The 226,821-nt window shown below is 66.5% G+C and carries 217 protein-coding genes and 2 pseudogenes (2 of these 219 running past the window's edge); 85 read left to right on the forward strand and 134 right to left on the reverse strand.

The genetic code is table 11. From position 1 onward, the window contains the following. From AC1DDO_RS03080 to AC1DDO_RS03095, 4 genes are all read left to right on the forward strand, one after another. A protein-coding gene (locus tag AC1DDO_RS03080; RefSeq protein WP_476971422.1) for a fumarylacetoacetate hydrolase family protein crosses the window boundary here: on the forward strand, positions 1-422 show its 3' portion. Its footprint begins 415 nt before the window's first position; 422 of the gene's 837 nt are visible here — the last part of the coding sequence; the start codon falls outside the window, past its left edge; its stop codon occupies positions 420-422. Continuing rightward, positions 422-1,171: a maleylpyruvate isomerase family mycothiol-dependent enzyme gene (locus tag AC1DDO_RS03085; protein ID WP_476868508.1), complete on the forward strand. Its 750-nt coding sequence runs from the start codon at positions 422-424 to the stop codon at positions 1,169-1,171. The genes AC1DDO_RS03080 and AC1DDO_RS03085 overlap by 1 nt, the downstream gene beginning before the upstream one ends. Then, positions 1,162-1,332, forward strand: a complete 171-nt coding sequence (locus AC1DDO_RS03090) for a hypothetical protein (protein WP_476868507.1) — start codon at positions 1,162-1,164, stop codon at positions 1,330-1,332. Before AC1DDO_RS03085 ends, AC1DDO_RS03090 begins: the two co-directional genes overlap by 10 nt. Positions 1,333-1,439: 107 nt before the next feature. Continuing rightward, positions 1,440-2,639, forward strand: coding sequence for a luciferase domain-containing protein (locus tag AC1DDO_RS03095; protein WP_476868506.1), 1,200 nt, complete (start codon positions 1,440-1,442; stop codon positions 2,637-2,639). A 42-nt stretch (positions 2,640-2,681) separates the two neighbouring features. Here AC1DDO_RS03095 and AC1DDO_RS03100 read toward each other — a convergent pair whose 3' ends face one another. Continuing rightward, the gene (locus AC1DDO_RS03100) at positions 2,682-3,023 is read right to left on the reverse strand and encodes a hypothetical protein (RefSeq protein ID WP_476868505.1); all 342 of its coding nucleotides are present in this window, start codon (positions 3,021-3,023) and stop codon (positions 2,682-2,684) included. An 85-nt stretch (positions 3,024-3,108) separates the two neighbouring features. On the opposite strand from AC1DDO_RS03100, the gene AC1DDO_RS03105 reads away from it, so the two are divergent. From AC1DDO_RS03105 to AC1DDO_RS03120, 4 genes are all read left to right on the forward strand, one after another. Further along, positions 3,109-3,687 carry a TetR/AcrR family transcriptional regulator gene (locus AC1DDO_RS03105; protein ID WP_476868504.1) on the forward strand — a complete coding sequence of 193 codons (579 nt, stop codon included), beginning with the start codon at positions 3,109-3,111 and terminating at the stop codon, positions 3,685-3,687. Positions 3,688-3,969: 282 nt separating this feature from the next. Then, positions 3,970-4,788, forward strand: coding sequence for a CPBP family intramembrane glutamic endopeptidase (locus AC1DDO_RS03110; protein WP_476868503.1), 819 nt, complete (start codon positions 3,970-3,972; stop codon positions 4,786-4,788). 182 nt (positions 4,789-4,970) lie between these two features. After that, a complete protein-coding gene (locus tag AC1DDO_RS03115; RefSeq protein ID WP_476868502.1) occupies positions 4,971-5,909 on the forward strand; it encodes a methyltransferase family protein in 939 nt (312 codons plus the stop codon). Between the two features lie 366 nt (positions 5,910-6,275). Continuing rightward, complete coding sequence (locus tag AC1DDO_RS03120; RefSeq protein WP_476868501.1) at positions 6,276-6,755, forward strand: hypothetical protein; 480 nt, start codon at positions 6,276-6,278, stop codon at positions 6,753-6,755. Between the two features lie 655 nt (positions 6,756-7,410). On the opposite strand, the gene AC1DDO_RS03125 is transcribed toward AC1DDO_RS03120, so the two are convergent. Beyond that, positions 7,411-7,800 carry a hypothetical protein gene (locus AC1DDO_RS03125; protein WP_476868500.1) on the reverse strand — a complete coding sequence of 130 codons (390 nt, stop codon included), beginning with the start codon at positions 7,798-7,800 and terminating at the stop codon, positions 7,411-7,413. Between the two features lie 202 nt (positions 7,801-8,002). On the opposite strand from AC1DDO_RS03125, the gene AC1DDO_RS03130 reads away from it, so the two are divergent. From AC1DDO_RS03130 to AC1DDO_RS03145, 4 genes are all read left to right on the forward strand, one after another. Next, positions 8,003-8,377: a hypothetical protein gene (locus tag AC1DDO_RS03130; RefSeq protein WP_476868499.1), complete on the forward strand. Its 375-nt coding sequence runs from the start codon at positions 8,003-8,005 to the stop codon at positions 8,375-8,377. After that, positions 8,374-9,450 carry a PEP/pyruvate-binding domain-containing protein gene (locus AC1DDO_RS03135; protein WP_476971423.1) on the forward strand — a complete coding sequence of 359 codons (1,077 nt, stop codon included), beginning with the start codon at positions 8,374-8,376 and terminating at the stop codon, positions 9,448-9,450. The genes AC1DDO_RS03130 and AC1DDO_RS03135 overlap by 4 nt, the downstream gene beginning before the upstream one ends. Further along, positions 9,447-10,046 (forward strand): hypothetical protein, encoded by a 600-nt coding sequence (locus AC1DDO_RS03140; protein ID WP_476868497.1) that lies wholly within the window; start codon positions 9,447-9,449, stop codon positions 10,044-10,046. The genes AC1DDO_RS03135 and AC1DDO_RS03140 overlap by 4 nt, the downstream gene beginning before the upstream one ends. A gap of 84 nt (positions 10,047-10,130) precedes the next feature. Beyond that, positions 10,131-10,478, forward strand: coding sequence for a hypothetical protein (locus AC1DDO_RS03145; RefSeq protein WP_476971424.1), 348 nt, complete (start codon positions 10,131-10,133; stop codon positions 10,476-10,478). A gap of 105 nt (positions 10,479-10,583) precedes the next feature. Here AC1DDO_RS03145 and AC1DDO_RS03150 read toward each other — a convergent pair whose 3' ends face one another. The 5 genes from AC1DDO_RS03150 to AC1DDO_RS03170 form a co-directional block, all read right to left on the reverse strand. After that, on the reverse strand, positions 10,584-11,171 hold the full coding sequence (locus AC1DDO_RS03150; RefSeq protein ID WP_476868495.1) for a TetR/AcrR family transcriptional regulator: 588 nt from the start codon (positions 11,169-11,171) through the stop codon (positions 10,584-10,586). A gap of 98 nt (positions 11,172-11,269) precedes the next feature. Then, positions 11,270-11,848: a histidine phosphatase family protein gene (locus AC1DDO_RS03155; RefSeq protein ID WP_476868494.1), complete on the reverse strand. Its 579-nt coding sequence runs from the start codon at positions 11,846-11,848 to the stop codon at positions 11,270-11,272. A 60-nt stretch (positions 11,849-11,908) separates the two neighbouring features. Next, the gene (locus AC1DDO_RS03160) at positions 11,909-12,661 is read right to left on the reverse strand and encodes a lytic transglycosylase domain-containing protein (protein ID WP_476868493.1); all 753 of its coding nucleotides are present in this window, start codon (positions 12,659-12,661) and stop codon (positions 11,909-11,911) included. A 94-nt stretch (positions 12,662-12,755) separates the two neighbouring features. Then, the gene (locus tag AC1DDO_RS03165) at positions 12,756-13,058 is read right to left on the reverse strand and encodes a DUF4193 domain-containing protein (protein ID WP_476868492.1); all 303 of its coding nucleotides are present in this window, start codon (positions 13,056-13,058) and stop codon (positions 12,756-12,758) included. Between the two features lie 125 nt (positions 13,059-13,183). After that, positions 13,184-14,092 (reverse strand): LysR family transcriptional regulator, encoded by a 909-nt coding sequence (locus AC1DDO_RS03170; RefSeq protein WP_476868491.1) that lies wholly within the window; start codon positions 14,090-14,092, stop codon positions 13,184-13,186. Between the two features lie 69 nt (positions 14,093-14,161). On the opposite strand from AC1DDO_RS03170, the gene AC1DDO_RS03175 reads away from it, so the two are divergent. Next, positions 14,162-15,073: an EamA family transporter gene (locus AC1DDO_RS03175; RefSeq protein WP_476868490.1), complete on the forward strand. Its 912-nt coding sequence runs from the start codon at positions 14,162-14,164 to the stop codon at positions 15,071-15,073. 67 nt (positions 15,074-15,140) lie between these two features. Here the strand turns inward: AC1DDO_RS03175 and AC1DDO_RS03180 are convergent, their stop codons facing one another. From AC1DDO_RS03180 to AC1DDO_RS03230, 11 genes are all read right to left on the reverse strand, one after another. Further along, positions 15,141-15,374: a hypothetical protein gene (locus AC1DDO_RS03180; RefSeq protein ID WP_476971425.1), complete on the reverse strand. Its 234-nt coding sequence runs from the start codon at positions 15,372-15,374 to the stop codon at positions 15,141-15,143. A gap of 157 nt (positions 15,375-15,531) precedes the next feature. Then, positions 15,532-16,074 (reverse strand): GNAT family N-acetyltransferase, encoded by a 543-nt coding sequence (locus AC1DDO_RS03185; protein WP_476868489.1) that lies wholly within the window; start codon positions 16,072-16,074, stop codon positions 15,532-15,534. Positions 16,075-16,460: 386 nt separating this feature from the next. Continuing rightward, positions 16,461-17,864 (reverse strand): LLM class flavin-dependent oxidoreductase, encoded by a 1,404-nt coding sequence (locus tag AC1DDO_RS03190; protein ID WP_476868488.1) that lies wholly within the window; start codon positions 17,862-17,864, stop codon positions 16,461-16,463. Continuing rightward, the gene (locus AC1DDO_RS03195) at positions 17,861-18,808 is read right to left on the reverse strand and encodes a TauD/TfdA dioxygenase family protein (protein WP_476868487.1); all 948 of its coding nucleotides are present in this window, start codon (positions 18,806-18,808) and stop codon (positions 17,861-17,863) included. The genes AC1DDO_RS03190 and AC1DDO_RS03195 overlap by 4 nt, the downstream gene beginning before the upstream one ends. A 58-nt stretch (positions 18,809-18,866) precedes the next feature. Continuing rightward, entirely contained in the window at positions 18,867-19,787 is a 921-nt protein-coding gene (locus tag AC1DDO_RS03200; RefSeq protein ID WP_476868486.1) for an ABC transporter permease, read from the reverse strand. Further along, on the reverse strand, positions 19,787-20,740 hold the full coding sequence (locus tag AC1DDO_RS03205; RefSeq protein ID WP_476868485.1) for an ABC transporter ATP-binding protein: 954 nt from the start codon (positions 20,738-20,740) through the stop codon (positions 19,787-19,789). The genes AC1DDO_RS03200 and AC1DDO_RS03205 overlap by 1 nt, the downstream gene beginning before the upstream one ends. Next, entirely contained in the window at positions 20,737-21,792 is a 1,056-nt protein-coding gene (locus AC1DDO_RS03210) for an ABC transporter substrate-binding protein (RefSeq protein ID WP_476868484.1), read from the reverse strand. The genes AC1DDO_RS03205 and AC1DDO_RS03210 overlap by 4 nt, the downstream gene beginning before the upstream one ends. A gap of 389 nt (positions 21,793-22,181) precedes the next feature. Further along, entirely contained in the window at positions 22,182-22,439 is a 258-nt protein-coding gene (locus AC1DDO_RS03215; RefSeq protein WP_476868483.1) for a hypothetical protein, read from the reverse strand. Beyond that, positions 22,436-23,125: a hypothetical protein gene (locus AC1DDO_RS03220; protein WP_476868482.1), complete on the reverse strand. Its 690-nt coding sequence runs from the start codon at positions 23,123-23,125 to the stop codon at positions 22,436-22,438. The genes AC1DDO_RS03215 and AC1DDO_RS03220 overlap by 4 nt, the downstream gene beginning before the upstream one ends. A gap of 140 nt (positions 23,126-23,265) precedes the next feature. Further along, on the reverse strand, positions 23,266-25,983 hold the full coding sequence (locus AC1DDO_RS03225; protein WP_476868481.1) for a winged helix-turn-helix domain-containing protein: 2,718 nt from the start codon (positions 25,981-25,983) through the stop codon (positions 23,266-23,268). 260 nt (positions 25,984-26,243) lie between these two features. Next, entirely contained in the window at positions 26,244-26,396 is a 153-nt protein-coding gene (locus tag AC1DDO_RS03230) for an LPXTG cell wall anchor domain-containing protein (protein WP_441408904.1), read from the reverse strand. A gap of 181 nt (positions 26,397-26,577) precedes the next feature. Between AC1DDO_RS03230 and AC1DDO_RS03235 the strand changes: the two genes are divergently transcribed. Genes AC1DDO_RS03235 through AC1DDO_RS03245 form a run of 3 tightly spaced genes read left to right on the forward strand, consistent with a single transcriptional unit; the run spans position 26,578 to position 29,641 of the window. Continuing rightward, positions 26,578-27,741, forward strand: coding sequence for an efflux RND transporter periplasmic adaptor subunit (locus AC1DDO_RS03235; protein WP_476868480.1), 1,164 nt, complete (start codon positions 26,578-26,580; stop codon positions 27,739-27,741). After that, complete coding sequence (locus AC1DDO_RS03240; RefSeq protein ID WP_476868479.1) at positions 27,738-28,451, forward strand: ABC transporter ATP-binding protein; 714 nt, start codon at positions 27,738-27,740, stop codon at positions 28,449-28,451. The genes AC1DDO_RS03235 and AC1DDO_RS03240 overlap by 4 nt, the downstream gene beginning before the upstream one ends. After that, positions 28,448-29,641, forward strand: coding sequence for an ABC transporter permease (locus tag AC1DDO_RS03245; protein ID WP_476868478.1), 1,194 nt, complete (start codon positions 28,448-28,450; stop codon positions 29,639-29,641). Before AC1DDO_RS03240 ends, AC1DDO_RS03245 begins: the two co-directional genes overlap by 4 nt. Before the next feature lie 134 nt (positions 29,642-29,775). On the opposite strand, the gene AC1DDO_RS03250 is transcribed toward AC1DDO_RS03245, so the two are convergent. From AC1DDO_RS03250 to AC1DDO_RS03260, 3 genes are all read right to left on the reverse strand, one after another. Continuing rightward, positions 29,776-30,345, reverse strand: coding sequence for a TetR/AcrR family transcriptional regulator (locus AC1DDO_RS03250; RefSeq protein ID WP_441409072.1), 570 nt, complete (start codon positions 30,343-30,345; stop codon positions 29,776-29,778). Positions 30,346-30,551: 206 nt separating this feature from the next. Continuing rightward, the gene (locus tag AC1DDO_RS03255) at positions 30,552-31,229 is read right to left on the reverse strand and encodes a PAS and ANTAR domain-containing protein (protein ID WP_476868477.1); all 678 of its coding nucleotides are present in this window, start codon (positions 31,227-31,229) and stop codon (positions 30,552-30,554) included. 45 nt (positions 31,230-31,274) lie between these two features. Next, positions 31,275-31,736 (reverse strand): YegP family protein, encoded by a 462-nt coding sequence (locus tag AC1DDO_RS03260; protein ID WP_476971426.1) that lies wholly within the window; start codon positions 31,734-31,736, stop codon positions 31,275-31,277. A 352-nt stretch (positions 31,737-32,088) separates the two neighbouring features. On the opposite strand from AC1DDO_RS03260, the gene AC1DDO_RS03265 reads away from it, so the two are divergent. After that, complete coding sequence (locus AC1DDO_RS03265; protein ID WP_441408910.1) at positions 32,089-32,475, forward strand: ArsR/SmtB family transcription factor; 387 nt, start codon at positions 32,089-32,091, stop codon at positions 32,473-32,475. Positions 32,476-32,775: 300 nt separating this feature from the next. Here AC1DDO_RS03265 and AC1DDO_RS03270 read toward each other — a convergent pair whose 3' ends face one another. Next, positions 32,776-33,513: a VOC family protein gene (locus tag AC1DDO_RS03270; RefSeq protein ID WP_476868476.1), complete on the reverse strand. Its 738-nt coding sequence runs from the start codon at positions 33,511-33,513 to the stop codon at positions 32,776-32,778. A gap of 219 nt (positions 33,514-33,732) precedes the next feature. On the opposite strand from AC1DDO_RS03270, the gene AC1DDO_RS03275 reads away from it, so the two are divergent. From AC1DDO_RS03275 to AC1DDO_RS03290, 4 genes are all read left to right on the forward strand, one after another. Next, entirely contained in the window at positions 33,733-34,320 is a 588-nt protein-coding gene (locus tag AC1DDO_RS03275) for a ferritin (protein ID WP_476868475.1), read from the forward strand. Positions 34,321-34,331: 11 nt separating this feature from the next. After that, positions 34,332-35,099 carry an SDR family NAD(P)-dependent oxidoreductase gene (locus tag AC1DDO_RS03280; RefSeq protein WP_476868474.1) on the forward strand — a complete coding sequence of 256 codons (768 nt, stop codon included), beginning with the start codon at positions 34,332-34,334 and terminating at the stop codon, positions 35,097-35,099. Positions 35,100-35,328: 229 nt separating this feature from the next. Further along, entirely contained in the window at positions 35,329-36,264 is a 936-nt protein-coding gene (ppk2, locus tag AC1DDO_RS03285) for a polyphosphate kinase 2 (RefSeq protein WP_441408914.1), read from the forward strand. 9 nt (positions 36,265-36,273) lie between these two features. Continuing rightward, positions 36,274-38,796: a PEP/pyruvate-binding domain-containing protein gene (locus AC1DDO_RS03290; RefSeq protein ID WP_476868473.1), complete on the forward strand. Its 2,523-nt coding sequence runs from the start codon at positions 36,274-36,276 to the stop codon at positions 38,794-38,796. Here AC1DDO_RS03290 and AC1DDO_RS03295 read toward each other — a convergent pair whose 3' ends face one another. Beyond that, positions 38,797-39,708, reverse strand: coding sequence for a helix-turn-helix transcriptional regulator (locus AC1DDO_RS03295; RefSeq protein WP_476868472.1), 912 nt, complete (start codon positions 39,706-39,708; stop codon positions 38,797-38,799). A gap of 145 nt (positions 39,709-39,853) precedes the next feature. On the opposite strand from AC1DDO_RS03295, the gene AC1DDO_RS03300 reads away from it, so the two are divergent. Beyond that, positions 39,854-40,492, forward strand: coding sequence for a LysE family translocator (locus AC1DDO_RS03300; protein WP_476868471.1), 639 nt, complete (start codon positions 39,854-39,856; stop codon positions 40,490-40,492). Positions 40,493-40,570: 78 nt separating this feature from the next. Here the strand turns inward: AC1DDO_RS03300 and AC1DDO_RS03305 are convergent, their stop codons facing one another. From AC1DDO_RS03305 to AC1DDO_RS03315, 3 genes are all read right to left on the reverse strand, one after another. Further along, entirely contained in the window at positions 40,571-41,944 is a 1,374-nt protein-coding gene (locus AC1DDO_RS03305; RefSeq protein WP_476868470.1) for an FAD-dependent oxidoreductase, read from the reverse strand. A gap of 82 nt (positions 41,945-42,026) precedes the next feature. Beyond that, a complete protein-coding gene (locus AC1DDO_RS03310; protein ID WP_390202580.1) occupies positions 42,027-42,449 on the reverse strand; it encodes an arsenate reductase ArsC in 423 nt (140 codons plus the stop codon). 149 nt (positions 42,450-42,598) lie between these two features. Further along, positions 42,599-43,273, reverse strand: a complete 675-nt coding sequence (locus AC1DDO_RS03315) for an arsenate reductase/protein-tyrosine-phosphatase family protein (protein ID WP_476971427.1) — start codon at positions 43,271-43,273, stop codon at positions 42,599-42,601. Positions 43,274-43,318: 45 nt separating this feature from the next. Between AC1DDO_RS03315 and AC1DDO_RS03320 the strand changes: the two genes are divergently transcribed. The 3 genes from AC1DDO_RS03320 to AC1DDO_RS03330 all read left to right on the forward strand — a co-directional run bounded on the left by AC1DDO_RS03320 (position 43,319) and on the right by AC1DDO_RS03330 (position 45,004). Next, the gene (locus tag AC1DDO_RS03320) at positions 43,319-44,059 is read left to right on the forward strand and encodes an aquaporin (protein WP_476868467.1); all 741 of its coding nucleotides are present in this window, start codon (positions 43,319-43,321) and stop codon (positions 44,057-44,059) included. A 73-nt stretch (positions 44,060-44,132) separates the two neighbouring features. Continuing rightward, positions 44,133-44,483, forward strand: a complete 351-nt coding sequence (locus AC1DDO_RS03325) for an ArsR/SmtB family transcription factor (RefSeq protein ID WP_476868466.1) — start codon at positions 44,133-44,135, stop codon at positions 44,481-44,483. A 35-nt stretch (positions 44,484-44,518) separates the two neighbouring features. Beyond that, complete coding sequence (locus tag AC1DDO_RS03330) at positions 44,519-45,004, forward strand: N-acetyltransferase family protein (protein WP_476868523.1); 486 nt, start codon at positions 44,519-44,521, stop codon at positions 45,002-45,004. Between the two features lie 24 nt (positions 45,005-45,028). Here the strand turns inward: AC1DDO_RS03330 and AC1DDO_RS03335 are convergent, their stop codons facing one another. Both AC1DDO_RS03335 and AC1DDO_RS03340 read right to left on the reverse strand, forming a co-directional pair. Continuing rightward, positions 45,029-45,799, reverse strand: a complete 771-nt coding sequence (locus AC1DDO_RS03335; protein WP_476971428.1) for a cation efflux transmembrane domain-containing protein — start codon at positions 45,797-45,799, stop codon at positions 45,029-45,031. Then, entirely contained in the window at positions 45,796-46,122 is a 327-nt protein-coding gene (locus tag AC1DDO_RS03340) for an ArsR/SmtB family transcription factor (protein ID WP_441408923.1), read from the reverse strand. Before AC1DDO_RS03340 ends, AC1DDO_RS03335 begins: the two co-directional genes overlap by 4 nt. A gap of 164 nt (positions 46,123-46,286) precedes the next feature. On the opposite strand from AC1DDO_RS03340, the gene AC1DDO_RS03345 reads away from it, so the two are divergent. Continuing rightward, entirely contained in the window at positions 46,287-47,153 is an 867-nt protein-coding gene (locus tag AC1DDO_RS03345) for a class II glutamine amidotransferase (protein WP_476971429.1), read from the forward strand. Positions 47,154-47,276: 123 nt separating this feature from the next. Here AC1DDO_RS03345 and AC1DDO_RS03350 read toward each other — a convergent pair whose 3' ends face one another. The 3 genes from AC1DDO_RS03350 to AC1DDO_RS03360 all read right to left on the reverse strand — a co-directional run bounded on the left by AC1DDO_RS03350 (position 47,277) and on the right by AC1DDO_RS03360 (position 50,533). Next, positions 47,277-48,299 (reverse strand): hypothetical protein, encoded by a 1,023-nt coding sequence (locus AC1DDO_RS03350; RefSeq protein ID WP_476868463.1) that lies wholly within the window; start codon positions 48,297-48,299, stop codon positions 47,277-47,279. A 273-nt stretch (positions 48,300-48,572) separates the two neighbouring features. Beyond that, complete coding sequence (locus AC1DDO_RS03355) at positions 48,573-48,986, reverse strand: MarR family transcriptional regulator (RefSeq protein ID WP_476868462.1); 414 nt, start codon at positions 48,984-48,986, stop codon at positions 48,573-48,575. 113 nt (positions 48,987-49,099) lie between these two features. Continuing rightward, positions 49,100-50,533 (reverse strand): MFS transporter, encoded by a 1,434-nt coding sequence (locus AC1DDO_RS03360; protein ID WP_476868461.1) that lies wholly within the window; start codon positions 50,531-50,533, stop codon positions 49,100-49,102. A gap of 179 nt (positions 50,534-50,712) precedes the next feature. Between AC1DDO_RS03360 and AC1DDO_RS03365 the strand changes: the two genes are divergently transcribed. Further along, the gene (locus AC1DDO_RS03365; protein ID WP_476868460.1) at positions 50,713-51,360 is read left to right on the forward strand and encodes a hypothetical protein; all 648 of its coding nucleotides are present in this window, start codon (positions 50,713-50,715) and stop codon (positions 51,358-51,360) included. 12 nt (positions 51,361-51,372) lie between these two features. Here AC1DDO_RS03365 and AC1DDO_RS03370 read toward each other — a convergent pair whose 3' ends face one another. Together AC1DDO_RS03370 and AC1DDO_RS03375 are read right to left on the reverse strand one after the other, a co-directional pair. Next, on the reverse strand, positions 51,373-51,720 hold the full coding sequence (locus tag AC1DDO_RS03370; protein ID WP_476868459.1) for a UBP-type zinc finger domain-containing protein: 348 nt from the start codon (positions 51,718-51,720) through the stop codon (positions 51,373-51,375). A gap of 124 nt (positions 51,721-51,844) precedes the next feature. Then, entirely contained in the window at positions 51,845-52,852 is a 1,008-nt protein-coding gene (locus AC1DDO_RS03375; RefSeq protein WP_476868458.1) for a DUF5996 family protein, read from the reverse strand. Between the two features lie 175 nt (positions 52,853-53,027). Here AC1DDO_RS03375 and AC1DDO_RS03380 point away from each other — a divergent pair, with 175 nt between their 5' ends. Next, the gene (locus AC1DDO_RS03380; RefSeq protein ID WP_476868457.1) at positions 53,028-53,777 is read left to right on the forward strand and encodes a GAF and ANTAR domain-containing protein; all 750 of its coding nucleotides are present in this window, start codon (positions 53,028-53,030) and stop codon (positions 53,775-53,777) included. Positions 53,778-53,793: 16 nt separating this feature from the next. Here the strand turns inward: AC1DDO_RS03380 and AC1DDO_RS03385 are convergent, their stop codons facing one another. After that, positions 53,794-54,126 carry a hypothetical protein gene (locus AC1DDO_RS03385; RefSeq protein ID WP_476868456.1) on the reverse strand — a complete coding sequence of 111 codons (333 nt, stop codon included), beginning with the start codon at positions 54,124-54,126 and terminating at the stop codon, positions 53,794-53,796. 286 nt (positions 54,127-54,412) lie between these two features. On the opposite strand from AC1DDO_RS03385, the gene AC1DDO_RS03390 reads away from it, so the two are divergent. From AC1DDO_RS03390 to AC1DDO_RS03400, 3 genes are read left to right on the forward strand one after another with little or no spacing between them, the layout of a single operon-like run. Beyond that, a complete protein-coding gene (locus AC1DDO_RS03390) occupies positions 54,413-54,916 on the forward strand; it encodes a molybdopterin-dependent oxidoreductase (RefSeq protein WP_476868455.1) in 504 nt (167 codons plus the stop codon). Between the two features lie 10 nt (positions 54,917-54,926). Continuing rightward, on the forward strand, positions 54,927-55,664 hold the full coding sequence (locus tag AC1DDO_RS03395) for a ferredoxin reductase (protein WP_476868454.1): 738 nt from the start codon (positions 54,927-54,929) through the stop codon (positions 55,662-55,664). Further along, positions 55,661-56,005: a DUF6510 family protein gene (locus tag AC1DDO_RS03400; protein ID WP_476868453.1), complete on the forward strand. Its 345-nt coding sequence runs from the start codon at positions 55,661-55,663 to the stop codon at positions 56,003-56,005. The genes AC1DDO_RS03395 and AC1DDO_RS03400 overlap by 4 nt, the downstream gene beginning before the upstream one ends. Here the strand turns inward: AC1DDO_RS03400 and AC1DDO_RS03405 are convergent. Beyond that, a complete protein-coding gene (locus AC1DDO_RS03405) occupies positions 56,002-56,136 on the reverse strand; it encodes a hypothetical protein (protein WP_476868452.1) in 135 nt (44 codons plus the stop codon). The two genes, AC1DDO_RS03400 and AC1DDO_RS03405, sit on opposite strands and share 4 nt — an antisense overlap. Before the next feature lie 172 nt (positions 56,137-56,308). On the opposite strand from AC1DDO_RS03405, the gene AC1DDO_RS03410 reads away from it, so the two are divergent. Together AC1DDO_RS03410 and AC1DDO_RS03415 are read left to right on the forward strand one after the other, a co-directional pair. Continuing rightward, positions 56,309-58,975 carry a PEP/pyruvate-binding domain-containing protein gene (locus AC1DDO_RS03410; protein WP_476868451.1) on the forward strand — a complete coding sequence of 889 codons (2,667 nt, stop codon included), beginning with the start codon at positions 56,309-56,311 and terminating at the stop codon, positions 58,973-58,975. A 133-nt stretch (positions 58,976-59,108) separates the two neighbouring features. Further along, entirely contained in the window at positions 59,109-59,615 is a 507-nt protein-coding gene (locus AC1DDO_RS03415; RefSeq protein ID WP_476868450.1) for a hypothetical protein, read from the forward strand. 19 nt (positions 59,616-59,634) lie between these two features. On the opposite strand, the gene AC1DDO_RS03420 is transcribed toward AC1DDO_RS03415, so the two are convergent. Next, a complete protein-coding gene (locus AC1DDO_RS03420) occupies positions 59,635-59,985 on the reverse strand; it encodes a DUF3846 domain-containing protein (RefSeq protein WP_476868449.1) in 351 nt (116 codons plus the stop codon). 376 nt (positions 59,986-60,361) lie between these two features. On the opposite strand from AC1DDO_RS03420, the gene AC1DDO_RS03425 reads away from it, so the two are divergent. Continuing rightward, positions 60,362-61,009, forward strand: a complete 648-nt coding sequence (locus AC1DDO_RS03425; protein WP_476868448.1) for a hypothetical protein — start codon at positions 60,362-60,364, stop codon at positions 61,007-61,009. 61 nt (positions 61,010-61,070) lie between these two features. Here the strand turns inward: AC1DDO_RS03425 and AC1DDO_RS03430 are convergent, their stop codons facing one another. From AC1DDO_RS03430 to AC1DDO_RS03460, 7 genes are all read right to left on the reverse strand, one after another. Then, positions 61,071-61,424 carry a hypothetical protein gene (locus AC1DDO_RS03430; protein WP_476971430.1) on the reverse strand — a complete coding sequence of 118 codons (354 nt, stop codon included), beginning with the start codon at positions 61,422-61,424 and terminating at the stop codon, positions 61,071-61,073. 65 nt (positions 61,425-61,489) lie between these two features. Then, on the reverse strand, positions 61,490-61,909 hold the full coding sequence (locus tag AC1DDO_RS03435) for a cupredoxin domain-containing protein (RefSeq protein ID WP_441408942.1): 420 nt from the start codon (positions 61,907-61,909) through the stop codon (positions 61,490-61,492). 112 nt (positions 61,910-62,021) lie between these two features. Further along, complete coding sequence (locus AC1DDO_RS03440; RefSeq protein WP_476971431.1) at positions 62,022-62,813, reverse strand: MerR family transcriptional regulator; 792 nt, start codon at positions 62,811-62,813, stop codon at positions 62,022-62,024. A gap of 153 nt (positions 62,814-62,966) precedes the next feature. After that, the gene (locus AC1DDO_RS03445) at positions 62,967-63,746 is read right to left on the reverse strand and encodes an SDR family oxidoreductase (protein WP_476971432.1); all 780 of its coding nucleotides are present in this window, start codon (positions 63,744-63,746) and stop codon (positions 62,967-62,969) included. After that, a complete protein-coding gene (locus tag AC1DDO_RS03450) occupies positions 63,743-64,498 on the reverse strand; it encodes a carboxymuconolactone decarboxylase family protein (RefSeq protein WP_476869778.1) in 756 nt (251 codons plus the stop codon). Before AC1DDO_RS03450 ends, AC1DDO_RS03445 begins: the two co-directional genes overlap by 4 nt. A 147-nt stretch (positions 64,499-64,645) precedes the next feature. Then, positions 64,646-65,272, reverse strand: a complete 627-nt coding sequence (locus tag AC1DDO_RS03455) for a DedA family protein (RefSeq protein ID WP_476971433.1) — start codon at positions 65,270-65,272, stop codon at positions 64,646-64,648. A gap of 71 nt (positions 65,273-65,343) precedes the next feature. After that, positions 65,344-65,736: a VOC family protein gene (locus AC1DDO_RS03460; RefSeq protein WP_476971434.1), complete on the reverse strand. Its 393-nt coding sequence runs from the start codon at positions 65,734-65,736 to the stop codon at positions 65,344-65,346. A gap of 184 nt (positions 65,737-65,920) precedes the next feature. On the opposite strand from AC1DDO_RS03460, the gene AC1DDO_RS03465 reads away from it, so the two are divergent. Both AC1DDO_RS03465 and AC1DDO_RS03470 read left to right on the forward strand, forming a co-directional pair. Further along, complete coding sequence (locus tag AC1DDO_RS03465; RefSeq protein ID WP_476971435.1) at positions 65,921-66,907, forward strand: aldo/keto reductase; 987 nt, start codon at positions 65,921-65,923, stop codon at positions 66,905-66,907. Positions 66,908-67,096: 189 nt separating this feature from the next. Then, positions 67,097-67,807, forward strand: coding sequence for a GAF domain-containing protein (locus tag AC1DDO_RS03470; RefSeq protein ID WP_476971436.1), 711 nt, complete (start codon positions 67,097-67,099; stop codon positions 67,805-67,807). Here AC1DDO_RS03470 and AC1DDO_RS03475 read toward each other — a convergent pair. From AC1DDO_RS03475 to AC1DDO_RS03485, 3 genes are all read right to left on the reverse strand, one after another. Further along, the gene (locus AC1DDO_RS03475; RefSeq protein ID WP_476971437.1) at positions 67,779-68,162 is read right to left on the reverse strand and encodes an SHOCT domain-containing protein; all 384 of its coding nucleotides are present in this window, start codon (positions 68,160-68,162) and stop codon (positions 67,779-67,781) included. The two genes, AC1DDO_RS03470 and AC1DDO_RS03475, sit on opposite strands and share 29 nt — an antisense overlap. 223 nt (positions 68,163-68,385) lie before the next feature. Further along, positions 68,386-68,541, reverse strand: coding sequence for a hypothetical protein (locus AC1DDO_RS03480; protein WP_476869773.1), 156 nt, complete (start codon positions 68,539-68,541; stop codon positions 68,386-68,388). 115 nt (positions 68,542-68,656) lie between these two features. Further along, positions 68,657-69,133, reverse strand: a complete 477-nt coding sequence (locus AC1DDO_RS03485) for a VOC family protein (RefSeq protein WP_476869772.1) — start codon at positions 69,131-69,133, stop codon at positions 68,657-68,659. Between the two features lie 189 nt (positions 69,134-69,322). Here AC1DDO_RS03485 and AC1DDO_RS03490 point away from each other — a divergent pair, with 189 nt between their 5' ends. Together AC1DDO_RS03490 and AC1DDO_RS03495 are read left to right on the forward strand one after the other, a co-directional pair. Continuing rightward, a complete protein-coding gene (locus tag AC1DDO_RS03490; protein ID WP_441408951.1) occupies positions 69,323-69,766 on the forward strand; it encodes a DUF3054 domain-containing protein in 444 nt (147 codons plus the stop codon). An 88-nt stretch (positions 69,767-69,854) separates the two neighbouring features. Beyond that, positions 69,855-70,136, forward strand: a complete 282-nt coding sequence (locus AC1DDO_RS03495; RefSeq protein WP_441408952.1) for an Lrp/AsnC family transcriptional regulator — start codon at positions 69,855-69,857, stop codon at positions 70,134-70,136. 101 nt (positions 70,137-70,237) lie between these two features. Here the strand turns inward: AC1DDO_RS03495 and trpD are convergent, their stop codons facing one another. Then, positions 70,238-71,299, reverse strand: a complete 1,062-nt coding sequence (gene trpD / locus AC1DDO_RS03500; RefSeq protein ID WP_476971438.1) for an anthranilate phosphoribosyltransferase — start codon at positions 71,297-71,299, stop codon at positions 70,238-70,240. Positions 71,300-71,447: 148 nt separating this feature from the next. On the opposite strand from trpD, the gene ctaE reads away from it, so the two are divergent. From ctaE to qcrB, 4 genes are all read left to right on the forward strand, one after another. Further along, positions 71,448-72,086: an aa3-type cytochrome oxidase subunit III gene (gene ctaE / locus AC1DDO_RS03505; protein WP_230009034.1), complete on the forward strand. Its 639-nt coding sequence runs from the start codon at positions 71,448-71,450 to the stop codon at positions 72,084-72,086. Positions 72,087-72,171: 85 nt separating this feature from the next. Continuing rightward, entirely contained in the window at positions 72,172-72,960 is a 789-nt protein-coding gene (qcrC, locus tag AC1DDO_RS03510; protein WP_441408954.1) for a cytochrome bc1 complex diheme cytochrome c subunit, read from the forward strand. A 100-nt stretch (positions 72,961-73,060) separates the two neighbouring features. Next, positions 73,061-74,134: a cytochrome bc1 complex Rieske iron-sulfur subunit gene (gene qcrA, locus AC1DDO_RS03515; protein WP_441408955.1), complete on the forward strand. Its 1,074-nt coding sequence runs from the start codon at positions 73,061-73,063 to the stop codon at positions 74,132-74,134. Next, on the forward strand, positions 74,112-75,788 hold the full coding sequence (gene qcrB / locus AC1DDO_RS03520; protein WP_476869769.1) for a cytochrome bc1 complex cytochrome b subunit: 1,677 nt from the start codon (positions 74,112-74,114) through the stop codon (positions 75,786-75,788). The genes qcrA and qcrB overlap by 23 nt, the downstream gene beginning before the upstream one ends. 157 nt (positions 75,789-75,945) lie before the next feature. On the opposite strand, the gene AC1DDO_RS03525 is transcribed toward qcrB, so the two are convergent. Continuing rightward, positions 75,946-76,737: a GntR family transcriptional regulator gene (locus AC1DDO_RS03525; RefSeq protein ID WP_441408957.1), complete on the reverse strand. Its 792-nt coding sequence runs from the start codon at positions 76,735-76,737 to the stop codon at positions 75,946-75,948. A 262-nt stretch (positions 76,738-76,999) separates the two neighbouring features. Here AC1DDO_RS03525 and AC1DDO_RS03530 point away from each other — a divergent pair, with 262 nt between their 5' ends. After that, positions 77,000-77,293: an HPr family phosphocarrier protein gene (locus tag AC1DDO_RS03530; protein WP_476869768.1), complete on the forward strand. Its 294-nt coding sequence runs from the start codon at positions 77,000-77,002 to the stop codon at positions 77,291-77,293. A 106-nt stretch (positions 77,294-77,399) separates the two neighbouring features. Here AC1DDO_RS03530 and AC1DDO_RS03535 read toward each other — a convergent pair whose 3' ends face one another. The 5 genes from AC1DDO_RS03535 to AC1DDO_RS03555 all read right to left on the reverse strand — a co-directional run bounded on the left by AC1DDO_RS03535 (position 77,400) and on the right by AC1DDO_RS03555 (position 82,604). After that, complete coding sequence (locus tag AC1DDO_RS03535; protein ID WP_441408959.1) at positions 77,400-77,801, reverse strand: cytochrome c oxidase subunit 4; 402 nt, start codon at positions 77,799-77,801, stop codon at positions 77,400-77,402. Next, entirely contained in the window at positions 77,798-79,519 is a 1,722-nt protein-coding gene (gene ctaD / locus AC1DDO_RS03540) for an aa3-type cytochrome oxidase subunit I (RefSeq protein WP_476867595.1), read from the reverse strand. The genes AC1DDO_RS03535 and ctaD overlap by 4 nt, the downstream gene beginning before the upstream one ends. A 10-nt stretch (positions 79,520-79,529) precedes the next feature. Next, complete coding sequence (gene ctaC / locus AC1DDO_RS03545) at positions 79,530-80,402, reverse strand: aa3-type cytochrome oxidase subunit II (protein ID WP_441408961.1); 873 nt, start codon at positions 80,400-80,402, stop codon at positions 79,530-79,532. A 208-nt stretch (positions 80,403-80,610) separates the two neighbouring features. Further along, positions 80,611-81,000 carry a HesB/IscA family protein gene (locus AC1DDO_RS03550; RefSeq protein ID WP_441408962.1) on the reverse strand — a complete coding sequence of 130 codons (390 nt, stop codon included), beginning with the start codon at positions 80,998-81,000 and terminating at the stop codon, positions 80,611-80,613. A gap of 173 nt (positions 81,001-81,173) precedes the next feature. Beyond that, a complete protein-coding gene (locus tag AC1DDO_RS03555; RefSeq protein WP_476971439.1) occupies positions 81,174-82,604 on the reverse strand; it encodes a M20/M25/M40 family metallo-hydrolase in 1,431 nt (476 codons plus the stop codon). 113 nt (positions 82,605-82,717) lie between these two features. Between AC1DDO_RS03555 and AC1DDO_RS03560 the strand changes: the two genes are divergently transcribed. Next, positions 82,718-83,317 carry a DUF3043 domain-containing protein gene (locus AC1DDO_RS03560; RefSeq protein WP_476867592.1) on the forward strand — a complete coding sequence of 200 codons (600 nt, stop codon included), beginning with the start codon at positions 82,718-82,720 and terminating at the stop codon, positions 83,315-83,317. Positions 83,318-83,440: 123 nt separating this feature from the next. On the opposite strand, the gene AC1DDO_RS03565 is transcribed toward AC1DDO_RS03560, so the two are convergent. Next, a complete protein-coding gene (locus tag AC1DDO_RS03565) occupies positions 83,441-84,514 on the reverse strand; it encodes a quinone-dependent dihydroorotate dehydrogenase (protein ID WP_476971440.1) in 1,074 nt (357 codons plus the stop codon). A gap of 151 nt (positions 84,515-84,665) precedes the next feature. Here AC1DDO_RS03565 and AC1DDO_RS03570 point away from each other — a divergent pair, with 151 nt between their 5' ends. Together AC1DDO_RS03570 and AC1DDO_RS03575 are read left to right on the forward strand one after the other, a co-directional pair. Next, entirely contained in the window at positions 84,666-86,357 is a 1,692-nt protein-coding gene (locus AC1DDO_RS03570; protein ID WP_476971441.1) for an FAD-binding dehydrogenase, read from the forward strand. A 50-nt stretch (positions 86,358-86,407) separates the two neighbouring features. Continuing rightward, positions 86,408-87,382, forward strand: a complete 975-nt coding sequence (locus AC1DDO_RS03575) for an alpha/beta hydrolase (RefSeq protein WP_441408967.1) — start codon at positions 86,408-86,410, stop codon at positions 87,380-87,382. A 36-nt stretch (positions 87,383-87,418) separates the two neighbouring features. Here the strand turns inward: AC1DDO_RS03575 and AC1DDO_RS03580 are convergent, their stop codons facing one another. From AC1DDO_RS03580 to leuA, 3 genes are all read right to left on the reverse strand, one after another. Further along, entirely contained in the window at positions 87,419-88,270 is an 852-nt protein-coding gene (locus tag AC1DDO_RS03580; RefSeq protein WP_476867597.1) for an isoprenyl transferase, read from the reverse strand. Between the two features lie 20 nt (positions 88,271-88,290). Next, on the reverse strand, positions 88,291-89,043 hold the full coding sequence (recO, locus tag AC1DDO_RS03585; protein WP_476971442.1) for a DNA repair protein RecO: 753 nt from the start codon (positions 89,041-89,043) through the stop codon (positions 88,291-88,293). Positions 89,044-89,193: 150 nt separating this feature from the next. Continuing rightward, positions 89,194-90,933 carry a 2-isopropylmalate synthase gene (leuA, locus tag AC1DDO_RS03590; RefSeq protein WP_476867588.1) on the reverse strand — a complete coding sequence of 580 codons (1,740 nt, stop codon included), beginning with the start codon at positions 90,931-90,933 and terminating at the stop codon, positions 89,194-89,196. 255 nt (positions 90,934-91,188) lie between these two features. Between leuA and AC1DDO_RS03595 the strand changes: the two genes are divergently transcribed. Then, on the forward strand, positions 91,189-93,141 hold the full coding sequence (locus AC1DDO_RS03595) for a M13 family metallopeptidase (protein ID WP_476971443.1): 1,953 nt from the start codon (positions 91,189-91,191) through the stop codon (positions 93,139-93,141). A gap of 74 nt (positions 93,142-93,215) precedes the next feature. On the opposite strand, the gene AC1DDO_RS03600 is transcribed toward AC1DDO_RS03595, so the two are convergent. The 7 genes from AC1DDO_RS03600 to AC1DDO_RS03630 form a co-directional block, all read right to left on the reverse strand. Further along, positions 93,216-94,778 carry an LCP family protein gene (locus AC1DDO_RS03600; RefSeq protein ID WP_476971444.1) on the reverse strand — a complete coding sequence of 521 codons (1,563 nt, stop codon included), beginning with the start codon at positions 94,776-94,778 and terminating at the stop codon, positions 93,216-93,218. Positions 94,779-94,898: 120 nt separating this feature from the next. Then, entirely contained in the window at positions 94,899-95,858 is a 960-nt protein-coding gene (gene era, locus AC1DDO_RS03605) for a GTPase Era (RefSeq protein ID WP_441408973.1), read from the reverse strand. Then, positions 95,842-97,173, reverse strand: coding sequence for a hemolysin family protein (locus AC1DDO_RS03610; protein WP_476867585.1), 1,332 nt, complete (start codon positions 97,171-97,173; stop codon positions 95,842-95,844). The genes era and AC1DDO_RS03610 overlap by 17 nt, the downstream gene beginning before the upstream one ends. Then, the gene (ybeY, locus tag AC1DDO_RS03615) at positions 97,170-97,643 is read right to left on the reverse strand and encodes an rRNA maturation RNase YbeY (RefSeq protein ID WP_476971445.1); all 474 of its coding nucleotides are present in this window, start codon (positions 97,641-97,643) and stop codon (positions 97,170-97,172) included. The genes AC1DDO_RS03610 and ybeY overlap by 4 nt, the downstream gene beginning before the upstream one ends. Continuing rightward, positions 97,640-98,728 carry a PhoH family protein gene (locus AC1DDO_RS03620; RefSeq protein WP_441408975.1) on the reverse strand — a complete coding sequence of 363 codons (1,089 nt, stop codon included), beginning with the start codon at positions 98,726-98,728 and terminating at the stop codon, positions 97,640-97,642. The genes ybeY and AC1DDO_RS03620 overlap by 4 nt, the downstream gene beginning before the upstream one ends. Before the next feature lie 272 nt (positions 98,729-99,000). Beyond that, on the reverse strand, positions 99,001-99,204 hold the full coding sequence (locus AC1DDO_RS03625; RefSeq protein ID WP_476971446.1) for a hypothetical protein: 204 nt from the start codon (positions 99,202-99,204) through the stop codon (positions 99,001-99,003). Further along, a complete protein-coding gene (locus AC1DDO_RS03630; RefSeq protein WP_476971447.1) occupies positions 99,201-99,716 on the reverse strand; it encodes a flavin reductase family protein in 516 nt (171 codons plus the stop codon). Before AC1DDO_RS03630 ends, AC1DDO_RS03625 begins: the two co-directional genes overlap by 4 nt. 231 nt (positions 99,717-99,947) lie before the next feature. Here AC1DDO_RS03630 and AC1DDO_RS03635 point away from each other — a divergent pair, with 231 nt between their 5' ends. Beyond that, entirely contained in the window at positions 99,948-100,604 is a 657-nt protein-coding gene (locus AC1DDO_RS03635; RefSeq protein ID WP_476971448.1) for a class I SAM-dependent methyltransferase, read from the forward strand. 104 nt (positions 100,605-100,708) lie between these two features. Here the strand turns inward: AC1DDO_RS03635 and AC1DDO_RS03640 are convergent. Then, positions 100,709-100,951, reverse strand: a pseudogene (locus tag AC1DDO_RS03640) (NAD-dependent epimerase/dehydratase family protein); the annotation flags it as partial. A gap of 323 nt (positions 100,952-101,274) precedes the next feature. On the opposite strand from AC1DDO_RS03640, the gene cls reads away from it, so the two are divergent. Next, complete coding sequence (gene cls / locus AC1DDO_RS03645; RefSeq protein ID WP_476867582.1) at positions 101,275-102,741, forward strand: cardiolipin synthase; 1,467 nt, start codon at positions 101,275-101,277, stop codon at positions 102,739-102,741. Positions 102,742-102,767: 26 nt separating this feature from the next. On the opposite strand, the gene AC1DDO_RS03650 is transcribed toward cls, so the two are convergent. Further along, entirely contained in the window at positions 102,768-103,679 is a 912-nt protein-coding gene (locus AC1DDO_RS03650; protein ID WP_476867581.1) for an aminoglycoside phosphotransferase family protein, read from the reverse strand. A 122-nt stretch (positions 103,680-103,801) separates the two neighbouring features. Here AC1DDO_RS03650 and AC1DDO_RS03655 point away from each other — a divergent pair, with 122 nt between their 5' ends. The 4 genes from AC1DDO_RS03655 to AC1DDO_RS03670 all read left to right on the forward strand — a co-directional run bounded on the left by AC1DDO_RS03655 (position 103,802) and on the right by AC1DDO_RS03670 (position 107,622). Beyond that, complete coding sequence (locus AC1DDO_RS03655; RefSeq protein WP_476867580.1) at positions 103,802-104,434, forward strand: CG0192-related protein; 633 nt, start codon at positions 103,802-103,804, stop codon at positions 104,432-104,434. Positions 104,435-104,627: 193 nt separating this feature from the next. Further along, positions 104,628-105,116: an META domain-containing protein gene (locus AC1DDO_RS03660; protein WP_476971449.1), complete on the forward strand. Its 489-nt coding sequence runs from the start codon at positions 104,628-104,630 to the stop codon at positions 105,114-105,116. Positions 105,117-105,308: 192 nt separating this feature from the next. After that, entirely contained in the window at positions 105,309-106,433 is a 1,125-nt protein-coding gene (gene srmL / locus AC1DDO_RS03665; protein WP_476867578.1) for a PheS-related mystery ligase SrmL, read from the forward strand. Between the two features lie 268 nt (positions 106,434-106,701). Beyond that, complete coding sequence (locus AC1DDO_RS03670) at positions 106,702-107,622, forward strand: GerMN domain-containing protein (RefSeq protein ID WP_476867577.1); 921 nt, start codon at positions 106,702-106,704, stop codon at positions 107,620-107,622. A 93-nt stretch (positions 107,623-107,715) separates the two neighbouring features. Here the strand turns inward: AC1DDO_RS03670 and AC1DDO_RS03675 are convergent, their stop codons facing one another. The 3 genes from AC1DDO_RS03675 to hrcA form a co-directional block, all read right to left on the reverse strand. Beyond that, entirely contained in the window at positions 107,716-108,489 is a 774-nt protein-coding gene (locus AC1DDO_RS03675) for a 16S rRNA (uracil(1498)-N(3))-methyltransferase (protein WP_476867576.1), read from the reverse strand. Positions 108,490-108,491: 2 nt separating this feature from the next. Beyond that, positions 108,492-109,622 carry a molecular chaperone DnaJ gene (gene dnaJ / locus AC1DDO_RS03680; RefSeq protein ID WP_441408986.1) on the reverse strand — a complete coding sequence of 377 codons (1,131 nt, stop codon included), beginning with the start codon at positions 109,620-109,622 and terminating at the stop codon, positions 108,492-108,494. A 63-nt stretch (positions 109,623-109,685) separates the two neighbouring features. Beyond that, positions 109,686-110,699: a heat-inducible transcriptional repressor HrcA gene (gene hrcA / locus AC1DDO_RS03685; RefSeq protein WP_476867575.1), complete on the reverse strand. Its 1,014-nt coding sequence runs from the start codon at positions 110,697-110,699 to the stop codon at positions 109,686-109,688. 316 nt (positions 110,700-111,015) lie between these two features. On the opposite strand from hrcA, the gene AC1DDO_RS03690 reads away from it, so the two are divergent. Then, positions 111,016-111,867 (forward strand): DUF3097 domain-containing protein, encoded by an 852-nt coding sequence (locus AC1DDO_RS03690; protein WP_441408988.1) that lies wholly within the window; start codon positions 111,016-111,018, stop codon positions 111,865-111,867. 146 nt (positions 111,868-112,013) lie between these two features. Then, entirely contained in the window at positions 112,014-112,433 is a 420-nt protein-coding gene (locus tag AC1DDO_RS03695; protein ID WP_018773108.1) for a DUF4870 domain-containing protein, read from the forward strand. 119 nt (positions 112,434-112,552) lie between these two features. Here AC1DDO_RS03695 and hemW read toward each other — a convergent pair whose 3' ends face one another. Next, entirely contained in the window at positions 112,553-113,791 is a 1,239-nt protein-coding gene (hemW, locus tag AC1DDO_RS03700) for a radical SAM family heme chaperone HemW (protein ID WP_476971450.1), read from the reverse strand. Positions 113,792-113,836: 45 nt separating this feature from the next. Next, positions 113,837-115,690, reverse strand: coding sequence for a translation elongation factor 4 (lepA, locus tag AC1DDO_RS03705; protein ID WP_476867573.1), 1,854 nt, complete (start codon positions 115,688-115,690; stop codon positions 113,837-113,839). A 198-nt stretch (positions 115,691-115,888) separates the two neighbouring features. Between lepA and AC1DDO_RS03710 the strand changes: the two genes are divergently transcribed. Together AC1DDO_RS03710 and rpsT are read left to right on the forward strand one after the other, a co-directional pair. Continuing rightward, positions 115,889-116,494: a type II toxin-antitoxin system PemK/MazF family toxin gene (locus tag AC1DDO_RS03710; protein ID WP_476867572.1), complete on the forward strand. Its 606-nt coding sequence runs from the start codon at positions 115,889-115,891 to the stop codon at positions 116,492-116,494. 194 nt (positions 116,495-116,688) lie between these two features. Next, positions 116,689-116,949 (forward strand): 30S ribosomal protein S20, encoded by a 261-nt coding sequence (gene rpsT, locus AC1DDO_RS03715; protein ID WP_090581023.1) that lies wholly within the window; start codon positions 116,689-116,691, stop codon positions 116,947-116,949. Positions 116,950-117,138: 189 nt separating this feature from the next. Here rpsT and holA read toward each other — a convergent pair whose 3' ends face one another. The 3 genes from holA to AC1DDO_RS03730 form a co-directional block, all read right to left on the reverse strand. Beyond that, positions 117,139-118,155, reverse strand: a complete 1,017-nt coding sequence (gene holA, locus AC1DDO_RS03720) for a DNA polymerase III subunit delta (RefSeq protein WP_441408992.1) — start codon at positions 118,153-118,155, stop codon at positions 117,139-117,141. Continuing rightward, positions 118,089-119,879 (reverse strand): ComEC/Rec2 family competence protein, encoded by a 1,791-nt coding sequence (locus tag AC1DDO_RS03725; protein ID WP_476971451.1) that lies wholly within the window; start codon positions 119,877-119,879, stop codon positions 118,089-118,091. The genes holA and AC1DDO_RS03725 overlap by 67 nt, the downstream gene beginning before the upstream one ends. A 415-nt stretch (positions 119,880-120,294) precedes the next feature. After that, positions 120,295-120,942 carry a ComEA family DNA-binding protein gene (locus AC1DDO_RS03730; protein WP_476971452.1) on the reverse strand — a complete coding sequence of 216 codons (648 nt, stop codon included), beginning with the start codon at positions 120,940-120,942 and terminating at the stop codon, positions 120,295-120,297. 905 nt (positions 120,943-121,847) lie between these two features. Between AC1DDO_RS03730 and AC1DDO_RS03735 the strand changes: the two genes are divergently transcribed. Beyond that, positions 121,848-122,417: a hypothetical protein gene (locus tag AC1DDO_RS03735; RefSeq protein ID WP_476867569.1), complete on the forward strand. Its 570-nt coding sequence runs from the start codon at positions 121,848-121,850 to the stop codon at positions 122,415-122,417. Here AC1DDO_RS03735 and AC1DDO_RS03740 read toward each other — a convergent pair. From AC1DDO_RS03740 to leuS, 3 genes are all read right to left on the reverse strand, one after another. Next, a complete protein-coding gene (locus AC1DDO_RS03740; RefSeq protein ID WP_441408996.1) occupies positions 122,401-122,586 on the reverse strand; it encodes a hypothetical protein in 186 nt (61 codons plus the stop codon). The two genes, AC1DDO_RS03735 and AC1DDO_RS03740, sit on opposite strands and share 17 nt — an antisense overlap. A 105-nt stretch (positions 122,587-122,691) precedes the next feature. Beyond that, entirely contained in the window at positions 122,692-123,729 is a 1,038-nt protein-coding gene (locus AC1DDO_RS03745) for a DegV family protein (RefSeq protein WP_476867568.1), read from the reverse strand. Positions 123,730-123,875: 146 nt separating this feature from the next. Beyond that, positions 123,876-126,407 (reverse strand): leucine--tRNA ligase, encoded by a 2,532-nt coding sequence (leuS, locus tag AC1DDO_RS03750; RefSeq protein WP_476867567.1) that lies wholly within the window; start codon positions 126,405-126,407, stop codon positions 123,876-123,878. A gap of 875 nt (positions 126,408-127,282) precedes the next feature. Here leuS and AC1DDO_RS03755 point away from each other — a divergent pair. The 4 genes from AC1DDO_RS03755 to AC1DDO_RS03770 are packed head-to-tail and all read left to right on the forward strand — an operon-like array spanning position 127,283 to position 134,996. Continuing rightward, positions 127,283-130,432 (forward strand): efflux RND transporter permease subunit, encoded by a 3,150-nt coding sequence (locus tag AC1DDO_RS03755; RefSeq protein WP_476971453.1) that lies wholly within the window; start codon positions 127,283-127,285, stop codon positions 130,430-130,432. Then, positions 130,429-130,887: a hypothetical protein gene (locus tag AC1DDO_RS03760; protein ID WP_476867565.1), complete on the forward strand. Its 459-nt coding sequence runs from the start codon at positions 130,429-130,431 to the stop codon at positions 130,885-130,887. Before AC1DDO_RS03755 ends, AC1DDO_RS03760 begins: the two co-directional genes overlap by 4 nt. A gap of 1 nt (position 130,888) precedes the next feature. Next, complete coding sequence (locus AC1DDO_RS03765) at positions 130,889-134,032, forward strand: efflux RND transporter permease subunit (RefSeq protein ID WP_441409001.1); 3,144 nt, start codon at positions 130,889-130,891, stop codon at positions 134,030-134,032. Positions 134,033-134,063: 31 nt separating this feature from the next. After that, positions 134,064-134,996 (forward strand): hypothetical protein, encoded by a 933-nt coding sequence (locus AC1DDO_RS03770; RefSeq protein WP_476867564.1) that lies wholly within the window; start codon positions 134,064-134,066, stop codon positions 134,994-134,996. A 132-nt stretch (positions 134,997-135,128) separates the two neighbouring features. Here the strand turns inward: AC1DDO_RS03770 and glpK are convergent, their stop codons facing one another. The 3 genes from glpK to AC1DDO_RS03785 all read right to left on the reverse strand — a co-directional run bounded on the left by glpK (position 135,129) and on the right by AC1DDO_RS03785 (position 139,439). Beyond that, positions 135,129-136,643, reverse strand: coding sequence for a glycerol kinase GlpK (gene glpK, locus AC1DDO_RS03775; RefSeq protein WP_441409003.1), 1,515 nt, complete (start codon positions 136,641-136,643; stop codon positions 135,129-135,131). A gap of 85 nt (positions 136,644-136,728) precedes the next feature. Then, positions 136,729-137,481, reverse strand: a complete 753-nt coding sequence (locus tag AC1DDO_RS03780) for an MIP/aquaporin family protein (protein WP_476867563.1) — start codon at positions 137,479-137,481, stop codon at positions 136,729-136,731. A 158-nt stretch (positions 137,482-137,639) separates the two neighbouring features. Continuing rightward, positions 137,640-139,439, reverse strand: coding sequence for a glycerol-3-phosphate dehydrogenase/oxidase (locus AC1DDO_RS03785; RefSeq protein ID WP_476867562.1), 1,800 nt, complete (start codon positions 139,437-139,439; stop codon positions 137,640-137,642). A gap of 123 nt (positions 139,440-139,562) precedes the next feature. On the opposite strand from AC1DDO_RS03785, the gene AC1DDO_RS03790 reads away from it, so the two are divergent. The 4 genes from AC1DDO_RS03790 to AC1DDO_RS03805 are packed head-to-tail and all read left to right on the forward strand — an operon-like array spanning position 139,563 to position 143,453. Further along, positions 139,563-140,525, forward strand: a complete 963-nt coding sequence (locus tag AC1DDO_RS03790) for a sugar-binding transcriptional regulator (RefSeq protein WP_441409006.1) — start codon at positions 139,563-139,565, stop codon at positions 140,523-140,525. Between the two features lie 37 nt (positions 140,526-140,562). Continuing rightward, positions 140,563-141,432 carry an aldo/keto reductase gene (locus AC1DDO_RS03795; protein ID WP_476867561.1) on the forward strand — a complete coding sequence of 290 codons (870 nt, stop codon included), beginning with the start codon at positions 140,563-140,565 and terminating at the stop codon, positions 141,430-141,432. A gap of 12 nt (positions 141,433-141,444) precedes the next feature. Then, positions 141,445-142,371 carry an alpha/beta fold hydrolase gene (locus AC1DDO_RS03800; RefSeq protein WP_476867560.1) on the forward strand — a complete coding sequence of 309 codons (927 nt, stop codon included), beginning with the start codon at positions 141,445-141,447 and terminating at the stop codon, positions 142,369-142,371. Next, positions 142,368-143,453: a glycosyltransferase family 4 protein gene (locus tag AC1DDO_RS03805; protein WP_476867559.1), complete on the forward strand. Its 1,086-nt coding sequence runs from the start codon at positions 142,368-142,370 to the stop codon at positions 143,451-143,453. Before AC1DDO_RS03800 ends, AC1DDO_RS03805 begins: the two co-directional genes overlap by 4 nt. A gap of 183 nt (positions 143,454-143,636) precedes the next feature. Here AC1DDO_RS03805 and AC1DDO_RS03810 read toward each other — a convergent pair whose 3' ends face one another. From AC1DDO_RS03810 to pyrR, 13 genes are all read right to left on the reverse strand, one after another. Next, positions 143,637-145,808 carry a primosomal protein N' gene (locus AC1DDO_RS03810; RefSeq protein ID WP_476971454.1) on the reverse strand — a complete coding sequence of 724 codons (2,172 nt, stop codon included), beginning with the start codon at positions 145,806-145,808 and terminating at the stop codon, positions 143,637-143,639. Between the two features lie 195 nt (positions 145,809-146,003). Further along, positions 146,004-147,239: a methionine adenosyltransferase gene (gene metK / locus AC1DDO_RS03815; RefSeq protein WP_441409011.1), complete on the reverse strand. Its 1,236-nt coding sequence runs from the start codon at positions 147,237-147,239 to the stop codon at positions 146,004-146,006. Between the two features lie 76 nt (positions 147,240-147,315). Continuing rightward, positions 147,316-148,635, reverse strand: coding sequence for a bifunctional phosphopantothenoylcysteine decarboxylase/phosphopantothenate synthase (locus AC1DDO_RS03820; protein ID WP_476867557.1), 1,320 nt, complete (start codon positions 148,633-148,635; stop codon positions 147,316-147,318). Between the two features lie 52 nt (positions 148,636-148,687). Continuing rightward, the gene (gene rpoZ, locus AC1DDO_RS03825; RefSeq protein WP_090581074.1) at positions 148,688-148,948 is read right to left on the reverse strand and encodes a DNA-directed RNA polymerase subunit omega; all 261 of its coding nucleotides are present in this window, start codon (positions 148,946-148,948) and stop codon (positions 148,688-148,690) included. A 39-nt stretch (positions 148,949-148,987) separates the two neighbouring features. Next, positions 148,988-149,560 (reverse strand): guanylate kinase, encoded by a 573-nt coding sequence (gmk, locus tag AC1DDO_RS03830; RefSeq protein ID WP_476867556.1) that lies wholly within the window; start codon positions 149,558-149,560, stop codon positions 148,988-148,990. 38 nt (positions 149,561-149,598) lie between these two features. Beyond that, positions 149,599-149,916 (reverse strand): integration host factor, actinobacterial type, encoded by a 318-nt coding sequence (mihF, locus tag AC1DDO_RS03835; protein ID WP_441409014.1) that lies wholly within the window; start codon positions 149,914-149,916, stop codon positions 149,599-149,601. A 181-nt stretch (positions 149,917-150,097) separates the two neighbouring features. Next, complete coding sequence (pyrF, locus tag AC1DDO_RS03840; protein ID WP_476867555.1) at positions 150,098-150,964, reverse strand: orotidine-5'-phosphate decarboxylase; 867 nt, start codon at positions 150,962-150,964, stop codon at positions 150,098-150,100. Further along, the gene (carB, locus tag AC1DDO_RS03845) at positions 150,957-154,256 is read right to left on the reverse strand and encodes a carbamoyl-phosphate synthase large subunit (RefSeq protein ID WP_476867554.1); all 3,300 of its coding nucleotides are present in this window, start codon (positions 154,254-154,256) and stop codon (positions 150,957-150,959) included. The genes pyrF and carB overlap by 8 nt, the downstream gene beginning before the upstream one ends. Beyond that, the gene (gene carA / locus AC1DDO_RS03850; RefSeq protein WP_476867553.1) at positions 154,256-155,500 is read right to left on the reverse strand and encodes a glutamine-hydrolyzing carbamoyl-phosphate synthase small subunit; all 1,245 of its coding nucleotides are present in this window, start codon (positions 155,498-155,500) and stop codon (positions 154,256-154,258) included. Before carA ends, carB begins: the two co-directional genes overlap by 1 nt. A gap of 52 nt (positions 155,501-155,552) precedes the next feature. Beyond that, positions 155,553-156,071, reverse strand: coding sequence for a PH-like domain-containing protein (locus AC1DDO_RS03855; RefSeq protein WP_476867552.1), 519 nt, complete (start codon positions 156,069-156,071; stop codon positions 155,553-155,555). After that, positions 156,071-157,441, reverse strand: coding sequence for a dihydroorotase (locus tag AC1DDO_RS03860; RefSeq protein ID WP_476867551.1), 1,371 nt, complete (start codon positions 157,439-157,441; stop codon positions 156,071-156,073). Before AC1DDO_RS03860 ends, AC1DDO_RS03855 begins: the two co-directional genes overlap by 1 nt. Further along, complete coding sequence (locus AC1DDO_RS03865) at positions 157,441-158,526, reverse strand: aspartate carbamoyltransferase catalytic subunit (RefSeq protein WP_476971455.1); 1,086 nt, start codon at positions 158,524-158,526, stop codon at positions 157,441-157,443. The genes AC1DDO_RS03860 and AC1DDO_RS03865 overlap by 1 nt, the downstream gene beginning before the upstream one ends. Further along, on the reverse strand, positions 158,523-159,122 hold the full coding sequence (gene pyrR, locus AC1DDO_RS03870; protein WP_441409020.1) for a bifunctional pyr operon transcriptional regulator/uracil phosphoribosyltransferase PyrR: 600 nt from the start codon (positions 159,120-159,122) through the stop codon (positions 158,523-158,525). Before pyrR ends, AC1DDO_RS03865 begins: the two co-directional genes overlap by 4 nt. 136 nt (positions 159,123-159,258) lie before the next feature. Here pyrR and AC1DDO_RS03875 point away from each other — a divergent pair, with 136 nt between their 5' ends. Then, positions 159,259-160,542, forward strand: coding sequence for a PrsW family intramembrane metalloprotease (locus AC1DDO_RS03875; RefSeq protein ID WP_476971456.1), 1,284 nt, complete (start codon positions 159,259-159,261; stop codon positions 160,540-160,542). Between the two features lie 67 nt (positions 160,543-160,609). On the opposite strand, the gene nusB is transcribed toward AC1DDO_RS03875, so the two are convergent. The 15 genes from nusB to AC1DDO_RS03950 form a co-directional block, all read right to left on the reverse strand. Beyond that, positions 160,610-161,020 (reverse strand): transcription antitermination factor NusB, encoded by a 411-nt coding sequence (gene nusB / locus AC1DDO_RS03880; protein ID WP_091251831.1) that lies wholly within the window; start codon positions 161,018-161,020, stop codon positions 160,610-160,612. Next, a complete protein-coding gene (gene efp / locus AC1DDO_RS03885; RefSeq protein ID WP_018773146.1) occupies positions 161,020-161,583 on the reverse strand; it encodes an elongation factor P in 564 nt (187 codons plus the stop codon). Before efp ends, nusB begins: the two co-directional genes overlap by 1 nt. A gap of 154 nt (positions 161,584-161,737) precedes the next feature. After that, complete coding sequence (locus tag AC1DDO_RS03890; protein ID WP_476867547.1) at positions 161,738-162,256, reverse strand: tetratricopeptide repeat protein; 519 nt, start codon at positions 162,254-162,256, stop codon at positions 161,738-161,740. Next, positions 162,256-163,347, reverse strand: a complete 1,092-nt coding sequence (gene aroB / locus AC1DDO_RS03895; protein WP_441409022.1) for a 3-dehydroquinate synthase — start codon at positions 163,345-163,347, stop codon at positions 162,256-162,258. Before aroB ends, AC1DDO_RS03890 begins: the two co-directional genes overlap by 1 nt. After that, positions 163,344-163,955 (reverse strand): shikimate kinase, encoded by a 612-nt coding sequence (locus AC1DDO_RS03900; RefSeq protein WP_476867546.1) that lies wholly within the window; start codon positions 163,953-163,955, stop codon positions 163,344-163,346. Before AC1DDO_RS03900 ends, aroB begins: the two co-directional genes overlap by 4 nt. Further along, positions 163,955-165,154, reverse strand: coding sequence for a chorismate synthase (gene aroC, locus AC1DDO_RS03905; RefSeq protein WP_441409024.1), 1,200 nt, complete (start codon positions 165,152-165,154; stop codon positions 163,955-163,957). Before aroC ends, AC1DDO_RS03900 begins: the two co-directional genes overlap by 1 nt. Before the next feature lie 26 nt (positions 165,155-165,180). Then, positions 165,181-166,062: a shikimate dehydrogenase gene (locus AC1DDO_RS03910; RefSeq protein WP_441409025.1), complete on the reverse strand. Its 882-nt coding sequence runs from the start codon at positions 166,060-166,062 to the stop codon at positions 165,181-165,183. Further along, positions 166,059-167,846, reverse strand: a complete 1,788-nt coding sequence (gene mltG, locus AC1DDO_RS03915) for an endolytic transglycosylase MltG (RefSeq protein ID WP_476971457.1) — start codon at positions 167,844-167,846, stop codon at positions 166,059-166,061. Before mltG ends, AC1DDO_RS03910 begins: the two co-directional genes overlap by 4 nt. Then, positions 167,843-168,427 (reverse strand): Holliday junction resolvase RuvX, encoded by a 585-nt coding sequence (gene ruvX, locus AC1DDO_RS03920; protein ID WP_476867544.1) that lies wholly within the window; start codon positions 168,425-168,427, stop codon positions 167,843-167,845. The genes mltG and ruvX overlap by 4 nt, the downstream gene beginning before the upstream one ends. Before the next feature lie 11 nt (positions 168,428-168,438). Then, positions 168,439-171,117, reverse strand: coding sequence for an alanine--tRNA ligase (alaS, locus tag AC1DDO_RS03925; RefSeq protein ID WP_476971458.1), 2,679 nt, complete (start codon positions 171,115-171,117; stop codon positions 168,439-168,441). 175 nt (positions 171,118-171,292) lie between these two features. Next, positions 171,293-171,559, reverse strand: coding sequence for a DUF6167 family protein (locus AC1DDO_RS03930; protein ID WP_441409029.1), 267 nt, complete (start codon positions 171,557-171,559; stop codon positions 171,293-171,295). Between the two features lie 20 nt (positions 171,560-171,579). After that, the gene (locus tag AC1DDO_RS03935; RefSeq protein WP_390202822.1) at positions 171,580-171,954 is read right to left on the reverse strand and encodes a DUF948 domain-containing protein; all 375 of its coding nucleotides are present in this window, start codon (positions 171,952-171,954) and stop codon (positions 171,580-171,582) included. 164 nt (positions 171,955-172,118) lie between these two features. Continuing rightward, positions 172,119-172,745 (reverse strand): 30S ribosomal protein S4, encoded by a 627-nt coding sequence (rpsD, locus tag AC1DDO_RS03940; protein WP_441409031.1) that lies wholly within the window; start codon positions 172,743-172,745, stop codon positions 172,119-172,121. 199 nt (positions 172,746-172,944) lie between these two features. Further along, positions 172,945-173,343: a cupin domain-containing protein gene (locus AC1DDO_RS03945; protein ID WP_441409032.1), complete on the reverse strand. Its 399-nt coding sequence runs from the start codon at positions 173,341-173,343 to the stop codon at positions 172,945-172,947. A gap of 288 nt (positions 173,344-173,631) precedes the next feature. Continuing rightward, positions 173,632-175,158 (reverse strand): replication-associated recombination protein A, encoded by a 1,527-nt coding sequence (locus AC1DDO_RS03950; RefSeq protein ID WP_476867542.1) that lies wholly within the window; start codon positions 175,156-175,158, stop codon positions 173,632-173,634. Positions 175,159-175,320: 162 nt separating this feature from the next. Between AC1DDO_RS03950 and AC1DDO_RS03955 the strand changes: the two genes are divergently transcribed. Beyond that, positions 175,321-175,965, forward strand: coding sequence for an acVLRF1 family peptidyl-tRNA hydrolase (locus AC1DDO_RS03955; protein WP_476867541.1), 645 nt, complete (start codon positions 175,321-175,323; stop codon positions 175,963-175,965). 88 nt (positions 175,966-176,053) lie between these two features. On the opposite strand, the gene AC1DDO_RS03960 is transcribed toward AC1DDO_RS03955, so the two are convergent. Then, complete coding sequence (locus AC1DDO_RS03960) at positions 176,054-177,754, reverse strand: HNH endonuclease signature motif containing protein (RefSeq protein WP_476867540.1); 1,701 nt, start codon at positions 177,752-177,754, stop codon at positions 176,054-176,056. Positions 177,755-178,569: 815 nt separating this feature from the next. On the opposite strand from AC1DDO_RS03960, the gene AC1DDO_RS03965 reads away from it, so the two are divergent. The 5 genes from AC1DDO_RS03965 to AC1DDO_RS03985 all read left to right on the forward strand — a co-directional run bounded on the left by AC1DDO_RS03965 (position 178,570) and on the right by AC1DDO_RS03985 (position 186,187). After that, a complete protein-coding gene (locus AC1DDO_RS03965; RefSeq protein ID WP_476867539.1) occupies positions 178,570-181,083 on the forward strand; it encodes a galactose oxidase-like domain-containing protein in 2,514 nt (837 codons plus the stop codon). Continuing rightward, a complete protein-coding gene (locus AC1DDO_RS03970; RefSeq protein ID WP_476867538.1) occupies positions 181,080-181,808 on the forward strand; it encodes a hypothetical protein in 729 nt (242 codons plus the stop codon). The genes AC1DDO_RS03965 and AC1DDO_RS03970 overlap by 4 nt, the downstream gene beginning before the upstream one ends. Positions 181,809-181,934: 126 nt before the next feature. Beyond that, positions 181,935-183,224, forward strand: a complete 1,290-nt coding sequence (locus tag AC1DDO_RS03975) for a glycosyltransferase (RefSeq protein WP_476867537.1) — start codon at positions 181,935-181,937, stop codon at positions 183,222-183,224. A 37-nt stretch (positions 183,225-183,261) separates the two neighbouring features. Then, positions 183,262-184,902: an ArnT family glycosyltransferase gene (locus AC1DDO_RS03980; RefSeq protein WP_476971459.1), complete on the forward strand. Its 1,641-nt coding sequence runs from the start codon at positions 183,262-183,264 to the stop codon at positions 184,900-184,902. A 25-nt stretch (positions 184,903-184,927) separates the two neighbouring features. Further along, positions 184,928-186,187, forward strand: a complete 1,260-nt coding sequence (locus AC1DDO_RS03985; RefSeq protein WP_476971460.1) for a glycosyltransferase — start codon at positions 184,928-184,930, stop codon at positions 186,185-186,187. Positions 186,188-186,206: 19 nt separating this feature from the next. Here AC1DDO_RS03985 and AC1DDO_RS03990 read toward each other — a convergent pair whose 3' ends face one another. Both AC1DDO_RS03990 and aspS read right to left on the reverse strand, forming a co-directional pair. Beyond that, complete coding sequence (locus tag AC1DDO_RS03990; protein ID WP_476867534.1) at positions 186,207-187,091, reverse strand: GNAT family N-acetyltransferase; 885 nt, start codon at positions 187,089-187,091, stop codon at positions 186,207-186,209. 92 nt (positions 187,092-187,183) lie between these two features. Next, positions 187,184-188,968 (reverse strand): aspartate--tRNA ligase, encoded by a 1,785-nt coding sequence (gene aspS / locus AC1DDO_RS03995; protein ID WP_476971461.1) that lies wholly within the window; start codon positions 188,966-188,968, stop codon positions 187,184-187,186. 143 nt (positions 188,969-189,111) lie between these two features. On the opposite strand from aspS, the gene AC1DDO_RS04000 reads away from it, so the two are divergent. Continuing rightward, positions 189,112-190,458: an APC family permease gene (locus AC1DDO_RS04000; protein WP_476971462.1), complete on the forward strand. Its 1,347-nt coding sequence runs from the start codon at positions 189,112-189,114 to the stop codon at positions 190,456-190,458. Here the strand turns inward: AC1DDO_RS04000 and hisS are convergent, their stop codons facing one another. Further along, on the reverse strand, positions 190,459-191,802 hold the full coding sequence (hisS, locus tag AC1DDO_RS04005) for a histidine--tRNA ligase (protein WP_476971463.1): 1,344 nt from the start codon (positions 191,800-191,802) through the stop codon (positions 190,459-190,461). It abuts the gene before it with no gap. Between the two features lie 275 nt (positions 191,803-192,077). Between hisS and AC1DDO_RS04010 the strand changes: the two genes are divergently transcribed. From AC1DDO_RS04010 to AC1DDO_RS04020, 3 genes are all read left to right on the forward strand, one after another. Then, positions 192,078-192,881, forward strand: coding sequence for a peptidylprolyl isomerase (locus AC1DDO_RS04010; protein ID WP_476971464.1), 804 nt, complete (start codon positions 192,078-192,080; stop codon positions 192,879-192,881). A gap of 61 nt (positions 192,882-192,942) precedes the next feature. Then, the gene (locus AC1DDO_RS04015; protein WP_476867529.1) at positions 192,943-194,727 is read left to right on the forward strand and encodes a DUF349 domain-containing protein; all 1,785 of its coding nucleotides are present in this window, start codon (positions 192,943-192,945) and stop codon (positions 194,725-194,727) included. Positions 194,728-194,987: 260 nt separating this feature from the next. Continuing rightward, positions 194,988-195,500 (forward strand): hypothetical protein, encoded by a 513-nt coding sequence (locus tag AC1DDO_RS04020; protein ID WP_476867528.1) that lies wholly within the window; start codon positions 194,988-194,990, stop codon positions 195,498-195,500. Here AC1DDO_RS04020 and AC1DDO_RS04025 read toward each other — a convergent pair. The 9 genes from AC1DDO_RS04025 to pdxT all read right to left on the reverse strand — a co-directional run bounded on the left by AC1DDO_RS04025 (position 195,497) and on the right by pdxT (position 205,645). Then, the gene (locus AC1DDO_RS04025; protein ID WP_441409077.1) at positions 195,497-197,815 is read right to left on the reverse strand and encodes a RelA/SpoT family protein; all 2,319 of its coding nucleotides are present in this window, start codon (positions 197,813-197,815) and stop codon (positions 195,497-195,499) included. The two genes, AC1DDO_RS04020 and AC1DDO_RS04025, sit on opposite strands and share 4 nt — an antisense overlap. Before the next feature lie 271 nt (positions 197,816-198,086). Further along, on the reverse strand, positions 198,087-199,106 hold the full coding sequence (gene secF, locus AC1DDO_RS04030) for a protein translocase subunit SecF (RefSeq protein ID WP_476867526.1): 1,020 nt from the start codon (positions 199,104-199,106) through the stop codon (positions 198,087-198,089). Continuing rightward, a complete protein-coding gene (secD, locus tag AC1DDO_RS04035; protein ID WP_476971465.1) occupies positions 199,107-200,882 on the reverse strand; it encodes a protein translocase subunit SecD in 1,776 nt (591 codons plus the stop codon). It abuts the gene before it with no gap. Positions 200,883-200,987: 105 nt separating this feature from the next. Beyond that, positions 200,988-201,410: a preprotein translocase subunit YajC gene (gene yajC / locus AC1DDO_RS04040; protein WP_476867596.1), complete on the reverse strand. Its 423-nt coding sequence runs from the start codon at positions 201,408-201,410 to the stop codon at positions 200,988-200,990. Between the two features lie 260 nt (positions 201,411-201,670). Then, positions 201,671-202,819 (reverse strand): Holliday junction branch migration DNA helicase RuvB, encoded by a 1,149-nt coding sequence (ruvB, locus tag AC1DDO_RS04045; RefSeq protein WP_476971466.1) that lies wholly within the window; start codon positions 202,817-202,819, stop codon positions 201,671-201,673. Next, a complete protein-coding gene (gene ruvA, locus AC1DDO_RS04050; protein ID WP_476867524.1) occupies positions 202,812-203,465 on the reverse strand; it encodes a Holliday junction branch migration protein RuvA in 654 nt (217 codons plus the stop codon). Before ruvA ends, ruvB begins: the two co-directional genes overlap by 8 nt. Before the next feature lie 106 nt (positions 203,466-203,571). Continuing rightward, positions 203,572-204,150 (reverse strand): crossover junction endodeoxyribonuclease RuvC, encoded by a 579-nt coding sequence (gene ruvC / locus AC1DDO_RS04055; RefSeq protein ID WP_441409052.1) that lies wholly within the window; start codon positions 204,148-204,150, stop codon positions 203,572-203,574. 34 nt (positions 204,151-204,184) lie between these two features. Next, the gene (locus AC1DDO_RS04060) at positions 204,185-204,940 is read right to left on the reverse strand and encodes a YebC/PmpR family DNA-binding transcriptional regulator (protein WP_390202728.1); all 756 of its coding nucleotides are present in this window, start codon (positions 204,938-204,940) and stop codon (positions 204,185-204,187) included. 3 nt (positions 204,941-204,943) lie between these two features. Then, positions 204,944-205,645 (reverse strand): pyridoxal 5'-phosphate synthase glutaminase subunit PdxT, encoded by a 702-nt coding sequence (gene pdxT, locus AC1DDO_RS04065; protein WP_476867523.1) that lies wholly within the window; start codon positions 205,643-205,645, stop codon positions 204,944-204,946. Positions 205,646-205,748: 103 nt separating this feature from the next. On the opposite strand from pdxT, the gene AC1DDO_RS04070 reads away from it, so the two are divergent. The 4 genes and pseudogenes from AC1DDO_RS04070 to AC1DDO_RS04085 all read left to right on the forward strand — a co-directional run. Next, positions 205,749-207,038, forward strand: coding sequence for a MurT ligase domain-containing protein (locus AC1DDO_RS04070; protein ID WP_476867522.1), 1,290 nt, complete (start codon positions 205,749-205,751; stop codon positions 207,036-207,038). Then, the gene (locus tag AC1DDO_RS04075) at positions 207,035-207,832 is read left to right on the forward strand and encodes a type 1 glutamine amidotransferase (RefSeq protein WP_476971467.1); all 798 of its coding nucleotides are present in this window, start codon (positions 207,035-207,037) and stop codon (positions 207,830-207,832) included. Before AC1DDO_RS04070 ends, AC1DDO_RS04075 begins: the two co-directional genes overlap by 4 nt. Before the next feature lie 5 nt (positions 207,833-207,837). Continuing rightward, entirely contained in the window at positions 207,838-208,326 is a 489-nt protein-coding gene (locus AC1DDO_RS04080) for a GNAT family N-acetyltransferase (protein ID WP_476867520.1), read from the forward strand. 120 nt (positions 208,327-208,446) lie between these two features. Beyond that, positions 208,447-208,752 (forward strand): annotated as a pseudogene (locus AC1DDO_RS04085) (methyltransferase family protein); the annotation flags it as partial. Between the two features lie 70 nt (positions 208,753-208,822). Here AC1DDO_RS04085 and AC1DDO_RS04090 read toward each other — a convergent pair. The 4 genes from AC1DDO_RS04090 to AC1DDO_RS04105 form a co-directional block, all read right to left on the reverse strand. Then, positions 208,823-209,251, reverse strand: coding sequence for a MarR family winged helix-turn-helix transcriptional regulator (locus AC1DDO_RS04090; protein ID WP_476867519.1), 429 nt, complete (start codon positions 209,249-209,251; stop codon positions 208,823-208,825). Then, positions 209,251-209,667: an SRPBCC family protein gene (locus AC1DDO_RS04095; RefSeq protein ID WP_476971468.1), complete on the reverse strand. Its 417-nt coding sequence runs from the start codon at positions 209,665-209,667 to the stop codon at positions 209,251-209,253. Before AC1DDO_RS04095 ends, AC1DDO_RS04090 begins: the two co-directional genes overlap by 1 nt. Positions 209,668-209,977: 310 nt before the next feature. Continuing rightward, entirely contained in the window at positions 209,978-210,817 is an 840-nt protein-coding gene (locus AC1DDO_RS04100) for an alpha/beta fold hydrolase (protein ID WP_476867517.1), read from the reverse strand. An 8-nt stretch (positions 210,818-210,825) separates the two neighbouring features. Then, positions 210,826-211,719: an alpha/beta fold hydrolase gene (locus AC1DDO_RS04105; RefSeq protein WP_476971469.1), complete on the reverse strand. Its 894-nt coding sequence runs from the start codon at positions 211,717-211,719 to the stop codon at positions 210,826-210,828. 128 nt (positions 211,720-211,847) lie between these two features. Between AC1DDO_RS04105 and AC1DDO_RS04110 the strand changes: the two genes are divergently transcribed. Then, on the forward strand, positions 211,848-213,860 hold the full coding sequence (locus AC1DDO_RS04110) for a M3 family metallopeptidase (protein ID WP_476971470.1): 2,013 nt from the start codon (positions 211,848-211,850) through the stop codon (positions 213,858-213,860). Between the two features lie 225 nt (positions 213,861-214,085). Here the strand turns inward: AC1DDO_RS04110 and pdxS are convergent, their stop codons facing one another. From pdxS to AC1DDO_RS04140, 6 genes are all read right to left on the reverse strand, one after another. Further along, positions 214,086-215,012: a pyridoxal 5'-phosphate synthase lyase subunit PdxS gene (pdxS, locus tag AC1DDO_RS04115; RefSeq protein WP_476971471.1), complete on the reverse strand. Its 927-nt coding sequence runs from the start codon at positions 215,010-215,012 to the stop codon at positions 214,086-214,088. A 208-nt stretch (positions 215,013-215,220) separates the two neighbouring features. Then, a complete protein-coding gene (pgsA, locus tag AC1DDO_RS04120; RefSeq protein WP_441409061.1) occupies positions 215,221-215,859 on the reverse strand; it encodes a phosphatidylinositol phosphate synthase in 639 nt (212 codons plus the stop codon). Further along, entirely contained in the window at positions 215,852-216,472 is a 621-nt protein-coding gene (locus AC1DDO_RS04125) for an HIT family protein (protein WP_441409062.1), read from the reverse strand. The genes pgsA and AC1DDO_RS04125 overlap by 8 nt, the downstream gene beginning before the upstream one ends. Before the next feature lie 19 nt (positions 216,473-216,491). Next, the gene (gene thrS, locus AC1DDO_RS04130; protein WP_476971472.1) at positions 216,492-218,501 is read right to left on the reverse strand and encodes a threonine--tRNA ligase; all 2,010 of its coding nucleotides are present in this window, start codon (positions 218,499-218,501) and stop codon (positions 216,492-216,494) included. A 106-nt stretch (positions 218,502-218,607) separates the two neighbouring features. Then, positions 218,608-222,108: a DNA polymerase III subunit alpha gene (locus tag AC1DDO_RS04135; RefSeq protein WP_476869548.1), complete on the reverse strand. Its 3,501-nt coding sequence runs from the start codon at positions 222,106-222,108 to the stop codon at positions 218,608-218,610. Beyond that, a complete protein-coding gene (locus AC1DDO_RS04140; protein ID WP_476869547.1) occupies positions 222,105-222,440 on the reverse strand; it encodes a DUF6504 family protein in 336 nt (111 codons plus the stop codon). Before AC1DDO_RS04140 ends, AC1DDO_RS04135 begins: the two co-directional genes overlap by 4 nt. Before the next feature lie 235 nt (positions 222,441-222,675). Here AC1DDO_RS04140 and AC1DDO_RS04145 point away from each other — a divergent pair, with 235 nt between their 5' ends. Then, a complete protein-coding gene (locus tag AC1DDO_RS04145; RefSeq protein WP_441409066.1) occupies positions 222,676-223,062 on the forward strand; it encodes a hypothetical protein in 387 nt (128 codons plus the stop codon). Between the two features lie 162 nt (positions 223,063-223,224). Here AC1DDO_RS04145 and AC1DDO_RS04150 read toward each other — a convergent pair whose 3' ends face one another. After that, the gene (locus tag AC1DDO_RS04150) at positions 223,225-224,736 is read right to left on the reverse strand and encodes a GMC family oxidoreductase (protein ID WP_476971473.1); all 1,512 of its coding nucleotides are present in this window, start codon (positions 224,734-224,736) and stop codon (positions 223,225-223,227) included. Positions 224,737-224,878: 142 nt separating this feature from the next. Beyond that, positions 224,879-225,205 carry a chorismate mutase gene (locus AC1DDO_RS04155; protein WP_441409079.1) on the reverse strand — a complete coding sequence of 109 codons (327 nt, stop codon included), beginning with the start codon at positions 225,203-225,205 and terminating at the stop codon, positions 224,879-224,881. A gap of 14 nt (positions 225,206-225,219) precedes the next feature. On the opposite strand from AC1DDO_RS04155, the gene AC1DDO_RS04160 reads away from it, so the two are divergent. Continuing rightward, positions 225,220-225,642: a VOC family protein gene (locus AC1DDO_RS04160; protein WP_476869544.1), complete on the forward strand. Its 423-nt coding sequence runs from the start codon at positions 225,220-225,222 to the stop codon at positions 225,640-225,642. Between the two features lie 42 nt (positions 225,643-225,684). Here AC1DDO_RS04160 and AC1DDO_RS04165 read toward each other — a convergent pair whose 3' ends face one another. Next, the gene (locus AC1DDO_RS04165) at positions 225,685-226,431 is read right to left on the reverse strand and encodes an SOS response-associated peptidase (protein ID WP_476869543.1); all 747 of its coding nucleotides are present in this window, start codon (positions 226,429-226,431) and stop codon (positions 225,685-225,687) included. A 266-nt stretch (positions 226,432-226,697) separates the two neighbouring features. Here AC1DDO_RS04165 and AC1DDO_RS04170 point away from each other — a divergent pair, with 266 nt between their 5' ends. Then, positions 226,698-226,821 carry the start of a mycoredoxin gene (locus AC1DDO_RS04170; protein ID WP_011692168.1) on the forward strand. 134 nt of this gene lie beyond the right edge of the window, so only the first 124 of its 258 coding nucleotides appear in the window; the start codon lies at positions 226,698-226,700; its stop codon lies beyond the right edge, outside the window.

The raw sequence follows: 226,821 nt of genomic DNA on the forward strand, positions 1-226,821 counted from the left end.
GCGAAGCCGACGCGTCTGACCACATCGCCGGGTATGCCGTGCTGAACGATGTGTCCATGCGTGACTACCAGTTCCGCACCATCCAGTGGCTGCAGGGCAAGACCTGGGAAAAGTCGACCCCGTTCGGCCCTGCCCTGGTCACCAAGGACGAATTCCGTGCCGGGCCGCTGATGACCTCCGAGGTCGACGGCGAAGTCCAGCAGCAGACCCCCACGGGCGACCTCGTCTTCACCCCCGAGTACCTGGTCTCCTACATTTCCACGATCATCACGCTGAATCCGGGCGACGTGATCGCCACCGGCACCCCCGGCGGCGTGGGCCACGCCCAGGACCCCAAGCGCTACCTGCAGGAGGGCCAGATCCTGGTCACCACCATCGAGGGACTGGGTCAGCTGAAGAACCGCGTGGTCAAGGAAGCCTGATGGTTGCCCGCCAGGACCTGACGACGGACCCGGAGCTGCTTGCGGCGCTGCTGCAGGCGCGCCGGGGCACGGCGTTCTTCGCCCGCAAGCTCAATGAGCTCTCCGACGCGGAGCTCGACGGCGACTCGCTGCTGCCGGGCTGGACCCGCCGCCACATCACGGCGCATATCGGCTACAACGCCCGGGCCATCGCACGGCTGGTCGAGTGGGCGGCCACCGGGGTGGAAACCCCCATGTATGCCTCGACCGGGGTCCGCAACCATGAGATCGATTTCGGCGCCACGCTGAGCCCGATCGCGCTGCGGAACCTCTTCGACCACTCCGCGGTGCATTTGAGCGTCGAGTGGCGGGACCTGCCCGGGGACGCCTGGCATAACAGGGTCCGCACCATCCAGGGCCGGGAAGTCCCTGCCACCGAAACGGTCTGGATGCGCAGCCGCGAAGTCTGGATGCACGCCATCGACCTCGACAATGGGGCCTCGTTCGCCGACATCCCTGCACCGGTGCTGGAGCGGCTCCTGGCGGACATCACGGGCGCCTGGAAAATCCGGGGCACCGACGCGGGCCTGGTGGTGAAGGTGGCAGGCTCAGGTTTGTCGTTCGGCGACACCACCGCCGCTGACCCGACGATCATCACCGGGGCCCTGCCCGGCGTCGTCGAATGGGCCGCCGGCCGCGGCACCAGCGGCGTGAGTGCGAGTGGCCCGGCCGCCAACGGCACGGTGCCGGCCGCGCCGAAGTGGATCTAGGCCCCATCTCCGTTGGGTTCGCGACGCTGGCGGACCTGGACGGGATCGAAGCCGGCGCATTCGATGCGTTCGACGTGAACCCTGCGAGCGTGGCGGTGTACCACCTCGGCAATAACGGGACGGCCCGCCAACTGCTCAAGGCATGGCCACTCAGCACCTAGGGCCTCAACGACACCCGAAATAGTTGACGGGGAATACCCGACGCTTCATGATAGTTGAAGCTTCAATAAACAGTCCTGTGCTCACTCCCCCTCACCCAGGAGCTTTCATGCGAATCCCCGAGACGCCCACGGTCGTGGGCGACCCCTCCCTCAGCGCTTCACCCGTGGTGGCGACCGCCGGATCAGCCGACCCGTTGGCGCCCCTGGTGGTGCTCCTGCATGGGCGCGGCTCAAGTGAGCGCGAAATCATTGCCCTGGCTGACCAGCTGCCGCCGGGTGCCGCCTATGCGGCAGTCCGGGCCCCTATTGCCGAAGGCGGCGGCTATGCATGGTTTGCCAACCGCGGCATCGGCCGCCCGGTTGCCGAGTCGCTGGCCGCCACCATGTCCTGGTTCCGAACCTGGCTCGATGCCGCTGCCCCGGACGGACGGCCCGTGGTGCTCGTCGGCTTCAGCGGGGGCGCGGCTTTCGCCGGCGGACTGCTGCTTGCAGATCCGGCACGTTTTGACGGAGCCGCCATCCTGTACGGGACTTTGCCGTTCGACGCCGGCGTCCCTGTCACGCCGGCCCGGTTGACCGGACTACCGGTGTTCGTCGCCCAGGGCGACCAGGACAGGATTATTCCGCCAGAGCTGCTGGAGCGCACGTGGCAGTACCTGCTCACGGATTCCGCAGCCGCCGCCTATGCGCGCCGCGATCCCGGCGGGCACCACATCAGCGCTCAGACGCTCGGTGAACTCGGCGGCTGGATCCACGAGCGCTTTTCGTTCCTTACGCGGCCCGGGGCGCGCGACCGCACCGCAAACAGCACCCACTGGTCGGCGCTGCCCGGGGGGCACCTGCCGGTGAGGGCCGGCCAGCGCCCGGCCGTGTCGTGGACCATCCCGCAGGAACAACTCAGTGACAACGCGCCACTTGAGCTTCAGGAAAGATTGTTCGACCGGATACGCTCGCTCGCCGGCGTCGCGACGTCGCAGTCAGCGATCTCCGTTCCGGGTGCGCGCGGCCTCAAGGTGAAGCCCGGGGCTGATGCCCCGGCCGATGCGTTCCTGGTTCCCTCGGTTGGGGAGTTTGCCCACCAGCACCCGCCCTACGACGGCTCGCTCCACCTGGCCCTTCCGCCCGAACTGGTGGCCGACGCCGTTGCCAAGGGCTGGGCGGCGGCCCATCCGTTGGCCGGCATCCGGCTGGCTCGAGGCATGGTCATGGTCTACGGGCCGCGGGACGACAGCGAGCTGGAGGTTGTCGCGGCGATGGTGGCCACCAGCCATGGCTACGCCACCGGGGCCGACGCCGAAGAGTTCTGACGGTTCACCGGGACGTGACGCCCAGTGCCTTCCCGAAGATGATCATGCGCCGCGGCGTTCCCCGCCAGCGGACCTGTTCCATTTCGTGGCGCGGCGCGCCCGGGCGCGTGCCGCGGCCCGGCTTAGCCGCGCCTGGATCCGGAGGAGCCGGGGCACCGCAAGGTAGACGGCAGTGGGAACCACCACGAGGGTGAGCGCAAACGCCCGAAGGACCGGAGGCCACTCCGGCACCAATGCAGCCAGCGCGCTCATCCCGATGGCGGCCAGCGGAAAAATCGCCAGCCACGTCACCGCGGCCCTGACATGGACGGATGCGATGCCGGCGGTCCGATGATGATCTACGCCCGTTTCGTCGGCGGCAAGCGCTTTGCCCTCGTGTTCCACTCAATCTCCAAACGTCTGGTTGGAAACGATGCTACGGAGCCGCGCCGCCCAAAAGCAAACGAACGGTTGGAGATAGGATGGGGCCATGGCCTGGGACACTGACGCGACGCGGGAGAAGATCCTCGCGGCCGCCATTGCCGAATTTTCAGAGCGTGGCTTCTCCGGCGCGCGGATCCACCAGATTTCGAAGAGTTCGGGGTGCAACCGCGAACGGATCTACTTCTACTTCGGCGACAAGGCCCAACTCTTCGAAGCGGCGCTCACCCGCCAACTCGCCACGGCCCTGGACGGCCTCCCGGTTATCGGCTCGGGACCTGCTGCGATCGCCGATTTCGCGGGACGGTACTTTGACTTTTCCAGGAGCCCCCCCGGTCTCGCGCGGCTCACGTTTTGGGAGGGGCTTGAGCTGGGCCATCCGGTCGGCGCAGAAGCTCGCGCCCTCCGCTCAGCAGACAAGGTGGCCGAGATCCGTCGCGCGCTGCCCACGGCGAGCGAGAGGGCAGCGGAAGACCTGCTGCTCACAATCGTGACACTCTGCCACGCATGGGCATCGAGCCCGAACGTCCACCTTGTGATCACCGGAGCGGCGGACGAGGAACGCAGGCGCGTGGCCATCATGCGAACCAGCGAACTGCTCGCCCATGACGCCGCGGACGCACAGTAGGCACAGATGCAGTAGGCACAGGCGGGCTCAGCCCAGGCGGACGACGGGGTGTCGCCTTCATCGCCGGTGAATGTCTTGCGGTCGACGGTGATCAGCAGCAGGGCAACCGGGGCGATCAGGACCGCCACACCGGCGGCCCAGAGTGAAGACCATCGAGTAGCCTCCAGAGAGCGCCGCCGGCAACATACCGCCGGCCGGAGCGGGCACCAGCCCCTCCCGAATCGCCCATGCTTTCGCCGTTTCGTGGTTTCGTGCCACGGACTGCCCTGACATGCTTGTGGGGTGTCCACTATCTCGACGGAAACACCCCGGACCGCGCTCAGCTGGAAACTGGTGCCGGCGGCGCTTGTTTCCACGTCCGGTGTGCTGCTGTTTGGCGTCCAAAATGACGCTCTTGGCTACGGTACTCTCGCGGCTGGCCTGGCGACGGCGGCCTTCATCGACCGCGGGTTGATGCGGCACCTCGTGCTCATTGCGGCGGGAATGGTCATCATCAGCGCGGTTCCTCTGAACGCCGATTTGAGCATCCGGCACATGGTCCTCATGGGTGGCGCCCTCGCCCTGGCCGTGCTGGTGCCGTGGCTGGTGTCGCGTTTCCTTTACGGCGAGGAGATCATCAGGTTTCCGGTGAACACCGGCCGGAAGTGGCCGCTCGCCGCGAAGCTGTACCTGGTTGGCGTGGCGGCGCTCGGATATTTCATTCTGCCCGTGTATCTGATCAGTACCGGGGTCTACCAAAACTGGCCGGACGCGTCCGATCCGGCAATCTTTTGGCGGCTTTTCCTGGGAGTGAACGCCGTTGGCATCTGGGACGAGTTGTTCTTCATCTGCACAACTTTCACGCTGCTGCGGCAACACTTTCCAGACTGGCTGGCCAACGTCCTGCAGGCCGTGGTTTTCTCCTCGTTCCTCTGGGAGATCGGCTATCAGGCCTGGGGACCGCTGTTGACGTTCCCCTTCGCGCTGCTGCAGGGCTATACCTTCAGGCTGACGAAGTCCTTCACCTACGTCGTGTCAGTACATCTGATCTTCGACTTTGTCCTGTTTCTCGCGCTGGTGCACGCACACAACCGGGACTGGCTGCCCATCTTCTTGTACTGACGTGGCGGCCCGCCGTGCAGCCAGGCTCCCCGGCCACTGCGGTCAGATTCGGTAGGCTGACGCCAGCCCGTCATCGAGCGGGAAGCGCCTGCTGGATTTCCATCGACAGGCCTGCGGGGACTATTGGTGGTGGGGTTGAGTCGGTGACAGGTTTTGCGCGGTGGGGGCGAACCTATTTCGCCATGCAGGCGATTGGCGGCATCTCCTGGTGGACCGCAGTGTTCCTCGTGCCCGGGGTGCGCGAGGCGACCCTAGGGAATCTGGACCCGGCCGCCGTCGCGGTCTTCGACATTCCGCTCTTCGTCGTGGCCTCGGCCGTGGCGGCATGTGGCGTCAGGGCTGCCGCGGTGGTGAGCGCCGGCTGGACAAGCGTCGTCGCCGTCGCACTGGCGGTGTACGCCACGTTCACAACCGAAGCGGGCTGGGGCGTACTGAGCATGGGTGCTGCTGCCGCATGTTCGGTGATCGCGCTCTGCGCCCACTTGCTGGGACGCGTACCGACCACGTGGATCATCCGCGGCCCCTTCGCATTCCGCCCCGCCGTCACCCGCTCAACCGCCGCAACCCACGTGGCGTCAACATTCGGGCAGATCGTCCTGTTCTGGGGGTTCTTCCTCGTGGTGGTTCCGTGGGCCATAACGGTTCTTGAGCAGCGCTGGGCGGTGTCGCTCCCGTTCCCTCCGGGTGCGGGGCCTGTCGGGGTCGCAGTTCTCCTACTCGCCAGCGGTCTTGGCATCTGGTCGGCCCTGGTGATGTCGACCCTGGGAGAGGGCACGCCGCTGCCGTCGGCGATGCCGAACCGTCTGGTCATCGCAGGTCCGTATCGCTGGATTCGGAATCCTATGGCGGTAGCGGGCATCGTCCAAGGCACCGCGGTCGGCCTGATCTTGCAGTCATGGCTTGTGATCGCCTACGCGGTCGTGGGCTCGCTGGTGTGGAACTACGTCATCAGGCCGCTTGAGGAATCTGACCTCAAAGAACGGTTTGGCGAAGAATTCCAGCACTACCGCGACACGGTGCGCTGCTGGATCCCGCGGGTGCCGACGTCTCAGCGTTCAAAGGGACTATGGAGACGTCTTTCCGAGACATACGAGAGGCCGGCTTTCTCACGCCGCCGCTAAACCTGCCTCGGCCAGTGTCTTGAAAAACCGTAGTATTCCAAGGCGTCCACGTGGCCAGACTTCGCAGGAATCTAGGTTGCAATTAGCGCCCCCTCACAGTGCATTTCACCGTACGGGTCATACGTACATTGCCCTCTTCGGCGCCGGACCAGGAGCCGTGGAAGTAGGGAGAGTGCTGTCAGGGACCGGCTAACGGGCGCCGGGCAAGTGCGGAGCGTTCGTTGCCGCGCGTGGTGGCCACCTGCCAAAGTGCTCGCATGGAATATCAACGCCGCCGCACGGTGGAGGCAATCGCCTGACATTGGAGTGCAGTGGTGGCCGTGGTCGAAACGATTGAGCTTCCCCGGGTGTGCACCGTGTGGAATAGTGCCATCCATAACCTTGGGGGTAGAAGTGATGAAGTGCAGACGTTTGCTGGACCTCGCAGTCGCGATTTCCCTTGTAGCGGTTCCGCTTACGGGATGCGCGGGGCAACAGCCAGAACGCGGGAACCCGCAATCTTTTGACTCCATTGATGAGGCCTATGCTGCCGTCGATAACGTCCTGGGCTGTGATACTAAACCCGATGGCGATCCGGTTGTTCCTATGGGCGATGGCATTCCTCTCACTTCGGCGCAGAGACTTTGTTCAGAAAAAATTCAGATAGATCTCTATCCGAATCAGGACGCCCTTGAGAAGAGCTATCAAATATGGTCTGACTCAAAACAGGGAAAGATCCCTCTCGTTCGGGGAAGTAATTGGATGGTTGTTGACCTCAGCCAAATCGCGAGTGGCCAGCCATCAAGCGTTAACATCGAACGTTTGGCCGAGAAACTGAATGGCCAGTACGCCATCGTCGGCACGTAACCGGTACACCCCGAGAACGTCCGTCCGCAAATTCCTTGACCAGATACTCTGCAGCCGCGCGCCCGGTGAAGGATCCACAACTGTGCCGCGTAATGCCTGCCCCTGCGATCAGGACTAGGTCTTGGGCAAGGCAGCAGAGTGGCTCGGTTTAGGACGATTAGTTCGTGCGAACTTGGGGTCTTGCGTGGCTGCCCATCGAGGTAACCACGGCGGCTACGGCGGCGGCCAGGGCTGGAATGTAGAACCATCCGATGCTTGCGGAGCCGATGACTACGAAGACAATAAGAACGACAGTAGTCGCGACCGACACTGGAGTCCGCGCGCGTCCTCGTGCGAGGAGAGGTAGCGCGGTCAGGGCCACGGGGATGAGCAACGGCACGAACATAGACGGCCCTCCTGTTTCCAACAGGGTCGGATGGCTAACCTGCTCTGGCCCACCGGACGTTAGTTTTACCTGGGTGTACATGGGAACCAGAAGAGAACCAAGGACGTGATTATCGCGAGTGAGACAGCAAGGACTTGGCGAACATTCCAAGTATCCGGATGACGTTTCATATGACTCCCCAGATGTAGCTGTGTAGGTCAACGAAAGCACCGTTGGTGTGTTTCCACTAGAGGCCAGTGGGATCGAACAGAACGTCCTGCTTGAGGTTCCTCAAATGGACGGGCTTGTAGGTCGCTTCCTCCTTATTGAGAAGAGAGCTAGGGCGATTCCTGCCGCCGCGATCGGCAGGGCCGTTCTGTACGCGCTGCCCAGATATGTAAGGACCCCACCTAGAGGGTAGGTCGCACCAAGCCACCCGACCGTCACCACCGTAGCCCTTCCGATGGTTGAAAGGGGGTGACCCAGCAGCGCAATAAGCCTCACCGTGAGGCACGAGGCTCCGGCTAGAAGGAATATGAACGCACCGACGAACGCAAGACGGTCGGCGGTAGATGCGCCAGCAAAATTTGCGAAGCCAGTTAGCGCCAGGACGAGTCCCAGAAGCAGCAGCCCGAGTTCCGACGCTAACAGGGCCGGGTGTTCGAAAAGCGGCTTGAGCATGGAACGACCCTAATTGGAGCGGCTACGACTTGCCATACCAACTCCGATTCGGTGAAAACGCTTAAGCTGTCCCGTTTACGGATCGGCCTACGGGCGCAGGTGTGACACCAAGGGATCACAGAACACCGTCACGAAGCGATCAAATCCACACTGACATCAACAGTGTGTTGACAACAAAGTGTTGATCGCGTGGGATTGATGCATGACTCCGGATGATCGCTCTCTCGCCGATGCTCTCGCTGCTCACCGTGCCGTCTTGGGTGCTGTCGGGGGCGACGGGCTGTCCGAGCGGCCGTGGCAGCATCTTGGGCAGCCGGCGAGCGACTGCGATCTCGTGCGTCTGGCGGCGTGGAAGGCTGCGGATGAGGACGTCGAAGCGGACGTTGTGACGGCTGGGTTGGGGCTGATTGGCGCTGCCCGGGCTGAGCTGGACCAAGTCGAGGCGGGGCTGTTGTTCGCCGCGAGGGCTGCGGGCGTCACGTTCCAGCAGCTCGCTGTAGCGCTGGGATTGGGGTCGGGGCAAGCCGCGCAGCAGCGGATGTCGCGCGTGCTCGCCCGCCTGGGTACCCAGTCGTGAACGCGTTCATCCCGCTTCGCGAGGCGAACGCGGCCTGCGGGTCGAAGGCTGGAGTGCTGGGTCAGCTGTTGCGGGCCGGGTTCGCGGTCCCGGATGGATTCGTCCTGCCAGTCGATCCGGACGCGGGCTGGGAGCAGGAACTACCCGGCGTCCTGGACGCGCTGGGCGGCTCCAGCTGCGCTGTGCGGTCTTCGGGGATGGTCGAGGACGGGCACGAGTGGTCGTTTGCGGGCCAGTTCCACACGAGTCTGAGGGTGCTGCCTACCGATGTCGAGACTGAGGTGCGCAGGACAGCTGCTGCTGTGGAGGAGGCGCGCGCATACGCGTCCGCCGTCGGCCAGCCCGCCCCTGACAAGGTGGCTGTCATAGTGCAGCGGATGTTGTCCCCCGCCGCGGCGGGCGTCGCTTTCACGCGCGATCCCGTCACCGGACAACGGATCAGCGTCATCGAGGCTGTCCATGACCTGGGTGACCGGCTCGTATCGGGACAGGGCCACGCGGAGCGGTGGCGAATCACGCCCGGCGACCGGCCTCGGCGCTTGACGGCGCGCATGGTCCTCAATGCCGAACAGGCAACCACGGTGAGCCAGGTCGCCGTATCGGCCGAGGAGCTCCTTGGCGGCCCACAGGACGTGGAGTGGGCGATCGCAGACGATCGGGTGTGGATTCTGCAGGCCCGGCCGATTACCGCAACCTGGACAACCGAACAGGTTCTCGCTGCCCCAAGCCGGGACGCGACGGCAACGGTGGGCCTGATGTTCGGCACGCCTTCGAGTCCGGGCACCGCACGCGGGCGCTTGCGCATCATCGAGGGCCTTGACGACTTCTCCCGGTTCGCCGCCGGTGAGGTGCTGGTATGTCGGGCGACGTCACCGGCTTGGACGCAGCTGCTTGCTCGAGCGGCGGCTGTCGTCACCACGCGCGGTGGGGTGCTGTCGCACGCCGCGATCGTCGCCCGCGAGTTGCGTATCCCTGCCATCACCGACGTCCCCTTCGCCATGGGCCTGCCCGATGGCGTGCTAGTCGACGTCGACGGCACCACCGGAACCATCACCGCAACGGAGACCCGATGACATCACCAGACGACGTCCGGCTCCAGGTCCTTCACACAGTGCGGATCCTCGGCTACGCCGGAACTTCCCCCGTGAGCGAGCGCGCGGGTCTTCCGGCCGCCCAGGTCGACGAAGCCCTGCTCGATGCTCAGGCAGCAGGGCAGGTGATCTGGACCCGGTTCGAGGCCGACGGCGGATGGTCGCTCACCGAAGCTGGCAAAGCAGAGGGCGAGAAACTCCTGGCCGAGGAGCTGGAGCGCGCCGGCGCCCGTGTCGTGGTGCAGTCCGTGATGACCGAGTTCGAATGGCTCAACCATCAGGTCACCGACGCCTGCACACGCTGGCAGTTGGCCGAGATGGGCATCGCCGAAACGGGCATGAGCCTCGCCGAGACCATCAAGGAACTCGCCCGGGTCGGGGAAGCATGGGCGATGCTCGAAGAGGCGTTGGTGCGCCGCTTGCCGCGGTTCGATGGCTACCACGAACGATTTAGCGTGGCTGTCGATCTCGCCTCGAGCGATCCCGCGTGGGTGACAGGGACCGGCCGCGAGTCCGCGCACCGAGTCTGGTTCGAACTTCACGAAGACCTCCTTGCCACACTCGGCCGCTCCCGCTGACGTGGGTGTTCCAAGCAGGCGCAAGAGCGAGCAACGACTGATGGCAGCGGGCAGCCGGGTTGAGCTCTTCGCGGCTATACGTCAATGTCGAATCGCGCCTTGCAGCGCAAGCACGGGGTCGGGTACCGCACGGTCGCTGCTGCGTTGGATCCGGCGTGGCCGAAGGCCAAGAAGCCGTCGCCCATGCGCGGGTCACGGCTCGATTCGTACCGAGACGTGATCGACGGCTGGTTGCGTGACGATCTCGATGCGCCGCGGAAGCAGCGGCATACGGCCAAGCGAATCTTCGACCGGCTGCTGGACGAGACCGCCCTGACCCCGCTGATCGCGTTGCCCGCCATGGGCTGGCTCTTCCTCCGGACCCTTCGCGAGCCGACGCCTCCACATCAAGTGACGACGGACGTAACTGCGGCAGCGAAGGCGTCCGCATAAGCAACCACAACTCCCGCCTCAGCATCAATTATCGAGGCTAGGAATGCCGCCATTTAGGGCTGCGATGCACGGACAGCGCCGGACTCAGAGCCTGGTGCTTCGTGCTCAATCAGTGAGCAGGAAGCACCAGTTTTCGACCATCAGATCCAGCGACATATCACGGTCCACGGTCCAGCCGAGCCGCATCCAGCGCCGTGAGAAGAATTCCAGTTCGCCGAAAGCCAGCGCGCACCGCACACGGCGGCTGGTTGGCTCAAACCGCCCGGCCCGGTCGAGGCCTGCCTGCATGTCATCGATCGCCGAGTCGAACCACTGGTCCAGGGCCGCCTGGATGTCCGGTTCGCTGGCCGCCGCCTGGTGGGCCGCCACTACGTAAGGGCGGATATCGGCCCACTGGTCGAACTTCCGGGCGAGCCAGGCCCTGATCAGTTCGCGGTCCCCGGATTCCACCACCGAATGCAGCGGCGGGACATCCGCCTCGGTCAGCATCTCGTTGGACCGCTCGACGAGCGACCGCATGAGCTGCGCCTTGGACGGAAAATGCGCGTAGAAAGTGGCCCGGGTGGTGCCGACGGCAACGGCGATGTCATCCACCGTGGTGGCGGCATACCCCTTCTCTTCGAAGAGCTCCAGCCCCTTCTCGCGCAACAGCCGGCGGGTCATCTGCTTCTGAGCTTCTCGAATGCTTGCCACTCCCCCAGATTAGTGCAGGACTCACAGCGGCCTTTCACTTGACGCGCTGTGTAGCTCCGGCCACGGCAGGCGGAGGGGAGATGGTCGCCCGGATCGCCCTAGACGGCGGCCATGACCCGCTCGCCGTTGAAGTATTCGAGCTCCCAGCCGTCAACGGCATGGTGGTGGGCCAGATTGAGCACTGCGTTGTCGATGCTTTCCAGGGTGCGGCCAATGGCCAGACTGAGGCTGACCCGCAGCAGCGTGCCGTGGGCGACGGCCAACACCCGCTGGCCGCTGAACTCCTCGGCCAGCGCGTCCAGCGCCGCCAACCCGCGGCTGGCCGCCTCGTCCTCTCCTTCCGCGCCGCGGAAGCCGCCGGGGATGCGCAGTGCCTCCAGTTCCGGTCCGGCCTGAAGCCCCTCAGCGGGTCCGAAGCTGCGCTCGGCAAGTTCCGGCACGCGCCGGGCCACACGGAGCCCCAGCCCGTCGGCAATCAGGTCGGCGGTTTCGGCGGCACGGCTCAGCGGCGAGGACACGACGGCATCCCAGCAGTAGCCCGACAGGACGGCGGCGGCGTCGCGCGCCTGGCCGCGGCCGACGTCGTTGAGCGGAATGTCGGTGGACCCCTGAAGGCGGCGCTGCGCATTCCAGTCGGTCTGGCCATGGCGAACAAGGGCAAAAGTCGTCAGGGTCATGCCGTCCATTCTGCCCTGACCTCGGGCGGTCTCCATCATCAGTGCGTCAGCGGCACGATATTATCCCGCGGTGCCGGCCTGAGCGGCGTAGCCGGTGGCCCGGTCGCGGACCTTGTTCACGTACGAATCCGACTGGTTGTAGGAGTAGATGGCGTCGGACCAGCCACTTGCGGTGGTGAGGTCACCGCCGTGGGCGCACAGGTACGAGGCGGCAGTCAGCGCGGCGTCGTCAATGTTGAACGGGTCGGCTTTTCCGTCTCCGTTGCCATCCCGTCCGGCGAGCTGCCACGTGGAGGGGATGAACTGCATGGGCCCGACGGCGTGATCCCAGCGGGCGTCACCGTCCAGGGCACCGCCGTCGGTATCAGGGATGGAGGCAAAGCCGTCGCCATTAAGGCTGGGCCCAACAATTGGCCCGCTCGCCTGCCCGGTGGCGGTCAGGCTTCCGCCGCCGTACGTGCCGTGGGCGGTCTCGACGAAGCCAACGGCCGCCACCGTATTCCAGCCGATCCCGCACGTCGGAGCGGTTTCATTGGCCGTACCGGCCGCAGCCACGTAGGCCTGGAGCGCGCGGGCAGGGATCCCGGTCCGCGCCGCGGCCTCGACGAGCCACTGGGCATCCGCGCTCCGGGTGACGTTCACCGCGGGGATGATGCCGCTGGACAACGTGGCCAGTTTTGCCTCCGCTCGCGGCGGTGCGGGCAACGCTCCCCGGGCTTCCGCGCCGGAGAACCGGAGCGCCCAAAACAAGAAGCCGGTGATGACGCAGAAAACGAACAGGCCCAGGACCACAAGGCGTTTCAGACGCAGCACGGACTAGCAGGACCTGCCGCGTACCTTGGCGACCTGCGGATCCATAGCCGGGAGGCAACTCGCCCCGGCGCCGGATACGTGCAAAGCCATCGCCCTAGCCTTCACATTCAACGCAGTAAGCGTGGCCGTTCTTTTCGCGCGCCACTTGGGACCGGTGCCGGACCAGGAAACAGGAGTAGCAGGTAAATTCGTCCTGCGCCTGCGGGATGACCTGGACAACAAGCTCCTCGGCGACGAACTCACCTCCCGGGGTGATCGCATCGTCAAAGGCATCGGCTTCATCCAGCTCACGGACAACGCTGCGGGCATCCGGGGCGTTGGCGGATTGGAGCGCCTGCAGGGAATTGTCCTGCGACTCCTTGACGTCGGATCGGACTTCGTCGTAATCGGTTGCCACGGGGGTGACTCTCATTCCTATGTTTAGTTCTGACGGGAAGCCAACGTACACCATTGCGCGCCTCGCCGCGGCATATGAACTGCGGCACCCCCGCTGCAGGCCTCAGGCCGAGCGGGAAATGGCCGCTAATGGCCCGGGTGCGACTTTCCTGGCCCGTTCCCGGGCGGCCGGGGGGCAGGGTGTTCGGCGAACGCTTCCCGGGCCAAGCGCGCAAACCCGGCTAGCAGGACTGATGGGTCGTCCTTCCAGGATGCAAGGAACACTGATATCGGTGCGGCGTCGCGGACTGGCTTGTAGACAACCCCGGCGCGTTGGTATTGCGCGGCGGTGGCCTCGGAGGACATGCCCATGGCCTTGCCTGTGGAGATCAGCGTCAGCCAGTCGTCCACGCTCTGGACGGGGCGCAGCGATGAAGGCTGGGAGTCCGGACCCCAAAGGTCCCCGGCAGTGGTTCCGGTCCGGCTGTCGATGGCGACGCTTCGCCCGGCAAAGTCCGCCATGCGCAGGAAGCGCCGGCGGGCCAGCGGATCCGTCGCGGCGACGGCCGCAACCCGGCGTTCCGTTCCGATCAGCGCCTCCGTGAAGCGGGGGTCGTGGAGCCGGCGTCGGACGACGGCGACGTCGACGGATCCGTCCGCAAGGCCGGCCGCTGCGGAGTTCGACTGCACCCAGATAAGCTGCGCTGCCGTGTTTTCTTCCTCCCAGCGGCGCTGCAGCGCTATGGTCCGGCTGCCCAGCGCGGACCAGGCGTAGCCGACCCTCAGCTCACCGGCATGATCCCTCGCGGCCACTTCGAGCAACCTGGCTTCATCAAGGACCCGCCGTGCATGTTCGATGATGCGTTTCCCTGCCGCCGTCGGGGTCACGCTGCGCGTGGTTCGCTGAAAGACGCGCACTCCCAGGGTGCGTTCCAGTGCCGCGACAGATCGGGAGATGCTTGCCTGGGACGTGCCCAAAGTGATCGCTGCGTCGGTGAATGTCCGGGCGTCGTCGACTGCTACGAGCGCCCGGAGATGGCGCAGCTCAAGATTCATACGGTCATCGTATAGAAACGTCACGGCAAGCATTTATAGGTTTGAAGATTTCGCCCCACACTTTGGGTTATGGAGGCATACACAGAGGACGGTTTGGGCCCGGACCGCGGCCGGTCGGCTCAATCCCAACCGCGGTTTTTCGGCGGCCTGTTGACCATGACGGGCAGCGGACTCAGCAATCAGATCGGGGCGGGAATCGGAGCGCACGCTTTCCCGGTCCTCGGACCCGCGGGGGTGGTCGCCGTGCGCCAGCTCGTGGCCGCGGCCGTGCTTTTGACTGCGGCCCGGCCGCCGCTCCATCGCTTTACGTGGAAACAGTGGTGGCCGGCACTCCTGCTGGGCGGAACGATCGCCCTGATGAACATTTGTCTCTACGTGGCCATCCAACGGATCGGGCTGGGGCTGGCTGTCACCCTGGAATTCCTGGGCCCGCTTGCAATCGCCCTCCTCCGGTCCGGGTCCAAACTCGACCTGGTGTGCGGGCTGTGCGCCGGCACCGGCGTCTACATCCTGGTGCTGCCCGGATCCTCGAGCGACTTCCTGGGCATTGGAATCGCCGTGGCCGGCGCAGCCTGCTGGGCGGCCTACATCCTGCTGAACGGGGTGGTAGGCCGGCGACTGCCCGGACTCCAAGGCCCGGCAGCTGCGACCTCGGTTTCCTTGCTGTTCTACTTGCCAGTGGTCGGCTATCTGGTCGCGGCGGGGTCCCTGACCGGCCCGGCCCTGTTGTTTTCGGTGATTGCCGGAGTGCTGTGCTCAGTCATCCCGTACGCCGCAGACGTGGTGGCGCTCCGTCACGTCAGGCCGGCATTCTTCGGCGTATACATGAGCATCAATCCGCTGCTTGCGGCTCTCTCGGGGATGATCGTGCTGCGGCAGATCCTCGCTGTTCACGAATGGCTGGGTATCGGCATCATTGTCGCCACCAACGCGGCTGCCATCCTGCTGGCCAGCACGAAGCGGAGCGCATCCAGGTCCTGAGGCTGGGGTGTGTCTCTCTCCAGAAACAGCGGTGCAAGAGCATTCAGTGGAATGATGGCGGCCGGGGTCAGCCCTGCGAAATCTCGCCGGGTGGACGATCACCCTTCCCCGCTGGCTTCTGCATCCCGAGGATCAGGAATGTGACGCCCATAGTGAGGAACGCAATCCAGGCCGTGGTTCCAAGGAAGATCATTGTGATCGCAACGGCGAGGAAAACGATTCCGATGGGCAGGAATGCCGTGCCCCGGCTTCTCTTCGCTCGGCCGTCGGACTCCGACCTGGGCTTTCTTTCATCGCTCATTTGGCCGACGCTACGTGGGTGGACGGGGAACCGCAAACGCTACGGCAAAAGCTCCGCGCCCGAACGGATGGCTGGGATGTCCGGAATCCGGCACACAAATCACCAATTGAGCGGGAGCCCGCCGGACCGCATTGCCCTCGGATATGAGTTAGACACTTTAGTCGTGGAGGACTACCTGGTAGAGGTAGTGGTCTTGCCATTTGCCCGCAATCTGAAGGTATCGCGGCGCCATACCAATCTGCTGGAACCCGGCCTTTAGGAGCACCCGCTGCGAACCAACATTGTGCAGCAGAGTGCTCGCCTCGATGCGGTGCAGTCCGAGTTCGTCACGTGCCATTTCGACTAGCATCTGGACCGCGGCGGACGCCAGGCCGCGGCCTGCATACGTGCTGTCCACCCAATAACCCAGCCCCGCACTCTGGAGCGGGCCGCGCACGATTCCAGCCACGTTAAATCGACCGACGAGTGTATTGCCAGCAAACAAGCCGAGCGGATACCCCTCCCCTGCTTCATGCGCAACCAGGCGGCTGGCAATGTCGGCAGCCTGCCAAGTCTCGGTGTAGTACTCCTCGGGTCGTACCGGCTCCCAGGGGGAAAGGTACGCGCGGTTGCGTACATATGCCGCGGCAAGGGCTGCCGCATCACTCTCGCGCAGTACGCGCATGTTGACGCTTTCACTAAGTTGGCGCGATTCAATCATCGCTCGACAAGGATCCTTTACGGTGAGGGAACTTCAAGGACACTGGGAGCGCCCGGACACTTCCAGTCGAAGAGGTCAGAGGTGGGATCAACTGCCAGATAGAACGAACCGGTAACAGTCCGCATCAGGGGATCGTCCCCGCCGATAGCTGGTTGGTCCCGTTGCGCCATAACAATCTCCCCATCCCAGTGACTGCACTCTGCAAGGAGCGGCCATCTTCCGCGTCCCATGACCGACTGATTATGGCAGTTTGTGCGGGGCCGGCGGCGACCACTGCGGCCATCGTCGCCCGTGGCGCGACGTGACGAAGCCCCGGACAGCTGTTGCCGCCCGGGGCTTCCAGTCACGCGCGTCGGGTCCTGAGCCGGACTCCGAACCCGCTCGAATCAGCGTTCCGAGACCAGCAGGCCGCCTCGCGGTGCACCGAGGTTTCCACCAGGACTGCCCTCAAGGCTGGACAGTCCGGCCGCAACGAAGGTGTTGGCCGGCCGCGGGAGCCCATAGTGTTCGCGGAGGGTCCGTCCGGTGTATTCGCGCCGGAAGAGTCCGCGGTCCCGCAGGATCGGGATGACGTGGTCCACGAACGCGTCCAGGCCGGACGGGAGCACGGGCGGCATGATGTTGAAGCCGTCCGCTGCCCCGGCCAGGAACCATTCCTGGATGGCGTCGGCCACCTGCTCGGGGGTCCCGGAGAAGGTGCGGTGTCCGCGGCCACCGCCGAGGCGGCCGATGAGCTGGCGCACGGTCAGGCGTTCCCGCCGGGCGAGGTCCACGATCAGGGTGTATCGGCTCTTGGCGCCCTCAATCTCGTCCTCGGACGGCAGGTCCTCCGGCAGTTCGGCGTCCAGGGCCAGCGACTCCGGCGAGACCTTCAGGACCCCGGCGAGTTGCCGTCTGGCGTGGTCGGGGTGGATGAGCTCGTCGAGTTGCTGTTCCAGGCGCCGGGCCTCGGCCTCGGTGGACCCGATGACCGGAACGATGCCCGGAAGCATCTTGATGGTTTCCGGGTCCCGGCCTGCCGCGGCGGTCCGTTGCTTCAGGTCGGCGTAGAAACGCTGCGCGTCGGGCAAGGTCTGCTGGGCGGTGAATACCGCTTCGGCGTAGCGGGCGGCGAAGTCCTTGCCGTCCTCCGAGGATCCGGCCTGCACAATGACCGGGTGCCCCTGGGCCGAGCGCGGCACATCCAGGGGTCCCTGGACACTGAAATACGTGCCAGAGTGGTTGACCTGGTGGACGCGGGTGCTGTCTCCCCAGATCCCGGCTTCCTTGTCCCCGACGGCTGCCCCGTCCTCCCAGCTGTCCCAGAGCTTGCGGGCGACGTCGAGGAATTCCGCGGCGCGCTCGTACCTCCGGGCGTGGGCAGGCTGGTCCTGCAGCGAGAAATTCCTCGCCGCAGCGTCGCCGGCGGTGGTGACGACGTTCCAGCCGGTACGGCCGCCGCTGATGTGATCCACGGAGGCAAACCGCCGGGCCAGGTTGTAGGGGTCGTTGTAGGTGGTGGAGGCCGTCGCGATGAGCCCGATGCGGTCAGTGACGGCGGCGATGGCTGCCAGCAGCACGGTCGGCTCGAGACTGCCGTAGGGGCGTTGGCCGACGTCGCCGTGCAGCACTGGTGAGTCCGCGAAGAAGATCGAGTCGAACGTGCCCCGTTCCGCCGTCCGTGCCAGCCGCTGGAAGTGCGCGACGTCGGTCCCGGCGAAGCTGTCGCTTTCCGGCAGCCGCCACGAGGCTTCGTGGTGGCCGGTGCTCATGAGGAAAGCGTTCAGGTGCAGCTGCCGTTCGCCGCTCACAGCGGGGCTCCGGAGACGTCTGCGGGAAGGACAACCGTTTCGGAATAGGTGGAGGAGTCGCCCTGGATGGAGCTGCTGCTGCGGCCATCGATCCCCACGGGAACGTCGCCGGCGACCGTGACCCGGTTCAGCTGGCGGGGTTGGCCGTCGTAGTTGTCGGGGGCGTAATGCTGGGTGATGCGGTTGTCGAAGAGCACCAGCTGGTTCGGTTCCCAGTTAACGCGAACCACGTTCTCCGGGCGCGTGACGTAGGCCTGGAGCAGCCGCAGGATGTCCTTGGATTCGGTGTTGGACAGTCCCACGATGCGCAGCCTTTGGGCAAAGCCGCCGATGAAGAGTCCCCGTTCCCCGGTGAGCGGATGGATCCTGACCACTGGGTGGGCGGTTTCGAAGTGGATCCGGGTGAATTCCTTCCGCCGCTCATCGGCGTTGGCGTGCTCAAGGTTCTTCGGCACGGAGTAGTCGTAGTCGTTGGTGTGGACGGCCCACAAGGTGTCGGCGAAGTTCCGCAGTTCCTCCGGCAGGTCCTGGTAGGCACCTGCCGAGGAGGCGATCAGGGTCTCCCCGCCGTAGGACGGCAGCGTGATGCTGCGCAGGGTGGAGGCCTGCGGCGGGTTGACCACAAACGTGACGTCGGTGTGCCAGTTGTTCGCGCTGCCGTTTTCGCTGTCCACCGGCAGGACCGACGGTTTGCCGTCGACGGACGCCACGGTTGGGTGCGCCTTCGTGAGCGGGCCGAAGCGGCTGGCGAAGCGCACCTGGTCTTCGTCGTCGTGGATGTTGGCGTCCCGGAAGACCAGGGCCTTGTGCGTGTTCAGGGCCGCGCGGATCTGGGCGATCGTGGCGTCGCTGAGGTCGCCGCTGAGGTCCAGGCCGCGGATCTCGGCGCCGATGCGCGCGCTGAGTTTCCGGAATTCGAGGCGGGTTTCGGTAGCTGTCGACATGGTGGTGGTCTCCTTGAAGTGTGGGGGTGGTGAGGTTGGCCGGGTTGGTTCGACTCGGCTAGTTCGCTTGGGATCCGACGGCGGTCCGCCACCGGGAGAAGTGCCGTTCGACGGCGACCAGCAGGTAGTTGACCAGCAGGCCGAGCACCGAGACGGTCAGGATCCCGGCGTACATGTCCGGGATCAGGAAGCTCATCTGGGAATTGACGATCAGGTACCCCAGGCCCGCCTTGGCCCCGACCATCTCCGCAGCGATGAGCACCAGGATCGAGGATGTTCCGGCCATCCGGATTCCCGTGAAAATGGTCGGTACCGCCGAGGGCAGGATGACCTTCTGGAACAGCCGGAAGTTCGAGAGCCCCAAGGAGCGTGCGGCACGGATCAGGAGCGGGTCAACCGTCCGGACACCGGCGATGGTGTTCAACAGCACGGGGAAAAACGCGGCATAGGCCACGATGCTGATCTTGGACGTCTCGCCGATCCCCAGCAGGAGCGTGAAGACCGGGAGCAGGGCCAGTGCTGCCGTGTTCCGGAAGACTTCCAGCAGCGGGTTCAGGAACCGGTCCAGTGCCCGGTACCAGGCGACCAGCAGGCCCAGGACGACGGCGGAGACGACGGCGATGCCGAACCCGCTGGCGGAGCGGGTGAGGCTTGCCGCCAGGTGGTCCTGCAGCTGGCCCTTGGCGATGAGGGAGCCCAGGGCGCGCAGGACCTCGTGCAGCGGCGGGAGGAACACCCTGGTGGAGGGCGAGGCAAGGTAGGTGGGCCCCAGTTCCCAGAGCAGGAGGAACAGCAAGATGGCGCCGGAAGCCCAAATCCCGCGTCCGGCCCTGCGGGCACCGGACCGAACCAGGGAGGGCAGTTGTCGGGTTGCCGCTCGCGCCGCGGTCCGCCCGGCATCGGCCGCGGGTGAAGATCCCGGTGCGGGTCCTGGTGCGGCCAGGGCGGCGACGTCTTTGGTCAGTGTAGGTGCGGTCATCAGGCTGCCCTTCCCTTGCTAAGTTGGCCTCCGCCGAGTTGGGGTGCCTCGTCGGGTGCCGAGCCGTCGGGGCGTATCTTGGCGTGTCCGGCTTCCTGGGCTTTGCGGACCTCGTCGTGCAGCAGGGACCAGACCTTGTGGCGGTGCTCGACGAAGACAGCGTCGGAGCGGACGTCCCCGCCGCCGGTCCGCTCCCCCAGGTCAATATCGACGATCTGTTTGAGCCGGCCGGGCCGGGAGCTGAGTACGGCCACCCGCTGGCCCAGGTACACGGCCTCGTCGATGCCGTGGGTGATGAAGATGATGGTCTTGCCCGTGGACCGCCAAATGCGCAGGAGTTCCTCCTGGAGCTGTTCCCGGGTCTGGGCGTCCAGCGCCGCGAACGGTTCGTCCATGAGCAGGATGTCCGGCTCGTAGGCCAGGCTCCGGGCGATGGCGACGCGCTGCTTCATGCCGCCCGAGAGCTCATGCGGATACCGGTCCTCGAAACCGGACAGGCCCACAAGTTCCAGGAAGTGGCGGGCCTTCTCGGTACGTTCCTTGCGGCCCAGGCGGCGCCCGTCGCTGCCGGGTCCTTCCAGGCCGAAGGCGACGTTGGCCGCCGCGGTGCGCCATGGGAACAGCGCGTACTGCTGGAAGACCACGGCGCGGTCGCGGCCGGGTCCACTCACCTCCTGGCCGTCCACGAGCACCTGGCCGGTGTCAGGCCGGGTGAGCCCGGCGAGGAGGTCCAGGAGGGTGGTCTTGCCGGAGCCGCTCGGACCCACCAGGGTGATGAACTCGCCCGCGGCGACGTCAAGTGTGATGCCCTCCAGCGCCGTCAGGGTGGAGCCTTCGGGGTTTTCTTTGCCGGGCCGGACGGTGAACTGTTTCCCGACGTTCCGGAGGCTGATCTTCGGCGTCGGAATGTACGGTACTGGTAGGTTCGGCGTCGTTTCCGTGCCGCGGGTCATGATGCCGCCCCCTTCAGCAGGCCGTTGAAGTCGTTCGTGTAGTACTTGGAGGGTGTGATGTCGCCGGTGACGATGCCGGTGTCATTCAGCCAGGCTGACCAGCGGGTGAAGTCCTCGTCGCTGATGACGCCCTTGGACGGGACACCGACGCTCTTCCAGTACTTCAGGGTTGCGGTGCTCTCGGAGCGCTGGCGCTTGTTGATGATGCTCGTAAACCGCGCGATCACCTCTTCGCGGGGAGTAGTGCGTTCCCATTCGATGGCCTTGGCAACGCCGGTGGTGAAGATTTTCGTAGTCTCCGGGTTCTTCTCGATGAAGTCCTTGCGGAGAACGAGCTGGCCGCCGGCGAAGGTGCCAAAGAGTTCGAAGTCGTTGAACAGGGACCGCAGGCCGCCCTTGGCGACAGCGTTATCCTGCAGCACTCCGCCGAGCGCCCCGACGTCGACCTGTCCGCGGCGGATGGCCTCCTCGGTGTCGTTCGGTGGTACGACGACGAGTTGTACCTGCTTGATCTCTTCCTGCGAGAGTCCGTTCTTCTTCAGGTAACTGTTGATCACGGCGTCCGAGTGGGCACCCAAGGTGTTGACGGCGATTTTTTTGCCGATCAGATCTCGCGGCGACCGGATCGGGCTGTCCTGGGTGACGTAGAAGCCGTTGAACGTTTTGTCGTCTTCGCCGTAGTAATTGATCACCGCGGTGACGGGGGCCCCGGCTTCGATGAGTTTCACCACGGCGCCCGAGAACGCGCCGCCGAAGTCGGTGGCCCCGGTCGCCGCTGACTGGATGCTCGCCGGACCACTGATGGTGTTGCCCACCCAGTTCAGCTTCACATCGCCCAGGTAGCCGAGGTCCTGGGCCAGTTCCGGCAACGTGACATTGTTGGCCGAACCCTCGTAGCGGAGTTCGGTCACTTCCGGCGTGCCGGGGGCACTTCCTGCCGCAGGCTGCGCGCTCGCAGGGCCGCCGCAACCGGAGACCACCAGCGAGACTGCCACGGTGGCAGCCACGGCCAGGGCGGAGGAAAGTCCTGCGGGTAAGAGTCGGTTTTTCATAGCGGATTCTTCCTGGATTCGATGATGCGGACCGGTCCAGCCGGCTTGTGCCCACCACTAGAGCAGAGATGAATCCAAGCCGGCAGTCCCCCCGAAACCCAACGAAACCGCGCGTAACCCGGCGACGAAAGTGGCCACGGACGCCCGCCGTCACCCACGCCGACGCATCAGGAAGCAGTCCGTAACGGGGTGGACTCACGCGGTCATCTGCGGCCGTCCCGGGCGACTTCTGCGGCCCGTCGGGTCGGCGGTGTGACGTGATGGTGACGCCCGACGACGGCGGGTGACGGCGCCGCTGCCGCGCCGCCGTCGTGCCCCTGAGCGAAAGAATTCCTCAGAAGTAGCCGAATGTTGCGTCCCTCAGCGCTGCAAAGAAGGCCGACGGCGGGTCACTGCCCCCGGGCTGAGGTCCCGGAGGGGTCCATTGCTTCGACGGAAATCAGGGTCAGGCCGAGGTCCCGGACTTTCCCCAGCAGCCCATGCAGCGCGGCCTGGTCAGGGACTAAGCCGCTGAGGCTTGTTGTGCCGTCCCTGTGCCGGGTCACCGCGAGGTCCCCGAACCAGGCGGACCAGTGGTCCTCGAGGTGCCCGTCGACCACGATCCGGTAGCCCGTGGTTCCCGTCCCGGATGCAGGGTGCGTACTCATTTGGCGTCGGCCGGGTCGAGCGGCGCGGGTGTGGCCTCCGGCTGGGGACGGCCGGCGGCAGCGCGCTGTTCGCGCCACAGCGAGTAGCCCAGGCCGATCAGCGCGACCCCTGTGGGCACGGCGAAGAACCGTTCGTTGATCTGCGGCAGCAGCGGGATCAGGATGGTGGCGAGGGTGCCGCCGGCAAGGACCGCGGCCGCCCAGCGGGCGAGGACGTTGGCGCGGAAGAGTGCGATGCCAAAGATCAGCCCACCGGCCAGGTAGGTGATCCCGCCGACCGCGCTCAGGGGCAGCATCAGGCCAATGTCGCCCGCAGCGTGCCCGCCGGTGGCGACGGCGAGGACGTCGCTGACGTAGCCCGGTGCACTGTGGACCAGGGCGGGGAGGACCACCGCGCCAACGACTTCGATGCTCATCATGATCAGGTAGCCGGCACCAAACACGAGGTACCCGAGGAGGCCCAGCACTCCGATCTGCTTCACCTGGCGCAGGTACATGCCGGTGATGCCGATCAGCGACAGGACCGCCATGAACACCTTCAGGGTTTGCCGGACTTCCCATTCGGTCGTGGTGACCAAGCCGGCGTCCACGTGGGGGTGGTTGATCTGGATGCCGATGAACAGCAGTCCCCCGGCCACGGCGCAGAGGCCGGCCGCTCGGGTGAGTTTGGTGGTGGTGATGGACATGTCCGGCTCCCTGGTTCTGAGTATCCGTGGCGGGCGCCGCGGGATAACTCAAATCTAGGAACGGACGGGGTGACCGGGCGTCACCCGATGATGTGACCGGCAGGGTGATTTCTGCGACCGCGCCGCCTGGATCAGGCCGGCTACATCAGGCCGCGCTCGCGGGCCCGCCGCACTGCCGCCTGGCGGTTGGTGACCTCCAGCTTGGTGAAGATGTGCTTGGTGTGGGTGCGCAGGGTGTTGTGCGAGATGAACAGTTCGTCGGCGATTTGCGGGCCGGTCAGGTCGCTGCCGAGGAGCCTGAGCACCTGCCGTTCCCGCCTGCTGAGAGCCTCAGGCGGGAACGGCGGCCGGTGTTCCGGTCCGTCGGCCGGCGGCGCGGCAGCAGCAGGGACGAGGCTGAGCAAGCGGCGGGCTTGGTCCCCTCCGGCGCCTGGGTGGGTCCCGTCATGGTCTGCGGCGTCGCGCAGCAGCTCAAGCATGGGCTCGCCTTCGTCCAGGAAGAGCCGCACGTACCCATCTGCCTCGGGCGCTTCGGCAAAGGCCCGGCCAAGCGCGGCACGGGCCTGCGGACGGCGTCCTTGGGCGTGCCGGGACAGTGCCTGCAGCATCCGGATTTCCACCAGACTTCCGTCGCGTCCGGAGGACCGTGCGGCGTCGCCCAGCCGATCCAGCAAGCGATCCACACCCTCAGCGGCGCCGGCGTCGGGGTGCAATCTGTGCTGCGCGATGAGCAGGCGCACCAGCGTGAGGTGGTCGAACTCGTGCAGATAGCTGGCGGCGTCCGTGACGGCAATGTCACGTTCCCGTGCCCATTCGGCGGCGTCGGCCAGCTTGCCCTGCGTGATCCAGACCCGGGCCTTCATCGCGGCGATGGGACGGACCTCGGGGAAGAATCCGCGCCGGTACAGCGGCTCCGCCTGATCGAGGAACCCGATGGCCTGCTCCGGGCTTCCCTCGGCGTGGGCAAGAAGTCCCCTGGCCACGAACCAGCGGTAGCGGCTCTCCGTCATCACGCCCCGGTCGAAGAACGCGTCCGCGGCGTCAAGGTGTTGCCTGGCGTGGCCGAGCTCGCCGCGTAGGCAATCGATCTCGCTCAGCCCCACATGCAGCTCAGCAGTGGCCCGGGCAACGGGCTCGCCATGGGATCCGGCCACCCGCAGGGCATCCCCGTAAAGCCGGCGCGCCGTGCCGGGTCGGCCCGCGGCCAGCCACATGTCGGCGAGCACCACCGTGCTGCTGAGTTCGTCCACCAGGTTGCCGGATGCCTGCAGGCTGGCCACAGCCTGCGTGAAGGTCTGCAGTGCTTCCGGGATGTCGCCTTTCGCCCAGGCGGCGAGGCCCAGAAACCCGGCTGCGGCGCCCCTCGCCAGGTGATCCCCGGGACGTGCCAGGGCAAGGGCGTGCCGGGCGTTTTCCTCCACGCCTGCCGCATCGCCCCGTGCCTGGGCCAGCGAGGCACGGTAGACGGCGATGGTCGCGGGCAGCGTCTGGAGCTCCTCGGTGTCTGCCCACGGCGGAACCGCCCCGTCCGGTACCTCTGCCAGTGCGCGCTCCGCGTCGTCGAGTCTTGGCTCCACGCCGTGGAGGTCGCCGGAGACCATGAGCATGAAACCGTAGAACACGCTCAGCACCGGGCTCCGCCGGACAGCGCCGTCGGGGAGCTCCTTCAGCCAGCCGACCAGCATGGCTTCCTGACGGTTCCTACGGATCACCGGTACGGCAAGCTCCATGAGGTGCGCCGCACGGTCGAAGTCCCGGCCCGCCAGGGCGTGCCGGACCGCATCCTCCGGCAGGTCGTGCTGCTCGAACCAGCGGCTGGCGCGCTGATGCAGCAGAGGCAGCTGTTCGGGCCGCTCGCCGAGCAGGTTGGCCCGCAGCACGTCGGCGAAGAGGTGGTGATAGCGGTACCACTCCCGCCGGTCATCGAGCGGGACAATGAAAAGGTTGGCGCGCTCCAGTGCCAGGAGCATGCTGCTCCCGTCGTCGCGGCCGGTGAGGGCGTCACACAGCGGCCCCGTGAACCGGTCGAGCACCGCCGATTGCAGCAGGAAATCGCGGACCTGCTCGGATTGATGCCGCAGCACCTCCTCGACAAGGTAGTCGACGATGTACCGGTCGTTCCCGGCGAACCGGGCAATGAAGCCGGCGGCGTCGTCGCGCCCTTGGATGGAGACCGCGGCGAGCTGAAGCGCGGCGATCCAGCCCTCCGTCCGCCGTCCCAAAACGGCCACCTCCTCCACACCCAGGTCCAGCGCCGCCACCCCGTTGAGGTACGCCGCCGCCTCCCCGGACGTAAAGCGCAGCTCCGCCTCTCGGATCTCGACCAGTTCGCCGCGGGCCCGCCAACGGGGCAGGGGCAGGCCGGGGTCGGCTCGGGTGCTGATGACCACGTGCACGCGGGGCGGAAGGTGATCCAGAAGGAAGGCCATCGCGTCGCCGACCTCGCGATTGTCGATGAAGTGATAGTCATCGAGCACCAGCCAGAGAACGCCCGGAACTGCCGCGAGCTCGTTCAGTACCGTGATGAGGACGAGATCGGTGGGCACCGGAGACGAAGAGCTGAGTTCCAGCGCAGCAGACCCGACGCCGGGTAGCGCTGATTGGAGGGCGGTCACGACGCCGGTCCAGAAGGACGCGGGGTCGTTGTCCGCCGGGTCGAGCGAAAGCCATGCGACACAACGGTCTTCGGCGGACGTCGCGGCCAGCCATTCGGCCAGGAGCGTGGTCTTGCCGAATCCGGCCGGCGCGGACAACAGCGTCAGCCTCGACTCGGCCCCGCGGCGAAGGAGTTCGCTGAGCCGCGGGCGTGCCACGAAAGGACGCCGCAGCTGCGGGACGTAGAGCTTTGTTGCAATCATCGGACGTGCCATGGGACCCCGTTCCAAAGTGCACAACCGTGCCCGAAGTGTGCAACAGCTAAGGCTAGCGCACGGAGACTCTGGTGGTCAGGCTGCCGGCCCGGGTTCTGCATGCCTGCGTTCTGCATGCCTGCCTTCTGCATGCCCGCGTGAGCCAGTAGACCGGGCACGGCCCTGGATGAGGACTCAAGGGCCCCGGGATGCGAAAACGGCGGCCGGCCCTGTGAAGGACCGGCCGCCGCCGAAGATCTAACTGGACGTCAGGCCCGGGCCTTCCGTTTCACCCAGCCCCAAACAGCCGTAGCCACCAGCAGCACAAGGCCGATGATTGCCAGCCAGAGCAGGCCCTTGACTGCGAAGCCGAGGATCGAAAGAACAAGCCAAATGATAAGCAATGTGATTATTAGTCCCATATCGACAGCTTAGGGCATGCCCGCACCCAACAATTGCATCGGCGCTCGCTGCCGGCGTCCGACAGCGAGCCCAGCGACGGGCCGAATGCGCGGCATCCCCAGCCGAAGAAGGCTCCCCTATAGGCTGTGAAATGCATCTCTCGCAGAGAGGTTCTGTGGGGAGTTACCGAATGGGGCAGAGATGAGAATTTTGAGGCGCGTCGTCATGCCCGTGGCATGGCTGGCCGTGTTCACCGTCATAGCAGTGGCACTGGTCAAGATCGCATTTATCGATGGCATGAAGCCGGGAGAGGTCCTTGCCGGCCCCTCCGCGGAGGTGGCCATCCCAGTGGTTCAGGCCACCCGGGCCACAGTGACAAATGCCGTGCAGGTCAAGGCAACCGTGCAAAGCGATGCTCCGGTGGGAATCCGCAACACAACCGCCGGAGTCGTGACGCACTTTTTTCTTGCGGAGGGCCAACCGGTCACATCCGGTGACCGTATTTACCAGGTCCGTACCGAAGTGGTCACCGAATCAACAACACAGGACACCGCCGGGCTTGCAACGGCGGCTGACCAGGCGCCGTCACAAGCCCGGCAGCCGGTGACGCGCACCGGTCCTGTCTATACATATGCCGATGTCCTCGCCCCGGCGACGGGTCGGTTGGAAAGCCTCACAGTTCTGCTCAACCAGCAGGTTGGAGTCGGCGAAGCTGCGGGGACCGTCAACCCGGGGACTTTTACGGTCAGCGGATCCATCGACGCGGCCCAGCAGTACCGTCTGCTGGCCAAGCCCGGCTCGGCGGAGATCGCCGTCGTCGGGGGCCCTGCCCCGTTCTCCTGCCCCGCGGTGGCGTTGAAGGAAGCTGCCAGCGGCGGCGTATCAGGGAACGTGGGCGGCGTGTCGGGCGGGGTCAGCCGCACGGTGCCGTACGCCGTCGCCGTCCCGGGCGGGGGCAGCGGCCCTGAACAGGGCGGCGCGCCGACCGGAACCGTCAGCTGTGCCGTTCCGTCCGGCGTGGAGGTATTCGCAGGCCTGGGCGCGGCAATGACAGTGACCGCAGGCCAGGCCGCCGACGTCGTCACGGTGCCGCTCACCTCCGTTCGCGGCAGCGTGAAGGAAGGATCCGTGTGGCTCGCTCCCGCGGGAGCTGCACCGGATTCCTCAACCGGAACCCCGGCCGGAGAGCCGGCCGGCGAGCCGCAGGAACGCAAGGTGCAACTGGGCCTCAACGACGGTTCCATGGTGGAGATAGTCTCCGGCCTGGCCGAAGGCGAAGCTGTGCTGGAGTTCATTCCGGGCGCCCCCGCACGACAGGCCGGCGAGCAGTACGCCGGACCCGGTTCCATCCCGGCGGGCGGATGACCATGGAAGAACTGGTGTCCCTAGAAGGCGTGACCCGGACTGTCCGGCTTCCCGACGATCAAGAACTGCACATCCTCCGGGGCGTGGACCTTGCCGTCCATGCCGGAGACCACACGGCGGTGATTGGGCGTTCCGGGTGTGGGAAATCCACACTGCTGAACCTACTCGGGCTGCTGGACCTGCCCACCAGCGGGGAACTCCGCTTCCAGGGAACCCCGGTGCGGCAGCTAAGCGGCAACGCGCGGGCTGCACTGCGCGGCTCCTCGGTGGGCTTCGTGTTCCAGCAGTTCAATCTCCTGCCTGGCCGGAGCGCGCTGGAGAATGTCATCACTCCCCTGTTGTACGCCAAGGGCGCACAGTTCTGGCGGCGGAGGGAATTGGCCATGGACATGCTGGATCGCGTGGGCCTGGCCCAGCGCGCGGATACACTGCCGAACATGCTCTCCGGCGGGGAACAGCAAAGAGTGGCGATCGCGCGTGCCCTGGTTCGCCGGCCCCGGCTCATCCTGGCGGACGAGCCCACCGGGGCGCTCGACGTCGACACCGGGCAGGCCGTCATGGCGCTGCTGGATACGGTGGCAACCGAATCGGGAGCCGCGCTGATCACCATCACGCACGACGTCAATGTCGCGGCCCTCGCCCGGGCGTGCTACCGGCTTGATGCGGGCGTCCTCGCCGCCGCGGAGATTCCGGCAGGGGTGCCTGCATGACCGGGGTGGTGTCGGCCCTCGTGGAGGCCTGGCAGGAATTACGGATCAATAAGACGCGCATTCTTCTGGCCCTGGTGGGCGTTGCACTTTCGGTCGCGGCCCTCACCTCGGTGGTCGGCGTCGGCGACCTGGCGCGGGAGGGTTTCAAGGCCAGTTCGGAACGAAACGGCGGCCGTTCGGCGACGCTCGGCGTCGGGGTCTACGGCCCGAACGAACCCGATCCCCAACAGCTGGAGGAGGCCTACCGCGGCATTCTGGAGCGGTACGGCATTACGTACTTCACGCATTTGACCCAGACGCAGCAGTCCTTTCAGTTCCCCCACGGCGTCCAGCCCGTGCAGCTGCAAGTGATCGATCCCGGCTACGGCGTCATTCACCGGGTTGACGTCAGCCAGGGAGGCTGGTTCGCTGCGAACGACGACGAGCGGTTGGCACCTGCGCTTGTGGTCTCCGAAGGTTTTTACAACGCCGCCGGACGGCCGAACCTGGTCACCAGCCCCAAGATCACGATGGCCGGAGCACAGAGGGCCTCGGCAGTGATCATTGGGGTGGTACCGGACCAATATCCGGAGTCACCGCCCTCGGCCTACATCCTCACGGGCGCTGCAGGACGGGCAGGGATCACCACCGACGGCCAGTCAGGACCCGGGCAGTTCAAGATTTGGGTCCAGGACGAGCAGGCCGATCAGCTCAAGGCAGCCATCACGGCGGACCTTCAGCAGCGATTCCCCGGCATGCAAGCCCAGGTGGACCGCATGGACTACGCCAGCTACGGAGATCCGTTTGCACCGGCCCAGCTTGCCGTAGGCGGGGTGGCCGGGCTCGTTCTGCTGCTTGGGGCGGTGGGAATGCTGAACATCTCGATGGTCACCGTGCGATATCGGGTGCGCGAAATCGGGATTCGGCGAAGCTTCGGAGCCACGTCCCGGCGCATCTTCCTGGGCGTCATGATGGAATCGGTCGTGGCAACGGCCGTGGCCGGGGTGGCCGGCGTAATGCTTGCCGTCGCGGTGGTGAAGAACCCCTGGCTCGAATCCAAGATCGCACCGGGCCTGACTGAGTATCCGCCGTTCCCGCTGGACGCGGCACTCCTCGGCCTGGCGTCGGCCGTTCTTGTCGGTGCGCTGGCCGGGGCGATTCCCGCCGTCGTGGCGGTCCGGGTGAAAGTCATCGATGCCATCCGGTTCTAGCCGCAATGGTTGAATCCAGTCCCCTGTGACTATGGCGTGTCCGCCGCTGCCCCGCGGCGGCGGCGGACACGCCCGTTAGCAGGGCTAGCGGGCGGAGTCAGTCACGGGTCAGTCGCCCGGTTCCGGGTTTGCGGTTAGAGGTTCCGGTGGTGTTCGATGAGCCAGCGCGCCATCTGCTGGGCCCGCTTGGAAGCCAACAGGTCCCCCTCGGTGGCCGAGATGATGGAACCTTTCATCAGAATGTGCCAGGAGCGCGAAAATTCCTCGGGACGGTCCAGTCCGGCCTCCTCGGCCAGGGCCTGGATGTGACCCCTGATGCGGCTGAGGTAGTCGATGCTCGCCTTCCCCAGGGGGTGGCCGGCGCCCATCTCAAGAAGGACGTTGATGAACGAGCAGGCCTCGAAGTCATCACGCTGGAACCAGTCGCCGAAAACGTCAAATACCGCGAGCAGCTGCTCCTCGGGGGTGGTGCCCCGCTTCCGGGCCTCCCCGACAATGAGGTCCACGGTCCACACCTGGTCGCGTAGCTCCAGGAAGGCCAGCACCAGGGCGTCCTTCGACGGAAAATGCCGGTAGAAGGTGGCCTTCGAGACCCCCGAGCTGTTGATCAGCTCGTTGACTCCGACTCCACGGATGCCCCGACTGGAAAATAGCTCGTAGGCAGTGGCAAGAATACGGTCCACCGGCTCATCGCGGCCGACCATGGCTGTAGCGGGCAATAACGTAGGACCCGCAGCATCGTTGACAGTCATGATAAAAGGATTTTACACCGCGGAGGGGCGGACAGACCGGTCTGCCTCAGTGCATTCCATTCCTATATGACTGTCTGCGGTCCCGGCGCCGTGCCGGCCGCGCGCATTGGCCAGTGCGCTGGCCGCCGCCTAGTCCTGCCCGGGGGCACCGGGTCCACCTACGGATGAAGGACGCGGTCCGCATCATGGCGTGCCGAGAAACGGCTGTCCAGTGCGTGGACCAGGCTGCGGAGCGTGGCACTTTCCTGCGTGTTGTTTGCCAGCCTGACTATTGCCGAGGCAGCATGGGCAAGCTTGATGTTGTGGTGCTGGCTGTAGGCGGAGAGCCGTTCGAAGGCGGCGTCGGAACCGATGTGCAGAATACCCATCAGGATGCCCTTGGCCTGTTCAATCAGGCCCCGAGTGCCAATGGCACCGGCAATGGCATCGCGGGCAGACCGGTCCGTTTCCAGCTGGATCGTCCTGGTGAGATCCAGCACGAAGCCCTCAACGTAAAGTATTTTCCCCTCGCGGTCGGCAACACCTTCCCCCGCGGCGAGGACGCGGCGCTCCCGCCGACGTGCGTCGAAGAGGCGATGGTAGTTGGCAAAGAATCCTCCCCGACGGCACACGTCCTCAAAGATCTCCCTGCACGGCTTGCGGTCGTCGGGATGCGTGTGGGACACCACCAGGCCCAAAGTCGGCACAACCTCACCGCGGCGGTAGCCGTGGATCTGGTAGATCTGTTCAGACCACTCGAGCTCCCCGGAATCCACTTCGTAGTGAAAGGTCCCAGCGGGGCAATCTTCGCCGACCAGTGCGCTGGAGTAGGCCTGCAGTGCCTTCAGTTCGGCCATGGACGCGCTACCTGCCCAGCCGGGTATCGCGGATCACGACGCCGGTCAGCACGAGCTCAGCCCGACCTCACCGGTCCGCGAGTCCAGAGCCTGCCGCCACCGCGCAATCAACTGCTGGTTCCGGACGACGGCCCTTCCGCCCAGGAATCGTGCGGCGGATGGGATTCGAATGCGTGGCGGCCGGCCAGGAGACCCGGGCGCGCCATCACGAACCGACCTCCCTGGCGCGTGCGCCTCAACGGCGCGTGCCTCATTGGTGCTGCGGTGCACAACGGCCGCCTGTGAAAGCTTGCCTTCCGCGGACCGGTCGACGTCGTCGCTCTGCGGTTTCGCAATTTCTGTCACGTGCCCCATGCCGGCGTACTCCCGCACGGCGGCGATCCCAGCCACAGCTGATCGCTTGTCTGGGAAGGACCTGGAGAGGGCCATGATGGTCCCGTCCGGGGCGGTCAGTCGGAATCGGTAGGAAGTGTCGGAATCGGTGAACAGTTCGAACATGCCGGTCATAGAACCCTCCAGAAAGCTGAGACCCGATTGTTCCCGGCGACGCCGTTGTCACCGGGAACAGCCTGCATCCACCCGTACGACACCAGCCACACAAAGGGGGCCGGATCTAATTGATGAATTCATGAAAGTCTGAACTATGGTCCTGACCTGCGCAAGAGGTAACACTTTGTCTACCGGAGGCGCGACACGGCGGCGACATGGCGGTGTCCGGGCGCTAGGATGTACGTGCGAGCGGGCCAATAGTGACCGTTGCGAGACAGACTTTTCTGTCTCGCAAATGCAAGATTTATTGCGACGGGTTCTGCGCAGACGCGCGGCTCAGAAAATGTGAATGTGAAGGAGGGAAGCCCCGATGCCGGATGATATTCCCGCAGGTATGGCCCTCACCGATGTGAAGGCCGAACTCTTCAAGTCCCTGGGCCACCCTGCTCGAATCCAACTGCTGGAAATGCTCGCTGACGGGCCGGTTGCCGTGAGCAGGCTGCGCGACGGCACGGGCCTGGAGCCCTCCAACCTCTCCCAGCATTTGAGCCTGCTCCGCCGCCAGCGACTGATTGTCCCCTCCCGGCGCGAAGGGCGGCTGTTCTACGAACTGGCCAGCCCTGAGGTGAATGTCCTGCTGGCGGCTGCCCGATCCCTGCTCGGCACTCTCCTCCACACCTCCGGTTTGACCCTGAGCCCCCTGGGCGGGGCCCAGGACGTAGCGCGGGAAGACGCGCGCGAAGAGGCAATCCGCTAGGTCCCGGCACACCCCCCGGAAGGCAGCTTGCCTTCCAGGTCGTCGCCGGCCCGGCCCGACCGGCCGGCGCCTACCATCTCGGTGAAGCGCGGGGGGGAACGAGCGTTCTGTTCACCCTGGATATGCAGCCCAAGGGGCTCATGAAGCTCGTGGGCCCGATGACCGTGGGCCCGATGATCGTCCGGACAGTGAACGCCGAGGTCGCCCAGCTGGTCAACCTCAAGAAGGTTCTCGAATCCGCCTAGCGACAGCGTACGGCGCGGGGCCGATGCCGCCCACGCAACGGGCCGGGGCCATACGTCAGCCCGGGGTCAGGACGCAGAACTCGTTTCCCTCCGAGTCAGCGAGGCACACCCACGGCACATCGCCCTGGCCGACGTCGGCGATAGTGGCGCCCAAAGCCCGCAGCCGGGCCACCTCTGCTGCTTGATCGTCCCCTGGGTACGGCCTCAGGTCGAGATGGACACGGCCCCACACCGACCGCACGGCGGGCGTGCGAAGAAACTCCAGATATGGCCCGACGCCGTTGGCCGAACGCAGCCTCGCATGATCGTCAGTCACCTCGTGCAGGGTCCAGTCCGTCGCCTCGCCCCAGAACCGGGCCATGGCCCGCGGATCCGCACAGCTGACTACCACCGCGGCGATCGGCCCGGTGTCCCGGTAGATCGCTCGAGGCTCCAGCACGCGGAACAGGTTGCCCTCCGGGTCGGCCAGGACCGTCCACGGCACGTCACCCTGGCCCACGTCGGCGGGCGTCGCACCAAGCTTCAACAGGTGCTCCACCAGCTCTTCCTGGTGGGCCGCAGAAGTTGTGTTGAGATCGAGGCGCGTGCGGTACTTCACCGTCTCGGGGTCCGGGACGGTGACGACATCGACGCAGAAGGCAGCGGGGTCCGGGTGGACGGAGCCCACGGGTTCGACATTGGTCACACCGGGTCCCTCGCTGGAAATACCCCAGCCGAGCGCCTCCGCCCAAAACCGGCCGAGCGCGGAGTCATCCCGAGCCTTGAAATTCACCTGAACAAGTCGCAGCGCCATACCGCCTGACCCTATACCCCGGCATTTCCCGGCATAGGCGGACACTCCCTAGCGAAGAGTGGGAAGCTGTCCGCCGAGAACCTGCAGCACCGCGCGGTCTGGAAGGTATTGACCGGCTCGCACGCATCAGGAAGTCTCGAAGGAGTCCAGTCCAAGGACATCGCGGCCGCCCCGGCCTGTCCGCAGATTTTGCACACCACCAACGCGAGGAGATCCCCGATGGGAACCGCCAGTTTCACCGAACTGCTGACCCGCCAAGTCGGCAACGAATTTGCCGCCTCCCACCAATATGTCGCCGTGGCCGCATGGTTTGACGGGCAGGACCTTCCGCAACTGGCCAAGCATTTCTACCGGCAATCGCTCGAAGAACGCAACCACGCCATGATGATGGTCCGCTACATCCTCGACCGCGGCCTGAAGATCGAGATCCCCGGCATCGATCAGGTCCGGAACGACTTCGCGAACGTCGAGGAATCGCTCGCCCTTGTCCTCGCGCAGGAACTTGAAGTCACCGAGAACATCAAGGCAATCTTTGCCGCCGCCAGGGCTGAAAACGACGCCCTGGGCGAACAATTCATGCTCTGGTTCCTCAAGGAGCAGGTCGAAGAAGTCGCCTCGATGACCACGCTGCTGAACATTGCCCGCCGCGCAGACAACCTCTTCGACGTCGAAAACTTCCTGGCCCGTGAACGCGTCGGCGACCAGGGCGGCATCGGCGGGCACCACGGATCCGGCGGCCATCACACCGGGCAAGCCGGAGGGAACCACGACTCCGGAACACCGGAGGCCGCCGGCGGAGCACTCTGACCGCCGGCGCCATGGCACGCATTTTCATTACCGGCTCAACCGACGGACTCGGCCTCGCCACCGCCCGGGCGCTCATCCACGACGGCCATGAAGTCCTGCTGCACGGACGCTCCAGGGAACGCGCGGCCGCCCTCGCTGGACTCGCCCCGCTAGCGGCCGGCGTTGTTATTGGTGACCTCAGCAGCGCCGCCGAAACCCGGGACCTCGCCGAACAGGTCAACGCGCACGGGCGGATGGACGCCGTCATCCATAACGCCGGTGTCTACCTTTCGGCCGGGCGGATGGCGACCCCGGAGGGACACTCCCGCACGCTGGCCGTCAACGTGCTCGCACCCTACCTGCTCACCGCGATGATGGCTCGTCCCGGCCGCCTGATCTACGTCAGCAGCGGCATGCACCACGGTGCCGGCAGCAGTCTCCAGGACATCGACTGGATCGAACGGCGCTGGAATGCCGGCGCCGCCTACTCAGAGAGCAAGCTCTACGTCTCGGCGCTCTCCGCCGCAGTGGCCCGCCGCTGGCCCTCCGTGCTCAGCAACTCCGTCGACCCCGGCTGGGTTCCCACCAAGATGGGTGGCCCCGGCGCGCCCGATGACCTTGCAATGGGCCACGACACCCAGAGCTGGCTGGCGGTCAGCGAGGACCCCGCCGCGCTGGTCTCCGGCGGCTACTGGCACCACCGCCGGCAGCGGAAGCCCGCCCCCGAGGTCACCGACTCGGGCTTCCAGGACAGGCTCACCGCCAAGCTTGCCGAGCTCACGGGCATCACGCTCGCCTGAGCCGAAGACCATGGAATTTCGGCCCCCTTCCCGCGTTGCCGCCCCAGCCGGTCCCGGCGGGTGTGGCGGTGCGGCGGCCAGTCCCCCGGCTGGTCTCTATCCTGAGTTCCACCCGGCGGCTTACGCTGGTCGCATTCGATGAACTCGGTTGTGTCTCAGCTGAGTATCGAACGCAGTCGGCACCATGTGTTTCAGGTGCCGGTTCAGCGAGGCGAGAGGGGGGCCTGGGATGTCGCAGGCGGATAGGACGTGGACACCCGAGGATCAGGGCTGGCTCCGGGAAAACCTGCGGGAGGCCATCGACCACCTGGTGGAGATGGGCTACACGGTGCGCGGCGGGCAAGGGGAGGATCCAGAACTGATCCACCCCGGCGGTTCGGCCGTGCAGACGTGGCGGGAGGACTACCCCTACGAGGAACGGATGTCCCGCGAGGAGTACGAGCTGGAGAAATACCGGCTCCAGGTAGAGCTGCTCAAGTTCCAGTACTGGGGCCAGGACCAGGAGTTGCGGCACGTGATCGTCTTTGAAGGCCGGGATGCGGCCGGCAAGGGCGGCACCATCAAACGCTTCACCGAGCACCTGAATCCCCGCTCGGCCCGGGCGGTGGCACTGAGTAAACCTTCCGACCGTGAACTTGGCCAGTGGTACTTCCAGCGCTACATCCAGCACCTGCCATCGGCCGGGGAGATCGTGATGTTCGACCGCTCCTGGTACAACCGGGCGAACGTGGAGCGGGTCATGGGCTTCTGCACGGAGCAGGAGTTCGACACTTTCATGGTTCAGGCGCCGCTCTTCGAGAGGATGCTGGTGGACTCCGGGATCCACCTGACCAAGTTTTGGTTCTCGGTGACCCGCCATGAGCAGCGCACCCGCTTTGCGATCCGGCAAATAGACCCGGTGCGGCGCTGGAAGCTCTCCCCCATAGACCTGGCCTCGTTGGACCGGTGGGAGGAGTACACGGCGGCCAAGGAAGAGACGTTCGTGCGAACCGACACGGACCACGCACCATGGATCACCATCAAGTTCAACGACAAGAAACGCGGACGGATCAATGCCATGCGCTACTTCCTGAACCAGTTCGACTACGAGGACAAGGACACATCAGTGGTCCACAGCCCTGACCGGCTCATAGTGCGTCGCGGCCGTGAAGCCGCGGGCGACTAGCGCGCCCCCATGATTGGCGAGCGCCCCGCAGCGGGCCGGGTGGCGACTCCGGACGGCACTGTGGCCGGCCTGGCCGACGTCGGCGACAGATCTGTCGCCGGCGGGAAAGGGGTGAACCTGGGCGACCTGATACGGGCCGGTTTTCCGGTGCCTCCCGGGTTCGTCATCACCACGGCGGCCTATGGATTGATGCTCGAAGAGACGGGCTTGGCCCAGACCCTCAGCGGCCTGTTGCGGGAAGGGGCGGAGGGAGAACGGATCAGGGCAGCTTTCGGCGGTGCGCTCATGCCGGCGGGCATACGCGGCGCGATCACTGCCGCCTACCGGCGCCTGGGATCCGGTAGGGTGGCCGTCCGTTCGAGCGCCACGGCCGAAGACCTCCCTGGAGCCGCCTTCGCCGGTCAGCAAGACACCTTCCTGAACGTCGTCGGAGAACAGGCGCTCCTCAGGGCGGTCGAAAGTTGCTGGGCGTCGCTGTGGACCGACCGGGCGATTTCCTACCGGGCCCGGCAGGGCGTAACCGCGGACGGCCTGGCGATCGCCGTCGTCGTCCAGAGGATGGTGGACGCAAACGTCGCCGGAGTGATGTTCAGCGCGGACCCGATCACGGGGCGACGGGACCGGATCCTCCTGGACGCCGGCCTGGGTGTGGGTGAGGCTGTCGTCTCGGGCACTGTGACCCCCGAACACTTCGTGATGGACCGACGCGGCAGGCTCTTGAGCTGGCAGCCCGGGGGCGCTGACGCACTCACCGGCGCCGGACCCGTTCCCGGCGCCAGTGCCAGTGCCGCCATGGACGGGACCAGCAAGCCTGCGCTGGCGAGGGACCAGCTCGCCCGGCTGGCAGAACTTTGTGGCCGCGCCGTGGACCTTTTCGGCGTCCCGCAGGACATCGAATGGGCGGTGTCCGGCGGCAGGGTGTTTGTGCTGCAGGCACGACCGATGACGGCGTTGCCGCCCGAGCCCGCGGACCTGAACTTCCTGCAGAAGAGAATCGGCCCCACGTATGTCGAGATGTTCAACGAGCGGCCCTATCCGCTGGATGTTTCCGGGTGGCTTCGACTCGGGCTGTTCGACATGCTCGGGCAGATGGCCGGCAGCATCGGCGTTGGCTTTCCCGCCGTCGCGCAGATCCTTCCCGAAGCGGACGGCGTGGTGGTCCGGCTGGTGCCGCCCGTACCCCGCCCCACGTTCAAGATCCTGGGCGCGCCGGTGCTGATCCTGGCCAGGAGTCGGCGCTTCAAACTGTCGCACTGGACCAGCGACGCCCGGCTCACGGCCTATCTGGCAGAGGTGGACAGGCTGAACACGCAGGACCCCGGTCAACTGGACTGGCCCCAGACCCTCCAGCACGTGCGCCGCATTTTCGCGGGGCTGTCACCGGTCACCGACCTGCGCGTCTCGTATTTTCCCGGCCTGCTGATCTCCCAGGCCAGGCTGAGATCGCTGCTGCTTCTGCTCGGCCAATCACGGCTGGCCCCCGCCCTGGACGCCGGCGCACCCACCCAAACCAGCGCCGCGAACCAGGAATTGGAAACCCTGGCCGGCCTGGTGCGCGACGACCCCGGCCTGCGGGCCTTGTTTGAAAAGCCCGGCGCCCCGGATCTGGCGGCCATCCTGGCCAACCCACGGTACACGGACTTCGCGGGCCGTTTCGACGACTTCCTACGCACGTATGGCCACCGGGAGACGGCCAGCGTGGTGCTGAGCAGTTCACCCACCTGGTCCGAGGTACCTGAGGTTGTCCTGGGACTGGTCAAAGTCCTGATTGATGCCCCGCCCGCGAAAACAGACCAGACCGGCAACGCACTCCGGATACTCCTGGCCCACCCGGCCATGAAGAACCCTCGGTTCCGGAGCCTGGTGCTGAACGCAGTCGAGCAGGCCAAGGCAGGAATGGCGTTCCGGGAGGACACGCACTTTTACGCCACGGCGCTCCTTCCCCCGCTGCGCAGGTCCCTCCTGAGCCTCGGCCAGCGGTTGCAAGCTGCGGGGATCATCGACCGGCCGGACGAGGTCTTCCACCTCCGGTTCGAAGAGCTCTGCGCCATGGCCGACCCTGCCCGCCTCACGGGAGCCGAACGGGCCCGGTGGCGCAGCCTCGTGATCGCGCGCACCGCCAAGCGCCGCGACCTCGCAGCGGTTCCGCTCCTGGAACTGAGCGATCTTTTCGGGGAGGCGGCGCAGGACACGGATGCGCTCGTGAAAGGATCGGGCGCCAGCAGGGGCACGGCCACCGGCGCGGTGCGCGTCATCTTGCAGCCGGCGGAATTCGGGAACCTTCGCAGCGGCGAAGTCCTCGTCTGCCCCTACACCAACCCGTCTTGGACACCCCTGTTCCAGCGGGCCGCCGCCGTCGTGGTGGACACCGGAGGGATAGGCTCGCACGCCGCCATCGTGGCCCGCGAATATGGCATTCCCGCCGTCATGGGCACCCGCAACGGCACCGGCATCCTCACAACAGGCCAGCGCGTCACCGTGGACGGCGGCACCGGGCTGGTCATCCCCGCCCTGCAGCCTCCCGCCGTGTAGCTAGGACGCGCTGCCCAGCGCGCTGCGGGTCGGGGCTTCGGGCGCGCTTTCCCGTTCCTGGGTTGCAGCCCAACTCGCCAGGAGACGTACCCGCTCCGCGGTGGGTGTGCCGGGTTCAGCCGTGTAAATCAGGAGGGTCCAGCCGGGGTCGGCCATCAGCTCGGTGCCTTCGAAGAGGAATTCGAGGTCACCGACAATCGGATGGTGGAACCGCTTAATTCCGGTGGCGTGGCGGCGGACATTGTGATCGCCCCACTTGGCCCGAAACTCCTCACTGCGGGTGGACAGTTCGCCGACGAGATCCTGGAGGTCCTTGTCGTAGGGGTCGCGGCCCGCCTCGGTTCGAAGGATCGCGACGATCGCATCGGCCGCGGCATCCCAGTCCAGATAGAACAGTTCGGCCTTCCCACGATCCAGGAAGGCGTGCCGGGCCAGGTTCACGGGCCGTTCTGCAGCGGAATAGGCGTCGACGTGGAGTGCCCGGCCGAGGATATTCGCGGCGATGATGTCCAGCCGGCCGTTGCGCACCAGGGCTGGGCCGCCCGTTATCGCGTCGAGAGCCAGCTGAAGGCCGGAACGGACCGTCGGGCTGCGAGGCGAACGGCGCTTTCGGTGCCCCGGCGACGTGTTCGCCGCGCGGGCGAGGTCGAAGAGGTGGTCGCGTTCGGCGTCGTCCAGCAAGAGAGCATCCGCGATGGCATGAAGAACCGCGTCCGAGGCGCCGGCGAGGTCCCCGCGCTCCAGCCGCGAATAGTACTCAACACTCACGCCGGCCAGAAGCGCGGCCTCGGTGCGTCGGAGCCCGGGGACCCTCCGGTTCGTGCCAGGGGCCAGTCCCACTTGCTGCGGCTGCACCTTCGCCCGCCGCGTCGTGAGGAACTCACGAACTTCTTCCCGGTTCTCTGCGGTCATAGGACAACACTAGGAGGTGTTCGGGGCGCATGGGGTTCCCTGGCAGGGCACCCATAGTTGTGAACTGGGTGTGAACGCGGCCGACGACGTCTTACAGTTCCGCGGTAATTGCAACCAGGCGGCCGGCACCCCGACAATGGTCCTCATGACCGCCGTAACCCTGCTGGCCTTTGCCGGGCTGTGCCTGCTGCTTTCCGTCACCCCGGGCCCGGACACCTTCCTGGTGCTCCGGATCTCGCTGCAGAGTGCCGGGGCTGGCCTGGCCGCGGCGTTCGGCTCGGCGCTGGCCTCCATGGTCTGGGCGGCGCTGGTGGGCGTGGGACTCGCCGCCGTGCTGGAGGACCCCGCGGAAGTGTTCCGGTGGCTGAAGATCGCAGGCGGGTTATACCTCCTGTACCTGGGTATCTCGTCGCTGATCCGTGCCCGCGGCAGGTCAGCCACCGCCACAACGGTCGGGCACCCTCCGCGCCGCAGCCACAGCCGAAGGGCAGGGTTTGGCGCCGGCGCACTCTCCACACTCCTGAACCCCAAAGTCGGCCTGTTCTACCTCGCCGTCGTGCCGCAGTTCATTCCGCACGGCGGCAACACGCTGGACACAGCCATGGTGCTCGGCGCCATCGAAAGCGCCATCGGCTTCCTCTATCTGGCGGCCGTCGCCATCGCGGCGGCGAAAGCAATGGCATGGCTGCAGCGCCCCCGCGTAAGCCGGTGGCTCGAACGCGGTAGCAGCGGCATCATCGCCGCACTCGGCCTGGGCGTGCTGGCGTCCAGCACCAGCTCGTAGGCCGCCGGAGGGCTCGTCCGTTTCCCAGACTTCAATGTCGGTGCCGGCGTGTGACAGATCATGGAACGTAGGCCCGCTTCAGCCGGTTTCGCCGGAGCGGCCGTGGGACAGTCCGGTGGGGAATCCGACGAGCACCGGTTCAGGAGCCGCGCAACACGAGGACTCTGATACCGCGGGGGCGGCCGGGACGTCGCAGCTGGTGCCGGCGTCGGAGGAGCACACGCCGGTTTCAGGGAGTTCGAGCTGGACGGTGTCGGCCGCTTCGCGGTCCCCGGCCAGGGCGGCGACGACGGAACGGACCTGTTCGTAGCCCGTGGCCAGCAGAAACGTTGGCGCGCGGCCGTAGGACTTCATGCCAACGATGTAGAAGTCCTTGTCCGGGTGGGCCAGCACCGCGGCGCCGTGCGGGGGGACGGTGCCGCAGGAATGGAACTCCGGGTCGATGAGCGGGCCGAGTTCTGTGGGTGCTTCGACGGCGGGGTCCAGGTTCAGGCGGAGTTCACGCAGAATGTCCAGGTCCGGGCGGAAACCGGTGCAGGGAACGACGACGTCGGCCTCAAGGATGCGGCCGTCCACGGACTCGACCGTGACGTGCGAGGCGAGAGATTTCAGCGAGCCGATGCCAAAGCCGGTGTGCAGTTCGATGCTTCCTGCCTCGACGAGGCGGCGCAGGCGGGCACCGAGCTGGCCGCGGGCGGGCAGCCCGTCGGCGTCGCCACCACCGTAGACCTTCCCGGCGGACCCGCCGCGGACCGCCCAGAGGATCCGGGTGTCCGGTTCATCCTTGGCCAGGTCCGCCAGGCTGATCAGGGTGTTGGCGGCGGAGTGACCGGCGCCGACTACCAGGACGCGGCGTCCGGCGAACGCGGCACGGCCGCGGCCGGTGACATCCGGGAGCGGGGCGGAGATCCGGTCCGCGGCGGAGTCTTCGCCGATGGCGGGGAGCCCGGAGGTCCCCAGCGGGTTGCGGGTGGACCAGGTGCCGGAGGCGTCGATGACCGCGGCCACGGTGTGGTCGCGGGTTTCTCCGTCCGTGTGCTGGACCCGGAGGACGAACGGCGTGCTGTCGCGGTTGCGGGTGTGGGTCTTGTCCATGCCGGCGCGGGTCACGGCGATGACCCTGGCGCCGGTCTGCAGCTTTGAACTGATGGCCGGGAGGGCGGCCAACGGGGCGAGGTAGTCATCGATGAGTTCTCCGCCGTAGGGCAGGGCCGTGGGGCGGGGCGATTTCCAGCCGGAGGCTTCGAGCAGGCGGGCGGCGGCGGCATCGACATTGAACCGCCACGGGGAGAACAGCCGGATGTGGCGCCACTGCTCAATGGCCGCGCCCGCGGACGGGCCGGCCTCGAAGATCAGCGGTTCCAGGCCGCGTTCGATCAGGTGGGCTGCGGCCGCCAGGCCCACGGGCCCGGCGCCGATCACTGCAACGGGAAGGTTCTTCGCAGAATCCATGGTTTCCTCTGTTTGATCCATAGGTGTGGTGGTTCAGTTGGGAGAAGCCTGCAGGTCCAAATCTCCCAATGCTCAGCGGGGGCTATTTGGCGACGGTCGTGAGCGACGCGATCAGGTCCTCGATGCGGGTCTTGATCTCGTCGCGGATCGGGCGGACGGAGTCCACGCCCTGCCCGGCGGGGTCTTCCAGGACCCAGTCCTCGTACCGCTTGCCGGGGAAATAGGGGCATTCGTCACCACAGCCCATGGTGATGACGACGTCGGATTCCTTCACAGCCTCGGTGGTGAGGATCTTCGGGATCTCGGCAGACATGTCGATCCCGAGTTCGGCCATGGCCTCCACGGCCGCCGGATTGACCTTGTCCGCGGGCTGGGAACCGGCGGACCGGACCTCGATCCGTCCCTCGCCCAGGGTAGTCAGGAAGGCGGCGGCCATCTGGGAGCGGCCGGCGTTGTGGACGCAGACGAACAGGACGGAGGGCTTCTTGGCGGTTTCGGTACTCACGGGTTTCTCCTGGAATCAGTTAGGTGTGGATCGGTCTTGATGAGGTCGTCGTCCCGCACCACTCTTGACTGCGTAGACATTGATGCTTGTCGATGCTTGAAGTATCGAACTATAAATCGATACTTGTCAATATTGGTGGATTTCGGGTTTTAGGCGGCGATCACGCGGGGTGCGAGGCCGTTGATGCGGTGGACGATATCCGTAAACGCTTGCTCGAAGGCTTCATCGGTACCCAGGCGCAACGGGTCCGACACGGACCAGTGCACACCGCCAAGGCTGGCCAGTTCCTCATGGGCGTTGTCGCACACGGTCACCACCAAGTCCCCCTCCCCCACCACGTGCTCCAGCTTGCGCGGTGGAACGTCTGCCAGATCGACGCCGTGGCGGCGGGCGACCTCGATGGCCCCCTGGGCGATGCTCTCCGCGGGATGCGTTCCCGCCGACGTCGAGGGGATTTCGCTGACACGCCGCCAGAGCGCGGCGGCCAGCTGGGACCTGGCACTGTTTCGAGTACAGACGAACAGCAGGCGGCGGGCCCCGTGCTCAGCCCCGGGCACCAGGCCTTCCAGGGCGCCGGCAACAAGCCGAACATAGCTGCGGCGCCGGTCGGCCTCGGAGCGGTGGCGGGTTGTCAGCCCGGCCTCTTCCAGGGCGCGCAGGTGATGGGAGAGCAGATTCGACGGCACCCCCAGCTCCGCCTGCAGTTCCGTCGGGGAGAAGTCACCCAGAGTCAGCAGATCAACGATGCGCAGGCGCGCAGGATCAGCGAGGGCCGCGTGCTTGGCGACCCTCGCCCGGAAAGCGCCTGCTGCCTCAATATTCATTGGTTCAATTTTGATTGAGGCAATTCTTTCAGTCAAGCTGTTGCCATGACTTCAAACCAGCCGCCGTTATGGCGCCGCGCCACCGCCGAACTGCTCGGCACCAGCCTGCTCGTGATGATCGTCGTCGGCTCCGGAATCGCCGCCCAGCAGCTCTCCCCCAATGACCCAGGCCTGCAGCTGCTCCAGAACAGCACCGCCACCGTGCTCGGCCTGACGGTGCTGATCCTTGTACTCGGGCCCATGAGCGGCGCGCACTTCAATCCGGCGGTCTCGGCCGCCGACTGGATCCTGGGCCGGCGTAATGGCACCGGATTGAGCCTGCCGGAGCTTGGCACCTATGTGGTTGCCCAGACTGTGGGTGCGGTCGGTGGCAGCGTGGTCGCGAACGCAATGTTTGAGGTAAGCACCTCCATCTCCACCAAGGAGCGTGCAACCACGGGACACCTATTGGGCGAGGTCGTCGGTACCGCCGGCCTCATCCTTCTCATTTTCGCCCTCGCTGCCACATCCCGTGGCGTTCTCGCGGCACCGGCGGTGGGCGCCTACATCGGGGCCGCCTACTGGTTCACCTCCTCGTCATCGTTCGCCAACCCGGCCGTCACGGTGGGCCGAATCTTCACTGACACCTTCGCCGGCATCGCACCCGCCTCCGTTCCCGGCTTCGTCGTGGCACAGATGGTCGGCGCGGCAGCGGGTCTCGGACTCCTCCTGATCCTGTTCCCCTCGGCGGCCCGCACCGCGGACGACGTCGTGCTGGCGCACAGTTCCGAGCCAGCCCGCACCTAGCCTCGCCGGCAGCCGGGTGACTCCTCACACTCGTATACATTGATGATTATCAATATCCGGGCATAATAGGTACATGAACTTGCTCCCTGTCCTCGAACCGGCCACCGGTGAAACCTGCTGCACCCCGGCAGGAGTGACTGCCCTCGGTGCTGAGGAGGCGAAGCAGAAGGCGCTGGTCTTCAAGGCGCTGGCCGACCCGAACCGGCTGCGGCTGCTCTCCATCGTCAAGGCCGATCCGTCCGGCGAATCCTGCGTGTGCGACCTGACCGAACCGCTGGACCTTGGCCAGCCCACCGTCTCCCACCACCTGAAGATCCTGGTCGACGCGGGGCTGCTGCACCGCGAAAAGCGCGGGACGTGGGCGTATTACTCCCTGGTTCCCGGCGCCCTGGAGCGGACAGCCGGACTCCTGGCGGCCCTGTGACCGCGCTCGAACTGTCCGCGGTCACGATCCGCGCCATGCACCACGGCGACTGGCCGGCCGTCCAGGGGATCTACCGTGAGGGAATCGCCACCGGCCACGCCACCTTCGAAGTAGAGGCGCCCGACTGGGACCGCTTCAACGCTTCGAGGCTGCCGCGCCACCGGTTCGTCGCAGAGGCCGCAGACAGCCGGATCCTTGGCTGGGCCGCCGTCGCCCCCGTCTCTGCCCGCCCTGCCTACGCTGGCGTGGTGGAGCACTCCGTCTACATCGCAGCCGATGCACGCGGTCGCGGCCTGGGCGCGGCGCTGCTGCAAGCCCTGGCAGACTCCACGGAGAGTGACGGGATCTGGACCATCCAGGCCAGCGTCTTCCCCGAAAACGAAGCCAGCCTCAAACTCCACTTGGCCAACGGCTACGTCGTCGTCGGGCGCAGGAGCCGCATCGCCAGGATGGCCCACGGCCCGCTTACCGGACAGTGGCGTGACACCGTCCTGATCGAGCGCCGCTCCTCCGCCATCTGAACGGTCCACTGGGACCCGGCAGGCCTACAACTCAGTGCTTCCGGGAGCCAACGTCGATGCCACATCCTGTGGTCCGGGCCCGGTTCCGCAACCCTCACAGCAGCCCGAACCGGCGCCGGGCGCAGGATCGGCCCCAGGTTGAGATGCCTCACCGGCATTCGCCCCGTGCGGAACGGCGCAGCAAACATCTCCGCGCCAGGCGTTGATGCCCTCGCGGACGGCGATCGCGGCAATGACCAGGGCTGCGCCGGCGTCTGCCCACCACCAGCCCAGGGTGCTGTTCAGCACCAGGCCGACGAGAAGGACCGCAGAAAGATAGGTACACAGAAGGGTCTGTTTGGAGTCGGCGACCGCCGTCCTGGAACCCAGCTCCCGGCCTGCCCGGCGCTGCAGCCAGGAAAGGACGGGCATGATGGCCAGGCTCAGGGCGGCGATGACGATGCCCGGGACGGAGTGCTGCGCCTCGCCCCCGCCGGTGAGGGACAGGACGGAATCTGCGGTGACGAAGGCCGCCAGGGCAAAGAACGAAATGGCGATGATCCGCAGCGTCAGGTGCTCACGCCGCTCCGGATCCTTGGCGGAGAACTGCCAGGACAGCGCCAGTGCCGACGCAACCTCGATCACGGAATCCAGTCCGAACCCGATCAGCGCCGAAGAGTCCGCTACGCCGCCCGCCCACAGGGCCACGACGGCCTCGATCAGGTTGTAGGTGATGGTTGCGGCGGCGAACAGCCGGATCCGCCTGGTCAGGACAGCCCGGCGCTCAGGCGCCGGCGCGTGCAGGAGGGCCGTCATGCCAGGCACGTCCCGTCCGGCGCGCAGCACGACGGGTCGACCGCGAGTACCACGCCGATCAGGTCCTTGATGGCATGGCCCAGCCGGGCATCAGCAAGTTCATACCGGGTCCGCCTGCCATCGGGAACCGCAACCACAAGCCCGCAGCCGCGAAGACAGGTCAGATGGTTGGACATGCTCTGCCGCGATACCCCGAGGGAGTCGGCAAGATCGGACGGATACGCCGGCGCGTCTGCCAGGGCCAGCAAAGTACGGGCCCGGGTAGGGTCCGAAACCGCGTAGCCGAACCGTGCCAGCACCGGGGCATGCGTGAGGGTCTCCATGAATCCAAAGTACAGCCGTGCATGTATTCACGCAATGATGTACATGACGAAGGCCAGGAAGCGTGCAGGGCAAATGGCTTGGGCGCAACGGCCGCCGCGGGTAGCGTGACCACCAGGCAGGTCCTGCCGCGGCTGCGGCCGACACACCACAAGGAGGAGGGCCCATGTGCCGACTGTTCGGCCTGCACGCCGGGCCTGGTCCGGTCCGGGCGACGTTCTGGCTCCTGGACGCCCCGGACAGCCTGTCGGCCCAAAGCCGTCGGGAGCCCGACGGCGCCGGGATAGGCACCTTTGACGCGAACGGCAGGGCCCACGTGGCAAAGCAACCGCTTGCGGCGTGGGAGGACCACGCCTTCGCGCGCGAGGCCCGGGTCCTCAAGAGCACCACGTTCCTTGCCCATGTGCGGTACGCCAGCACCGGCGCACACACCATGGTCAACACGCACCCGTTTGAACAAGACGGGCGGCTGTTCGCCCACAACGGCGCCTTCGGCGACCTGGGGCGGCTCAATCAGCGCCTGGCAGAACTCGGCGTCGCGGATCTGGTGCACGGCCAGACGGACAGCGAACGCCTCTTTGCGCTGATCACCGCCGAGTGCCGGCGCTCAGGCGGCGATGTCGGGGAAGGCATCACCCGGGCCATCCGGTGGGTTGCCGAGGAATTGCCCGTCTTCAGCCTGAACTTCATCGTGACGACGGCGACCGACCTTTGGGCGGTCAGGTACCCGGCCACCCATGAGCTGCACGTGCTGGAACGCAAGCCTGCCGCGGGCGCCGAGCCGGCACCCCTGGATGCACGGAGCGCCCGCATCCACGCACACAGCCGGGATCTGTCCCGTTCCGCGCACGTCCTTATCGCCACCGAGCCCATGGATCCCAACCCGGGGTGGCGTCCCATGGATCCCGGCGAAATGGTGCACGTTGGTCCGGATTTGGCCGTGACGGCCACGTTCCCCTTCCCGGAGGCGCCGGCGCATCCACTGACCCTCGCGGACCTTGACCCGTCCGCGGCGGCGTCCCAGAAGCCCTGACCGCGGCCTGTCCGGACTTCGGGGATCGCCATGCCCCTGCGTCGCTGGGCGAGCGAACGAGCGCCCCGTGATCTACGACATTCGTGCGGTGTGCAACGCCGTCCCCGGTCGAAGTGCGGCGGGCTACCGGGTCAGAGGAGCGGTCAAACCTGCTGTCGAGATTCGTGGGGTCAGTTTGCTCGCGGCAGGAACGGGAAATGGGAAACCGAGATTGGCAAGGCGGCCCCGGACCTGATTCTGGGCCTGGCAGTCCTGTACGCACTCCGTGGCCGGGTTGGCGACCTCGGTAGCGTCCTCACCAGTCACCATTCCCATCCGTCCGCCGCTGGCCACGTCCCAGATGGACATGCCGCCGCAATGGTCCCGGGTTTCAGCGAGGGCGAGGTTGTTGGTGAAGTCCGCGCCACAGTCCGGCTGCCGAACGCGGGTGGCAACCTGCGCGCTGTCGCGCACCACGAACTTGGCGGAGACCGCGTTGCCGATGTTGACCCGGGGCGCCACCCGGGCACAGAACTGGCTCGGCGGTCCGGCCTGAACGCTGGTGCACGCGGAGCCGAGGAATTGCCCGAGCCTGGTGCGGAAGTTGGAGTTGTCGAAATAGAAGGCACCGGCCGCCAGCCGGTGCACGATGAGCGTCCTGGTTCCGTCGCCGCGCTCGGGCTCCATCTGGAACAGTCCACCGGAGGCGCAGTCCTTAGCCTGGATCGTCATCGACAAGCCGCCAGTCCCGGTTCGGGACATCACCACGTCCGTGTCCTTAACCTTCAGCGCTACGGCACTGGTAAATTTCAGGCCGCGGTGGTCCGGGATCTTGCTCGCATAGACCGGCGTTGCCCGGCCGCCCGTGAGGTCCAATTCATTTGCCGCGCCGGTGAAGGCATAGTTGTAGATGGCAAAATTGGCGGGATCGACGTCGAACTGGACATACTTTCCTTGGACCCGGAACCGGTTTCCCGGAGCCGCCACGGCGCCGTCGAAGTCGCCGGCCTTACCGAGGACGCGGAACCCCCCGTCCGCACATCCCTTCGACGATGCGGCCTCCGCGGGGACGGTGGTAGCGACGAAGCCGACGCCAGAGGCCGCCAGGGCGACCGCCACAACCGCTGACCGGAATTTCCAATTTGGTCCGTACTTGCCAATGCCCATCAGATCCTCCTTGCCGGCCGGCATCGCAGAACCCAAGAGAGAGTTCCCGTCCCGTCAACCGGAGCCAGACTATGGCGTGCCGTTGTGCCGGAAGAAGCAACATGACCGCTACTGGACGCATCTTGTCCAGTTCTTGGATTTCCAGGCCGATCGCGGGATCTGCCTGGAACTCCACGGATTCGGCCGGCCACAGCAAGGCCCGCAGCAATCCGCTGTCGGGACCCCTCTACCGACGAGGAATCCCAGCAGGTGGATCAGGGAAGACGCACTCAGCTATCTCGCCGCGAGCCGGTCGGCGTTGTTGGTCATCCGTTCGAGGACGCTGACAGCCATGGCGTACTCATCGGCTCCGATGCCTGCCGTGAGCTCATGGCGGGTCGCTTCGACCAGCCTGGAGGCCTCCGAATGCAGGGCGTAGCCGGCCCCGGTCTGGGCGAGGCGGCCATCGAGGAGGAAAACGAGCTCCCTGCGAACGAGCGCGGCCAGGTCGCGTTCCTGTCCGCCGTCGCCAGTGTCGAAGGGGCGCAAGAAATCCCATATCTCCGCCGGAGTTGCGGGTGCCGAGCTCAACAAGTTGAGGACCTGCCACTGCCGTCTGGTCAGGTGGACGCGGGCCAGCGTGGAATCGAGTTGTGCCTCCAGCGCCGCGTCCAGGCGCTTGACCCAGTATCCGATAGGCCTGTTCACCTTGCCATCGTCGCAGGAGCGTCATACCCGGGCAAGGCGTTCCGGCGCGCCCCAGAGGAGAGCCACCTCAGCGCTCGGGACTGCCCTGGCGGCCATAGGCCCCCGCCCGGCCGTCAGCCCGGCCGTGTCTGCCGGTTGCCCCGGATGCTTTTCGATCCGGCTTTGTGTCGTAGCGGGCCAGCCTGCGGCAGGGGAGGGTTCCGGATACCGACGCCGGAAACTATGCCCCCGAGGATGAGCAGGACGGCGGTCACGCCCAGCATCCGGTGAAATCCGTCCAGTTCAAGTTTGCCGCCCACAACCAGGCCGACCACTGCGATGCCGACCAGACCCGCAACCCTGCTCACGGCATTATTTACTGCAGAGCCGATGCCGGCCTGCTGTTCTAGCACCGAGCCGAGAATGGCGGCGGTGAGCGGCGCGACTGTCGCAGAGAGCCCGACTGCGAACAGGAGGATCCCGGGCATCAGCTGGGTCCAATAGTTGACCGGGATTTCAGTTGCGAGCATCAGGAGGTATCCAACTCCGGCGAGAGCGGGTCCCAGGGCCATGAACCAGCGCGGCCCGAAGCGCCCGGCCAGTGAGCCAAACCATGATGCCAGGAGGATGTTGACGAGACTGACCGGAAGCAACGCCAGAGCAGCCAACGTCGCCGGAAACCCGGCCACCTGCTGCAGGAAGAGCACGATGATGAATCCCCCGATCGACAGCGCCGCGTAGACGAAGGCCGTCGCCACATTGCCGACGGCAAAGTTTCGGACGGAGAAGAGGCTGAGTGGCAGGAGAGGCTGCCGCGCGGTCCGTTCCCGCCAAATGAATCCGGCGAGGCACAGGATGCCCAGGACGAACGGCATCAGGATAAGCGGGCTCCGCCAGCCATAGTTGCCTTGTTCGATCAGCGCGTAGACCGGACCCGCCAACCCCAGAACACAAAGAACGGCGCCCGGGTAGTCGATGCGCACCCCAGCCACGCGAACATCCTTGGCCCGCAGCACGCCCAACATGTACAGCGTCAAAGCAATGGGCAGGACGTTGATTCCGAAAACCCAACGCCATCCCACCGAGTCCACCAGCACTCCCCCAAGCAGCGGGCCCGCGATGAACGCCACGGTTGTACCGGCGGTCCACTGCCCGATCGCCTTCGCCCGGGGAGCGTCGTCGAAGTTTGAGGTGATCAGGGCGAGGGAACTGGGCACCAGCAGGGCGCCCGCGACGCCCTGGAGCGCCCTCGCCAGGATCAGGAACTCCTCCGTGGGGGCCAGCGCACACATCACCGACGTTGCGCCGAATCCGATCAGGCCAGCGCGGAGGACCACAACGCGTCCGAGCAGATCAGAGAGCGAACCGGCCACCAGGATCAGTGAACCCAGGGTAATCAGGTAGGCGTCAACAACCCATTGCTGCGTCGTCAGACCGCCGCCCAGTTCACGGGAAATGGCCGGCAGCGCCACGTTGATGACGCTGCTGTCCAGAAACGACACAAAGGACGCGAGAATCGCGATCCACAGCACAAGCCTTTGGGTACGCGCCGACGGTAGGGAGCTCACCCTCCCAGTTAACACCCTCGCCTTCTGCTCGAGGCTTGCCCGCGGCCGGTGACCGGTCGATGAACATTGGATGTCTTTCGGCTTCCGGCCTCTACCAGCGCCCTAAAATGAAGCGCAAGCCTCCGCCGCGGCGATCAATCCAGACAACCCAAACAACCCAGACGGGATGGGCGGCCACCATGGAATCTACTGCGGCAAGAGCTGCCAATGAAGCCGTCCCCGGCGTCTACGAGTCCGCCCGCCGCGCCGCCGCGGACCGCATGGAACGCGCGCTGGGACACGCCAGCAAGCGACTCCTCAAGCGCTCCGCGCCGACGAGCCTCGCCGTCGTCACCACCGGAACCGATTGGACCGCCTGGCATTTCGTGGCCCAGTCCCTCGGCTGGCCCTTGGAAAGTGAACACCAAGGCACTGCATTCCTGACCGTCGACGGCCGCATCTGCTTCTACCGCCAGTCCACGAGCTTCGGCGGAGACGAGTTCCTGAGCATGGACACCATTCTGAGTACATTCGAAGGCGGTAGCGCCGTAAAGAAGCTGGTCAATCCCAAGGAGCTGGTCCCGGCGTCGGGCCGCGTGATCTCTCTGCCGTCCCGCAAACCAGGAAAGGAGCCTGCCTGGACGGCTGCACCGCAGCGCCTGGTCGAAATCACCGACAACGTGGCTATTGCCCGCTGGCCCCGGACCGCCCTGGACAACCTGGTAAACATCGATTTTGACTGCAAAGGCAAGGTTTGGGTCACCTACTCCGAACGGGACCACCACCAGAACATCCCACTGAAGGACTGGCTCGCAATCGCAGCAGCCAAGCTCCTCATCACCGGCTGACTCCGCCCGTCATCAGTGCAGGTGCTGCGTCCAATCACCGGGCACGCGCGAGGCTGGGCCCGGAACGCTCTGATCTTCTGGGTGGTGGGCCGGCGGCTCAAGGTCCGGCCCGTCAATAAATGAGGAGCTTGGATAGTGGTAGAACCAGCTTTCGCCAGGCTCAAAGCTGCGGATGACCGGGTGGCCAGTAGAGCGCGCATGTGCCGTGGCGTGTTGGGCCGGCGAGGTATCGCAGCAGCCGATGTGACCGCATTGGGCGCAACGGCGAAGGTGCAACCACCACCCTCCGCCGGCCAGGCACTCAACGCAACCGGTCCCGCTGGGTGGAACCGACACTTCGATTCCAGAGATGGCGTCCATGTGGCTTCCCCCTCGGATGCGCGCCCTCGACTCACGCTCCACCCTACTCTCGTAGCCAATCCCAACGCAGGAAAGGGGCCCGGTGCGGATCGCACCTCGCGTGTCCTGCTGCCTGGGGGTTACATCACCGCCGCCAACGGCGGGGATCCACTTCAAGTCCCGCGCGGTCCCAGTTTCCTGTCACCGCGGCCGCCTCGTACGTGGAGCGGAGGAACCGCAACAGCGTGCTGTCGGGGTCCGGCGCGGTCCGGACATTTTCGTAGGGCAGGAGGTAGAGCTTGTCCTCCCGGCGGTAGACAACCCCATCGGTTTCCCGGATGTACTCCGCGTACCCTGCTGGTTCGGGGTACGCGTAAGCGTAGAAGGCCCCTTCATCCCCCACCCCGGGCCAGAACCCGCAACTGCTCAGCTCGTGGGAATAGCCCTCCACCATGACCCAATCCGCGCAGTTTGGGACACCTCCGGGGTGGGTGGGGGCCTCGCGTCCGGAGAAGCGGGCATATGCCAGGTCCATGGACCCCCAGAAGAGGTGGACAGGGCTGGCTTTGCCTCTGAAGTGCGAACTGAAGTCAGTCAGGACCCGGTCCACCTGAACCAGTTGCTGCCAGAAGATTCGTACCGCATCTGGGTCGTAGGATGCGTGCCGGTGGTCATCGGCGAAGGGTATGGCCGGGTCCACCTCGTTCGGGACTGCACGGATGGATGACTGGATGCCGAGCCTGGCAAGGGTCGCGAACACCTCCGCATAAAACTCGGCCACCGACTTGGGCGCCAGGACGATGCTCCCGGCGGAGCCATCGCTGGAGCGGACGTTCAGCCGGTGGTCACAGAAATCGAATTCCATGTCGAAGGCCCCGCGCCCATAAGGGATTGTCGACGTCGTCAGTCCTCGCGGCGTGACGTACAGGGTCACGTGCCACCAGTGGTTCAGCATCGGAGAATGCGCCATGCGGATCTTGCCGACGATCTGCGTCCACATGTGCACGGTGTCGCGGGTCTGAATCCAATCATCGACCCGTAGCCGGGGCCACCCGTTGTGGGTGCCAGGATCGTCAATGGCGTCCATCGCAGGTCCTTCCGTGCCGGACTCGTCCCGGCGCTCCCAGTCGGGGCCGTGGCGGGCAGTGGGCACGGCCGCTTCTGCGGGCGAGCCTACGCCGGTGCCGGAGGACCAGCAATGGGGTCCTGAGTGAGTTCCTGCTCGGGATGCAAGGCGTTGGACCTCTTCGCGACCACGCGGCGGGCGCGGAAGTTGCCGGACGTATAGGATCAAGCAAAACACCGAGCAGCGGAGGCCAGTGATGGGCGTGGACCGACCAGATGCAGACACCACCCGGCAGGAAAACAGCCCCGTCAGCGCCGAACTGGCCACCCAACTCAGCGAACTCGCCCGGGAGCTGCAACAGGAAGATGACGTCCACGCCGTCCTCTCCGGCATTGTCTATGCCGCCCTGGACCTGATTCCTGGTACCGCGCATGCTTCCATCAGCCTCGCGACAGGGCGGAAGACAATTGACTCCAAAGCCGCCTCGGGCGAGCTTGCACGCCGGGTCGATGCCCTGCAGAGTTCCACCGGGCAGGGGCCGTGCATGGACGCGGCCCACGAGGATCGGGTGGTTCGTGTCCCGGACCTCAGTCTGGAGGACCGCTGGCCCGATTTCGCCAGGGCGGCCGTGGAACTCGGGGCGCGAAGCATGCTTTCGTTCCAGCTGTTCGTTGAAGATGATCGGCTCGGCGCCCTGAACCTCTATGGAGCGGGTCCCGACGCCTTCGACGACGAGTCCGAACAGATCGGGTTGCTGGTCGCCGCGCACGCCGCCGTAGCGTTCGCGGATTCCCAGAAAATCAGTCAGCTCGGCGAAGCCCTGGTGGCCCGGCAGCTGATCGGCCAGGCCGAAGGCATCCTGATGGAGCGGTACAAGATCACGGCCGAGCAGGCCTTTCTGCTCCTCAGCCGTGCCAGTTCCAGATCCAACCTCAAGCTCCGGGACGTTGCCGAACATCTCGCCCGCAGTGGCGAAATAGTTACCCAGGGTCTCCCAGCATCTGAGGCGTGACGTCCCTGACCGCGGCTCAACCCCGCGGCAGGCTGATATCGACCGGGAAGGTCATGAATGCCGGCGTCTCGTACGGATGCGCGGACAGCGCGGCGTCGACGACGGCGCTGCGCCGGGAGCGCGGGTAAATGGCCTCGATCCGGGTTTCCGGCACCTCCTCGGGGGAATCGACGACGCCGATTGTCGGGTTCGCGCCGGGCAGCGGCGTGAAGCGCCCGGCGCCTTCGAGGCTGAACGAGCAGTGCGAGTAGTTGCCCAGCCTCCCCGCTCCGGCGTCGCCTATGGCCTGCCGGACCGCCTCGGCAGCTGCGGTGGGGACGTAGATGACCAGACAGTCCATTGGCTCCATGGCAGAAAGTGTGCCACGAGAGCAGCGACGGAGCAGCGCCATGGAAGTCGGCCGGCGAGAGGAGGAAGCCGAGCCAGTCATCAGGGCCGTGGCACCGGGCCGGAATGTTTGCATGTCTGGACCCTGTCCTGCCGTTGCCCTATCGTTGGGGCACCGACTACATTCGACCTGCGGATCTCCGCATCGGAGGTACATGATGGGAATCATCTCGTCCGGTTTTCATGGAAAACGGCGCACCGGCAATCCAGCGTTACCGCCCGGCCAATACGAGACGGGGAGCTTTCCCGTGCTGACGGCGGGCCCGGCACCCTATATCGCCCCGACGGACTGGAAATTCTTCATCACAACCGAGACGGGGCAGCGCCGTGCCTGGTCGTGGGATGAGTTCATGGCGTTGCCGCAGGATGACATCCGGACCGACATTCACTGCGTGACCAGCTGGTCCAAGCTGGGCACCTCGTGGCGGGGCGTGTCCCTGGACACCCTGTTCGAGGACGTGGAAACGTCGTCGGAATTCACCACCGCCCACTCCTACGGCGGCTATACAACCAACGTTCCCCTGCAGGACCTGCTGGACGGCCAGGCATGGGTGGCCTGGGAATTCGACGGTGAGCCACTGGAACGGGCCCACGGCGGCCCTGCCCGCCTGTTGGTGCCCCACTTGTACTTTTGGAAGAGCGCGAAGTGGATCAACGGCATCGAACTGATGCCACACGATGCTCCCGGATTCTGGGAATCCAACGGGTATCACATCTACGGCGACCCGTGGCGCGAAGAGCGCTACTCATGAGGCAGGACATATGAGCACCCTGTGGCGCGTTGCCGAGGTGGTCAGTGGAGTTCCCGAAACGGAATCATCCAGAACCATCGGGCTGCGCGTGGACGGTCTGAACGGCAACCTTGCGGGCCAGCACATCGATGTCCGGCTCACGGCTGACGACGGTTACACAGCCGTGCGGTCCTACTCCGTGGCGACGGCCGGAATGGACGAAATCTTGGAGATCACGGTTGACGAATTGGCCAACGGAGAGGTCTCCCCCTACCTGGTCAGGGACCTCATGGTCGGAGACCAGCTGGAGATCCGGGGCCCCGTCGGCGGCTGGTTCGTCTGGCGGCCGACCGATTCGAACCCGGTACAGCTGATTGCCGGAGGATCCGGCGTCGTCCCGCTCATGGCCATGATCCGCGCCCACGAGGCATCGAAGAATCCTTCACAGTTCCGGCTGCTCTACTCACTCAAGTCGCCGGAGACCGGGTTCTATCGGGACGAGTTGCTTACGTTGAGCCGGGAATCCCAAAAGCTCACCGTCGACCATGTGTACACACGCGCAGTGCCGGACGGTTGGCCAAGCGCCCCGAAGAGACTCACCGCAGAAACACTGCTGGCGAACATCCTGCCGGCAGAAGATTCTCCCGATATCTTCATCTGTGGCCAGACGATGTTTGTCGAAACGGTCACAGACTGGCTCGTGAAGGCGGGCTATCCGGCCGCCTCAATCAAAACCGAACGCTTCGGCGGAACGGGAGGAATCCGGTGACTGGCAGCAACGGCTCTTCCCCTGGCGCCGAGGACCCGCGCCTCGAGGACCAGGACATCGCCGGAACAGCGGGCAATCCGATACCTCACCTCGATGGAAACGCGGCGGCAGGACAGCTGTGGGAACTGTTCCGCATTGACATCGTCGCCGCGATTGGTCGATGCAAGAACTGTGGCGCCGTCAGGGTCTTCGGGGAAGCCGCCGTCTACACCGACGCCCCGGGAATCGTCGTGCGCTGCAGTTCCTGCGGGGGCGTCCTCCTGCGTCTCGTTGAGACGCCCACCAAGTTCTGGCTCGACGTCAGCGGACTCAGCTACCTTCAGATCGACCGGGAGAGCTAGGTCAACGGCCTTGGTGTCCGCCCGGCAAAGCCGGCAGCCGCGGCGACAGTGTGGTTCGGGTCCGTTCCGAGCCTGGCAGCCAGATTTTCCGCCGCCTGGATTACTGATATCTCGGACTCGAATAGTTTCATGGGCCTATTCTGCCGGAACCCCATCTGCTGGCTCCGGAGACCCCCGGGTCGTGCGGACGTTCCTACCGGGACCTGCGGCGCAGCTATGGCCTCTTGCCTGCGGTGGTGTCAGTATGTTGGGAATCAGGCTCACTCAAGGCAGCCCCGTTCCGGGCAGAAAGGACGCGCAGTCATGACCTACATCATCAACTTCGGCGATGTGGGACAGGGCGACGCCGCCTTGGCCGGCGGTAAAGGCGTCGGACTGGGAGGCCTCGTACGGGCCGGACTCCCTGTCCCACCCGGGTTTGTGCTGAACACCGCAGCCTATGCGGATTTTGTGGCGGCCAACCACCTCGCCGCGGGCATCCGGGAGCTAGCCTCCCTGTCGCCGCAGTCGACGCCAAAGGACTACGAGGATGCCTCCAAAGGGATCCGCGCCCTGTTCGCCGGCGGAACCATGCCGGCCGTAATCGCAGCAGAACTCGGCACCGCCTACGGGCTCCTCGGCGACGGAGATACGGCCGTGGCGGTGCGCTCCTCCGCCACAGCCGAGGACCTCGCCTCGGCCAGCTTCGCCGGCCAACAGGAGACCTACCTCAACGTCCGCGGGGTGCAGGCCCTGGCCGCGGCTGTCACTGATTGCTGGGCATCCCTGTGGACTGCGCGCGCCATGGCCTACCGTGCACGTGAAGGCATCGAACCGGACGCGGTCCGCCTCGCGGTTGTGGTCCAGCGGATGGTGGAGGCCGAGGCGGCCGGGGTCATGTTCACCGCCAATCCGGCCAACGGACGCCGCGACCAGACTGTGATCAGTGCCGCGTGGGGCCTGGGCGAGTCCGTGGTCAGCGGAACTGTCACCACTGACGACGTCGTTGTCGAAGCAGCGGCGGGCAGTGTGCTGTCGCGCCGGACTGCTGACAAGGAGGTCATGACCGTCTACGCGGAGCACGGCACGAGGGAGCAGTCCGTGCCGGCGTCCCGCCGCCGTGAGCCAGTTCTGGATGACCGTGCCGCGGCCCTGCTGGCCGGCTACGGGGCACGGATTGCGGACCATTTCGGTACGCCGCAGGACATTGAGTGGGCACGGGCCGGTGACGAGTTCTTCATCCTGCAGTCCCGGCCGATCACGGCGCTGCCTGAACCGGCGGCCGACACCCCCGATGTCTGGACGGTGCCCTATCCGAAAGGAATGTACTTCCGGGCGAGCATCGTGGAGCAGTTGCCGGACCCGCTCTCGCCGCTGTTCGCCGACCTCATCGACGGCTCCGTTACCCGGTCGCTGAGAGCCTTGATGGCCGAGGCCGTCGGTCAGAACGTCATCCGGGAGGACGACGTCGGACTGCCTACCGTGAACGGCTACGCCTATTATTACTACCGCAACTCCGGTATGTGGCGGGTGATGGGCAAGTCGTTGACCGCGGTTCGCGCGCTGGCCCGCGGCAAGGCGCACATGGGGGTGGCCGGGTGGCGGAACTTTTCGCATCCGCGCTACGAGCGGGTGATCCAGGACTGGTCGTCGAAGCGGGTCCGGGAGCTTTCCGGTGGGGAACTGCTTGAGGGTGTGAAGACGTTGCTGGACGCCGGCACGGTGTACTACACGGCGGTGCAGTCGATCATTCCGATCGCCGCGACCAGCGAAGTCACCTTCCGGGCGTACTACGACAGGCTCGTCCGCCGCGATGGGGACCCCCCGGCGCAGACGTTCCTCCTCGGCTACGACAGCGAACCCATCCGGGCTGAGAAGTCACTGTACGACCTCGCGGTGTGGGCCCGGGGGGTTCCCGGGCTTGCACCGGCGATCCTCGATATGCCGACGGCGGCACTGGTTGAGTCGCAGCGCACCGGGTCCATCCCGGCCGGTTTCGACCAGACACTGTGGCAACAGTGGCAGGCGCGCTTCCAGGCTCACCTGGACCGTTTTGGCCATGCGGTCTTCAACCTAGATTTCCTCAGCCCGGTGCCGGCCGATGATCCGTCGTCGCTGCTGGAGACGGCGAAGTTCTACCTGCGCGGGCAGGGCAATGACCCGCACGAGCGCCAGCGGCTGTCGGCCGCACGGAGGGAGGACCAAACCAACCTGGCGGTCAGCCGGCTCGGGCCAAAGCGGCGGGCCGGCTTCCTCCGGTTGCTGCGGTGGGCGCAGAGCGCGGCCCCGATCCGCGAGGACGCCTTGGCCGACGTCGGTCTGGCCTGGCCGCTGCTGCGGCGCATGCTGCTGGAACTCGGGCAGCGTCTGGTTCACTCCGCGGTCATTGCCCAACCGGCCGAAGTGTTCTGGCTGCGCGAGCAGGAGCTGCGAAGCGCCGTCGAGTTCGGCCTTGCCGCGCCGGGCGAACCGGCCGCAGTGGCAATCACCGGGGCGGACCGGCCCGTCCGCGCAGACGCCGTCGAAGAGCGCAAGATGCTTTGGCGGGGCCAAGCCAAGGCCGCTGCCCCGCAGTTGCTCCCGGAGAGCCGGTGGATGCAGCGGGCCTTCGGGAGCATGATGCCCGCAGGCTCACAGGACCAGCCAGGCGACATTATCAAGGGCGTCGGCGCAAGCGCGGGCCGGGTCACCGCTCCGGCGCGCGTCCTGAGGGGGCCCCAGGATTTTGCCCTGATGGTCCCCGGGGACGTCCTGGTGGCCCGTATCACGACGCCGGCGTGGACCTCGCTGTTTGCGATGGCCTCCGCGGTGGTCACCGACGTCGGCGGCCCGTTGAGCCACAGTTCAATCGTGGCCCGTGAGTATGGCATTCCCGCCGTGCTCGGCACCGGGGTGGCCACCCAGCGGCTCACCAGCGGGCAGCGGATCCGCGTGGATGGCGACGCCGGTACCGTCACGATCGAGCAAACTGCCACTGGGCAGGAACCCTGAGCGGATACCCTCCGGTGAGCGGACAGTTGTGCAACACTGATCCGATGTCCATGGGCGTCTTCGCTCAATTCCGCTAGATGCACCTTCCGTGGACCAAATGGCCCGGCGTAGTGCCAGGGCGTAGATTGTGGGCATGGAACAGATTTCCTCCGGCCGCCGGGAAACGATCGCTGACCGCCTGCTGGGCATTGCGGAGTTCAGCCACGCCCACTGGTTCTTCGGCAACCTCTACGAGGCCCTCGTCAAGATCCCGCACCGCGTCGCCGCATCGGAAGCAAGCCCTGAACTCCCCCGGTCGCCCTTTGGAGCGGGAAGCCCGGGCCGCTACTACGCCCCGATCGCACCGCTCAATGCGCCCGTCGCCGTCGCTGCCCTCGTGGCCGGCTGGAAGCATTCCAACTCCAGAGGCTGGCTGATAGTCGCTGCCCTGGGCTCCGCGACTGGTGCGGCCGCCACCGCGTACTTGCTCCGGTCCATCAACCCACGCTTGTTCTTCAGCCCCCACCCGCTGAGCGAGATGCGCCGCAAACCCCTGCTGACGCGGTGGTACCGGATTCACGCCATCAGGCTCACGGCCAGCGCCATTGCGCTCGTAGCCATCCACCGCGCGCGGACAATCCGGCTGACCAGCCGCGGATGAGGTCCGGCGCGATCCCCCGTTAAGCAACCAGCCGGGTGTCGAACATTTCTTCTGCCCGCCGGATCAAAGGCTCGGGGACGTCTGCCTCCTCGCCGAGATCGCCGCGGCCCAGGAAGATAGCGGTGCCGCGTGCCACCCCTGCCAGGTCCAGGCCGCAGTCATCCATCAGCTGGGCGGCACGCAGGTTCGGTGGAAGGTTCACAATCACGCCTTCGGCGTTGAGGAAGACACGCCAGTCACCGCGTGTCACGTCCTCAATGTCTCCGCCAACCAGGCTTTGCAGGGGCTGAAGGCCGGGTTCAACAGATTCAATCCGGATGGGTTCGGCGAGTTGAGATGGAATTATCAGTGCTGTGTATGCGGTTCTCATTTTTGGTCTGTAGTAGTTAACAACGCTGGCCGAAGGTGTGTTCCCAGACGCCGGGCCAGGGGCCTTGCCTGATAGTCATTGTCCTCTTGACTTTGGCGCTATCGCCGGCGGCAGGAGCAGGGTCTAGAGGATCCGAAGCCTTTTGGGCAGCCCGACGCTCTCATCAAGGCACTTATGAACAAGGACCTCGTCGATGAATACTTTCTGCTGGTATCGCCGATCGTGCCCGGGAGTGGCATGAAGATGCCGCCGTCCCGACTGGCAACTCAGCGGAAAAGCCCGCAAGCTAGATAGGGGGTAACCAGGGAGAGCCGAACGCGCTCCCGCCGCACAGGAAGGCCCCGCAATTCCGAAACCAAAACGCCAACTCAATCCATTGATCCTCAAGTACCTCAAGGCCGGCGAGGCCGCCCGTGCTGCTGCCGGGGGCCTTGGCGAGCTCAAGCCGGTCGAGCCGGTCGCGCGGCGGGAAGGGCTGCCGCTTCTTGGCCATGACCAGGTCTACGTGATGAAGTACGGGACCGAATACCATACGGCGTGGTGTCCTGTTGTGGCCGACAAATGGAGCCACGCACCCCGGGGACTGCTCGTTACCCTGTTCGCGGACGCCGGGGCGCGTACCCCGTGCCAGGAATGCGACCGGCACCTGAAAGCAGCCAGGGTGATGCCCGAACCGGAATCCCCCATCCGCCCAGGAACCACGCCGGAGCCTGAGGCCGTGATTCCGCTGACGGTCGTAGGCGTCGCCCACGGAATCCTCTTCCTGGCCGCGGGGCCCGAACATCAGGAACGACTCAAGGAGACCGCGGTGGAGCCGGCGACCCCGCTGCTCGTGGGCGGGCGGCGGGACGGCATGGTGGTGCGGGTTGAGGCCGCCCGCGACGAACCCCTCCTGGTTGTCCAGTTGGACCCCCGCGCCACGTTCCTGAGCGGCCCCTACCAGGTGCGCCTGCGCCGTCCCCTTCAGCGCTCGGCCACCAAACCCTACGCCGTGGAGTGCGTCGAACCCGCGCCGCAGGGGTAGCTTGCAACAGGCAACCGGACGGCAGCAGGCCACACCGGGCGTGCCTGCGCGCCAGGCGACATCAGCGCTGATGGACTTCGCACCCAAGGCCGGAAACAACCCAGCCACCAGGAACGGTGCGGCTGACACCCACGATCCAGTCGCCACTGCGCACCGTCTGCTCATCAGCTTGTTTCCATTCATCGGTTGGGGCGCCGGCAGGCGCGACCACCGACTTGGCCCACGCCGCAGCGGCCGCCTCAGGCGTCGGGTCCCCCGGGACACTCGTGTCGATATCCGCGACATAGGCACCGTGACACGCCACGGTCGACGCCGCTTCCCTGGCCATGTCGGTCGACGCCGGTGACGTGGCACACGAGGACAAGGCGAACAGAAGAACGGCCGTCATTCCGCCCGCACGGACGGTTTTTCCCATGGGCGAAACCGTACTGCCGGGGCCGCACGACGCATATGCTCCCCGTGCTGAGCTCGAGTCCGCGGTCACTTAACGGTCAGTGAGCCGTGCATGTTGGAGTGATACCTGCAGTGGAAGGGGTAGGTGCCGGGCTGGGAAGGTGCTTTGAAGGTGGCCGTACCGCCGTTCTCCTTGACCTCGACATCAAAGAGTGTCGCATCCTGGTCAGCAGTCACCGTGTGCTCGGCCGTATCCAGGTTGACCACCTTCACCTCCGCACCGGGAGCCACCGAGCCGGGGATCTCGTAGGCGAAGCTTTTGATTGTGATGGCCGCCGCGGCGGCGGTTGCCGCCCCGCTCCCCGTTCCTGGTGCGGTCGACGCCGCCGGGGCAGAGGTTGCGGCCGTCGTGGCCGGCGCGGGTGTTCCGCCACCTCCGGCACACCCGCTCAGCCCTATCAAAACCGTTGCCAACACAAGTGCAGTCCGTGCCCTGTTGCTCGTCATGATGTGCCGTCCTCGATGCTGGAGGGGGCTGCGGAATCAGCCCGGCTTCCTTCCATTCTGCATCCGCCGCTTCCAAAAAGCACCGCGAAAAAACTCGGCCAAAAGGACGTTGTCAGGGTTGCGCCCTTACCTTTTCCAAGTAGGCCATCAGTCCGGTCAGTTGTTCCGCGGACCATGGCAGATCGGCGCTGAGGGCGGTGCTATTTTCCTGCCACATGGAGCGGGCGGCGGTTTTGGTCTGCTCGCCCGAGTGGAACAAGGATCCGACTTCCTCCCAGGCCCTGGCCCACTCCCGGGCCGACGGATCCGAGACCGGCGTCCCGTTCCCTGCGTGCCGGAGGCCTTCCTCGACCAACGCGGTCCATCGGGTTTTGGCCGCCTCGATGCGGCCGGCGCCGAGTTCTGTTCTGCGGTCGGCCAGTTCCTGGCGCTGTTCGGTTGTGAAGTGGTTTTCGAGCACGGCAATCATCTCCAATGTTGATAGGAACTGTTCCGGGTCCGGCATGGCTGGCCCGTCCTCGTATGAAGGGTCGTTGTGTGAGGGGTCGATGCGCGACAGCAGGTCCCGTAGCCGGTCCTGGACTGCCTGGATCTGCTCGGCCTGCCGGCGAGTGTGTTGCAATTGCCGCTCCAGGAGCGTGCGCAGCGAGGCCATATCATCGGCGGCGGTCCCCAGCGCGGGGCCGATATCGGCCAGCGGGAGTCCAAGCATCTGCAGTGCACGGATCCGGTACAGCCGCCGCACGTCTTCCTCGGTGTAGCGGCGGTGGCCGGCAGAGGTCCGCTTGCTTGCCGAGAGCAAACCAATGTCGTCGTAGTGATGGAGGGTCCGGACCGTGACGCCACACGCGCTGGCGAGTTCGCCGATGCTCCACTGACCTGCCGCACCGCTCGTCTCTTTCATGTGGACAACCGTAGATCCTCACGCAGCGTGAGGATCAAGACCCACCGTGTCGGCCGCTGCGGCGGCCCCCGACCGTAGTGGGGCCGTCCCGCCCGGTCAGCCAGCTGTCCCGACGTCGGCGACCGTTTTCCATGCTGCCAGTGTCCCGGGGAGCTAGTGTCCGGCGGCGCCGAGATCGTCCCGCACCCGTACGGGCTCGTCGGCGAGCGGCATGTTCGCCGCGTCCCGGACGCCGTCGAGTGCGCCGGCACCGTCCGCTTCAAGCCGGCCAAACAGCGCGTCAAAGTCCTCCGGTGCCGGGCCGGCGGTTGCCACCAGTTCGAAGGTCTTGCGCAGTGCGGAGCCCGAGCCCAGGCTCCGGACCAGGACCTCCGCAATCTGTCGGCGTGCGATGACCCCGTCGCTGGAATTTCCGGCCTGGCGGGTGTCGCCCTGCAGGAGGACGAGCCTGTGCTCGTTGGGCGCGTTGTAGTCGAACCATCCGGGCCGGACGATCGTATAGGGCAACCCGCTGGCCCGCACGAGACGCTCGGAGCGCCGCTTCCAGTCGTGCGCCTCGGTCGAAAGGTTGTAGGCGCCCGTGCGGTTGGTGACGCCGATCGCCGTCATCAGGGCGATGCGCGCCGTGCGGGAGCCCAGCGCGGTCAGCACGTTGCGCACCCCGCCGTAGTCGATGCTTTCCGCCCCGGCTTTGCCACCGTGGGAACCGTGGGTGAACACGACGGCGTCGATCCCGTCCACGGCAGCGGTCAGGGTTTCCGGCCGCGTGAGATCCCCGAAAACCACTTCGGCCCCGACAGGCAGTTGCCCGGCCTTGCCAGGATCGCGGACCAGGGCACGGGTGAGGTACCCGTGCCGGAGAGCCGCTTCGACCACCAGATGCCCAATGCTGCCGGTCGCACCAACAACAAGGACGGCGGTGGGGTTACTCATGCCGGGACGACTTCGTTGAGGACCCGCAGCGCGTTGAGCGTCCGGGGGTAGCCGATGTAGGGCAGCAGCGTGGTGATGACCTCCAGCAACCGGGCGCGGCCGTTGCCGACGTTGAGGTTGGCGGCGACGTGACCCCTGACCTGCGGCTCGCAGCCACCGAGCGAGACGAGCATCGCCAGGGTGAGGAGCTCGCGCGTGGGCACGTCGATGCCGGTGCGGGTCAGGTGGTCGCCAAAGCAATTGGCGGAGAGGTAGCGCTGGAAGTGGCTCTCGTCGTCGGCCGCCGAGGCGTGCATCGCATCGATGACGTCGGCACCGGCGATCACCTTCTGGACGGCGAGGCCCTTCTCCGCGCGGTCGGCGGGCGTCGTCGTGGACTGGCCCGGCAGGGGCAGTTCGATGCCGCGTTCGGTGAGGACCTCGTTCGTTGCCTGAATGAAGTCGAAGACCTTGGCCATTCCCACGTAGGGGACGGCCTGGTAGACGATCTCTTTGACTTCGACCGGGCTGACGCCGACGGTGAGCGCCGCGCCGAGCATCACCCGGTATTGCCCCAGCGCCTGCGAGGCGATCATCGACGCGAGCTGGACCATGAGCCGGGTCCTCGTGTCCAAGTCTCCGTGGCCGAGCACTTCGTCGAAGGCGAAGTTGCCGAAGGACTCGATGAGCTCCGGGTCGGTGACGGCCAGGGTTGAGACGTGCCCCGGGAAGAGCTCGTCGAGGTTCTTGCGGGCTGCTGCGCTGATGGCCATTGCTGTCCTGTCATTCAGAATCGGGGAAGAGACGCTTGTAACTCTCACCTGCCCAGCAAACTGCAATCAACGCGAATGAGGGAGTGCCCCCAGCTACGAGTACTGCCAGTACCCCCTTCGCGGGCGCCCGCGGGCATGGGGAGAAATTTAGCGGACGCCCGGAGCTCCCTCAGCTTTCCGCCGCCGCCTGCGAACCTGCCAGATAATCAGGCCAATCACCGCCAACACCCCGACGACGACGGCGATATCCCGCCCTACCGCTTTGGCCACGGCTTCATAGGAGTTACCGGCCACGAACCCCAACAGGACGAAGCCCACACCCCAGAGAATGCCGCCGGCGACGTTGAAGGCGAGAAAACGCGGATAGGGCATCCGGGCGGATCCGGCCAGGGCCGGCATCACGGCCCGAAAGAACGCCACAAAGCGTCCCAGGAAAACGGCAGCCCCTCCCTTGCGGCGGAGAAAATCCTGCGCCTCATCCAGTCTGGTTCGCTTCTTCCGAAAACCCCGCAACTCAAGGAATCTGGGGCCCAAGTGCTTGCCAACCTCGTATCCCACCGAATCCCCTACGACAGCGGCCATGACCACCAGGACCATCATCAGCCACAGCTCGGCGTTTCCGCGGCTGGCGACGACTCCGCCCAGAATCGCAGCAGTCTCCCCCGGGATCACAAAGCCCACAAACAGCGCGTCCTCGGCGAAGACGAGGCCGGCCACGATCACGTACGCCAGGAGGGGCGGGACGTTCAGGATATTTTCGACAAACTGCGTCATCGTGGCCCTGCTTTCAGACCGATCCTCGTGCTGCCGCGGCTGGCAGTTGACGCCTCGGCGGGCGGCGGTGCCTAAGGCTGAAGGACTTCCCTGGCGTCTGGCCGGGTGGCTTCCTGGAGGACCCAGCGGTTGCCGTCAGGGTCACCGAAATAGGCGAACAGGACCCCGCCCATGTCCTGGACCTCGCTGATCTCCGCCCCCCGCTCGAGAAGCTCAGACCGCGCCGAGGCCATGTCCGGGACCACCAGCTGCAGGCCTTCCAGGCTCCCAGGCTGCATGCTGGTCATCCCTGTGCCGATGACTATGGAAGTGGCGGAACCAGGCGGGGTGAGTTGGACCACCCTCATGCCCGGTATGTATTCCACGTCGTGGTCCAGGACGAAACCGAGCCGGTCGGTGTAGAACGATTTGGCTTTGTCCACATCGGCGACAGGTACTTGTACGACCTCAAGGCGCATCTCCATGCGCCTCACAGTACCTCGTCTTGCGCAGATGGCTCCTTCGATTCCCCTATGTGTCTCCGATCAGCACGCTTTGGGGGATGCCCTGCCAGTACACCTTTCATCAGGGACTCCCATACAGTCCCTGGGGCAGGTTGACTGGAGGCGCTAGGTCCACACCCCGCGCACAACAAACTGAGGAGACACGATGCACACGCGAACTCTCGGACAAGGCCTGCAGGTCTCGGCTGTCGGCCTTGGCTGCATGGGCATGTCACAGGGCTACGGCCCGAACCCCGGCGACCGCCAGGCGATGATCACGGTGCTCCGCGACGCCGTCGATCTCGGAATTAGCTTCTTCGACACCGCAGAGGTGTACGGCCCCTTCGTCAACGAGGAACTGGTCGGTGAGGCGCTGGCCCCGATGCGGGACGAGGTGGTGATCGCGACGAAATTTGGCTGGCGGATCGAAGACGGCAAATCGGTGGGACTCGACAGCTCCCCCGAACGGATCAAACGGGTCGCGGACGAGTCGCTGCGCCGGCTGCGCGTAGACAGCCTCGATCTCTTCTACCAGCACCGGGTCGACCCCAATGTTCCCATCGAGGAAGTGGCAGGCGCAGTGGGCGAACTCGTCCAGGCCGGCAAAGTCCGCCACTTCGGGCTATCGGAGGCCTCAGCCACAACCATCCGGGCCGCGCACGGAGTCTTCCCGGTGACAGCCGTCCAGAGCGAGTACTCCCTCTGGACACGCGACCCGGAATCGGCGGTGCTGCCAACGCTGGCCGAACTGGGTATCGGATTTGTACCCTTCAGCCCTCTCGGCAAAGGCTTCCTCACCGGCACCGTGAATCCGTCCACGCCATTTGCAGACGGCGACATCCGGGGCACCATCCCGCGTTTCACCGCCGAGAACCGGGCCGCCAACCAGGCACTCGTGGACCACGTCGCCGGGCTGGCCGCCGCCAAGGGCGCAACTCCCGGCCAGGTGGCGCTGGCGTGGCTCCTGGCCCAGCAGCCGTGGATCGTGCCGATCCCAGGCACCCGGCGCCGGGTGCGCCTCGAGGAAAACGCGGCCGCAACCGCCGTCGCGCTTTCCGCTGACGAGGTCGCAGATTTGGATGCCGTAGCTGGCCGGATTGGTGTGCAGGGAAACCGCTACAACGACTTGCACATGGGTCTCGTGGGGCGGTAGCAGGCAGTCTTCGCACTGATCGCGACCTGCAATGACCTGCAGGGTGGGCTTATTCTTAGCGATTAAGACCAGTTGTCCGGTTCAGTGTGCACCGGATTCTGCCGTACCGGGATGATGGGATCTGAGGCTCGAAAATGGACGTTGCACACGCCGCACGGATGCCAGCCCAGATTCGTCGCGGTGCTGCGCATGGCTGATTCCGGCGTCCAGACCGGGGCCGGCAAGGACGGCGGTGATCTGTGCTCTCCTTTCCTGGACGAGCTGCCTATTAGCGGTGCTGCGGTCTCCATGTTCGGCGGCGCCGCCTCGGAGACCCTGGTCTGTGCAACCGATGCACTGGCGGCCCGGCTTGATGAGCTGCAGTTTGATCTCGGCGAAGGGCCACGATGGGAGGCCCTTCGCAGGCGGCTCCCCGTGCTCGTCCCCGACGTCCGATACCCCCAGCCCTACTCGTGGCCCGTTTTTAGCAAAGCTCTCCTGGAAACAGAAGTCGCAGCGATTTTCGTCTTCCCACTGACGTTGGGAGCACTGGACCTGGGCGTCGTGGAACTTCACCACACAGCGCCGGGCAGCCTCAGTTACGCCGACTCTACGAGGGCGGGGGTGCTCGCCAACCAAACGGCATGGCATCTTCTCCGCAGGGTTCTCGCTGTGCACTCCCCCGACACCGATCCCTCGGTGGATGCTCCCCTGATGTCCAGACGGGAAATCCACCAGGCAACCGGCATGGTCCTCGCGCAGGCAGAAACCACCGCAGCCGAAGCCCTCCTGCTGCTGCGCGCGCACGCATTCGCGAATGCGCTGACACTTCGCCAGGCGGCCGATGAGGTCCTGCAGGGCCGACTGAGCTTCGTCCAGGGCAATGAAGAGCTCAGGCCTGGCTCAACGCCTTGGCCTTGACAGCATCGAACTCCGCCTGGGTCAGGGTGCCGGCGTCGAGGAGTTCCTTGGCCTTTGCGATTTCCTGGCTCGGGGACGCTGAGGCGACCGAGCGGATGTACTCGTTTGTGGCCGCTTGCGCCTCCTGCGCGCCCTTGGCCTGACGCTCGGCCATGCTGCGGCCCCGCGCGATCAGGTACACAAGCACGGTGAGGAACGGCACGAAGACGAGGAACAGTATCCACACGGCCTTGAGCCAGCCGTTCAGGTCACGGTCCCGGAAAATGTCGGTGATGACAGCAAACAGTGCGAAAAGGTAGGCGACGAACGCAAATCCCCAAAAGAACAGCCAAATGACGTTCCAGAATTGCTCCACGGGAGCCATCCTTTCGTTCTGAGGAAGCCCCACTGGCATCCCCCTTAGGCGCCAAAGTAGTCTTCCGGGCAACCGGCGGTTAGGACCATAAGGCCTGAATTTGCCGAGGTCAAGGCCCCATGGCGCCGCGGATGCGGTCTGGACCGGCCCCCGCCTAGCCGATCGCCTTGGCCTTGAGCAGGCGGTGGGGCCGCCGCGCGCGACGGATCCGGACGGGCTGGGACTAGAAGAAGTGCAGCTCGCTGGCCGCGTCAGGGGAAGGATGCACCACGGGGGCCTGGCCGAGTTCGAGCAGGATGTCGTTAATGCTCAACTGGCCGGCCAGCTGAGGATCCGGCTGTACCGGGACAACAGCCTCCGGAACGGCGTCGCTACTCATGCCACGATCATATGTGCCGGCCACTGCTGCACCCGGGGGCCACGCCGATCCGCGGCACTGACAGCTTGGCCAGGGCATTGACTTCAGGGCAGCCGACGCCGGGACCCCAGGCGCGTCAGGCGCCGTCGTAAGCTTCCTGAAGGGCTGCGATGTCCAGCTTGCCCATGGCGAGCATTGCCTGCACGGCGCGCTGGGCGCCATCGGCGTCGGGGCCTCCGATCAGTTCTCCCAGCACGGACGGCACCACCTGCCACGAGAGCCCATACCGGTCTTTGAGCCACCCGCACTGGCTTTCCTCGCCCCCATCGGTCAGGGCGGACCAGTAGTGGTCAACTTCTTCCTGCGACGCGCAGTCGATGACAAGGGACACTGCCTCGGTGAAAGTGAAGACTGGTCCACCATTCAGCGCCGTAAAGGTGCGCCCGTCGATCTGGAAGCGGACGGTCATTGCCTGGCCGGCGGGCCCGGGACCGGCGTCGCCGTACCGGGAAACATCGAGGATCTTGCCGCCGTCGAAGAGGGAAACGTAGTACTCCGCCGCCTCCTCGGCCTGGTTGTCGAACCACAGGCAGGTGGTGATCTTTTCACTCACAGCGGTCCCCTTGCGTTCGCCCGTGCCGCCGGGTGACTCCGGCGGCGATCAGTGGCTTGGGACCGAGCCTAGCCCCACGGTGATTTTGCGCACAACGGCTCCCGGCGCCCCGCGGACCACTGCCGGAGGAAGCTCACGGCCGCCGCCCCGCCCCGCGCAGCCCAGCCGGACGGGACTAGGCTTGGAGGTATGCCCTCTCCAACCCCGAGCCTCCCCCACCCCTCAGCCCCGGACGCGCAAAAAACCGGCCTCCGGCCGGCGCAGGCGGCCACCCTGGCCGCAAGCGCGGACGCCCTCCTGATTCTGCTCTTCGCGGCGATCGGTCGCGACGCGCACCAGCGCGGCGAGATCATCACCGGAGTCTTTGCGACGGCCTGGCCGTTCCTGGCGGGTGCGGCCGTGGCATGGCTTGCCCTGCGGCTGTGGCATGACCCGCTGCGGGTGTGGCCCGCCGGCGTCGCCGTCTGGCTCGGAACCGTCGGTGTCGGCATGATCCTGCGGGCCGTCACGGGCCAGACGGTGGTGCTGCCGTTCATCATCGTGGCCCTGCTCAGCCTCGCCGTATTCCTCCTGGGATACCGTCTTGTGGTCGCGGGCGTTCGGCGGTTGCGTTCCCGCCCCCGCAAGGGCTGATGCACTAGGCTTGCAGAAGATGGCAGCGCCCGGGCAAGGGCCGCCGACAGGCCCGCAAACGGCGCAACCGATCCGGAAAGGCTCACACGTGGTCACCGCATTCGTCCTGATCAAGACAGACGCTTCACGCATCCCGGAGACCGCCGAGGAAATCTCCGCGATCTCCGGCATCAGCGAGGTCTATTCCGTAACGGGCGAGTGGGACCTGATCGCCATCGCCCGGGTCGCCAAGCATGAAGACCTGGCTGAAGTCATCGCGGACAAGCTCTCGAAAGTTCGCGGCGTCGCCCACACCACCACGCAGATCGCCTTCCGCGCGTACTCCCAGCACGACCTCGACGCGGCCTTCGCCCTCGGTTTCGAGCAGTAGCCGGCCACTGGCAGCGCAAGCAACACAAACGACGGGCCCGGCAGAATCTGCCGGGCCCGTCGTCGTGGTGGGTGCCTGTGGTCAGGGCCGCCTGAGTTCGCTCAGGCGGACTGCGACAGAGCGACCCATCTGTCCAGCACGGCGGCCGCAGCACCGGATTCAACGGACTGCTCGGCCCGCTTGAACGCGGCTGCCATTCGATCCGTGAGTGGACCCACAGCGTCGAGGTCGAACGCCACCAGCCCGGCCGCGGCGTTGAGCAGCGCGGCATCGCGGGCCGGCCCCGGCGCGCCGCCCAGGACAGCGCGGACGACGGCGGCATTTGCCTCGGCGTCGCCGCCGCGCAGCTCCTCCAAGGTGGCCTGCCGGATGCCGAGATCGCGCGGGTCAAACATCTTGTCCGTGACCTCACCGTTGCGGATCTCCCACACCCGCGACGGGCCGGTGGTGGTGAGCTCATCCAGGCCATCGTTCCCCCGGAAGACGAGGCCGCGGCTGCCGCGCTTGGCCAGCACTCCGGCCACCAGGGGGGCCATCTGCTCATTGGCGACGCCCACGGCCGAAGCCTGGACGTGTGCGGGGTTGATCATGGGACCCAGGAAGTTGAACGCCGTCGGAACGCCGAGTTCGCGGCGGGCGACGGCGGCGTGGCGCATCGAGGGGTGGAAAACCTGGGCGAAACAAAAGGTGATTCCCGCCTCCTCGGCGTTGCGTGCCACCCGGGGAATGGGGAGGTCCAGCCGGACGCCGAGGGCCTCCAGGACATCGGCGGATCCTGAGGAGGACGACGCCGCGCGGTTGCCGTGCTTGACCACCTTGGCACCGGCGCCGGCCGCGATGAGGGCGGCCATCGTGGAGATGTTGACGGTGTTCTGCTGGTCGCCGCCAGTGCCGACGATGTCCAGCTTCTCACCGGCGATGTCTATGGGGTTGGCATTGGAGATCATCGCCTCCACCAGGCCAGCCAACTCATCCACAGTCTCGCCTTTGGACCGCAGCGCCACCAGGAACCCGGCCACCTGGGCCGGCGTGGCCTCGCCCGACATGATGGAGTTCATGGCCCATTCGGTGCTCCCGGCGGTGAGGTCCGCGCCGCCGATGAGTGCGTTGATGAGCCGCGGCCAGGTGTTGCCTGCCGCCGGTGCGGATGCCTGAGAAGTCACCTCCCGATGCTATCGAGGTCGGCCCCGCGATGACCAATGTGAACCCCTCCGGGAACTTTTCCGCGCGAATTCGCGTCTTTGTAGAAAAAGTCCTCCGAAAAGGCGGTTTGCGTTGGGCAGTACGGAGTTTTATAGACATAATGTCTATGTGACATCTGCGACCCATGCCCCCAGTACCCCGGCGCACCCGACGCTGAACCGCCCCAACATGGTTTCTGTAGGAACCGTTGTGTGGCTGTCCAGTGAGTTGATGTTCTTCGCCGGTCTCTTCGCCATGTACTTCACACTCCGTTCGACTTCCGGACTGATGTGGGCCGAAGAGACAGCCAAGCTCAACTTCCCGTTTGCGCTCGTAAACACGATCGTCCTCGTAGCAAGTTCCTTTACTTGCCAGATGGGCGTCTTCGCTGCCGAACGGCTCCAGCCGCGCCGGACCGGCGGACGCTTCAGCTTCACCCAGTGGGGAATGAACGGATGGTTCATCCTGACGTTCCTCATGGGTGCTTTCTTCGTCGCCGGCCAGGCGACCGAGTACGCCATGCTCGTTTCCGAGCATGTTTCGCTGTCCTCCAACGCCTACGGTTCAGCCTTCTACATCACCACCGGCTTCCACGGCCTGCACGTGATCGGCGGCCTGATTGCCTTCCTGCTCATCATGGGACGCTCCTTCGCGGCGAAGAAGTTCGGGCACTTTGAAGCGACTTCGGCGATTGTCACCTCGTACTACTGGCACTTCGTGGACGTCGTCTGGATTGGCCTCTTCCTGGTCATCTACGTCCTCAAGTAGCAGGTTTGACTCTTTTTCTACAAGAGGCAGAATTTATAGAAGCGGCTCCCGGAGCCACCGCAGGATCGAAAAAAGGAACCACCACGTGAAGGCACTCTCGCAGAAGCGACGTCACCCACTGGCAGCAATAGCGCTGCTGCTGATGGGCCTCTTGGTCACGGGTGGGCTGTACGCCGTTGCCACCACCGTCAACCAGGCCAAAGCCGACACCACCACTTACAGCGCAAGTGACGTAGAGGAAGGCGGCAAGCTCTTTGCCGCCAACTGCGCCACCTGCCACGGCATGGGTGCCAGTGGCTCGCAGGCCGGGCCTTCCCTTGTGGGCGTCGGTGCCGCTGCTGTTGACTTCCAGGTCGGCACCGGCCGTATGCCCATGCAGATGAACGGCCCCCAGGCCCAGCAGAAGCCCGCCCAGTTCAACGAGGAACAGACCAAGCAGCTCGCTGCTTACGTTGCCTCGCTCGGCCCCGGCCCGGCCATTCCCGAGGCGGGTGTGCTCGATGAGAAGGGCGACGCCGCTAAGGGTGGAGAGCTGTTCCGCACCAACTGCGCCATGTGCCACAACGCTGCAGCTGCCGGCGGTGCCCTCACCCGGGGCAAGTTTGCCCCGGCCCTCGCCGGAGTTTCCGGTCAGCACATCTACGAAGCCATGGTCACTGGTCCCCAGAACATGCCGGTCTTCAGTGACGCGAACATCTCCCCCGAGGGCAAGCGCGACATCATCACCTACCTGAAGCAGATTGAAGCCAACGGTTCACCCGGCGGCGCAGATCTTGGGGCCCTGGGACCGGTTTCCGAAGGTCTCTTTGTTTGGATTGCCGGCTTGGGCGTCATCATCGCGTTCACGATCTGGCTCACGTCCCGCACTTCGTAAGCGGGCCTTACACCTGTAAGAATTTTCTGCTGACACGTCAGCAGTTCGAATTGAAACCTAACTCGGCAGAAGCCGAGACGAGAGAAGGATGAGGCGAATTATGGGCAACCATAGTGACGGCAGTCCGAACCACTCGGGCACCGTAGCTACGGCTGGTCAGAATGGGGTGGAGAAGTTCCAGGATCCTGGACTTCCCCCGCACCGTTTGCGCCTGGCTGACACGGACCCGAGGGCCGCAAAGAAAGCAGAACGGCAGGTAGCCCTTCTGTTCGGGACCTCGGTCGTTGGCACCCTGATATTCCTGGTGTCGTACTTCGCGATCGATTTGGGGAATGATTCCTCGATCGCCACGATCCGCCTCCAGAATGCCTTGCTGGGCATCGGCACCGCGTTCGCGATGCTGGGCATCGGTACCGGCATCGTCCACTGGGCCAAGGCCCTGATGCCGGACCACGAGGTCTCGGAAGAGCGCCACGCGATCCGAACCGAGGAAGACCGCCAGGCTGCCGTCCGCATCGTTGACGACATTGTGGAAGAAACCGGCATCAAGCGCCGGCCGCTGATCCGCAACACCCTGCTCGGCGCGGTCGCACTGGCGCCCCTGCCGGCATTGGCTATCTTCGGTGACCTTGGCCCCCGGCCGGACTTCGCGCTGGCCCACACATTGTGGGCGCCGGCTCCGGACGGCAGGCTGAAGCGCCTTGCCCGCGACCCCGATGGCACTCCCATCAAGGCCGCGGACGTCACCATCGGCTCCGCTTTCCACGTCATCCCGGAAGGGCTGAACGAGCTGAGTGAAGGCAAGCTGAACGAGAAGGCCAAGTCAGTCGTCTTGCTCATGCGCCTGGACCCGAGCGAACTCCACCCTTCCCCGGAACGCGTCGATTGGGCCTACAACGGCATCGTCGCGTACTCCAAGATCTGTACCCACGTTGGTTGCCCTGTTGCCCTGTACGAGCAGCAGACCCACCACCTGCTGTGCCCGTGCCACCAGTCAACCTTCGACCTGACCCAACAGTGCAAGGTTATCTTCGGCCCCGCCAGCCGCCCTCTTCCCCAGCTGCCTATCGCAGTCGACGCCGAGGGCTACCTGGTCGCCACGAGCGACTTCCATGAACCCGTCGGACCGAGCTACTGGGAGCGTGAGCAGCATGTCCTCATCCCTAACGCCTGATGCCCCCGTCTTCGTCGCCAAGACGAAGGGCGGCCGCATCACTGACTTCGTCGACCAGCGTGTTGGCGGCTCCGGCATCCTTCGCGAGTTCGGCCGGAAGGTCTTCCCGGACCACTGGTCGTTCATGTTCGGCGAAGTGGCGCTGTATTCCTTCGTCATCCTGCTGCTCTCGGGGACGTTCCTAACGTTCTTCTTCGATCCGTCCATGGCGGAAACGCATTACGCGGGCTCCTACACGCCGCTGAAGAACGTTGAAATGTCTGTGGCGTACAGCTCATCCCTGAACATCTCCTTTGATGTCCGCGGCGGCCTGTTCATGCGCCAGGTGCACCACTGGTCGGCCCTGCTGTTCGTGGCCTCCGTGTCCGTGCACATGCTCCGCGTGTTCTTCACCGGCGCGTTCCGCAAGCCCCGCGAGCTGAACTGGGTGGTGGGCAGCGTCCTGCTCATCCTGTCCATGGCTGCAGGCTTCACCGGCTACTCGCTCCCCGATGACCTGCTCTCCGGCAACGGCCTGCGCATCATCGACGGCGTTATCAAGTCCATCCCGGTCATCGGCACCTACACGTCGTTCTTCCTCTTCGGCGGCGAGTTCCCGGGCACCATGATCATCAGCCGCCTGTACATGCTGCACATCCTCCTGGTACCCGCACTCATCCTGCTGATGATCGTGATGCACCTCTTCATGGTGGTTGTGCACAAGCACACGCAGTACCCCGGCCCCGGCCGCAACGACGGCAATGTCGTCGGCTACCCTTTGGGCCCGGTTTACGCGGCCAAGGCCGGCGGCTTCTTCTTCATCGTGTTCGGTGTGGTTGCCCTCATGGCGGCGTTCTTTACCATCAACCCGATCTGGAACTACGGTCCGTACGACCCCTCGCCGGTTTCGGCAGGCACTCAGCCTGACTGGTACATCGGGTTCGTTGACGGTGCTCTGCGCCTGATGCCGGGCACGATCGGGGACTGGAAAGTCGAACAGATCTGGTTCGGCCACATGTTCACGTTCAACGTCCTGCTTCCGGCACTCGTCCCGGCCGGCATCCTCTTCACGGTCATGTTCGCCTACCCGTGGATTGAGCGCTGGGTCACCAAGGACAACCGCGAGCACCACGTCCTGGACCGTCCCCGCAATGCTCCGACCCGTACGGCGATCGGCATGGCCGGTTTCGTCTGGTACTGCGTAATGTGGGCCGCCGCAGGCTCTGACCTCATCGCCACCCACTTCCACGTGGCCCTGAACGATGTCACCTACTGGCTGCGCGCACTGTTCTTCATCGGCCCGGTCATCGCCTTCATCGTGACCAAGCGCGTCGCCCTGGCGCTGCAGCGCAAGGACCGCGAGATTGCCCTGCACGGCCGCGAAACCGGCCGCATCGTGCGCCTGCCGCACGGTGAGTTCATCGAGGTTCACGCCCCGCTGGACGAGTACAAGCGCTACAAGCTCGTGGGCTTCGAGTCGCCGGCCCCGCTGCCCGCGGTGCCGAACGAACACGGCGTCGTGGACCGCAAGGAAAAGCGCCGCGCCGCGCTCTCCCGCTGGTTCTTCGAGGACCGGGTTGCCCCGGCCACGCCCGCCGAGCTGGAGGCCGCCCACGGTCACCACGGCGCGCACGAAGCGATCGAAGCAGCAGAGTCGAAGTCGCTCAGCCACTAAGACGCTGCAAGTAGATAATCGGAAGGCCCGGTCCCCTTGGGGACCGGGCCTTCCTGCATTCCGGAGTGCAACAGCAACGCGGAGATCCTTCTATGGTTGTCACTTGGCGCCCAACCCAGGGGTTTCATGGGCGCAAGGGACCCTGCGTTGGTCTGGGTTACGGGCGGTACCCCGAGGCGTAGTTGCGCGTGGGCCGGACGCCGGGGCGCTGCAGGGGCACCCAGAGCTTGTAGCGGTCGGCCCGGTAGTAGGACACGGAGTAGTCCACCATGGCGCGGGCCACGAACGCGTGGCGCTGGATCTTCAGCAGCGGGGTGCCGACCTCGACGTTCAGGAGCCTGGCCGTCGACGGCGATGCGGCCGTCGCCTCGATCATGTCCTCGCCCCATTCCATGACCAGCCCGAAGCGTTCGCTGAGCACGTTGTACAGGGAGGTGGGCGGTTCGCCGTCGAGCAGGCCGGGAACCCGGTGGGCGGGGATGAAGTTCTCGTCCACGCTCATGGGCTCGTTGTCGGCCAGCAGGAGCCGCCGGAACCGGACCAGCGGCGTCCCTTCCTCCAGCTGCAGCTCACGGGCCAGGAAGGCGCTGGCGGCGATCTGCTCGAAGCTCAGGACCTTAGCAGCCGGGACCATGCCGCGCCGCTGCATCTCCTCGCTGTAGGAGGTCAGCTTGACCTGGAGATCGAGTTTGGGTTTGCGCACAAACGTGCCCAGCCCCACGACGCGTTCAATCACTTCCTCGCCCACCAGGGCATCGATGGCCTGGCGGACGGTCATCCGGGCAAGGCCGAAGCGCTGGGCAAGGTCCCGCTCGGACGGCAGCGCCGATCCCGGCGGGCAGGCGGCCGCGATGTGCGCACGCAGGATTTCCCGCAGCTGGACGTAGATGGGCACGCCGCTCTCACGGTCGATCTCGCCAATCATCCTGGACGCGTTAGAGGACGCCATGGTTCAGCCTCCGGTTGGGCTCCGGCGCGGGTAAAACACTCATATCTCAAGGGTAAGCCCGTTGCCCGGCAGGTCTAGACCACCGAGCCGTCTCATGTCGTGCCAGCCCCTCCCCCGCGGCTACCCTTGAAGTTGCAGACTGCTGACGGGCAACGGAGCCCGCCCGGTCTGATGAATCCCCGCCGTCCCGACCAGTCCGTCGTCGATGGCACCCGTCCACTTGCAGCACCTGCAGAACCAACACCAGCATGAGGGAGTCCCGTTGCCAGTTCGCAAGGCAATCGTCACGGCCGCCATCGGCCTCCACGCCCGGCCGGCGGCCGTATTTGTCCGGGCCGTCACGGCCACCGGACTCCCGGTCACCATCAGCAAGGACGGCAGGCCCGGCGTCGACGCCCGTTCGCTGCTGGAAGTCATGACCGAGGACTTCGAGTGCGGCTGCGAAGTCGAGCTGGCCGTCGCTGCGGAGGCCCTCCCGGCCCTCTGCAGCCTCGCAGAGGCGCAGACCGCACTCGAGGGGCTGGGCGTCCTTTTGGAGTCGGCAGCAGCCGCCTGACACTCTCCCGCGCACAACCCGCGCGTCCCGGGCGCATACGACGGCGGGCCCCACCATTTGGTGGGGCCCGCCGTCGTGCAATATGAACTTTTAGTCCGGGTGGACGCTAGTGCGCGTGGTCACCGCGGCTGTATTCGTAGACCCAGCCGACCAGGGCGACTACTGCCATTCCGCCAGCGATGAAGACTATCCACCAGCCAACAGCCAGGCCGAGGAAGCCTGTTGCGCAGGACAGGCCCAGCATCAGCGGCCACCAGCTCCAGGGGCTGAAGTGTCCCTGTTCGCCGGCTCCCTCATGGATTTCGGCGTCGTTGCGGTCCTCGGGGCGCATGCCCACGCGCTTGCCCGTGAAGCCGAGGTACGCGCCGATCATGCCGGCGAGACCGCCCACGAGCAGGATTCCGAGGATGCCTACCCATTCGCTCCAGTGGGTCAGGTAACCGTAGATGAACGCCACCGGCACAAAGAAGAAGACGCCGAAGCCAAAAATTCTTGATTCGAGTTTCACTTGGCGGTGTCCTTCTGGTCGGCGTTACCGAGGGCTGCTGCTGCCGGAGCTGGCGAGTCGACGGTGTAGGACTGGGAGAGCTCCGGGTGGTGCAGGTCCAAGGCAGGACGTTCGGAGCGGATGCGGGGCAGGGAGGTGAAGTTGTGGCGCGGCGGCGGGCAGGACGTGGCCCACTCGAGCGAGGCACCGAAGCCCCACGGGTCATCAACTTCCACCCGCTCATTGCTGCGCCAGGTGATGTAGACGTTCCAGAAGAACGGGATCAGCGAGGCACCGAGAACGAACGAGGCGATGGTGGAGAACTGGTTCATCCACGTGAACCCATCCTGCGGCATGTAGTCCGCGTAGCGGCGGGGCATACCCTCGACACCCAGCCAGTGCTGGATCAGGAAGGTGCCGTGGAAGCCGAGGAACAGCATCCAGAAGTGGATCTTGCCGAGGCGCTCGTTGAGCATCTTGCCGGTCCACTTGGGCCACCAGAAGTAGAAGCCTGCGAACATGGCAAACACGACAGTGCCGAAGACCACGTAGTGGAAGTGGGCCACGACGAAGTAGGAGTCCGAGACGTGGAAGTCCAGCGGCGGCGAGGCCAGAATGATGCCGGTCAGGCCACCGAAGAGGAACGTTGCCAGGAAGCCGATGCTCCAGAGCATGGGGGTTTCAAAGGTGATGGAACCGCGCCACATGGTGCCGATCCAGTTGAAGAACTTCACACCGGTCGGAACAGCGATCAGCATCGTCATGAAGGAGAAGAACGGCAGCAGGACCGAGCCGGTGACGTACATGTGGTGGGCCCACACGGTTACGGACAGGGCGGCGATGGAGATGGTCGCGTACACCAGGCCCTTGTAGCCGAAGATCGGCTTGCGGCTGAAGACCGGGAAAATCTCCGAGACGATGCCGAAGAACGGCAGCGCGATGATGTACACCTCGGGGTGGCCGAAGAACCAGAACAGGTGCTGCCAGAGGACGGCACCGCCATTCTCCGGATCGAAGATATGGGCACCAAAGCGGCGGTCCGCGCCGAGCGCGAACAGGGCGGCGGCCAGCGGCGGGAAGGCCATCAGGACCAGGATGGACGTCACGAGGGCGTTCCAGGTGAAGATCGGCATGCGCCACATGGTCATGCCGGGGGCACGCATGCAGATGATCGTGGTGATGAAGTTGACCGCGCCAAGGATGGTGCCGAAGCCGGAAAGCGCCAGGCCGAAGACCCACAGGTCACCGCCCACGCCGGGGCTGAACGTCGTGTTGGACAGCGGCGCGTAGGCAAACCAGCCGAACGACGCGGCACCCTGCGGGGTGATGAAGCCGGACACGGCGATGGTTGAACCGAAGAGGAAGAACCAGAAGGCCAGCGCGTTCAGTCGCGGGAACGCGACGTCGGGGGCACCGATCTGCAGCGGCATGATGACGTTGGTGAACCCGGCAAACAGCGGCGTCGCGAACATCAGGAGCATCACGGTGCCGTGCATCGTGAAGAGCTGGTTGTACTGCTCTTTGGTCTGCAGGATCTGCATGCCGGGCTCGAAGAGTTCGGCACGGATCAGCAGCGCCATGATGCCGCCGAAGCAGAAGAAGACGAACGACGCGATCAGGTACATGTACCCGATCGTTTTGTGGTCGGTCGAGGTGATCCAGTTGACGACGATGCGCCCCTTGGACTTCGGTACTACGGGAGCCTCGAGGATCCCGGCGGATTGAGTGTAAGTTGCCACGTCGCTCGCCTTACTTGGTTTCGGTCGGGGCCGGGTTGCGGTCGTACTCTTCACCGAGCAGGCCGGTGTTCCCGTCCTGGCGCAGCTTGTTCATGTGCGCCTGGAACTCCGACTCGGAGACAACCTTCACGCGGAACAGCATTTCGGAGTGGTACTCGCCACAAAGTTCGGCACACTTGCCGTCGTAGGTTCCCTCCTTGGTGGGGGTGAACCGGATGTAGTTGGTCTTGCCGGGAATCATGTCCCGCTTCTGCAGGAACGCAGGTACCCAGAAGGAGTGGATGACGTCGCGGGAGTTGAGCTCGAGGTCAATCGACTTGTTGACCGGCAGGTACAGGGTGGGCAGCTTTTCCTTGTCCACGTCGTTGCCGGTCAGGTGGGCCTGGACGCCAGCTTCATGGACGTCCCCGGTGACGACTTCACCCTTTTTGTAGTTGAAGTCCCACGCCCACTGCTTGCCGCGGACGTCGACGACGACGTCGGCCGGCTTGGAGCGGTCATCGATCGACGCGGTGTCGCGGTCGGTGAAGTAGAAGAACACCAGGACCATGAACAGCGGGATCGTCAGGTAGAACACTTCAAGCGGAAGGTTGAAGCTGTTCTGGCGGGGGAAGCCCACGGTGCCCTTGCGGCGGCGGTAGGCGACGACGCACCAGATCATCAGGCCCCAGGTGATGATGCCGACGACCAGCGCCGCAATCCATGAGTTGACCCAGAGGTCCATGATGAGGCCAGTGTGATTTGTGGTGTCACGCTCGGTGGGCAACCAGCCCCTCTGTACCTCTGGTGAACATCCAGTCAAAGCCAACGCGCCGGCTAGTGCCAAGCCAGTGATCGTAGTGATCTGTTTGCGTCGGCTGCCGGTTCGGTTCTGCGAACTCACAGACGGCCCTTCCTACTTGTTGCTGTTGCCCCGCGAATTACGGGCAGGGCAAACGAAAAGTTTTACTACTCGGTGTAGAGCTTACCGCTCCCCGGGAGTTTTCGCCCACATGTCCGCACCGTGCGTCGGGAGCTTTTTATGGCCGCCGCTCGTTGAGGATCCTGCGCCACTAAGGCCGGGCAAAATGCCCGGCCTTAGTGGATAAGAATTAGTGGAACGAATCTCCGCAGGCGCAGGACCCGCCGGCATTGGGATTGTCGATCGTGAAGCCCTGCTTGGAGATGGTGTCCTCGAAATCGATGCTGGCACCGCTGAGGTAGGGAACGCTCATCTTGTCGACCACGACCTCCACGCCGTCGTAGTCGCGCACTGCGTCCCCGTCGAGCAAACGCTCATCGAAGTAGAGCTGGTAGATCAGGCCGGAGCAACCGCCGGGCTGCACGGCAACGCGGAGGCGCAGATCGGTGCGGCCTTCCTGCTCGAGCAGGCTGCGGACCTTGCCAGCTGCCACGTCGGTCAGCTTGACCTCATGCGTGGCCAGCTCGCCGGCCTCAGCGGCAGTGGCGTCGGCGCTGTTTTCATTGGTTGTAGTGCTCATGGCCTACCTTCTTGCAACGGTGGTGGCGGCCCCGTTCGCACGGTGCCCGCCCCTACTTAAACGGTATGGGCTATAGCTACATGCTACTTCGCGCAGCCCTGTAGCTCTAACTCCTGACGTAACTGTGGGAGACGGCTGGATGTTCCCCCGGACGGCCCGGGACGGGCTGGTGGCTAAAGCGCACCTTCCTCGTTGAGACGCGCCAGCAGCAGGGCCTCGGCGACGATGGCGTTCCGGAAGTCACCGAGGTGCAGCGATTCGTTGGCGCTGTGGGCGCGGGAATCGGGATCTTCGACCCCGGTCACGAGGATCTGCACGTCGGGGTAGAGCTCTGTCAGGTCCGCGATGAAGGGAATCGACCCGCCGATCCCCATTTCAACGGCGGGAACGCCCCAGGCCTCGCCGAGGGCCCACATAGCCACGGACGCGGCCTTCGAGCTGGTGTCGGTCAGGAAGGAGTTGCCGCTCTCCCCCGGGGTGAACACGACCTGCGCGCCGAAGGGGGCATTGGTTTCAACGTGCTTGCGCACCGCATCCATTGCCGCCGCCGGATCCTGTCCGGGGGCGAGGCGCAGGCTGAACTTGGCCCGCGCCCGCGGCAGGAGGGTATTGGAGGCCACGTCCACGGCCGGGGCGTCAAAGCCGATGATGGAAAGGGCGGGCTTGGTCCACATCCGTGACGCAATGCTCCCTGTTCCGGCCAGCTTCACGCCGTCGAGCACGGACGCGTCGGTTCGGTACTCCTCGTCGGTGAGGTCCACGAGCACGTCATCGCGGCTCACCAGGCCCTCGACCGCAACGCTGCCCTCGTCGTCGTGAAGGGTCGCGATCAGGCGTGCCAGCAGCGTGGGGGCGTCGAGTACCGGGCCGCCGAACATGCCCGAATGCACCGCGTGGTCCAGGACCTTGACCTCGATGGTGCCGTCCACCAGTCCGCGCAGGCTCGTGGTCAGCGCCGGAATGCCGACCTTCCAGTTGCTGGAGTCGGCCACGACGATCACGTCGGCGCGGAGCAGTTCGCGGTGGGTCTCGAGGAAGGACCGGAACGTCGGGGAACCGGCTTCCTCTTCGCCTTCGAAGAAGAACGTTACGCCCAGGCCAAGTTCCTCGCCAAGCACACGCGTAACCGCCGAGTAGGCAGCAATGTGGGCCAGGATGCCGGCCTTGTCATCCGCGGCACCGCGGCCGAAGAGCCGGCCGTCGCGTTCGACGGCGGTGAACGGGTCGGTGTCCCACAGCGCCAGGTCGCCGGTCGGCTGGACATCGTGGTGGGCGTAGAGCAGAACGGTCGGCTTGCCCTCGGCGGCCGGACGGCGTGCGACGACGGCGGGCCCGCCGGGCGTCCCGTCTTCCTTGTGGCAGCGGAGGATCCGGACGTCGTCGAATCCGCTGGCACGCACCAGGCCGGCGACGGCGTCCGCGCTGCGGTTCAGCGGGGCAGGATCAAAGCTGGGCCAGGCGATGCCCGGGATGGCAACAAGATCCGTCAACAGGCTGATCGTTTGATCGAACGATTCGGTAACGGCTTGACGGAGGGCTTCGGCATCGATGGTGCCGGCGTGGTCCAGTGCGGTCTGCGGGTTCCCCGCGGTAGAAGATGTCATGGCCAAAACACTACCCGTGCGCTGGATCACGCTAAACCTTGAACAAAGTCATCACTGGCCCAATGCCGTGTGGGCTGGGTCTCGCGCCTGTGTCTGCGGGGTATTCTTTAGGGGTGTTTGGACGTAAAAAGGAAGCGCCTACGGCGCAGGACGTAGTTGACCAGCAGGCGGCCGAGGCAGCAGCCCGGGGCGCCGTGACCGGCAAGGGCGCACCCACGCCCAAGCGGAGCGCCCAGGAGGCGGCCCGCAAGCGCCCGCTCGTGCCGGAGGACCGCAAGGCTTCCAAGGCCGCCGAGCGCGCCGCCGTCGCGGACCAACGGCTTAAGATGCGGCAGGCCATGGACAGCGGTGACGAGAAGTTCCTGCCCGTGCGCGATAAGGGTCCGCAGAAGCGCTTCGCCCGTGATTACGTCGATGCGCGCTTCAGCCTGGGCGAGTACCTCATGTTCGGCGCCCTGCTGTTCGTTGTCATCTCGCTGCTGGTGCCTGCTTCCAGCTCGCAGATGATCTACGTCCTGGGCGCCTTCTGGGTCATGTTCCTGGCGGTCTTCGTGGACGTCTTCATCCTCTCCCGCAAGCTCAAGAAGCGGCTCGGTGAAAAGTTCGGCGAGGTGGAGCGCGGCACCGTCTGGTACGGCTCCATGCGCTCCCTGCAGTTCCGCCGCCTGCGCCTGCCCAAGCCCCAGGTCAACCGCGGCCAGTTCCCCGCCTGATCATCCGCTCCTAGAATTCTTCAACCGGGAAGCCCACGGCAGTTCAGTGAACTGCCGGGGGCTTCCCTGTTAACCCGGGCTTCGGGTTGCGCCGCAGCGTCTGGGTCCGCCCGCCCTGAACGCCTAGCGGCGGCTCGGGTGGCTGGCCAGCAGCCGGTTGATGCGGGCGGCCCAGAACGGGCCCTCGTAGAGGAAAGCCGTGTAGCCCTGAACAAGGGTGGCGCCAGCGTCCAGCCGTTGCTGCACATCCTGGGCGGTTTCGACTCCGCCCACCGAGACCAGGGTCAGGGCTCCGCCCGTGACGGACTTGAGCCTTGCCAGCACCTCGTGGGACCGTGCTTTCAGCGGTGCCCCGGAAAGCCCGCCGGCGCCGCACGCTTCGACCTTGTCCTGGCTGGAGGAGAGTCCGCTGCGGGCGATGGTGGTGTTGGTGGCTATGATGCCGTCCAGCTTCAGGTCCAGCGCCAGGCGCGCGACGTCGTCGATGTCCTCATCGCTGAGGTCTGGCGCGATCTTGACCAGCAGCGGAACGTGGCGGCCGGCCGCCTTGTCCGCCTCCTCCCCCACTGCTGCCAGCAGTGGGCGAAGGGTCTCAACGTCCTGCAGCAGCCGCAGGCCCGGCGTGTTGGGCGAACTGACGTTGACCACGAGATAATCCGCTGCCGGGGCCAGGCTGCGCGCGCTGATCAGGTAATCCGACACCGCGTCCTCGAGCCCAACCACTTTGCTCTTGCCGATGTTCACCCCGATCACGGGCCGCACACCGGGGTGCTGCCGCTGCAAGGCCGCCCTGGCGGACTTCAGCCGCGGCGCGACCGCCGCGGCGCCGTCGTTGTTGAAGCCCATTCGGTTGATGACGGCCCGGTCTTTGACCAGGCGGAAAAGCCGCGGCGCCGGGTTTCCGGGCTGGGCCTGTCCGGTGATGGTGCCGACTTCGACGTGGCCGAAGCCCAGTTCGGTCAGAGCCTCGATGCCGTGGCCTTCCTTGTCGAAGCCGGCCGCGAGCCCGAACGGCGACGGGAAGGTCAGGCCAAAGGCCTGTGTCTGCAGGGACGCCGCCGGGGCCGTGAACTTGTGCAGCAGTCGCCCTGCACCGCAGCTGTGGGCGAGCCGGATGGCCTTGAACCCGATCTTATGGGCGCGTTCGGCGTCCATCCAGGAGAAGGCGAGCCGGAAGAATGTGGGATATACGCGCATGCCTCTAGTTTTCCGGTTCGGCCCGCGCAGACCAAACCAACGCACCGGCCGGCGGGAGTTGTGACTGACGGTGTGACTGCCCGTGTGAGTAAGGTGGGTCGCGCAGTGGGACGGGCCCCGGAAGGGCGCCGGCCCGAGTTAGCATGAAGCCATGACCAGCAATGAAGGTGTCGGAACGGGCGGCGGCGCGCCGGGCCGCTTGATCGAGGCCGATGTGGTGGTGGTCGGCGCGGGCCTGGCCGGACTCGTCGCCGCGGCCCAGGCCTACGCCGCCGGCAGGCGGGTGGCCGTGCTCGACCAGGAACCCGAAGCCTCCGTCGGCGGCCAGGCGCACTGGTCCTTCGGCGGCCTGTTCCTGGTCAACTCCCCCGAACAGCGGCGGCTCGGGGTCCGGGACAGCGAGGAGCTGGCCCTCGCAGACTGGCACGCGTCCGCCGGGTTCGACAGGCCGGAGGACGCGCTGGCAAAGAAGTGGGCGGCCGCGTACGTGAACTTCGCCGCCGGGGAGAAACGTGCCTGGCTCGCGGCCCTGGGCGTCAGGCTGTTTCCCTTGGTGCAGTGGGCCGAACGCGGCGGCTACGGCCCGGACGGCCACGGCAATACTGTCCCGCGCTTCCATGTCGCGTGGGGTACCGGCCCTGCCCTGGCGGCCCCGTTCCTGGCCAAATTGCGCGAAGGCGAAGCCGCCGGGCGGGTCTCCTTCCATTTCCGGCACCGTGCCACCGAGCTCGTGAAAACCGCGGGCCGGGTGAGCGGTGTTCGCGGCGAACTGCTCGAGGCCAGCAGCGCGGGGCGGGGCGAAGAGTCTTCGCGGCGCCCGGCCGGCGCCTTCGAGGCTGCGGCCGCGGCCGTGGTGGTGACCAGCGGCGGTATTGGCGGCAACCACGGCTCGGTCCGCAGGCAATGGCCCGGCGGCGTGGCGCCGGAGCGGATGTTGAGCGGCGTGCCCGCTTCCGTGGACGGGGATTTCCTCCCGGCCGTGGGCCGGGCCGGCGGCAGCCTCATCAATGGCGACCGGATGTGGCACTACCCGGAGGGCATCCACAACCATGCTCCCGTCTGGCCGCGGCACGGCATCAGGATCCTGCCCGGACCGTCCGCCATGTGGCTGGATGCCACGGGTCGGCCGCTCCCCGCTCCCCTGTTTCCGGGCTTCGATTCGCTCGGGGCGCTTCGCCACATCCTGGCCACGGGACATTCCCATTCATGGTTCGTCCTTAACAGGGCCATCGCCCTGAAGGAGTTCGCGCTCTCCGGATCGGAGCAGAACCCCGATCTCACCGGCAAGGATGTCCGGCTGCTGGCCGCCCGGCTGAAGCCCGGCAGCGACACCCCGCTGCAACGGTTCCTGGACCACGGTGTGGACTTCCTGCAGGCAGCGGATCCCGCCGGCCTAGCCGAACAAATGAACGGTTTGACCGGCGAAGGGCTCATTGACCCCGAGTCCCTCGAGAACCTGATCCGGGCCCGGGACCGGCAGTTTTCCAGCGGGCTGGGCAAGGACCCGCAGCTGGCGGCGATCCGGGCCGCACGCCGTTTCGCCACCGACAAGATCATGCGGGTGGCGCCGCCGCACCGGCTGCTGGATCCGCGCCACGGTCCCCTGCTTGCGGTCCGGCTCTCGGTCCTGACACGCAAGAGCCTCGGCGGCCTGCACACGGATCTGCAGTCCCGGGTCCTGGATGCCGCCGGGCAGACCGTACCCGGACTCTTCGCCGCCGGTGAGGCCGCCGGGTTCGGCGGCGGTGGAATCCACGGCTACCGGGCACTCGAGGGCACGTTCCTGGGCGGATGCCTCTTCTCCGGACGTTCGGCCGGCCGCGCCGCGGCTTCGGCGGCATAGGTCAGCGGCGCGGCCAGCAGCACAGGAAAGCAGCGCGGGAGGAAGAGTCGATGCAGTGGCGGACGGACATTCTGGGGGACGATTTCCAGGCGTGCGCCTTTGAGGCAGCCGGGCCCGACGGCGTGCTGCGCACCGCAACCCTGGTCCGCTACGTCCCGCTCGGGCCGGCGCAGCCCGCGGCGCTGCCTGCCCGGGCCGTGCTGTTCCTGCACGGTTGGAGTGACTATTTCTTCAACGAGGAACTCGCCGAATTCTGGGCCGGGCAGGGTTTTGAGTTCTTCGCCCTCGACATGCACAACCACGGCCGCAGCCTGCGGCCGGGCACGCACGGCGGGTACGTGGCCGACCTGGACAACTACGACGCCGAAATCACGGCGGCGATCGGCATCATCGGCTCGCTCCGACCGGCCGGAGCGGCGCCGCAGCTGACGCTGATGGGTCACTCCACCGGCGGCCTGATCGCGGCGTTGTGGGCCGACCGGCATCCCGGGGTGGCATCTCATCTGGTCCTGGACAGCCCGTGGCTGGAGGTCCACGGCAGCCCGGCCCTGCGCCGCGCCGCCCGGACCATGGTGGAGCCGTTCGCCAGGTTCTGGCCGGAGTCGGTGATCCGGCTGCCTGAGCGTGCCTTCTATTGGCGCAGCATCAGCAGCGCCGCGGAAGGCGAATGGGCCCTGGACGATGCCTACCGCCCGCCGCACGCCTTTCCGGTCCGCGCCGGCTGGCTCAGCGCCGTGCTAAGCGGACAGTCCAAGGTGGCCCGCGGCCTGAACATCGATGTGCCCATCCTCGTGCTGATTTCCGGTGCCAGCGCCAACGGGATGTTCTGGAAGGAGTCCATGCGCCGCACCGACGCGGTCCTGGACGTGAACACGATCGCCCTGCGCGCGCTCAGCCTGGGCCGCACCGTCACGCTGGAGCGGATTGACGGCGCCCTGCACGACGTCTTCCTGTCCGCACCCCGTGTCCGCGCGGACGCCTACTCCCGGCTGTCCCGGTGGCTCAGGGCGTACGTGTTCGATTGACGCGGACCACGACGCCGTCCAGTATCGGCAAGCCGGTCAGGTGACCTCGCCGCCCGCGGCGGAGGCGGCGTCGACCGCTCCGCCGTAGCGGCGGTCCCGCTGGGCATAGATCTCCACGGCGTCCCAGAGTGTCCGGCGGTCCACGTCCGGCCACAGCGTGTCCAGGAACACGAACTCGGCGTAGGCCGACTGCCACAGCATGAAGTTGGACAACCGCTGTTCCCCGGAGCTGCGCAGGAACAGGTCAACGTCCGGCAGGTCCGGCTCATCCAGGAACTTCTGGATGGTGCGCTCGGTGATGGCTCCCGGCTTGAGCCGGCCCTGCGCCACTTCCTCCGCGATCGCGGCGACGGCGTCGGCGATCTCGGCGCGTCCGCCGTAGTTGACGCACATGTTCAGGGTGCACGTACTGTTGCCCCGGGTATAGTCCTCGGCCTCTTCGAGTTCGCGGATCACCGAGCCCCACAATTTCGGACGCCGCCCGGACCAACGGATGCGCACGCCCCACTCGTCCAGCTGGTTCCGCTGCCGGCGCAGCACGTCCTTGTTGAAGCCCATGAGGAAGCGCACCTCCTCGGGGGACCGGCGCCAGTTCTCAGTGGAGAAGGCGTACACGCTGACGTGCTCGATCCCGAGTTCGATCGCGCCGGCCATGACGTCCAACAGGGCAGGCTCCCCCGCCCTGTGGCCTTCGATCCTCGGCAGGCCGCGCTGGTTGGCCCAGCGCCCGTTTCCGTCCATGACGATCGCCACGTGCCGCGGAATGAGCTCCGCGGGGATGGCCGGCGGCACCGCGCCGGACGGGTGCGGATAGGGAGCCACCACCGGCGTGGTCCGCTGCCGGACTTTGCCCTGCTTCGCCTGGCTCTTATCCAGGTTCCTTCCCAGACTTCTTCCCAATGCCACTTTTACGTTCGCTCCACATGTTTGAGGGATTTCAGGACTCGTTCCAGATGCCACTGGAGATAGCTCGCCACCAGGCCGGCCGCCTCCCGGCGGTGGACGGACTGCGAGGCATCCGCCGTCGTCCAGTTCCCCGTCAGCAGGGCACCGAGCAGGAGCACCGTCTCCGGTGCCGGCGCCGGGGATCCCGGCGGCCGGCACGCTGGGCAGACCATGCCGCCCAGCGGTGCGGAAAAAGCCGTGTGCGGGCCCGGCGCACCGCATCTGGCGCAGTCGGTAAAGCTGGGCGCCCAGCCGCCGGTCGAAAGGGCCCGGAGCAGGTAGGAATCCAGGATGAGCTCGGAGGCATGATCTCCACGGCTCAGCGACGCCAACGCGCCCACCAGCAGGTTGTACTGGGCAGTTCCGGCTTCGCCGTCGACGTCCGTAAGCTTCTCCGCCGTTTCCGTCATGGCGGCCGCCACGGTGTACCGGCCATAGTCGGCCGCGATGTTTGAGCCGTAGGCGCCCTTGGCCACGGCCTGCGTGACAACGTCCAGGGTCCGCCCGGAAACCAGTTGCAGATCGACCACCATGAACGGTTCCAGCCTCGCGCCGAATCGGCTGCTTGTGCGGCGGACGCCCTTCGCCACCGCACGCACCTGGCCGTGGTGCTTCGTCAGCAGGGTTATGATCCGGTCCGCCTCGCCCAACTTGTGGGTACGCAGTACGACGGCGTCATCACGGTAGGCGCGCGCTGCGAAGGATTGTTGGGCCACAGTTAATCTTCGCACTGTCTCTGTTGATTCACGGCATGGGCAACGCCCTGCTGCCGTGCTGAAAACGCTGCGACGGCAAAAAACTGCGCCGCCGGAATGATCCGGCGGCGCAGTTCGTCAGTGGGGGGGTTGCCGTGTCGGCGGACCAAATCAGGCGCGGGCGTCCCGGATGGCGCGGTTCACGGCCGAGATGACGGCCTTGAGGGCCGAGGTGCTGGTGTTGGCGTCGATCCCCACGCCCCAGAGCACGCGCTCGCCCACGGCGCATTCGACATATGCGGCGGCCAGGGCGCTGCCGCCCTCGGAGAGTGCGTGTTCGCTGTAGTCCAGGACCCGGACGTCCACGCCGTCCTCGCGCAGGATGCTCAGCAAGGCCGCGATGGGGCCGTTGCCGGTGCCGGTCCGGCGGACCTGGTTTCCGTCGATCTTCAACGCGGCGGTCAGGGTCATGTCGCCGTCCTCGTCAGTCTCGGTGCTGATCGAGCCGAGGGCGTAGCGTCCCCACTGCGCGTCGGCGGAACCCGAGGGCAGGTATTCATCCTGGAAGACCTGCCACAGCTGGGGTCCGCTGACTTCTCCGCCAACCGTGTCGGTCCGCTTCTGGATGACGCCGGAGAACTCGATCTGGGCGCGGCGCGGCAGGTCCAGGCTGTGTTCGTTCTTGAGCAGGTAGGCGACGCCGCCCTTGCCGGACTGCGAGTTGACCCGGATGACCGCCTCGTAGCTCCGGCCCAGGTCCTTCGGGTCCACCGGCAGGTACGGGACCTGCCAGGTGTAGTCGGCGACGTCCTTGCCGGCCGCGGCGGCATCCTTTTCGAGTGCCTCCAGGCCCTTCTTGATCGCGTCCTGGTGCGAGCCGGAGAACGCGGTGAAGACAAGGTCTCCGCCATAGGGGGCCCGCTCGGCCACGGGCAGCTGGTTGCAGTACTCCACCGTGCGGCGGATTTCGTCGATATCTGAGAAGTCGATCATGGGGTCGATGCCCTGGACGAACATGTTCAGTCCCAGGGTCACCAGGTCCACGTTGCCGGTCCGCTCGCCGTTGCCAAAGAGGCAGCCCTCGATCCGGTCTGCGCCCGCCATGTAACCCAGCTCGGCGGCGGCGACGCCGGTGCCGCGGTCGTTGTGCGGGTGCAGGGACAGGATGATGCCCTCCCGCGGGTGCAGGTTGCGGCTCATCCACTCGATGGAGTCGGCGTAGACGTTGGGGGTGGCCATCTCAACGGTGGCGGGCAGGTTGATGATGACCTGGCTGTCGGCGGATGCCTCGAAGACGTCGGCGATCGCGTTGCAGACCCGAACGGCGTAGGCCAGCTCGGTCCCGGTGAAGGACTCGGGCGAGTATTCGTACGTGATGTGCGTATCGACGAGGGTTTCCTCGTACTTCTTGCACAGCCGGGCACCCTGGAGGGCGATGTCCAGGATGCCGTCTTCATCCTGGTTGAACACCACGCGGCGCTGCAGGACGGACGTGGAGTTGTAGAGGTGGACGATCGCCTGTTTCGCGCCGACCAGGGACTCATAGGTCCGCTCGATCAGGTGTTCACGGGCCTGGGTCAGGACCTGGATCGTGACGTCGTCGGGGATGTGGTTGCCCTCGATCAGCTGCCGGACGAAGTCGAAGTCGGTCTGCGATGCGGAGGGGAAGCCGACCTCGATCTCCTTGTAGCCCATCTGGACCAGCAGCTGGAACATCTTCAGCTTGCGGGCCGGGCTCATGGGATCGATGAGGGCCTGGTTACCGTCCCGCAGGTCCACTGCGCACCAGCGCGGGGCCTTGGTGATGACTTTGTCCGGCCAGGTGCGGTCCGGCAGTTCAACGGTGATCTGGTCCTGGAACGGGATGTAGCGGTGGACCGGCATTCCTGAGGGCTTCTGTGCGTTTCGCATTACTTATCGGGGCCTTTTCTGTGATTCTTGGTGAAAGGGTGGCCGGGCAACACAAACTCCGCAGCGAGGGTGGGCCTTGCGCTAGATCGCGTCTGAGGCCTCGCCGCGGCAGCTAAGGAGAAGCAGTTCTGCGCGCACCATTTCACAGTAACACGGGTGCGTAAGATGAAGGAGCCAGACCACCGCAACGTCCACCATGCAGACCGTGCACCGATCACACGCTCCGGTGCCGGACTGCCTCTCAAAGGAGCATACGTGCCACTTTCGGGGATCGACCTGTCCACCATCGACGCCAGCGTCCGTCCGCAGGATGACCTGTACCAGCACGTGAACGGCGGCTGGCTCAAGAGCACTGTCATCCCGGACGACCGGCCGCTGGAGGGAACGTTCACTTCGCTGCGCGATGCTTCCGAGCTCGCCGTGAAAGAGATTATCGAGCGGGCCGCCGCGCGCGGCGCCGACGCCACCGGCATCGAGCGGAAGATCGGGGACCTCTACAACAGCTTCATGGACGAAGCCGCGGTGGAGGCCAAGGGCCTGGAGCCGCTCCGGGCCCGGCTCGCGGAGGTCTTTGCCACGGAGTCCGTGGCCGGACTGGTTGCGCTGGCCGGACGGCTCTTCCGGGCCGACGTCTCGGGGCTGTTCTACATCTACCCGGCTCCGGACGCCGGAAACCCGGACCGGATCCTGCTGTACACCGGCCAGGGTGGCCTCGGCCTGCCGGATGAGTCGTATTACCGGGAAGAGAAGTTCGCCCCGATGGTCCAGGCCTACCGTGAGTACGTCCAGGCTATGCTCGGCCTCGCGGACGTGGCCGACCCCGAGGGCGCGTCAGGCCGCGTAGTGGCGCTGGAAACCGCGCTGGCTTCACACCATTGGGACAACGTGACATTGCGGAATCCGCAGAAGACGTACAACTTGAAGTCCGCCGCCGAGGCGGCAGAGCTGTTCCCGCTGCTGGCCGATTGGTTCGACGCCGCCGGCATCGAGCCGGAGAAGCGAACCGAACTGGTGATGAGCACCCCCGATTTCTTCGCCGGCGCCGCGTCGCTGCTGGAGACAGAACCGCTGGCGGCCTGGCAGGAGTGGCTGGCCATGCGCGTCGTCAGCTCGGCCGCCCCGTACCTGTCCTCGGCGTTCGTGGACGCAAACTTCGCTTTTTATGGCACCAAGCTGAGCGGGACGCCGCGGATCAAGGACCGCTGGAAGCGCGGCGTCGCGGTGGTCGAGGCGGCACTGGGTGAGGCCGTCGGCCAGATCTACGTGGCCGAGCATTTCCCCGAGGGCCATAAGGCTCGCATGCAGACCCTCGTGGCCAACCTGATCGAGGCTTACCGGGAATCCATCACCGGGCTGGACTGGATGGGCGAGGCCACGAAGCTCGAGGCGCTCAAGAAGCTGGACTCCTTCCGAGCCAAGATCGGTTTCCCGGACAAGTGGATCGACTATTCGGCGGTGCGGGTAGATCCCGCAGATCTGCTGGGGAACGTGGAGCGCGCGCACAGCGCCGACGTCGACCGACACCTCGACGAGGTCGGCAAGCCCGTGGACCGCGAGAAGTGGCTCATGACCCCGCAGACGGTCAACGCCTATTACCATCCGCTGCTGAACGAGATCGTGTTCCCCGCCGCCATCCTGCAGCCTCCGTTCTTCACGGCCGACGCCGATGACGCGGTCAACTATGGCGGGATCGGTGCCGTCATCGGCCATGAAATCGGCCACGGCTTCGATGACCAGGGCTCGCAGTACGATGGCAGCGGCCTGCTGCGCAACTGGTGGACCGAGGACGACCGGACCGCCTTCGAGACACTGACCTCGAAGCTGGTGGCGCAGTTCGACGCGCTCTCCCCCAGCGCCGCCCCGGGCCACAACGTCAACGGCAAGCTGACTCTGGGCGAGAACATCGGCGACCTCGGCGGCCTCACCATTGCGTATAAGGCCTACCTGATCAGCCTCGACGGGCAGGAATCCCCTGTGCTCGACGGCATGACCGGGGTCCAGCGTTTCTTCGCGTCCTGGGCCGCAGGGTGGCGGCAGGTCATCCGGAATGAAGAGGCCATCCGCCGTCTGGCGACTGACCCGCACTCGCCCAACGAGTTCCGAACGAACGAAATCGCCAAGAACCTGGACGCCTTCCATGACGCATTTGGCGTCACGGATCGGGACGGCATGTGGATGGCGCCACAGGAGCGCGTCAGCATCTGGTGACCCCGGCGTTCATCCGGTAAGAACGCGAAAGGCCCCCGTTCAGAAATGAACGGGGGCCTTTCTGCGTGCGGGACCTAGCGGGTGATCAGCGCCGGGTTCGCCTGCTGACAGACCGTGTCGCCGGCCGTCTGGTTGACGATGTTGGCGGGAAGCTGCGGCGTGGCATCTGCCGTCGGCGTCCCGTTGGCAAAGTCGCCGCCCAGGTAGACCTGGACACCGACGACGCCGGCAGCCGGGAGCACCTGGCCCGGCGCCACGCCGAGCAGGGCAGCCACGTCCGCGGCGACATCGGCGTACTCCGCCCCGTAGTAGACCGCGGTTTTTGCGACGGGCTGAGCCGCCAGCTGGCCAACCTTGGAGAACCCGCCGGCTTTGACGGCCTGAACGATTTCCTGGGTCCGCGCCGGCGCACCGGAGCCGTTGGCCACGGTAATGGGCTGAAGGGTCTTGTCGTAGGCCGGTTCCGTGGCGGTTGGCGTCGGGGTGGCACTGGCGCTTGGTGAGGCGGCCGGCTTCGCCGTCGGATCGGTCAGGTCAACGTCCCTGCGCATGGCGTCGAAGAGCTGGGGCGCCGCGGGCTCGGCCAGCTGCAGCCGGTTGGGGTCGGATTCGGCCGGGACCGTCGGCGTGGCCACGAAGGCCACCTTGCCGACGTCGATGTTCTTCAGCCGGTTGCCGACTGTTAGCAGCGTCGGAACCGAGGCGAGGCCGTCGTCGATGGTCAGGTTCTTGGTGATCGCGTCCGCGATGCCGAGCATCCGGGCGGGGTTCGTGAGCGTGCCGTCATCCTTGATTTTCCGGGTCAGGGCGGACAGGAAGCCCTGCTGGGCCTTGATGCGGCCGAGGTCGCCGCCGTCGCCGAACGCGTGCCGCGTGCGCACGAAGGACAGTGCCTGTTCGCCCTGGACGGTGGAGTTGCCCTTGGGCAGCCTCAGCTTCGAATCGGGGTCATATACGGCGTCGCTGACGCACACCTCGACGCCACCGACGGCGTTGGAGAGTTCCTTGACGGCGTTGAAGTCGGCCATCATGAAGTGGTCGATCTGCAGGCCGGTGAGCTTGTTGACGGTGTCCACCGCGCAGCCGATGCCGGCCTCGGACATCGCCGAGTTGATCATGACGCCGCTCTGGGCCGGGTAGACCTTGTTCGTCTTCGGATCCGTGCACTGCGGGATGTCCACCAGCAGGTCGCGCGGGAAGCTGATGACGTTGACGCGTTTGTTGTCCGCGGAGATGTCCATGAGCATCATCACGTCAGAGTGGCCGTAACCGGTGGAGTCATCGCTGGTGCCGTACTGCGAGTTCTTGCCGTCTCGGGTGTCCGAGCCGAGGATCAGGATCTGCATCCGGTCCGTCGAGTCGTTTACGGCGCTCCCGGACTGGACATTGCCGGCGCTCAGCGGGGCCTTGGTGAGGTTGCCCTGGAGCCGGATGGTCCAGTAGGCGCCGAATGCGACCACGCCGACCAGGAGCACCGCGATGACTCCCGTGGTGACTTTCAGCCAGGTGGGGGTTCGCCGGACGGCACCGAGGTGGCGGGCAGGGCCAACGGAGGCGTCGGCCGTGTGCCGGGCAGCGGCAGCTGACCGGGCCGGCGGGGTGGAACCGGCGGCACGGTTGTCACGGGGTCGAACCACTTGTTGAGCCTTCCTTCACGAACGGGAGTCTGCCCATTTTAGTGTCCGAATCTGAGAAAACCCCGATGGTCCCGCTCTTGGGAGCGGCGGGGCGGGCAATTGGCCTGGTAAAGGCCCTGCTCAGAAGCCCAGTTTGACCAGCTGCTTCGGATCGCGCTGCCAGTCCTTGGCGACCTTCACGTGCAGGTCGAGGTAGATCCGGGCGCCCAGGAGCGCCTCAATCCCCTTGCGCGCGTTGGTTCCGACCTCGCGGAGCCGGGCGCCGCCCTTGCCGATGATGATGGCCTTCTGGGACGGACGCTCGACGAACAGATTGACGCGGACGTCCAGGAACGGCCGGTCCTCGGGCCGGCCTTCCCGCGGAACGATTTCATCGACGACGACGGCCAGGGAGTGCGGCAATTCGTCGCGGACGCCTTCGAGGGCTGCCTCCCGGATGAGTTCGGCGATCATCACCGCTTCCGGTTCGTCCGTCAGGTGCCCGTCCGGGTACAGCGGCGGCGACGCCGGCATGTGGCTGATCAGCACGTCGGCGACCGTATCGACCTGGAAGCCGTCGGTGGCGGAGACCGGAACGATGTCTTTCCAGCCCTCCTCGCCGAGGACCTCGCGGCCCAGGGCGGCGACGGCGAGCAGCTGCTCCGTGAGGGCCTGGCGGTCCACGGTGTCGGCCTTGGTCACGATCGCGATGATCGGTTTGTTGCCGACGGCGGCGAGCTGGGCGGCGATGAACTTGTCACCGGGGCCGATCTTCTCGTTGGCCGGCAGGCAGAAGCCGATCGCGTCGACCTCGGCGAGGGTGTCGGCGACGAGTTCGTTCAGCCGCTTCCCCAACAGGGTGCGCGGGCGGTGCAGGCCCGGGGTGTCGACGAGGATCAGCTGGGCGTCGTCCCGGTGCACGATCCCGCGGATGGTGTGGCGGGTGGTTTGCGGCTTGGCCGAGGTGATCGCGACTTTTTGGCCGACCAGGGCGTTGGTGAGGGTGGACTTGCCCGCGTTGGGCCGCCCCACCAGCACCGAGAAACCGGCGCGGTAGCCGCTCTGGGCTGCGCCGCCGTCGGACTTATTCTGCTTGCTCACGTGAGACTCCCTGTTGGATTGGTGCGGCCTCGTCGAGAAGGTCTTCAAGGTCAGTTTCTTCTTTTGCTACGGCGGCCGCAATGATGTGGCTGACGCGGTTCCGCCGGCCCTCGAGCCGGTCGGCGCGGAGGGACAGGCCGTGGACCTGGACGGCGCTGCCGACAATCGGCACCCGCCCGAGGGCCTTGGCGAGCAGGCCGCCGACGGTGTCCACTTCGTCGTCGTCGAGCTCCAGGTCAAAGAGTTCGCCGAGGTCTTCGATGCTCATGCGGGCACTGACCCGGTAGGTTCCGTCGCCGAGCGCCACGGCCTCGGCGCTTTCGGTGTCGTATTCGTCCACGATCTCGCCGACGATCTCCTCGATGAGGTCCTCGAGCGTGACCAGCCCCGCCGTTCCGCCGTATTCGTCGATGACGATCGCCACGTGAGTGGATTCCTTCTGGAGTTCGCGCAGCAGGTCGCTGACCAGCTTCGAGTCCGGCACGTAGCGGACGTCTCGGGCGAGGTCGTCCACCACCGGGGGCTGCTCGTCGGCGCCAAGGTTGTGCAGCGAGGCGGCGACGTCCTTGAGGTACACAATGCCCAGGATCTGGTCCGTGTTCTCGCCGATGACGGGGATCCGGGAGTACCCGGAGCGCAGGAACATTGACATCGCGCGCCGCAGGCTTGAACCGGAGTCGATCGTGAGGATGTCGGTCCGCGGGACCATGACGGAGCGGACCAGGGTGTCCCCGAAGTCGAAGACCGACTGGATCAGCTCGGCCTCGTTGTCCTCGATCACGTCGGACTCGGTGGCACGGTCCACGAGCTCGCGGAATTCCTCCTCGCTGAAGAACGCCTCGCTGTCGGCGGGCGCGCCGGGGGCCACGACGCTGCCGAGCCGCACCAGCCAGCCCGGGATCGGGCCCAGCACCGCGTAGAGCGAGCGGACCAGCGGGGCGCTGAACCGGACCAGCGCGGCGGAGTGAACCCGGCCTAGCTGGCGCGGGGACACGCCGACGATCACGAAACCGACCACCGCCATGATGCCGGTGGCCGCCAGGCCGGCAAGCCAGACGTTCTCCAGCATGCTGGAGAGCAGGACGGTTACGGCGACGGCGGCTGCCGTCTCGAACCAGACCCGCCAGAACCGGAGGGCGCGCATGTGCCCCACGGGCTGCGCCAGGATGCGTTTGAGCGACGTTCCCCTGCTGTGCAGGACCGCCTGCTCGGCGTCGTGCCGGGGCAGGAAGTTGAAGGCGGATTCGGCTGCGGTGAGCACCGCGGCAACGCCAAGGAACACCAGCGCCATGCCGGCGAGGATCAGTGGGGTCACTGAATCGTCTCGGACGGGGCCGCTTTGCCGGTGAAGGCGGTCAGCAGTTCGCGCTGCAGCCCGAACATCTCTTCCTTCTCTTCCGGCTCGGCGTGGTCATAGCCGAGCAGGTGCAGGATGCCGTGCGTAGTGAGCAGCAGCATCTCGTCCTGGGTGGAGTGGCCGGCGTTGCGGGCCTGGACCTTGGCCACCTGGGGGCAGATGGCAATGTCCCCGAGCATGCCCTGCGGCGTCGGCTTGTCCGGGGTGCCCGGGGTCAGCTCATCCATGGGCACGGAGAGGACGTCGGTGGAGCCGGGCTCGTCCATCAGTTCCAGGTGGAGCTTTTCCATGGCCGGTTCGTCCACCAGCAGGATGGACAGTTCCGCCTGCGGGTGGATGTAAAGGCGTTCGAAGATGAAACGCGACAGGGCCACGAGTCCGGCCTCGTCGACGACGACGCCGGACTCGTTGTTGACCTCAATGCTCATGCGCGTTCTCCCCGCGTTTCCCGGGCTACGGAGTGCTTGACCCGGTTCCTTTGGACTTCATCCCAGATGCTGTAGGCGTTAACGATGTCCCCGACCAGGCGGTGCCGGACGACGTCGGAGGCGTCCAGTACCGAGAAGTTGACGTCATCGATTCCCTGCAGGATCTCCTCGACGATCCTCAGCCCCGAGCGGGTGCCGAACGGCAGGTCCACCTGGGTGACGTCGCCGGTGACCACCATCTTGGAGCCGAAGCCCAGGCGGGTCAGGAACATCTTCATCTGTTCCGGAGTGGTGTTCTGTGCCTCGTCGAGGATGATGAAGGCATCGTTCAGCGTCCGGCCGCGCATGTAGGCCAGCGGCGCCACCTCGATGGTGCCGGCGGCCATGAGGCGCGGAATGGATTCCGGGTCCATCATGTCGTGCAGGGCGTCATACAGTGGCCGCAGGTAGGGGTCGATCTTGTCGCTCAGGGTACCCGGCAGGAAGCCGAGCCGCTCCCCCGCCTCGACGGCGGGACGGGTCAGGATGATGCGGCTGACCTCCTTCTGCTGCAGGGCCTGGACGGCCTTGGCCATCGCCAGGTAGGTCTTGCCGGTACCGGCCGGCCCGATCCCGAAGATCACCGTGTTGGCGTCGATCGCGTCCACGTAGTTCTTCTGGTTCAGCGTCTTGGGCCGGATGGTCTTGCCGCGGGTGGAGAGGATGTTGGTGGTCAGCACTTCCACCGGGTTCTGCAGCGACTGGCTGCGGAGCAGCGAGACGAGCTGCTGCAGGACGGCCGGGGTGATGACGGTGCCCCTGGCGACCAGCCCGCGTACCTCGTTGAGCAGCCGCATGATCCGCGGCACGTCGGCGGCCGGGCCGCTGATCGCGAGCTCGTTCCCCCGGACGTGGAAATCGACGGCAGGGAACTGGTTTTCGATGAACCGCAAGGCTTCGTCATGGCTGCCCAGCGACTGGACCATCTGTTCTGAGTCGTCGAACAAGACCACCTCCGTCCGCAACCCTGGTAGGGAGTGGGGGAATTCCCCTGCGGTGCGCTCTCCGGCGCTGAACCGGGCCTTGCCGTTCGCTGCTTCAGTCATGGTGTTGGCCCGCGGGCCTCTGGTCCCCTCCAGTATGAATATGGTCTGTCGCCGTGATCCGTACCGGGCCGGTTCGCACCGTCCGCGGCCGGGGTCAGCGGGTCCTTCCATCTTACGCCAGCGCGGCGCGCCCGACGCCGGTCCCATGCGGCCATGCTTCGGGCGCCGGGCCGGCGGGGAGCAGGCACCGGAATCGGGCGTACCCGGCATGAGCTGGGTTTACGTTTCCTGGCGAGGCAATGCGCGGGTCGCACGGGCCGCGGCCGGTGTTCCTAGAGGTAGGTGCTTCCGAAGATGACATACCCGTCAAGCCAATGGGCCCCGGTCCTCGGGAACGGCTGCTCCGCATCCTCCGGCGCGAGCCCTTGGGACGGAACGGTTGGCACCGCCGCCGTCCAGGGCCACGCCGCCCACAAGCCCGCGCCGGCCAGCAGCACGCCACATGCCATGACGATCCAGGCCGCGCTCATGGTCATGCCACGCTCTCCAGCGCGCCGGCCCGGGACCGGACACCCACGTAGTCGCCCTTGAAGAAGAGCAGGGGCTCCGCGTCGGGGCGGGCGCTCAGCGCGCGCACCGCGCCCACGACGATGGTGTGGTCGCCGCCGTCGTACTCCTGGTGCAGTTCGCAATCGACCCAGGCCAGCGCCTGGTCCAGGACGGGGTTGCCCAGCGGCGAGGGCGCGTGGTCGACGCCGGCGAACTTGTCCGCTCCCGAGCGGGCGAACTGCGCCGCCAGGTGCTGGTGTTCTGCGGGCAGGATATTGACGGTGAACCGGCCGGCCTCGCGCAGCAGCGGCCAGGTGCTGGAGGTCCGTGCCGGGCTGAAGGTGACCAGCGCCGGTTCCAGGGACAGGGACGCGAAGGACTGGCAGGTGAAGCCGGCCGGTCCGTGCTTTGTTGCTGCTGTGATCACCGTCAGTCCGGTGGCGAAGTGTCCGAGAATGTGGCGGAGTGTCTTCGGGCTGAGGTCAGATTGTTCCGTCATGGCGGGTCCTTTCGACGCTGGTAGCCCCAATCAACCACCACGGAACCCGGTTCCCAAGCCCGGTTGAAACGCACAGTCGCGCAGCGACACAGCACGTCACGGACCCGTTGCATGACGTAAGAATCCGGCCACAGCAGGGACCTGGATTACCTCCCCAGCTCCCTCACCGGCTCTCGTGGGCGGCTGCAGCGGCAAGAGGAATTCGCCAGCCTTGGCCGGTAGGCTCGATCAATGGCAAATCACGAGACCCTGCTAGACGTCAGATCCGCGTATGACACGGTTGCCGAGGCTTATTCGACGGCGCTGCCGGATACCAGCTTCGAGGCGCCCCTGGATCTGGCCATGGTGGACCACTTCGCAGCACACATGCGCGCCACGGCGGACCGGCTGGTGATCGACGTCGGATGCGGTGCCGGACGAATGAGCAGCTACCTGAGCCACTCCGGACTGAACGTCAGCGGCATCGACCTGTCGCCCGAAATGGTCAGGGTCTCACAACGGCTCCATCCCGAACTGCGCTTCGAAGTGGGAGAGCTGACCGCCCTGCCGGCAGCCGACACGTCAGCGGACGGCATCCTCGCCTGGTATTCGATCATCCACTCTCCCCCGGCAACCCTGTCGGCGATCGCGCGGGAGTTCTGGAGGGTGCTCCGCCCGGGCGGCTCGGCGCTCATCGCCTTCCACGCCGGCAGCGGCCACCGCATTATTGACCGCGCCTACGGCCACGCCATCCAACTGCGCGCGGAACTGCATGCCCCCGACGACGTGGCGCTCCGGTTCACGGAGCAAGGATTTGAGATGCGCGCACAGCTTGTGCGCACACCCCGAACGATAGAGAAGCACCCGCAGGCTGCCATCCTCGTCGACAAACCATGTTTGCCCTCGTAGTGCGCGTTATCGTGTCCGTAGGGGACGATTGGCGGTGAACTGCTCCTCCGGGGCGTAGTCGATGTAGTGCTCGAAGAACAGATCGTCGGTTCCCGGTGCCGCGCGTCGGCCTCCGTGTAGCACACGGCGTCCACGAGCAGATCCGCACCGCGGCCGACTACACGAGCCAGGGCTGCGTCGTCACGACGTTCGGCGACGATGAACCGTGCCCCGGCTTCCGTCAGTTCAACCGGCATTTTTCTGCGGTCCCGGCCTGTGATCTCCACGACCCAGCCGGCTCTGATCAGCCGCCACGCGATGGCGCGCCCGAGGACACCGGTACCTCCAAGGATCACAGCCCGTTTCATGGTCCGACTCTAGCGGAGGGCAACTCTGGGCTCCTTTGGCCCGCATGCCCAGATTTCCGGGATTTCACCCGCACCGGGTGAGGCCCACCCCGGACTTGACGCCAACAATAAGTCATACCCTCCACGGACAGGGCTGAGGGACAGAGCGTCCCGGAAACGAGAACGCATTTTTGAGAGCAGGAAAGACAAATGGGTTTCTGGGAAAACTTTTGGGACACTTTCTGCTGGTTCTGCACAGCATCCCTATTCTTACCTGAGGAAAGAACCAAGAGCCGGGTGCTGGTCTGATGGCGTTCGCAGCATTGAAGAACGGCTAGGAAGCAGTGCGCGGATTCTTTCAGGACCCGGAAACGTTGGCCTTACTCCTCCTGGCGATCCATATAGTCCTCGTGACCGTCGCAACTGTCCTCGTGTCGATGAATCGCCGTCCATCCTCCGCTATTGCCTGGGTGCTCGCCATAATTTTCATCCCAGTCCTTGGTGCCGTCGCTTTTTTCTTTGTCGGTTACTCGAAACTGCCCAAGGCCCGTCGCGACAAACAGCGCGAAATCAACAATCTTGTCCTGGCGCGGACTGAAGGCAGCCCGCTGGTCAGCCGCGGCCTTGACTGGCCGGATTGGCTGCATTCTGCGGTGGTGTTGAACAGCAACCTTGGTGCGCTCCCTATGGTCGCGGACAATAGTGCGACCCTATTGGGCGACTACAACGGCGCTTTCGATGCCATGATCGCTGAGATTGATTCGGCCACCCAGTACGTGCACGTGGAGTTTTACATCCTGGTGTTGGACGCAACCACAGCGCCGTTCTTTCAATCGTTGTCCCGGGCAAGACTACGCGGCATCGACGTCCGGGTTCTGTCAGATCATCTGGCTGGCCTGAAGTTCCCCGGCCGGAAAGAAACCCTGGACTTCCTCCAGGAGATAGGGGCGGAATATCGCCCCATGCTGCCGGTGCGGCCGTGGCGCGGCGAATGGCAGAGGCCGGACCTGCGCAATCACCGGAAGATCCTGGTCGTCGATGGCCGCGTGGGATTCACTGGATCCCAGAACGTCATCGACGCGAGCTACGACACGAAGGCCAACCTGAAGCGCGGGCTCCAGTGGCACGAGCTGATGATGCGCGTTGAGGGACCTGTGGTCCGGGAACTGGATGCGGTCTTCGCGACGGACTGGTACAGCGAAACGGATGTGATACTGCCACTGGATTCAAACCCCATAGGCGTCAGCCACAGTTCTGTGCTCATTGACGCGCAAGTCCTGCCCAGCGGTCCCAGCTTCGACAACGACAACAATTTGAAGCTCTACGCGACACTCATCCACAAAGCTGAGCGGCGTGTCAGCATCACGAGTCCATACTTTGTCCCGGACGAATCCATCCTGATGGCTATCGTCACGGCAGCGGCGCGGGGGCTAAGCGTCGAGCTCTTTGTTTCCGAGGTCGGAGACCAGAGCATGGTCTACCACGCGCAGCGTTCATACTACGAGGCACTGCTCCGCGCCGGCGTCAGGATCTACCTCTACCGGTCGCCCAAAGTGCTGCACTCGAAGCACTTCACCATCGATGAGGAAGTCGCGGTGATTGGCTCCAGCAACATGGATGTCCGTTCCTTCAGCCTCAACATGGAGGTATCCGTACTTGTGCACGGGCGCGGTTTTGTGGACGCAATTCGGGGGATCGAAGACGGGTACCGCATGGAAAGCCGTGAGCTGCAGCTCGAGGACTGGCTCCGTCGGCCCATAGCCCAAAAAGTATTCGACAACCTTTATCGCCTGACCGCCTCCCTCCAATAGGGAATTGGCGAACGGCAAGCCCAGCCTCACACCGTCCGCGAGATGTCGGCAACGACCTGCTCGATTTGATACCTGGAAACCCGTGCAAGGGCCGGGTTGGTGTGGACATAGTAGGGATAGGCGATGATTCCAATCGACAGGGCCCAGGCCCGGCCGCGTTCCCACGTTGCCTGGTCAACGCCTACTGCATCGCGAAACGCGGCGCGCCCCTTATCCTCCAGCAGGTTCCAGGCGACGATCAGGTCCACGGCCGGATCGCCAATGGCGATGCCACCCCAATCGATGACACCGGCGAGCCGTGCCTCGGCAATCAGAAGGTTGCCGGGCTGCAGGTCCGTGTGAATCCAGGTCTGCTCCCCGGCGCCCTCCACCACCTGCCGAGCCGCGTCCCATGCCGCTGAAAGGAGCGGGACGTCCAAGAGTCCCGCGCAGCTCGCGATCGCGGCGCGCGTCGCCGCGTCCCTGGCGGCCAGCCGGCCGCCGCGATAGGACCACAGCGCTTCCTTGGTCGCTTCAGTCCCGACGTCGGCGCCATGCAGTACGCGGATGAAGCGTGCGAGATCAAGCGCGAGGTCGGTTCCGTACGCGTGGCCCGGGGCAGGGTTTTCCCCTTCCAGCCAGCCGGACACCGTCCACGGCCACGGGTAGCCCCGGCCCGAGACGCCCTGTGCCAGCGGAATTGGTACCGGGACGGGCAACTGGGGACCGAGCATGCGCGGGTATTTCCACTCCTTGGACAGCGAGGACGCCGCGTCTGCCGTGCGGGGAAGCCGTACGACGAGCCTGTCACCGAGAGCGAGCATGACGTTGTCCGTCCCGGTGGAAGCCACCGGCTCCAGCGGCAGCCCGGCCCACTCGGGGAACTGATCCGCGACCAAAAGGCCCACCTGGCCCGTGTCAATGTCGGGCTCCGCGTCGTGCAGCTTTGCGATCATCATTGGTTCAACCTAGTCGACGCGCCGGACGGAGATCCGGGGCGTGGGAGAGAAGTTTGGATCTGGCAAGCCCGGATCCAGCGGCGCCGTATCCGGCTCGGGCGGCCGCAGCTAGGCTTGCAGTCATGGCAATCATCCACCAGGCAGAATTGCGGCCGACGAAACTCGAACTCCTCGAAGAGTGGCTGCCCAGTCAGCCGTGGTTCCCGGAGCCCGGCGCCGCGGGGCTGAGCAAAGTAGGCTCCTACCGGTTCGACGACCCTGCTGGCGAGGTCGGCATCGAGACGATTATCGTCTCTGCGGCGGGATCCATCTTTCAAGTGCCGCTCACGTACAGGGCCCAGCCATTGGCCGGCGCTGAATCATGGTTGGTCGGAACCATGCAGCACTCGGTTCTTGGCCAACGATGGGTTTATGATGCCTGCGCTGATCCCGTCTACGTGACGGCATTGGCAGCGAGCATCATGCTCGGCCACCCCCAGGCCAAGCAATACCTTGATGTGAAGGGAAAACTCGAAATCCTGGCCGAGTCTGTCTTCGTGCAAAGCACCGGGCCAACACTCAACGCAGTGCCCAACGTCTCCTCGGCTACCCCACGCGACACCGCCGACGGCACCGCAGTCGAGACCGCGGACCTGCAGCTAGTCGTCATCCGCCGGCTGGATCTTGAAGGGCAACCGGCCGGCCGACTCACATTGACCGGCATCTGGGAAGGACAACGGGACAACGTCAAACTCGCCGCCGTCACTAAGTCCTGACCACAGGAGAAAAATCCGTTCTGGCTGGGTGCGCCAGGCACGCATCGGGTGTCCCGGCATCAGCAAGAGCTTTTGTAGTGACATGGTCAGCACCCAAGGATAGGCTCCGATAAATGTTGGCCTTCAAGGGAGCGCAATGCGGCGGATTCGGTTCTGGAAATGCGCGTTCTCGGTCCTGTTGTCCGGCGTTCTGATGACGGCTTGCGCAGCCGGGACCACCCTGAGTCCCGGGACTGCTGGCCCTACCCGTCCGCCCGCTTCCGTTAATCCACCAATACCGTCTAATCCACCAATACCGTCCACGGCCCCCGTGGAAGTGTGCGCGAGGTTCCTGCCGTCGGCGTCGTGCTCCTCGTATGTCAGCATTTCCGGCACGTCCCATGGCAAGGATCTTCCATGGGTGGCCTCCGGCGCCGTAACCGTACGGCTTACGACTGTGGCCGGATCACTCCAACTGGCCGTCAAGACTCCGTGTAACCCGGTAAGTGGTCCCGCAACGATCAGGGAAAATACGCTCGTCGCGGGAAATATGGCCTCGGGCGCCATGGGCTGTCCCGCAGAAGCCGGAACCCAGGAAGCGTGGGTTTTGCATCTCCTGCGGGGCCCCATCGAGATGACATCGTCCGACGGAACACTCACCTGGAAAAGCGGACCGGACACGCTGACGCTCCGGGCCGACTAATACAGGCCATCCGGTCCGGAGGAGCCCGCCGTGGAGGCGCAGTGCGGTATAGTCGCCGCATGCTCTCAATGCGTCGATTTATTTGCCCCCGACCGGTCTCCGGTCGCGAGGGCTCTGAGGCGCGCGCCTAGGTCCTGGCGCCGGATTGAGTCGGGGGAACCCGCCACTCAACTCCGAATCTAAGGATCTTCAATGCCCACTTATCTCAGTCCGTCAGAGCTCCATGACGCTTTGACCATCCGCGACCTCTCAAATCCGGACCATCAGCCCCATGCGATGCAGGCGCTGCTGGATGCCATCGTCGAAGCGCTCCGCAGCTCGTGGGGCGTACCAGAACGAATCGTCCGCCACAGCCCCCTGGTCAGTGTGGCCGACAACTACGACCGTCTGGGGTTCACCGACTCGGACGTGACGCGGGACCAACGGTACTCCCGCTATGTCAGCCCCACGGTCATGCTCCGCAGCCACACGTCGGCTTCCATCCCGTCGCTGCTGCGGGCACTGGACAACGACGATTCCATGGACGAGTTGTGGGCGATCCCCGGCCTGGTCTATCGACGTGATTCCATCGACCGCACGCACGTGGGAACTCCGCACCAGGTCGACCTGTGGCGGATCAGTGCGCGGAACCGACTCGACGCGGACACCCTGCGTGACATGATCGGATCACTGGTGCAGGCGGTGCTGCCTGAGGCGCGATGGCGGGCTGTTCCGGCCGTTCACCCCTACACCAGGGAAGGTCTGCAGGTCGATGTCCTCATGGACGGGGAATGGCTCGAACTCGCCGAATGCGGGCTCATGGCGCCTCGCTTGTTCTCCGATGCCGGCCTGGATCCTGCGAAGTGGTCGGGACTGGCTTTGGGGATGGGACTGGACCGGGCCCTGATGCTCCGCAAAGGCATCCCCGACATCAGACTGCTGAGGTCTACGGACCAGAGAATCAAACAGCAGATGCTGGACCTGTCGCGGTGGAAACCAGTTTCCCAAATGCCCTCCATCCGCAGGGACATTTCAGTCGTCGTTCCCGCGGGAATGGATGCCGAAGTCCTCGGTGACCGGGTACGAACGGCACTGGGCAGGCAAGCCGAAGATCTGGAAAGCGTGGAACTGCTGGCCCTGACGCCGTATGGCGAGCTTCCCCCAGCGGCGCGGGAACGCCTGCGCATTGGCGCTGGACAGGCCAACGCGCTGATCCGGATGGTGCTCCGGCCTCTCGCCCGGACCATGACGGATCCCGAGGCGAATCAGATCCGGGACGCTGTCTACCTGGCTTTGCACGAGGGGCCCATCAAGGAGCTCATCGCAGGAAGGGGCTAGTGCCCGCCGCAGACCCGCCCGATGCCGACCGGCCACCCGCGGGCGCCGGGCGGGTCCGGAGCAATTAGGTATCAAGTTTGTATCGGCCTCATATCGTTCCCATTGCAGTTCCGGCGCCGTGGCCCAAACCCGGCAGACGGGCCGCGCCCGTGTGCCATGCTGGAACTCGGTTATCCCCAAGAGCGCCGTGCCGCTGACCGGCACGTCAAGCGGGGCGCTAGAGGAAAGGGACAGAAGCATCAGGAAGCGTGGAGTTCAGCAGCTATCGATGGGGCGCGCCCGCCGCGCCGCACTGGCGCTTGCGCTGCCCGCTGCCCTGCTCCTGTCCGGCTGCGTGGCCACACCGCAGAGCGGCATCACGAACTCCAGCAGCCCCTCGGAGCTCATTCCTGTTCCGGCCTCAGGCGTCCCCGCCACGAGCGCGCCGCTCGAAACGGCCCAGACGTCGAACAAGGCTCCGGTGTATTGGATCGGCCGCAGCAATGACAACGCATTCCTTTACCGTGAGTTCCGTGATGTCCCGGACCAGGACAACCCTGTCACCCGAGCCCTGCGCGTGATGATGTCCCAGAAGCCCCTGGACCCGGACTTCTTTACACCGTGGCAGAACCCGAAAAAGCTGGCGACGTCGATCTCCGGCAAGAACGTCATCACGGTGGATGTCTCCGCGGATGCCTTCAACAGCAACGTGGATGCCGCCATGGCCGAGCGCGCCATCCAGCAGCTCGTCTACACCGCGACGGCTGCCGCGGCCAGCGCGGGCCTGATCGATTCCGGCCAGCAGGTCCAGGTGGTTGTGCTGGTTGATGGTCATACGGACTACGTCGCCTTCAACCACGTCCGGCTGGGCGCGCCGACGTCCCGCAGCGCCGGGATGGTGGCTCCCGTGTGGATCATTGATCCGCAGGAAGGCACGTCCGTGGCCGACGGTTCTGTCAAGATCACCGGCCGGAGCACCGTGCAGGGCGGGAAACTCCGCTGGCAGATCCTCAAGGTCGACGGCGATAACGCCAAGACCGCCTACCTCAACGGCAGCGCGACGGCGTCAGCGGATTCCATCCAGTCCGGGTTGTTCACCCTGTCCGTGAACCTTGGCCCGGGCCGCTACGAGGTCCACGTGTCCCAGGTGGATTCGTCGGACAGCGCCAAGGAAGTATTCCAGGACACTCGCGGTTTCGAAGTCAAATAGGCTTCAAATAGGCTTCGCGGTCAACCAGCCACTCTCAACCAGCCACTGCGACACGGCCTGCGGCAGGTCAGCTGGGCTATCCAGGCAGGCCGATTACCAGCGGCCGAGGATGTCGTTGGCCAGCACGGTCGCGGCGGGCCCGGCGGTGGACGAGCGCAGCACGTGGTTCCCTAGGAGGGCCGTTACGGCCCCGGCGTCGCACAACCGGGTCACTTCCCGCGGACTGATGCCGCCTTCCGGGCCCACGATCAACAGCACTTCGCGGGATCCGGCGTCGCCGGCCGGCGCGGTTTCCAGCCAGGATTCGAGGACGTTCCGCAAGGGGCGGACGGCGTCTTCGTGCAGAATGACGGCCAGGTCCGCGGCCGCAACGGCAGTTTGCAGCCCGGTGCTGTCGACTGCCGCCCTGACCTCGGGAATCCAGGCCCGGCGCGCCTGCTTGGCCGCCGCCGTCACCACCGACTGCCACTTGGCGTGCGCCTTCGCGGCCCGTTCGGCCTTCCACCGCACAATGGACCGCTCAGCCTGCCAGGGAACGACGGCGTCGATGCCCAGCTCGGTGGCCGTTTCGGCTGCCAGCTCGTCGCGGTCGCCCTTGGCGAGGGCCTGGACCAGCACCAGTTGGATCCCGGGCCGCGGCTCGTCGGCGACATCCACGCACTCGACGGTCAGCTCGGCCGGCGCGACGGCGGTCACCGTGCCGGTCAGGCGCTTGCCGGCGCCGTCGGCGATGTCGACGGTCTCGCCGACGGCGATCCGCTTGACCGTGACAGCATGGCGGGCCTCAGGGCCGTCAAGGACGAAGGCGGAGCCGGGGACCTGCTGGTCCAGGGTGCCTGGGGCGGTGAAGAAGACCGGGTTACTCACCGCTACAGGTTACCGAGCCGGTCCCGGAGTTTGGCGAAGACGCCGCCGCTGGCCGCGAGCTTTCCCGCAGTGAAGTGTTCGCCGCGCAGCTTTGCCAGCTGGCGGAGCAGGTCCTCCTGGGCCGCGTCCAGCTTGCCCGGCGTTTCCACCTGCAGGTGGACTTTCAGGTCGCCGCGCCCATGGCCGCGCAGGTGGGTGACACCAAGGCCGCGCAGGGTGATGATCTCGCCCGACTGTGTACCGGCCTTGACGTCGATCTCCTGCTGCCCATCGAAGGTGTCGAGGGAAATTTCCGTGCCGAGGGCGGCGGCCGTCATGGGGATGTTGAGGCTCGCGTGCAGATCGTCGCCGTCGCGGACGTAGGTGGCGTCGTTGTTGACCCGGATCTCCACGTACAGGTCCCCGGACGGGCCGCCGGCCGGCCCGGCCTCACCCTGGCCGGAGAGCTGGATGCGCGTGCCGGTGCCGACGCCAGCCGGGACCTTCACGGTCAGCGAGCGGCGGCTGCGGATCCGGCCCTGGCCGCTGCATTCGTTGCAGGGGTCCTTGATGACGGTGCCGAAGCCCTCGCAGGACCCGCAGGGTGCCGACGTCATGACCTGGCCGAGGATGGAGCGCACGGCGCGCTGGACCTGGCCGCTGCCGCCACAGATGTCGCAGCGCACGGGGTGGGTACCCTCGCGGCAGCAGGATCCGTCGCAGGTGGGGCAGACCACGGCCGTGTCGACTTCGAGCTTCTTGTTGACGCCGAACACCGCGTCGCGGAGGTCGATCCGGACGCTGATCAGCGCGTCCTGGCCGCGGCGGACCCGGGATGCCGGGCCGCCCTGGCCGCCACCGGCGCCGAAGAAGGTCTCGAAGATGTCCTGGAAGGCGAAGCCCTGGCCCGAGTAGCTGCCGCCCCCGAAGCCGTTGTCGGTGCCGTTCTCATTGCCGGTGGTGTCATAGACCCGGCGCTTCTGCGGATCGGAGAGGACTTCATAGGCATGGGTGACGGCCTTGAACCGGTCTGAGGCGTCTTCTCCCGGGTTCACGTCGGGGTGCAGGGTCCGGGCCAGTTTCCGGTAGGCCTTCTTGATCTCCTCCCCCGTTGCGTCGCGGGAGACTCCAAGAACGTCATAGTGGCTGCTCAAAGTGTGTATCTCTTCCTTTTCGTACTGCCGGTGGGGCAAGAAGTCGTGCTGGGTCCGGGCCGGTCAGGGCCCCAGGATCCTCGAAAGGTAGCGGGCCACCGCGCGCACGGCGGCCATGGTGGTGGGATAGTCCATCCGGGTGGGTCCAAGGACACCGACCTTGGCCGTGGCGTCCGGGCCGTAGGCCGTGGCCACGACGGAGGCCTCGGCCAGACCGTCGTAGGGGTTTTCCCGGCCGATGCTGACGGTCACGCCGCGTGGGTCTTCGGCCATTTCGCTGAGCAGGCGGAGCATGACCACCTGCTCCTCGAGCGCCTCCAGGACCGGGCCGATGCTCAGCGGGAAGTCCACGTTGGAGCGTGCGAGGTTGGCCGTGCCGGCCATGACCATCCGCTCCTCGCGGCTGCTCGTGGCCAGCGCCTCGAGGCCGCGGGCAAGGGCCTGGGCTGCTCCCCGGCGCGCCGGCGGGCCGCTGGCAACCACTGTGGGCAGAAGCTGGGGCAGCAGGCTCAGCGGCGTTCCGGAGAGGCTCGTCAAGAAACTTGTACGCAGGTCGGCGAGGGCGTCGTCGGGAATGTCCTGCCCGACGTCGATGACGCGCTGCTCCACCTTGCCGGTGTCCGCGATGAGGACGATCAGCACCTTGCGGGGTGCCAGCAGCACGAACTCAATGTGCCGCACCCTGGCGCGGCTGAGCAGCGGATACTGCACGACGGCGACCTGGTTGGTCAGGTGGGACAGGAGCCGCACGGTCCGGTCAAGGATGTCGTCGAGGTCCTCGGATCCTTCCAGCAACGCCTGGATGGCCCGGCGCTCGGCCGGGGACAGCGGCTTCACCGCTGAGATCTGGTCGACGAAGAGCCGGTAGCCCTTGTCGGTGGGGATCCGGCCCGCGCTCGTGTGCGGTGCAGTGATCAGGCCTTCGTCTTCCAGCGCCGCCATGTCATTGCGGATCGTGGCGCTGGACACGCCGAGATGGTGGCGTTCAACGAGCGCTTTGGAACCAACGGGCTCACGCGAATGGACGTAGTCCTCCACGATGGCGCGCAGCACTTCGAGTTTGCGCGGTTCGCTCACGCTCCACCTCCAATCGACTGTCCCGCAGTCGGTGCCGCCCGCGTTGTACGGTCCGCGTCCAGAACTGGTGCGCGTGGTCCGCAACGGAACAAGTGTTAGCACTCGACATGCCTAAGTGCTAACCAGTCTAATATGACTCGCCGCGTTGTTAGCATTGGATTCGCTCCAGGCGTGGCCTGCGGGATCGCGTTTCCCGTCACATCGGGCGCCGGGACCGTAGCCGCTTCCGCCTGCGCCGCGCCCCTGTGGTCCGGTGCAGGCCACGGAGAGTTCCACTGACCGCCGTACATTCCGAGTGCAAAGTAAGCGTGTAGAGATGTCGTACCAGAACTGGGGACCCCAGGACCTGTCCGCCCCCGCCAAGACCGCGTTGCCGGAGGTCCCGGTGGAACGCGGGATGGTCCTCGAGGAGGTCCAGTCCGGCTGGGTGGGTGCCGTGACCCGGGTGGAGAAGTCCGGCGGCATGCACGTGGTGGCGCTGGAGGACCGTCGAGGCAAGTCCCGCTCCTTCCGTTTAGGCTTTGGCTTCCTGTTGGAGGGGCAGCCGATCCGGCTGATGCCTCCGGCTCCCAGGAAAGCGGCGCCGGCCGCCGGTGCCGGCCGCACGGCGTCGGGCTCGGTCCGGGTGGCCGGGCAACGCGCCCAGGTGGCCAAGGCCAGCCGCATCTGGGTGGAAGGCAAGCACGACGCCGAGCTGGTGGAGAAGGTCTGGGGTGATGACCTCCGGGTGGAGGGCATCGTGGTTGAACCCCTGCACGGCATTGATGATCTCGCGGCCGCCGTGGCGGACTTCGGTCCCGGCCCGGGGCGCCGCCTGGGCGTGCTCGTTGACCACCTGGTGGCCGACTCCAAGGAGTCGCGGATCGCCGACGCCGTCATGGCCTCACCGGGCGCCGCAGGCAACGTGCTGATCGTGGGCCACCCCTACGTCGATGTGTGGCAGGCCATCCGGCCGGCGGTGCTGGGGATTGAACAGTGGCCCGTGATCCCCCGCGGCGTCGACTGGAAGACAGGTATCCTGACGGCTTTCGGGTGGCCGCACTCGACGAAGGAGGACATCGGCCTCGGCTGGCAGAAACTCCTGGGGGCGGTCCGCAGCTACGCGGACCTGGAGCCGTCCCTGCTGGGCCGCGTCGAAGAGGTCATCGACTTCCTCACTGTGCCCTAGCCGGCGCAAGCTCTGACGCTCCCTGATCTCCATTTCCGCGCCAGAGCAAGTATTCTTGAATCGGCGGCCGCGCTCCCAGCGCGGCTCCGGCTATTCCAGGCACAACCCAGGCAGCAACGCATCACCGCAATCCGAAGGGCTTCACCGTGGCAGATAACGCACGCGAACACACGGGCAACCAGGCCGGCCATGGCCAGCCCCCGTACCATGGCGTTCCGGCAAATGCGCTGCCGTTGACGGCCAGCGAGGACCGCCAGTGGGCCACGCTCGCGCATTTCGGCGGCATCCTGGGCTGCGTGCCGTCGCTGCTGATCTACCTCATCTTCAAAGACCGCGGCCCGTTCACGGCGCAGGAATCCAAGGAAGCGCTGAACTTCACGCTGCCGCCGACGATCGCCGCGGTGCTCGCCAATCTGCTGGTCTTCATTCCCGTGGTGGGCAATCTCTTTGCCGTGCTCGCCACAGTGATCTGGATCGCCGTGACCTGCTTCTCGGTGGCCGCCGGCATCCACGTCAACCGCGGCCAGCCGCACCGCTACGAGTTCAACCTGCGCTGGATTAAGTAGCCCGGCCTTTCCGAACAAAAACCTCACACAAAAGAGCCGGCCGCTGCCCCTCAGGGCGTAGCGGCCGGCTCCTTTGTGTCCGGGCAATTCGGCCCGGCAGTTTCAGTTCAGCGGGCTATTCAGTCCGGCAGGATCCTGCGGACCACGGCGTCAGCCAGCAGGCGGCCCTTGAGGGTGAGAACGAGCCGGCCCTTGAAAGCGGCTGCGGGGTCCACGAGGCCGTCGGCGATCAGCCCCGCGACGGCGTGACGTCCGGTGTCCCCCAGGCCGCCGAGGCTGGGGATGTCGAGTCCGGAGTTCAGCCGGGCCTCCAGCATGACGCGTTCCACGTTGCGGGTTTCGGTGTCCAGCGTTTCGCGTCCGGCGGCGGGTGAGGCCCCTGTGCCGAGGCGGTTGGCGTAGGCGGTGGGGTGCTTGACGTTCCACCACCGCACTCCCCCGACGTGCGAGTGCGCCCCTGGTCCGATGCCCCACCAGTCGTCGCCGCGCCAGTAGGCCAGGTTGTGCCGGCAGGCCTGCTCGGGGGTGCGGGCCCAGTTGCTGACCTCGTACCAGGCGAGTCCGGCCGCGGAAATCAGTTCGTCGGCGAGTTCGTATTTCGCGGCGTGATCGTCGTCGTCGATTTGCGGCACTTCGCCGCGGCGGATCTGGGCCGCGAGCTTGGTACCGTCCTCAACGATCAGCGCGTAGGCGCTGATGTGGTCCGGCGCGTAAGAGAGGGCGGTCTCGAGCGAGTAGCGCCAGTCCTCCAGCGACTCCCCGGGAGTGCCGTAGATGAGGTCGAGGCTGACCGCGAGGCCCGCATCCCGTGCCCACTGCACCACCTCGGGCACGCGGCTGGGCGTGTGGGTGCGGTCCAGGACCTTCAGCACGTGCGGCACGGCCGACTGCATGCCGAAGGACACCCGGGTGAACCCGGCGTCGGCCAGCAGCTGCAGGGATTCGGGGGTGACGGAATCGGGATTCGCTTCGGTGGTCACTTCGGCGCCGGGCTGCAGGCCCCAGGCGTCGATGGCAGCGGAAAGGATGCGGGCCAGGTCCCCGGCCGGGAGCAGCGTGGGCGTGCCGCCGCCAAAGAACACCGTGCTGAGGGGGCGGTCCGGCAGTGCGGATTCCTTCAGGACGCGGGCAGCGAATTCCACCTCGGCGATCGCGGTGGCGGCGTAGGCGTCCTGGGACGCCCCGCCGCCCAGCTCGGTGGCGGTGTAGGTGTTGAAGTCGCAGTACCCGCAGCGGACCGCGCAGAAGGGGATGTGCACGTACAGCCCGAAGGCGCGCTGGTCGGCGCCCTGGCGCGCCTGGGCGGGCAGGAGCCCGTCCGGCGGCGCAGGGTCGCCGAGGGGAAGAACGCTAGGCATGGGCCCGGCCTGCCGGCACTGCAGCAACTGTCATGACGAGCACCGTTACTTCTTGGCCTTGTCCTTGGACTCGTCCGTGGTGAGGGCTGCGATGAAGGCTTCCTGCGGGACCTCGACCCGGCCCACCATCTTCATGCGCTTCTTGCCTTCCTTCTGCTTTTCCAGCAGCTTGCGCTTCCGGGTGATGTCACCGCCGTAGCACTTGGCGAGGACGTCCTTGCGGATGGCACGGATGCTTTCGCGGGCGATGATCCTGGAGCCGATGGCAGCCTGGATGGGCACCTCGAACTGCTGGCGCGGGATGAGTTCGCGCAGCTTGCCGGTCATCATCACACCGTAGGCGTAGGCCTTGTCACGGTGGGTGATGGCGGAGAAGGCATCGACCTGTTCGCCCTGGAGCATGATGTCGACCTTGACCAGGTCGGCCACCTGCTCGCCGTCGGCCTTCCAGTCCAGCGATCCGTAGCCGCGTGTCTTGGACTTGAGGATGTCGAAGAAATCGAAGACGATTTCGGCCAGCGGCAGGCGGTACCGGATTTCCACCCGGTCCTCGGAGAGGTAGTCCATGCCGCCCATGACGCCACGGCGGCTCTGGCACAGCTCCATAATGGCGCCGACAAACTCGTTCGGCGCAAGGATCGTGGCGGACACCATCGGCTCGCGGACCTCGGCGATCTTGCCGGTGGGGTATTCGCTGGGGTTCGTGACGTGAACGATCTTCTTGTCCTCCAGCGTCACTTCGTATTCGACGTTGGGGGCGGTGGAAATCAGGTCCAGGTTGTATTCGCGTTCAAGCCGCTCGCGGGTGATTTCCAGGTGCAGCAGGCCCAGGAATCCCACCCGGAAGCCGAAGCCCAGAGCCGCGGACGTTTCGGGCTCGTAGACCAGCGCGGCGTCGTTGAGCATCAGTTTCTCCAGCGCATCGCGGAGCACCGGGTAATCCGTGCCATCCAGCGGGTACAGGCCGGAGAAGACCATCGGCTTGGCATCCGCATAGCCCGGGAGCGATTCGGTGGCCGGCTTGGCAAGGTTGGTGACGGTGTCGCCCACCTTGGACAGGCGGACGTCCTTCACTCCGGTGATGAGGTAGCCGACCTCGCCGACGCCGAGGCCCTTGGAGGGCGTGGGCTCCGGGGAGCTCACGCCGATCTCGAGGAGTTCGTGGGTGGCGCGGGTGGACATCATCTGGATGCGTTCGCGCGGGTGCAACATGCCGTCCACTACGCGGACGTACGTGACCACACCGCGGTAGGTGTCGTAGACCGAGTCGAAGATCATGGCGCGGGCCGGGGCGTTGGGGTCTCCCACGGGGGCAGGCAGGTCGCGGACGATCTTGTCCAGCAGGACCTCGACGCCCATGCCGGTCTTGCCGGAGACGCGGAGGACGTCTTCGGGGTCGCCGCCGATCAGGCTGGCGAGTTCCGCCGCGTACTTTTCGGGCTGGGCTGCCGGGAGGTCGATCTTGTTCAGGACCGGGATGATCGTGAGGTTGTTTTCCATCGCCAGGTAGAGGTTGGCGAGGGTCTGGGCCTCGATGCCCTGGGCTGCGTCCACCAGCAGGATCGCACCTTCGCAAGCTGCGAGCGAGCGGGAGACCTCGTAGGTGAAGTCCACGTGGCCGGGGGTGTCGATCATGTTCAGCGCGTAGCTGGTGCCCTCGAGTTCCCAGGGCATGCGGACGGCCTGGGACTTGATGGTGATGCCGCGTTCGCGCTCAATGTCCATGCGGTCCAGGTACTGGGCCTTCATGTCACGGGACTGGACGACGCCGGTGAACTGAAGCATCCGGTCCGCCAGTGTGGATTTACCGTGGTCAATGTGCGCAATAATACAGAAGTTCCGGATGATGGCCGGATCTGTTGCGGCGGGCACCGGGGCGGTGCGGGCCATGGGAGACACGCAGGGTCCTTACTGTTGGCATTACTGTCGGCTGGTCCACGGATCGGCGCGAATGCTGGTGGTGCCATCCCGCGACGTGGGGCATTTCTCGTTCCTATAGTCTCCCACGTCCGGACCCGTGGCAGTGCATTCCTGCTTCCGGCCGCGGAGGCGCCCCTTCCCCGTTCTCCGCGCAGGCGTTGCCGGTATGGTTTTTCCATGGCTTGGAACTTGCGCTCGATCGGCAACGCGCTCCGCGACACTCTGCGCTTCCTGGACAAACTCGGCGGCTCCGCACCGGCGCGGACCCGCGGGCCGGCTGCAAAACCGGCCAGGAAACCAGCGGCGAAGCCACGCCCGGGCACGGCCCGGCCCGGCTCAGCGACGCACGCCACAGGCGGCGGCCCGGCAGCCGGACTGACCGGGACGTATCCCGGCGACTTCCAGGGCCGGGCGGCCGTCCGCTACGCTCCCGCGCCGAACGGCCTCCCCGAGCCCGGCGAAATCGTGTGGACCTGGGTGCCCTATGAAGAGGACTATTCCCGGGGCAAGGACCGTCCGGTTCTGCTCGTGGGCACCAGCGGCCGGTATCTGCTGGGCCTGATGCTGACCAGCAAGGACCACGACGGCGACTCCCGCCGGATGGATGACTACGTGGACATCGGTACCGGTACCTGGGACCGCCAGGGGCGCCCCAGCGAAGCGAAGCTGGACCGCGTGCTGCAGATCAATGCCAAGGACATCCGGCGTGAAGGGGCGATTTTGGACGCGCGGCGCTTCAAGGTTGTCGCGTCGGCCCTGCGGGAGCGCCACGGCTGGACCTGATCCGCTGGGCCGGCCGCGGGTCGCCCCCGTAATCGTCCCTGGAGCATCATCTCTGCTATTATTTACAGCTGTGTGTCCGTGCAGGTCGACGGCCACAGATGGTTGGTCGCCATAGGTATCCCCACGCCGCTCAGTCAATGGCCAATCTGAAAGCCCTCTAGACCATTTTCCGCATTGAAAAAGAGAGTTCACACGTGGCTAATATCAAGTCCCAGAAGAAGCGCATCCTGACCAACGAAAAGGCTCGCCTGCGCAACAACGCAGTCAAGTCCGAGCTGAAGACGGCCATCCGCGCCGTCAACACCGCCGTTGAGTCCACCGACAAGGATGCTGCCGCTGCCGCACTGGTTGCCGCCGGCCGCAAGCTGGACAAGGCTGTCAGCAAGGGTGTTCTGCACAAGAACAACGCTGCAAACCGCAAGTCCGCGATCTCCAAGAAGGTCAACGCACTCTAAGGTTTCCAGTTCACTTGAACTGATGATTGTGGCCGGCACCCCCTGGGTGCCGGCCACATCCAATTAAGCCGCAGGTCGCATCCTCATCCGAACACGCCGCAGCGGGCCACAGCCGTTCTCTAACCGCAGGCGCCGCATGGGCCCTCCCCGGTATGCCCGCAAGCACTGCCGGTGGTCGGCACCCGTGAGTCAGGAGCTCCGGACCGACGTGGCAATCACGGTCACGGCATGTTCCACGGCGTAGACAGGATCCCGGGACAGGCCCTTGACCTGGGCGTCCGCCTCGGCGGTGACCTGGATGGAGCGCACCAGCCCCTCGGGCGTCCAGCGCCGGACCTCCCGCTGGGCCTGTTCGACGAGCCAGGGCTGCATTCCCAGCTGCTTGGCTATCTGCGAGGACGAGCCCTGCGCGCCGGCCACCTTGGCCAGGGAACGCAGCTTGGACGCCAGGGCCGCCACGATCGGCACCGGGTCAGCCCCGGTGGCAAGGGCGTGGCGAAGTGTGGAGAGGGCCAGCGGGCCGTTGCCGGCCATCGCGGCGTCGGCGACCTTGAAGGCCGTTGCCTCGACCCGGCCGCCGTAGTACTTGTCCACCATTGCGACGTCCACGCCGGTWGTTGCGTCAGCGATCAACTGGCTGCAGGCGGCGGCGAGTTCCGCAAGCTGGGCGCCGACCGCGTTGACGAGGGCGTGCACGGCGTCGGGGTCGATACGCCGGGATGCCGCCTTGAACTCTGAAGTGACGAAAGCGATCTTCTCGGCGTCCTTTTTCAGCGGCTGGCAGTCGACGACGGGCCAGCCGGCGGCCTTGATGGCGTCCAGCAGCTTTTTACCGCGGACTCCCCCGCCATGGCGGAGCACCAGCACGGCGTCCGGTTCCGGTTCCGCCACATACTTCAGGGCGTCGGCGAGGAAGGCATCGTTCATCGCCTCGACGCCCTCGACCTCGATAAGTTTCCGTTCGCCGAACAGTGACGGGCTGACGTTCATGGCCAGCGACCCCGCCGCGTAGCTGCCGGCATTAAGCTGGGTCACTTCGACGTCGGGCGACACCGCGCGGACCTGCGCGCGGATACGGTCCATCGCACGGGCGCCCAGGTAGTCCTCCGGACCGCCCACCAGGACAACGGCTGCCGGCGTCACGTCCCGCCAGGTGGCGGTGTTTGACGCCGAGGTCCTGGGCCGTTGGGTCTGGGCAGCAGCCACTCGTGATTCCTCCCGGAAGTTGGTTTGCGGACTCTAAGCGTCCCACGCCCGGACCGGTGCTCCAAGCCGCGTCTTGAGGCGTGCCGGACGGCTGGCGGCCTGGCCGCATGCGACCGGCGTTCAAGGACGGCAACAACCCCTGTGTGTGCCGCCAGGACGGCCCGAACAGCCGCACCCGGGTGCAGGGCCAGCCACGTCGCTGCCAGCGCTGTCGCCGAAAGGATGCCCATGGTGGCGGCGCCGAAGGCCCCTTCGGGCCAGGGCAGCGCGGCGCCCGGGAGTGCGGCGAAGAAGCGGGCTATCCCCGCCACCGCGCCGGCGAAGAGGGCAGCTGGGGCCATCAACAGCCCCGCTGCGGCCGGGACTGCAGGCAGGAGCACCACCGCCGCCGTGCCAAGAAGCGTCACTGGCGGCACGAGGGCCGCAGCGGCCACGTTAGCCGGCAAGGAGTACGCGCCGAACTGCGGTTGCAACAAGACGATCGCCGGCCCGCAGAAGAGCTGGGCGGCCAGGGGTACGGCAACGCCTGCCGCCACCCAGCGCGGCACCCAGGGCGGCACCCAGTCCAGGACCTGGCGTCCCGTGACCACGATTCCCAGCGTGGCCAGGACCGAGAGCAGGAATCCGAAGCTTGTGGCGAGGACCGGCTGCGCCAACAGAAGCCCGATGACGGCAACGCACAGCAGGCTGAGTCCCCGTCCCGCCCGGCCAAGGGCCACAGAGACAAGGCCGATGATGCCCATGATCGAGGCCCGCAGAACGCTTGGATCCGGTCCCACCATGAGGACGAAAAGAGCAAGCCCCACGAGACTGGCCGCGGCGGCTGCCGGCCGAGAAAGACGCAGCGTGCGCGCAGTGAGCAGCAGGGCTCCAAGGATCAGGCTGCAGTTCGCGCCGCTGACGGCGGTCAGGTGCGTCATCCCGACCGTCTTCATTGCGGATTCCAGTTCCGCGTCCAGGGCGCTGGTATCGCCGGTGACCATCCCGGGCAGCAGCCCGCTGGCGTCGCCACCGAACCGTGTCGATGCGGCGGTGAAGGCATGGCGCAGTTCGCCGGGCCCCTGCTGCCACGGCGGGGGTTCCCGCAACACCGCCGGAGCGGACGAAGCTGAAAGGATCCCCGCATCCGGCTCGCCTGGCTCGGCCTCCCGCAGCTTGCCTGTGGCGCGTAGGCGCTGTCCCGGCGTGGCTTGCTCCCACGCCGTTCCACCCATGACGACGAGCCGGGCGTCGCCGGCGACCCTGTGGCCGCCGTAGGTCATCACCTTCAACGTTACGGGGACGGCCCAGCGGTCCGCCGCGCCGCCGGCGCCGGGAATCCTGAGCCGCCGCGGGGCCCCGGCAATCTCAAGCTCGGCGACCACGGCCGCGCGGGCGGCCACTGCCTCCGCAATTGCGCCGTCATGTCGCCGTGCCGCGTCTACCGCTGCGTGCGAACCCGCCGCGACGGAGAGCAGCAGCGCCACGGCCAGGGTGGCACGAAGGCTGCGTGGGGCAGCCGGTCGGGGACGGCGGCCCCGTCCGGCCCCGTCAGTCCCGAACCCAATCCAGCCGAACCTAATCCAGCCAAATCCGGCCCAGTCAAACCCACCGCCGGCCCGCCCGGGCCGGACCAGCAGGATCCCCGCGGCCGCCGCCAGGGTCGCGCAGAGAGTGACCAGCCCGGCCGAGGGCAGCCAGTTTCCGGCAACGGCGGTCCCCCAGACGAGCAGGGCCGGCAACACCAACCGAAGGTCCGTCCGCCGTCTGCGTTCCGCCCGGCGCCGACGCAGGGCCGTGCCGCGCGCCGGCCCGGACAGGAGGCGGGCGGTGCTGTGTCCCTCAATAAGCCCGCTGAGGCTCACAGAGAACGGTAGCCGCTGCGTACGGTGGCCCGGCGGCGAAGCACTTCCTCGTCGCGCCCCGCGGTTTTCCGGCGCAGGCTCGTCGGCTCCGCGACCCGGGCCGGCGTAATCCGTGCGTCCGGAATCCGGCGCCGGGGAAAGGACCGCTGCGTCGACATACCGCTGCCAGCGGCTCCTCCGGCCCGCTTCAGGACCGTCCGCTCGGGTTTGTCCCATGCCTCGCTGTGCCATGTCGGCGCCGCGCGGGGCCATGTCAGCGGCTTGCGGGTTCATCCCACTGGCTTGCGGGGCCATCTCAGATACCCACCAACGGAAGCAGGGCCGCCAGCAGCTTCGGACCGATCCCGTCAACAGCGTCGAGCTCCTGAACAGACGTGAACCGCCCGTGCTGCTGGCGCCAGTCCACGATGCGCTGCGCCAAAACCGGACCGACGCGCGGGAGTGTCCCTAGCTCCTCGACGCCGGCGGTGTTCAGGTTCACCTTTCCGCCGCCACCGCCGGACCTTGTGCCTCCCGTGGCGGAACCCGCCACAGGCCCGCGACCGCCTGTGGGCGCCTCGGCTTGGTCGGGTTCCCCGCGGACCGGCACCTGGACTTTCTGCCCGTCCTCCAGCACGGCTGCGAGGTTGAGCCGGTCCGGATCCCCGATCTCCGTGGCCCCGCCAGCCGCAGCAATCGCTTCGTGCAGCCGGCTGCCCGACGGCAACTGCACCACGCCCGGCCGGGCGACGGCGCCGGCGACATGCACCGTGATGCTTCCGGGTGCAGGGCTGGCCTCTTTTCCCGCCGCCGCGTCTCCCGGTGGCGCGAGGGTAGCCTCCGCCGTCGGGGCGGACGCCTTTTCTGCGGCAGGGGCGTCCTCGCTGAGCGCGACCACCTGGGCACCGCCAGTGCCGGCCTGCCACCAGAAGCAGGCGCCCAGCACCGCGGAAAGGATGCCCACCAGCGCCGCCGCACGCACTCCAGTCCGCGCCCGCAACCGTGCCGATACCGGCCGCCTTTCTGACAGCCGGTTCCCCGGCAGCGCCCCCGGATGGGTTCCGGCATCGCGCGCGCTGCCGCTGGCAGCACCGGCAGAAGGGGCGGACCGGACGGGCAGGCCGGACCCCGACACTTCCAACAGCCCAGAGGCGGGCCCCGCCGCCCCGGCGTCTTCACTATCCATTTTTCCATAATCTGCTGCACCCCCGAGCGTCACCGCCAGGCGTTCCCGGGCAACTCGAATTCCCGTGGCAGACTCAGCTTCGGGGCTCCGGCGTGACATGGAATCGACACTAGGCAACCCGCGGCCACACTGGCATCAGGGATCAGGCGTATGTGGAAACACCTGCGTAGTACCAGTATTCCGATGGCATCGGGCAAGTATTCCCTACGGTGGTGCCCACCCGGACCCGGTGGTAACGTCTGCATCCTCAATCGAGAAGACTTTTGCCGGCTGGGGGCAACCCTGATCGTCTGGATGTGTCAGCCAGGCGTCGAAAGCTGGTGTGCGATGGAAAGGTTGTTTTGGCCGGCAGCGGTCGTGGCCCTTAGCGGCGCCATGCTGCCAGCCCCGCCCGCAGTGGCAGACACAATTCAGGCCACCTCAACCCAGGTGGTCAACTTCTCACTCGACAGCAGTTTCTGTCCCCAGCACGGCCTCTACGGCATAGCGCATGTGACCGTTGACGGCACGGCAGGCATGAAGGCCGACCAGAACTTCATCTGGACCACCCAGACGGCCGCCACCTCTATTCACTCGGTTCCGCCGCAGGGCGCCGTCGCCAATGTCACCGTGGTCTACCACTGCAACGTCCAGGTGCTGTGGTGGGTGGAGCCAGGTGCAGCCCGGAAGGTGAGCGCCTCGCTGTGGGTCAACGGTTCGGGCCAGCAACCGAGCTACACCATCGGACCGAATCGGCCAGCCCCTACCCCGACGGCCGCGCCGGAACCAACGACCATTCCGGTTCCCTTGCCGGCCCCAGAACCAACGACCATTCCGGCTCCCGCACCAACAACCATCCGGGCCCCGGCGCCAACGACCATCCCGGCTCCGGCACCAACGGCTATTCAGGCTCCCGCCCCTGCGCCAACGACCATCCCGGCTCCCGCACCAACGACCATCCCGGCTCCCGCACCAACAACCGTCCAGACTCCGGCGCCAACGACCATTCCGGCTCCCGCGCCAACAACGGTCCCGGCGCCGGCACCAACGACCGTTCCGGCTCCCGCACCAACAACCGTCCCGGCGCCGGCACCAACGACCGTTCCGGCTCCCACGCCAACGACCGCTCCAGAGCCGGGACCGACGCCTGCACCAACGTCAGCACCGACGTCTGCATCGGCCTCAGCGCCAACGACCCCGCTGGTTCCAGGACTTACGATCGCACCTACGCCGTGAGGCGAAGCGCCCAGCCGCCGCTTACTTCTGGTAGGTAATGTAGGCCTCGTACTGCACCCGCCATTTGTCCGCAGCCTTTGGATCAGGCACGGTGGTGGTGAGGAACTGGACACTTGTCACCTGGCCCTTGAGGTATTTGAGCCACTTCGTCACCTCTTCGGAAACGTCGCGGTCGAACTGGACTACGTGGTGCACCTGCATCGCCATGGCGGCCTCCGGTACGTTGGGCTTGGTGCAGTGACTGTACCCCCAACGCCCCCTCGCGGCCAGAGCCCGGAAAACCCAGAACCCAGAGCCCAGAGTCCCCAACCCTCAGCCCGGACGGGTCTCATCCAGGCTCGAGCCGTCCAAACGTGAGCTTGCGGAAATGGCGCTGCCGGGCGTACTGCCCTCCCCCACAATCACCGCCAGCACACCCAGCCCGGCGTGGGCAGCCAGGACGGCCGGAAGGGCACTGATCTGGGCCGGAGGACAGGCGGGCAACGCTACCGCCAGGCGCCGGGCGAGCTCTTGGGCTTCGGACTCATTGCCGAAATGGTGCACTGCCAGCCTCGCCTGCCCGGCAGGACGCGTGGAGGCATCGGCGGCAACGATTTCCTCGAGCCGCGCGATCGCCTTCGCCGCGGACCGGACTTTTTCCAGCGGGATGATCCGGCCGTCGCCGACCGCCAGGATGGGCTTGATGGAGAACATCGTCCCCAAGAGCGAGGCCGCAGCCCCCACCCGGCCGCCCCGGCGCAACTGCTCCAGGCTCGGAACATAGAAGTAGACTTTGGTGCGATCCAGCCGGTCCTGTGCAAAGGCCAACACGTCGGCCGCGTTCCTGCCGTCGGCCGCCGCGACGACGGCGCCCTGCACGCCCATCCCCTGGGCCATGCCAACCGTCCGGGAGTCGAGGACCTCTACTGGAATGCCGACCCGTTGGGCTGCAAGGCGGGCGGCGTCGGCAGTCCCGGAAAGCTCGGCGGAAATATGGATCGAGACCACAGACTGGAAGCCACGTTCGCCGGCCTCCCGGTACGCGTGCTCAAACTGACCCGGTGAAGGGCGGGAGGTCTTGACGGGCTTGCCGCTGGCCAGGGCAACGGCAATCGTCTCCGTGATGTCGTCTTCGCCCTCGCCGTAGATTTCGGCGCCGACCATGACGGGCATCGGAACCACCGTGAGCCTGCCGTCAGCGGCGAAAGCACGGATCCAGTCGGCGGGCAGCGCGGCGGCAGAGTCAGTAACCACGGCGACCTGCACGACGGCGGCCGGAGCCGATTCGGGGACGGCGCCGCCCCGGCCCTGCCGAAGGCGTATCAGCCGCTCGCGCAGCCATGGCCAGCCTGACGGCTCGCGGTCTGGCACGAGGGACCTCCTGCTGCTCTGGGGACGCATGGACTTTCTCCGGCCAGGGCAATCCGTGCCAGCCACCTTAGTGACGCGGGCCGCCGGCTACAGCCGGCGGCCCCTGTCAGTGCAGTGTCAGGCCAGTGTCAGGCCATCCCTCCCGGCTAGGCCGGGACGATGTTGACCAGTTTAGGCGCCCGCACGATCACCGTGCGGAGGGCGCGGCCGTCGAGGGCCCGCTGAACGTTTTCCGAGGCCAGCGCCAGTTCGCGCAGGTCTGCCTCGGAGATGTCCGGGGAAACATCCAGGCGGTCCCGCACCTTGCCCTGGACCTGGACGACGGCGGTGACCGTGTCCTCCACGAGCAAAGCGTCGTCGTGCGTGGGCCAGCCGGCGTTTGCGACCGACGCCGGGTGTCCCAGGACATTCCACAGGTCCTCGGCGGTGTACGGCGCGAACAGGCTCAGGATGACCGCAACGGCTTCCACGGCTTCACGGACCGCAGGGTCCGCGCCGCCGGCCCCCGTGGCTGCGTCAATGGTTTTGCGGGTCGCGTTGACCAGTTCCATCAGCTTTGCCACCACCACGTTGAACTTGTTGTGGTCAAGCAGGGTCTGCGCGTCGGCGATCGTGCGGTGGGTGATGGTGCGCAGGGCACGGTCACCGGTGGAGAAGTCGACGCCGGGCGCGCTCGTTACGTCCTGGCCGAGCCGCCAGGCACGGGCCAGGAACTTCGCGGAGCCCGACGGCGATACGTCCGCCCAGTCGACGTCGTCCTCCGGCGGGGAGGCGAAGATCATGGTCAGGCGCACGGCGTCCACGCCGAACTTGTCCAGCTGCTCGCCAAGGTCGACGCCGTTGCCCAGGGACTTGCTCATAGCCTTGCCGCCGTTGAGCACTTGGCCCTGGTTCAGCAGCGCCCGGAACGGCTCGTCAGCATCGATCATGCCGAGGTCGTGGATGACCTTGGTGAAGAACCGCGCGTACAGCAGGTGCAGGATGGCGTGCTCGACGCCGCCGACGTACTGGCCCACCGGCATCCAGTCGTTGATCTTGGCCGGATCAAACGGGCCTTCGGTGTACTGCGGGGACACGAAGCGCAGGAAGTACCAGGACGAGTCAACGAAGGTGTCCATGGTGTCCGTGTCGCGCTTGGCCGGGCCGTGGCAGGAGGGGCACTCCACGTTGACCCACTCCTCGACGGCGGCCAGCGGGGACGTGCCCTTCGGGGACAGGTCTTCGCCGCGCAGGTCTGCCGGCAGGGTCACAGGCAGCTGATCGTCCGGGACCGGGACTTCGCCGCAGGCCGGGCAGTGGATGATGGGAATCGGGGTGCCCCAGAACCGCTGTCGGCTGAGCAGCCAGTCACGCAGGCGGAAGTTCACGAACTTCTCGCCTGTGCCCAGCTCGCGCAGGATCTCGATGGCGGCCGGGATGGCCTCGGCCTTGGGCAGCCCGTCGAGGCCGCCGGAGTTGATCAGCGTCCCCTCGCCGGAGGTCGCGATGCCTGTGGTTGCGGGATCTTCCTCGCCGGTGTCCAGCACAGCCCGGACGGGCAGGTCAAAGGTCCGGGCGAAGTCGAGGTCGCGCTGGTCATGGGCCGGCACAGCCATGATGGCGCCGGTGCCGTAGTCGGCCAGGACGTAGTCGGCGGCCCAGACGGGCAGCTTCTCGCCGTTGAGCGGGTTGGTCGCGTAGCGCCCGGTGAAGACGCCGGTCTTCTCGCGCTCGGTGGACTGGCGCTCGATCTCCGACAGTGCCTTGACCTGTTCGCGGTAGGCGTCCAGGGCGGCGGCGTGCTCGTCGGTGACCAGTTCGACGGCGAGAGGCGCGTCGGCGGCGACGACGAAGAACGTGGCGCCGTAGAGGGTGTCGGGGCGGGTCGTGAAGACGGTGACGTCCTTGGCGGCCTTGCCGCCGTCGGCCTCGATCACGAAGTTGACGTGGGCGCCCTCGGAGCGGCCGATCCAGTTCTTTTGCATGGCGAGGACGCGCTCGGGCCAGTGCCCGCGCAGTTCGTCCATGTCATCGAGCAGTCGGTCCGCGTAGTCGGTGATCTTGAAGTACCACTGGTTCAAGGACTTCTTGGTGACGGGGGTGCCACACCGCTCGCAGGCGCCATTGACTACCTGCTCGTTGGCCAGCACGGTCTGGTCCTTGGGGCACCAGTTGACCGGCGAATTCTTGCGGTAGGCCAGTCCGCGCTCGTAGAACCGCGTGAACAGCCACTGGGTCCAGCGGTAGTACTCCGGGTCGGAGGTGTGCAGCCGGCGGGACCAGTCCGCCGAGATGGCGTAGCGCTTGAACGACGCCGCCTGGGTGTCAATGTTGGCGTACGTCCACTCGCTGGGGTGCGCGTTGCGCTTGATCGCGGCGTTCTCCGCCGGGAGTCCGAAGGAGTCCCAGCCGATCGGGTGCAGCACGTCGTAGCCCTGCTGGCGCAGGTAGCGGGCCACGACGTCGCCCATCGCGAACGCCTCGGCGTGGCCCATGTGAAGGTCACCGGACGGATACGGGAACATGTCCAGCACGTAGCGGCGTTCCTTGGAACCGTCGTCGAGCGGCGTGAAGACCTTCAGGTCTTCCCAGACCTGCGGCCATTTGGCTTCCATCGCCGCGAAGCTGTAGGCACCTTCCTCGGGCCCCTCCGCCGCGGCTGCTGGCGATCCGGTCTGTGTTTCCGGCTGAACGCTCACTGCTGGCCTCTTCTGTTCTATGCGGCCTGTTATCCCAAGCCTGTCTACCTTCAGGCCTGCCTGCCGCCAGGCCTGTTCACCTTCAAGTCTGCACTGTCGCGGCCGGCTGCCCGGCCCTGACTCCATGCTGTCTGTACGTCGCACTCATGCTGTAACAACCTGCTTTGCGGTTCGGAATATACCCCGGACACACAAAAGCCCCTCGACATGGAGGGGCCGCCGCTCGGCAATCCGAGTCTCTTCGGGATCGAGGTCTCGTCGGGATGCCGGGCGGCTAGCTAAGAAGAAGCACTGCGCGCATAGGACCACTTTAGCCCCTTGGGCTGGCTCGTGCGGAACCGCGGGCCCGGCGCCGCCCGGGAGCCACCACGGAACCGGCCTCCCGGCACCCTTCTCAGACAACTGTGCCCAAAATTGTTACAAATGACATACCTATGGATTAGCAGTACTTACTGCCAGTCTCAGAATGTCGTGGGCGCGTAGTCAAAACGGAAATTCAAGTATCCATCCGCGGAAAAGCAAGTAATTAATTCACCGGCACTTGGGTGAATTAATGCAGGGCGGCGACCAGTTCCAAGAAGTTCTCTCCAGAAGCGCATTATGCGACCCAAAGCTGGGAGAAACCCGTGAAAACACGCGGCGGTGACCCATAATTTTCAACCTTGCCAAACGATTCCGATGGGGACACTATTCGATAAAGGTCAGCAATTGGGATCTCTTGGGGGGATTCGCAAATGGTCTCGGGTTGAGGAGCCTGTCATGTATCACTTGCGCAATTCTTCCGTGCAACCGCCGGACACCCCCGCTGGCCGCCGTCGTGCCGCCAGCGCCCGGAAACAGGTCTAGCCATGTTCGGATGGATTACCCGTTTCAGTATGCAGTTCCGCATCCTGGTTCTCGCCATGGCCGCCGGCCTCATTACCTTCGGGGTAGTGAACGTTCCAAACGTCGCCATCGACAGCATGCCGGAGTTTGCCCCCGCGCACGTCGAGATCCAGACCGAGGCCTTGGGCCTCTCCGCTGCCGAAGTCGAGCAGCTCATCACCGCACCGATGGAAGCCGACCTGTTAAATGGGGTGGCGTGGCTCGATGAAATCCGGTCAAAGTCCGTTCCGGGCCTGTCTTCAATCGAATTGGTATTCGAGCCCGGTACCGATCTTCTGCGCGCGCGCCAGCTCGTCGCAGAACGCATGACCCAGGCCCACGCACTGCCGAACGTCTCGGCACCGCCCTTGATCATGCAGCCGATGTCTTCGACCAGCCGTGTCCTCATGGTCCGGATGAACTCCCAGCAGCTTTCCGGGATCGAAATGTCGGTCCTGGCCCGGTGGAAGATCAAGCCGCGGCTGATCGGCATTCCGGGGGTCGCCAACGTTTCCATTTGGGGACAGCGCGAACAGCAGCTCCAGGTCGAGGTGACCCCGACGCAGCTCCGGGACAAGGGCATCACCCTCGAACAGGTCATCAAGACCACGGGCAACGCCGTCTGGGTGTCTCCGCTGAGCTTCCTTGAGGCGTCAACCCCCGGCACGGGCGGATTCGTCGAGTCGCCGAGCCAACGTCTGGGCATCCAGCACGTCTTGCCGATCCGAACGCCGGCGGACCTGTCCAAGGTCAGCGTCGAGGACGCCCCATCCCCCATGCTCCTCGGTGACATTGCCCAGGTGAAAGAGGATCACCAACCGCTGATCGGCGACGCCGTCGTCGGCCAGGACGCAGGCCTGCTGCTGGTCGTGGAGAAGTTCCCCGGAACCAGCACGATGCAGGTCACCAAGGACATCGAAGCCGCCCTGAACGACCTGCAGCCCGGGCTTTCCGGAATCCAGATGGACACGTCCGTTTTCCGGCCCGCCTCGTTCCTGCAAGATACGGTGGACGGACTGGGCGTGGCGCTGCTGGTCAGCCTCCTGATCGCCGTCCTGCTCTTCTGGCTCCTCTTCCGTTCCTGGCGCGTAGCCGTGATCGCCCTCGTGGCCATCACCACAACCGTCATGGCCGCGGGAGTGGTTCTCTATTTGTTTGACTCCACACTGAACATCTCGGTTCTCGCCGGCATCATTCTGGGCGTCTCCGTGATTGTGGGAGACATCGTGGAGGATGTCCAGGCCCAGCGGCGCCGTACACTGCGGACCACCGCAACCGAGACTGAAGCCACGATCAGGTTCCGGATGGTCCAACTGGTCCGCGGCGTCCGCACGCCGCTGTTCCACGGTTCCCTCGTCATGGTCCTTGCGCTGGTTCCGACGCTGTTCGTCACAGGGGTCGGCGGTGCGTTCTTCCAGCCCCTGTTCTGGTCGATGGCGCTGGCGCTGGCCGTGTCCATGGTGGTGGGTTTGTCCCTGACGCCGGTCCTTGCGTATCTCCTGCTTCCCGGCGAGAGCGCCCCGCGGGCCGAATCGTCCGCAGTTCTCCGGGCGCGGTCGTACTACGACCGGGCCCTCGAGGGCGCACGTTCCCGCACCGCGCTCGGCGTCGTCGCAGTCGCCGTCGTCGGCTTGCTGGGACTCGCAGCCGCATCACAACTGATCGGAAACCGGGCGGTCGTTCCGACGATCCCGGACCGAACGCTTCTGGTGCAGTGGGACTCGATGGCCGGCACGTCCAACGATGAGGTCCGACGCGTGGCGTCTAAGGCGTCCGACGAGCTGCGGACCCTGCCAGGAGTCTCGGGAGTCGGCGGGCACATCGGCCGCGCCATCTCCTCTGACCAGGTGGTCGGGAACAGCTCTGCCGAACTCTGGGTATCCATCACACCGGATGCCAACTTCAGCGAAACGGAGCAGGCAGTCCGTGACGTCGTCCAGGGCTACCCGGGCATCGCCCACAACGTGGTGAACTACTCCCAGCAAAAGATCGGCCAACAGCGCAGCACCATGGATCCGGGCTTCGCCGTCCGCGTCTTCGGGACCGATATGCCGGTCCTCCGCGAGAAGGCCGAAGAGGTCCGCAAGGCCATCGAAAAGGTCGACGGCGTGAAGAACCCGACGATCAACGCCAGCGCCATGACGCCAGTGGTCGAAGTGGAGGTCAACCTCGAGCTGGCGCAAAAGTTCGGCATCAAACCTGGCGACGCCCGCCGCGCCGCTGCGGCACTGATGCAAGGCATTGTCGTTGGCAACCTCTTCGAACAGCAGAAGGTCTTCGAAGTCGTGGTCCGCGGCGCGGTTGATGTCAGGGATGACCTGACCAGCATCCGTGAGCTCCTGCTCGACACTCCAAGCGGTGGCCAGGTCCAGCTGGGCCAGATCGCCGATGTCCGGCTCGTTCCCAATGAGGTGGTGATCATGCACGATGACACCTCGCGCCGGATCGATGTCGTGGCCGATGTCAGCGGACGGCCGCTGGCCGATATCCAGCGCGATATCACCGCGGCGATCGGGCAGATCCAGTTCCCGCTGGAATACCACGCCGAAATCCCCACGAAGTACAGTGAACAACTGGCCGGGGACGCCCTGGTTCTCTGGATCGGCGCGGCCGCCCTCGTAGCGATCCTGCTCCTTCTCCAGACAGCCGTGCGGAGCTGGCGGTTGGCGCTTGCCGTCTTCCTTTCCCTGCCGGCCGCGCTGGCCGGAGCTGCAATAGCGGCGTGGTTCGCAGGGGGCGCCGTCACCGTGCTGGCGCTCACGGCGTTTGCCGCTGTGCTGGCCGTCGCTGCCCGCAACGCGGCGCTGCTCTCGGCCCGGACGGATGACCTGTGGCGGGCAGCCCCGCACGAACCCCGCGACACTGTCCTCATGCAGGCAGCGCGGGACCGGGTGTCGCCCATCCTGAGGGCCGCCCTGACCACGGTGGCGATCCTGATCCCGCCGGGGCTCTTCGGCGGCGCCGTGGGGGCGGCTCTCCTGGGCCCGATGGCCCTGATCATCATCTGCGGACTCATCACAACAACTCTCATCGGGATCTTCGTGCTCCCCCTGCTCGCACTCTGGTTCGGGCCCCGGTCCGCCCCTGAAGAGTGGGCAGAAGTCTACGAGGCCGAGCATCCCGTCCAGCCCGTTACGCAGGAAAAGGTGGAAGCAAAATGACCAGCCAACAGCCCCTGCGGCGCCTGCCCCTGGCGGCCGCTGTATGCGCAGCAATTCTGTTCGCGGTGCCGGCGTGCGCCCAGACGACGGCGGCGCCCCCCGCCGCCGTCGCGGCCAACGAACCCGCCAAGGTGGAAAAGAACGCCGCGACGGGCATCGCAAAACTGACCCTGACCGAAAAGGGGATCGAGCGCCTCGACCTGCAAACCGAGACCGTCAAGGCCGGTACGGGGAAGGACGTCCTCGTGCCTTACGCAGCCCTGCTCTATGACGCCAGCGGAAAGACCTGGGTTTACACCAACCCGGCCCCGCGGGTCTACCAGCGGGAGCCTGTCACGGTGGCCAAGGTGGAGTCCGGGGTGGTTACCGCATCGACCGGCCCCGCGGTGGGCACCGTGATCGTGACTGTCGGCGCGGCGGAACTCTTCGGCGCTGAATTCGATACGGCACATTGACATGCGCCGGATTGTCGCTGCAAGTCTGAGGTTCCGGTCGATCATCATTGCGATGGCGGCCGCCCTCATGATCGTGGGCGGCGCGCAACTGAGCAGTGCTTCGGTGGATGTTTTCCCGGAGTTTGCACCGCCCCGTGTCGAGGTCCAGACGGCATGTCTGGGACTCACCGCCTCCGAAGTTGAGGAACTGGTGACGGTTCCGATGGAGGAGGCCTTCAACGGCATCGACGGGCTTGACCAGATGCGGTCGAAGTCGGTGTCGCAGTTGTCCGCCATCGTGATGGAATTCAAACCCGGAACCGATCTGCTCACCGCCAGGCAGCTGGTGTCGGAGCGGATGGCAACGGTCATTCCGACACTGCCTACCTGGGCTGCGCCTCCGCTGATGCTCCAGCCGTTGTCCTCCACCAGCCGTGTCATGAAGATCGGGCTGTCCTCCGACTCCCGTTCCCTGATCGAGATGTCCATGATTTCCTACTGGAATATCAGGGCGCATCTCTTGCGGGTGCCGGGCGTCGCCAATGTGGCCATCTGGGGTGAACGGCTCCAGATGCTGCAGGTCCAGGTTGATCCCGCCAAGCTGGCAGCAAACAAGGTGACGCTGGAGAACGTCATGAATTCCACGTCCGATGCCTTGGATGCCGGCCTGCTCAAGTACTCCCCCGGCGCCCTGATCGGCACCGGAGGGGCGCTGGAAACGCCCAGCCAGAGCCTGGGCATCAGGCACGTGCAACCCATCACTTCTCCGGCGGACCTTGCCCAGGTGCCACTGGAGGAGCGCGAGGGGCTGACTCCCCTGAAGCTCGCTGACGTGGCAACCGTCGTGGAAGACCACCAGCAGTTGATCGGTGACGCGGTCATCAACGGCGGCCCCGGCCTCATGCTGATTGTCGAGAAGCTGCCGTGGGGCAACACGCTCGAAGTCACGCGCGGGGTTGAGGAGGCGCTCAGGGAACTGCAGCCCGGCCTGACCGGGATCGAGGTCGACACAACGCTGTTCCGGCCTGCCTCATTCATCGAGGAGTCCCTCGGCAACCTGAGCCTGGCCCTCCTGCTGGGCTGTTTCCTGGTGGTCCTGGTGCTCAGCGTGTTCCTGTTCCAGTGGAGGACGGCGCTGGTCAGTGTCATGGCCATCCCGTTGTCCCTGGTTGCCGCGGCCCTGGTGCTGTACTGGACCGGGGGAACGATCAACACCATGGTGCTCGCCGGGCTGGTGATCGCCGTCGGGGTCGTTGTGGATGACGCCATCATCGACGTCGAGAACATCGTCCGGCGGCTGCGGCACCACCGGGCCAGCGGCGGGACTGAGAGCACCGCCCGGGTGGTGGTCAATGCCTCCCTGGAGGTCCGCGGCCCCATCGTCTACGCCACTTTGATCATCGTCGCCGCCACGGTGCCGATCTTCTTCCTGGACGGACTCACGGGCGCGTTCTTCCGGCCCCTGGCGATCTCCTACACCCTCGCCGTGATGGCGTCCATGCTGGTGGCCCTCACCGTCACACCCGCCATGGCGTACATCTTCCTGCGCAACGCCAAACTGGAGGACCGGGATCCGCCGGTGGTCCGGGTTCTCAAACGCTGGTACGGCAAGGCCCTGCGGCCCATCGTGAGGAGGCCGCTCCCCGGCTACCTCGCCGTTGCGGCGCTCGGCGTCGCCGGAATCGTGGCGGCCCCGCTCCTGGGCCAGTCGCTGCTGCCCTCATTCAAGGAACGCGACTTCCTCATGCACTGGGTCACCCAACCCGGCACCTCGAATGCCGAGGAAGTGCGCGTCAGCCAGCTGGCCTGCAAGGAGCTGATGACCATCCCGGGCGTCAACAACTGCGGGTCCCATATCGGCCAGGCGTTTGCCGCCGATGAGGTGGTGGGCGTGAACTTCGGTGAGAACTGGATCAGCGTCGACCCCTCGGTCGACTACGACAAGACCCTGGCATCCATCCAGCAGGTCGTGGACGGCTACCCCGGCATCCACCGGGACGTCCAGACCTACCTCAAGGAACGGGTCCGTGAAGTGCTCACCGGCACCGGCTACTCGATTGTCGTGCGTGTGTACGGCGATGACCTGAACACGCTGAAGAAACAGGCGGACCAGGTCAAGACCGTCCTTGCCGGGATCGAGGGGGCAATCGGGGCCAAAGTTGCCCTGCAGGTCAACGTCCCCCAGGTGGACGTCGAGGTGGACCTGGACGCCGCCAACAGGTACGGGCTCAAGCCCGGTGACGTCCGCCGGGCCGCCGCCACCCTGGTTTCCGGCGAAGAGGTCGGCGACGTGTACCGCGACGGCAAGGCCTACGACGTCCAGGTCTGGAGTCCTCCCGAGATCCGGACCAGCGTCACGAGCATCCAGAACCTTCCCCTGGACACCCCCAGCGGACAGACGATCCGGGTGGCCGATGTCGCCAAGATCTCGGTCAAGCCCACTCCCAACGTCATTGAGCGTTCGGAAGGCTCCCGCCGTCTGGATGTCAGCGCCAACGTCAAGGAAGGCGATCTCGCAAAAGTCGTCGAGAAACTCGAGTCCGAGCTCAAATCCGTGGAGTTCCCCACGGGCTACAGCGCGGACATCCTGGGCGAGTACGCAGAGCGGCAGGCCGCCTCACAACGGCTTCTGCTCTTCGCGATCGGCGCCGTGATCGTGGTGTATCTCCTGCTCCAGGCGGCCTTCCGCAGCTGGCGGCTGGCCACCCTTGCCATACTGACGTTGCCGGTTGCCCTGGTGGGCGGGGTGATCGCCGCTCACATGAGCGGCGGAATCCTGTCCCTCGGCTCGCTAGTGGGGTTCCTGACCGTGATGGGGATCGCCGCCCGCAACGGCATCCTGCTCATCAACCACTGCCAGCATCTGGAGCAGTTCGAGGGCGTGCCGTTTGGCCGGGGCCTGGTGCTGCGCGGCGCGGCCGAACGCCTGTCACCAATCCTGATGACCACCCTCGCCACCGCACTCGCGCTGGTACCGCTGGTGGTCCTGGGCACCCGGCCCGGCCATGAGATCGAGCATCCCATGGCCGTGGTGATCCTCGGTGGGCTGGTGACCTCGACACTGGTCAACCTGTTCATCGTTCCATCCCTCTACCTCCGGTTCGCCAAGAAGGGTCCGGCGCGTGAACGCGGGCCCCGAGAGCCGGAAGCCGTACCAGCCGCCTAGAAACCACAACAACAATTGAGAGGCCAGTCAGATGACTCCACGAACTAAGAGATTAACCGCCTACGGCTCCGCGCTCTTGTTGGTGGCGGCATCGCTAACGTCGGCGACGGCGGCAGCGGCCGCCGTGCCGGCAGCCGTCAGTTCCCAGGAACTGTGCGGCCCCGGCTCGGCGATCCACTTCAACCGGTCGGACTTCCCGGCGAACCCAGTGATCGACAACAAATGGAACCCGCTCAAACCCGGCATGCAGTTCACCACTACAGGCGAGGTGAAGTCCGCGGACGGCAGCGTGAGCGCCCACTCGGTGGTTCACACCGTGACCGGGCTGACCAAGGTGATCAACGGCGTCAAGACCCTCGTCCTGTGGGACCGGGACTATTCAGACGGCGTCCTGGCCGAGTCAGAACTCGCCTTCTTCGCCCAGTCGAAAAGGACGGGCAGCGTCTGGCTCTTCGGCGAATACCCGGAAGAGTACGACAACGGAAAGTTGAGCGGCGCACCGAGCACCTTTATCAGCGGAATCGATAAGGCGCAGGCCGGGACCGCCATACAGGGAACCCCCCACCGCAACACCCCGGCCTATGTACAGGCCTACGCACCCAGCGTGGACTTCCTTGACTGCGGCCGGGTGTTGTACAAGAACCAGCGGGTCTGCGTTAAGACCGGTTGCTACAACGATGTGCTGGTGATCGATGAGTTCAACCCACTGGACCCGCCTAGCGCCGGCCACCAGCGGAAGTTCTACTCGGCCGGGACCGGGCTCGTCAAAGTAACCGCCGTCAGCGGAGCGGACCAGGAGTTCATGGACCTCGTGAAGATCAAGAAGCTCAGCAATGCGGAGCTCCAAAGCGTCAATGCGCAGGCACTGAAGCAGGACAAGCGCGGCTACACGGTCAGCAAGGACGTCTACGCCAAGACGCCCCGCGCTGTCGTGACAACCACGACTACCGGGCCCGTGTCCTGAGCGGCTCCGGGCGGCTGACGCGGACACACAGCTGACGCGGAAACAAAGAAGAGCTCCGGCCAGGGATCCTGGCCGGAGCTCTTCTTTTGCTGCCTGCCGGAGCCGTGGCTACCGGCTGGTCAGGGTGATCGGCTACTTGACGTCGTCGTCCACCCAGTCCATGGACTTGGTGACGGCTTTCTTCCAGAGACGCATCTGGCGTTCCCGTTCGGCCTGGTCCATTTGCGGCTCCCACCGCTTGTCTTCGGCCCAGTTGGCCGAGCATTCGCCCAGATCCTTCCAGAATCCGACTGCCAGGCCGGCCGCGTAGGCTGCGCCCAGGGCGGTGGTCTCGACCACCTTCGGCCGGATCACCGGCACGCCGAGGATGTCCGCCTGGAACTGCATGAGGGCGTCGTTGGCGACCATGCCGCCGTCGACCTTCAGTTCCGTCAGCGGCACGCCGGAATCGGCGTTGACGGCGTCCAGCACCTCACGGGTCTGGAAGGCCGTGGCCTCCAGGGCTGCGCGGGCGATGTGGTTCTTGTTCACATAGCGGGTCAGGCCCACAATTGCGCCGCGGGCATCGGAACGCCAGTACGGCGCGAAGAGGCCGGAGAACGCCGGCACAATGTACACGCCGCCGTTGTCCTCCACCGAGGCCGCGAGGGTCTCGACCTCCGGGGCGCTGCTGATCAGGCCGAGGTTGTCACGCAGCCACTGGATCAACGAACCCGTGACGGCGATGGAGCCCTCCAGCGCGTAATGCGGCGCCGCGTCGCCGAGCTTGTAACCCACGGTGGTCAGCAGCCCGTTCTTGGAATGGATGATCTCCTCGGCCGTGTTGAAGATCAGGAAGCAGCCCGTGCCGTACGTGTTCTTGGCTTCACCGGCTTCGAATGCCGCCTGGCCGAACGTGGCCGCCTGCTGGTCGCCCAGGATGCCGGCCACAGGAACCTCGCGCAGCAGCTGGGAGGTGTGCACCGTGCCGTAAACCTCGGAGGAGGACTTGATGGTCGGCATCATGGAGGCCGGGACGCCGAACGCGTCCAGGATCTCCTGGTCCCAGGACAACGTCTCGAGGTCCATGAACATGGTCCGCGAGGCGTTGGTGACGTCGGTGACGTGCACTCCGCCGTCGGTCCCGCCGGTCAGGTTCCAGAGCACCCAGCAGTCGGTGTTGCCGAAGACCAGGTCACCGGCCTCCGCCTTGGCCCGGGCGCCCTCGACGTTGTCCAGGATCCACTTGATCTTGGTGCCCGAGAAGTAGGTCGCCAGCGGCAGGCCCACCTTCTGCTTGAACCGCTCCGGGCCCCCCTCCTTCGCCAGCTCGTCCACGATCGACTGTGTGCGGGTGTCCTGCCAGACGATGGCGTTGTAGATCGCCTCGCCGGTGGTCTTGTCCCACACGACCGCGGTTTCGCGCTGGTTGGTGATGCCGACGGCGGCGATGTCGTGCCGGGTCAGGTTCGCCTTGGACAGGGCCGAGCCGATCACTTCGCGGGTGTTGTTCCAGATTTCAGCGGGGTTGTGCTCTACCCAGCCAGCCTGGGGGAAGATCTGCTCGTGCTCCATCTGGCCGGAGGAGACGATGCTGCCGCTGTGGTCGAAGACGATGGCGCGGGTGCTCGTGGTGCCCTGATCGATAGCGACTACGTACTGGTTCATAGTGAGACGTCCTTGTCTGTTTGGCGTGTCTGTTTAGCGTGTCTGTTTTGCATGGCAGTTGGTCTGGCAATTAATGAACTGGCAACTAAAGGGGCAGCACCGGGGGGATGATCGGCACGACTGCGGCCACGATGCCGGCAAGGCCGCCACCGATCAGCGGTCCGACCACCGGGATCCAGGAGTAGCTCCAGTCCGAGGACCCCTTGCCCTTGATCGGGAGCAGGGCGTGCGCGATGCGGGGGCCAAGGTCACGGGCCGGGTTGATGGCGTAGCCGGTGGGACCGCCGAGGGATACACCGATGCCCACAACGAGCAGGGCGACCGCGAGCGGGCCGAGTCCGGAAGGTGTCCCACCGAAGGTCAGGATGACGAACACGAGGACAAAGGTGCCGATGATCTCGGTGGCCAGGTTCCAGGGGTTGGAGCGGATCGCGGGTCCGGTGGAGAAGACGGCCAGCTGGCTGGCGGGCTCGGTTTCGACGTCAAAGTGCTGCCGGTAGGCCACCCACATGATGACGGCACCCAGGAAGGCGCCGACCAGTTCCCCGCCGAAGTAGGTCAGAGTTGAGCCGAAGTCGACCGGAACGCCGGGAGCGTACAACTTCTTGCCGTTGAGCAGCAGACCCAAGGTGACCGCGGGGTTCAGGTGCGACCCGGACTGGACGGCAACATAGACACCGGAGAAGACGGCAATGCCCCACCCCCAGGTGACCATGAGGAACCCGCCGTTGTTGCCCTTGGTGCCTTTGAGCGCAACGTTGGCCACAACGCCGCAACCCAGCAGGGTCAGCATTGCGGTTCCGAATACTTCGGACAGGAAAACTATTCCAAGAGACATCTTTGACTCCTCTATTTTCTGTTGTCGGCCCTTCGCGAGTTTGAAGGGCCGTGGGGCCGGCAGCATGTTAGTGCTGCCGGCCAGCCACTGCGCCGGCCGCCAGGGCGGACCGCGCAGTGCTTGCACCCGGGCTTCCCTGCCAGGGCACGCAAGTCGAATCAGGCGACCAGGCTGTGTACCTGGACGCCGTGGAACCGCAGAAGCACCTCCTGTGCGTGGCTGATCTCCATGGCCCGGCGAGCCGCGTCCCAGCCGAGCGGGCCCGAAAGGATGTCGGCAACTTCGTTCAGGAGTTCCCCGGTCACGAGCCCCCGGAAGGCCAAGGAGGTCCGGCGGATCAGGACATCCACGAGGTGCCCGACCTGCTCGTTCGCCGCCATGAACTCCAGTTCGCGGGTGCTGAGCTCACGGGTGGAATGCAGCAGCCTGTCCGGTTGACCGGCCGGGGCCCCGTCCAGGAAGCGGATGACCTCCTCGGCACGAGTACCGTAGCGGGTCAACAGCCCGGTGACGCGGGCGGCGTCTCGGCCGGCGGACATGTGGGCCTTGATCCAGCGCTGGACGCCGTCCTCGCTGTCCGGGAACCCTGCGCCGCCGCCGATGGCGAGCTTCGCCGTCGAGACCTTCCGTTCCATGCCGAGCTCGGCCAGGACATCGTTGCTCAGGTGCTCGGCGAGGGCCCGGAACGTGGTCCACTTGCCGCCCACGAGGCTGAGGACCGCCCCGCCCGGCGCCGCACGGCGTTCGATCCGGTAGTCCCGGCTGACGAACCCGGGCTGGGTGGCGTCGTGCTTCGGCAGCGGGCGCACGCCGGAGAACGTATAGACGATCTGGCCCCGGTCCACCTGGATGTCGGGGAAGACGTGGCCGATCAGGTCAAAGAAGTAGTCGATTTCCGCCTCGGTGCAGACGGCGTCCTCGGCCATGTCGGCGTCGACGTCGGTGGTGCCGACCAGGACGCGGTCCCCCATCGGATAGATCAGCACAATCCGGCCGTCCGTGTGTTCGAAGAAGATTTCGCGGCCGTTGCACGCCGCGAGCAGCTCCGGGTGGTCCAGCACGATGTGCGAGCCTTTGGTTCCGCCCATGAAGGACGACGCCGCGCCCATGGCCTCGTTGGTCAGGTCCACCCAGGCGCCGGTGGTGTTCACGATGACGTCGGCGGTGAAGTCGAAGACTTCGCCGGTCAGCTCGTCGCGGAGCTGGACGGTGGTGCCGGTTCCGTCCGCTGCTCCCTGAGCGGCAGCCCTGGCGTCCTTCGATGAGGTGCCCTGCGAAACGAAAGAAACGTAGTTGCTGGCCCGGGCCAGGTGGCTGTCCACGCCGCCGGCCTTCTCGCCGTCCTGGAGCACATCGAGGGTGAGGCGCTCGGGATTGTGGACGGACGCGTCAAAGTAGGTGGCCGCGTATTTGATCCCGGGGTGCAGGCGGGGCAGCTCGGCCAGGGCGCGCTTGCGTCCGCGGAACTGGTGGCGCGGAACCGTGCCGCCGTCGCGGGAGAAGAAGTCGTACATGCTGAGGCCGAGCTTGATCAGGAACGCTCCGCGCTCGGTGTGCTTGCCCTGCTTGTGGGTCAGGAAGCGCATCGGGGCGGCCAGGACCCCGGAGAACGTGCTGAAGATCGGGATCGTGGTCTGCAGCGGCTTGACGTAGTGCGGTGCGATCCGCAGGAGCCGGTTGCGTTCAACCACGGATTCCTGGACCAGGCGGAACTCGCCGTTCTCGAGGTACCGGATGCCGCCATGGATCATGTGGGACGATGCGCCACTGGCGCCCTGGCAGTAGTCGCCGCGCTCGACGAGCGCCACGTCGACGCCCTGGAGGGCCAGGTCGCGGAACGTGCCCACGCCGTTGATGCCGCCTCCGATGATCAGCACCTGCGCGTGCCGCCGCGTCCGCAGCTTCTGCACCGAGGCGCGGTGGTTCGCCGGTGTGCCGACTGAGTCCTTCTGTCCCAAAACTGCTCCCTTGGGTTTGGTTCTGTGCGGCACGCCCGGGGCGCGGCGCCGTTCAACACTATTCTTTGGAGTAATGGAAAATGGAGTCAAGCACTATGCACAAACGTGCAGATGGGAAATTTCATGACCCTTTCACGCCAGTCCGACGCCCTACGCGCGGCGCAGCTGTATTACCTCCAGGACCTGACAATGGACGCCATTGCACGGGAGCTGCGGACGTCACGGTCCACGGTTTCGCGGCTGCTGTCGGCGGCGCGCGATTCGGGTCTGGTGCAGATCCAGATCCGCAGCCCGTTGGATACCGGGCCCGAACTGGAAAGCATGATCCGGGCCGAATACAAGGTGGACGTGCATGTCGTTCCGGTGGTGGACACCCTCAATGAGGCGGAAACACTGGACCGCGTGGCCATGCAGGCCGCCCGGACGATCGGTCCGCTGGTGGATTCCAACGCCATCATCGGCGTCGCCTGGGGCTCCACCTTGAGCGCCGTGAGCCGGCACCTGACCCGCAAGATCACCCACGACAGCGTGATCGTGCAGCTCAACGGCGCCGGGAACATGCAGACCACCGGCATCACCTACGCCTCGGACATCATGCGGCGGTTCGGCAGCGCCTACGGTGCACGGGTGGAGCAGTTTCCCGTGCCGGCCTTCTTCGACCACGCCACGACCAAAACGGCCATGTGGAATGAGCGCAGTGTTCAACGCATCCTTGAGCTGCAGGCCCGGATGAGCATCGCGATCTTCGGCGTCGGATCGGTCGACGCCGACTACCCCAGCCACGTCTACGCCGGCGGTTACCTCGATGAAGACGACCTGATCGTCCTCGCCAACTCCGATGTCGTCGGTGACGTCGCCACCGTGTTCTTCCGCGCTGACGGGTCCTCGGACGGCATCACCCTCAATGAGCGGTCCACCGGCCCGGACCTGGCCCAGCTCCGCCAGGTGCGGCGCCGCATCTGCGTCGTGTCCGGTGCGTCCAAGATCAACGGGCTCCGGGGGGCGCTGGCGGCGGGCCTGGCCACAGACCTGATCCTGGACGAGGCCAGCGCCCGCAGGCTGGTTCGCTTCGACGGCCTGGGCTGAGCGGCGTGCGGGAGCGCCAGTGGGTAGAGTCGTTGTCATGAAACTTTCCCCCGGGCTGGCCCTGAACAACGGCGTATTGATCGACCGGCTGGGATTCGGGCTGTACAAGGTCCCCCCGGCCGACGCCGCCAACCTGGTGACCATGGCCATCGAGGCCGGTTACCGGCACTTCGACACCGCCGCCATGTATGGCAACGAGACCGGCGTCGGCAAGGGAATCGGCGCCCTGTCCGGATTTGAGGGCACCGGCGGCGGCCCCGGCGAAACCGCACCGTATGTATCCCGCCAGGACCTCTTCGTCACCACTAAGGTCTGGAATGACGACCACGGCTACGACGCGACCATGCGGGCCTTCGACACGTCGATCTCCAACCTCGGCCTGGAGTACGTCGACCTGTACCTGATCCATTGGCCGTGCGCGCGGCGTGGGTTGTTCCCGGAAACGTACCGGGCGCTTGAGACGCTGTACCGCGAGGGCAAGGTCCGGGCGATCGGCGTCTCCAACTTCCAGCCGCAGCACCTGGACCGGCTCCTGGACACCGCGGAGGTTGTCCCCGCCGTGAACCAGATCGAGCTTCATCCCTGGCTGCAGCAGGACGAACTGCGGGCAAAGCACGAGCCCCTGGGCATCCGCACGGAGGCGTGGAGTCCCCTGGGACGCGGCCAGGTGCTGAAAGACCCGGTCATTCTGGCCCTCGCCGCCGAACACGACCGCACTCCGGCGCAAATTATTCTCCGCTGGCACCTGCAGCTGGGCAACATCGCGATCCCCAAGGCCAGCTCGTCCGGGCGGATCCGGGAAAACTTTGAGGTTTTCGACTTTGAGCTCTCCCCGCTGGACATGTCGGAGATGGCGGGCCTCGAACGCGGCTTCCGGACCGGCTCCCACCCCGACAACGTCGCATAGGAATCAATCCAAATGGAACAAGTGGACACCGGGTCCTCACGCACGCCGCTGATCAGCACCGGACTCGAAGCCCGCACCCGGGCCGAGTCCGTTGACGTTGACGGCGCCCGTACCGCCTATTGGGTCTACGAACCCGTCCGGGTCACGGCGGAGACCCGGACCATTCTGGTGGTGCACGGTTTCCGCGGCGACCACCACGGCCTGCTCCGGGTAGCAGACCGGTTGACGGAGATGCGCCTGATCATGCCGGACCTGCCCGGCTTCGGCAGCTCGGCCGCCTTCGAGGGGACCGAGCACAGTGTCCGCGCGTACGGTGGTTTCCTCGGCAGTTTCATGGCTGCACTGGGCCTGGGTGCGGACACGGTCCTGCTGGGGCATTCGTTCGGTTCAATCATCGCCAGCCACTTCGTGGCGGCGAACCCCGGCGCCGTGGCCGAACTGATCCTGGTTAATCCCATCGCGGCGCCGGCCCTCGAGGGCCCCAAGGGCCTCATGACAAAGCTCGCGGTGCTCTACTACGAGGCCGCAGCGCGGCTCCCCCGGCGGTTCGGGCTCGCCCTGCTGCGCAGCCAGGCGATCGTCCGGGTGATGAGTGTGGCCATGGCCAAGACCGGGGATAAGGATATTCGCAGGTTCGTGCACGCCCAGCACAGCGCCTATTTCTCCTCTTTCGCGGACCGGGACAGCCTGCTGCAGGCCTTCAAGGCCTCTGTTGGGAGCAATGTCTCCGAGGTGGCGGCTGAACTTTCTCTGCCCGTGCTGCTGATCGCGGGCGAGAAGGATGAGATCGCCATGCTGGCGGACCAGCACAAACTCGTGGCGCTGCTGCCGGACGGGAGGCTGGAAGTCATTCCCGGCGTCGGGCATTTGATCCACTACGAAACCCCCGAACCCGCCGCCCGCTATATCCGACGCTTCCTAAAGGACCACGCCGCGTGAAGATTCTCATTGATGCCCGCTTCACCCGGCTGGACCACCACGACGGCATCAGCCGCTACGGCGCCAGCCTGATCGCAGCAACCGCCAAGATCGCGGACGTCTCGATGCTGATCAGCGACCCCCGCCAGCTCGCGCTCCTGCCGGACGTTCCGTACACCGTGATCAACAGCCCCCTGTCACCGGCGGAACTCTTCGTGGCAGCGAGAGTCAACAAGCTGGGCGCGGACGTGGTGGTGTGCCCCATGCAGACCATGGGCAGCTGGGGACGCAAATACGCCCTGGTGCTGACCCTGCACGACCTCATCTACTACGAGCACCCCGCCCCGCCCGGGTTCCTGCCGGCCCCGGTCCGGGTCCTGTGGCGCCTGTACCACAAGGCCTTCTGGCCCCAGCGGCTCCTGCTGAACAGGGCCGACATCGTGGCGACCATCAGTTCCACCACGGCGGCCCTGATGGCCAAGTACCGGCTCACCCGCCGCCCGGTCCGGATCGTGGGCAACGCCCCCCAGCACGGCCACACACCGCGCGACCCCGGGGCGGGGGCCGACAAGACGCTGCTCTACATGGGGTCCTTCATGCCCTACAAGAACGTGGAGACGATGATCCTGGGCATGGCGGAACTGCCGGACATGACCCTCCACCTGCTGAGCCGGATCGCCCCGGAGCGGCGGGCGGAACTGGAGGCACTGGCTCCGGAGGGGGCCAACATCATCTTCCACAACGGCGTCAGTGACGCCGAGTACGAGGCCCTCCTGGCGCGCACCACCGCGCTGATCAGCCTGTCCCGGGCCGAGGGCTACGGACTGCCGCTGGTCGAGGCGATGTCGCACGGTACGCCGGTGATCGCCAGCGACATCCCGATCTTCCGGGAGGTCGGCGATGACGCCGTCAGCTACGTGCACCCGGACTCGCCCGCGGAGTTTGCCGAGGCCGTGCGCAGGCTCGAGGACCCTGCGCTGTGGAAGGCGCGGTCCCTCCGCGCGGTGGAGCGGGCGGCCGACTTCAGCTGGGATGAGTCCGCCCGGCGGCTCGTGGCGGTCGCCGAAGAGGCCGTCGCGCTCCGGGGCCGGACCAAGAACTAGCCCACCCGGGCGGCATAACTGCGCTGGCCACCGGGCTCTGGGAACCGCGCCGAAATTCCCCACCTCTGACACCGCAACCCCGCGACACGCCGCTGTAACTGGCCAGCACGCCGCCGGAGGCTGCCAAAGGTGGGGAATCTGGGCGGCGCGGCAGCTCTCCTGGCGAGCTCGCCCGATGGCCTGTTAGAGGACGTCCACACCGTCCAGGCGCAGCTGCACGGGGTCGTCGCTGCGCTTGGCCGCGGCTGCCGCTTTGACAGCACGCAGGACGGCCGTGGCCTCGGCGGCCTGGGCGTAGGGGATGAACAGCAGGGTCCGGACCTCCTCGCCGGAATCCCGCGGTCCTGGTTCCCCCTGCGCTGAGCGCCCTCCCGCGGCGGCCGGCAGTATCAGGGGCGCCGGTCCGGCCGTCCGAAGGACGGTTCCGTGCACCGCCAGCCGGTGCTCTACGGCGTCGGTGAAGTGCCCGACGGCGGTCCTGCCCCCGGTGACGGAGGCGACCCGCACGGCGGGGGGCAGCTGCAGCTCCTGCCGCAGCGCCAATTCCCGGCTCGCGTACCCGGCAGGATCCCAGCGCAGCAGGGCGCCAACCCCGGCGGCGTCGTCGGCGGTGATGACCACCAGGCCGCCCTCGGGTGCCGGCCGCACCAGGGCTGCGGCGTTGAACCAGCGACGCACTGCGTCCTCCCCCGCCCTCAGGTTTTCCCGGCGCAGCAACGAGTCGCCGTCGAGCAGCAGGGCCGCGGCGTACCCGCCGGTGGCCACCGGCTCGGCACCGACGGTGGCCACCACGAGGGCCTTCGTCGCCGGGACGGTGGCCTTGACGTGATCCCCCGAGGAGGTGATGACCGGTGTTCCCGGAAACGCCCGGCCCAGCTCCTCCGCCGTGCGGAGGGCCCCCGTGGCGCCACGCCGCAGCCGGACACCGTTGCAGGTACCACAGCGCCATGACGGGGCCGGCGATGAGCACCAGCGGCATTGCGGCACGGCGCTGCTCCCGCCCGGCCCGGCGATCGCCAGGGGCCCGCTGCAGGCGGTGCAGCGGGCCGGCTCCCGGCAGGTTTCGCACACCAGCGAGGGGGCGTAGCCGGCCCGGGCCACCTGGACCAGGACCGGGCCGCGTTCCAGGCCATCCTTGGCCGTCCGCCAGGCCGCGCCCGGGAGGCGGGCGATGCGGGCCAGCGGGTCACGTTCCTGTTCAAAGCTGTCCGCCGTGTTCAGTACGCGCGGGACCGTCCGGCGGAGGACGGTTCGCTCCGCTTCCACGGCCTGCGCCCAGCCGGAGGCGACCAGCCGCTCCGTTTCGGTGCTGCGGGAGTGGGCCGCGAGCAGGCAAGCGGCTCCCTCCTGGCCTGCGCGGAGCAGGAGGACTTCGCGGGAGTGCGCGTACGGGGACCGTTGTTCGATGTGGAGGTCGTCGCCGTCGTCCCAGCAGACCACGAGCCCGAGGTTCGGCACCGGTGCGTAGGCCGCGGAACGCGTGCCCACGGCGACCCCGGCCGCGCCGCTGAGGACGCGCAGGAAGCTGCGGTAGCGCGGGGTCTGGCCATCGTCCGCGGTGAGCCGGGCGACGTCGCCGGCGGGAAGGAGTTCCAGCAGGGCGGACTCCACCCGGTCCAGGTCCCGGTAGTCGGGCACCACCACGACGGCGCCGCGGCCGGAGATCCGCACGGCGGCCACGGCCTCGGCGACCATCCGCGGCCAGCCGCCGGGCCCGTAGCCCTGGAGGGCGGTCAGCACGGCCCTGGGCGACTCTCCCGCGGCCAGGTGGGCCAGGAACGCCTGACCGTTGCGGTACGGGGCCCAGACGCTGCCTGCGGCCCGTGAGGGCAGCGACGCGGAGGTCGCAAGACCAGCCATCTCAGTACCGAACAGCTCGGGGTCGAGCCGGCCGTCCGGGGCGAATTCCTTTTCGAGCCTGGCCATGCGCGGCGGCACGGCAACGCGCAGGACATCGCTGACCGTTCCGGCGTACCGGGAGGCGATCCGGCCGGCGAGTTCGGCTATGGCGGGGGTCAGCACCGGCACGGACGAGAGTACTTTGTGCAGTGGCACGAGCGGGTGGCCGGCGTCGGACGCGGCGGTGCGCTCCAGGAGGTATCCGGGCAGTTCCTGGCCGTTGAACTTGACCTTGACCCGCACCCCGGGCAGGGCCTGGGTGTCGAGGGTGGCAGGCACGCTGTAGTCGAAGGGCCGGTCCAGGTGTGGCAGCGAGGATTCGATCAGCACCCGCGCCACCGGCAGCTGGGCGGCGAGGGCTGGCCCGGGCGCTTCCGCGGCGGATACGGGGAAGCCCTGGAGCAGGGACAGCTGCTGGGGTTCGCCGGGCGCGCCCCCGCTGGGATTGGGACTCACGCGCACCTCCCTTGGGCTAAATGGCGGTTTCTTAAATGCACTGTAGCCAGGCCACCGGAAGGCGGCCTGGCTACAGCACATCACACAGCACTGACAAAAAACTCAACGGCAAACGCACACCGTGAAAACGCACGCCGTGAAAACGGACCGTCCGGCCGGCTTCCTGGCTGGATTCACGCAGCGTATCCGGCGGACTTAGGCGTTGAAGAAAGCTTTCAGTTCGTCCACCCGGTCCAGGCGTTCCCAGGTGAAGTCCGGATCTTCGCGGCCGAAGTGCCCGTGGGCTGCGGTCTTGGCGTAGATCGGGCGCTTGAGGTCGAGGGCGTCGATGATGGCCCGTGGGCGCAGGTCGAAGATCTCGGCGATCGCGGCGCTGATCCGCGCCGGGTCCACGGTTTCGGTTCCGAACGTCTCCACGTAGGTACCCACCGGGCGGGCCTGTCCGATCGCGTACGCGATCTGGATTTCGGCGCGCTTGGCCAGGCCTGCGGCCACCACGTTCTTGGCGACCCAGCGCATGGCGTAGGCGGCCGAGCGGTCCACCTTCGACGGGTCCTTGCCGGAGAACGCGCCGCCGCCGTGGCGGGCCATGCCGCCGTAGGTGTCGACGATGATCTTGCGGCCGGTGAGGCCGGCGTCGCCCACGGGACCGCCAATGACGAAGGCGCCCGCGGGGTTGAGGATATTGCGGGTCCGGGAGATGTCCAGGTTGGACAGCGCCATGACCGGCTCCACCACGTGCTTGGCGAGGTCGGCGCGGAGCTGGTCGAGGCTGGTGCCTTCGGCGTGCTGGCTGGAGATGACCACGGTCTCCACGGAAACCGGCCGGTCGCCGTCGTAGCCCACCGTGACCTGGGTCTTGCCGTCCGGGCGCAGGTAGCCGAGTTCGCCGTTCTTGCGGACCTCGGTGAGGCGCTCGGAGAGCCGGTGCGCGAGCCAGATCGGCACGGGCATGTAGGAGGGGGTCTCGTCGCTGGCGTAGCCGAACATGAGACCCTGGTCGCCGGCGCCCTGGAGGTCGTAGTCGTCTTCCTGGCGTCCCTCGCGGGCTTCGAGCGAGTTGAACACGCCGCCGGCGATGTCGTTGGACTGCTGGCCGATCGATACCGAGACGCCGCAGCGGGCGCCGTCGAAGCCGTTGGCCGAGGAGTCGTAGCCGATGCCCAGGATGGTCTCGCGGACAATCTGGGGGATCTCGACGTAGGCGTCCGTGGTGACCTCGCCGGCCACGTGGACCAGCCCTGTGGTGGCCAGCGTTTCGACGGCTACGCGGGATTCGGGGTCCTTGTCCAGCAGGGCGTCCAGGATCGCATCGCTGATCTGGTCACAGATCTTGTCGGGGTGGCCCTCCGTCACCGACTCGGACGTAAAGAGCCGGAGCGCGGCGGGCGTGGACCCGTGGAAGTCGGGGATGTGCAGCGGTAAAGTCACTCAACTACCTTACTGGTTGGAAAACGGGCGTCCGGCGGCGTGTGTCCCCATGCTAAGGAGATGTTGGTTACGCCGGCTAGGCCGGCGGTACTGCCCGGCTCAGCTCGGCGCTGATCCGGTCGATCACGGCAGCCGCGACGTCGGATTTGGAACCCGACGCCTCTTGGGGTTCGGAGCCGGCGCGGGAAAGGATGACCACGGAGTTCGTGTCTTCGCCAAAGACCTTGTCCCGGCCCACCTGGTTGACCACCAGCAGGTCGCAGGCCTTCCGGTGCAGCTTGGCCAGGGCGTACTCGAGGACATCTCCCCCGGCATCGCCTGTTTCGGCGGCGAAGCCGACAATCAGCTGATGCCGGGACGCGGCGTCGCGGACCTCGACGAGTTCCCGCAGGATGTCCGGGTTGCGCACCAGGTTGATGACGGGATCGGCGACGTCGTCGCGCTTCTTGATCTTGGTGCCGGAGACGTCCGCCGGGCGGAAGTCCGCGACGGCGGCGGCCATGATGACGACGTCGGAGTCGGCGGCCGCGTGCAGGGCTGCCTTGCGCAGCTCCAGGGCCGTCTCGACCTGGACGAGTTCGGCGCCGGCGGGCGCCGGAACCTCCATGTGGGCGGCCAGCAGGCGGACGCGGGCGCCGGCCTCGAGGGCGGCCGCGGCCAGGGCTACGCCCTGCTTGCCCGAGGAGCGGTTGCCGAGGAAACGCACGGGGTCCAGCGGTTCGCGGGTGCCGCCGGCGCTGATGGTGACCGTCAGCCCGGCCAGCGGGCGGCCGGCGGGAGGCCCGGCAACCAGGGCCGGATCCGCGGCGGCGGCCGACGCCGGCACGGTGTCTTCCGGCGTCAGGGAGGACGCGCCGGGCACGGCGGATGCCCCGGCGAGGGCCAGGGCGGCGGCGAAGATCGCCTCGGGTTCGGGCAGCCTGCCGGGGCCGGAGTCGGCTCCGGTCAGCCGGCCGCTCGCGGGTTCCAGGACAGTGATGCCGCGGCTGCGCAGGGTTTCGACGTTTGCCTGGGTGGCCTGGTGCTGCCACATTTCGGTGTGCATGGCCGGGGCCATGAGGACGGGGCAGTCGCCGGCCATCAGCAGCGTGTTGGTGAGGAGGTCATCGGCCTGGCCGGTGGCCGCGCGGGCCAGGAGATCGGCGGTGGCCGGTGCCACGACGATCAGGTCGGCCTCGTGGCCGAGCCGGACATGGTTGACCGTGTGGACGGCGTCGAAAACGCTGTTCCTCACCGGGTGCCCGGACAGGGCCTCCCACGTGGCAACGCCGACGAAGCGGGTTGCCGACTCGGTGGGGATGACCGTGACGTCATGCCCGGCTTCAGTAAAAAGCCGGAGGAGCGATGCCACCTTGTAGGCGGCAATCCCTCCCCCGACTCCGAGGACTATGCGCACGTGATCTCCGTCAACAGGCAGTCTGTTTACTTTGCTATTCCCGCGAAGGGAATTACTCCGCGGCTTCGATCGGCGTGGAAACGAGCTTGCCTTCGTTGATCTCGCGCAGCGCGATCGACAGGGACTTCTCGTTCAGCTTGGTGTCGACCAGCGGACCAACGTACTCAAACAGGCCCTCGTGCAGCTGGGCGTAGTACGCGTTGATCTGGCGTGCGCGCTTGGCACCGAAAATCACCAGTCCGTACTTCGAGTCGGCGGCCTTCAGCAGCTCGTCGATCGGCGGGTTGATGATGCCTTCAAGGTTCGTGGACACGAATTCTCCAAATTCTAACGGGCTGATGGCTTCCCGCGGCTAGCGCGGGTGGGGGGTCAGCCCCATGAGTGAAACAAGCTCGTCCGCTGCCCGGCGAACGTCGTCATTAATAACGGTGTGGTCGAACTCCGGTTCAGCAGCAAGCTCTACTTTACCGGTTTCCAGCCGTCGATGCTGTTCTTCGGCGCTTTCCGTGCCGCGGCCCACAAGCCGGCGGACTAATTCATCCCAGCTGGGCGGCGCAAGGAACACGAACTGCGCATCCGGAACGGCTTGCCGGACTTGGCGTGCTCCCTGCAGATCAATTTCCAGCAGTACCGGGCGGCCCTCGGCGATGGCCTGGTTGACCGTGCTCTTCAGGGTGCCATAGGTGTTCTGTCCGTGCACAACTGCCCATTCAAGCAGTTCGCCGGCAGCCACCAGGGACTCGAACTCCTCCTTGGACTTGAAGAAGTAGTGCACCCCGTCGATTTCCCCGGGCCGCGGAGCCCGGGTGGTAGCGGACACGGACAGCCACACCTCGGGGTAGTTGTCGCGGATATAGGTGGACACGGTGCCTTTGCCAACAGCCGTCGGGCCGGCGAGGACTGTCAGTCCCGGTTTCTTGCTCACATATTCCTTTGGGCGTTGGGGCAGCTCAGCGAACCAAGCTATTTGTCGTCAATAAAATCTACCAGCGCCCGGCGCTGGTGGATTCCCAGGCCGCGGACGCGCCGGGATTGCGCGATGCCGAGCTGGTCCATGATGGCCGCGGCACGGACCCGGCCGATCCCGGGCAGCGCCTCCAGCAGCTCCACGATCCGCATCCGGGCAATGGCGTCGTCGGTTTCCGCGGCATCGATGACGTTGGCGATGGTCAGAGCTCCCGTCTTCAGGCGCTCCTTGGCCTCGGCCCTGGTGGCCCTTGCGGCAGCGGCCTTGCGAAGGGCATCGGAACGCTCCTGCGGAGTGAGGGGTTTCAAGCTCACTGAGGTCCTCCCTGCATGGCGGGACGGGGCACCCGTGCCCTTGCCCTGAACCTACCCGCTGGCGGAGGCAGAAATCAATGGAAATCTGCAGCCGTCCCGGCAGGTCAAAAGCCCGGTCCCCTAACGGGACAGCACGCGGCCCGGGTCCGGTATCTCCGGTCCCGGGCCGGCCCGGCGGCGGCTAGGCTGCGAGGAGTTCGTCGAGGGTGCGCCGTGCGGCATCCCGGAGCGGCTGCAGCTGCGGTCCGGCGCCGAGGATGTCCCGGCTCGAGGTGCCCAGGACCTGCGGATAGGCCGCACCGAAAGTGCGGCGCAGATCCGCGGCGGTTGCGCCCTGCGCCCCCAGCCCGGGGGCCAGGATGGGCCCGCGGACCGCCGCCAGGTCAAGATTCAGTGCGGTCAGGGCGGAGCCCACCGTGGCGCCGACCACAAGGCCCACGGAACCGAGGGAACCGTCGTAGCGCCGGTTCTCCGCCGCGGCCGCCTCCGTGATCCGCCGCGCGACGGAATCCGCCCCGCCGACGTGCTGTACCGAGGCGCCTTCCGGGTTGGAGGTCAGCGCGAGGACGAACACGCCGCGCCCGGTCTCGGCGGCCAGGTCCAGGGCGGGCCGCAGGGACTCAAAGCCCAGGTACGGGCTCAAGGTAACCGAATCCGCGGCGAGGGCCGAGCCGTCCCGCAGCCAGGCGTCGGCGTAGGCGGCCATGGTGGAACCGATGTCGCCGCGCTTGGCGTCCGCGATGGTCAGCACGGAGGCCTCCGCGGCCGCGGCCAGGGTGCGTTCAAGCACGGCCATGCCGGCGGAGCCGTGCCGCTCGTACAGTGCCACTTGCGGCTTCACCGCGGCAGCGAGGGAGGCCACCGCCTCCAGGACGGTCAGCGAGAAGCGTTCCAGCCCTGCGGCGTCGTCGGTCAGACCCCATTGCTGCAGCAGCGCCGGATGCGGGTCGATGCCGACGCACAGCGGTCCGCGGGCCGCCATGGCCCGGCCCAGCCGGGAGCCGAAGGACTCCCGGCCGGGCGTTACTGCGGGGGCTGCCTCAGGCATCCTGGAGGGCCTTGAGGTTCGCGGCGTGCTCCTGCAGGCTCGTGACGGACCATTCGTAGGTGCGCAGCGCCTCGATGGCCTGGACGGCGGCGTTGAACTCGGCCACGGTGGTGATGCACGGGATGCCGATCGACGTCGCGGCGGCGCGCAGTTCGTAGCCGTCGCTGCGGGCCTCGCCACCGGAAGGGGTGTTGAAGACCATGTCGATTTCGCCTGCGATGATGAGGTCCGCGATGGTGCCTTCGCCTTCGGCGCTGGAGCCCTCGGCGACCTTCCGGACCGGGGTGGCCTGGATGCCGTTGCGGCGCAGCACGTCGGCGGTGCCGCCGGTGGAGACGATCTCAAAGCCGAGGTCCGAGAGCCGTTTGACGCCCATGATGACCGAGCGCTTGTCCCGGTTGGCCACGGAGACGAAGATCTTGCCCTCGGTGGGCAGCGCGTTGTTGGCGGCCGCCTGGCTCTTGGCGAAGGCCGTGTCGAAGTGCTTGTCGATGCCCATGACCTCGCCCGTGGAGCGCATTTCCGGTCCAAGCAGGGAGTCGACCACCTTGCCCTCGGGGGTGCGGAAACGGCTGAACGGCAGAACAGCTTCCTTGACCGAGACCGGTGCATCCAGCGGCAGCGTGGAGCCGTCGCCGGATTCGGGCAGCATCTTGTAGGCGCTGCGGAGCTGGTTAATGGTGACGCCGGTGCCGATCAGGGCCGCGGCCTTGGCCATCTGGACACCGGTGGCCTTGGAGACGAACGGCACGGTGCGGGAGGCCCGCGGGTTGGCTTCCAGGACGTAGAGCACGTCGGAGGCCAGGGCGAACTGGATGTTGATCAGGCCGCGGACGCCCACGCCCTCGGCGATGGCCAGGGTGGCGGTCCGGACCCGTTCCAGCACGTTGTTGCCCAGGGTGATCGGAGGCAGGACGCAGGCCGAGTCGCCGGAGTGGATGCCGGCCTCCTCGATGTGTTCCATGATGCCGCCGAGGTACATCTCCGTGCCGTCGTAGAGGGCGTCGACGTCGATCTCGACGGCGTCCTCCAGGAACCTGTCGATCAGGACCGGGTGGTCCGGGGTGATTTCGGTGGCGTTGGCGATGTAGCGGGAGAGGTTGGGCTCGTCGTAGACGATCTCCATGCCGCGCCCGCCGAGCACGTAGGACGGGCGGACCAGGACCGGGTAGCCGATCTCGTCGGCGATCTTCTTGGCGTCCTCGAAGGACACGGCGGTGCCGTTCTTCGGTGAGACGAGCCCGGCCTTGTCGAGCACGCGGGAGAACGCGCCACGGTGTTCGGCGAGGTCGATCGCTTCCGGCGAGGTGCCCAGGATCGGCACGCCGGCGTCGGCCAGCTGCTGGGCGAGCTTGAGCGGGGTCTGGCCGCCGAGCTGGACGAAGACGCCCATGACGCCGCCGGTGCGCTCCTCGGCCGCGATGACCTCGAGGACGTCCTCGAGCGTGAGCGGTTCGAAGTACAGGCGGGTGGAGACGTCGTAATCGGTGGAGACGGTCTCGGGGTTGCAGTTGACCATGACCGTCTCGTAGCCGGCCTTGCGCAGCGCCATGGAGGCGTGGACGCAGGAGTAGTCGAACTCGATCCCCTGGCCGATCCGGTTGGGGCCGGAGCCGAGGATGATGATGGACGGCTTGGCGTGCAGCGCGACCTCGTCCTCCTCGTCGTAGGAGGAGTAGTGGTAGGGCGTGTAGGCGGCGAACTCGGCGGCGCACGTGTCCACGGTCTTGTAGACCGGGCGGATGCCGAGGGCCTGCCGGACGCCGCGGACCACGTCCTCGGAGTTGTGGGTCAGGGCGCCGATCTGCTCGTCGGAGAAGCCGTGGCGCTTGGCGCGCGTCAGCATTTCCGGGGTCAGGGCCGCGGCCTGCCGGATTTCGAGGGAGATCTCGTTGAGGAGCTGGAGCTGGTCCAGGTACCAGGGGTCGATCTTGGTGGCCTCGAAGAGCTGCTCCACGGTGGCGCCGCCGAGCAGGGCCCGCTGGACCTGGTGCAGGCGCTCGGTGGTGGGCCGCTTGGCCTTCTCGATCAGCTCCGCGACTTCCCATTCCGGGACGTGGCTGAAGTCCAGCTGCGAGCCCTTCTGTTCGAGGGAGCGCAGGGCCTTCTGCAGCGCCTCGGTGAAGTTCCGGCCCATGGCCATAGCCTCGCCCACCGATTTCATGGTGGTGGTCAGGGTCGGATCCGCCGCCGGGAACTTCTCGAAGGCGAAGCGCGGGACCTTGACGACGACGTAGTCCAGGGTCGGCTCGAAGGACGCCGGGGTCTTCTGGGTGATGTCGTTCGGGATCTCGTCCAGGGTGTAGCCGAGGGAGAGCTTGGTGGCGATCTTGGCGATCGCGAAGCCGGTGGCCTTGGAGGCGAGGGCGGAGGAGCGGGAGACGCGCGGGTTCATCTCGATCACGACGACGCGGCCGGTGTCCGGCTCGACGGCGAACTGGATGTTGCAGCCGCCGGTGTCGACGCCGACTTCGCGGATGACGGCGATGGAGATGTCGCGCAGCCGCTGGTATTCGCGGTCCGTCAGGGTCAGTGCCGGCGCGACGGTGATCGAGTCGCCGGTGTGCACGCCGACCGGGTCGAAGTTCTCGATGGAGCAGACCACCACGACGTTGTCGTTCTTGTCCCGCATCATCTCGAGCTCGTATTCCTTCCAGCCGAGGATGCTCTCTTCGAGCAGCACCTCGCTGGTGGGGCTGTACTGCAGGCCCTGACCGACGATCCGGCGGAGGTCAGCCTCGTCGTAGGCCAGGCCGGAGCCGAGGCCGCCCATGGTGAAGGAGGGCCGGACGACCATGGGGTAGCCGAGGTCCTCGGCCGCGGCGAGGGCCTCGTCGATGGTGTGGATGATGTGGCTGCGGGCCGATTCGGCGCCGCAGCGTTCCACGACGCCCTTGAACTTCTCGCGGTCCTCGCCGAGTTCGATCGCGGCGATGTTGGCGCCGATCAGCTCGACGTTGTACTTCTCCAGGACGCCGTTCTTGTCCAGTGCGATGGCCGTGTTGAGCGCGGTCTGCCCGCCCAGGGTGGGCAGGACCGCGTCCGGGCGCTCCTTGGCGATGATCTTCTCGACCACCTCGGGGGTGATCGGCTCGATGTAGGTGGCGTCGGCGAACTCGGGGTCCGTCATGATGGTGGCCGGGTTGGAGTTCACGAGGATGACCCGCAGGCCCTCCTCCTTGAGGACGCGCAGTGCCTGGGTGCCGGAGTAGTCGAATTCGGCGGCCTGGCCGATCACGATCGGACCGGACCCGATGACCAGGACGCTCTTAAGGTCAGTTCTCTTGGGCATTACTTCTTGTCCTCAGTCTTGGATTCGGTGGCAGTCGTTGTGCCGGTCTCTGTCTTTGAAGGAGCGTCCGCCGTCTTTGAAGAAGCGTCCGCCATCAGCTCGATGAAGCGGTCGAAGAGGTAGGCGGCGTCGTGCGGGCCGGCCGCCGCTTCGGGGTGGTACTGCACGGAGAAGGCCGGGATGTCGAGGCAGTTGAGGCCCTCGACGACGTCGTCGTTGAGGCTCACGTGGCTGACCTCCACACGGCCGAAGCGCTCCTCGGGCGCCTGCGTGGCGCCGTTGAGCGGGGCGTCGACGGCGAAGCCGTGGTTCTGCGAGGTGATTTCGACCTTGCCGGTGCGGCGGTCCATGACCGGCTGGTTGAGGCCGCGGTGGCCGTAGCGCAGCTTGTAGGTGCCGAATCCAAGGGCGCGGCCCAGGATCTGGTTGCCGAAGCAGATGCCGAAGTACGGGATCTTCTCGTCGAGGACCGAACGGAGCAGTTTGACCTGGTTGTCCGCGGTGGCGGGATCGCCGGGGCCGTTGGACATGAAGAAGCCGTCGGGGTTGACGGCCTGGACGTCGGCGAGGGTTGCGGTGGCGGGCAGCACGTGCACCAGGACGCCGCGCTCGGCGAAACGGATGGGGGTCATGCGCTTGATGCCGAGGTCGATCGCGGCGATGCTGAACCGCGGCTCGCCGTCCCAGCCGAAGTCCTTGGGCTCCACTGTGTACGCGGCGTCCACGCTGACTTCCTCGGCGAGCCGGGAGCCTTCCATGGGCGCGCTGGCCAGGACGGCGTCGAGCAGTTCCTTGTCCGTGGCGCGGGCGGCGTCGCCGGAGAAGATGCCGGCGCGCATGGTCTTGTGTTCGCGCAGGTGGCGGGTGATGGCCCGGGTGTCCACGCCCTGGATGCCGACGATCCCCTGTTCGACGAGCTCGTCATCGAGGGACCGTTCGGACCGCCAGTTGGAGGGCCGGCGGGCGGCGTCGCGGACGATGTAGCCGGCCACCCAGATGCGGCGGGACTCGGCGTCGTCGGTGTTGACGCCGGTGTTGCCAATGTGCGGCGCGGTCTGCACCACGAGCTGGCGCGCGTACGAGGGGTCCGTGATGGTCTCCTGGTAGCCGGTCATGCCGGTGGCGAAGACCGCCTCGCCGAGGGCGGTTCCCGTGGCGCCGTAGCTGGTGCCGCGGAAAATCCGGCCGTCTTCGAGTACGAGGACTGCTGGGGTGGATGCTGCTGCAGCGTCGTTTGCTGTCACTGTTTTTTCTGTCTCTGTCTTTTCTGAAACTGCGTTGGATTCCGTCACGTCGTTACTTTCCACTATCGGCTTCCGCCTGAGGGGCTGCGGAGATCAAATCTTTGAGGGTGGCCAGGAGCAGGTCCTTCTCATCCGCCCGGCGGGTCCGGAAGCCGGTGTCCAGCTCGTGGGAGCCGAGCATCCAGCTGACCACCAGGAGGCCGTCCTTTTCCACGAACTTTCCGGCCATGCCGCTTTCCTGGCGCACGCCCGTGAGGCGGGCAGCCGGGATGAACACCGGCCCGGCGCCTGCACGGTCGAAGAGCACACCGTCGGTGTGCACGCTGAGCGTGGCGTTGGTGCGGATGCCCAGGTGATGCACGGCAATGCGGTCAAGCCAGTCGCCGGCAGTGGTGGACGCGACGTACTGCCCGTCGGCCGTGGCCAGCGGAGCGCCAAGTTCGTCGGGGACCTCGGGCAGGGGCTCGACGTCGGACTGGCGGCGCAGGCGGTTGCGCCAGCCGACCGCGATGAGGATCAGCGCCACGGCCGTCAGGACCACCGTGAAGAGCAGGGAAAGGTCCTTGACCATCACGGGCGGCCCGCCGGTCCGGCGTCGAGGGCCTCGGCCGGCCACCGGTACGGGGTGTTTAGTTTGCCGTCGAGCACGGTCGGGTGGCCCTTGAAGAACGTCGCCACCACCTTGCCGGGGAGTTCCCGGCCGGCAAACGGAGAGTTACGGCCCATGGTTGCCATCTTAGAAGGGTCCACGGTCCAGCGCGCAGCCGGGTCCACGAGTGTGACGTTGGCGGGTTCGCCGGGCTCGAGCGGGCGGCCCTGGTCCTCCAGCCGGCCGATCGCGGCAGGGGCGGTCGAGGTGACGCGGGCGAAGTCTTCCCAGCCCATCAGCCCGGTTTCGATCATGGTGTGCTGCACTACGGACAGCGCGGTTTCCAGTCCGGTCATGCCCATGGCCGCCTGCGCCCATTCGCATTCCTTGTGTTCGCTCGGGTGCGGGGCGTGGTCGGTGCCGACGACGTCGATCGTGCCGTCGGCCAGGGCAGCGCGGAGGGCCTGGACATCGGCGTCGGTGCGCAGCGGCGGGTTGACCTTGTAGACGGGGTCGTAGCTGCGGGCGAGCTCGTCGGTGAGCCAGAGGTGGTGCGGGGTGACCTCGGCCGTGACGTTGACACCTCGGGACTTGGCCCAGCGGATGATTTCCACGGACCCGGCGGTGGAGACGTGGCAGACGTGCAGGCGGGAGCCGACGTGCTGGGCCAGGAGCACGTCGCGGGCGATGATGCTCTCTTCGGCGACGGCCGGCCAACCGGCCAGGCCCAGGACCGCGGAGACCTCGCCCTCATTCATCTGGGCGCCGGCGGTGAGGCGGGGTTCCTGTGCGTGCTGGGCCACGACGCCGTCGAACGCCTTGACGTACTCGAGCGCGCGCCGCATCAGCACGGGATCGTGGACGCAGATGCCGTCGTCCGAGAACACCCGCACGTGGGCGCGGGAGTCGGCCATGGCACCCAGTTCGGCGAGCTGCTCCCCCGCCAGGCCGACGGTGACGGCGCCCACGGGGCGGACGTCCACCCAGCCGGCGGTGCGGCCCAGGGTGAGCACCTGTTCGACGACGCCGGCGGTGTCGGCCACCGGGGTGCTGTTGGCCATCGCGTGGACGGCCGTGTAGCCGCCGAGGGCGGCGGCGCGGGTGCCGGTTTCCACGGTTTCGGCGTCTTCGCGGCCGGGTTCGCGCAGGTGGGTGTGGATGTCCACCATGCCGGGCAGGGCGACGAGGCCGGTGGCGTCGATGATGGTTGCGTCCCCGGCGTCCAATTCCCGGCCGCGCGCGGCGATGACGCCGTCACGGATCAGGAGGTCCTCGGCTGCTCCGCCCAGGATCGCGGCGCCGCGGATCAGGTAGGCGCCGCTGTTGTCTGCGTTCTGCTGCTGTTGGGCCATCAGTGGCTCTCCTGGGGGGAATAAGTGGCGTTCGGATGGGCGGGGGACGCGGCCGCGGAGGCAGATACAGCCACCCCGGCAAGGGAGGCCGCGGCGGGTGCGACTGGTGCGGCGGCCGGTTCGCGGTTCTCGCCGGAGAGCAGCAGGTACAGTGCCGCCATTCGGATGGAGACGCCGTTGCGGACCTGCGCCAGCACCGTGGAGCGGGGCGAGTCGGCGGCGGCAGCGGAGATTTCCAGGCCTCGGTTCATGGGACCGGGGTGCATGATGATGGTGTCCTTGAGCCCCAGGCTGTCGAGGGCCCGGAGCCGGTTGTCGTCGAAGCCCCACCGGCGTGAGTACTCGCGGGTGGTCGGGAAGAAGGACGCGTTCATCCGTTCGCCCTGGACGCGGAGCATCATCATGGCGTCCACGCCCTGGGCGAGGGTCTCGTCGAGGTCGAAGCTGACGGCGCAAGGCCATTTTTCGACGCCGATGGGCAGCAGCGTGGGCGGCGCGACGAGTGTGACCTCGGCGCCGAGGGTGCGCAGCAGCCAGACGTTGGAGCGGGCCACGCGGGAGTGCAGGACGTCGCCCGCGATGGCGACGCGCATGCCCTGCAGGTCCGCCCCGGCCGACGGCGTGCCGGCCAGCTTGGCCCAGTGCCGGCGCATGGTGAACGCGTCCAGCAGTGCCTGGGTGGGGTGTTCGTGGGTGCCGTCGCCGGCGTTGATGACGGCGGCGTCGATCCAGTCGGTGGCGGCGAGCCGGTGCGGGGCGCCGGAGGCCCAGTGCCGGATGACGACGGCGTCGGCGCCCATCGCGGCGAGTGTCTGGGCGGTGTCCTTGAGGGACTCGCCCTTGGAGACGGAGGAGCCCTTCGCGGCGAAGTTGATGACGTCCGCGGAGAGCCGCTTGGCCGCGGCCTCGAAGGAGATCCGGGTGCGGGTGGAGTCCTCGAAGAAGAGGTTGACCACGGTACGGCCGCGCAGGGCGGGGAGCTTCTTGACCTCACGCTCCCCGACGGCTGCCATTTCCTCGGCGGTGTCGAGGATGCGGATGGCGTTGTGCAGGCTCAGGTCTTCGGTGGAGAGCAGGTGCCTCATGCGGTGGCCTCGATAACCACTTCATTGACCGGGGCGCCGTCGACGCTGTCGGTTTCCTCGAGCCGGACACGGACCTTCTCGGAGGAGGACGTGGGCAGGTTCTTGCCGACGTGGTCCGCGCGGATGGGCAGTTCGCGGTGGCCACGGTCGATCAGCACCGCCAGGCGGACAATCCGCGGGCGGCCGAGGTCGATGATGGCATCCAGGGCTGCGCGGATGGTGCGTCCGGAGTAGAGGACGTCGTCGATGAGCACGACAACCTTGTTGTCGATCCCTGTGCGCGGCAGCTGGGTGGGGTACGGCGGCCGGGTGGGCTGGTGGGAGAGGTCATCGCGGAACATGGTGACGTCGAGCTGGCCGACGATCGCGGCGGCGTCCACGGTGGGGTCGGCGGCGGCGATTTTGGCGGCGAGGCGGACGGCGAGGGGGTAGCCCCGGCGCGGGATGCCCAGCAGGACGAGGTCCTGGGAGCCCTTGTTGGCCTCGAGAATTTCATGGGCGATACGAGTGAGGGCGCGGTCGATGTCAGCCTGGTTGAGGACAACCCTGGTGAGCACAACCTTCGCCGGACCCGGTGCTGAAGGCACAGAAGTCAAAGCTCGTCTCCCCTTTCCCCGCCTCACGGGACGGAATTAAAAAAGGATTATTTGCTCTTTCAAATTACCACAGCGGGGCTGGCGGCCCGTCGCCGCCCGAATGCGTTTAACCTCACACGGACATAGGCTCGAGTCCATGACGACGAACGAGCCGCGGCCGGGGCATGACCGGCCCGGCTACCCCGCTTCCGGCCGGCCGCCGCTGCCCCAGCAGGCCAACCCGACGTGGCTGGGGCATGTCCGGCCGCAGCACTACCAGCAGGCGCCGGCCAACAGCCGCGGCCACTTCCCGCCGGCGCTGCCACCCGCCGTTCCCGAGGGAGGCAGTTCCGGCTGGAAGGCCGGCAACAGCTCCGCCGGCGTTTTTGGACTTGTGCTCGCCGGCGGACTCCTGGCGTTCATCAGCCTCTTCCTGGTCCTGCCCTTCCTCCTGGACCGCACGGGAATCTCCGGCTTCGTGGTGGGCTTCATCGCCTCCCTGGTTCCCTTGACGACCGTGCTGTTGACGGTGCGCTTCATCGACCGCTGGGAACCCGAGCCCAGGGCGCTGCTGCTCTTCGCCTTTGCCTGGGGAGCCGTCGTCTCGATAGCGGTGACCATGCTTATCCAGCCCTATTTTTCGCTGCTGGCCGGGCCGGCCTCGGGACTGGACCATACGACGTTCGCAGTAACGGTCCAGGCGCCGGTGGTGGAGGAATTCGCCAAGTCCCTGGGGCTGCTGATGATCCTGCTCTTCGCCCCGAAACATTTCAACGGACCGGTGGACGGTGTGGTGTTCGCCTTCACGATCGCGGCCGGCTTCGCGTTCACCGAGAACATCCTCTACTTCGGCCGCGCCATTGCCGAATCCAGCGACCCGGGCACGGACCTCGCGGTCGTGTTCTTCCTGCGCGGGGTCATGTCACCGTTCGCCCACGCCATTTTCACGGGTACCACGGGGCTGATCATGGGCTTCGCCGCGAGCCGCGGGAGCACCGGGCTGTCCGTGCTGGCGTTCCTGGTCGGCCTCGTCCCGGCGATGCTTCTGCACAGCGGCTGGAACAGCATGGGCCAGGACTTCCTGACCCAGTACGTGCTGGTGCAGGTGCCGATCTTCCTGCTGGCGGTCCTGGTCATTGCCCTGCTGCGGGTGGCGGAGCGCAGGCTCACGCGCCAGCGGCTCAGTGAGTACGCTGCCGCGGGCTGGTTCACCGCGGCCGAGGTGGACATGATGGCCACCCCCGGCGGACGGCGCTCCGCACTGCGCTGGGCCAGGTCCGTGGGGCGGGACGCCCAGATGAAGGCCCTGCTCCATGCGGCCACCGAGCTTGCCTTTACCCGGCAGCGGATCCTCGGCGGCCGGGACGTGGCCGCGCATCAACGCGATGAGCAGCGCCAACTTGCCGAGATCGCCGCCCTCCGCGCCGCCGTCGTCGGCTAACGAAAGAACCCCGCCCGGAGTCCCGGGCGGGGTTCTTTGTGGTGCTGGGTTGTTGTTCCCGAACGACCTAGGCCAGCAGCGAAGGCTTCAGCTGCTGCAGGCGGCCCAGCAGGCCGTTGATGAACGACGGCGACTCGTCAGTGGAGAGCGTCTTGGCCAGGGCCACAGCCTCGCTGACAGCCACGCCGTCGGGCACGTCGTCGTTGTAGAGCAGTTCCCACGTGCCGATCCGCAGGATGATGCGGTCCACGGAGGGCATGCGCTCCAGGGTCCAGCCCTGCGAATAGGTCTCCAGGAATTCGTCGATGGCGGCCTGGTGGGACACCACGCCTTCGACAATTTCCAGGGTGTACGGGTTGACGATCTGGTCTGTCTGCTCGCGGCGGGACTTCAGTACGTCGAAGGCCGAGGCGGAGCGCTGCTCGGCCTCAAAGAGGACATCGAGGGCCCGGTTCCGGGCCTTACCGCGTGCACTCACTAGTCGTTGACCCGGCCGAGGTAGGAGCCGTCGCGGGTGTCGACCTTGACCTTGGTGTTGTTCTCGACGAACAGCGGAACCTGGATCTCGTACCCGGTTTCGAGGGTGGCGGGCTTGGTGCCGGCCGAGGAGCGGTCGCCCTGCAGGCCCGGCTCCGTGTAGGTGATCTCGAGGACGACGCTCGGGGGCAGTTCGATGTAGAGCGGGTTGCCCTCGTGGATGGCGATGTTGACCATCTGGTTTTCGAGCATGAAGTTGGTGGCGTCGCCGACGGTGGCAGCCGAAACGGTGAGCTGGTCGAAGTCCGAGGTGTCCATGAAGACGAAGTCGGCGCCGTCTTGGTACAGGTACTGGTAGTCGCGGCGGTCCACCGTGGCGGTCTCGATCTTCAGTCCAGCGTTGAAGGTCTTGTCGACGACCTTGCCGGACATCACGTTGCGCATCTTGGTGCGCACGAACGCGCCACCCTTGCCGGGCTTGACGTGCTGGAACTCGATGATGTTCCAAAGCTGGCCCTCAAGCTTAAGGACGGTTCCGTTCTTGATGTCGTTAGTGGTTGCCACAGTATCCTCTTAGTTTCTCGATGGTTCCATCAGGCCGGTGCTAGCGGCCAGACGCTTATGCCGGGCCGGCATGCCAAGCGGCCCGCCAGCGCGTATTTGTCAAAAATCCAAGATCTATTCTACCGGTTCCGGCCGACCACTGGCTGACGGGGCCTCAGGACTGCTGTTCCAGCACGTCCCGGGCGCGTTGCAGCGCCACCGCGGAGGCGTAGACCAGGGCCGCGTCGGCGGAGCCGGCCACGCGCAAATCCAGGGCCTTGGCGAAGGACTCGACGGCGGCGCCGACGTTGCCGCCGGCGAAGTAGGACCGGCCCAGGTGCTGCCGCACGGCCGCCTCTTCCAGGGTGCCCTGGGTCTCGGCGAGGAGCTGGCGGAACACCTCGACGGCGCGGTCGAACCGGTTGGAAACCCGGAGCACGTCCGCCTCGAAGATCCGCAGCCGGAGCGAGCCGGGGTCCTTGTACCGGGCGTCGGCAAGGAGTTCGGCGGCTTCGGCCGCGTGCCCTTCGACGAGCCTGAGGAGGATCAGGTCGCCCGGGTCGGTGGAGGCCGCCAACGCCTCGGCCAGGACCTCGTCGTTGACGATCTGGGGCATGAGGCTTTGCGGGTTGATCCGGATTCCGGGAACTCCCGCGTCGGGCCACTCGGTGGTGCCGCCCTTCACCGTCATCATCAGGAGGCAATCTCCTGGTAGGCGGCAAAGAGCAGTGACGTGTCCGGGACGTCAAGGATGCCGGGCCGCCCGACGCCGTCGAGCACCACGAATCGCAGCAGGTCACCACGGGATTTCTTGTCCCGGCGCATGCCGTCGAGGAGGGCCTGCCAGCGGTCGCGGCGGTAGGTGATGGGAAGCCCCAGGCTTTCGAGGATGCTCCGGTGCCTGTCGGCGTCGGCGTCGCTGAGCCGGCCGACGCTGCGGGCGAGCTCGGCGGCGAACATCATGCCGACGGAGACGGCGGCACCGTGACGCCAGGAATAGCGTTCCGCGAGTTCGATCGCGTGGCCCAGGGTGTGGCCGTAGTTCAGGATCTCGCGCTGGCCGGTTTCCTTCAGGTCCTCGGAGACCACCTTGGCCTTGACGCTGATGGCTCGTTCGATCAGTTCGCGCAGGACCTCCGAGCGCGGATCGGAGACGGCGGTGGGGTCCTTTTCGATCAGGTCCAGGATGGCCGGGTCGGCGATGAAACCGCATTTGATGACCTCGGCCATGCCGGAGATGATCTCGTTCTTCGGCAGCGTCTCCAGGGTGTCCAGATCCGCGAGGACGCCGGCGGGCGGGTGGAATGCGCCGACGAGGTTCTTGCCCTCGGCGGTGTTGATCCCGGTCTTCCCGCCGACGGAGGCGTCCACCATGCCCAGCAGGCTCGTGGGCATGTGGATGACCTTTACGCCGCGCAGCCAGGTCGCGGCGACAAAGCCGGCTAGGTCCGTCACGGCGCCGCCGCCGACGGCGACGATGGCGTCGGAGCGGGTGAAGTCGTTCTGCCCCAGCACCTGCCAGCAGAAGGAGGCCACCTCAATGTGCTTGCCCTCTTCGGCGTCCGGGATTTCTGCGGTCAGCGCGGTGAAACCGGCGGCGGCCAGCTCTTCGCGGACAGTGTCGCCGGTGAGCCGGAGCGCGCGGGGGTGGATGACCAGGACACGCTTGACGCGTTCGCCCAGCAGGCCCGGCAGGCTCGCCAGCAGGCCGCGGCCCACTACGACGTCGTAGTTCTCAGCGGGCGTTTGTCCGGTGACTTTGATGACGGTTGATTCGGTACTCACTTTTCAACTTCCTTTGTTGACGCCCGAGTGGGCACTGCCGCGGACTTGGCCACGGCGCGCTCCCCCAGCGCTTCTTCCAGACGGTGAGCCAGCTCCGCAACGTTGCCGCTCCGGACATCGAGGACGAGGTCGGCGAGGCGTTCGTAGACCGGCTGCCGGGTGGCGAACAGGGCCCGCCACCTGCCCATGGCGTCGCCGGCCAGGAGTGGCCGGCCGGAATTCTTGGCAATGCGTTCCGCCACGGTCTCGGCGTCGCATTCGAGGTACACCACGGTACAGCGGGCCAGCAGCTGCTGCGTCCCGGAGTCCAGGACGGCCCCGCCGCCAAGGGAAATGACACTGGTGCCGCCCCGCGCCTCGTCGATGGCCTGCGCTACGGCCCTGGCCTCCAGCTCGCGGAAGGCGTGCTCGCCGCGGCTGGCGAAGATCTCGGCGATGGTCCCGTGCTGGGCCACCACGAGGGCGTCGGTGTCGGCGAAGGCGCACCCGAGGTGCTGAGCGAGCTGCTGCCCGATCGCCGATTTACCCACGGCCATCGGTCCGATCAGGACCACCGGGCCAATGTGGCGTGCCGCGGCGGAGAGCGCTTCGGTATTCCCCACCGGCACTAGTGGCCGATCGAGTCCAGGGACGCCGGAATGCTGTCCAGGTAACCCTTGATGTTGCGGGCGGTCTCCTGCACGGAGTCACCGCCGAATTTTTCCGCGACCGCTTCGGCGATCACGAGGGCCACCATGGCCTCGGCCACCACGCCGGCGGCCGGGACGGCACAGACGTCGGAGCGCTGGTGGTGGGCCTTGGCGGCCTCGCCGGTGCTGACGTCGACCGTCTTGAGCGCGCGCGGCACGGTGGCGATCGGCTTCATGGCGGCACGGACACGCAGGACATCGCCAATGCTCATGCCGCCCTCGATCCCGCCTGCGCGGTTGGAGGTGCGGATGATCTTGCCGTCCGCGTCCTTGACGATCTCGTCGTGGGCAGCCGAGCCGCGGCGCGCGGCCGTGCGGAAGCCGTCGCCGACCTCGACGCCCTTGATGGCCTGGATGCCCATCAGGGCCGCCGCCAGGCGCGAGTCAAGGCGCCGGTCCCAGTGGACGTAACTGCCGAGTCCCGGCGGGAGGCCGTAGGCCAGCACTTCAACGACGCCGCCGAGGGTTTCGCCTTCCTTGTGTGCGACGTCGACCTCGGCCACCATGGCGTCCGAGGTTTCGCGGTCGAAGCAGCGCAGCGGGTCGGCGTCAAGGGCGATCACATTGCCGGGGCGGGGCAGCGGCCGGCCTTCCGGCACGGCAACGCTGGCGATGGACACGGTGTGGGAGACGAGTTCGATCCCGACCTGCTTGAGGAACGCTGCGGCGACCGTGCCGAGCGCCACCCGGGTGGCCGTCTCGCGGGCGCTGGCACGTTCCAGCACCGGACGGGCCTCGTCAAAGCCGTATTTCTGCATGCCGGTGAAGTCGGCGTGGCCGGGCCGCGGCCGTGTCAGCGGGGCGTTCCGGGCCTGGTCGGCCAGGATTTCCGGCTCCACGGGATCGGAGGACATGATCTGTTCCCACTTGGGCCACTCGGTGTTGCCGACCTGGATGGCGACGGGGCCGCCCTGGGTCAGGCCGTGGCGGACGCCGCCGAGGATCGTGACCACGTCCTGCTCGAATTTCATCCGGGCACCGCGGCCATAACCTAGCCGCCGGCGGGCCAGCGCCTCGCTGATGTGGGCGCTGGTGAGTTCAACACCGGCGGGCACGCCTTCAATAATTCCGACCAGTGCCGGGCCATGGGATTCACCGGCAGTCAACCAACGCAACATACAATCCATCCTGCCATGTCGGGCACTTAGAACACCCGTCGGGGTGCCCCGACTGCGTCACACATCACATCTATGACTCCGGCCGGCAGGGCCTCTCCCAGTCCGGTGAAATGCCGCACCTGCTCCACTGCCTGGTAGATGAGCATTTCAAGACCAGGGACCACTGTGCCGCCGGCTTCCTGCCAGGCCGCGGCAATCCGGCTGGGCCACGGATCGTAGGCGACGTCCAGGAGGACGCCCGGGTGGCCCGAGGCTGCTGCCAGCCCGGCAGCGATTTCGGCGGCAAGCCCATCTGCCGCGCGGGGCGGGAAGGTGGAGATGACGACGTCGGCCGTGGCGACGGCGGCGGCCGCACCGTCGAGGGGAAGCACCTGGACGGGGAGCCCCACGGCGGCGGAGGCGGCGCGGGCCTCGCTGGCCCGGCTGACGTCGCGCACGAACACTTCGGCGGACGCCGCACCGAGTTCCTTGAGGGCTGCGATGGCTGCCGCAGCGGTCCCGCCCCCGCCGAGGACCACGGCGGTGGGTGCCGCGGCCGCCCCGGCGTGCCGGAGCGCGTTGACGATCCCGGCGACGTCGGTGTTGTAGGCAACCAGCCGGGTTGAGCCGCCGTCGGATTCGAAGGCAACAGTGTTAACGACGCCAAGCGCACCGGCCACGCCCCGGACCTCGTCCACTTCCGCCACCATGGCGGATTTGAGCGGCATGGTGACCGAAAGCCCGCGCCAGGACCCCTCAGCGCGGACCTCGCCCCGGACCTGCCGCATGAAGTCCGGCAGGTCGGCCTCTGTCACATCAATGGCGGAGTAGGCGATGTCCACGCCCAAGAGCGCGTAGGCGGCCCTATGCAGCGCCGGAGACTTCGAATGGCTGATGGGATGCCCGAGGACGGCCGCCCGCAGCGTCATACGCAACGTCCCGGGTTCGCCTCGCACCAGGAGTTGTACTGCTCCACGTAACCGAGGTGTTCGGCCAGGGTCTTGGAGAACTTGGTCTCCTTGGTGTCCAGGTTGATGGTGACCCAGTACAGGTAGTTGTTGGTCTTGGGCTTGGCGGCGGCGTCAATGGCCGTCTTGCCCGGCGAGCCGATGGGTCCGGCCGGCAGCCCCTGGTTGGCGTAGGTGTTGTACGGGTTCGACTTGTCGGCCTTCTGGCCCTCGTCGATGTGGAAGCTGCGGATGCCCAGGCCATAGGTGACGGTCGCATCGGACTGGATGAGCCCGTTGGTCTCGGTGTTGTTGGGCTTGAGGCGGTTGTAGATAGCGCCGGCAACGTCCCCGTATTCGGCCTGGCCGCCTTCTGCCTGGACGATGCTCGCTACGGTGAGGACGTCGTATTGTTTGGCGGGATCGGTGACGCCCTGGGCCTTGAGCTCATCCTGGGTACTGCCGACCAGCTGCTGCAGGATGTCCTTGGCGGAGGAGCCCAGCGGGAAGCGGTACTCTCCCGGAGCCAGGTAGCCCTCCAGGTTCTTGGCCTTGGCCGGGACGCCGAACTGCGCGGGCGCATCGCTGAGCGCCTTCAGGTCCGGAACCGGGATCCCGGTTCCCTCGGAAATCGCCTGCAGGGATTCGCTGATCCGCAACCCGGCGCTGAGCGCAAAGTACATGACCTTGCCCTTGTCCTTGTTGAGCAGGATGTCCACGGCATCCGAATTCTTCATTTCCTGGCGCATCGAGAACGTGCCCGGGTTCAGGGCACCGCCGGACGCGGTGAACGCCTTGAGGAACGTGTCCGCGTTCGCCACAACCTTCTTCGACTCCAGCTCGGTGGCCACGGACCTCGGTCCGTCGCCGGGCTGGACTACGATGCTGACCTCGCCGGTCCCGGGGCCGGGGTAGTCCGCCTTGGTGTCCCCGCCCAGGAGGGGCTTGAGGAACTGTGCGCCCACCGCGATGGCGACAACGAAGACCGTCAGGGTCAGCACCAGGGCCAGGACGCGGCGCCGGCGGCGGACCTTCTTGGTCGGGACCTTGTCGTAGCGGACGGCTCCGGCCATCAGATCGTGAGCTGGTTCGGCGTGGTACTCGGCCTCAGGGTGCACCTGGGGGTCGACGGAGTCGTCGTAAGCATGGTGAGCCTCGTCGTGGGGGTGCAGGGCATAGCCATCATGGGCGGTTGCATCCTGGCCAGCGGCATCGTGGTGGGTCTGGTGGCCGTACTGCCCGGCCGCGGCATAAACGGCGTGGTGATCTACCGCGTCGTGGGCTGCGGCCTCATGATCTGCGGCATGGCGGGCGGGCTCATCGTCGGCGGGGTCGTGGGAAGGGACGCCGGGGACCGGCATCATCCGGGTGAAGTCATCGCGGACGGGCTCTGCCTCAGCGGGGACTTCGTCCAGAGGTTCGTCATGCACACGTTCTTCATGCACAGCGTCGTGCACGGGTTCGACGGGAAGAGCGTCGTGCACGGGTTCTTCAAACAGAGGCTCTTCGTGCAGCGGTTCTTCGTGCACGGTGGGTGCCGCTTCGGGGATCTCCGGAGCTGCCTGCGGCGGCTCGTTGGCCGGCCGGGCTTCCGAAGGCGCCGCCGCCGGGACATCCTGTCCCGTCTCGAATGCCTGCGGCGGGATCACGTTGTGCCCCTGGGTCGCCAGGAGCTTCTCCCGGGCCCTGATCTCCTTGCGCGTCAGCGGTCGGCTGGCACCACCGAGGTCGTCACCGGAGGAGTCATCACTGTTGACCGGGCTCACTGTAGCCTTCCATGTTCTGAAGAGTGCGTCTGTACTGCCGGGCCGGTCTGTGCGCCGTCTCCGGTCGGCCCCGGCGCAGACTCCGCGTAGACGCGGTTTCCGACCTCCGTTCCCCTGGCCTTTTGCATATCAATCGCATGCTGCAGAATACCTGCCGCCGCAACCTGATCAACAACTGTACGGTGATTCCGGCTGCTCATGCCAGCTTCGTGCAGGTTGCGGTGGGCCGTCACGGTGCTCAGCCGCTCGTCAACCAGCCGCACGGGCATGTCCGATCCGGCGGCCTGCAGGGCCCGGGCCAGCAAGTGTGCGTACTCCGTCGCCATCCTGGCCGAGGCGTGCTCTTCGCCCTTCATGGTGCGCGGCAGGCCCACGAAAATCTCCACGGCGTCCAGCTCCACGGCCAGAGCGGCCAGGATACGCACGTCAGTGTTCTTTTTCACGTTCCGCTGCAGCGTGCGCAGCGGGGTCGCCAGGATTCCGTCGCGGTCGCAGACGGCCACACCCACACGGACGGTGCCGACGTCCACCCCGAGCTTCACACCCCGGGGATAGACGCCGGCCACAGCAGCTTCAGACACGTATGGTTCCGCTATCGCCGGGTAATCGCGTCCACGACGGCGCTGAGGGCAGCTCCGACCTGGGCGGCGTCCGTGCCGCCGCCCTGCGCGACGTCGTCCTTGCCGCCACCGCCGCCGCCGAGGACACCGGCGGCGAGGCGCACCAGGGCACCTGCCTTGACGCCGGCTGCCCGGGCGGCCTCGTTGGTGGCGATCAGGATCACAGGACGGTCGTTGCTGACACCGGCCACCGCGACGGCGGCGGGCTCGGACCCCAGACGCGTCCGCAGGTCCAGGGCCAGCCCGCGCAGGTCATCGGCGCCGCTGACCTGCCCGGCGTCGTGGGCAATGACCTTGACGCCGGCGGCGTCCTTGGCGGTGCCGACCAGCTGGGCGGCGGCAGCGGTGAGCTGTTCCTTGCGCAGGCGCTCAAGTTCCTTTTCGGCGGTCTTGAGCTTGGTCAGCGTGCTGGCGATCCGGTCCGCGAGGAGTCCCGAGGGTACCTTCAGCATTTCGGTGAGCTCGGTGACGAGGGCGCGTTCGGCGGCGAGGTGCCGGAAGGCGTCCATGCCCACGAAGGCCTCGACACGGCGGTTTCCCGAGCCAACGGACTGCTCTCCGAGAAGGGACAGGCTGCCGATCCGCGACGTGTTTTCGACGTGGGTGCCGCCGCAGAGTTCGCGGGACCACGCGCCGTCGATCTCCACGACCCGGACTTCGTTGCCGTAGTTCTCGCCGAACAGCGCCATGGCGCCGAGTGCCTTGGCCTCAGCCAGTCCCATGATCTTGGTCTCCACCCGGAAGTTGTTGCGGATGGCGATGTTGGAAACTTCCTCGATCTCGGACCTGGTGGCGGCGCTCAGGCCCTCGCCCCAGGCGAAGTCGAAGCGCAGGTAGCCGGCCTTGTTGAAGGAGCCGCGCTGCAGGGCTTCCGGGCCGAGGATCTGGTGCAGGGCCGCGTGCACAATGTGCGTGCCGGTGTGGGCCTGTTCCGCGGCGTGGCGGCGTTCCCGGTCGACGGCGGCCTGGACCAGGACATCCGTGCCGATTTCGCCTTCGCGGACAATCGCCTTGTGCACGCTCAGGCCCTTGAGCGGGCGCTGGACGTCCAGGACTTCGACGACGAAGCCGTCGCCGGTGATGAGTCCGGTGTCGGCGGCCTGGCCGCCGGCCTCGGCGTAGAAGGGCGTCTCGGCCAGGACCAACTCGATTTCATCGCCGGTGGAGGCCTGGGAGACCTTGCGGCCGCCGGCCAGGATGCCGCGGACCTTGGATTCGCCCTGCAGGTCGGTGTAGCCGGTGAAGACGGTCTCGCCCTCGGCCAGGAGCTCCTGGAACGCACTGAGGTCGGCGTGGGCACCCTTCTTGCCCTTGGCATCGGCCTGGGCGCGCTGGCGCTGTTCGAGCATGAGCTTGCGGAACTCGGGCTCGTCGACCTTGAGTCCGGCCTCCTCTGCCATCTCCAGGGTGAGGTCGATCGGGAACCCGTAGGTGTCGTGCAGGGCGAAGGCATCGGCGCCGGAGAGCGGCCGGCCGGCGGACTTGGACTCCTTGACGGCGTCCTCGAGCCGTGCGGTGCCGGAGGCGATGGTGCGCAGGAATGCCTTTTCTTCGGCGTAGGCGATCCGGCTGATCCGCTCGAAGTCGGTCTCCACGATCGGGTAGACGCCCTTCATGGCGTCCCGCGAGGCCGGCAGCAGCTCCGGCAGGCAGGCCTTTTCGACGCCGAGCAGGCGCATGGAGCGCACGGCGCGGCGGATCAGGCGGCGCAGGACGTAGCCGCGGCCTTCGTTGGAGGGCGTGACGCCGTCGGCAATCAGCATGAGGGCCGAGCGGATGTGGTCGGCAACGACCCGCATGCGGACGTCGTCGGTGTGGTGCGGGTCTTCAGCGGACTCCGCGGACGTGTATTCCCGGCCGGAGAGTGCCGCGGCGCGGTCGATCACCGGACGGACCTGGTCCGTCTCGTACATGTTTTCGACGTCCTGCAGGATCATCGCGAGGCGTTCCATGCCGAGGCCCGTGTCGATGTTCTTCTTGGGCAGTTCACCGGTGATGTCGAAGTCCACCTTGGAGCGGACGTTGTCGATCTGGTACTGCATGAACACGAGGTTCCAGATCTCGACATAGCGGTTTTCGTCGGCGATGGGGCCGCCCTCAACGCCGTAGGACGGGCCACGGTCGTAGTAGATCTCCGAGCAGGGACCGGCCGGGCCGGGCTGGCCGGTGGACCAGTAGTTGTCCGCCTTGCCCATGCGCTGGATGCGCTCGGCGGGCATGCCCGTGTTCTTCAGCCACAGCTGCTCGGCCTCGTCGTCCTCTTCATAGACGGTGACCCAGAGCCGCTCCGGCGGCAGTCCGTACCCGCCGTCGTCCACGCTGGTGGTGAGCAGTTCCCACGCGAACTTGATGGCGTCTTCCTTGAAGTAGTCGCCAAAGGAGAAGTTGCCGCACATCTGGAAGAAGGTGCCGTGGCGGGCGGTCTTGCCGACTTCCTCGATGTCACCGGTCCGGATGCACTTCTGCACGCTGGTGGCCCGCTGGTAGGGGGCTTCCTCACGGGCAGTCAGGTACGGGATGAACGGCACCATGCCGGCCACGGTGAACAGCAAGGAGGGGTCGCTGGAGACCAGGGAGGCGGAGGGCACGGCGGTGTGTCCCTTGCTGACAAAAAAGTCGATCCAGCGCTTGGTGATCTCCTGCGACTTCATGAGCTGATTTCTTACCCTTCAATATTCACTGCGTTATGTGGCCCGCGTCTGTGCTGCGCGGGACAAGCTGAGGACCGGCACTGATCCGGGCCCCGTCGAACGGGGTCTCTTTTTAGGAGGTTCGGACATGCCGGCACGCCCTTAACGGGCACCGTACTTACTAATTCTCTCCCGGCTAGCGCCGGACCGCATCCCGGCGGGCAACGGCGCCGCCGGCAGCGATATCTGCTGCCGTGTCGATGCCAAGGGCAGTGCGGAGTTCGGCTTCCCGCTCCCCCATGCCTTCGCGGACGGCGTCGGCGAAGTCGAACAGTCCGTCCGCCAGCCGTCCCACGGCCCGGTTGAGCCCCTCGGGGCCGAGCGCGGACTGGGCTTCGGTGACCTTGCGGAAGGCGATGACGCCGATCGCGACGCCGATTCCCATCCAGATAATTCTGTTCATTTCAGGTTCTCCTGGCGGGCTTAGCGGCTGCGCCGGCCGGTGGCGGGCTTTTTGCGGGCGGAGAAGGCGGAGCGTACGCCGTAGCTGAAGGCAGCGACTTTGATCAGCGGCGATCCCACGGTGGCGGCCACCAGCGAGGACAGCGCCGAAATGTTGGCGGACGCGTCCGAGACGTTGGAGGAAATGCCGTCGACCTTCTTCAACTGCTCGTTGGTGGTGGTCACCGTGGCGGTGACCTCGTCCATGAGCGGGGTGGCGCCGTCGCTGATTGACCGGATGGAGGTCCGTACTTCGTCGAACACTCCCCCGAGCTTCAGGATCGGCACGGCGAGCAGCAGGACCAGGAGTGCAAACACCCCTGCCGCGATCAGGCCGGCAATATCGCCACCAGACATAGACACTCATCTCCTTGAACTGCAGTGGATAGCTGCTCGTTGTGTGCCCGGACGGATTCAACCGACGGACAGAATCAGCTCCCGGGGAACTCCCCCCAGTACCTTACATACAAAGAAGCCCGCGGCGCTTGCCACGGGCTTCTTTGTAGGTGTTGCCTTTTGAACTAGCGTGCGTAGAATTCCACGACGAGCTGCTCTTCGCAGGTCACGGGGATCTCGGAACGCTTGGGGCGGCGCACCAGGCGGGCCTGCAGGGCGTCAAGCTTGACGTCCAGGTAGGCCGGAACGATCGGCAGGACGTCGCGGTGGGCGCCGGCTGCTGCAACCTGGAACGGAGGCATGGTCTCGCTGCGGCTGTGAACGTGGACCAGCTGGCCCTCGGCGACGCGGAAAGACGGGCGGTCAACGCGGATGCCGTCAACGAGGATGTGGCGGTGCACAACCAGCTGGCGGGCCTGGGCGATGGTGCGGGCGAAGCCGGCACGCAGCACGAGGGCGTCGAGACGCATTTCGAGCAGTTCGATCAGGTTTTCACCGGTCAGGCCCTTGGTGCGGCGTGCTTCTTCGAATGCACGGGTCATCTGGGCTTCGCGGATGCCGTACTGGGCGCGCAGACGCTGCTTTTCGCGCAGACGTACGGCGTAGTCGGAGTCCTGCTTCTTGCGGGCACGGCCATGCTCACCGGGGCCGTACGGGCGGCGCTCCATGTACTTGGCGGCCTTGGGGGTCAGAGCGATGCCGAGTGCGCGCGAAAGGCGTGCGGTACGGCGAGCACGAGTGTTGTTAGCCACTTGTGTCCTTCCAATATCTGCGGTGTGTCAGTGTTACTGGCCTCCACGATGGAGAGCATCGGCCAACCGCTGCCTTTTGCTACTGGGCACAGGGCAACCCTCATCAAATGCGGGATTCAATGGATTGTGCGTCCGTGCCTTGCCAGACAACGAACTAGCCTACCATGAGCGGGCCCATGGCCCGAAGCCAGTACCGAATTCAGACTCTGGCGTGCACTCCCCTGGCGCCGCTGCGCCCGAAGGACGCCGCACCCAGGAATTCCACGGCCACGAACGGCTTCGGGCCCACCACCCATTCGTCATGGCCCGGCGGAATCGCGTAGGTGTCGTTGGCGTGGATCGTGGAGTGCAGCCCTTCGGCCGATTCGACTTCCATTTCACCGGAGATGCAGACGCCCAGATGGTGGTGCTGGCACACGTCCGTCTGTTCGTAGGGTCTGGTGTTCTCCGACCACCGCCAGCCCGGGCCCAGGATCAGCCGTGCCACCGAGTAGTCGTTCACAGTGCAGAGATCGAATTCGGCCTTATCCGGGCACCGCTTCTTGTCGGGCACATCGAAGGACTTCACTGCCATGGCGGTAACGAAATTAATACTCATGGGACACTACCTGGGGACGGGGCGGGGACGTTCGCGCTGGATGAGCTGGAAGGGGGTGAGGCCGGCTGCGTTTGGGGGTCCGCGTATCAAGCCGGCGACGATAGCCGCGCTGTCCCCTGCGCCGCACAGGTAGTCAGCAGATCAATGCTGACGTAATTCCACGTTAGACCTCTTGGCCCCTATGTCAACGGCGGTTTCCGGCGCCGCATGGGCGCGGCGGAACAACCGCAGGCCAGCGGGGGGCCAGCCGCGAACCAGCCACAAACCAGCCGAGAACCGTGGTGCCGTTCACGTGCCGCGAATGATCTTCCGGAGCCGCTCGAGCCGCGTGGCGATGTCCCGTTCGGCTCCGTTGGCGGTGGGGACGTAGTAGTTACGTCCGACAAGGTCATCCGGCGGATACTGCTGCGTGGCCACGGCATGCGGTGCGTCGTGGGCGTACTTGTAGCCCTTGCCGTGACCGAGCTGTTTTGAGCCAGGATAGTGGGCGTCGCGCAGGTGGGCCGGTATGCCGTTGCCGAGGCCGGCGCGGACGTCGGCGATCGCCTGGTTGAGGCCCATGTACGCGGCATTGGACTTCGGCGCGGTGGCCAGGTGCACCACTGCCTCGGCCAGGACGATGCGGCCTTCCGGCATTCCGATCAGCTGGACGGCCTGGGCCGCCGCGACGGCGGTCTGCAGCGCCGTCGGGTCCGCCATGCCGACGTCCTCGGCCGCCGAGATCACGATCCGGCGGGCCACGAACCGCGGGTCCTCCCCCGCTTCCAGCATCCGGGCGAGATAGTGCAGCGAGGCGTCGACGTCGGAGCCCCGGATCGACTTGATGAACGCGCTGGCGACGTCGTAGTGCTGGTCCCCGGCCCGGTCGTAGCGAACGGACGCGACGTCCAGGGCCCGCTCCGTGTGCCGCAGCTGGATCGTGACGGGCTCCGCCGCTCCCGCGCCGGCTGTGTCACTGTCGGCTGCGTCGGTACTCCCTGTGTCCTTATCCGCAGTGTCATTGACGACCGCGTCGGCGTCGTCAGCGTCACCAAAGGCGACGCCGGCGGCCGCCTCGAGTGCGGTCAGGGCCCGCCGGGCGTCGCCGCCGGAGAGCCGGACCAGGTGGGCCAGTGCCTCGGCGCTGAGGACGGCTTTGCCGTTCAGTCCGCGGACATCAGCAACGGCGCGCTGCAGCAGGCCCTCGACGTCGGCGTCGGTGAGCGGTTTGAGGGTCAGCAGCAGCGAGCGGGACAGCAGCGGGGACACGACCGAGAACGAAGGGTTTTCGGTGGTGGCAGCCACCAGCACCACCCAGCGGTTCTCGACGCCGGGAAGCAGCGCGTCCTGCTGTGCCTTGTTGAAGCGGTGGATCTCATCGAGGAAGAGCACGGTGGTGGTCTTGTAGAGGTCGCGCGCAGTCAGGGCCTCATCCATCACGCGGCGGACATCCTTGACGCCGGCGGTGATTGCGGAGAGTTCGACGAATTTCCGGCCGGGTCCCTTGGCAATCACGTGGGCAAGGGTGGTCTTGCCGGTGCCCGGCGGACCCCAGAGGATAACCGAACTCGGTCCGGCGGGGCCGGTCGCGTTGGAGCCGGCGGCCAGTTGGCGCAACGGTGAGCCCTGGCCGAGCAGGTGCTGCTGGCCCACTACGTCATCCAGGGTGCGCGGCCGCATCCGGACGGCGAGCGGGCTGCGCGGCGAGGCCACCCCGGCGCCGGATCGCGGTGCCGACCCGGCTCGCCCGGATTCCTCCGCGTCGCCGTTGTCGTCCCCGCCGGCGTCGTCGCTTCCGTCGGCGTTGTCCCGCCCTGCGCCAAAGAGATCATCCACATAGATAGGCTACTTCTAGTTCCTGCCCGTCCTGTCACTCCTCCATCACGCACGTGGCACCCCTCGCCCCGCGCCGACCCCCTCATCTCGCCGCTCATCTGAACCGGCACCTGACCCCGCAAACTAAACCCGCACCTGACCCTGCAACGAAAGAGCCCTGCCATGCCCAGCCCCGAGACCCGTGTGGCCTTTGTCTCCGGAGCCCGGCTGCCGGGCTGGGTGGACCGCTTCACCGCGAGCCACGGCGCACTCAGCGAGGAGGAGACCGACGCCGGACTGGAGCTGCGCGCCGCGGACGGCGCTGTGGCCGTGCTGCGGGCGCCCTGGCCCGTGGACGGCCGGCCCGGGAGCGGCCGCGACGCCGTATCCCGGCTGGCCTCCCTGGCCGGCCAGCCGCGGAGCCTCGGTGCCGTACTGGTCCGCCGCGGCGGATATTCGGTGGCTGTGGTCAGTGGCGGCACTGTACTGGCGTCCAAGACCGGCACGCGCCACGTTCAGTCCCGGACGGCGGCCGGCGGCTGGTCCCAACAGCGCTTTGCCCGACGGCGCGCCAACCAGGCCGATGCCCTCGTCGAAGCGGTCGCCGAGCACGCCGCAAGGATCTTCGCCGAGCACCGGGTCGAATACCTGGCACCGGGCGGCGACCGGACACTGGCCGAGCAAGTGCTCGCCGAGCCCGTGCTGAAACGCTACGCCGGACTAACACGGCTGGCGTTCCTGGACGTCCCGGACCCGCGTGCCACCATCTTGAAGAAGGCCGCCACGGACCTGTGTTCGGTGCGGATCCTCGTGACCGACCCGGAGTAGCTGTCCCCGCTGCGTGGTTCCCGCCCTGCCGTCACCCGTTACGTTCGGGGCCGGCCGCCACTGGAATGGTGGGCACGCAACGGGTCGATCAGGCGCATTGGAGCAGGAAACTCTCCGGGAACGGGTCATCGGGTGGCACTGGCCGCCACGGATCGGTCGTATCTGCCACTGGCGTTGAACACGCGGCGGTAATTTCATGCCAGTCCGGGAACGGATCCGGGGGCAGTTCCAGGCTTAAATCGTCGCCGGGGTCAGGGCAGGAGTCCGGGCCCGGGTCCGGGCCGGGGTCCCCGGTGAGCGCCGGATCCGGCTGGTGTCCTGGATCGGTGGGCAGGTGGTGGTCGGCGATTGCGTCCGCGGTCAGGACGTGTTCGGGCCAGGACTCAGGCCACAGGGGTGGTTCCCAATCCTGGTGCTCGCTGGGGTAATGCCGGCCGGACGGTGATGTCCACCCTGGAGGGTTGTCCTTGCCGGCTCCGGTTGGTGTCCAGGCGGAGCCGTGTTTAAGGCGGTGGTGTTTCGGGCAGGGCTGGCCCAGGTTGGAGATGCCGGTGGTGCCGCCCTCGGCCCAGGCCAAGAGGTGGTCTGCCTCGTTGTCCAGGGACTGGTTGCTGCAGCCGGGGAAGGGGCACTTGCCGTCACGGAGGCGCAGCCAGCGGCGCTGGGCCTTGGTCAGACGGTAGCTCGTCCGTCCGATTTCCAGCGGGGCGCCGTCACGGGGGTCGGTCAGGACCCGGTAGAACGATCCGGCGCTTTCGCCGGCCAGTCGGCGGGCCATGGACGGCGGGATCGGCCCGTAGCCGTCCAGGACGGCGGGTTCCTCGGTGGCCCCCAGCAGCGCCAGGACGGGGACTGTGATCAGGACCTGCGCCCGCGGGGACGGAACGCCCCCGCACGCGCCGGGACCGCCGGCGGCCGTTCCACCCTGGGTGCCGGTGCGGGTGCGGGTGCCGGTGAGGAGCCAGGTGGCGGCAACGTCGGCGCGGAGCTGGCCGAGGTCCCGGGTCTCGGCCGGGCCCTGGAGGGCGCGGGCCGCGGCAGTGGTCCGTTCCCAGATTCCTGCGGCGGTATCGGCCGGGAGGTAGGCGGAGAGCCACGCCATGCCGTCCCGGTCCGGGAGGAAATCGATCCGTCGGTCCGCGGCGCACCTGGCGTGGCGTTTCTCGATGCTGACCGGGTGGTGGCGTTCGCGCCAGGCGCGGGCCTTGGCCCGGAACCTTGACGCCACGAGGTCCCCGGCCCGGCACCCGCGGGCGGGGTTCGGCGCGGCGGGATCCAGGAAATGCGCCTCCAGCCCGGCCGCCCCGGCCCCCTCCAGGCCGGCGGTTTCCTCGACGATGATCCGGGCGTGTTGCCATGAGATCGTCCCGGCCTGCAGGGCGGCCAGGGTCAGCGGCAGCGCCGTAGTCAACGCCACGGCATCCGAGAGCAGTGCGCCGGCGGTTCGTTCGCTGACTGTCAGGACACAGCCGACCTCGGCGACCAGCGCCATGGCCTGCGCGGCACGGTCCTGCGGGGATGCCTCCGGCGAGACCAGTGCCCCGGCGGCCCGGGCATAGCCGGCGGCCAGCTTCGCCTTCAGCGCGGCCGTCCGGGCCTCCAGCCGGGCTACCTCGGCCAGCCCGTTCAGGCAAGCATCCGCCATACAACGCAACGGATCCGCGCTGCGCAACTCGTCCGCGCCGGACTGAACTGTGCGGGCCGAAACCGTGCGGGCATGAACAGTGCGGTCAGCCTCGTCGCCCGCGAGGGCAATACACGCCGCGGCAGATGCGGCGACGGCCTCCACGGCCTCCCGAAGTTCCCCGCTCCAGCTTTCCGCGCTGCAGGTTTCCGCACTGCAGGTTTCCGCACTGCAGGTTTCCGCACTGCACGTTGCCGAACTGCAGGTTTCTGCGCTCCTGCTTCCTGCACTCTGCGCTGTTGCGCTTTCCATACCCAAAGCATCGCAGGAGGCTATGACACTTTTGAGTTGGTCAGGATGCGGGGCAACTCCGCGACTGGCTGTTTGTCCGTCCGACGGCGGCGGGCTCACCGCCGTCGTCCCCCAACACCGCTTACACAGACACACAGACGATCATGTCTCGAGAACGCCGCTGGCCACATCGAGACAGACCGCCCCCACCGCCAATGGAGGGCCTCCGGCCCCGAGATCCGCGTCGCCTCCCGGTTCCCGCGCTGACGGAAACCGACACTTTGCCGCAGTTTCTGCCATTTTCGCTGCGTTCCCGCCGTTTTGCTGCGCCCCGGCCGTTCCCCGCCGTTGCGCTGCCCGCCAACGCCTTCCGGACGCCGGCCAGCCGGACCGGCCGCTGACCTTGGCCTCCACAAAATATCCAAGTAGTTCAGCAGCTTCGGCCGCCACCACCTGAGTACCCGCCGCTGTCCGGCGCCTCGGGAATTCGAGTAATTCCTACTCGTTTCCCCTGCTTTTTGCCGCCCATAGACTCGGGCACATCCCTTGCCACTGACATCAATCGCTATTGGGGAATTCAATGTGCAACATTGACCAACCGGTTCCCAGAATGACAAATACGGAATCACCACCCGCCGCAACCCGCATCGGCAACAGAAGAATATGCAACGCACAGAATGCGACCGACGGTGGATAACCAAAAAAGCCCCCGGCGATTCATTGCACTCATCCTGGCGCTCCTTATTCCCCTGAACTTCTTAGTGGGCGCCGTTGCCGTGGCGGCAGACGCCGTCAACCTCGTGAAGAACCCGTCTCTGGAGGAGGGTACCGTGGACGCGACTTGCTTCAAGCGGGCCGGCTGGGGAACTGAAGGGAACTGGAATTTCGTCGCCGGGCGGCTCGGCGGCCGGGCGGCCTCTGTCACGCTCCAGGGCCACACTGCAGGCGACCGGAAGCTGCTCCAGGAGGAAAGTGCCCAGTGCGCTCCCTCCGTGGTCGCGGGCCACGGCTACACCATTCAGCTCTGGTACAAGTCCACGGCACCCGCGTCACTCACGCTGTTCCGTCATTCCGCCCAGGGATGGAGCTACTGGGGCGACATCGCGCAACAGGCACCGGCAACGGACTGGACGCTGGCCGCTGCCCCAACACCCGCAATCCCGGACGGAACGGACTACATAAGTTTCGGGCTTTCACTTGGAACCGACGGAACCCTGGCCACGGACGACTATTCCCTGACTGAAATTCCTGCACCGACACAAAACACCAGCGAATTGATAATAAATGGAAATCTCGCCGACGGCACCCCAACACCGGATTGTTTTATGCTCGCCGGCTGGGGAAACCGACAAATAGCGACCTCACTCTCAAATGATGTTCCGCCAAATTCATCCGCCGGAACCAGGTCCTTCGCCATTAATGTCACGAATTATCAGTCCGGGGACGCAAAACTAATCCAGTCGGACGCGCCGGGTTGCGCACCCGCCGTCACGCCAGGGGAACAATACGACCTAAAAGTCGACTACAAGTCCACCGCGGCGGGCCCCTCCGGCCTGACTGTCTTCAGCCACACCGCCGCCGGCTGGCAGTACTGGACCGACCTCAAGGAACTGCCGCCCGCCTCCGGCTGGACCACGGGACAGGCGCGAACGCCTGCGATCCCCAGCGGCGTCGACCGGATTTCCTTCGGGGTATCCATCGCAGGCAACGGCACGGTCTCGACCGCTCACTACTCGCTGGTCAAATACGACGCAGCAGGACCGCCCCCTACCGGCGGCCCGGACGCCGTCGGATCCTGGGAGACCCTTTCCTCGCAGCTGCCCATCCGGGCGCTTCACTCGACCCTGCTCCACGACGGACGCGTGCTGCTGATCGCCGGTTCGGGCAACAACGAGCCGAACTTTAACGCGGGCACCTTCCGGGCCGTGGTCTGGTCGCCCACCACCAACGTTTTCAAAGACATCCCCGTGCCCTACGACATGTTTTGTGCCGGACACGTGACCCTGCCGGACGGGAAAGTCCTCCTGGCCGGCGGTACCCAGGCGTACCCCACCTCCAACGCGGGGCCCACGACCTTCCAGGGATCCAAGAAGAGCTACTACTTCGACCCCGCTGACGACACCTTCCATCCGCTCTCCGACATGGCCGGCGCGCACTGGTATCCGTCGCTGACGAAGCTGGGCAATGGCGATATCTGGTCCGCCGGCGGGCTCGATGAAAAGGCCCAGGGCACCGTGTTGACCGAGATGTTCGACACCTCGGCCATGAGGTGGCTGCCGCAGAACCAGGTGCCGCAGACGTGGAGCTTCTGGGGCACCTACCCGCACATGTTCCTGCTCGAAAACGGCAGGATGTTCTACTCCGGTGCCCACACTTTCGGCAACGGACTGCCGGGGACGGGATCGTCGATCTACGACTGGACCACCGCGCAGATCTGGGACGTTCCCGGGCTGCGGCAAAAGGATCTCAGGGACCAGGCCGGCTCCGTGTTCATTGGTCCGGTCCAGGACCAGAAACTCATGATCGTGGGCGGCGGCAACGCCGACGGCAACACGCCCGGCATCAACCTCGTGGACCTCATTGACCTCAAGCAGCCCAGTCCGCACTACGTGCCCGGACCGGACCTCCCCGGACCCGGCAAGATGTACGTCAACGTCCTCAACCTTCCCGACCGTACCGTGCTGGCCGCCAACGGCGCACAGCTGAACCGTTCGGGGAACATTCAGACCGCGGCCATCTACACGCCGTCGACGAACTCCTGGAAGACTGTGGCGGCGGATCCTGTTGGCCGGAACTACCACTCGACATCCATCCTTCTGCCGGACGGCCGTGTGGCGGTCCTGGGCTCCAATCCGCTGGATAATTCCTTCGAGGCCAGGATCTCGGTCTACAGTCCCCCCTACCTGTTCAAGGGTGCCCGTCCCACCATCACCGCGGCCCCCAGCCAGATTGGCTACGGCCAGAATGTGCAGATCGGTGTCACGGGCAATGTCACGGCCGCCTCCCTCATACCGCCAATGTCCCAGACGCATCAGACAGACACCAACGCGCGCGTCGTGGATCTGCCCCTGGCGGGCACAGGTGCGAACCGCACCGCCCAAATTCCCAGCAATCACAATCTCGTGCCGCCAGGGCCGTACATGCTCACTGTCTTGTCCGCCGACGGAATCCCGAGCGTCGCCCGTTGGGTGTGGGTTTCATGAAACGCGTCACCGAGGCCACGGCAGGCTCAGCACGGGGAGGACGCGGGGCACGCCTCGTCGTCGCCCTCACAGCGGCGGGCCTGGCAGCGACGGCGGCCATGGTGTGGGGCGGGATGTCCGCGATCGCCACTGTCAGCGCCGTCAACGCCGGTCCGCGCGTGAGCCAAGGGCCATCGGCCGCCGAACAGGCCGCCGGGTACGCAAGCGCCCGGCCGGGGCAATCCGCTACAAAGGACGCCACAAAGGACTCCCCCAAAGACGCCGCCGGCTCAAGCAAAGCGCCGCAGCTTGGGCCCATGCCGGCTCCTGCGAACCAGGCGTCCGCGGCAGCGGGCGACACACCGGAAGTCTCCCTGGCGGAGGCGGCGCGGACACAAACCGGTTCGGCCGCCACGTCGCCGGAGGGCGGCAATTCCACGGGCCTCAAGCAGCGGGGCCCCGTTGACCCGGCGGCGGTGCTGTCCGGCGCGAGCGTATCCCTGGGCGGCTGTCTCCCCCAGTACGGCGCCGACGGACAGTGCCTTCCCGCCATTCCGCCGAGCATGAGCCGGCATCTGAAGGAGATGAAAGACGCGGGCCTCGATCCCGGGTCCATGCCACATTCCTGGACCTGCACCGAGGTCCGTACTTACTTCAAGGGCGGACTGCCAGTGCGCAAAGCGCATGTAGATCCGCAAAGGCTCGACGCCAACCATGACGGCGTCGCCTGTGGCGCGGCCGACTAACCGCCCGCCAGATCCCGGACGCTCCCACGGTCCGGCTGACTATCTACCCGGCTGACTATCCACCCGACTGGGGATCCCGCCCGCTTAGGCGATCCCCTGCGTCCGCCCACCCATTGGAGCTCCGACATGTCCGCTACGTTGCTGGCCAGCGCCCTGGTCCTCATCATCGCCATGGCGCTCTTTGCCATCGCTGTGTCCACCCTCTACCTGAACACCTACGCGTGGTGGGACCCCCAGACGCAGGTCAGGACCTCCTACTCCGGCCTTCAGTCGACAGAGGGGTATTCGTTTTCCCTGATCATGCCGTGCCGCAACGAACGCGAAGACGTCATGCGTGCCACGCTGGCAGCGCTCCTGGCACAGACGCATTCCAGCAAGGAGATCATCATCTCGGTCGGACATGACGACACCGAGACGGTGGGGATCGCGCACAAGCTTGCGCGGGAGTTTCCGGAGTTCGTGCGGATCAGCGTCGACGTCAGCGAGAAGAAGAACAAGCCGCGGCAGTTGAACAAGGCGCTGTCGATGTGCCGCAACAGCGTGGTTGGAGTCTTCGATGCCGAGTCGATCGCCGCCGAGGAGTTGCTGGCCCATATCGACAGTGTCTTCACCACCAAGAACGCCGACGTCGTCCAGGGCGCCGTGCAGCTGATCAACTACAAGGACACGTGGTACTCACTGCGGAACTGCCTGGAGTACTTCACCTGGTTCCGGTCCAGGCTGCACGCCCATTCCCGGCAGGGATTCATTCCCCTCGGCGGGAACACCGTGTTCATCAAGCGTGAACTGCTCACGGCCGTGGGCGGCTGGGACGGCTCCTGCCTCGCCGAGGACTGCGATCTCGGGGTGCGCCTGTCCACACTTCGCAGGAAGATCGTCGTCGCTTACTCGCCCCAGCTGGTCACGCGTGAGGAAACGCCGGACAGCCTTTCCGGGCTGATCCGGCAGCGCACCCGCTGGTCCCTCGGCTTCATGCAGGTCTTCGCCAAGGGCGACTGGAAGGCCCTGCCGTCCCGGCGGATGCGGACCATCGCCTGGTGGACACTGATGCAGCAGCATTTCATGGCGCTGGCCGGGGTCTGCATCCCCCTCGCAATCGCCGCCGCGATCTGGGGCAAGTTCCCCCTGGTGGTCACGCTGGTCACATTCCTTCCGCTGATTCCCACGCTCGTGACGGTCGCGTTCGACGTCTGCATGCTCCACGAATTCGGCCGCGACCATAAGTTCGCCATCAGCTGGTACGACTACTTCCGGCTGATTGCCGGCACTCCCCTGTACCAGATGGTCCTGGCCTTCGCCGCCCTGCGGGCCCTGTTCAAGTTCGTGCGGCGCGACTTTGCCTGGGAAAAGACCGATCATTCCGGATCCCACTTGGCCTACCTCCTCCCCGGTGCCGCCGAGCCGGCCCGGCAGTAGCAAACACTTTCGTTTCAACAGCCCCTAGGAGGCAGTCATGGCAGCCACGGAACTGAAACCTGGTCCACGCACAGCACCCACAGCGCCACCGGCATCGGCCGGCCAGTCGGATACTTCGGCCGTACGGACCCCCAAACACCGCGGCACGGCGCATGGCGCTCCGTTCAACGTGAGGTACCTCCCGCTGTGGGACCGGATTGCCCTGGCTGCGCTCACCGTCACCGCGGCCGTACTCAGCCTGTGGAATCTCGATGGGGCGCCAAGCTACCAGGACGACGAGGGCACCTACACCTCCCAGGCCTTCGCCGTGCACTCCGGCTCCCTTGCCCCGTACACGTACTGGTACGACCACCCGCCGCTGGGCTGGATCCAGATCGCGGCGCTGAACTGGCTTCCAGGTCTCCTCAGGCTCGGCGACGGCACCACCATCGGCGCCACCAGGTACGTCATTTCGGTGTACTTCGTGGCCAGCGCAGTGCTGCTCTACATGGTGTCCCGCCGCATGAACCTGAGGATTCCATTCGCCGCACTGACCACAGTGCTCTTTATCCTGTCACCACTCTCGCTCGTGCTCGGGCGGCAGATCTACCTCGACAACATCGGCGTGCCCTGGCTCCTGCTGGCCTTCTACCTTGCACTGTCATCGCGGGACGCGCTGTGGCACCACGTGGGCGCCGGGCTCTGCTTCGCGATCGCGGTCCTCTCCAAGGAGACCCTGTCCATCTTTGGCCCCGCCCTGCTGCTCGCCCTGATCTACCGGCCCAAATGGAGCAACAGGTCATTTTCGGTGGTTGGCTTCCTCACCGCCGGCGGACTGCTGCTGGCCTTCTACCCGCTGTCGGCGCTGCTTCGCAATGAGCTGCTCTCGGGACCCGATCACGTCTCGCTCCAGGACGCCCTCGCCTACCAGCTCCTGAACCGGTCCGGCTCCGGCACCATCTTCCAGGCCGGTTCCAGCCGCGCGGAGCTGCTCTCAGGCTGGCTCTACTTTGATAAGTACCTCATCGCCGCCGGGCTGGCCGCCGCTGTCGTCTGCCTGCTGCGCAAGCGGTCCCGGATCCTGTTTATCGCCATTGCCTCCTTCGCCACCCCGATCGTGCTGGGCCAGGGCTATCTCCCCGCGATGTACATCATCGGCGTGATCCCGTTCCTGGCGCTGGCATGCGGGTCGGCCGTGGACATCGCCTGGAGCGGCGTGGAAAGACTCGTGCACCGCGCGCAGCGCCTGGCCCGGCCCCTGCGGGCGGGGTTCGTCGCCGTCCTCTCGGCATCACTGCTCCTGATGTCCCTGCCGCAGTGGTTTGAGCAGGACAGAACGCTCCTCACCGCCGAGACCAACTCCAACTGGCGCAGCACCATGACCTGGGTCCAGCAGAACGTCTCACGCAGCGACGTCGTCCTCGCCCCCTATTCCATGTGGCACGACCTGAATTCCAGCGGCTGGAACAACGCATGGACCATGATCGCCACGGAGAAACCCGACCTCGACAAGCAGTTCGAGATCGAACGGCCAGGCGGGTGGAAGGAAATCCGCTGGATCATCGTGGGCCCGTCCGTCACCGCCAACATCGATTCCCTGGGGCTGACCCGGGTGAAGATGGCCCTGCAGAACTCCGAGCAGGTCCAGACCTTCGGCGAATGGAGCGTACACCGCGTCATCAGTCCCCCGTCCACCTAGGACGCAGACCAACAGGACGGCAGCCATGAAGCTTTCAGTCATCGTCCCCACCCGCAATGAGGCCCCGAACGTCCAGCAATTAATCGGCCGGGCCGCCGAGGCCTGCCGCGACATCGACGCAGAGCTCGTGTTCGTTGACGACTCAACGGACAACACCCCGGAAGTCATTGCGGCCGCCGCGGCATCGCAGCCCATGCGCATCCGGGTGATTCACCGCGAGGCCCCCACCGGTGGCCTGAGCGGCGCCGTCGTGGACGGCGTGCGTTCCAGTGCCGCCGAGTTCTGCATGGTGATGAGCGGCGATCTCCAACATCCACCCGAGCTCATCCCCGTCCTGCTTGCGAAGCTTGAAGGCAACGACGCCGACGTCGTTGTCGCCTCGCGCTACGGCGCCCGCGGCACATACGACGACGGCGGTAACGACGGCGCTAGACCCGCCGACGGCGGTAAGGACGACGGCGGTAACGACGGCGGCGGCGGCGCGGCCACCTGGTCCCGCCGGGTTGTCTCCGTCGGGGCCACGCGCATCACGCTGGCTCTGTTTCCGCTGCGCCTGCGGGGCTGTTCGGACCCCATGACGGGGTACTTTGGCCTGCGGCGCTCCGCCATCGAGTGCAGCGCGCTGCGTCCCAGCGGGTTCAAGATCCTGCTGGAAATCCTCGCCCGGCACCACCTCACGGTGTCCGAGGTTCCGTTTACGCCCGGGCCGAGGACCGCGGGCAGGTCCAAGGCGGGCGTAGGCCAGGGACTGCGTTTCCTCCGGCAGCTCGGCGAGCTGCGCGCGGGAACGGCCATGCTGTTCGCCGGGGTGGGGGCTGTGGGCGCCGTGCTGAATCTTTTGATCATGGCGTTCCTGCTCTCCACCGGCACCAACTTCGTCGCGGCGGCCATCGTTGCCGCGGAGCTGACGATTGTCTCGAACTTCCTGATGCAGGAAAACATTGTCTTCGGCACCCTGCCGCAGAAGGCCAACGGGTTTCGGACCCGGTTTGCCCAGTCGTTCTGGTTTAACAACCTGGAGGCCCTGGCCCGGCTTCCCGTACTGATGCTTGCCGTCAACGTCCTGGTCATCGACGCCGTCCTGGCGCAGGCTGCGACGCTCGTGGCGGCGTTTGTGGTGCGGTATTTGTACCACTCGAGGATCGTCTACTCGGCCAGGCCGGCGCCTGCACCCGGTGCAGCACCGGCCGCGAACGGCGGCTTGGGGTTCGGCCGCGGCCGCATGCGCCTCCTCCGGCAGCTCGCGCGCAGCCTCGGGACAGGCCGGCCCGGAACGGGAACCTGACGGCTGCCGGCCGGCCCGGTTAGCAGCCGGTCAGGTGCCGCTTCGGCTTTTCCTGCCGGTAGAGGTACCGGCCGGCCTCGCGGAAGCCGGTGTGGGCGTACAGTTCCCGGGCTCCGTCGTTCGACGCCATCACCAACAGCCAGTACACCGTAACGCCGCGGGCGCCGCCCTCGCGCAGCAGGGCCCGGACTATCCGGCCACCGTAGCCCCGGCGCCGGGCATCCGGACGGGTCGCCATGCAGTACAGGCCACCCCAGCGCGGACCCGTGGGGCCCGTGTCCGGCAATGCCAGCCGGGCGACGGCGGCGGGCGCACCGCCGTCGTCGCGCACCAGGGCGTACAGGGCCGGGCAGCCCTCGAGGATGCGGCGGGCCACGGCGAGCTCGGCCGCTCCGCCACGGCCGTCGACGCTCCACCACAGCTCCAGCCATTCAGCCGACGGAGTGGCCGAGACTTCCACGGCAGGATCGGCTGGTCCGGGTTCTGAGGCGGGTGCTGCTCCGGGTTCGTCCCCGTCCCGACGGACCAGGACCAGGGTTTCGGACTGCCGGGTGAATCCTTCTTCGTCGAGCACAGCATGCAGTGGTGCATGGCCCGGGCCGTCGAAGATCTGGAAGATCAGCGGCAGCCGGCGGTTCCGGTACCAGAGCCGCGCTTCCCGGAGCGCCGCCAGCTGCCGGTGCGGGTCAACTTCAACGCCGGGGTCCCGCACCCAGACCGAGTTCGCCCGCTGCGTCACGCCGGAGGCGGCCCGCAGCACCCAGCCGCCGGACTCTTCCCGGTCGGCGGCGGGCCACGCGGCATCCATCAGGGCCTCCAGCCCGGGGATGGCTTCGAAGTTGGCGTCGGGATTAACTGCAGGGCTCGATTTGGGGTTCGCTGCGTGGCCCGGATTCAGGTCCATCAAAGTCTCTCCGTCCCGAACATGATGCGGCCGATTATGACAGCAGGGGCTCTCCGGTTGCCCGGGGAGCCCCTGCTGCTGATGCTGTCAGGCTAGTTTTTGCCGTCCGAGGCCTTCTTGGCCTCGGGCTTGAAGTCGACGCCGGCTTCCTTGCGCTGGTGCGCCGTGATGGGAGCGGGAGCCTGGGTCAGGGGGTCGTAGCCGCCGCCGGACTTCGGGAAGGCGATGACGTCGCGGATGGACTCCACGCCGGCCAGCAGGGCAACCACGCGGTCCCAGCCGAAGGCGATGCCACCGTGCGGCGGGGCGCCGAACTTGAAGCCCTCCAGCAGGAAGCCGAACTTGGTCTGGGCGTCCGCCTTGTCCAGGCCCATGAGCTCGAACACCCGCTCCTGGACGTCGCGCTCGTGGATACGGATCGAGCCGCCACCGATTTCGTTGCCGTTGCAGACGATGTCGTAGGCGTAGGACAGTGCCGACTCCGGATCCTTGTCGAAGGAGTCCATGAACTCGGGCTTGGGCGAGGTGAACGCGTGGTGCACGGCGGTCCACTGGCCCGCACCGACGGCGACGTCACCGGAGGCGACTGCGGCGGCGGCCGGTTCGAACATCGGCGCGTCAACGACCCAGCAGAAGGCCCAGTCGGCGGGGTTGATGAGGCCGGTACGGTGGCCGATCTCCACGCGGGCGGCGCCGAGGAGCGCGCGGGACGGGGTCTTCTCGCCGGCTGCGAAGAAGATGCAGTCACCGGGCTTGGCTCCGACGGCGTCGGCCAGGCCCGCACGCTCGGTGTCGGTCAGGTTCTTGGCCACAGGACCGGCGAGCTCGCCGTCTTCCTTGTACAGGACGTACGCCAGGCCCTTGGCGCCGCGCTGCTTGGCCCATTCCTGCCACGCGTCCAGGGCGCGGCGGGCCTGGGAGGCGCCGCCGGGCATGACGACGGCACCGACGTAGGGTGCCTTGAAGACGCCGAAGTTGGTGTCCTTGAAGAATTCGGTCAGCTCAGTCAGTTCCTGGCCGAAGCGCAGGTCCGGCTTGTCCGAGCCGTAGCGGGCCATGGCGTCGTGGTAGGTGATGCGCTGGATCGGCGTCGGGATCTCGACGTCGATCAGCTTCCACAGGGCCTTGACGATGTTTTCGCCCAAACTGATGATGTCGTCCTGGTCCACGAAGCTGGCTTCGATGTCCAGCTGGGTGAATTCCGGCTGGCGGTCCGCGCGGAAGTCTTCATCGCGGTAGCAGCGGGCGATCTGGTAGTACTTTTCGAAGCCGCCCACCTGCAGGAGCTGCTTGAACAGCTGCGGGGACTGCGGCAGCGCGTACCAGGAACCCGGCGCGAGGCGGGCCGGGACCACGAAGTCGCGGGCGCCTTCCGGCGTCGAACGGGTCAGCGTGGGGGTTTCGATCTCCACGTAGCCGTCCTGGTGTAGCAGCTCGCGGGCCACGCGGTTGGCTTCCGAACGCAGGCGCAGGTTGCGGGCGGGGCCGGGGCGGCGCAGGTCCAGGTAGCGGTGCTTCAGGCGCGCTTCTTCGCCCACCTCAACGTGCTCGTCGATCTGGAACGGCAGCGGATCCGAAGTGTTCAGGATGGTGACCATTTCGGCCATGACCTCGATCTCGCCGGTGGGCAGCGCCGGGTTCTCGTTGCCCGCGGGGCGCTGGGATACGGTGCCGACGATCTGCAGCACGTACTCATTGCGCAGCCCGTGGAAGACCTCTTCTTCGCGGACCACAACCTGGGCGACGCCGGACGCGTCGCGCAGGTCAACGAATGCGACACCACCGTGGTCACGACGCCGGCCGACCCAGCCGGCGAGGGTTACGGTTTGTCCAATGTGCTCGGAGCGAAGAGACCCGAGGTCATGTGTGCGCAGCACAGCATTCCTTTCAGCGGAAAATCAAAAATGACGTTCAAATAATCGATCTTCAAAATATTTCGAAGTTCAAGCATTTAGGTTCAATAGGATCGCTACAGGAACGATCCCGTTCGAGTTTACCCGGTGGAAAGGCCCCTCCTGCCATGGCAACCCGGCACAACGGAACCCGGCCCGGTGACCGCCGCGGCCGGGCGCCCGGTCACAGGCGCGGTCACCGGCCCGTCCCACAGCGGCCGCACGAGCGCCTGCAGCGCCGGCTCGGCGTGTTTGATTCCACGGCCATCGGCCTGGGTTCCATGCTCGGCGCCGGCGTGTTCGTCGTGTTCTCCCCCGCAGCGGCCTTGGCCGGGCCGCTGCTGACACTGGCGGTCGCCGTGGCCGGCGCCATCGCGTACTGCAACGCCGTCGCGTCGGCGCAGCTGGCGGCGAAATACCCCGACAGCGGCGGCACCTATGTGTACGGGCGCCGGCAACTCGGCGAGTGGCCCGGCTTCATTGCGGGCTGGGGCTTCGTGACGGGCAAGACGGCGTCCTGCGCGGCGATGGCCTTGACGTTCGGGCACTACGTTGCACCCGCGTACGCGACGCCGCTGGCGGTCGCCGCCGTCGTGGTCCTCACCGGGGTCAACCTCCTCGGGATTTCCCGGACCGCGCTGCTGACCAGGGTCTTGCTGGCAGTGGTGCTGGCCACGCTCGTGTTCGTCGCCGCGGCGTCGCTGCTGGGCCCGCACCCGGCCGGCGCCCCCGCCGCCCACGGGGCAACAACGGCCCTCACGGCGCCGGCCGGCGGCTGGGGCGTCCTGCCGGCGGCGGGGCTGATGTTCTTTGCCTTCGCCGGCTATGCGCGGATCGCAACCCTGGGCGAGGAGGTCAAGGACCCCGCGCGCACCATCCCGCGGGCCATCCTGGCCGCACTGGCCGGCGCCTTCGTGATCTATCTGGGCCTGGCCGTGCTGCTGCAGTGGCACTTACCGCCCGAGCAGCTGGCGGGCTCGACGGCGCCGCTGCTGGACGCGGTGGAGGCCAGCGGCCTCAGCGGCGGCGTCCCGTTCGTCCAGGCGGGAGCGGCGGCCGCCTGTCTTGGCGCCTTGCTGGCGCTGATCACCGGCGTCGGCCGGACCACCCTGGCCATGGCGCGGGAACGGGACCTGCCCGGCCCGCTGGCCAGGGTGGGCCGGGCCCACACGGTCCCGTTCATCGCGGAGCTGGCGGTCGCCGCCGCCGTCGTCATCCTGCTGCTAAGCACCAACGTGCTGACCGTGGTCGGATTTTCCAGCTTCGGGGTGCTGATCTATTACGCCGTGACCAATGCCGCGGCCTTCACACTGGCCGGCCGGCCCTGGCACGCGCCGCGCTGGCTCAATGTGCTGGGCTTCTTCGGCTGCCTGGTCCTGGCCGCCACCCTGCCGCCGGCCTCCGTGCTGGTTATGGCCGCGGTGCTGGCCGTCGGTGTGGCCGGGCGGTTCCTCGTCGTGCGGTCACGCAGGTAACTAGCGGGCGGCGGTTATGCGCACGTGCAGGTCCTCCTCGGAGGGCATCCACGTGTCCGGGTCGGCGTCGTACTGCTCGCCCGTGCGGATGTCCTTGACCTGGTGCTTGCCGTCGTCGTCGGTGAACCAGACAAACGGAATGCCGCGCCGGTCGGCGAACTTGATCTGTTTGCCGAACTTCTCGGCCTTCGCGGCGACCTCCGTGGCGATGCCTCGGCTGCGCAGCTGGGCCGCGACATCCTGCGCCGCGCCCCAGCTGTCGTCGTTGTTGAGCGTCACCAGCACGGCCGTGGGCACGGAGCGCGTGGCCTTGGCAAGGTCCTGGCTCAGGATCCGCGACACCAGGCGGGTCACGCCGATCGAGAGGCCGACGCCGGGGAACTTGCGGTTGCCCTTGCTGGCCAGGGCGTCGTAGCGGCCGCCCGAGCAGATCGAGCCCAGCTGTTCGTGTCCCACCAGGACCGTTTCCACCACGGTGCCCGTGTAGTAGTCCAGGCCGCGGGCGATGCTCAGATCCGCCACCACCCGCCCGGGAGCGTGCAGGACGGCGGCGGCAATGACCTGTTCCAGCTCGTTCAGGCCCTCTTCCAGCAGCTCATTGGTGACGCCGAGCGCCCGGACCTGCTCCACGAAGGACGTGTCCGTGGTGCGGATGCCGGCGAGCTTCAGGGCAGCCTGAGCCTGGTCGTCCGTGGCGCCGAGCTCTTCCTTGAGCAACTCGGCGACCTTCGCGGGCCCGACCTTCTCGAGTTTGTCGATGCTGCGCAGGACGCCGGGGGTGTCTGTGAGCCCGATCCCGGTGTAGAAGCCCTCGGCCAGCTTGCGGTTGTTGATCCGCAGCAAGAAATCCGGGATGGGCAGCGCGTTGAGCGCCTCGGCGATCACGAGCGCGATTTCAACGTCGTAGCGGAACGGCAGCTCGCCGTCGCCTACGACGTCGATATCCGCCTGGGTGAACTCGCGGGCGCGCCCTTCCTGGGGACGTTCGCCGCGCCAGACCTTCTGGATCTGGTAGCGGCGGAACGGGAATGCCAGGTAGCCGGCGTTCTCCACGACGTAGCGGGCGAAGGGCACGGTGAGGTCGAAGTGCAGCGCCAGGGCATGCGGGTCGGCCTTGGCGGCGCTGTCCCCCTCGTCGTCCTGGAGCCGGCTCAGGCCGTAGACCTCTTTGTCGATTTCGCCCTTGCGGAGCAGCTGCCCCACAGTTTCCACGGCGCGGGTCTCGATCGAGGAGAACCCATGGAGTTCGAATGTCCGGCGCAGCGTGTCCAGCACATGGAGTTCCACCAGCCGCTCCTCGGGAAGCCACTCGGGGAATCCTGACAGGGAGGCTGTGCGTGCCATGGTGAAATTTTCTCCTCTGGTTACCACTGCAGTACTTGGTTGCTACTGCAGTATCTTCGGGCGCAGGCGTCACGCGGCATTCTCTGTCGAAACGTAACGAAGATAAGCGGCAGACCGGCCAGTCGTGCATAAACTGTGTGCGGCAGTCAGTTTATGCGTTCGGCGCCCGCTTCTTCCAACGGAGGCGGCCCGGCGGGACTGCCGGCAGCTTGCTGCTGCTGCCGCGACGGCGCCTCCGGCCCGTCACGGCCGCGGCCATACAACCAGGAGGACCATTGGCGGCCAGTTCACGCAGCGCACGTGAGGCGAAGCGGCGCGTCCAGCAGATGGAGGCCAGGCGCGGCCTGCGCCGTGACCAGGACAAGCGCCGCAAGCGCGATAACGTCATTGCCATCAGCGCCGGCACAGCGGCGATCGGCCTGGCCCTGATCCTGCAGCTCACCGTCTTTGCGTCCAACCCGACCGAAGAACAGTTCGCGGCCGTGCAGGAGGGGTTGCAGAGCCCCTCGGCGTCCGCCACACCGACCGCTGCCCCCAATGCCGCGAACATCCCCAAGCCCGAAACCGCCGCGGGCAAGACGTTCACCGGTGAGCTCAAGCTGAACCGCGGCACGCTCGGCGTCGAACTGGACGGCACGAAGGCCCCGCAGGCCGCGGCCGTTTTCAAGTCCCTGGCCGACCAGAACTTCTACAACAACGTCAGCTGCCACCGGCTGACCACGGCCGATAACTTTGGGGTCCTCCAGTGCGGCTCCAAGGCCGGGGACGGCAGCACCGACCCGAACTACACGTGGGGCCCGCTGGAAAACACCCCGGCAGACAACAAGTACCCTGCCGGAACGATCGCCGTGGCGCGGACCGGCGGGAACGCCAACGGCAACGGCACCCAGTTCTTCATTGTGTACAAGGACACCGTCATTCCGGCGGATGCTGCCGGCGGCTATACGGTGGTGGGCAAGGTGACCTCGGGGCTCGATGTGGTGAGCGGCATTGCCGCCGCCGGACTGAAGCCCGGCGGCAACGCCACCGACGGCGCACCTGTGGAACCAGTCACGATAGACTCGTTCTCACTGAAGTGACCAGCCGCGGCCCTGAAGGCCGTGGTCCCGGTATTTCCCTCCAAGCGAAAGACTTCTAGCGGTGACAGACAGTCAGAAATCCGACGAAACATTGGCAGCATCAGCTGCCAACGAAACCGAAGCCGAGGCAACCCCGGCCCAGAGTGCCGGCAATGCCGTAGACGCGGCCGGCGACACGGCCGTATCCGCAGCCCCGGCTGCGGCAGGCGAGGACGCCGCCGAATCAGCAGAGCCCGCGGCATCCGCTGAGCCGACGGAGCCCGCCGTGGCGCCGTCGGAAGAGACACCGGCCGAACCTGCCGCTGAGGCGGTTGCTGAGACCGTGGCCGAGGCCGCACCCGTGGAGATCCCGGCCGAGCCGGCGACTGAGGCAGTTGCTGAGACCGCTGCTGAGGCAGTCGTCGAGCCCGTCGCCGAGCCCGCCGCCGGGGCAGTCGTCGAGACCGTGCCCGCTGCTGCCCCGTCGCCTTCACCGGCTCCCGCGCCGGCCGCCCGGCCTGCGCCGAGCCCGGCCGCATTTGCTGCCCGGCCGAAGGCCAAGCCCTCTGCTGCCGCCCCGGCCCCCGCTCCGGCCGCCGTGTCCTCAGCCGCCTCACTGGCGGAAGCGGCCCGCTGGGGCCGCGTCGAAGGTGACGGCCACGTCTTCCTGACCGTAGACGGCACGGAATATCCCGTTGGCCAGTACCCGGGCGTCAGCGCCGACGAGGCCCTGGGCTACTTCGCCCGGAAGTTCGAGGACGTCGTGGCCCAGATCGACCTGCTTGAACAGCGGGTGAGCTCCAAGGCGCCCACCACGGACATGCAGAAGACCGTCACGCACCTGCGCGAGCAGCTCGCCGAACGCAACATGGTGGGCGACTTCCGTTCCGCCGAGGCCCGGCTGGACGCACTGGTGACCCAGATCGGCGAACTCGAAAAGGCCGAGAAGGCTGAACACGACGCCGTCCGGGCAGCTGAGCTTGCCGCCCGCGAGGCCATCGTGGCCGAGGCCGAGGAAATCGCCGGCCACGATCCCGCGCAGATCCAGTGGAAGACCTCCAGCGCCCGGATGAACGAACTCTTCGAGAGCTGGAAGACCGCGCAGAAGAGCGGCGTCCGGCTCGGCCGCAGCAACGAGGACGCGCTGTGGAAGCGGTTCCGCGCCGCCCGCACCGTTTTCGACCGGCACCGCCGCGCCTACTTCTCGCAGCTGGACAGCAACAACTCAGCAGCCAAGGCCGCCAAGGAGAAGCTGATCGCCGAAGCCGAGGCCCTTTCGTCCTCGACCGACTGGGGATTTGCCGCGGGCGAGTACCGCCGCCTGATGGATGAATGGAAGGCCTCCCCGCGCGCCAGCCGCAAGGACGACGACGCCCTGTGGGCCCGCTTCCGCGCCGCGCAGGATGTCTTCTTCACCAACCGGCAGGCAGCCAACGACGAGATCGACCAGGAATACGGTGCGAACCTGGTGGTGAAGGAAGCGCTACTCGTGGAGGCCAACGAGCTCCTGCCGATCAAGGACCTCGCGGCCGCCAAGAAGGCGCTGCAGTCCATCCGGGACCGCTGGGAAGAAGCCGGCAAGGTTCCGCGCGCGGACATGGGCCGCATCGAGGCCGGCCTGCGGAAGGTGGAGGACGCCGTCCGCCACGCCGAGGAAGAAAACTGGAAGCGCTCCAACCCGGAGACCAAGGCACGCACCAACAGCGCCCTGACCCAGCTCGAAACCGCCATCGCCGGCCTCAAGGAAGACCTGGCCAAGGCGGAGAAGGCCGGCGACGAGCGCAAGATCAAGGCAGCCCGGGAGGCCCTCGAGGCACGCCAGGCCTGGCTGGAGCAGCTCGAGCGCTCGGCGAGCGAACTCTCCTAGCCATCCGGCCCACCAGCAAGCCTGTCCAGGCCCCGTTTCGGTTATCCACATGACCGGAACGGGGCCTGTTCTATGCCCGCGGAACGGGCAACGATGGCTGAATGGTACTCACGCCCCGCACTCCCGGCGCCTTTCCGGGACCGCCTGTACAGGGGCCGCCTGTTTCGGGGCCACCTGTTCAGGGGCCGCCTGCGCGGGGACCGGAGCCCGGCGAACTCTACTCTCCCGGCACCCTGTTCTCATGGCCGGAGCTGCAGGCCATGGCCGCCGACGGCGTGCTCACACAGCTCTATCAGCGCGGCTACCTGCCACCTGGGGCCCACGCCAGTCCGCAGCTCCGTGCCCGCGCCGCGTCCCTGGCGGTGGCGCCGGCGATCAGGCAGCGCGTGGTGGCAGGGCGGATGACCGCGGCGTGGATCTACGGATGCGCGGCAGAGCCGGACCGTCTGGCCCTGCTGGTTGACGCCAACCGGCGGATTTCCAGCCTGAGGTCCGTGCGCGGCTGCACGTTCCACGAAGTTCGGTTGGGGCCGTTCGACGTCGTCAGCATGGGCGGCCTGATGGTCTCCAGCCCGCTGCGCACTGCCCAGGACATAGCGCTGCACGTTGACGCGGACCGGGCCGTGCCGGCCCTGAGGGCCCTGTTGGCCCGGCCCGAACTGGGCGTGCGCCTCCGGCTGCTCAGGCTTGCGGTCGACGCGAGCCCGCGCCTGCCGCACAAACGGGCGGCGTTGGCGAAGCTCGCCGCACTCGCTGCGCCGCCGGAGGGCTAGCTGCGGCGGCGGTTTCCGGTGGTGCGGTACACGTCGAAGACGCCGTCGATCCGGCGAACAGCGCTAAGCACGTGGCTGAGGTACTTCGGGTCGCCCATCTCGAAGGCAAACTTGGAGATTGCCACCCGGTCCGTGGACGTGTGGACGCTCGCCGCCAGGATGTTGACGTGGTTTTCGGAGAGCACCCGGGTGACGTCGGAGAGCAACGACTTGCGGTCCAGCGCCTCGACCTGGATCTCCACGAGGAACACGCTGGACTGCGTGGGCGCCCAGTCCACTTCGACGATCCGGTCCGGCTGGTCCATCAGGCCGCTCACGTTGGTGCAATCGGTCCGGTGCACGGAGACACCGGAACCGCGCGTGACAAACCCGAGGATCGGGTCCGGCGGGACCGGAGTGCAGCATCGAGCCAGCTTCACCCACACATCGTCCACGCCGCGGACAACAACACCGGAATCGGAGAAACGGGCCTTGCTGACCTGGGTGGGGATGGACACCTCGGCGAGGTCATCGTCCGGTTGTTCGTTCCCGCCGAGGCTCTCCACCAGGCGTTCCATGACGGACTGCGCGGAGGTGTGCCCGTCGCCCACGCCGGCGTAGAGCCCGGAGATGTCGGCATACTTGAAGTCTTCCGCGATCGCCGCGAGGGCGTCGTGGGTCATAAGCCGCTGCAGCGGGAGATTCTGCTTCCGCATCGCCTTGGTCAGCAGGTCCTTGCCGCGGTCGATCGCTTCCTCGCGGCGTTCCTTGCTGAACCACTGCCTGATCTTGTTTCGGGCCCTGGCGCTTTTGACGAAGTGCTGCCAGTCCTGGCTGGGGCCGGCGCCTTCGGCCTTGGAGGTAAAGATCTCAACCCAGTCGCCGTGGTTCAGTTCGCTGTTGAGCGGGACAAGCTTGCCGTTGACGCGGGCGCCAATGGTCCGGTGGCCTACCTCGGTGTGCACGGCGTAGGCGAAGTCCACGGGCGTGGATCCTGCCGGGAGGGCCATGACCTCGCCCTTGGGGGTGAAGACAAACACTTCGCGGGCGTTGATTTCAAACCGCAACGAGTCGAGGAACTCGCCGGGGTCCGAGGTCTCCTGCTGCCAGTCCACGAGGGAGCGCAGCCAGCCCATGTCGCCGTCGCGCGGGCTTCCGGGGCCGGCGGCCGTCCGGTTCGGCTGGTCCTTGTACTTCCAGTGCGCGGCCACGCCGTATTCGGCGCGCCGGTGCATTTCATGGGTGCGGATCTGGATTTCCACCGGTTTGCCGCCCGGACCGATCACCGTGGTGTGCAGCGACTGGTACATGTTGAACTTGGGCATCGCGATGTAGTCCTTGAACCGCCCGGGCAGGGGGTTCCAGCGCGAGTGCATCGCGCCCAGGGCCGCGTAGCAGTCCCGGACCGAGTCGACCAGGACGCGGACGCCCATGAGGTCGTTGATGTCGTCGAAGTCTTTGTCGCGGACGATCATCTTCTGGTAGATCGAGTAGTAGTGCTTTGGCCGCCCGGTGATGGTGGCCTTGATCTTCGCCGCCCGCAGGTCCTCGGTGATCTGGTTGCGGATGACGGACAGGTTCTTTTCACGCTCCGGGGTCCGGTCCCCCACCATGCGCACGATTTCCTCGTACACCTTCGGATACAGCGCGGCGAAGGACAAATCCTCCAGTTCCCACTTGATGGTGTTCATGCCGAGCCGGTGGGCCAGGGGTGCGAAGATTTCCAGGGTTTCGCGCGCCTTGCGGGCCGAGGACTCCGCCGAGACGAAGCGCCACGTCCGGGCGTTGTGGAGCCTGTCGGCGAGTTTGATCATCAGGACCCGGATGTCCTTGGCCATGGCGACGACCATCTTGCGCACGGTCTCGGACTGGGCCGCCTCACCAAAGCTAACCTTGTCCAGTTTGGTGACACCGTCCACCAGCATGGCCACTTCCGGGCCGAACTCGGCCTTCAGGTCAGCCAGCGTGTAGGAGGTGTCCTCGACGGTGTCGTGCAGCAGGGCTGCGGCCAGCGTCGTGCCGCTGAGGCCGAGCTCGGCGAGAATGGTGGCGACCGCGACCGGGTGCGTGATGTACGGGTCCCCGCTCTTGCGCTTTTGGCCCCGGTGGCAGCGCTCGGCAACCACGAAGGCGCGCTGGATGAGGTCGAAGTCCTCTTTGGGGTTGTTGGCACGGACCGTGCGCAGCAGCGGTTCAAGAATCGGTGAGTATGCGGGGGCGCCGCGGCCCGTCAGCCGGGCGAGGCGTGACCTCGTGCGTTCGCGCCGGCCCGGAAAGGTCGGCCGGGCGCCCGAATTGTCGACCGGCACAGGAACATCGGGACGTCCGTGAACCACAAGGTCAGTCTGAGAACCCTGGCCTTGGGCCTTGTCCGCTGGCGCCTCCGGCACCGGCGTCGAACGTTCTTCCAATGGAGCACCTCTCGCGACGGTCAATTATTCAAGTGTATTCCCGCAGCAGGATACTTCGATAACCGGCCGTGATACGGCGACGGGCCGGAGTCCGTCACAAAGGACGGTCTCCGGCCCGCCTCCTGTCCGCTCAGGACGGTCCAGGCATTGGTCCCGGCATCACCGAGGCATCACAGCATTGCGGTAGCGCCTGCGTTCAGGCTGTGGCAGGCGACGCCGGGGACGTGGCCTTCGCTGCCGCGTCGGCGCGACGCTGTTCCACCCGCTTGGCCTGCTTGAGCAGGTCAGGTTCGCCCTGCCGCAGGGCGGCGTACAGCGGCGCCGCGATGAAAATCGTGGCCGCCGTGCCCACCAGGATGCCCACAAACAGCGCCAGGGACAGGTCCCGCAGGGTTCCGGCGCCCAGCAGCCCGGCACCGATGAAGAGGATCGCGCCGACCGGGAGGATCGCCACCACCATGGTGTTGATGGAGCGGACCAGGGTCTGGTTGATGGCTAGGTTGACCTCTTCGGCGAAGGTCCGCCGGGTGGAGGCCTGGATCTCCGAGGTGTTCTCGCGGATCTTGTCGAACACCACCACGGTGTCGTACAGCGAATAGCTGAGCACCGTCAGGAAGCCGATGATGGCCGACGGCGTCACTTCGAAGTCACTGAGGCCGTAGACACCGGCGGTAATGAACATCGTGACCGCCATGCCGACAAGTGCCGAGACGGACATCTTCCAGGTCCGGAAGTACAGCGCCATCAGGACGGCGGCCAGGCCCACGAAGATTGCCAGGCCCATCAGCGCCTGCTTCGTGACGTCCGCGCCCCAAGTGGGGCCAACAAAGGTCGACGTCACTTCGTTATCCGTCACGCCGTAGGCCGTGGTGAGGCCTTCCTTGATCTGCAGCGTCTCGTCGTCGCTGAGCTTGTCCGTCTGGATACGCATGGTGGTGCCGGCGACGTTGGCCACGCGCGGCACAGACCCCGCCACGACGTCCTTGACGGCCTTCTCGCCGAGGGACGCGTCGGTGGTCTTCACGTTGGAGACGGTGAACTCGGACCCGCCACGGAATTCGATGCCGAGGTTGAAGCCGCCCTTGGCGATCGGGATCAGGATCGAGAGGGCGACGGCAATCCCGGCAATCAGGAACCAGATCTTCTTTTTGGCGACAAAGTCGTACGAGCGCTTGCCCGAATACAGCTCATTGCCGAACGTTGAGAAGTTGACCATTTACTTGCCCTCCTTGGACGCGCTCTTGGAGGAACCGGCGAGCTGCTCCTGTTGTGCCTGCTCCTGCCTTTCGGCGAGACGGCGTTCTGCAATGGTCATCCGGCGCTCGGCCTCGGCGGCGGCGCCGGTGTTCTTTGCGCGCACCACCGCCACGGGCTTGTCTTCCGGAGTGCGGACCCGGCCGGCTCCGCGGTACAGCGGGACGGCGCCCAGGCGCTTCGGGTCCAGACCCGAGAACCGGTGGCCGTCGCCGAAGAACTTGGTCCGGGCCAGCAGCTGCAGGGTCGGGTGGGTGAACATGAAGACCACGATGAGGTCGGCGATCGCTGTTAGGCCAAGGGTGAACGCGAAGCCGCGGACGTTGCCCACAGCCACGAAGAACAGCACCACGGCCGCGAGGAGGTTCACGGCCTTGGAGGCGAGGATGGTGCGCTTGGCCCGCTTCCAGCCGTTTTCGACGGCCGAGACCAGGCCGCGGCCCTCACGGAGCTCATCACGGATACGTTCGAAGTAGACGATGAACGAGTCCGCCGTTTGGCCGATGGCCACGATCAGGCCGGCCACGCCGGCGAGGGACAACCGGTAGTTCTCCGTCCAGCCGAGGATGGCGATCGCCAGGAACGTCAGCACACCGGCAATCACGAGGGACGCCACGGTCACCAGGCCAAGGGCCCGGTACTGGAACAGCGAGTAGACGACCACCAGGAGCAGGCCGATCAGGCCTGCGAGCATACCCATGCGCAGTTGCTCCCCGCCGAGGGTCGCAGAAATCTGCTGCTCACTTTGGATCTCGAAGCTGATCGGCAGGGCACCGAAACGCAGCTGGTCGGAGAGGGCCTTGGCGGATTCCTCGGTGAACCCGCCGGTGATCTGCGGCCGGCCGTCGGTGATGACGGCGAGCGAACGCGGGGCGGAGATGACCTGGTCGTCCAGGACAATCGCGAACTGGGCCTTCGGGTCAGAGCCGCTCTGGCCGCCGCCGGCGGCATAGAACTGGTACAGGCGCTCGGTGACTTCCTTGAACTTGGCGGTGCCGGCGTCGTCGAACTGGATGTTGACGGCCCATTCATTGGTCACGGCACCCTGGGCGCCGCGCTGCAGCTGGAACGAGGAGGACTTGATGTTCGAGCCCTTCACCTCAACCGGACCGAGGATGTACTTGATGGCCGGCGATTTCGCTGTCGCGGGCTCACAGGTCACCAGCGGCTTGGTCGGGTCTGAACGCTTCTGCTTGTCCTGGGAAGGGTTGTCGCAGTCGAGGGCCTGAAACTGCTTGTAGACCTCGGGGGTAATCCAGTTCTCGTCGCTGCTGTTGGCCGGCGCGGCCGTCGGCTTGGGCAGCTGGGCGTCCGGGGTCCGGGACGCCTCGGGGACGGCTGCGCCGGCGCCCGTCTGGATCACGGGGCGGAAGTTCATGTCGGCGGAGGCCTGGATCAGGGCGCGGGTTTCCTTGGCGGGAGTTCCCGGCAGGCTGACCACGACATTGCGGCCGGACTGCGTGCTGATTTCCGCTTCCGCGACACCCGAGCCGTCCACGCGCTGACGGATGATCGCCACGGCCTGGTTGAGCTGGTCTTCGGTGATGCCCGAACCGCCCTCAACCTTGGGCGCCAGGATCATCTGGGTGCCGCCTTCCAGGTCCAGGGCGAGCTTTGGAGCCCAGCTGGCCTGGCCGGCAATGGTGCCGCCCGCCAGGACAGCCGTCATGGCGGCGATAAGTACGCCAAGCCAGACCAGCATCCTGATGGCTGAGTTTTTGGGGCCAGTTCGTGCCATTGTCGATCTTTCTTTTATTTGCGGCGGATCCGCCGGCGCGGGCTCTGGGCCCCCGCCGGCGGATGCCCGCAACCGTTGCTTCGCGGGATAGCTCAGGTAGGCAGACTAGCTGTCTTTTTTACCTTCGTCATTGAGGCGGCGCAGGGTTTCCTCGGGAGTTTCATTGCGGGGTGCGTCGCTGAGCGGGGCGGTGCCTTCCGTGCCCTCGGCGCTGAGCTTGTCGGCAGTCAGCGAGGACGCGTCGTCGGGAACAACGGTCGGCTCCTCGGCGGCGACAACCGGCTCCACAATTTTGGTGACGGCCTGGCGGTGCACGGTGGCCGTGTTGCCGGGGGACAGTTCCAGGGTGACCTTGTTCTCCGCTTCATCGATCTCGACGATCCGGCCGAACAGGCCAAAGCTCGTCATGACCTCGACACCAGTTTCGAACTTGGACTGGAGCTGTGCCTGCTGCTGCTGGGTCTTCTTGTTGCGGCGGAACATCATGAAGACGAAGAGTCCGAGCAGGACGAAGAGGAGAATCGTCATGATGTCGATGCCGCCGCCGGCCTGCGGCTGGGTCTGGGCAGAAATAAGTCCGAACACAGGGATTGTTCCGTTCTGTACTTGCATAGCTGTTTTTCAGCAACGTCCGTTTGCTCCGGGCGGCGCGGGCAGGGGTCTGCACAGCAAGCCGGCAGAGAGACCATCCCCAGCCGCCGGCGGCTACCTGCTCTCCGCCCACGGAAACAAAACCCGAACGTGCCGAGCGTCATTCCAGTCTAAAGGGAAAAGCTGAAGGAAACGTGCTAGCGGCCGTTTCGGATCCACTGGGGACTGGTTTCTTGACCGAGATCGCCGCCGGACCCGCCCGGCTGGCCCTCGCTGGGCTCATCCTGCGGGTCCCCGCCCAGCTCATCGGCCTGGAACAACTCCAGCGGATCCTGCCCGAAGACGCCGGCCGGGACGGCGAAGCCGAGATGGGTCCACGCCGGTGCCAGGGCAATGCGGCCCCGCGGGGTCCTGCCCAGCAGCCCTTCACGCACCAGGTAAGGCTCGGCGACCGTTTCCACGGTCTCCGTTTCCTCACCGACGGCGATCGCGAGGGTGGACAGGCCCACGGGCCCACCGCCGAATTTGGTGATGAGGGCTTCGAGGACTGCACGGTCCAGCCGGTCCAGGCCGCGCTTGTCTACCTCATACATGTCCAGTGCCGCGGACGCCGCCCGGGCATCAATTTGCTCGATACCGTGAACGAGCGCCCAGTCCCGGACCCGGCGCAGGAGCCGGTTGGCGATGCGCGGCGTGCCCCGGGAGCGTCCGGCGATCTCGCTGAATCCCGCCGAATTGACCTTCAGATCCAGGAGGCCGGCCGAACGGCGCAGGACCAGTTCCAGCTCCTCCACGGAGTAAAACTCCAAGTGGCCGGTGAAACCGAACCGGTCCCGCAGCGGCCCGGGGAGCAGGCCGGCCCGCGTGGTGGCGCCCACCAGCGTGAAGGGCGGCAGTTCCAGCGGGATAGCCGTGGCGCCGGCGCCCTTGCCGACGACGATGTCGACGCGGAAGTCCTCCATCGCCATGTACAGCATTTCCTCGGCTGGCCGGGACATGCGGTGGATTTCGTCCAGGAACAGGACCTCACCCTCCGAAAGGGAGGACAGGATGGCTGCGAGGTCGCCGGCGTGCTGGATGGCCGGGCCACTGCTGATCCGCAGCGGGACGTTCATTTCGGCCGCGATGATCATGGACAGCGTGGTCTTGCCCAGGCCGGGAGGGCCGGAGAGCAGCACGTGGTCTGCGCTGCGCCCGCGCATGCGTGAGGCCTCCAGGACGAGGGAAAGCTGCTTGCGGACACGGTGCTGGCCCACGAAGTCGTGCAGGTTCTTGGGCCGGAGTGCGGCTTCGATGACGCGCTCCTCCGGCTCCTCTCCCCCGGCGACGATCGACTGCTCAGCCACGCGCGCCTACCCGGTTACCGGCGCGGGCGCCGTCCTGGCCCAGCCAGCGCAGGGTTGCGCGGAGGATTTCGGCCACGTTGCCGTTCTCGGCCAGGTCCGGGGAATCGGCCAGGGATTTCTCGATGCTGGCGGTGGCGTCCTTTTCGGACCAGCCAAGGCTGGTCATCGCGGCGACGACCTGCGGCTTCCAGACGGATTCCGCGGAAGCCAAAGGGAGCGGCGCGCCGGACGCACCAGCAGTGCCGTGCGGGACGAGTTTGCCGGCGAGCTCCAGCACGATCCGGCCGGCCACCTTCGGCCCGATCCCGGGGACCTTCGTGAAGGCCTTGCCGTCGCCGGAGTGGGCGGCCACCCGGATGGCTTCCGGTTCGTGGACGGCAAGCACAGCCAGGGCGAGGCGGGGACCGACACCGCTGACGCTGAGCAGCACGTCAAACACTTCGCGCTCGTCGTCGCTGCCGAAGCCGAACAGGGTCAGCGAGTCCTCCCGCACGATCAGCGAGGTGAAGAGCTTCCCCTCTTCGCCCACCCGGAGCCCGCTGAGGGTCTGCGGCGTGGCATTGACGCTCATGCCGGCACCGTTGAGGTCGATCACGGCGGAGGACAGGCCAACATGCGCAACGGTTCCGCGAAGAAAACTAATCAAGGCCGGGCTCCTGGGTCTGCAGCCGGCCAAAACACAGATGGCAAGCCGGCTATCCGAACATATCTACGAATACCCTACCAAGCCCAGCGGCGGCACAGGCGGACATTCAGCGCGCACGGCGCGCTTTTGCCTCCGCGTCCGCCCATGCCCGCTGCGCCGGCGTGAGCGACTGGCTGCCCGGCCCCGTCGTCGACACAGCGGCGCCGCTGCCGGCCCGCCAGGCGTGGGTGATTGCCAGTGCCAGGGCGTCGGCGGCGTCGGCGGGGCGCGGTGGCGCATCCAGCCGGAGGATCTTCGTTACCAGTTTGGTCACGGCGTCCTTGTTCGATGTTCCGCTGCCCGTGACGGCGGCCTTGACCTCGGACGGGGTGTGCAGCGCCACCGGGATGCCGCGGCGCGCGGCGGCGGCAATCACCACGCCGGAGGCCTGCGCCACCCCCATGACCGTGCTGACGTTGAGCTGGGAAAACACCCGTTCCACGGCGAGGACGTGGGGTTCGTACTTGTCCAGCCATTCATCAATGGACGTGGCAATGACCAGCAGCCGCTGGTCCAGGCTCTCCTCGGGGGAGGTTCCCACGACGCCGAAGGCCACCATGGTGGCCCGCCGGTTCTTTTCGACGTCGACGACGCCGATCCCGCAACGGGTGAGGCCCGGGTCAACCCCCAGGACGCGCAGGGTCAAGACCGGGCCTCAAAATCACGGCTAGGTGAGCGTGTCACTCGGCTTCCAGTGCGGCCTGCACTTCGTCGCTGAGATCGGCGTTGCTGTAGACGTTCTGGACGTCGTCGAGCTCTTCCAGGGCGTCCACGAGCTTCATGAACTTCTTGGCGGCGTCGAGGTCCAGCGGCACCTGCATGGACGGCACGAACTCGGCCTCATCGGTGTCGTAGTCGATTCCGGCTTCCTTGAGCGCGTCGCGGATGGCCTGGAGGTCGGTCGGCTCAGAGTGGATCTCGAAGGTGTCTCCGTTGTCCTTGACTTCCTCGGCGCCGGCGTCGAGCACTGCCATCAGGACGTCGTCCTCGCTCAGGCCGTTCTTGGGCAGGGACACGACACCCTTGCGGCTGAAGAGGTAGCTGACCGAACCGGGATCGGCGATCGTGCCGCCGTTGCGGGAGATGGCGAGCCGGACCTCAGAGGCGGCACGGTTCTTGTTGTCCGTGAGGCACTCGATCAGCAGCGCGGACCCCTGCGGGCCGCGGCATTCGTACATGATCTCGGTGTAGTCAACGACCTCGCCGGTGAGGCCGGCGCCGCGCTTGATGGCGCGGTCGATGTTGTCTGCGGGCACCGAGGTCTTCTTGGCCTTGGTGACAGCAAGTTCCAGGCTCGGGTTGCCGGAAAGGTCCGGGCCGCCCATGCGCGCGGCGACTTCGATGTTCTTGATCAGCTTGGCGAACGACTTGGCCCGGCGGCTATCAAGGATGGCCTTCTTATGCTTGGTCGTCGCCCATTTGGAGTGGCCTGACATGCTTTACGCTTCTCCTCTGATCATTCGAATAAACAGTTCATGCACGCGCTTTTCCCCCGTCACTTCCGGGTGGAAGGAGGTGGCCAGCAGCTTGCCGGAACGCACAGCAACAATTCTAGCCGTCCCGTCCAATGATTCGGGGTGGCCGGCTTTGGACGGTTCCACCTGGGCGAGGACTTCCACACCGTTGCCGACGCGCTCCACCCAGGGCCCACGGATGAAGACGGCATGGACAGGCGCCACGACGCCGGCGTCGGCGCTGAAGCCGAGCCCCCGGAAGTCAAGGTCCGTCTCGAAGGACTCGCGCTGCCGGCCAAAGGCGTTGCGGCGCACGGTGATGTCCAGCCCGCCGAACGTCTGCTGCGGGTTGCCGGCAAGGTCCGTGGCCGCGTCCGCGATCTCGTCCGCCAGCAGGATCATGCCGGCGCACGAGCCGTAGACGGGCAGGCCGGCCTGGATGTGTTTACGCAGCGGATCCCGGAGACCGAAGATCCTGGAGAGCTTGTCGATCGTGGTCGATTCGCCGCCGGGGATGATCAGGCCGTCCAGGCCGTCAAGTTCGGCGGGGCGTCGGATCCCGACGCCGGTTGCACCGGCGGCTTCGACGGCGTGCAGATGCTCCCGGAAATCGCCCTGGAGCGCCAGGACGCCGATCCGGAGGCCCGAACCCACGCGGGATTCAGGGAGGAAAGAGGGGGTGGTCATCCCCACAGCATAATGCTCTGCGCTCGCGCGGTACGCATGGAGATCGCATGCACAGGCCCCCTGCGTCCGGGTTCCATGCCTCTGCTGGGATATATTACAGAGCATGCTTTACTTCAGCGTTCCGCTCGGCAAGCTCGTCCGCCGGGTCTCCCGGCTCAGGGGCGGAGGCTCGGCCCTTCCCGGGCTTGTGGTCGAAAAAATCGATCCCGGTTTCATGCAGCGGACACTGTCCGAGCTGCCGCTGGGGGTCGCCGTCGTCAGTGGCACGAACGGAAAGACGACCACCACGAAAATGGTGGTGGAGCTGCTCGAGAGCCAGGGGCTGAAGGTCTTCACCAACCGTACCGGGAGCAACTTCACCCGCGGCGTCGCCGCGGCACTCCTGGGCGAGGTGGACTGGCGCGGCCGGCTCGATGCCGACGTCGCGGTCCTGGAACTGGACGAGGCGCATGCGGTGCACTTCGTCAACAAGGTCCCGCCGCGCTACAGCCTCCTGCTCAACGTCCTCCGCGACCAGCTGGACCGTTTCGGCGAGATCGACAAGACCGCCGACCTGCTCCAGCACATCGCGTCCAAGACCACCGGGACCGTGGTCCTGAACCGGGAAGACCCCCGCGTCGCCCGGATCGCCCAGGCCCTGGACGGGCCCGAGGTGCTCTACTTCGGGCTGGACGATTCGCTGCTGAGCACCTTCCCCAACGATGACGACATGCGCGCGGCGCCGGGGAGCCCGGTGCCGGTAGCCCCCGCCCGGGCGGACGCCGACGTCGTGCTGCGCCGCGTGGGTGCCGATGACGCCGATTTCGAGTACGACGGCGCGACGGTCACCACGGCCATGAAGTTGCGCGGTGTCTACAACATCTTCAACGCCGCCGCCGCACTGACCCTGGCGCGGGCGATCTCTGGTGCCCGCGGCACGGGCACCGACCAGGCGGGTCTGCTCACGGCGCTGTCCAAGGTGGCGCCGGCGTTCGGCCGCGGCGAAAGCCTGGTGGTCGACGGCCTGCCGCTGGAGCTGGTGCTGGTCAAGAACCCCAGCGGTTTCCGGCTCGGCCTGAAATCCTTCCCGGCGGCCGGGTACGCCACGATGATCGCGATCAACGACAACTATGCGGACGGCCGGGACATGTCCTGGCTCTGGGACGTCGAATTCGACACCCTCCGAGACGACGGCGTGGACCAGCTCACCGGTTCCCGCGCCTACGACATGGCGCTGCGGCTGCAGTACGACGACGTCGCCATCGGCGCCGTCGACACCGAGATCGCGCCGGCGCTGGCGGCGTTCATCCGCGGCGGCCAGGGCAAGCCGAAGAGGATCTTCTGCACCTACACGGCCATGCTCGCCATCCGCCGCGAGCTGTCCAAAATCACCACAGTGGAGGTGGTCTCATGACCCCCCGGTCCCCCGAAGCCCCGCACGAGCCCTCCTTCGGGCACGAGCTTCCGCCCGAACATTCCGCGGCCCCCGGCAAGGGAACCATCCGGGTCCTGCAGCTCTACCCGCGGGACATGAACATCTACGGCGACTGGGGCAACGCCCTGGTCCTCGCCCAGCGGCTGCGCTGGCATGGCTACACCCCGGAACTGCTCGAATACAACGTTGGTGACGAGTTCCCGGCGGACGTTGACCTCATTGTCGGTGGCGGCGGGCAGGACAGCGGTCAGCTCGTCATCCAGGACGATCTCCTTTCGCGCGAGTCTGCGCTGAGGCAGCTTGCGGATGACGGCACGCCCATGCTCGTGATTTGCGGGCTGTACCAGCTCTTCGGGAAGTTCTTCAAGACCCGGCTCGGCTCGGTCCTGCCGGGCATCGGCATCCTGGACGTGGAGACCCACGGCACCGACGAGCGCCTGATCGGCAACGTCACCGTCTCCTCCCCCGAGTTCGGCAGCATCCTGGGCTATGAGAACCACAGCGGGCAGACCACGCTGGGACCCGGCGTCCAACCGCTCGGCACCACCGCCAAGGGCACCGGGAACAACAGCACCGACGGCCAGGAAGGGGCCCGTTACAACAACATCGTGGCGAGCTACCTGCACGGGTCGTTGCTGCCCAAGAACCCGGCCCTCGCGGACTTCCTGATCCGGACCGCCGTCGAACGCAAATTCGGCAGCTTCACGCCGGGCGCCCCGGACGATTCCTACGCTGTGCTGGCGCGGGAACATGCCGCCCGCCGGCCCCGCTGATCCGGATGGCAGGCACTCCTGAAGGCACGATCCTGATCGGGCGCGACACCCCGGAGCGTCCGGACGTCCTGCAGCTTCTGGACGAGCACCTCGCCGACATGTACGCGACCTCCCCGCCGGAGAGCGTCCACGCCCTTGACCCCGCGGCACTGGCCGGGCCGGGCATCAGCTTCTGGACCGCCCGGGGTGAGACGCGGCTGTTGGGCTGCGCAGCGCTGAAACACCTCGCTCCCGGCGACGCCGAGATCAAGTCCATGCGCACTGCGGCAGCAGCCCGCGGGCGCGGCGTTGCCTCGGCACTGCTCCGCCATCTCCTGGCCGAGGCCCGGCACAGCGGGTGCCGGCGGTTGTTCCTGGAGACGGGGAGCCAGGAATTTTTCGCTCCCGCCCGGCGGCTCTACGAGCGGCACGGCTTCGTGGAGTGCCCGCCGTTCGCCGGCTACCGGCCCGACCCCAACAGCGTCTTCATGACCCTGGAGCTCGACGCCGGATAACTGCGCGGTACCTGGCCGCCGGCCCAGTGGCGCTGCCTAGCGCCCGGACACCGTCCGGATATCCAGCCCGTCGTCGGGCCCGGGGGTTCGAAGATGCGGGCCAGGTGCCGGACAGAGCTAGGAGATGGCACGCCGTTGCCATCGGCGATGCCCAACCGTCTGGTCATTGCAGGTCCGTATCGCTGGATCCGCAATCCGATGGCGGTCACGGGCATTGTCCAGGGCGCTGCGATTGGCCTCATTCTTCAGTCACGGCTTGTCATCGCCTACGCAGTCGTGGGCTCGCTGGTGTGGAACTACGCCGTCAGGCCGCTTGAGGAATCTGACCTCAAAGAACGGTTTGGCGAAGAATTCCAGCAATACCGCGACACGGTGCGCTGCTGGATTCCTAAAGTATCGAAGAGCCAGAGTTCTCAGTGGCGCTGACTGTGTCACTTTGGAGAGCTTCTGCGCCCGTATGCGTGACCGGATTCTGCGGATGCCCCGTGAGGGTGTTTCAGGTTTCGGGATGAGCCAGGCGGCCCAACAGGGTTACCGCGTCGTTGAGGGGCACCGGCCGGAAGAACTGTTCGTCTGCGAGCTCGACCGCGGCAATTGCGCGGGGCGCCAAGTCGGCTCCGGCGTCGGTGACGCGCAGCCGCTTGGCGCGGGTGTCGGCCGGATCGACTTCACGCTCGATGAGTCCTTTGTCTTCCAGTGTGCGTAAAACCTGGGAGGTCATCTTGACGTCGGTGCCGGCTTGGCGGGCCAGGGCCAGCTGGTTGGGATGCTCACCCTGGGTGTTGAGCCACCAGGCGCAGGCGAGCAACACGAACTGCACGTGGGTGATACCAAGCGGGGCCAAGGCTGTGGCGATGTCGCGTTGCCAGCGCAGAGTGGCGTGCCAGAGCAGGAATCCGGGGCTGTCGCCGGGGCTGAGGGGCATTAGCCGCGAGCCATCCTTACCAGGGCAGTCATCGTGTCGGGCCAGTCGGCGGTGATGCCCGGACCAATCTCAGGCCCGGTCTCGTCGGCGCCGTCACCGGTGATCTCCATCCGGTACACCACCCGGATCCGGCCCTGATCGATCCGGTCGATGCGGTGGGTGGTGCGGAGCAGGAGACCGTTGAAGCGGGCCTCGTCGACAAATAGTTCGTCCTCGACCGCCTCGGCGATGAGCAAGAGTATCGGATCCTCCCCCGGGGGTGTCATCGCGATCTGTGTGCCTGCGGTGAATGGACCGCTGAATTCGATCTTCTCGATCTCGGCGTTCCAGGCGCCCCAATTCCCAACGTCGGCCCAGAGCCGCCAGACCGCCTGGGGCGTGGCGCTGGTCTCGATGCTGTTTTCGTATTCCCACATGAGATGCCTCCTCCACTGGATAATCCATACAGAAATAATCTCTACAGAGATTATCTGCGCAGAGACTATGTTTGTCTAGTGCCTCCCTTGCTGACACGATCGTCCGCCCAAACCACTAATCGTCAATGGCCGCGAGGCCGCGGCGTTTCATCTCGGCGAGGCCATCTCGCATGGCCTGCAACTGATCGGGCGAGTGTCCTACCCAATCCACGAGTTCACCGACGACTTCCACCGGCTCCCGGGTCAGGTAAGGGTGGGATTGCCGGTTCACCCTGTGCGGCAACAATGCTTGCCTGGGCCCAGTGTGCCATCAGCGGGACCGGACAAAGGCCAGGACGTCCCGCGGTACCCGCCGGCTGGATCCCGCCCGGACGTGCCCCCACCGCTCATAGATGATCAGGGTGCAGTCCGGAATCAGCCGGGCCGTCTCCTCCGCCACTGCCCTCGGGAAGAACGCGTCCCGGCCGCCGCAGAGCAGCAGGACGGGCGGCCGGATGAGCGGCAGGACCGACCGAGCGTCGAAGGCCAACCCGGCCCGGGCTTCGGTGAGCACGTCCGCGGCCGGGCAGCCGGGCCGCCCCAGCACGCGCCTGCCAACGACGAGTCCCAGCAGCTCCCGAAGCCAGCGGGTCCGCTGACCCGGGAGGACGTACTCCGTCAGGGCGGTCCCGGCGCGGCTTGGGTCTCCGGCGGCGACGGCGGCGGCCATCCGGTGATCCACGTCCTTGCCCCACGGGCTGAGCTCGGCTGCCGTGGCCACTAGGGCGATGTGCCCGAAGGATTCCGGATGGCGCGCGGCCAGGCACTGCCCGATCATCCCGCCGAAGGACTTGGCCAGCACCAGATCGATCCGGCCGCCGAACTCCTCCGCAATCAATTGGGCGTAGTCCTCGGCCATGTCGGCGCTGGTGTGCGAGGCCGGCATGTTCCGCCGGCGGGTGACAATCCAGATGGCGTAGCCGGCCTCCAAGTAGGCATCAAACTCCCGGCGGAACAGTTCCCCCAGCAGCCCGTGCGGCACAACGCTCCCCGGGCCGCCCTGGACGTAGAGCAGGGACTTGGCACCCCGGCCCCACGTCACGTATTCCATCCCGTTGCGGAATACCCCGCTCCGCACGGTCTGGTCCAACCCGGCTACCCGCGCCACCATAACCTGGCCTACGGCGTGGTCTGCGGCTGCCGGAGCAAGGCCGCAAAGTCGGCCGGCCGGGTGGCCGGCCACCAGTGGCCGCTGTCAACCCTGGTGATGGTCACATCGTCCACCCACGTTTCGAGCCCCTCGACAAGAGCGGGCGCGAGGAACGGATCCTTCAGGGGCACCACCACATGGACAGGCACGGTCACCCGGCCCGGGGCGGGCCGGGTGCGCCGGCCGCGGAAGTCGATCCGGAAGTTGCTTCGGTACAGGGCCAGGCCGCGGACCGGATCGTTGCCGACGTCGCGCTTGGCCGTCTTCTCGTAGCGCCGGGTGAGGATCAGCCGCCAGGCGGCTTCCGGCAGGACGGGGACGAGGAACGCGCCGATGTACCAGCTGCGCAGCAGTTGGCCGGCAACCTGCTGCCAGGCCCCAGGCGTCCGGACGCGTCCACGGATCCAGCGGGAGAAATGTCCCAGGTCGGGGCCGGAAATGCTGGTGTACCGGGCGATCCGGCCGCCTGCCCTGGGGTCCTGGACGACGGCCCAGCCCTGGATCGACCCCCAGTCGTGCCCCACCAGGTGGACAGCCGTGGCGCCCACCCCGGCCAGTACGGCGAAGGCATCGTCGACCAGGGCTTTCATGGAGTAGTCCCCGCCCGGGCCGTGGACGGCAGAGGCGCCCGCGTTCCGCGTGTCATAGGCCACCACGTGATGGGTCCGGGCGAGTTCGCGGATGGCCGGAAGGAACACCCGGTGATCGTCCGGGTAGCCGTGCACCAAGAGCAGGCTTGATACCTCCGGGCCCGGTTCCGGTCCAAACTCGTAGACGGCCAGCTCCGCGCCGGGCACGGTGACAGCCCGGCGCCGTTCGTTCAATGTCTCCATGAGCTCCGTCTCCATGTGCTCCGCTTCCATATGCCCTCCTACGGTCCCCGGAATCCAGCAGGTTCCCCATCCTACGGTGGCGCCATCACAAACCGGCGCCATCACAAAACACCGAAGTGATCGTTGAGAACCCGGGCCGTGCATGAAAGAGTCACTTCATGACCAATCCCCTCCTGAGCCCCAGCACCCTGCCCTACGGACTGCCTCCCTTTGCGGACATAGTGGACGCGCACTACGCCGAGGCCGTTGAGGCGGGCCTGGCCGGGCACCTTGCCGAAATCCAGGCCATTGTGGACGACCCCGAGGCCCCCTCCTTCGAGAACACCGCCCTGGCCATGGAACGCTCCGGCCGGCTCCTGGAACGGGCCGCCGCGTCCTTCTTCACGCTCGTTTCCGCGGACGCCTCCGATGCCATCCAGGAGCTCGAGACCCGGCTGTCCCCGCTCTTTGCCGCCCACCAGGACGCCGTCTACCTCAACCGGGGCCTCTACGAGCGCTTCGCGGCCCTGGACACCGCCGTCCTGGACGCAGAGTCCGCACGGCTCGTGGAGGAATACCTCAAGGAGTTCCGTGCCTCGGGCATCCAGCTGGACGACGCCGGGCAGGAACGGCTCAAGGACGTCAACGCCGAGCTTTCCCGGCTCGGCACCGAGTTCGGGCAGCGGGTCAAGGAAGGCATGAAGTCCGCCGCCCTCCTGCTGGACGACGCCGCCGACCTCACCGGGCTGCCCGCCGACGACGTCGCCAGTGCCGCCGAGGCTGCCCGCACCGCCGGGCACGAGGGCAAGTTCCTGCTGACCCTGATCCAGCCAAGCAACCAGCCGGCCATGGCCGCCCTGGCGAACCGGGATGTCCGCCGGCGGCTCTACGAGGCCTCGATCGGCCGCGGCAGCGACGGCGGCAGCCTCGATGTTCTCGATTTGGTCAAGGACATGGTCCGGCTCCGCGCTGAGAAGGCCACCCTTCTGGGGTTCGCGAACTTCGCCGAGCTCAGTGTGGACCGGCAGACGGCACCGGACTTCCAAGCGGTCCAGGCCATGATGAGCCGGCTGGCCCCGGCCGCCGTCCGCAACGCCGACGCCGAGGCGGAGGCGCTGGCCAAGGCCGCCGGCCACCCGCTCGAGGCCTGGGACTGGGCGTATTACTCGGCCCAGGTCAAGCGCGAGCGGTATGCGGTGGACGAGCAGGCCCTGCGCCCCTACTTCGAGCTGGACCGGGTCCTGAATGATGGTGTGTTCTTCGCGGCGAACGCTCTCTACGGGATCACGTTCCACGAACGCGCAGACCTCGACGGCTACCACCCGGACGTGCGCGTCTGGGAAGTGACAAATTCGGACGGCACGGACCTGGGCCTGTTCCTGGGCGACTACTACACCCGCGACACGAAGCGGGGCGGGGCATGGATGAATTCCCTCGTCGAACAGTCCGGGCTGCTGAACACCCGACCGGTGGTGATCAACAACCTGAACATCTCCAAGCCGCCGGCGGGCGAGCCCACGCTGCTGACCCTGGACGAACTCCGCACCACCTTCCACGAGTTCGGCCACGCCCTGCACGGCCTGTTTTCGGCCGTCACGTATCCTCGGTTCTCCGGTACCAACGTGCCGCGGGACTTCGTGGAGTACCCGTCGCAGGTCAACGAAATGTGGATCATGTGGCCCGGGGTCCTGGCCAACTATGCCCGGCACCATGCCACCGGAGAGGCCCTGCCGCAGGAAACGGTGGACAAACTCACCGCCGCGCAGCTCTGGGGCGAAGGCTTCGCCACCACCGAATACCTCGGCGCCGCCCTGCTCGACCTGGCGTGGCATGTCCTGGACGGCTCCGATATCCCCGAGGACGCGGTCGAGTTCGAGGCGAAAGCCCTGGCAGCGGCCGGCGTCGCGCACAGCCTGATCCCGCCGCGCTACCGCACCGGATACTTCCAGCACATCTTCGCGGGCGGCTGGTACGCCGCCGGCTACTACTCCTACATCTGGAGCGAGGTCCTGGACGCCGACACTGTGGAATGGTTCAAGGACAACGGAGGCCTCAGCCGCGCCAACGGCGACTTCTTCCGCGCCGAACTGCTGTCGCGCGGCAACAGCCGGGACCCGCTGGAGTCATTCCGGACCTTCCGGGGCCGGGACGCCGACCTCGGACCGCTGCTGAAGCGCCGCGGCCTGGACTAACCCTTCATCGATTGCTCCGCAGACGCCCTTTAGGAGCCTGATAAGGGCAGTTACGGAGCAATCGACGGGGAAACGACGACGGCGGCGAGTCACCGAAGAAAGGTGACTCGCCGCCGTCGCGTTCGACTGCTTCTCCACAAACTCGGCGCCGAGGCGCCTCGCTTATGGAGCCTCTGCAGCCTCACTTATTAAGCCAAGCAGGTTAGGCGCGATTGTCGCCTAGTGCTACCAGCCGCGCTCGGCGAGGCGGTGCGGCTGCGGGATCTCGTCGACGTTGATGCCGACCATGGCCTCGCCCAGGCCGCGGGAGGCCTTGGCGATCTCGTCCGGGTCGTCGTAGAAGGTGGTGGCCTTCACGACGGCTGCGGCACGCTGGGCCGGCTTGCCGGACTTGAAGATGCCGGAGCCGACGAACACGCCGTCGGCGCCGAGCTGCATCATCATCGCGGCGTCGGCCGGGGTGGCGATGCCGCCGGCGGTGAACAGCACCACCGGGAGCTTGCCGGTCGCGGCAACTTCCTTGACCAGTTCATACGGGGCCTGCAGTTCCTTGGCCGCGACGTAGAGCTCGTCCTCGGGCAGGGAAGAGAGCTTGAGGATCTCGGCGCGGATCTGGCGCATGTGCGTGGTGGCGTTGGAGACATCGCCGGTGCCGGCCTCGCCCTTGGACCGGATCATCGCCGCGCCCTCGTTGATGCGGCGCAGGGCCTCACCGAGGTTGGTCGCACCGCAGACGAAGGGAACGGTGAACTTCCACTTGTCGATGTGGTTGGTGTAGTCGGCCGGGGTCAGGACCTCGGACTCGTCGATGTAGTCCACGCCGAGGGACTGCAGGACCTGCGCCTCGACGAAGTGGCCGATCCGGGCCTTGGCCATGACGGGCACGGACACAGCGGCGATGATCTTGTCGATCATGTCCGGATCGGACATGCGGGACACGCCGCCCTGCGCGCGGATATCGGCCGGAACGCGTTCCAGAGCCATCACGGCCACGGCACCGGCGTCTTCGGCGATGCGGGCCTGCTCGGCGTTGACGACGTCCATGATGACGCCGCCCTTGAGCATCTCAGCCATGCCGCGCTTGACGCGGTTGCTGCCCGTGACGTTCTTCGCGGACGCGCCGGCTTCGCTGCTTACATCAGGTGTAGACACAAAAACCCCTATGGGTAGATAGATGACCTCGCCGGGGCGCGGACGGCACGTTCATGCCGTGTCTCGCACACACCGGATTACCGGATCCATTGGCCGGTAAAGCTAATACTATCCCCCGGCCGGGGCGCCGCAGAATTCGGGTTACAGCAGCCGAATTCCGCGCAGTGCCGGGCGTTCCGCGCGTCCACCGGAGGGGCCTGCGGCGCGGTCAGCCGGCCCGTTCCGGGGTGGTGCCCTCGGGTTCCTCCAGAGACTGGCGGTGGACGGTCACAATGCGCTGGATCACTGTCACCAGGCTGGCGGCCGCGAGGAGGCACAGCGTCACGAAAAGTACGACGACGGGCAGGCCGAGTCCCGTGAATCCGGTGACCACCAGCACGGATACGAGCCGCTCGGCGCGCTCGGCGATGCCGACGTTGGCGTGAAAGCCCAGGGCTTCGGCCTTGGCCCGAGCGTAGGAGACCACCATGCCCAGTACGAGGCAGACGATGGCGGCGATGGCGATGGGCGGGTTGGCACCGCCGGTGAAGAACCACACGGCGAGGCCCGCGAACAGGGCGCCGTCGGCGACGCGGTCCAGGGTGGAGTCCAGGAAGTTGCCCCACCGGCCGCCGCGGTGCTGCATCCGCGCCATGATGCCGTCAATGACGTCGGAGAAAATGAACGCCGTGATGAACAGCGTCCCCCACCAGAGCTGCCCGAGCGGATAGAAAACCAGGGCGCCGATCACCACGCCGAGCGTCCCGACCACCGTCACGGCGTCCGGAGACACCCCGATCCGCAGCAGCCAGCGGGCAACCGGGGAGAACAGGGCGGTGAAGAACCCCCGGGCGTGCCTGTTAAGCATCCTTCTCCCCGGCTGTTTCCTGCGGCGCTGGCATTTCCTGGGGCCAGGCGTCGGCGACCTGCTGGCGAACCTCGCCGAGGGTTTGGGTGATCGCCTTGGTCTGGGCGATGATGGGGAAGAAATTTCCGTCCCCGCCCCAGCGGGGCACCACGTGCTGGTGCAGGTGCCCGGCGATGCCGGCCCCGCCGGTGACGCCCTGGTTCATGCCCAGGTTGAAACCGGAGGGGTTGGCGACCTTGCGCAGCACCCGCATGGCCGTCTGGGTCAGTTCGGCGAATTCCGCCGTTTCCTCGACGGTGAGGTCCGTGTAGTCGGGGATGTGCCGGTAGGGGCAGACAAGCAGGTGTCCCGGGTTGTACGGGAAGAGGTTCAGCACCACGTAGCTGGTCCTTCCCCGGTACACGATCAGGGAGTCCTCGTCCGCCCGGTCCGGGGCGGCACAGAACGGGCAGTCGTCCGGGTTCTTAAACTGCTGCTGGCCGCCCTTGATGTACGCCATCCTGTGCGGGGTCCACAGGCGCTGGAAAGCGTCCGGGACCCCGGCCAGGCCGAAGTCGTCCGTCACGGCGTGGTCGCCCGGATACTCCGGCCCGGCCCCTGTGGAATCCTGCACGCGCTGCCCTTCCGTCTGCCTAGCTGGTCCGGTTCCGGACAGCGTCGACAATCCGCTGGACGGCCTCGGCCACGGGCACGCCGTTGTCCTGGCTGCCGTCGCGGAACCGGAAGGACACGGCTCCGGCCTCGGCGTCGTCTCCGCCGGCGATCAGCACGAACGGGATCTTGTCCTTGCTGGCCGTGCGGATCTTCTTCGGGAACCGGTCCGAGGAAATATCCACCTCGGCCCGGATGCCGGCCGCCTTGAGCTGGTCCACGACGTCGAACATGTAGTCGTTGAAGGCCTCCGCCACCGGGATGCCTACCACCTGCACGGGAGCCAGCCAGGCCGGGAAGGCGCCGGCGTAGTGCTCGGTCAGCACGCCCATGAAGCGCTCCACGGAGCCGAACAGGGCGCGGTGGATCATTACGGGCCGCTGCCGGGTGCCGTCGGCGGCCTGGAACTCGAGCTCGAAGCGTTCGGGCAGGTTGAAGTCCAGCTGGATGGTGGACATCTGCCAGGTGCGGCCGAGTGCATCCTTGGTCTGGACGGAAATCTTGGGGCCGTAGAACGCGGCTCCGCCCGGATCCGGGACGAGTTCAAGCCCGGAGGCCTCGGCCACCTCGGCGAGGGTGCGGGTGGCTTCCTCCCACGTGGCGTCGTCGCCGACGAACTTGTCCTCGTTCTTGGTGGAGAGCTCGAGGTAGAAGTCGTCCAGGCCGTAGTCTTTGAGCAGGCCGAGGACGAAGTTCAGGGTGGTGGTGAGCTCATCCTTCATCTGCTCGCGGGTGCAGTAAATGTGGGCGTCGTCCTGGGTCATGCCCCGGACGCGGGTCAGGCCGTGCACCACGCCGGACTTCTCGTAGCGGTAGACCGAGCCGAACTCGAAGAGCCGCAGCGGCAGTTCGCGGTAGGACCGTCCCCGGGACCGGAAGATCAGGTTGTGCATGGGGCAGTTCATCGGCTTGAGGTAGTAGTCCTGGCCGGGCTTGCGGACCGTGCCGTCCTCGTTCAGCTCCGCGTCGATGTGCATCGCCGGGAACATGCCCTCCTTGTACCAGTCCAGGTGGCCGGAGACTTCGTAGAGGTGGCCCTTGGTGATGTGCGGGGTGTAGACGAAGTCGTAGCCGGCATCCACGTGGCGCTGCCGGGAGTAGTCCTCCATGGCCTTGCGGATGATGCCGCCCTTGGGGTGGAACACCGGCAGGCCGGAGCCGAGCTCGTCCGGGAAGGAGAACAGGTCCAGCTCCGCGCCGAGCTTGCGGTGGTCGCGGCGCTCGGCCTCGGCAATCCGCTCCTGGTAGGCCTTGAGCGCATCCTTGGTGGGCCAGGCGGTGCCGTAGATGCGCTGCAGCTGCTGGTTGTTCTGGTTGCCCAGCCAGTAGGCGGCCGAGGACCGGGTCAGGGCGAAGGCGTTGGAGATCATCTTGGTGTTCGGCAGGTGCGGGCCGCGGCACAGGTCGCACCAGAGGCTGTCGCCGCTCTTGCGGTCCACGTTGTCGTAGATGGTGATGTCGCCGGCGCCGACCTCGACGTTGACGCCCTCTCCGACGTCGGCGGCCTCGTTCTTCTTGCCCAGGAGTTCGAGCTTGTAGGGCTCGTCCTTCATGGCCTCGCGGGCCTCGTCCTCGGAAACCACGCGGCGCACGAACTTCTGGTTCTGGTTGATGATCTTCAGCATCATCTTTTCCAGGGTCTTCAGGTCTTCCGGGGTGAACGGTTCGGCGACGTCGAAGTCGAAGTAGAAGCCGTCCGTGATGTAGGGGCCGATGCCGAGCTTCGCGTCGGGGCGCAGCTGCTGCACGGCCTGGGCCATGACGTGGGCCGTGGAGTGGCGCAGGACGTTCAGCCCGTCCGGGGAGTCGATGGTGACGCCCTCGACCGCGGCGTCCTCGGGAAGGGGCTGGTCCAGGTCCTTCAACTCGCCGTTAACGCGGGCCACAACGACGTCGCGGCGCTCAAAGAAGAGTTCCGCGCCGGTGGTCCCGGTAGTCACCTTGGTCTCTTCGCCGTCGACGAGAATGGTGATCTGCTGGGCATCTGACACGGGTGTCTCCTATTCAAAGTTAAGGCTTCGTAGCTTGTGGCGTACGGGGACCACAGCCAGCCTTGTCCATGCTATCTGTTTACGAAGGGGCCAACCAACGCGCCACTCAGCCGCCCAGCCCGGTGATGGCGAGGTTCCTGCTGATCCCGTCCAGGGGACCGGGCAGCTCCGGCTCGCGGTAGGCCGGGGCGCCCCGCACCGGCTGCGGGAACGGCAGGGTTTCCGTTCGGCTGAGGTCCCAGGCCATGCTGGCGCTGATGCTGATCCCCCGCGGCCCGGTCCGGCGGGTGGTGCCGCGGATCAGCAGCAGCCGGGTGCCGAACAGGAGGGATCCGGACTGCTCCTGCGCCTCGTGGAAGAAGACGGAATCCACGCAGCCAGTTCCGTCGTCGACGCTGATGAACACCACCCGGCGGCCGCCCCGCATGGGCGGGGTCTGGGTGGCCACCCGCACCCCGGCAACCAGCACCTCCGTGCCATTGCGCAGTCCCAGCAGCTTGTCCGCGGTGGTGACGCCGAGCCGGTCCAGCAGCGGCCGGTGGCTGGTCATCAGGTGCTCCGTGACGTCCACGGCCATCAGGTCCAGTTCAGCCCGGACGTTATCCACCATGCTCGGCGCCGGGAGAACCGCCTTCAGGTTCTTCAGTTCAACGTCCCCCAGCGGCAACGCCAGCTGGCCTTCAATGACCTCCACGCCCTTCCGCGAGGAACGGCCCTGGAGCTTCTGCAGGTGCTGGACCAGATCCGCCCTGTTGGCTGCTCCCCCGGACGCCTTATGCAGCGAATCGAAGGCGCCCAGCTGCGCAAGGCGTTGGATGCTGAGCCTGCTCAGCCGTGACCGGGCGCGCAGGTCGGCCAGCGAATCGTAGGGCTGGCCGGCCACAATCCGCTTCAGCTCGGCACCGGAAAGCCCGAAGATGCCGTTCAGGCTCAGCCTGATGCCTAGCCTGCCCCGGTCCGGCCCGGATTCCACAGGCTCCACCCGGTACTCCGCCTGGCTCCGGTTGATGTCGAGGGGCAGGATGGGGATGCCCAGCCGGCGGGCCTCGGCCACGAGCAGGCGTTTGGGGTACATGCCGGGGTCGTGTTCCCAGAGTCCGGCGAGGAAGGCCTCCGGGTGGTGCGTCTTGAGCCAGGCCGACTGGTAGGTGGGCACGGCGAACGCGGCGCCGTGGGCCTTGCAGAACCCGAAGCTGCCAAAGGCTTTCAGCGTGCCCCAGACCTTGTCCACCACCTCGGGACTGTAGTTTCGTGCCCGCGCCTCCTTCCGGAAGAACTCCTCCACCTTGGCCTCCAGCACCTCGTTGCCCAGCGCCCGGCGGAACTCGTCCGCGCGTGCCAGCCCGCACCCGGTCATCACGTCGAAGGTCTTGAGGATCTGTTCGTGGAAAACGGTGACCCCGTGGGTCTCCTTGAGGACCGGCTTGAGGTGGGGATGCGGGTAGACCTCGGGGGCGAATCCGTGCCGGTGCTCCAGGAAGGGCCGGACCATGTCGGATTTCATCGGGCCGGGCCGGAACAGCGATATGTCAATGATGAGGTCGTTGAAATCCCGTGGCGCCATCTTCCCGATCAGTTCGCGCTGGCCCGGGGATTCGATCTGGAAGCAGCCCAGGGTGTGGGTGCTGCGGATCAGTTCAAAGGTTGGCTCGTCATCGAGCGGGACCGCGTTGAGGTCGATGCGCCCGTCCTCGGCGATGTAATCCGGGCCGGCCCCGTCCGTGCCGGCCGGATGCGCGCCGGCGGCGACCACCTCGGCTTTGGAGGGGTGGAGCCGGATGACTTCCCGGACGGCAAAGGCCATGGCGCTCTGCATCCGGACGCCCAGGACATCGAGTTTGAGCATGCCCATGGGGTCCATGTCGTGCTTGTCGAACTGGCTCATGGGCAGGCCAAGGCCGCTGGGCTGGACGGGGGTGCGGTCCAGCAAGGTGGCATCGCCGAGGATGACCCCGCACGGGTGCATGGAGATGTGGCGGGGCAGCCGGTCCAGCCGCTCCGTGAGGTCCACCAGCAGGTCCAGCTGCTGGTTTTCGGTGAAGCCGCGCTGCTCGACCCGGTCCGCAAACTCCTTCAGTTCGGGTTTCTCCGCGAGGGCTTCGCGGAAGTGCCGTGCCGAGAACCGCCACAGCTGCTTGGCAATCTCCCCGACCTCTCCGTCGTCCATGCCCAGGGCCAGGCCGGCGTCGCGCACGGCACCGCGAGCGCGGTAGCCGTTCTGCATGCTCATCAGCGTGACGCGCTCGGCGCCGAAGCGTTCAAAGATCTTCCGGTAGACGTTGTGCCGTTCGGCGCTTTCGACGTCGATGTCAATGTCGGGCAGGGTGGCGCGGTCGCGGGAAAGGAAACGTTCAAAGATGAGGTCGTGCTGGAGCGGGTTTACCTGGCTGATGTCGATCAGGTAGTTGACCAGGCTGGAGGCGCCGGAACCGCGGGCGGCGGCCCGGACGCCCAGGTCCAGGATCATCCGGGAGACCTCTGCGACGGTCAGGAAGTAGGAGGCGAACCCCAGCGAGTCGATGATCCGGAGCTCGTGCTCCAGCCGGCTCCGCATCTGTTGTTCCTGCCGCCCGGTAATTCCCGGGAAACGGCGGCCGATGCCGGCCTCACAGCGCAGGGTCAGCTCTGCGAGCGCGTCGCCGTCGATCCCGATCACGGAGGCTTCCGGGACCACGGGCTGTTTCCAGCCCATGTCTGCCACGGGATCCATGCGGCAGCGGTCCGCGAGCGCCTCGGTCTGGGCGAGGAGCCGTTTGAGGTCCGCCGTGCCGTAGCCGGCGGCATGGATGATCTCCTTGCCCAGCTGCAGCATCTGGGCCGCCGATTTGAGCCAGCCCTGCCCGTTGGGCTGCAACAGAGGGGCGGCGGAGAGCTCGGGGAGTGATTTGAGCGTCCGGGCCGAGTCCAGCACATCGGCCGTGGCCGCGCCGTCCTCGGCCACATACCGCACGGCGTTGCTCAGGACGGCGGGCACCCCGTGTTCAGCCGCGAGCTTCAGCATGCGCACCGCGTGGGCGGTGCTCAGGGGTTCCCCGGGCGGGCTGAGCTGGGACACTGCTTCCGCGGCGAGCGTTCCGGGAGGCATGGCGTCCAGCCAGCGTTTGAACAGGGTGCGGGGCCGCAGGTACCGCCGGCCGCCCATGGCACGGCCGACGTCGGAGTCCGGGCCGATCAGCACCGTCAGGACCGGCTGCAAGGTTTCCGGGTGCAGGGTGCGGGAGGCCAGTTCGGCCCGGGTGACGGCCACCGGTACTGCTCCCCCGGCCTTGCCCGTGGTGCGGGCATGGGCGTCGGAGATCAGACGGCACAGCGCCCTGTAGCCGGCGCCGTTGTTGTGCCCGTGCGCCAGCACGACGACGCGTCCCCCGAGCTGGGTGCGGAGGTCGCCGTCGTCGTCAAATACCGCGAGGTCCACGCCGACGATCGCATCCAGGCCGGCGGCCATGCACGCCTTCAGGTGCTTGACGGTTCCGTAGAGCCCGTCGCGGTCTGTGCAGGCCAGGGCGGTGGCGCCGTCGGCGGCGGCCGCGGCGGCCAGCTCGTCCGGCCAGGAGACGCCATAGTGGGCGCTGAAGGCAGTGGAGACGTGCAGATGGGTGAAGCTCATGCTGTCTCGGGCTTCCGGAGGGGCTGCAGCGCGTCGTGGATCCTCAGGAGCCGCCAGCGGCCGCTTCCGATATGCCTGGTCAGGTCAAGGGTGAGAGTGGAGGCCCCGGCGTGGTCACCGGCGGCACGGACCTGGACCCGCCAGATCTCGTGATCCACCAGTCCCGGCCCGCTCCCGAGCGGCGCCCGGCTTTCTTCTGCCCACCACTGGCGGCGTTCAAACCAGCGGACAGGTTCAGCGCAGACCGTGTAGCGACGTCCGGCCCAGTCCAGGCGCAGGGGCTGGCCCGAGGGCGTGCAGGCGACATCCACGGACTCGCTGAACATGCCCACGTTGCCTCCCGACCCAGTCCGGGCTGGGCCGGCCCAGTCCCCGCTTTGGCTTTCCCTGTCTACTTCAAGTTCCAGCTACTTCAAGGTCCAGCGCTTCTGTATTGATTCGAACCCGTATTGATTCGAACCTGAATTTATTCGAACATATCTTCGAATAAAATCAGTCTACGTCGAAGAGGCGACAAAACCCAGATCGGGGGTGGACGGACGATGGCACAGGTAGCAGGATTGAGCCATGAGCTCCCATATCGCACTCCTGAAGCACGTAAAGGTCGCCGCCAAGAATTCAACCTTGGTGGCGACCTTCGATATAGACGGCAATATCCCGGGGCAAGGCGCCTACGTGGTGGGCCTGCTGGCAGCCGAGCCGGACTACTCCCATCAACGCAGACTGGGCATTGAGTTCATGAACGGCGAGGCGGTCTCCTTCTACTTCTTCAACCATGACGGCACGGAAGAGAACTTCGACCTCAAAGGCGTGGAACACTCAGGAAACACCATCACCGGAAACTTCCCCATCGCGACTGTCCTGGGCCTGCCCAAGGGCCACCTCATGACCGCCTTCAGCGATTGTGACGGCCGGGACTACCAGGCCAACGTGCCTGTCGAAGAGGCCCTCTAGGCGGCAGGAACCGACCCCGGCCGTGCGGAAGTGGCGGCTGCGCGGGCCTTAATCAGTCCAACAGAAATCCGTTGCAGTCGAAGCCGTGGCGGCACGCTTTCGGTCGCTTTCCCGACGTCGGCGGAGACAATGCCGACGAATGTGGCATACCCCCTACCCGCCTCAGGATCCCGCCCCGACCCCTCGACGCCGGGCCGCGATGTGCTCGGCGACCATGATCGTGGGGATGTTGATGTTAGCCGACGGCGGTTCAGGAAGGATCGAGGCGTCGACTACCGAGAGGCCCGGCACTCCGTACACCCGTCCCGAGGTGTCGACCACAGCGCCGGCCCGGGGGTCCGTTCCCATCGCACAGGTACCCACGGGGTGGTGGTAAGTCGTGGCCGTGGCCTTGATCCAGGTGCGAACGGCGACGGCGTCAGCCACCAGGTCCTTCTGGGGCGCGAGCCGGGAACCGCCAGTGATCCGGGTCAGATGAGGGTGGGCCGCGGCGGCGTCCGCGAGCTGCAGGCCCTCCACCAATCGATCGATGTCCACCGGATTGCGGAAGTACCCGAGGTCGATGGCCGGTGCGGCCGTCGGGTCGAGTGTGAGCAGCCGCACCTCGCCGCGCGACGCCGGCTTCAACAACGCAGCGGCGAGCATGCAGCGGTACCCGTCCCCGAGCCGGTACGGTCCGCAGACCATGAGCTGGAGATCCGGTGGATCCGCCGCGGAACTCCGGCTGCTCCGGGCTGTCGCCAGCATCTGGAAGATGGGAGGGTCTCCGAGTGGCTGGAGACAGGGCAGGTCGATTGCCACCCACGGGTGGTCGGCAAGATTCGTCCCCACACCCGGCAGGTCGATCGTGACGGGCCTGCCCAATGCGGCTACGTCCGCGGCGGGGCCGATGCCAGAGCGGATGAGCAGCGCGGGCGAATGGTAGGCGCCAGCGCAGACAATCACCTCATCGGCCGCGATGATCTCGCCCTCGGAGGACCGGACACCTATCGCACGCCCGCGCCGTAGCACGACCTCGGCGATCGGACAGGTCGCGCGGATCGTCAGGTTGGGCCGGGAGCGGACGGGATCCAGATAGGCCAGCGCCGTACTGACCCGCAGGCCCCGCACACAGTTGACTGGTAGCGCCGAGAGACCGACAGCCCCCGGGGCGTTGTGGTCTGGAATTCGCGGGATCCCAACCTCCGCGATGGCGTCCTCCATCGCAAGCGTGAGCTCGGACTGTTCGTCCCCCTGATAGCGGCGGATCGGCACAGGGCCGTCCGTCCCGTGATAGGGCGACGACCCGAAGTCCTGGTCATGCTCAAGGCGGAGGAAAGAGGGCAGCACGTCCGCGAAAGTCCATCCCGGCAAGGCCCAGCCGTCGTAATCGGCCGGATGCCCGCGCAGGGCGAAGGTGGCATTGACGGCCGACGAGCCGCCGGTCACCCGCCCCTGCGGAAGGTCCAACGGAGGACCGCCGGCGACGCCTGTTCCATGTAGCCCCCAGTCGTGCGAGGCCGTGCTGGTGCCATGGATGCCGTCCGCGAGGTCGGCCGGAAGCCTTGCCGCCGGGTAGTCCGGCCCCGCTTCGAACAGCACCACCTCGCGGTCGGCGTCCTCGCTGAGCCGCGAAGCCAACACGCAGCCTGCACTGCCCGCACCCACCACGGCCACGTCATACCGGCTCTTCATCGCTTGCCCTCGCTTCCAACTCCAGTCTCGGCCGGTGGCCGGTATTTGACTAGTTCGGAAATCGAGCGGGCCAAGAGAGGTCTCCGGGCCGCCATGAACGCCGACGGCACGGATACCCGTCCGTCTGGACAATCAGGAGGATTTAGCTGCCGGCTTTGTACACTTCCAGCTCGAGGGTGATGAAAGCGTCGATCATCGCCCGGTAGGTCTTCTCGACAAGTTCAACGTCGATGTCCTTCTTTTCCGCCGTCGCGCGGACGTGTTCGATGACCCGCTCCACACGGCCGGGCGCACGGACCTCGGCGCTGTCCGCCTTGAGGGTCCCGGCGATCCGGATCAGACGCTCACGGCGCCCGATCAGGGACACAATCTGCTCGTCCACCTCGTCAACAGCCACCCGCACGGCGGCGAGCTGTTCGCGGTCGGCCTGGGCGGCCTTGTCGTCTGCGTGATTTGTGGGCATGTGCATGACAGTATCGAAAGATGCAGCCACGAGTCGACTTCATATCACTAGGTGTCCGCAGTGTTGACGCCTCACACCGCTTCTACGTCGATGGCCTCGGATGGCCGGTCCACCGGGAAGTGCCCGGGGAGGTGCTCTTCATCCAGGTCAACCACGGCCTCATCCTCTCCCTCTGGGACGCGGGCCAAATGCAGTCCGAAGCGGCCACCGACGCCCCTGCCGGCATTGCCACCATCACCCTGAGCCACAATCTGGCCAGCACGGCAGAAGTCGACTGGGTGATGGCCGAAGCCGAGAGCGCCGGAGCGTCCATCATCGCCGAACCAAAGACCCAGTCCTGGGGCGGTTACACCGGCTACTTCGCCGACCCCGACGGCTACCGCTGGGAGGTTGCCTTCAACCCAGACTGGGTGGTCGACGGCGGCGGCAAAGTAACGCTTTGAAGTCCGGTACCCAACGCCGGCCCATGCCGGGGCTCTGAAGTCCTAGAACAGGCTCCCCACCGGCTGGATGAGTTCCGGTGAGTCATTCCTGACGTTCCCGACGGCGGTGCCGACGGCGTCGATCGTCCAGCCTTCCGCGACGTCGTGCGCCCCGGCCCGGACCAGGTCCACGAGTCCGGCCGCGTCATCGGCCTGCGGGTCCAGCCACGTCTGCATCGTCTCGCGGTTCATGGGCAGCGGAACCCTGTCATGCAGCGCGGTCAATTCGGCCAGCATTCCCCCGGCGTAGCCCTCCGGCGGGGAGTCGGTGGTCATGATCGAGGTCGAGAGCATCCAGCGCTCCGGGTCGCCCTCAGCCTTGGACGGGTCCCTCCACCATTCGTAGAGTCCTGCGAAGACAATGGGGTGCCCGTCCGTGGGATGGACGTAGTAGGGCTGCTTGCTGCGGCCCTCGCCCTTCCACTCGTAGTAGCCGTCCGCGGGGACGGCACAGCGCCGGGAGCGGGTCGCTTTCCGGAAGGCAGGCTTCTCCAGCACGGTCTCGCTGCGGGCATTGATCATCTTCGACCCGATGCCCGGGTCCTTGGCCCAGGAGGGCACCAGGCCCCAGCGCGCGATGTGCAACTGGCGGACCGGCTCCCCGTCCACCAGCCGTTCGAGCAGGATCGGCACATCCGCCGTCGGGGCCACGTTCCACGACGGCGGAATCGCGATCTCATCCTCCAGCCCGGCATCGAATTCGGCCAGCAGGTCCCCGACGGCCCGGGCCATCACGTAGCGTCCACACATGGCACCAGCATGCCACCGCACCCATTCCGTGTCATCCGCGCCTTCGTGATTCTCTGCTCAGCCCGCCGAGGTCGCCGGAAACGTGCGAAGTCGCCGGAACTTTCCGGCGACTTCGCAGCTTTCCCCGAATTCGCGTCATCCGTGTGCAGTGCCGTCACGCGCCTGCGGGAATAGCGGGCTCCGGGGTACGGTTGTTGGTAGTGACGTACGACTTCAGTGGGGCCGGCCTACACGCCGGCCCTACCCATATGTTTGAGGAGAACTTCGTGGACTTCACCCCCGAATCCGGCACCATCACCATGTTTTCGACCACGTGGTGCGGCTACTGCAACCGGTTGAAGAAGCAGCTGGACGCGCAGGGCATCGGGTACACCGAGATCAACATCGAGG

It is taken from the genome of Arthrobacter sp. 10N43, from assembly GCF_056394525.1.

Excerpts from the sequence above, each read along its gene's own strand:
- AC1DDO_RS03875 (WP_476971456.1), top strand. The coding sequence starts at position 159,259 with ATGACGACGAACGAGCCGCGGCCGGGGCATGACCGGCCCGGCTACCCC.
- AC1DDO_RS03210 (WP_476868484.1), bottom strand. The coding sequence starts at position 21,792 with ATGAAAAACCGACTCTTACCCGCAGGACTTTCCTCCGCCCTGGCCGTG.
- AC1DDO_RS03420 (WP_476868449.1), bottom strand. The coding sequence starts at position 59,985 with ATGAGAACCGCATACACAGCACTGATAATTCCATCTCAACTCGCCGAA.
- AC1DDO_RS04075 (WP_476971467.1), top strand. The coding sequence starts at position 207,035 with ATGACCCCCCGGTCCCCCGAAGCCCCGCACGAGCCCTCCTTCGGGCAC.
- glpK (WP_441409003.1), bottom strand. The coding sequence starts at position 136,643 with ATGAACCAGTACGTAGTCGCTATCGATCAGGGCACCACGAGCACCCGC.
- AC1DDO_RS03350 (WP_476868463.1), bottom strand. The coding sequence starts at position 48,299 with ATGGGCATTGGCAAGTACGGACCAAATTGGAAATTCCGGTCAGCGGTT.
- AC1DDO_RS03185 (WP_476868489.1), bottom strand. The coding sequence starts at position 16,074 with ATGATTGAATCGCGCCAACTTAGTGAAAGCGTCAACATGCGCGTACTG.
- AC1DDO_RS03365 (WP_476868460.1), top strand. The coding sequence starts at position 50,713 with ATGGAATCTACTGCGGCAAGAGCTGCCAATGAAGCCGTCCCCGGCGTC.
- AC1DDO_RS03980 (WP_476971459.1), top strand. The coding sequence starts at position 183,262 with ATGGCAGCCACGGAACTGAAACCTGGTCCACGCACAGCACCCACAGCG.
- pyrF (WP_476867555.1), bottom strand. The coding sequence starts at position 150,964 with ATGCCTGAGGCAGCCCCCGCAGTAACGCCCGGCCGGGAGTCCTTCGGC.
- AC1DDO_RS03670 (WP_476867577.1), top strand. The coding sequence starts at position 106,702 with ATGGGGCGCGCCCGCCGCGCCGCACTGGCGCTTGCGCTGCCCGCTGCC.
- AC1DDO_RS03315 (WP_476971427.1), bottom strand. The coding sequence starts at position 43,273 with ATGAATATTGAGGCAGCAGGCGCTTTCCGGGCGAGGGTCGCCAAGCAC.
- AC1DDO_RS03320 (WP_476868467.1), top strand. The coding sequence starts at position 43,319 with ATGACTTCAAACCAGCCGCCGTTATGGCGCCGCGCCACCGCCGAACTG.
- AC1DDO_RS03740 (WP_441408996.1), bottom strand. The coding sequence starts at position 122,586 with ATGGCGATGCAGGTGCACCACGTAGTCCAGTTCGACCGCGACGTTTCC.
- AC1DDO_RS04000 (WP_476971462.1), top strand. The coding sequence starts at position 189,112 with ATGGCAACCCGGCACAACGGAACCCGGCCCGGTGACCGCCGCGGCCGG.
- AC1DDO_RS04080 (WP_476867520.1), top strand. The coding sequence starts at position 207,838 with ATGGCAGGCACTCCTGAAGGCACGATCCTGATCGGGCGCGACACCCCG.
- AC1DDO_RS03890 (WP_476867547.1), bottom strand. The coding sequence starts at position 162,256 with ATGATGACGGTGAAGGGCGGCACCACCGAGTGGCCCGACGCGGGAGTT.
- AC1DDO_RS03550 (WP_441408962.1), bottom strand. The coding sequence starts at position 81,000 with ATGAGCACTACAACCAATGAAAACAGCGCCGACGCCACTGCCGCTGAG.
- AC1DDO_RS03370 (WP_476868459.1), bottom strand. The coding sequence starts at position 51,720 with ATGGACGCCATCTCTGGAATCGAAGTGTCGGTTCCACCCAGCGGGACC.
- srmL (WP_476867578.1), top strand. The coding sequence starts at position 105,309 with ATGCCCACTTATCTCAGTCCGTCAGAGCTCCATGACGCTTTGACCATC.
- AC1DDO_RS03295 (WP_476868472.1), bottom strand. The coding sequence starts at position 39,708 with ATGACCGCAGAGAACCGGGAAGAAGTTCGTGAGTTCCTCACGACGCGG.
- secF (WP_476867526.1), bottom strand. The coding sequence starts at position 199,106 with ATGGTCAACTTCTCAACGTTCGGCAATGAGCTGTATTCGGGCAAGCGC.
- AC1DDO_RS03230 (WP_441408904.1), bottom strand. The coding sequence starts at position 26,396 with ATGGGACTAATAATCACATTGCTTATCATTTGGCTTGTTCTTTCGATC.
- AC1DDO_RS03225 (WP_476868481.1), bottom strand. The coding sequence starts at position 25,983 with ATGATTGCAACAAAGCTCTACGTCCCGCAGCTGCGGCGTCCTTTCGTG.
- AC1DDO_RS03575 (WP_441408967.1), top strand. The coding sequence starts at position 86,408 with ATGCAGTGGCGGACGGACATTCTGGGGGACGATTTCCAGGCGTGCGCC.
- AC1DDO_RS03145 (WP_476971424.1), top strand. The coding sequence starts at position 10,131 with ATGTCGAATCGCGCCTTGCAGCGCAAGCACGGGGTCGGGTACCGCACG.
- AC1DDO_RS03265 (WP_441408910.1), top strand. The coding sequence starts at position 32,089 with ATGCCGGATGATATTCCCGCAGGTATGGCCCTCACCGATGTGAAGGCC.
- AC1DDO_RS03330 (WP_476868523.1), top strand. The coding sequence starts at position 44,519 with ATGCACCACGGCGACTGGCCGGCCGTCCAGGGGATCTACCGTGAGGGA.
- AC1DDO_RS03270 (WP_476868476.1), bottom strand. The coding sequence starts at position 33,513 with ATGGCGCTGCGACTTGTTCAGGTGAATTTCAAGGCTCGGGATGACTCC.
- AC1DDO_RS04070 (WP_476867522.1), top strand. The coding sequence starts at position 205,749 with ATGCTTTACTTCAGCGTTCCGCTCGGCAAGCTCGTCCGCCGGGTCTCC.
- AC1DDO_RS03215 (WP_476868483.1), bottom strand. The coding sequence starts at position 22,439 with ATGAGTACGCACCCTGCATCCGGGACGGGAACCACGGGCTACCGGATC.
- AC1DDO_RS03175 (WP_476868490.1), top strand. The coding sequence starts at position 14,162 with ATGGAGGCATACACAGAGGACGGTTTGGGCCCGGACCGCGGCCGGTCG.
- AC1DDO_RS04155 (WP_441409079.1), bottom strand. The coding sequence starts at position 225,205 with ATGCACATGCCCACAAATCACGCAGACGACAAGGCCGCCCAGGCCGAC.
- AC1DDO_RS03240 (WP_476868479.1), top strand. The coding sequence starts at position 27,738 with ATGACCATGGAAGAACTGGTGTCCCTAGAAGGCGTGACCCGGACTGTC.
- AC1DDO_RS04135 (WP_476869548.1), bottom strand. The coding sequence starts at position 222,108 with ATGAGCTTCACCCATCTGCACGTCTCCACTGCCTTCAGCGCCCACTAT.
- AC1DDO_RS03935 (WP_390202822.1), bottom strand. The coding sequence starts at position 171,954 with ATGTCTGGTGGCGATATTGCCGGCCTGATCGCGGCAGGGGTGTTTGCA.
- AC1DDO_RS03690 (WP_441408988.1), top strand. The coding sequence starts at position 111,016 with ATGTCGTACCAGAACTGGGGACCCCAGGACCTGTCCGCCCCCGCCAAG.
- AC1DDO_RS03340 (WP_441408923.1), bottom strand. The coding sequence starts at position 46,122 with ATGGAGACCCTCACGCATGCCCCGGTGCTGGCACGGTTCGGCTACGCG.
- AC1DDO_RS03345 (WP_476971429.1), top strand. The coding sequence starts at position 46,287 with ATGTGCCGACTGTTCGGCCTGCACGCCGGGCCTGGTCCGGTCCGGGCG.
- AC1DDO_RS03325 (WP_476868466.1), top strand. The coding sequence starts at position 44,133 with ATGAACTTGCTCCCTGTCCTCGAACCGGCCACCGGTGAAACCTGCTGC.
- AC1DDO_RS03650 (WP_476867581.1), bottom strand. The coding sequence starts at position 103,679 with ATGATGATCGCAAAGCTGCACGACGCGGAGCCCGACATTGACACGGGC.
- AC1DDO_RS03155 (WP_476868494.1), bottom strand. The coding sequence starts at position 11,848 with ATGACCCTGACGACTTTTGCCCTTGTTCGCCATGGCCAGACCGACTGG.
- AC1DDO_RS03095 (WP_476868506.1), top strand. The coding sequence starts at position 1,440 with ATGCGAATCCCCGAGACGCCCACGGTCGTGGGCGACCCCTCCCTCAGC.
- AC1DDO_RS03660 (WP_476971449.1), top strand. The coding sequence starts at position 104,628 with ATGACGGCTTGCGCAGCCGGGACCACCCTGAGTCCCGGGACTGCTGGC.
- AC1DDO_RS03130 (WP_476868499.1), top strand. The coding sequence starts at position 8,003 with ATGACTCCGGATGATCGCTCTCTCGCCGATGCTCTCGCTGCTCACCGT.
- AC1DDO_RS03780 (WP_476867563.1), bottom strand. The coding sequence starts at position 137,481 with ATGTCTCTTGGAATAGTTTTCCTGTCCGAAGTATTCGGAACCGCAATG.
- AC1DDO_RS03770 (WP_476867564.1), top strand. The coding sequence starts at position 134,064 with ATGACTCCACGAACTAAGAGATTAACCGCCTACGGCTCCGCGCTCTTG.
- AC1DDO_RS03200 (WP_476868486.1), bottom strand. The coding sequence starts at position 19,787 with ATGACCGCACCTACACTGACCAAAGACGTCGCCGCCCTGGCCGCACCA.
- AC1DDO_RS03235 (WP_476868480.1), top strand. The coding sequence starts at position 26,578 with ATGAGAATTTTGAGGCGCGTCGTCATGCCCGTGGCATGGCTGGCCGTG.
- AC1DDO_RS03465 (WP_476971435.1), top strand. The coding sequence starts at position 65,921 with ATGCACACGCGAACTCTCGGACAAGGCCTGCAGGTCTCGGCTGTCGGC.
- AC1DDO_RS04110 (WP_476971470.1), top strand. The coding sequence starts at position 211,848 with ATGACCAATCCCCTCCTGAGCCCCAGCACCCTGCCCTACGGACTGCCT.
- AC1DDO_RS03620 (WP_441408975.1), bottom strand. The coding sequence starts at position 98,728 with ATGACTGAAGCAGCGAACGGCAAGGCCCGGTTCAGCGCCGGAGAGCGC.
- AC1DDO_RS03630 (WP_476971447.1), bottom strand. The coding sequence starts at position 99,716 with ATGACGGAACAATCTGACCTCAGCCCGAAGACACTCCGCCACATTCTC.
- AC1DDO_RS03435 (WP_441408942.1), bottom strand. The coding sequence starts at position 61,909 with ATGACGAGCAACAGGGCACGGACTGCACTTGTGTTGGCAACGGTTTTG.
- AC1DDO_RS03800 (WP_476867560.1), top strand. The coding sequence starts at position 141,445 with ATGGAACAAGTGGACACCGGGTCCTCACGCACGCCGCTGATCAGCACC.
- carB (WP_476867554.1), bottom strand. The coding sequence starts at position 154,256 with ATGCCCAAGAGAACTGACCTTAAGAGCGTCCTGGTCATCGGGTCCGGT.
- hisS (WP_476971463.1), bottom strand. The coding sequence starts at position 191,802 with ATGGCACGCACAGCCTCCCTGTCAGGATTCCCCGAGTGGCTTCCCGAG.
- AC1DDO_RS03410 (WP_476868451.1), top strand. The coding sequence starts at position 56,309 with ATGACCTACATCATCAACTTCGGCGATGTGGGACAGGGCGACGCCGCC.
- AC1DDO_RS03220 (WP_476868482.1), bottom strand. The coding sequence starts at position 23,125 with ATGTCCATCACCACCACCAAACTCACCCGAGCGGCCGGCCTCTGCGCC.
- AC1DDO_RS03105 (WP_476868504.1), top strand. The coding sequence starts at position 3,109 with ATGGCCTGGGACACTGACGCGACGCGGGAGAAGATCCTCGCGGCCGCC.
- AC1DDO_RS03970 (WP_476867538.1), top strand. The coding sequence starts at position 181,080 with ATGAAACGCGTCACCGAGGCCACGGCAGGCTCAGCACGGGGAGGACGC.
- AC1DDO_RS03290 (WP_476868473.1), top strand. The coding sequence starts at position 36,274 with ATGATTGGCGAGCGCCCCGCAGCGGGCCGGGTGGCGACTCCGGACGGC.
- AC1DDO_RS04090 (WP_476867519.1), bottom strand. The coding sequence starts at position 209,251 with ATGCCCCTCAGCCCCGGCGACAGCCCCGGATTCCTGCTCTGGCACGCC.
- AC1DDO_RS03910 (WP_441409025.1), bottom strand. The coding sequence starts at position 166,062 with ATGACGCTGCGGGCGGCCGTCCTCGGGCATCCCATCAGCCATTCGAAG.
- AC1DDO_RS03555 (WP_476971439.1), bottom strand. The coding sequence starts at position 82,604 with ATGACATCTTCTACCGCGGGGAACCCGCAGACCGCACTGGACCACGCC.
- AC1DDO_RS03395 (WP_476868454.1), top strand. The coding sequence starts at position 54,927 with ATGAGCACCCTGTGGCGCGTTGCCGAGGTGGTCAGTGGAGTTCCCGAA.
- AC1DDO_RS03790 (WP_441409006.1), top strand. The coding sequence starts at position 139,563 with ATGACCCTTTCACGCCAGTCCGACGCCCTACGCGCGGCGCAGCTGTAT.
- AC1DDO_RS03205 (WP_476868485.1), bottom strand. The coding sequence starts at position 20,740 with ATGACCCGCGGCACGGAAACGACGCCGAACCTACCAGTACCGTACATT.
- AC1DDO_RS03795 (WP_476867561.1), top strand. The coding sequence starts at position 140,563 with ATGAAACTTTCCCCCGGGCTGGCCCTGAACAACGGCGTATTGATCGAC.
- AC1DDO_RS03865 (WP_476971455.1), bottom strand. The coding sequence starts at position 158,526 with ATGAGGCACCTGCTCTCCACCGAAGACCTGAGCCTGCACAACGCCATC.
- hemW (WP_476971450.1), bottom strand. The coding sequence starts at position 113,791 with ATGCCTAGCGTTCTTCCCCTCGGCGACCCTGCGCCGCCGGACGGGCTC.
- pdxT (WP_476867523.1), bottom strand. The coding sequence starts at position 205,645 with ATGACCACCCCCTCTTTCCTCCCTGAATCCCGCGTGGGTTCGGGCCTC.
- AC1DDO_RS03760 (WP_476867565.1), top strand. The coding sequence starts at position 130,429 with ATGACCAGCCAACAGCCCCTGCGGCGCCTGCCCCTGGCGGCCGCTGTA.
- yajC (WP_476867596.1), bottom strand. The coding sequence starts at position 201,410 with ATGACGATTCTCCTCTTCGTCCTGCTCGGACTCTTCGTCTTCATGATG.
- AC1DDO_RS04145 (WP_441409066.1), top strand. The coding sequence starts at position 222,676 with ATGAGCTCCCATATCGCACTCCTGAAGCACGTAAAGGTCGCCGCCAAG.
- AC1DDO_RS03635 (WP_476971448.1), top strand. The coding sequence starts at position 99,948 with ATGGCAAATCACGAGACCCTGCTAGACGTCAGATCCGCGTATGACACG.
- AC1DDO_RS03300 (WP_476868471.1), top strand. The coding sequence starts at position 39,854 with ATGACCGCCGTAACCCTGCTGGCCTTTGCCGGGCTGTGCCTGCTGCTT.
- AC1DDO_RS03955 (WP_476867541.1), top strand. The coding sequence starts at position 175,321 with ATGCCCAGCCCCGAGACCCGTGTGGCCTTTGTCTCCGGAGCCCGGCTG.
- AC1DDO_RS03480 (WP_476869773.1), bottom strand. The coding sequence starts at position 68,541 with ATGAGTAGCGACGCCGTTCCGGAGGCTGTTGTCCCGGTACAGCCGGAT.
- AC1DDO_RS03430 (WP_476971430.1), bottom strand. The coding sequence starts at position 61,424 with ATGGGAAAAACCGTCCGTGCGGGCGGAATGACGGCCGTTCTTCTGTTC.
- AC1DDO_RS04165 (WP_476869543.1), bottom strand. The coding sequence starts at position 226,431 with ATGTGTGGACGCTACGTGATGGCCCGGGCCGTCGGGGACCTGCTGGCC.
- AC1DDO_RS03440 (WP_476971431.1), bottom strand. The coding sequence starts at position 62,813 with ATGAAAGAGACGAGCGGTGCGGCAGGTCAGTGGAGCATCGGCGAACTC.
- AC1DDO_RS03305 (WP_476868470.1), bottom strand. The coding sequence starts at position 41,944 with ATGGATTCTGCGAAGAACCTTCCCGTTGCAGTGATCGGCGCCGGGCCC.
- secD (WP_476971465.1), bottom strand. The coding sequence starts at position 200,882 with ATGGCACGAACTGGCCCCAAAAACTCAGCCATCAGGATGCTGGTCTGG.
- aroC (WP_441409024.1), bottom strand. The coding sequence starts at position 165,154 with ATGTTGCGTTGGTTGACTGCCGGTGAATCCCATGGCCCGGCACTGGTC.
- AC1DDO_RS03335 (WP_476971428.1), bottom strand. The coding sequence starts at position 45,799 with ATGACGGCCCTCCTGCACGCGCCGGCGCCTGAGCGCCGGGCTGTCCTG.
- AC1DDO_RS03565 (WP_476971440.1), bottom strand. The coding sequence starts at position 84,514 with ATGCGCGTATATCCCACATTCTTCCGGCTCGCCTTCTCCTGGATGGAC.
- AC1DDO_RS03710 (WP_476867572.1), top strand. The coding sequence starts at position 115,889 with ATGGCTTGGAACTTGCGCTCGATCGGCAACGCGCTCCGCGACACTCTG.
- AC1DDO_RS03765 (WP_441409001.1), top strand. The coding sequence starts at position 130,889 with ATGCGCCGGATTGTCGCTGCAAGTCTGAGGTTCCGGTCGATCATCATT.
- AC1DDO_RS04020 (WP_476867528.1), top strand. The coding sequence starts at position 194,988 with ATGGCCGCCGACGGCGTGCTCACACAGCTCTATCAGCGCGGCTACCTG.
- AC1DDO_RS03115 (WP_476868502.1), top strand. The coding sequence starts at position 4,971 with ATGCAGGCGATTGGCGGCATCTCCTGGTGGACCGCAGTGTTCCTCGTG.
- AC1DDO_RS03945 (WP_441409032.1), bottom strand. The coding sequence starts at position 173,343 with ATGAGTATTAATTTCGTTACCGCCATGGCAGTGAAGTCCTTCGATGTG.
- AC1DDO_RS03385 (WP_476868456.1), bottom strand. The coding sequence starts at position 54,126 with ATGGAGCCAATGGACTGTCTGGTCATCTACGTCCCCACCGCAGCTGCC.
- AC1DDO_RS03525 (WP_441408957.1), bottom strand. The coding sequence starts at position 76,737 with ATGGCGTCCTCTAACGCGTCCAGGATGATTGGCGAGATCGACCGTGAG.
- pgsA (WP_441409061.1), bottom strand. The coding sequence starts at position 215,859 with ATGCTTAACAGGCACGCCCGGGGGTTCTTCACCGCCCTGTTCTCCCCG.
- AC1DDO_RS03860 (WP_476867551.1), bottom strand. The coding sequence starts at position 157,441 with ATGGCCCAACAGCAGCAGAACGCAGACAACAGCGGCGCCTACCTGATC.
- AC1DDO_RS03445 (WP_476971432.1), bottom strand. The coding sequence starts at position 63,746 with ATGAGTAACCCCACCGCCGTCCTTGTTGTTGGTGCGACCGGCAGCATT.
- qcrA (WP_441408955.1), top strand. The coding sequence starts at position 73,061 with ATGGGCAACCATAGTGACGGCAGTCCGAACCACTCGGGCACCGTAGCT.
- AC1DDO_RS03250 (WP_441409072.1), bottom strand. The coding sequence starts at position 30,345 with ATGGTCGGCCGCGATGAGCCGGTGGACCGTATTCTTGCCACTGCCTAC.
- AC1DDO_RS04160 (WP_476869544.1), top strand. The coding sequence starts at position 225,220 with ATGCAGCCACGAGTCGACTTCATATCACTAGGTGTCCGCAGTGTTGAC.
- AC1DDO_RS03755 (WP_476971453.1), top strand. The coding sequence starts at position 127,283 with ATGCAGTTCCGCATCCTGGTTCTCGCCATGGCCGCCGGCCTCATTACC.
- AC1DDO_RS03570 (WP_476971441.1), top strand. The coding sequence starts at position 84,666 with ATGACCAGCAATGAAGGTGTCGGAACGGGCGGCGGCGCGCCGGGCCGC.
- AC1DDO_RS03985 (WP_476971460.1), top strand. The coding sequence starts at position 184,928 with ATGAAGCTTTCAGTCATCGTCCCCACCCGCAATGAGGCCCCGAACGTC.
- AC1DDO_RS03280 (WP_476868474.1), top strand. The coding sequence starts at position 34,332 with ATGGCACGCATTTTCATTACCGGCTCAACCGACGGACTCGGCCTCGCC.
- alaS (WP_476971458.1), bottom strand. The coding sequence starts at position 171,117 with ATGAAGTCGCAGGAGATCACCAAGCGCTGGATCGACTTTTTTGTCAGC.
- AC1DDO_RS03975 (WP_476867537.1), top strand. The coding sequence starts at position 181,935 with ATGTCCGCTACGTTGCTGGCCAGCGCCCTGGTCCTCATCATCGCCATG.
- AC1DDO_RS03180 (WP_476971425.1), bottom strand. The coding sequence starts at position 15,374 with ATGAGCGATGAAAGAAAGCCCAGGTCGGAGTCCGACGGCCGAGCGAAG.
- ppk2 (WP_441408914.1), top strand. The coding sequence starts at position 35,329 with ATGTCGCAGGCGGATAGGACGTGGACACCCGAGGATCAGGGCTGGCTC.
- AC1DDO_RS03085 (WP_476868508.1), top strand. The coding sequence starts at position 422 with ATGGTTGCCCGCCAGGACCTGACGACGGACCCGGAGCTGCTTGCGGCG.
- leuA (WP_476867588.1), bottom strand. The coding sequence starts at position 90,933 with ATGCGAAACGCACAGAAGCCCTCAGGAATGCCGGTCCACCGCTACATC.
- AC1DDO_RS03245 (WP_476868478.1), top strand. The coding sequence starts at position 28,448 with ATGACCGGGGTGGTGTCGGCCCTCGTGGAGGCCTGGCAGGAATTACGG.
- AC1DDO_RS03450 (WP_476869778.1), bottom strand. The coding sequence starts at position 64,498 with ATGGCCATCAGCGCAGCAGCCCGCAAGAACCTCGACGAGCTCTTCCCG.
- AC1DDO_RS03625 (WP_476971446.1), bottom strand. The coding sequence starts at position 99,204 with ATGACCATGAGCGCGGCCTGGATCGTCATGGCATGTGGCGTGCTGCTG.
- ybeY (WP_476971445.1), bottom strand. The coding sequence starts at position 97,643 with ATGAGCATTGAGGTCAACAACGAGTCCGGCGTCGTCGTCGACGAGGCC.
- AC1DDO_RS03275 (WP_476868475.1), top strand. The coding sequence starts at position 33,733 with ATGGGAACCGCCAGTTTCACCGAACTGCTGACCCGCCAAGTCGGCAAC.
- AC1DDO_RS03405 (WP_476868452.1), bottom strand. The coding sequence starts at position 56,136 with ATGAAACTATTCGAGTCCGAGATATCAGTAATCCAGGCGGCGGAAAAT.
- AC1DDO_RS04150 (WP_476971473.1), bottom strand. The coding sequence starts at position 224,736 with ATGAAGAGCCGGTATGACGTGGCCGTGGTGGGTGCGGGCAGTGCAGGC.
- AC1DDO_RS03855 (WP_476867552.1), bottom strand. The coding sequence starts at position 156,071 with ATGGTCAAGGACCTTTCCCTGCTCTTCACGGTGGTCCTGACGGCCGTG.
- AC1DDO_RS03170 (WP_476868491.1), bottom strand. The coding sequence starts at position 14,092 with ATGAATCTTGAGCTGCGCCATCTCCGGGCGCTCGTAGCAGTCGACGAC.
- AC1DDO_RS03125 (WP_476868500.1), bottom strand. The coding sequence starts at position 7,800 with ATGCTCAAGCCGCTTTTCGAACACCCGGCCCTGTTAGCGTCGGAACTC.
- qcrB (WP_476869769.1), top strand. The coding sequence starts at position 74,112 with ATGTCCTCATCCCTAACGCCTGATGCCCCCGTCTTCGTCGCCAAGACG.
- AC1DDO_RS03260 (WP_476971426.1), bottom strand. The coding sequence starts at position 31,736 with ATGACCGGCATGTTCGAACTGTTCACCGATTCCGACACTTCCTACCGA.
- AC1DDO_RS03990 (WP_476867534.1), bottom strand. The coding sequence starts at position 187,091 with ATGGACCTGAATCCGGGCCACGCAGCGAACCCCAAATCGAGCCCTGCA.
- AC1DDO_RS03470 (WP_476971436.1), top strand. The coding sequence starts at position 67,097 with ATGGCTGATTCCGGCGTCCAGACCGGGGCCGGCAAGGACGGCGGTGAT.
- AC1DDO_RS04105 (WP_476971469.1), bottom strand. The coding sequence starts at position 211,719 with ATGGAAGCGGAGCACATGGAGACGGAGCTCATGGAGACATTGAACGAA.
- AC1DDO_RS03655 (WP_476867580.1), top strand. The coding sequence starts at position 103,802 with ATGGCAATCATCCACCAGGCAGAATTGCGGCCGACGAAACTCGAACTC.
- AC1DDO_RS03930 (WP_441409029.1), bottom strand. The coding sequence starts at position 171,559 with ATGAACAGAATTATCTGGATGGGAATCGGCGTCGCGATCGGCGTCATC.
- AC1DDO_RS03455 (WP_476971433.1), bottom strand. The coding sequence starts at position 65,272 with ATGACGCAGTTTGTCGAAAATATCCTGAACGTCCCGCCCCTCCTGGCG.
- AC1DDO_RS03460 (WP_476971434.1), bottom strand. The coding sequence starts at position 65,736 with ATGGAGATGCGCCTTGAGGTCGTACAAGTACCTGTCGCCGATGTGGAC.
- AC1DDO_RS04100 (WP_476867517.1), bottom strand. The coding sequence starts at position 210,817 with ATGGTGGCGCGGGTAGCCGGGTTGGACCAGACCGTGCGGAGCGGGGTA.
- AC1DDO_RS03140 (WP_476868497.1), top strand. The coding sequence starts at position 9,447 with ATGACATCACCAGACGACGTCCGGCTCCAGGTCCTTCACACAGTGCGG.
- AC1DDO_RS04060 (WP_390202728.1), bottom strand. The coding sequence starts at position 204,940 with ATGTCAGGCCACTCCAAATGGGCGACGACCAAGCATAAGAAGGCCATC.
- AC1DDO_RS03415 (WP_476868450.1), top strand. The coding sequence starts at position 59,109 with ATGGAACAGATTTCCTCCGGCCGCCGGGAAACGATCGCTGACCGCCTG.
- AC1DDO_RS03490 (WP_441408951.1), top strand. The coding sequence starts at position 69,323 with ATGCCCTCTCCAACCCCGAGCCTCCCCCACCCCTCAGCCCCGGACGCG.
- AC1DDO_RS03255 (WP_476868477.1), bottom strand. The coding sequence starts at position 31,229 with ATGGCCGAACTGAAGGCACTGCAGGCCTACTCCAGCGCACTGGTCGGC.
- AC1DDO_RS03195 (WP_476868487.1), bottom strand. The coding sequence starts at position 18,808 with ATGTCGACAGCTACCGAAACCCGCCTCGAATTCCGGAAACTCAGCGCG.
- AC1DDO_RS04095 (WP_476971468.1), bottom strand. The coding sequence starts at position 209,667 with ATGTGGGAATACGAAAACAGCATCGAGACCAGCGCCACGCCCCAGGCG.